This window comes from Burkholderia sp. HI2714, from assembly GCF_002223085.1.
GTDB classification, from domain to species: domain Bacteria; phylum Pseudomonadota; class Gammaproteobacteria; order Burkholderiales; family Burkholderiaceae; genus Burkholderia; species Burkholderia lata_D.
Window position 1 is genome coordinate 173,014 of the sequence record NZ_NKFM01000062.1, and the last position, 230,686, is coordinate 403,699.

At 66.5% G+C, this 230,686-nt stretch carries 162 protein-coding genes and 3 pseudogenes (2 of these 165 running past the window's edge); 85 read left to right on the top strand and 80 right to left on the bottom strand.

Annotation, left to right across the window (positions count from 1 at the left end; genetic code table 11):
* A protein-coding gene (locus CFB82_RS34480) for a TetR/AcrR family transcriptional regulator (protein ID WP_089486878.1) crosses the window boundary here: on the top strand, window positions 1-509 show its 3' portion. Its footprint begins 193 nt before the window's first position; the window shows 509 of its 702 coding nt (coding positions 194-702); its start codon lies beyond the left edge, outside the window; the stop codon is at window positions 507-509.
* Window positions 510-585: 76 nt separating this feature from the next.
* On the opposite strand, the gene CFB82_RS43490 is transcribed toward CFB82_RS34480, so the two are convergent.
* On the bottom strand, window positions 586-726 hold the full coding sequence (locus tag CFB82_RS43490; protein WP_179255491.1) for a hypothetical protein: 141 nt from the start codon (window positions 724-726) through the stop codon (window positions 586-588).
* Between CFB82_RS43490 and CFB82_RS34485 the strand changes: the two genes are divergently transcribed.
* On the top strand, window positions 725-1,168 hold the full coding sequence (locus tag CFB82_RS34485; RefSeq protein WP_089486879.1) for a GNAT family N-acetyltransferase: 444 nt from the start codon (window positions 725-727) through the stop codon (window positions 1,166-1,168). The genes CFB82_RS43490 and CFB82_RS34485 overlap by 2 nt on opposite strands.
* Window positions 1,169-1,316: 148 nt before the next feature.
* On the opposite strand, the gene CFB82_RS34490 is transcribed toward CFB82_RS34485, so the two are convergent.
* Complete coding sequence (locus tag CFB82_RS34490) at window positions 1,317-3,065, bottom strand: cholesterol oxidase substrate-binding domain-containing protein (protein ID WP_089486880.1); 1,749 nt, start codon at window positions 3,063-3,065, stop codon at window positions 1,317-1,319.
* A gap of 1,163 nt (window positions 3,066-4,228) precedes the next feature.
* Between CFB82_RS34490 and CFB82_RS34495 the strand changes: the two genes are divergently transcribed.
* On the top strand, window positions 4,229-4,444 hold the full coding sequence (locus tag CFB82_RS34495) for a hypothetical protein (protein ID WP_089486881.1): 216 nt from the start codon (window positions 4,229-4,231) through the stop codon (window positions 4,442-4,444).
* Between the two features lie 184 nt (window positions 4,445-4,628).
* A complete protein-coding gene (locus tag CFB82_RS34500; protein WP_373558887.1) occupies window positions 4,629-5,450 on the top strand; it encodes a helix-turn-helix domain-containing protein in 822 nt (273 codons plus the stop codon).
* Window positions 5,451-5,757: 307 nt separating this feature from the next.
* Here the strand turns inward: CFB82_RS34500 and CFB82_RS34505 are convergent, their stop codons facing one another.
* From CFB82_RS34505 to CFB82_RS34575, 15 genes are all read right to left on the bottom strand, one after another.
* The gene (locus tag CFB82_RS34505; protein WP_256990600.1) at window positions 5,758-6,855 is read right to left on the bottom strand and encodes a helix-turn-helix transcriptional regulator; all 1,098 of its coding nucleotides are present in this window, start codon (window positions 6,853-6,855) and stop codon (window positions 5,758-5,760) included.
* Complete coding sequence (locus CFB82_RS34510; RefSeq protein ID WP_089486884.1) at window positions 6,852-8,555, bottom strand: cyclic peptide export ABC transporter; 1,704 nt, start codon at window positions 8,553-8,555, stop codon at window positions 6,852-6,854. Before CFB82_RS34510 ends, CFB82_RS34505 begins: the two co-directional genes overlap by 4 nt.
* A gap of 16 nt (window positions 8,556-8,571) precedes the next feature.
* On the bottom strand, window positions 8,572-9,111 hold the full coding sequence (locus CFB82_RS34515; protein ID WP_256990601.1) for a hypothetical protein: 540 nt from the start codon (window positions 9,109-9,111) through the stop codon (window positions 8,572-8,574).
* Window positions 9,108-9,770: a glycosyltransferase family 25 protein gene (locus CFB82_RS34520; protein ID WP_235986551.1), complete on the bottom strand. Its 663-nt coding sequence runs from the start codon at window positions 9,768-9,770 to the stop codon at window positions 9,108-9,110. The genes CFB82_RS34515 and CFB82_RS34520 overlap by 4 nt, the downstream gene beginning before the upstream one ends.
* Window positions 9,767-19,264, bottom strand: a complete 9,498-nt coding sequence (locus CFB82_RS34525) for a non-ribosomal peptide synthetase (RefSeq protein ID WP_089486886.1) — start codon at window positions 19,262-19,264, stop codon at window positions 9,767-9,769. Before CFB82_RS34525 ends, CFB82_RS34520 begins: the two co-directional genes overlap by 4 nt.
* 87 nt (window positions 19,265-19,351) lie before the next feature.
* Entirely contained in the window at window positions 19,352-28,435 is a 9,084-nt protein-coding gene (locus tag CFB82_RS34530; RefSeq protein ID WP_089486887.1) for a non-ribosomal peptide synthetase, read from the bottom strand.
* Entirely contained in the window at window positions 28,432-32,352 is a 3,921-nt protein-coding gene (locus CFB82_RS34535; RefSeq protein ID WP_089486888.1) for a non-ribosomal peptide synthetase, read from the bottom strand. Before CFB82_RS34535 ends, CFB82_RS34530 begins: the two co-directional genes overlap by 4 nt.
* Window positions 32,340-33,956, bottom strand: a complete 1,617-nt coding sequence (locus tag CFB82_RS34540; RefSeq protein WP_089486889.1) for an MBL fold metallo-hydrolase — start codon at window positions 33,954-33,956, stop codon at window positions 32,340-32,342. The genes CFB82_RS34535 and CFB82_RS34540 overlap by 13 nt, the downstream gene beginning before the upstream one ends.
* Window positions 33,957-33,966: 10 nt before the next feature.
* Window positions 33,967-47,391 carry a hybrid non-ribosomal peptide synthetase/type I polyketide synthase gene (locus CFB82_RS34545; protein WP_089486890.1) on the bottom strand — a complete coding sequence of 4,475 codons (13,425 nt, stop codon included), beginning with the start codon at window positions 47,389-47,391 and terminating at the stop codon, window positions 33,967-33,969.
* The gene (locus tag CFB82_RS34550) at window positions 47,388-50,711 is read right to left on the bottom strand and encodes a bifunctional LLM class flavin-dependent oxidoreductase/SDR family oxidoreductase (protein WP_089486891.1); all 3,324 of its coding nucleotides are present in this window, start codon (window positions 50,709-50,711) and stop codon (window positions 47,388-47,390) included. Before CFB82_RS34550 ends, CFB82_RS34545 begins: the two co-directional genes overlap by 4 nt.
* On the bottom strand, window positions 50,708-55,126 hold the full coding sequence (locus tag CFB82_RS34555) for a beta-ketoacyl synthase N-terminal-like domain-containing protein (protein ID WP_089486892.1): 4,419 nt from the start codon (window positions 55,124-55,126) through the stop codon (window positions 50,708-50,710). The genes CFB82_RS34550 and CFB82_RS34555 overlap by 4 nt, the downstream gene beginning before the upstream one ends.
* 192 nt (window positions 55,127-55,318) lie before the next feature.
* On the bottom strand, window positions 55,319-56,305 hold the full coding sequence (locus tag CFB82_RS34560; protein WP_089486893.1) for a TauD/TfdA family dioxygenase: 987 nt from the start codon (window positions 56,303-56,305) through the stop codon (window positions 55,319-55,321).
* 63 nt (window positions 56,306-56,368) lie between these two features.
* The gene (locus CFB82_RS34565; RefSeq protein WP_089486894.1) at window positions 56,369-57,679 is read right to left on the bottom strand and encodes a diaminobutyrate--2-oxoglutarate transaminase family protein; all 1,311 of its coding nucleotides are present in this window, start codon (window positions 57,677-57,679) and stop codon (window positions 56,369-56,371) included.
* Window positions 57,680-57,887: 208 nt separating this feature from the next.
* Entirely contained in the window at window positions 57,888-58,838 is a 951-nt protein-coding gene (locus tag CFB82_RS34570; protein WP_089486895.1) for a UDP-glucuronic acid decarboxylase family protein, read from the bottom strand.
* A 155-nt stretch (window positions 58,839-58,993) separates the two neighbouring features.
* Window positions 58,994-59,713 (bottom strand): thioesterase II family protein, encoded by a 720-nt coding sequence (locus CFB82_RS34575; RefSeq protein ID WP_089486896.1) that lies wholly within the window; start codon window positions 59,711-59,713, stop codon window positions 58,994-58,996.
* Window positions 59,714-60,385: 672 nt separating this feature from the next.
* Between CFB82_RS34575 and CFB82_RS34580 the strand changes: the two genes are divergently transcribed.
* The 5 genes from CFB82_RS34580 (at window position 60,386) to CFB82_RS34600 (ending at window position 65,024) form a co-directional block, all read left to right on the top strand.
* Window positions 60,386-60,931 carry an AAA family ATPase gene (locus CFB82_RS34580; protein ID WP_089486897.1) on the top strand — a complete coding sequence of 182 codons (546 nt, stop codon included), beginning with the start codon at window positions 60,386-60,388 and terminating at the stop codon, window positions 60,929-60,931.
* A gap of 15 nt (window positions 60,932-60,946) precedes the next feature.
* Complete coding sequence (locus CFB82_RS34585; RefSeq protein WP_218829081.1) at window positions 60,947-61,684, top strand: formylglycine-generating enzyme family protein; 738 nt, start codon at window positions 60,947-60,949, stop codon at window positions 61,682-61,684.
* A 93-nt stretch (window positions 61,685-61,777) separates the two neighbouring features.
* Window positions 61,778-62,188, top strand: coding sequence for a VOC family protein (locus tag CFB82_RS34590; RefSeq protein ID WP_089486899.1), 411 nt, complete (start codon window positions 61,778-61,780; stop codon window positions 62,186-62,188).
* Between the two features lie 273 nt (window positions 62,189-62,461).
* Window positions 62,462-64,027, top strand: a complete 1,566-nt coding sequence (locus tag CFB82_RS34595) for a methyl-accepting chemotaxis protein (protein ID WP_089486900.1) — start codon at window positions 62,462-62,464, stop codon at window positions 64,025-64,027.
* Window positions 64,028-64,493: 466 nt separating this feature from the next.
* Entirely contained in the window at window positions 64,494-65,024 is a 531-nt protein-coding gene (locus tag CFB82_RS34600; protein WP_089486901.1) for an OsmC family protein, read from the top strand.
* A 196-nt stretch (window positions 65,025-65,220) separates the two neighbouring features.
* Here the strand turns inward: CFB82_RS34600 and CFB82_RS34605 are convergent, their stop codons facing one another.
* From CFB82_RS34605 to CFB82_RS34615, 3 genes are read right to left on the bottom strand one after another with little or no spacing between them, the layout of a single operon-like run.
* Window positions 65,221-66,042, bottom strand: a complete 822-nt coding sequence (locus tag CFB82_RS34605; RefSeq protein ID WP_089486902.1) for an ABC transporter ATP-binding protein — start codon at window positions 66,040-66,042, stop codon at window positions 65,221-65,223.
* A complete protein-coding gene (locus tag CFB82_RS34610) occupies window positions 66,039-66,893 on the bottom strand; it encodes an ABC transporter permease (RefSeq protein WP_179254270.1) in 855 nt (284 codons plus the stop codon). Before CFB82_RS34610 ends, CFB82_RS34605 begins: the two co-directional genes overlap by 4 nt.
* Window positions 66,894-66,904: 11 nt before the next feature.
* Window positions 66,905-67,897: an aliphatic sulfonate ABC transporter substrate-binding protein gene (locus CFB82_RS34615; RefSeq protein ID WP_089486903.1), complete on the bottom strand. Its 993-nt coding sequence runs from the start codon at window positions 67,895-67,897 to the stop codon at window positions 66,905-66,907.
* A 358-nt stretch (window positions 67,898-68,255) separates the two neighbouring features.
* Here CFB82_RS34615 and CFB82_RS34620 point away from each other — a divergent pair.
* A pseudogene (locus CFB82_RS34620) lies at window positions 68,256-69,688 on the top strand (MFS transporter).
* A 253-nt stretch (window positions 69,689-69,941) separates the two neighbouring features.
* Here CFB82_RS34620 and CFB82_RS34625 read toward each other — a convergent pair.
* Window positions 69,942-71,342 carry an LLM class flavin-dependent oxidoreductase gene (locus CFB82_RS34625; RefSeq protein ID WP_089486904.1) on the bottom strand — a complete coding sequence of 467 codons (1,401 nt, stop codon included), beginning with the start codon at window positions 71,340-71,342 and terminating at the stop codon, window positions 69,942-69,944.
* A complete protein-coding gene (locus tag CFB82_RS34630) occupies window positions 71,339-72,616 on the bottom strand; it encodes an acyl-CoA dehydrogenase family protein (protein ID WP_089486905.1) in 1,278 nt (425 codons plus the stop codon). The genes CFB82_RS34625 and CFB82_RS34630 overlap by 4 nt, the downstream gene beginning before the upstream one ends.
* Before the next feature lie 292 nt (window positions 72,617-72,908).
* Here CFB82_RS34630 and CFB82_RS34640 point away from each other — a divergent pair, with 292 nt between their 5' ends.
* Both CFB82_RS34640 and CFB82_RS42630 read left to right on the top strand, forming a co-directional pair.
* Window positions 72,909-74,147: an SfnB family sulfur acquisition oxidoreductase gene (locus tag CFB82_RS34640; protein ID WP_089486907.1), complete on the top strand. Its 1,239-nt coding sequence runs from the start codon at window positions 72,909-72,911 to the stop codon at window positions 74,145-74,147.
* Window positions 74,138-74,323 (top strand): hypothetical protein, encoded by a 186-nt coding sequence (locus tag CFB82_RS42630; protein ID WP_143751010.1) that lies wholly within the window; start codon window positions 74,138-74,140, stop codon window positions 74,321-74,323. Before CFB82_RS34640 ends, CFB82_RS42630 begins: the two co-directional genes overlap by 10 nt.
* A gap of 25 nt (window positions 74,324-74,348) precedes the next feature.
* Here the strand turns inward: CFB82_RS42630 and CFB82_RS34645 are convergent, their stop codons facing one another.
* Window positions 74,349-74,756 carry a DUF3224 domain-containing protein gene (locus CFB82_RS34645; protein ID WP_089486908.1) on the bottom strand — a complete coding sequence of 136 codons (408 nt, stop codon included), beginning with the start codon at window positions 74,754-74,756 and terminating at the stop codon, window positions 74,349-74,351.
* Between the two features lie 168 nt (window positions 74,757-74,924).
* On the opposite strand from CFB82_RS34645, the gene CFB82_RS34650 reads away from it, so the two are divergent.
* On the top strand, window positions 74,925-75,569 hold the full coding sequence (locus CFB82_RS34650; RefSeq protein ID WP_089486909.1) for an HD domain-containing protein: 645 nt from the start codon (window positions 74,925-74,927) through the stop codon (window positions 75,567-75,569).
* 204 nt (window positions 75,570-75,773) lie between these two features.
* Here CFB82_RS34650 and CFB82_RS34655 read toward each other — a convergent pair whose 3' ends face one another.
* Window positions 75,774-76,754, bottom strand: a complete 981-nt coding sequence (locus tag CFB82_RS34655) for a helix-turn-helix transcriptional regulator (protein WP_089487030.1) — start codon at window positions 76,752-76,754, stop codon at window positions 75,774-75,776.
* 122 nt (window positions 76,755-76,876) lie between these two features.
* Between CFB82_RS34655 and CFB82_RS34660 the strand changes: the two genes are divergently transcribed.
* Window positions 76,877-77,539 (top strand): glutathione S-transferase family protein, encoded by a 663-nt coding sequence (locus CFB82_RS34660; protein ID WP_089486910.1) that lies wholly within the window; start codon window positions 76,877-76,879, stop codon window positions 77,537-77,539.
* A gap of 72 nt (window positions 77,540-77,611) precedes the next feature.
* Here CFB82_RS34660 and CFB82_RS34665 read toward each other — a convergent pair whose 3' ends face one another.
* Window positions 77,612-78,442 carry an alpha/beta fold hydrolase gene (locus CFB82_RS34665; RefSeq protein WP_089486911.1) on the bottom strand — a complete coding sequence of 277 codons (831 nt, stop codon included), beginning with the start codon at window positions 78,440-78,442 and terminating at the stop codon, window positions 77,612-77,614.
* Between the two features lie 168 nt (window positions 78,443-78,610).
* Between CFB82_RS34665 and CFB82_RS34670 the strand changes: the two genes are divergently transcribed.
* The 4 genes from CFB82_RS34670 (at window position 78,611) to CFB82_RS34685 (ending at window position 82,057) form a co-directional block, all read left to right on the top strand.
* Entirely contained in the window at window positions 78,611-79,060 is a 450-nt protein-coding gene (locus CFB82_RS34670) for a MerR family transcriptional regulator (protein ID WP_089448866.1), read from the top strand.
* Window positions 79,061-79,236: 176 nt separating this feature from the next.
* Complete coding sequence (locus tag CFB82_RS34675; RefSeq protein WP_089486912.1) at window positions 79,237-80,154, top strand: acetoacetate decarboxylase; 918 nt, start codon at window positions 79,237-79,239, stop codon at window positions 80,152-80,154.
* 43 nt (window positions 80,155-80,197) lie between these two features.
* Window positions 80,198-81,442: a saccharopine dehydrogenase family protein gene (locus CFB82_RS34680; protein ID WP_089486913.1), complete on the top strand. Its 1,245-nt coding sequence runs from the start codon at window positions 80,198-80,200 to the stop codon at window positions 81,440-81,442.
* A gap of 129 nt (window positions 81,443-81,571) precedes the next feature.
* A complete protein-coding gene (locus CFB82_RS34685; RefSeq protein ID WP_179255501.1) occupies window positions 81,572-82,057 on the top strand; it encodes a MerR family transcriptional regulator in 486 nt (161 codons plus the stop codon).
* Between the two features lie 23 nt (window positions 82,058-82,080).
* On the opposite strand, the gene CFB82_RS34690 is transcribed toward CFB82_RS34685, so the two are convergent.
* Together CFB82_RS34690 and CFB82_RS34695 are read right to left on the bottom strand one after the other, a co-directional pair.
* Window positions 82,081-82,764 (bottom strand): type 1 glutamine amidotransferase domain-containing protein, encoded by a 684-nt coding sequence (locus CFB82_RS34690; protein ID WP_089486915.1) that lies wholly within the window; start codon window positions 82,762-82,764, stop codon window positions 82,081-82,083.
* Between the two features lie 131 nt (window positions 82,765-82,895).
* On the bottom strand, window positions 82,896-83,549 hold the full coding sequence (locus CFB82_RS34695) for a TetR/AcrR family transcriptional regulator (RefSeq protein ID WP_089486916.1): 654 nt from the start codon (window positions 83,547-83,549) through the stop codon (window positions 82,896-82,898).
* Between the two features lie 99 nt (window positions 83,550-83,648).
* Between CFB82_RS34695 and CFB82_RS34700 the strand changes: the two genes are divergently transcribed.
* Entirely contained in the window at window positions 83,649-85,124 is a 1,476-nt protein-coding gene (locus CFB82_RS34700; RefSeq protein WP_089486917.1) for a coniferyl aldehyde dehydrogenase, read from the top strand.
* Window positions 85,125-85,241: 117 nt separating this feature from the next.
* Here CFB82_RS34700 and CFB82_RS34705 read toward each other — a convergent pair whose 3' ends face one another.
* A complete protein-coding gene (locus tag CFB82_RS34705; protein ID WP_089486918.1) occupies window positions 85,242-86,120 on the bottom strand; it encodes a LysR substrate-binding domain-containing protein in 879 nt (292 codons plus the stop codon).
* 132 nt (window positions 86,121-86,252) lie between these two features.
* On the opposite strand from CFB82_RS34705, the gene CFB82_RS34710 reads away from it, so the two are divergent.
* On the top strand, window positions 86,253-86,885 hold the full coding sequence (locus tag CFB82_RS34710) for an FMN-dependent NADH-azoreductase (RefSeq protein ID WP_089486919.1): 633 nt from the start codon (window positions 86,253-86,255) through the stop codon (window positions 86,883-86,885).
* 77 nt (window positions 86,886-86,962) lie between these two features.
* Here the strand turns inward: CFB82_RS34710 and CFB82_RS34715 are convergent, their stop codons facing one another.
* Window positions 86,963-87,580, bottom strand: a complete 618-nt coding sequence (locus CFB82_RS34715; protein WP_089486920.1) for a LysE family translocator — start codon at window positions 87,578-87,580, stop codon at window positions 86,963-86,965.
* Window positions 87,581-87,646: 66 nt separating this feature from the next.
* Between CFB82_RS34715 and CFB82_RS34720 the strand changes: the two genes are divergently transcribed.
* Together CFB82_RS34720 and CFB82_RS34725 are read left to right on the top strand one after the other, a co-directional pair.
* Window positions 87,647-88,570 (top strand): LysR family transcriptional regulator, encoded by a 924-nt coding sequence (locus tag CFB82_RS34720; RefSeq protein WP_089486921.1) that lies wholly within the window; start codon window positions 87,647-87,649, stop codon window positions 88,568-88,570.
* A gap of 143 nt (window positions 88,571-88,713) precedes the next feature.
* Window positions 88,714-89,562, top strand: a complete 849-nt coding sequence (locus CFB82_RS34725) for a putative type VI secretion system effector (protein WP_089486922.1) — start codon at window positions 88,714-88,716, stop codon at window positions 89,560-89,562.
* Window positions 89,563-89,593: 31 nt separating this feature from the next.
* Here the strand turns inward: CFB82_RS34725 and CFB82_RS34730 are convergent, their stop codons facing one another.
* A complete protein-coding gene (locus CFB82_RS34730) occupies window positions 89,594-90,475 on the bottom strand; it encodes a LysR family transcriptional regulator (RefSeq protein WP_089486923.1) in 882 nt (293 codons plus the stop codon).
* A 96-nt stretch (window positions 90,476-90,571) separates the two neighbouring features.
* Between CFB82_RS34730 and CFB82_RS34735 the strand changes: the two genes are divergently transcribed.
* The gene (locus CFB82_RS34735; protein ID WP_089486924.1) at window positions 90,572-91,978 is read left to right on the top strand and encodes an MFS transporter; all 1,407 of its coding nucleotides are present in this window, start codon (window positions 90,572-90,574) and stop codon (window positions 91,976-91,978) included.
* On the opposite strand, the pseudogene CFB82_RS44250 reads toward CFB82_RS34735, so the two are convergent.
* The 3 genes and pseudogenes from CFB82_RS44250 to CFB82_RS34750 form a co-directional block, all read right to left on the bottom strand.
* Window positions 91,972-92,196 (bottom strand): annotated as a pseudogene (locus CFB82_RS44250) (short chain dehydrogenase); the annotation flags it as partial. The gene CFB82_RS34735 and the pseudogene CFB82_RS44250 sit on opposite strands and share 7 nt — an antisense overlap.
* Before the next feature lie 19 nt (window positions 92,197-92,215).
* Entirely contained in the window at window positions 92,216-94,708 is a 2,493-nt protein-coding gene (locus CFB82_RS34745) for a xanthine dehydrogenase family protein molybdopterin-binding subunit (protein WP_089486925.1), read from the bottom strand.
* Window positions 94,709-94,729: 21 nt separating this feature from the next.
* Entirely contained in the window at window positions 94,730-95,188 is a 459-nt protein-coding gene (locus CFB82_RS34750) for a (2Fe-2S)-binding protein (protein WP_069249748.1), read from the bottom strand.
* Window positions 95,189-95,913: 725 nt separating this feature from the next.
* Here CFB82_RS34750 and CFB82_RS34755 point away from each other — a divergent pair.
* Entirely contained in the window at window positions 95,914-108,633 is a 12,720-nt protein-coding gene (locus tag CFB82_RS34755; RefSeq protein WP_089486926.1) for an autotransporter-associated beta strand repeat-containing protein, read from the top strand.
* 286 nt (window positions 108,634-108,919) lie between these two features.
* On the top strand, window positions 108,920-112,522 hold the full coding sequence (locus tag CFB82_RS34760; RefSeq protein ID WP_089487031.1) for a beta strand repeat-containing protein: 3,603 nt from the start codon (window positions 108,920-108,922) through the stop codon (window positions 112,520-112,522).
* A 649-nt stretch (window positions 112,523-113,171) separates the two neighbouring features.
* On the opposite strand, the gene CFB82_RS42635 is transcribed toward CFB82_RS34760, so the two are convergent.
* Window positions 113,172-113,687 (bottom strand): hypothetical protein, encoded by a 516-nt coding sequence (locus CFB82_RS42635; RefSeq protein ID WP_143751011.1) that lies wholly within the window; start codon window positions 113,685-113,687, stop codon window positions 113,172-113,174.
* Window positions 113,688-113,823: 136 nt separating this feature from the next.
* Between CFB82_RS42635 and CFB82_RS34765 the strand changes: the two genes are divergently transcribed.
* The gene (locus tag CFB82_RS34765) at window positions 113,824-114,990 is read left to right on the top strand and encodes a porin (protein WP_069249746.1); all 1,167 of its coding nucleotides are present in this window, start codon (window positions 113,824-113,826) and stop codon (window positions 114,988-114,990) included.
* A gap of 241 nt (window positions 114,991-115,231) precedes the next feature.
* Here the strand turns inward: CFB82_RS34765 and CFB82_RS34770 are convergent, their stop codons facing one another.
* Both CFB82_RS34770 and CFB82_RS34775 read right to left on the bottom strand, forming a co-directional pair.
* The gene (locus CFB82_RS34770; RefSeq protein WP_179255492.1) at window positions 115,232-115,771 is read right to left on the bottom strand and encodes a cytochrome b; all 540 of its coding nucleotides are present in this window, start codon (window positions 115,769-115,771) and stop codon (window positions 115,232-115,234) included.
* Window positions 115,772-116,008: 237 nt separating this feature from the next.
* Window positions 116,009-116,929, bottom strand: coding sequence for a LysR family transcriptional regulator (locus CFB82_RS34775; protein WP_089486928.1), 921 nt, complete (start codon window positions 116,927-116,929; stop codon window positions 116,009-116,011).
* Window positions 116,930-117,033: 104 nt separating this feature from the next.
* On the opposite strand from CFB82_RS34775, the gene CFB82_RS34780 reads away from it, so the two are divergent.
* The 6 genes from CFB82_RS34780 (at window position 117,034) to CFB82_RS34805 (ending at window position 121,448) form a co-directional block, all read left to right on the top strand.
* Window positions 117,034-117,984, top strand: a complete 951-nt coding sequence (locus tag CFB82_RS34780; RefSeq protein WP_089486929.1) for a ketopantoate reductase family protein — start codon at window positions 117,034-117,036, stop codon at window positions 117,982-117,984.
* Entirely contained in the window at window positions 117,981-118,373 is a 393-nt protein-coding gene (locus CFB82_RS34785; RefSeq protein ID WP_089486930.1) for a VOC family protein, read from the top strand. Before CFB82_RS34780 ends, CFB82_RS34785 begins: the two co-directional genes overlap by 4 nt.
* Window position 118,374: 1 nt before the next feature.
* Window positions 118,375-118,836: a MaoC family dehydratase gene (locus CFB82_RS34790; protein ID WP_069249741.1), complete on the top strand. Its 462-nt coding sequence runs from the start codon at window positions 118,375-118,377 to the stop codon at window positions 118,834-118,836.
* Complete coding sequence (locus CFB82_RS34795; protein ID WP_089486931.1) at window positions 118,833-120,047, top strand: CaiB/BaiF CoA transferase family protein; 1,215 nt, start codon at window positions 118,833-118,835, stop codon at window positions 120,045-120,047. The genes CFB82_RS34790 and CFB82_RS34795 overlap by 4 nt, the downstream gene beginning before the upstream one ends.
* A gap of 7 nt (window positions 120,048-120,054) precedes the next feature.
* A complete protein-coding gene (gene aroE / locus CFB82_RS34800) occupies window positions 120,055-120,894 on the top strand; it encodes a shikimate dehydrogenase (RefSeq protein ID WP_089486932.1) in 840 nt (279 codons plus the stop codon).
* Between the two features lie 221 nt (window positions 120,895-121,115).
* A complete protein-coding gene (locus CFB82_RS34805) occupies window positions 121,116-121,448 on the top strand; it encodes a cupin domain-containing protein (protein ID WP_069249738.1) in 333 nt (110 codons plus the stop codon).
* Between the two features lie 163 nt (window positions 121,449-121,611).
* Here the strand turns inward: CFB82_RS34805 and CFB82_RS34810 are convergent, their stop codons facing one another.
* Window positions 121,612-121,911 carry an H-NS histone family protein gene (locus tag CFB82_RS34810; RefSeq protein WP_011350136.1) on the bottom strand — a complete coding sequence of 100 codons (300 nt, stop codon included), beginning with the start codon at window positions 121,909-121,911 and terminating at the stop codon, window positions 121,612-121,614.
* A gap of 281 nt (window positions 121,912-122,192) precedes the next feature.
* Between CFB82_RS34810 and CFB82_RS34815 the strand changes: the two genes are divergently transcribed.
* From CFB82_RS34815 to CFB82_RS34820, 3 genes are all read left to right on the top strand, one after another.
* The gene (locus tag CFB82_RS34815; RefSeq protein ID WP_089486933.1) at window positions 122,193-122,681 is read left to right on the top strand and encodes a RidA family protein; all 489 of its coding nucleotides are present in this window, start codon (window positions 122,193-122,195) and stop codon (window positions 122,679-122,681) included.
* A gap of 115 nt (window positions 122,682-122,796) precedes the next feature.
* Window positions 122,797-122,949: a hypothetical protein gene (locus CFB82_RS43495; RefSeq protein WP_179255493.1), complete on the top strand. Its 153-nt coding sequence runs from the start codon at window positions 122,797-122,799 to the stop codon at window positions 122,947-122,949.
* A gap of 539 nt (window positions 122,950-123,488) precedes the next feature.
* Window positions 123,489-123,740: a hypothetical protein gene (locus tag CFB82_RS34820; protein ID WP_069249736.1), complete on the top strand. Its 252-nt coding sequence runs from the start codon at window positions 123,489-123,491 to the stop codon at window positions 123,738-123,740.
* 63 nt (window positions 123,741-123,803) lie between these two features.
* On the opposite strand, the gene CFB82_RS34825 is transcribed toward CFB82_RS34820, so the two are convergent.
* The gene (locus tag CFB82_RS34825; RefSeq protein ID WP_089486934.1) at window positions 123,804-124,916 is read right to left on the bottom strand and encodes a histidinol-phosphate transaminase; all 1,113 of its coding nucleotides are present in this window, start codon (window positions 124,914-124,916) and stop codon (window positions 123,804-123,806) included.
* A 404-nt stretch (window positions 124,917-125,320) separates the two neighbouring features.
* Here CFB82_RS34825 and CFB82_RS34830 point away from each other — a divergent pair, with 404 nt between their 5' ends.
* Window positions 125,321-126,412 carry a helix-turn-helix transcriptional regulator gene (locus CFB82_RS34830; RefSeq protein WP_089486935.1) on the top strand — a complete coding sequence of 364 codons (1,092 nt, stop codon included), beginning with the start codon at window positions 125,321-125,323 and terminating at the stop codon, window positions 126,410-126,412.
* A gap of 265 nt (window positions 126,413-126,677) precedes the next feature.
* On the opposite strand, the gene CFB82_RS34835 is transcribed toward CFB82_RS34830, so the two are convergent.
* The 6 genes from CFB82_RS34835 to CFB82_RS34865 form a co-directional block, all read right to left on the bottom strand.
* Window positions 126,678-127,118 carry a hypothetical protein gene (locus tag CFB82_RS34835; protein ID WP_143751012.1) on the bottom strand — a complete coding sequence of 147 codons (441 nt, stop codon included), beginning with the start codon at window positions 127,116-127,118 and terminating at the stop codon, window positions 126,678-126,680.
* A 562-nt stretch (window positions 127,119-127,680) separates the two neighbouring features.
* Window positions 127,681-127,935 (bottom strand): hypothetical protein, encoded by a 255-nt coding sequence (locus tag CFB82_RS34840; protein WP_179255494.1) that lies wholly within the window; start codon window positions 127,933-127,935, stop codon window positions 127,681-127,683.
* A gap of 99 nt (window positions 127,936-128,034) precedes the next feature.
* Window positions 128,035-128,613, bottom strand: a complete 579-nt coding sequence (locus CFB82_RS34845; protein WP_089486937.1) for a DUF4337 domain-containing protein — start codon at window positions 128,611-128,613, stop codon at window positions 128,035-128,037.
* Between the two features lie 349 nt (window positions 128,614-128,962).
* Entirely contained in the window at window positions 128,963-129,295 is a 333-nt protein-coding gene (locus CFB82_RS34850) for a barstar family protein (RefSeq protein WP_089486938.1), read from the bottom strand.
* Between the two features lie 985 nt (window positions 129,296-130,280).
* Entirely contained in the window at window positions 130,281-131,441 is a 1,161-nt protein-coding gene (locus tag CFB82_RS34860) for an IS30 family transposase (RefSeq protein WP_089486940.1), read from the bottom strand.
* 266 nt (window positions 131,442-131,707) lie between these two features.
* On the bottom strand, window positions 131,708-132,613 hold the full coding sequence (locus CFB82_RS34865) for an alpha/beta fold hydrolase (protein ID WP_089486941.1): 906 nt from the start codon (window positions 132,611-132,613) through the stop codon (window positions 131,708-131,710).
* Window positions 132,614-132,982: 369 nt separating this feature from the next.
* Between CFB82_RS34865 and CFB82_RS34870 the strand changes: the two genes are divergently transcribed.
* The 7 genes from CFB82_RS34870 (at window position 132,983) to CFB82_RS34900 (ending at window position 138,921) form a co-directional block, all read left to right on the top strand.
* Window positions 132,983-133,369, top strand: coding sequence for a potassium channel family protein (locus tag CFB82_RS34870; RefSeq protein ID WP_089486942.1), 387 nt, complete (start codon window positions 132,983-132,985; stop codon window positions 133,367-133,369).
* A 318-nt stretch (window positions 133,370-133,687) separates the two neighbouring features.
* Window positions 133,688-135,340, top strand: a complete 1,653-nt coding sequence (locus tag CFB82_RS34875; protein ID WP_089487032.1) for a cbb3-type cytochrome c oxidase subunit I — start codon at window positions 133,688-133,690, stop codon at window positions 135,338-135,340.
* A complete protein-coding gene (locus tag CFB82_RS34880; RefSeq protein ID WP_089486943.1) occupies window positions 135,337-135,945 on the top strand; it encodes a cbb3-type cytochrome c oxidase subunit II in 609 nt (202 codons plus the stop codon). Before CFB82_RS34875 ends, CFB82_RS34880 begins: the two co-directional genes overlap by 4 nt.
* Before the next feature lie 35 nt (window positions 135,946-135,980).
* Complete coding sequence (locus tag CFB82_RS34885) at window positions 135,981-136,583, top strand: c-type cytochrome (RefSeq protein ID WP_089486944.1); 603 nt, start codon at window positions 135,981-135,983, stop codon at window positions 136,581-136,583.
* Between the two features lie 8 nt (window positions 136,584-136,591).
* Complete coding sequence (locus CFB82_RS34890; protein ID WP_089486945.1) at window positions 136,592-137,242, top strand: SCO family protein; 651 nt, start codon at window positions 136,592-136,594, stop codon at window positions 137,240-137,242.
* 14 nt (window positions 137,243-137,256) lie between these two features.
* Complete coding sequence (locus CFB82_RS34895; protein ID WP_256990604.1) at window positions 137,257-137,889, top strand: hypothetical protein; 633 nt, start codon at window positions 137,257-137,259, stop codon at window positions 137,887-137,889.
* Window positions 137,890-138,594: 705 nt separating this feature from the next.
* Window positions 138,595-138,921 carry a hypothetical protein gene (locus CFB82_RS34900; protein ID WP_089486947.1) on the top strand — a complete coding sequence of 109 codons (327 nt, stop codon included), beginning with the start codon at window positions 138,595-138,597 and terminating at the stop codon, window positions 138,919-138,921.
* A gap of 576 nt (window positions 138,922-139,497) precedes the next feature.
* On the opposite strand, the gene CFB82_RS34905 is transcribed toward CFB82_RS34900, so the two are convergent.
* On the bottom strand, window positions 139,498-140,511 hold the full coding sequence (locus CFB82_RS34905) for a hypothetical protein (protein WP_143751014.1): 1,014 nt from the start codon (window positions 140,509-140,511) through the stop codon (window positions 139,498-139,500).
* Window positions 140,512-141,163: 652 nt separating this feature from the next.
* Between CFB82_RS34905 and CFB82_RS34910 the strand changes: the two genes are divergently transcribed.
* The 3 genes from CFB82_RS34910 to CFB82_RS34920 are packed head-to-tail and all read left to right on the top strand — an operon-like array spanning window position 141,164 to window position 144,076.
* Window positions 141,164-142,150: a TRAP transporter substrate-binding protein gene (locus CFB82_RS34910; RefSeq protein WP_089429836.1), complete on the top strand. Its 987-nt coding sequence runs from the start codon at window positions 141,164-141,166 to the stop codon at window positions 142,148-142,150.
* Window positions 142,147-142,719, top strand: coding sequence for a TRAP transporter small permease (locus CFB82_RS34915; RefSeq protein ID WP_089486949.1), 573 nt, complete (start codon window positions 142,147-142,149; stop codon window positions 142,717-142,719). Before CFB82_RS34910 ends, CFB82_RS34915 begins: the two co-directional genes overlap by 4 nt.
* A gap of 4 nt (window positions 142,720-142,723) precedes the next feature.
* Entirely contained in the window at window positions 142,724-144,076 is a 1,353-nt protein-coding gene (locus tag CFB82_RS34920) for a TRAP transporter large permease (protein WP_089429834.1), read from the top strand.
* Window positions 144,077-144,184: 108 nt separating this feature from the next.
* Here CFB82_RS34920 and CFB82_RS34925 read toward each other — a convergent pair whose 3' ends face one another.
* The 23 genes from CFB82_RS34925 to CFB82_RS35035 are packed head-to-tail and all read right to left on the bottom strand — an operon-like array spanning window position 144,185 to window position 167,943.
* Complete coding sequence (locus CFB82_RS34925) at window positions 144,185-144,427, bottom strand: hypothetical protein (protein WP_089486950.1); 243 nt, start codon at window positions 144,425-144,427, stop codon at window positions 144,185-144,187.
* A 32-nt stretch (window positions 144,428-144,459) separates the two neighbouring features.
* The gene (locus CFB82_RS34930) at window positions 144,460-145,878 is read right to left on the bottom strand and encodes an FAD-binding oxidoreductase (RefSeq protein WP_089486951.1); all 1,419 of its coding nucleotides are present in this window, start codon (window positions 145,876-145,878) and stop codon (window positions 144,460-144,462) included.
* 2 nt (window positions 145,879-145,880) lie between these two features.
* Window positions 145,881-146,423, bottom strand: a complete 543-nt coding sequence (locus tag CFB82_RS34935) for a permease (RefSeq protein WP_089448834.1) — start codon at window positions 146,421-146,423, stop codon at window positions 145,881-145,883.
* Between the two features lie 53 nt (window positions 146,424-146,476).
* The gene (locus CFB82_RS34940; protein WP_089486952.1) at window positions 146,477-147,556 is read right to left on the bottom strand and encodes an ABC transporter permease; all 1,080 of its coding nucleotides are present in this window, start codon (window positions 147,554-147,556) and stop codon (window positions 146,477-146,479) included.
* Window positions 147,549-148,562 carry an ATP-binding cassette domain-containing protein gene (locus CFB82_RS34945; protein WP_089486953.1) on the bottom strand — a complete coding sequence of 338 codons (1,014 nt, stop codon included), beginning with the start codon at window positions 148,560-148,562 and terminating at the stop codon, window positions 147,549-147,551. Before CFB82_RS34945 ends, CFB82_RS34940 begins: the two co-directional genes overlap by 8 nt.
* 13 nt (window positions 148,563-148,575) lie before the next feature.
* Complete coding sequence (locus CFB82_RS34950) at window positions 148,576-149,649, bottom strand: TauD/TfdA family dioxygenase (protein ID WP_089486954.1); 1,074 nt, start codon at window positions 149,647-149,649, stop codon at window positions 148,576-148,578.
* A 3-nt stretch (window positions 149,650-149,652) separates the two neighbouring features.
* Window positions 149,653-150,315 (bottom strand): class I SAM-dependent methyltransferase, encoded by a 663-nt coding sequence (locus CFB82_RS34955; protein ID WP_069249723.1) that lies wholly within the window; start codon window positions 150,313-150,315, stop codon window positions 149,653-149,655.
* Window positions 150,316-150,350: 35 nt separating this feature from the next.
* Window positions 150,351-151,607, bottom strand: a complete 1,257-nt coding sequence (locus tag CFB82_RS34960; RefSeq protein WP_089486955.1) for a citrate/2-methylcitrate synthase — start codon at window positions 151,605-151,607, stop codon at window positions 150,351-150,353.
* A 1-nt stretch (window position 151,608) separates the two neighbouring features.
* The gene (locus tag CFB82_RS34965) at window positions 151,609-153,459 is read right to left on the bottom strand and encodes an acyl-CoA dehydrogenase (RefSeq protein ID WP_179255495.1); all 1,851 of its coding nucleotides are present in this window, start codon (window positions 153,457-153,459) and stop codon (window positions 151,609-151,611) included.
* Complete coding sequence (locus tag CFB82_RS34970) at window positions 153,459-154,550, bottom strand: hypothetical protein (protein WP_069249720.1); 1,092 nt, start codon at window positions 154,548-154,550, stop codon at window positions 153,459-153,461. The genes CFB82_RS34965 and CFB82_RS34970 overlap by 1 nt, the downstream gene beginning before the upstream one ends.
* A complete protein-coding gene (locus tag CFB82_RS34975; protein WP_089486957.1) occupies window positions 154,547-156,121 on the bottom strand; it encodes an acyl-CoA ligase (AMP-forming), exosortase A system-associated in 1,575 nt (524 codons plus the stop codon). The genes CFB82_RS34970 and CFB82_RS34975 overlap by 4 nt, the downstream gene beginning before the upstream one ends.
* Window positions 156,122-156,145: 24 nt before the next feature.
* On the bottom strand, window positions 156,146-157,321 hold the full coding sequence (locus CFB82_RS34980) for a PLP-dependent decarboxylase (protein ID WP_089486958.1): 1,176 nt from the start codon (window positions 157,319-157,321) through the stop codon (window positions 156,146-156,148).
* The gene (locus tag CFB82_RS34985; protein ID WP_089486959.1) at window positions 157,311-158,294 is read right to left on the bottom strand and encodes a ketoacyl-ACP synthase III family protein; all 984 of its coding nucleotides are present in this window, start codon (window positions 158,292-158,294) and stop codon (window positions 157,311-157,313) included. The genes CFB82_RS34980 and CFB82_RS34985 overlap by 11 nt, the downstream gene beginning before the upstream one ends.
* Before the next feature lie 3 nt (window positions 158,295-158,297).
* Entirely contained in the window at window positions 158,298-159,281 is a 984-nt protein-coding gene (locus CFB82_RS34990) for a ferritin-like domain-containing protein (RefSeq protein WP_179255496.1), read from the bottom strand.
* 1 nt (window position 159,282) lies between these two features.
* Window positions 159,283-159,906, bottom strand: coding sequence for a hypothetical protein (locus CFB82_RS34995; protein ID WP_089486960.1), 624 nt, complete (start codon window positions 159,904-159,906; stop codon window positions 159,283-159,285).
* 1 nt (window position 159,907) lies between these two features.
* A complete protein-coding gene (locus CFB82_RS35000; protein ID WP_089486961.1) occupies window positions 159,908-160,792 on the bottom strand; it encodes a hypothetical protein in 885 nt (294 codons plus the stop codon).
* A gap of 7 nt (window positions 160,793-160,799) precedes the next feature.
* On the bottom strand, window positions 160,800-161,054 hold the full coding sequence (locus CFB82_RS35005; protein WP_011350104.1) for an acyl carrier protein: 255 nt from the start codon (window positions 161,052-161,054) through the stop codon (window positions 160,800-160,802).
* A 58-nt stretch (window positions 161,055-161,112) separates the two neighbouring features.
* Entirely contained in the window at window positions 161,113-162,222 is a 1,110-nt protein-coding gene (locus tag CFB82_RS35010) for a hypothetical protein (protein WP_089486962.1), read from the bottom strand.
* Between the two features lie 15 nt (window positions 162,223-162,237).
* On the bottom strand, window positions 162,238-163,557 hold the full coding sequence (locus CFB82_RS35015; protein ID WP_089486963.1) for a hypothetical protein: 1,320 nt from the start codon (window positions 163,555-163,557) through the stop codon (window positions 162,238-162,240).
* Window positions 163,547-164,287 carry an outer membrane lipoprotein-sorting protein gene (locus CFB82_RS35020; protein ID WP_089486964.1) on the bottom strand — a complete coding sequence of 247 codons (741 nt, stop codon included), beginning with the start codon at window positions 164,285-164,287 and terminating at the stop codon, window positions 163,547-163,549. The genes CFB82_RS35015 and CFB82_RS35020 overlap by 11 nt, the downstream gene beginning before the upstream one ends.
* Window positions 164,284-165,501, bottom strand: coding sequence for an ABC transporter permease (locus CFB82_RS35025; RefSeq protein ID WP_089486965.1), 1,218 nt, complete (start codon window positions 165,499-165,501; stop codon window positions 164,284-164,286). The genes CFB82_RS35020 and CFB82_RS35025 overlap by 4 nt, the downstream gene beginning before the upstream one ends.
* On the bottom strand, window positions 165,473-166,183 hold the full coding sequence (locus tag CFB82_RS35030; RefSeq protein ID WP_089486966.1) for an ABC transporter ATP-binding protein: 711 nt from the start codon (window positions 166,181-166,183) through the stop codon (window positions 165,473-165,475). Before CFB82_RS35030 ends, CFB82_RS35025 begins: the two co-directional genes overlap by 29 nt.
* Window positions 166,180-167,943: a fatty acyl-AMP ligase gene (locus CFB82_RS35035; RefSeq protein WP_256990610.1), complete on the bottom strand. Its 1,764-nt coding sequence runs from the start codon at window positions 167,941-167,943 to the stop codon at window positions 166,180-166,182. The genes CFB82_RS35030 and CFB82_RS35035 overlap by 4 nt, the downstream gene beginning before the upstream one ends.
* Before the next feature lie 418 nt (window positions 167,944-168,361).
* Here CFB82_RS35035 and CFB82_RS35045 point away from each other — a divergent pair, with 418 nt between their 5' ends.
* The 4 genes from CFB82_RS35045 (at window position 168,362) to CFB82_RS35060 (ending at window position 172,846) form a co-directional block, all read left to right on the top strand.
* Window positions 168,362-169,309: a fatty acid desaturase family protein gene (locus CFB82_RS35045; RefSeq protein WP_089486968.1), complete on the top strand. Its 948-nt coding sequence runs from the start codon at window positions 168,362-168,364 to the stop codon at window positions 169,307-169,309.
* Window positions 169,310-169,346: 37 nt separating this feature from the next.
* Window positions 169,347-170,219 carry a ferritin gene (locus CFB82_RS35050; RefSeq protein WP_089486969.1) on the top strand — a complete coding sequence of 291 codons (873 nt, stop codon included), beginning with the start codon at window positions 169,347-169,349 and terminating at the stop codon, window positions 170,217-170,219.
* 614 nt (window positions 170,220-170,833) lie between these two features.
* A complete protein-coding gene (locus CFB82_RS35055) occupies window positions 170,834-171,826 on the top strand; it encodes a LysR substrate-binding domain-containing protein (RefSeq protein ID WP_089486970.1) in 993 nt (330 codons plus the stop codon).
* Window positions 171,827-172,021: 195 nt separating this feature from the next.
* Entirely contained in the window at window positions 172,022-172,846 is an 825-nt protein-coding gene (locus CFB82_RS35060; protein ID WP_089486971.1) for an alpha/beta fold hydrolase, read from the top strand.
* An 82-nt stretch (window positions 172,847-172,928) separates the two neighbouring features.
* On the opposite strand, the gene proP is transcribed toward CFB82_RS35060, so the two are convergent.
* The gene (gene proP, locus CFB82_RS35065) at window positions 172,929-174,398 is read right to left on the bottom strand and encodes a glycine betaine/L-proline transporter ProP (protein ID WP_089486972.1); all 1,470 of its coding nucleotides are present in this window, start codon (window positions 174,396-174,398) and stop codon (window positions 172,929-172,931) included.
* A 643-nt stretch (window positions 174,399-175,041) separates the two neighbouring features.
* Here proP and CFB82_RS35070 point away from each other — a divergent pair.
* Complete coding sequence (locus tag CFB82_RS35070; protein ID WP_089486973.1) at window positions 175,042-175,497, top strand: hypothetical protein; 456 nt, start codon at window positions 175,042-175,044, stop codon at window positions 175,495-175,497.
* A gap of 150 nt (window positions 175,498-175,647) precedes the next feature.
* Here the strand turns inward: CFB82_RS35070 and CFB82_RS35075 are convergent, their stop codons facing one another.
* Entirely contained in the window at window positions 175,648-176,694 is a 1,047-nt protein-coding gene (locus CFB82_RS35075) for a DNA topoisomerase IB (protein ID WP_089486974.1), read from the bottom strand.
* Window positions 176,695-177,324: 630 nt separating this feature from the next.
* Here CFB82_RS35075 and CFB82_RS35080 point away from each other — a divergent pair.
* The 4 genes from CFB82_RS35080 (at window position 177,325) to yjfF (ending at window position 181,988) form a co-directional block, all read left to right on the top strand.
* Complete coding sequence (locus CFB82_RS35080) at window positions 177,325-178,287, top strand: ABC transporter substrate-binding protein (protein WP_089486975.1); 963 nt, start codon at window positions 177,325-177,327, stop codon at window positions 178,285-178,287.
* Window positions 178,288-178,369: 82 nt separating this feature from the next.
* Window positions 178,370-179,884: a sugar ABC transporter ATP-binding protein gene (locus tag CFB82_RS35085; RefSeq protein WP_089486976.1), complete on the top strand. Its 1,515-nt coding sequence runs from the start codon at window positions 178,370-178,372 to the stop codon at window positions 179,882-179,884.
* Window positions 179,881-180,903, top strand: coding sequence for an ABC transporter permease (locus tag CFB82_RS35090; protein WP_089486977.1), 1,023 nt, complete (start codon window positions 179,881-179,883; stop codon window positions 180,901-180,903). The genes CFB82_RS35085 and CFB82_RS35090 overlap by 4 nt, the downstream gene beginning before the upstream one ends.
* A complete protein-coding gene (yjfF, locus tag CFB82_RS35095) occupies window positions 180,900-181,988 on the top strand; it encodes a galactofuranose ABC transporter, permease protein YjfF (RefSeq protein ID WP_089486978.1) in 1,089 nt (362 codons plus the stop codon). Before CFB82_RS35090 ends, yjfF begins: the two co-directional genes overlap by 4 nt.
* Before the next feature lie 133 nt (window positions 181,989-182,121).
* Here yjfF and CFB82_RS35100 read toward each other — a convergent pair whose 3' ends face one another.
* Window positions 182,122-184,470, bottom strand: a complete 2,349-nt coding sequence (locus CFB82_RS35100; RefSeq protein ID WP_089486979.1) for a sensor histidine kinase — start codon at window positions 184,468-184,470, stop codon at window positions 182,122-182,124.
* Window positions 184,463-185,299, bottom strand: a complete 837-nt coding sequence (locus CFB82_RS35105; protein ID WP_089486980.1) for a response regulator transcription factor — start codon at window positions 185,297-185,299, stop codon at window positions 184,463-184,465. The genes CFB82_RS35100 and CFB82_RS35105 overlap by 8 nt, the downstream gene beginning before the upstream one ends.
* 1,443 nt (window positions 185,300-186,742) lie before the next feature.
* Between CFB82_RS35105 and CFB82_RS42640 the strand changes: the two genes are divergently transcribed.
* The gene (locus CFB82_RS42640) at window positions 186,743-191,383 is read left to right on the top strand and encodes a YadA-like family protein (protein WP_143751015.1); all 4,641 of its coding nucleotides are present in this window, start codon (window positions 186,743-186,745) and stop codon (window positions 191,381-191,383) included.
* Between the two features lie 125 nt (window positions 191,384-191,508).
* Window positions 191,509-192,171: an OmpA family protein gene (locus tag CFB82_RS35140; protein ID WP_089486982.1), complete on the top strand. Its 663-nt coding sequence runs from the start codon at window positions 191,509-191,511 to the stop codon at window positions 192,169-192,171.
* 407 nt (window positions 192,172-192,578) lie between these two features.
* On the opposite strand, the gene CFB82_RS35145 is transcribed toward CFB82_RS35140, so the two are convergent.
* Complete coding sequence (locus tag CFB82_RS35145; protein ID WP_069249693.1) at window positions 192,579-193,487, bottom strand: LysR family transcriptional regulator; 909 nt, start codon at window positions 193,485-193,487, stop codon at window positions 192,579-192,581.
* Between the two features lie 304 nt (window positions 193,488-193,791).
* Between CFB82_RS35145 and CFB82_RS35150 the strand changes: the two genes are divergently transcribed.
* The 3 genes from CFB82_RS35150 to CFB82_RS35160 all read left to right on the top strand — a co-directional run bounded on the left by CFB82_RS35150 (window position 193,792) and on the right by CFB82_RS35160 (window position 196,482).
* Complete coding sequence (locus CFB82_RS35150; RefSeq protein ID WP_089487036.1) at window positions 193,792-194,778, top strand: DUF1852 domain-containing protein; 987 nt, start codon at window positions 193,792-193,794, stop codon at window positions 194,776-194,778.
* Window positions 194,779-194,804: 26 nt separating this feature from the next.
* Window positions 194,805-195,833, top strand: a complete 1,029-nt coding sequence (locus CFB82_RS35155; RefSeq protein ID WP_089486983.1) for a methionine synthase — start codon at window positions 194,805-194,807, stop codon at window positions 195,831-195,833.
* Window positions 195,834-195,897: 64 nt separating this feature from the next.
* Window positions 195,898-196,482, top strand: coding sequence for a flavin reductase family protein (locus tag CFB82_RS35160; protein WP_256990614.1), 585 nt, complete (start codon window positions 195,898-195,900; stop codon window positions 196,480-196,482).
* A gap of 371 nt (window positions 196,483-196,853) precedes the next feature.
* Here the strand turns inward: CFB82_RS35160 and CFB82_RS35165 are convergent, their stop codons facing one another.
* The 3 genes from CFB82_RS35165 to CFB82_RS35175 all read right to left on the bottom strand — a co-directional run bounded on the left by CFB82_RS35165 (window position 196,854) and on the right by CFB82_RS35175 (window position 199,514).
* The gene (locus CFB82_RS35165; protein WP_089486985.1) at window positions 196,854-197,657 is read right to left on the bottom strand and encodes a hypothetical protein; all 804 of its coding nucleotides are present in this window, start codon (window positions 197,655-197,657) and stop codon (window positions 196,854-196,856) included.
* A gap of 158 nt (window positions 197,658-197,815) precedes the next feature.
* Window positions 197,816-198,463 carry a flavin reductase family protein gene (locus CFB82_RS35170; protein ID WP_089486986.1) on the bottom strand — a complete coding sequence of 216 codons (648 nt, stop codon included), beginning with the start codon at window positions 198,461-198,463 and terminating at the stop codon, window positions 197,816-197,818.
* Between the two features lie 52 nt (window positions 198,464-198,515).
* Window positions 198,516-199,514: an NAD(P)H-quinone oxidoreductase gene (locus CFB82_RS35175; RefSeq protein WP_089487037.1), complete on the bottom strand. Its 999-nt coding sequence runs from the start codon at window positions 199,512-199,514 to the stop codon at window positions 198,516-198,518.
* Between the two features lie 188 nt (window positions 199,515-199,702).
* Between CFB82_RS35175 and CFB82_RS35180 the strand changes: the two genes are divergently transcribed.
* The gene (locus CFB82_RS35180; protein ID WP_089487038.1) at window positions 199,703-200,569 is read left to right on the top strand and encodes a LysR family transcriptional regulator; all 867 of its coding nucleotides are present in this window, start codon (window positions 199,703-199,705) and stop codon (window positions 200,567-200,569) included.
* A gap of 335 nt (window positions 200,570-200,904) precedes the next feature.
* On the top strand, window positions 200,905-201,246 hold the full coding sequence (locus CFB82_RS35185; protein ID WP_089486987.1) for a hypothetical protein: 342 nt from the start codon (window positions 200,905-200,907) through the stop codon (window positions 201,244-201,246).
* 269 nt (window positions 201,247-201,515) lie between these two features.
* On the opposite strand, the gene CFB82_RS35190 is transcribed toward CFB82_RS35185, so the two are convergent.
* Window positions 201,516-201,704 (bottom strand): hypothetical protein, encoded by a 189-nt coding sequence (locus CFB82_RS35190; RefSeq protein ID WP_069250279.1) that lies wholly within the window; start codon window positions 201,702-201,704, stop codon window positions 201,516-201,518.
* A gap of 124 nt (window positions 201,705-201,828) precedes the next feature.
* Here CFB82_RS35190 and CFB82_RS35195 point away from each other — a divergent pair, with 124 nt between their 5' ends.
* From CFB82_RS35195 to CFB82_RS43500, 12 genes are all read left to right on the top strand, one after another.
* Complete coding sequence (locus tag CFB82_RS35195) at window positions 201,829-202,044, top strand: DUF3820 family protein (RefSeq protein WP_011350052.1); 216 nt, start codon at window positions 201,829-201,831, stop codon at window positions 202,042-202,044.
* Window positions 202,045-202,249: 205 nt separating this feature from the next.
* On the top strand, window positions 202,250-202,759 hold the full coding sequence (locus CFB82_RS35200) for a DUF1269 domain-containing protein (protein ID WP_069249686.1): 510 nt from the start codon (window positions 202,250-202,252) through the stop codon (window positions 202,757-202,759).
* A 216-nt stretch (window positions 202,760-202,975) separates the two neighbouring features.
* On the top strand, window positions 202,976-203,491 hold the full coding sequence (locus CFB82_RS35205) for a hypothetical protein (RefSeq protein WP_069249685.1): 516 nt from the start codon (window positions 202,976-202,978) through the stop codon (window positions 203,489-203,491).
* A gap of 104 nt (window positions 203,492-203,595) precedes the next feature.
* The gene (locus CFB82_RS35210; RefSeq protein WP_089486988.1) at window positions 203,596-204,744 is read left to right on the top strand and encodes a cytochrome c oxidase subunit II; all 1,149 of its coding nucleotides are present in this window, start codon (window positions 203,596-203,598) and stop codon (window positions 204,742-204,744) included.
* 31 nt (window positions 204,745-204,775) lie between these two features.
* Window positions 204,776-206,536, top strand: coding sequence for a cytochrome c oxidase subunit I (gene ctaD / locus CFB82_RS35215; protein WP_089486989.1), 1,761 nt, complete (start codon window positions 204,776-204,778; stop codon window positions 206,534-206,536).
* Complete coding sequence (locus CFB82_RS35220) at window positions 206,533-207,144, top strand: cytochrome c oxidase subunit 3 (protein ID WP_089486990.1); 612 nt, start codon at window positions 206,533-206,535, stop codon at window positions 207,142-207,144. Before ctaD ends, CFB82_RS35220 begins: the two co-directional genes overlap by 4 nt.
* A complete protein-coding gene (locus tag CFB82_RS35225) occupies window positions 207,141-207,860 on the top strand; it encodes a heme-copper oxidase subunit III family protein (RefSeq protein WP_089486991.1) in 720 nt (239 codons plus the stop codon). The genes CFB82_RS35220 and CFB82_RS35225 overlap by 4 nt, the downstream gene beginning before the upstream one ends.
* 7 nt (window positions 207,861-207,867) lie before the next feature.
* The gene (locus CFB82_RS35230; RefSeq protein ID WP_089486992.1) at window positions 207,868-208,209 is read left to right on the top strand and encodes a cytochrome C oxidase subunit IV family protein; all 342 of its coding nucleotides are present in this window, start codon (window positions 207,868-207,870) and stop codon (window positions 208,207-208,209) included.
* A gap of 141 nt (window positions 208,210-208,350) precedes the next feature.
* On the top strand, window positions 208,351-208,671 hold the full coding sequence (locus tag CFB82_RS35235) for a high-potential iron-sulfur protein (protein ID WP_069249679.1): 321 nt from the start codon (window positions 208,351-208,353) through the stop codon (window positions 208,669-208,671).
* A 599-nt stretch (window positions 208,672-209,270) separates the two neighbouring features.
* A complete protein-coding gene (locus CFB82_RS44255) occupies window positions 209,271-209,564 on the top strand; it encodes a NucA/NucB deoxyribonuclease domain-containing protein (RefSeq protein WP_256990616.1) in 294 nt (97 codons plus the stop codon).
* Window positions 209,565-209,642: 78 nt separating this feature from the next.
* Window positions 209,643-211,277, top strand: coding sequence for a hypothetical protein (locus CFB82_RS35245; RefSeq protein ID WP_089486993.1), 1,635 nt, complete (start codon window positions 209,643-209,645; stop codon window positions 211,275-211,277).
* 28 nt (window positions 211,278-211,305) lie between these two features.
* Window positions 211,306-211,686: an SMI1/KNR4 family protein gene (locus tag CFB82_RS43500; RefSeq protein ID WP_179255486.1), complete on the top strand. Its 381-nt coding sequence runs from the start codon at window positions 211,306-211,308 to the stop codon at window positions 211,684-211,686.
* Between the two features lie 252 nt (window positions 211,687-211,938).
* On the opposite strand, the gene CFB82_RS35255 is transcribed toward CFB82_RS43500, so the two are convergent.
* The 3 genes from CFB82_RS35255 to CFB82_RS35265 form a co-directional block, all read right to left on the bottom strand.
* On the bottom strand, window positions 211,939-213,117 hold the full coding sequence (locus CFB82_RS35255; protein ID WP_089486995.1) for a chromate transporter: 1,179 nt from the start codon (window positions 213,115-213,117) through the stop codon (window positions 211,939-211,941).
* A complete protein-coding gene (locus CFB82_RS35260) occupies window positions 213,114-214,091 on the bottom strand; it encodes a chromate resistance protein ChrB domain-containing protein (protein WP_089486996.1) in 978 nt (325 codons plus the stop codon). The genes CFB82_RS35255 and CFB82_RS35260 overlap by 4 nt, the downstream gene beginning before the upstream one ends.
* 360 nt (window positions 214,092-214,451) lie before the next feature.
* Window positions 214,452-214,868, bottom strand: a complete 417-nt coding sequence (locus CFB82_RS35265; protein WP_089448797.1) for a plastocyanin/azurin family copper-binding protein — start codon at window positions 214,866-214,868, stop codon at window positions 214,452-214,454.
* 384 nt (window positions 214,869-215,252) lie between these two features.
* Between CFB82_RS35265 and CFB82_RS35270 the strand changes: the two genes are divergently transcribed.
* The 11 genes and pseudogenes from CFB82_RS35270 to uvrA all read left to right on the top strand — a co-directional run.
* Window positions 215,253-215,525 carry a metal/formaldehyde-sensitive transcriptional repressor gene (locus CFB82_RS35270; RefSeq protein WP_089448796.1) on the top strand — a complete coding sequence of 91 codons (273 nt, stop codon included), beginning with the start codon at window positions 215,253-215,255 and terminating at the stop codon, window positions 215,523-215,525.
* A gap of 12 nt (window positions 215,526-215,537) precedes the next feature.
* Window positions 215,538-216,821, top strand: a complete 1,284-nt coding sequence (gene dmeF / locus CFB82_RS35275) for a CDF family Co(II)/Ni(II) efflux transporter DmeF (RefSeq protein WP_089486997.1) — start codon at window positions 215,538-215,540, stop codon at window positions 216,819-216,821.
* A 2-nt stretch (window positions 216,822-216,823) separates the two neighbouring features.
* Window positions 216,824-217,009, top strand: a complete 186-nt coding sequence (locus tag CFB82_RS35280; protein ID WP_174945789.1) for a DUF1289 domain-containing protein — start codon at window positions 216,824-216,826, stop codon at window positions 217,007-217,009.
* A gap of 145 nt (window positions 217,010-217,154) precedes the next feature.
* Window positions 217,155-217,844: a response regulator transcription factor gene (locus tag CFB82_RS35285; protein ID WP_069249672.1), complete on the top strand. Its 690-nt coding sequence runs from the start codon at window positions 217,155-217,157 to the stop codon at window positions 217,842-217,844.
* Complete coding sequence (locus CFB82_RS35290) at window positions 217,798-219,120, top strand: sensor histidine kinase (RefSeq protein WP_089486998.1); 1,323 nt, start codon at window positions 217,798-217,800, stop codon at window positions 219,118-219,120. The genes CFB82_RS35285 and CFB82_RS35290 overlap by 47 nt, the downstream gene beginning before the upstream one ends.
* Before the next feature lie 88 nt (window positions 219,121-219,208).
* Window positions 219,209-220,600 carry a TolC family protein gene (locus CFB82_RS35295; RefSeq protein WP_089486999.1) on the top strand — a complete coding sequence of 464 codons (1,392 nt, stop codon included), beginning with the start codon at window positions 219,209-219,211 and terminating at the stop codon, window positions 220,598-220,600.
* Window positions 220,597-221,658 carry a metal transporter gene (locus tag CFB82_RS35300; RefSeq protein ID WP_089487000.1) on the top strand — a complete coding sequence of 354 codons (1,062 nt, stop codon included), beginning with the start codon at window positions 220,597-220,599 and terminating at the stop codon, window positions 221,656-221,658. The genes CFB82_RS35295 and CFB82_RS35300 overlap by 4 nt, the downstream gene beginning before the upstream one ends.
* Window positions 221,659-221,700: 42 nt before the next feature.
* Window positions 221,701-224,816 (top strand): annotated as a pseudogene (locus CFB82_RS35305) (efflux RND transporter permease subunit).
* A gap of 3 nt (window positions 224,817-224,819) precedes the next feature.
* Window positions 224,820-226,838 carry a bifunctional DedA family/phosphatase PAP2 family protein gene (locus CFB82_RS35310; RefSeq protein WP_089487001.1) on the top strand — a complete coding sequence of 673 codons (2,019 nt, stop codon included), beginning with the start codon at window positions 224,820-224,822 and terminating at the stop codon, window positions 226,836-226,838.
* Between the two features lie 204 nt (window positions 226,839-227,042).
* The gene (locus CFB82_RS35315; protein ID WP_089487002.1) at window positions 227,043-228,248 is read left to right on the top strand and encodes an MFS transporter; all 1,206 of its coding nucleotides are present in this window, start codon (window positions 227,043-227,045) and stop codon (window positions 228,246-228,248) included.
* 358 nt (window positions 228,249-228,606) lie between these two features.
* Window positions 228,607-230,686, top strand: the 5' portion of a protein-coding gene (gene uvrA, locus CFB82_RS35320; RefSeq protein WP_089487003.1) for an excinuclease ABC subunit UvrA. 3,824 nt of this gene lie beyond the right edge of the window; 2,080 of the gene's 5,904 nt are visible here — the first part of the coding sequence; it begins with the start codon at window positions 228,607-228,609; the stop codon falls past the right edge of the window.

The following is a 230,686-nucleotide window of genomic DNA, read 5'->3' on the forward strand; positions in this document are numbered from 1 at the left end:
GCGTGGCCGCGTTGACGCTCGATGCGGTGGCCGAGCGTGCCGGCGTGACGAAAGGCGCGCTGCAGTATCACTTCGCGAACAAACAGGGGCTGCTGGATGCGCTGTTCGGTCAGGCGACCGAGCGGTTCGCCGCGCAGATGGCCACGCGGGTGGCGGCAGATGCGGGTGGCGCCGGCGCGGTGGCGCGGGCCTACATGCACGCGGTGCTCGACGAGTCGCATTCGGTCGCGAGTACCGATGTGCTGCGCGTGCTGGTCGCGTCGATGATTACCGACCAGGACACGCGCGCGCGCTGGTCGGTGCCGATGCGGGAATGGACGCGGCCCGACCCCGTGCCGCTCGAGCAAGCCGCGACGCTGATGATCTGCCGGCTCGCCGCCGACGGGCTGTGGATTTCGAAACTGCTCGACAGCCTCGAGATATCCGCCGAATTGCGCGCGGAGATCGGCCGGCAGCTCGACGCGATGAGCCACGGCGTGTTTCCGAAGGGGCGCGACGGCGCCGCGTGATGCATGCGTCGTGGCGACCGGCCGCCCGGGCGCCCGGGCGCCCGCGCGAGTGCCGGCATCGCCGCGCGCGTCGATGTCAGCACGGGCTGGCCGAAGCCTCGGCGATGTCGCATCGCACCGCATCGGCCGATGCCTCGCCGATCGCGTGCTGAACGACGGCCGGGTTTTCCAATAGATAGACGTGCCCGCCGTCGAACGCGCGGAGCAAGCGAATCATGAAGATCATCGTACGTGACGCCGTGGCCGCCGATACGCCGGCCCTGTGCGAGCTGTTCCTGCGCTCGCGCCGCGAGACCTTCGTCTGGCAGCCGGCCGGCGCGTTCCGGCTGGCCGACTTCGCGGCCCAGACGGAAGGCGAGCGGCTGAGGGTCGCCGAGGACGAAGGCGGGCGACTCGCCGGCTTCGTGTCGGTCTGGGAGCCCGACCATTTCATCCATCACCTGCACGTGCACCGGTCGCATCACCGGAGCGGCGTCGGCCGGGCGCTGCTGCGCGCGCTGCCGGGCTGGCCGGCCACACCTTACCGGCTCAAGTGCCTGCGCGCCAACACGCCGGCGCTGGCGTTCTATGCCGCGTGCGGCTTCGTCGAGATCGGCGCCGGCCGCGCGGAAGACGGCGAGTACCTGCTGCTCGAGTCCGGCGGCAAGGACGGCCCATGACCGTCCACCTGCGGTACTGCCTGCGGCAGGCGGTGTGGTGGGGCACCTTCGGCCTCGCGCTGCCGGCCGCCACGTCCTGAATGACCTTGAACCTGCACGGTTCGCGCATCGTCATCCGTTCCATGGCAGCCGGCTTGCGCCGGGATCGCTACGGCATCAGCCGGTCGAGCAGCGGCGACCGGAAGATCCGGTGCGGGTCGTAGCGTTCGAGGGTCGCGCGCGCCGTATCCCAGCTGCTCGACGGCGGCTGGCCTTCACGATGCAGGTTCGGAATCGTGGTGGTGAGCATCGTGTCGTCCTGCCAGGCGGCCGTGTCGGTATAGGCCCAGCCCTTCGACCATTCCGGGCGCACCGTCGCATACGAGCCGGTGTAGTTCGCGAGCATCCATTGCTCGATCTCGCGATAGAAGCGATCGGCGGCCGGCGTGCCCGGCAACGTCAGGATGTCGAACCACACGGCGGTATCCCATTCCGGCCGGTCGGGGCGCGGCTTGAGCGCGGACAACGCGGGCACGACCGCGCCCGCGCCCGCATCGGCCGGCTTGTCGAGACCGGTGACGCGGATCTCGACGGGACCGTTCATCGGATACTCGCCGCGCGCCTTGTACGCGTCGACGCGGTTCTGATAGAACTGCACGAATTCGCTGATCACGCGCTGCACGTCGGCGCGCCGCGCCAGTACCGCGTAGCCGTTCGCGGTGACGCGCAGCGTCGTCGGCCGAATGTACTGCAGCACGGTGCGCGACCAGCCCCAGATGTCCCCGCTGAGCGTGAGTGCGAGACCGGCCGTCGTGATGGCCAGCTGCGTCTGGCCGAACAGCGGCGTCAATGCGCCTTCGCCGCCGATCACGATCCGCTTGACGAGATCCGAGATGGTCTGCGAGATCGAATCGGAGAACGGATAGTTGTACGGCTGCGTGACGGCGCGCGACAGGAACGGCTTGCTGGGCGTCGGCGTCCAGACCTTGAGCCACGGCTTGGTCGTGAACGGGAACCAGATGGCTTCCACCCGGCCCGAGCTTTCGAGAAACGACGCGATCGTGCGGCCCGTCGTGCCGGCCGAGGCAAACAGTTCGGATGCCGGAATATCGACGTAGCTCTGGCAGCGTAGCCGCTGGTTCGGGCCTGCCGTCAGCGTGACTTCGACGACGAACGCCCGCCCGATGTGCGCGAGGAACGCGCCGATCTCGGGATCGCTGCGCTCGAAGCGGCGCAGCACGTATTGCTGCCGGGCCGGATCGAACACGACCGCGGTGAGCGCGACCACGAGATTGCTCAGCGAGCCCCAGGTATGGCCCGGCTGCAAGGTTTCACCGGCCGCCGGCACGGCGGTGCCGTGTGCATCGATCGCAAGCGCGCCGCCGAGCGTGATGTCGCCCGGTGCCGGCGCGGCAATCACGCCGAGGCCATACGGCTCGAGCGTCGCGAGCAACGATTCCAGCGAAACGCCCGTTTGGGCGGTGACGCGCGCCGGACGCGCCGACGTGTCGACGGAGACGGCCGTCAGCGACTTCGTCGTATCGAGCAGCACGAGCTTCGCGGCGCCGGCGCCCGGGTCCAGCGTCAGCGGCGACCAGTTGTGCATGTAGCCGCGCGGGCGTACCCGGTAGCCGTTTGCGCGCGCCCAGTTGACGGTGGCGACGACGTCGTCGGCGGAGCGCGGCGCGGCGGTCCATACGTCCTGCACGGCGATCTCGCCGCTCCAGTTCTGGAACGCCTGCTTGTAAAGCGGGATGTCGGCCGGGAAGCCGGGCGGTGTCTCGCCGGCCGTCCGCGCGTGCGCCGCAATCTGGTATAGCGGTGTCCAGCCGGTGACGATGCCGGCCGCCGCGAGCTTCGCCATGTCGGCCAGGAAGGCGCGACGCGGCGCAGGTTCGTCTCTGAAGTCGTGACTCATGGTGTGCTCCAATTTTTCGGAATTGTTTTGCAGATTGGAAAGACGACAAATGACGCGTTGAGACTCGTGTGGCAATTCGAGCAGGTGCGACGCGCGGGAAGCGTTGCGCGTGAATGGGCGAGGATTGAAAAAGACGGCGCGTGCGGCAATGCGCCGCCGCGCATCACCACGGACGTCTAAAAGGAAATCGAAAAACCGCGGGGCGAATGCTGCAATTGGCCGTCGGCCTGTTCTGTCGGCAGGCAGATAGGGAGATTCGACGGAATCGCGTGTGGCGAAGCGCTAGCCGCGACGATCGATAAAAGATGATTTCACGTGAATATTAATCTGCATGTTTCGATTTTTTAAATAAACCCGGCCGCAGTTCAAGGTTGATTGATGATGCGTTGTGTATTTCGGTCGAAAGCGTAGCAATTTATCTATCGGGTGACAAGCGATGGAGTTGACGAATTTCGAGTCATTTAATATGGAAATTTTGTGACGAGAAATGGCTTCGCCCTTTGTGGATATTTTGCAACGCCGGTCTCGGCGGCACGCAGCCGTGGGCCGGGAGCGGAAATTATGCTTTGCCGTCGCGCATATTGAATCGATTGTTGAATGAATCGAAATAACGTCCGGAAAATAATACTTGAATCCAGGCCGGTGAGTGAGGGGATGGTGAAATCCGACAATTCCTCTCTCGAATACGGCTCCCGGGCAGAAATTCGTGGTATGCGCCGCTTGGGGGATTATTACAAAAGTTCGTGGTAAACGGATGTCGATTTATCCGTGTATTCATAATAATGCTAATAAGCGGCTCGCAGATCGATTGATATCCGGTTCGCGAACGATGTGATTTAAAAAAATAGATGTCGCGGAAACTGCAAATGTCTTGAATCGTCGCTATCATACGCGGCTGGGATATACATGGATCAAATTCAATGGAAAGAATCGTTTCTCTTTTCGATCGAGATTTTTCGTTGAATTCGCCGGGGACGCGCCCGCTTCGAGTCGGCGCCGGGTTTTCCGATTCAGGTCTTCAGCACGTCCGGCGGCGGCGCGTTTTCATCCGGCAACGCGCATCGACTGAAATGGACGTTTCGGCCTCGTGCGGCTTCGCCCGTCATGAACGCTCATCAAGGCGGCGCCGATCGCCTCGTGCTGGCCGATACGGAGGAAACACCGTGCCGGTTTCACGCTCGTCATCGGCCGGTTCGATCGTCCGTGACGAGGCGGTGCTCGCCGCGCCTGGAGATCGTTCGCACGCGCATGGCGTGTTCCGGATCGCGGGCGGGCGCGTTCGCGAACGGGTCGCCGATCCGTCGGGCGAATCGCAGCCGGCCGCCGAGTGGAACACGGCCGCCGCGCCCGTGCCCGCGCGCGATCTCGCATCGGGCTGAACCGGGAACGGCGCGCCGTCGTTTCGCGCGAGCCGGACGCATCGGCGCGCACTGGCGGCGGCGCGTTGCCCGCCTGAGAACGCGCGCGCCGCAGCGCGACCCGACGCGCGCCGCGCACACCGTGCCGGCTCGCCCGCGCTGGCGTTGCGCCATGTCCTCAAGCACGCACAACAAGGAGAGTCAGATGTTCGCGAAGCTCGGGAAGGTGATTTCGAGCGCCGGCAGTGAGCGGTTCGCATCCGACATGCATGCATTGCTGGTCGAATCGATTCCGCTCGCGATCACCCGGATGACTGAATGGACGCTCGACGAGCCGGCGGGCGAAGTCGTTCGCGTGCAATCGCTCGGCGCGTTCGGCGCGCCGGGCGACAACGCGCGTGGCGCGCCGGCCGCGCAATGCGAGCGGGAACCGGCAGCGCATCCGCCATTGAACCGGATCCTGGCGGCCTGCGACCGGCAGCTCATTCATATCAATCCGCTGATGCGGCGCGGCAATGGCGGCGAAGTCACGCCGCCGCGCGGGCCGGGCGGCGGATTTCAGTGCCATCTCGTGTCGGGCAAGGCGAATCGCCGCTACGTGATCTCGCTGCATCGCACGGCATCGCATCGCGACTTCTCGTTGCAGGAGATGTCGTTCCTGAAGAATTTCGCCGATACGCTGCTGCCGCTCGTCGAGTGGCATGCGTCGACGCGTCGGCACGGCGAGCTTGAATGCGCGACGGCGCCCGGTGCGACGGCAGGCCTGCCCGGCGTCGAGGCGCTGCGCCACGAGTTCGAATCGCGGCTCGCGCGCGCGAGGGTCGTGCTGTCGGCGCGTGAAAACGAAGTGTGCCTCGGCCTGCTCGCGGGCAAGATGCTGCGCGAAATGGCCGGCGAGCTCGGTGTGAAGGAGAGCACGATCGAGACGTACATCAAGCGCGCCGCGGTGAAGCTCGGCATCAGCGGCCGGCACGGGCTCACGAAATGGATGATCGATGATTCCGTACCGCGCGCGTCGGCGGCGTGACGCCGACACACTACCGGCGCGCGACGCAAGCCGCCGGCCGGCGTGCCGGGATGGCGGCCGCGCGTGCCCGCGCCTGCGCGCGTCGTCGCGAGCGATGACGATGATGTCGCCGGGTGCGGCAGCGCGGGTTGTGCTGCCGGCCGGATTGCCGGCGTGCGACGCGAGGGGGAGGCCGGCGGTAGCCGTCCCATGGTGTTTCGCGCGTCGCCTGCGTCGGCGTCGCGCGCGCTGAAGTGCCTGGCGTGCCGCACCTGAGGCACCTGACGCATGCCGCGCCGCCGGATGTGCGTGTTCGGGTCGCGGGCTCTCAGGTTCCGATGCGCGGCGACGCGTAGTCGCGCCGCATGCTTCTCATGCCGTCCCTGCCTGCTTCCGTCGCGGCCCCGGCCGTCTCGTCGAGCATCCAGCGCGTCAGGCCATGACGCCCGCTGAAGCCCAGCTTGACGGCGGCCCGCTTCAGGTAGGTCTCGACGGTGCTTTCGCGCAGCGCGAAACGCATGGCGATGGCGGGCACCGTGTCGCCGGCCAGCAGCGCCGTGCATGCCTCGATCTCGCGCGTCGACAGCTTGACGCCGGCTTGCTGCAGACGCTCGGCGAACCGCCGCGCCACGCGCTCCCGTCCCGATTGCGTCGCCGGCGGCGCGGCGATGGTCACACGGGTGGCCGGTGGAGCCGAATCGAGCGCCGCGACGTGGCTCTCGACGATCGGAAACAGCACGTGCGAGAGTTCCTTGAGGAAGGTCCGCTCCTGCGACGAGAAATCGTCGAACGTACACGTGCGATACAACGAGATCACATAACAGTGGCCCCGCTTGCGGGTCACGAGGTGGAATTGCGCGTAACGCGGCGACACGACCGCCGCCTGCATGAGGATGAAGCGGTCGAGCTGCGCGTGGATCGGGTCGTGGCCGGCGAGCGTGTCGTCGACGTACAGGGGGCGCGCGCCCGGGCGCGGCGGCATCTGCGGCCCGTAACAGCCAGCGGCCGCGCCGGCCTTCGCGAGCGCCGCGCCGACCGCGCCGAGGCTGCGCACCGCTGGATCGCCGTCAGGCGCGTCGTCGACCGCAAGCTCCGAAATGCGGATCTCGTCGACGGGGACCGCCGCGGCGATCAGGTTGTACATCATGCGGGGAAAGCGTCGGCTCCCGCTGCTCGAGATCGCTTCGCCGACGTGTGCGAACAATCTGCTGAACTCCATGAAGGGATTCCTGATGAGACGTTGAAGCTGCGCGTGTGCGCATGAATGCCGACATGATTTAAACACCCGCCTGCTTACGCGTCTGTAACGGATTGCCGGGACAGCCGAAGCCTCGCCGGTCGTCGAATCCGGTCCGGCGCACGACGACGGTTCCACCCGCCCGCGACAGACGGCGCGCACCTTGTCCGCATCCGGATCGCGGCTCATCCGGCAGCCTCGGCCCGGACGGCACACAGGGCCGTATCGGAGAAGATGCGGCCGCTATCCAGGCGAATGACCCGATCCGCCAGCTTGAAGTACTGATCGTCGTGGGTAATGATGACGACGCATTTCCCGCGGGATTTCAGGTCGGGAACCAGCACTTCATAGAAAAATCGCTTGAAGACCGGATCCTGATCGGCGGCCCATTCGTCCAGGATATAAATCGGACGATCCTCGATGTACGCGCACAGCAACGCCAATCGCTTGCGTTGCCCAGTCGACAAAGCCCGGGTGGTTGAGTAGGTCCGGCCGGAAATCTCGATCTTGTCCGCCAGCTTCAGCGTGTCGAGGTATTTCCGGGCAAGCTCGATGCTTTCATTGCCCCGATCCGGTCCGATGATCCGGTTGAACAAGTGGAAATCGGTGAAGACGGCGGAAAACAGGTTTCGGTACTGCTCCCTGGCATCGTCGTCGATGATTTTTCCGTCGAGGGAAATCGTTCCGCCGGTAGGCGCATAGAGGCCGCTGAGGACCTTGCCCAACGTGCTCTTGCCGCTGCCGTTTCCGCCGATCACATAGACGAGTTCGCCGGCATGAATCGTCATGTCGATGGGGCCGAGCACGAAGTCGACCGACGACGCGTTGTCACGGTAGTTCATCGTCACCGCTTTCAACTCGATGACTTTCCATGACTTCGCCGACGGCGATTCCACGGAGCCCGCACGGAACGGTTCCTCGTGTGAAGCTTGCGTGTCGTCGATCAGAAAGCCGAATTCCGCCAGCCGGGCGAGCGCGGTCTTGCCTTCGGCCACCACCGGCAGGATATTGATCAGCATGGTCAAGGGCCCCAGCATGTAGAGCACGGCCAGGATGCTCGCCGTGAGGACGGAGGGATCCACGACGCCGAGCGAAGGTACGCCGAACAGCAGGAATCCAAGCAGGACCGCAACGGTGATCTGGCCGATGCTGTCGCCGCTCATGAACCAGAAGCGTTCGATGTAATTGAATCCCGCCACGCGCTTCGATGACAATTCGATCGCGGCCCGGGTAAACCAGCGCCGTCTGGCCCGGTTGAGCTTGAGCTCCTTGATTCCGAACACGAGGCCATGGGTGTATTCGTTGAACTGGACGAATTCGTCGCGAACCCGCTCCGTGAAATTGACCGCCTTTCGATAGAAGAACAGGTAAAGCACCAGGCCGACGATCGTCAGGATGATCGTCGACGCGAACACGGTCCACGAGAGATAGGCGAGATAGGCGATGCTGCAGATCAGGATGACTGATTGAACGATGATCGTCGGTATCGTGAGCAGCGTCTGGCTCAGCTGCGGAATGTCCTGGGTCAGCATGGTCAGGACATTGGGGGCGCCGCGTCTGTCGATTTCATCCAGCGGGGTCGCCAGGATCCTTTTGCACAGGTTGACGCGCAATCTCGTCATGACTTTCATGCAGGCATAGGAGGGCATCACGGCCGCGCCGCTCCTGCAGACCACCGCGATGACGTTCACCGCGATGAACATCAGCAACAGCGTCTGTCGATCATCGCGATCGTGCAGCACGGTGCTGATCAACCCGACGCCCACGATCGACGCGATGCCGCTGACGAGGCCCGTCAGGACGGTGCCCAGCGTCAGCCAGGGATGACTGCGCCACATCAGGGTGACGGCGGAATGCCAGGGCGGCGATTTGCTTTGAGCGGAATCCATGAGTGGCCAATAGGTCTCAGTTGATCAGGTGGCTGAGTTCGACGTTTCTTGCCGCTGATCTCAACCTCGACGAGGTTTCGTGCTTGCCGAGGAACGTGATGCTTTCCACGATTTCCAGCGGCGAATCGGAAAACAGGATGCAGCACTTCAGCAGGCGCTGCGCACGCTCCCAGCCGACGCTGTCCGACGAATCGGCCACGCTCCGCAACGCGGCCTCGACCGAGGCGGCCGTCCAGTTTTCGTCCCGTGCCAGCCGCGACTCGATCTGACGAAGAAATTGCAGGAGCGTGCGCGGATTGCTTTCGATGCTGTACATGAGGATGTAATCGATCCGCAATTTCTTCGTGATCAACGGAAAAATCAGGTCGATCACGCCGGCAGTCGATTCGCATTTCCCGTAAGCCAGTGAAATCGCGTCGCCGAGCTTGCAGTCCCGGTGAAGCGCATCCAGCGCGGCCTGTACGAACGCCGCTTCGAGGTCAACGGTGGTGGTTTGCATGATTTTCAATGGCCTGTCGAGTGATGGATCGCGGCGAGCACGGGCTGCAGGTTTCACCAGCCGTCCGGAATGGGCATCGAATAGGTCAGCGGCTTTTCCGGCATCACTTCATCCATGATGTCGGAGTAGCCGGACTCCTGTCCGACCAGATTCGGCTCGAAGCAGTAGCAATTGAATGTCTGCTGCAGGACGAGGTTGTTGCGGTCGTTGATCGCCGGCGGGTTTTCGTTGATCGCGATGAACGCGTCGTAAAGCGAGTCCCTGACGACGTACGCGTGCGCGGTGAGCGTCTCCACGGCCTTGACGATGTTCGGCGCGACGGGAATCGGCGGCGTGAAGTGATAGGCGCCCAGGAACAGCATGTGCCAGTCGTCCGGCACTTGCGCGATGAACTCGGGAAAGCGCGCGGCGAAATCGGCGTCGAAGAACGCGTCGTCCTCGAAGATCAGGACTTCGCTCGCGCCGGCGGCCTTCGCCTGTTTCACCGCGGCGAGATGGCTCATCGTGCAGCCGTAGTCCTGCGGACGCATATGGCTCAACGATTCCGGCACGCTCACCCGTTTTGCATCGACGGCGGACAGCCGTTCCACCGTGAGGATGTTCTGCTCTGCGAATTTTCGTTGCATCGCTTCCCAGCGGTCGGGGCGCCGGTCCAGGTTAATGCAGACCTTGCGGGCGAAGGTATTGTCGATCGTCGGCGTTGATTTCAATTTCATGAGGGTGTTTTTTCCAGAAACGAGTTGACATGGGCGGCGAGGGCACCGGCATGCGGATCGAGCAGCATGGTCAGGTGATCACCGGGGACGTCCGTTACCGCCACGGGGAGCGCCGAGAAGCGGGACCATCCCCAGCTCGGGTCCAGGCGAAGCTGCGCGATCTCGGGCGACGGCGCGTAGTCGCCGGGATCGCGCTCGGTGCTGCGGAACAACGCGATCGGCACGGGCAGCGGGGTGGCTGGCGGCGTGTAGTGCGACTTGAAGTTGGCCTGATAGACGCGCAGGTAGGCGCGCAGGCGGTCGGACCCGGCGTCCGCGAACCAGCTGCCGCGGCTGCCGATCCGCTCGAGGATCAAGCCGGCCTGGTCGTCGGGATCGAGCGGGACGAGGTCGGCTCGCGTCACCTGAAGGTCGGTCCCGAGGAAGGTGCCGATTTCGTGGGCGATCGCGACCAGCCATTCGGTGTCGTCCCAGTCCTGCCAGTACGTGGCGGCCGAGCTGTCGATGGGCGCGGACGCGTCGAAGATCGCCAGCAGTTTCACGTCGGCGCCCTTGGCGACGAGTTGCCGGCTCATTTCGAGCGCCACGTGCGCGCCGAACGAGTGGCCCGCGAGGTAGTACGGACCCGCGCCCACCAGCGGCCAGATGCGTTCGATATGACGGGCCGCGATGTCTTCCACGCGGGTGAGCGGTTCGCACGCGCCGTCGAGGCCGAGCGCTTCCAGCCCGTGAATCGCGTGGGCGCCGCTCAGGTGGTTCGCGAGCGGGTGGAAGTACACCACGTTCCCGCCGGCGCCCGGCAGCAGGAAGAGCGGCGCGGCGGGGCCGCCGTCGCGAATCGGCACGAGTCCGCCGGCGGGCGCGGCCGGCTCTTTCGCGGCCAGCGCCGCCGCCAGTTTCTCGATCGTCGGATTCTCGAAGAGACAGGAAATCGGCAGCCGGCGATCGAACGCCTTCTCGACATGAGCCATCAGCTGGATCGCGATGATCGAGTGGCCGCCGAGGTCGAAGTAGTTGTCGCTGACCGTGATGTCGTCTCTTTTGAAGATCCGCTGCCAGATCTCCAGCAACGTGCGTTCGTCCGCCGTCGGCGCGACGGCGCGTGCCGCCGTGGCCGCATCGGCGGCGGCTTCGATGGCCGGCCCGGCCGCCCCGCGCGGCGCGCTCGGCTGGCCGTCGGCGGCCGGCGGATCGGCGAGCTGGCCGGTCGGTTGGTCCGGGTGCTCGGCGAATCGCTCGAGCAATGTGCGGAGGGTATCGAGCATCTGCCGCACGACATCCGGCGCGACGCGGTGGGCATCGTGCGAAATATGGAAGCCGATGCGCTCGTTCGGGTGCACGGTCAGGGTCAGCGGGTAGTTCGATTCCGCGAACGCGCGGGTGTCGAGGATCTCGATGTCGTCCGGCCCGAGATCGGGGGCGGCGGCAACCGGGAAGTTCTCGAAGACCAGCAGGCTGTCGAACAGGCTGTCGCGGGCGGGCAGTTCGCTCCACGACTGGATATCGACCAGCGAACTGTACGAATGCGGCTCCATCGCCGTCTGGGCTGCGTGGACCTCGGCCAGCCATTCGATGAAGGGGCGCTCGGGCGCGATACGCAGGCGCAACGGCAGCGTGTTGATGAACAGCCCCACGATCGACTCGACGCCGTCGAGCAGCGGCGGGCGCCCGGACACGGTGACGCCGAAGACGACGTCGTCCGTTCCGGCGTGGCGCCGCAGCACCAGCGCCCAGACTGCGCGGATCAGGACGTTGAGGGTGACGCGATGCGCACGCGTAAGCGCTTGCAGCCGCGCGGTCAGCGCCTCGTCCAGCAGGAATTGCTGGGTCCGGCGCTTGTCCTGCCGCGCGGCGTCGCCGGTCGCCTGCCGGGCCGGACTGGCCGCGATCGGCGTGGCGGCATGGAAGCCGGCCAGTTCGGCGCGCCACCAGGTTTCGTCGGCCGAGCGGGGATGACGCGCGAGCCAGTCGATGTACGCGCGGTATCCCGGCGCCGACGCCGCGACCGCAGGTGTGCCGGTGCGGGCGAGCGACAGATAGTCGTCGAACACCTCCTTCATCAGGGTCGCGGTGCTCCAGCCGTCGAGGATGATGTGGTGCGCACTCCAGCAGAAGCGATGGCGCGTGTCCGTTTCCTGGATCAGCGTGCAGCGGAACAGCGGCGCCCGCTGGAGATCGAAGCCGCGCGTCCGGTCGTCGGCGAGGAACGCATCGAAGTCCTGCGCGCGGCGCGACGCATCGCGGTGCCGCCAGTCAAGCACTGTCCACGGCAGCTCGACCGTGTGCAGCACGGTCTGGACGGGTTGGTCGCGATCGGCCCACGCGAACGCGGTGCGCAGCACGGCATGGCGCGCGAGCGCATTGGCCCACGCCTGCCGGAGCGCCGGCACCTGGAGCGGGCCGTTGACGACGAAGCTGAACTGCTGGAAATAGGCGGCAGGATCCAGGTCGTACAGAGAATGGAACAGGATGCCCTGCTGCAGCGACGAGAGCGGGTAGCTGTCCTCGATATCGTCGCCTGCGGTGTCGGGGACCGACGCCGCGAAGTCGAGCAAGCGGTCCCTGAAGTGCGCGGCCAGATTCTCGACCGTCTGCCGCCGGTGGAGCCGCTCGCCGTAGCGCCAGTCGACCTGAAGCTTGCCGTCGACGACGGCGGCGACGATCTCGAACGCGTGCGTGCGCTGCGACCGCCCGGCACGCAGCGAACCGAGGTCTTCGGCCGCCGGGCGCCAGCCATCGGATTGCCGCAACACGGTATCGAGCTGCCCGTGATAGTTGAAGAGGATATCGGCCTTCGGCAACGCGGCGAGACTGTCGCGCACGGCGGCGTCGGGGCTCAGGTAGCGGAGCAGCGAATAACCGAGACCGTCGGCCGGAATCCGGCGCAACTGCTGCCGCGCGGCACGCAGCGCCTGCTCCGGCGTGTGCATCGCGTCGGCGTCGAGCACGACGGGGTAGATGGACGTGAACCAGCCCACCGTCCGGGTAAGGTCGAGCGGCGCATCCGACACGTGGCGGCCGTGACTCTCGAGATCGATCCGCGTGCGGGCGTTGCCCGTGACCATGCTGCAGGCTTGCGCGAGCGCGACGAGCAGGACGTCGTTGATGCGGGTGTCGTAGGCCCGTGGCAGCCGGCGCAGCAACGCGGTGGTGTCGGCTTCGTCCAGCTCGAATGAAACGGACGACGCCTCGCCGACTGCGTTGTTGGCCGCCCCCGCGGCCGGATAGTCGACCGGCATCGGCTCGACGGGCTGCGCGAGGAGGGCTTGCCACAGTCGGGCTTCGTCGCCGATGGCGGGCGAGCGGGCCAGTTGCTGCAGATGCAACGCCCATTCGCGGAACGAAGTCGTCTTCGCGGGCAACGGCTGGCCGTGGTAGGCGGCGTGCAAGTCCTCGAGGAGCACGCGCCACGACACGCCGTCCACCGCCAGGTGATGGATCGACACGAACAGGCGGGCGAGCGGCTCATCGGGCAGGCAGAAGAGCCGGGCCGCCAGCAACGGGCCATGCGTGATGTCGATGCCGCGCTCCGCGTCAGCGGCGGCGGCGCGCATCGCCGCCAGGCGCTCGCCGGCGTCGCCGGCAATCACCTGTTTCGCAAAGAGCACCGGCATCTCGCCGCCGGCGACGACATGCTGGGTCCAGCGGCCCGCATCGTGCGAGAAACGCAGTCGCAGCGCGTCGTGATGTTCGTAGACTTGCCGGAACGCGTCGGCCATCCTCGACGCGTCGAGATCCGCCGGCACCTGGATCAGGACCGTCTGATTGTAGTGCGACGGCGCATCGATCTCCTGTTCGAAGAACCAGTGCTGCACCGGCGTGAGCGGCGCATCGCCCAGCGGGCTCAAGGTCGGCACGTAGGCTGCCCGCTCCTCGGGCGCGGCGGCCAGTTGCGCGATCGTCTGATGCTGGAACAGCTGCTTCGCCGTCACACGCAGTCCCGCCTGATTGGCGCGCGCGATCACCTGGATGCTCAGGATGGAGTCGCCACCGAGTTCGAAGAAATTGTCGTGGATGCCGACGGAAGGCAGTTGCAGCACGTCTTGCCAGATCGACGCCAGCAGGATTTCGCGGGGCGTGACGGCGGGCGCGTGCGGCCGGGCCGCGTCGACCACGTCGGCCGGGGCGGGCAGCGCCTTGCGGTTGATCTTGCCGTTGGGCAGCATCGGCAAGGATTCGAGTGCGACGAACTGCGACGGCACCATGTAGTCGGCGAGCTTGCCGCCCAGATAACCGCGCAGATCGGCGATGTCCGGCGCGGCGGTCGCGACGTAGGCGATCAGGAACGTTCGGGCGCCTGCGGTTTTCGCGATCACGACGCAGTCGTCGACAGACGGATGCGTGCGCAGCGCCGCCTCGATTTCACCGGGTTCGATGCGCAGGCCGCGCAGCTTGATTTGGTGATCGATGCGACCGAGGAACTCGATATTGCCGTCGGGCCGGTAGCGCGCGAGATCGCCGGTGCGGTAGAGGCGCGCGCGCGGGTCGGCGGAGAACGGATCGGCGATGAACTTCTCGGCGCTCAGCTCGGGTGCGCCGTGGTAGCCGCGCCCGACCGGCGTGCCGCCGATCAGCAATTCTCCTGGCACGCCGACCGGCGTGGGCTGCATCTGCGCGTCGACGATGTAGAGGCGGGTGTTGGCGATCGGCCGGCCGATCGGGACGATGCGGTGCGGGTCGTCGCGCCGGCATTCCCACGCGGTCACGTCGACGGCGGCCTCGGTCGGGCCGTAGAGGTTGTACAGGCTGACGTCGAGGCGCTCGAGGCAACGCTGCTGCAGGTCGTGGGCCAGGGCCTCGCCGCTGCACACGACGCGGCGCAGCGACGCGCAGTGCGCGTCGAGGTCCGGATGATCGAGGAAGGCGCGCAGCATCGACGGCACGAAATGGATCGTGGTGATGCGTTCGCGCTCGATGAGCTCGACCAGGTAGTCGGTCTCGCGCTGGCCGCCGGGGCGGGCGAACACGAGGCGCGCGCCGGTGACGAGCGGCCAGAAGAGTTCCCAGACCGAGACGTCGAAGCTGAACGGGGTCTTCTGCAGCACCGCATCGTCGGCGTCGAGCGCGTAGGCGTGCTGCATCCACAGGATGCGGTTGGTGATCGCGCGATGGGTGTTGAGCGCGCCCTTGGGCCGGCCGGTCGAGCCGGACGTGTAGATCATGTAGGCGAGGTTGTCGCCGTTCAGCGCGGGCGCGGGGTTGGACGTCGCCGCGACATCGAGGTCGAGCGAGTCGCTATCGACGACGATCACGTGTGCGTCGGTCTCAGGCAGCGCGTCGCGCAGATGCTGCTGGGTGAGAAGCCAGCGCAACTGCGCGTGGTCGATCATGAAGCGCACGCGCTCGGCGGGGTACTCGGGGTCGACGGGGACGTAGGCGCCGCCGGCCTTGAGGACCGCGAGCAATGCGACGATCATGTCGAGGGCGCGCTCCATCGTGACGCCGACGAGCGCATCGGGGCCGACGCCGAGCGCAATGAGGCGGTGGGCGAGGCGGTTGGCGCGCAGGTTGAGTTCGGCGTAGGTGAGCGCGGCGTCATCGAAGACGGCCGCGACGGCATCGGGCGTACGCTCGACCTGCTGTTCGAACAGGCGATGCAGCGGTTGCGCGGCGGCTTCGCCGAAATCCGTGTCGGTGCGGTTCCACTCGACGGTCAGCCGGTTCCGCTCCGCGTCGCTCGACAACGACAGCGCGCCGAGCGGCCGGTCCGGATCGGCGATCACGGCATCGACGAGCGTGCGGAAGTGTTCCGCCATGCGATCGATCGTGGCGGCGTCGAACAGGTCCAGGTTGTATTCCAGCGAGCCCGCGAGGCCGTCGTCGGCATCCTGCACATGCAGCGTGAGGTCGAACTTCGCGGTGTGGGTCTCCACCGCCACCGGCGTCGCCACGAGACCGGGGAAGCTCACCGGCTGGGACGGCGCTTTCTCGTACGCGAACACGACCTGGAACACCGGCGTGCGGCTCAGGTTGCGTTCGAGCGCGAGCGAGTCCACCACCTGCTCGAACGGAATCTCCTGGCGGCTGTAGCCGTCGAGCGCGACGCGCTTCACACGCGCCAGCAGTTCGCCGAAGGTCGGATTGCCCGACAGGTCCACGCGCAGCGCGAGCATGTTCGCGAAGAAGCCGATCAGCGGCTCGGTCATGCTGGAACGCCGGTTGGCGATCGGGGAGCCGATGACGAGGTCCTGCTGGTTGCTGTATCGCGACAGGAGCAGCGCATACGCGGCGAGCACGACCATGAACGTGCTGGTGCCGGACGCGCGGGCAATCGCGCGCAGGCCGTCGGCGCGTTCGCCGCTCAGCTGGAACGGCAGGACCGCGCCGCGGAACTGCTGGACGGCGGGCCGGGGGCGGTCGGTGGGCAGCTCGATCAGGTCCGGCGCATCCGCCAGCGCGGCGCTCAGGAGCGCCAGTTCCCGATGCGTGTCGGCGGACGCCAGGCGCTCGTGCTGCCACACGGCGTAGTCCGCGTACTGGACGGCCAGTTCCGGCAGCGACTCGCCGGCATAGAGCGCGGCCAGTTCGCCGATGAGGATGCCTGACGACCATGCATCGGAAACGATGTGATGCATCACGATGCCGAAGACGTGCAGGCGCTCATGGACGCGATACAGCACGACGCGATAGAGCGGCCCGGCGGCGAGATCGAACGGGCGGTCGGCTTCCGCCGCGAGCATCGCGAGCGTGTCGGACTCGCTGGCGACATCGACGACGTCGAGCGCGACCGGCGCCGGCGGCGCGATGCGTTGAACTCCGCGGCCGTCGACGGCGGGAAACGTCGTGCGCAGGATCTCGTGACGCCGGCTGATCTCGGACACGGCTGCCTGCAGGCGCGCGATGTCCAGCTCGCCGTCGAAGCGCAGCGCGCTCGAGATGTTGTAGGTGGCCGACGGGCCTTCCAGTTGCGCGAGGAACCACAGCCGCTGCTGCGGAAAGGACAGCGGCAGGTCATTCGCGCGCGAGCGGGGCACGATGGTGCCGGCCGTCGAACCGGCGTGGGGCGACGACGCTTCGATCAGGTCGGATACCGCGCTGATGGTCTGGAGTTCGAAAATCGCGTCGATGCCGATCTCGACGGAGAAGCTGCTCCAGATCCGCGAGACCAGTTGCATGGCTTGCAGCGAATCGCCGCCGTAGTCGAAGAAGCGGCCGGTGAGATCGACGGCCGGATTGTCGAGCACGTCGCGCCAGATGCGCACGAGCTCGAGCTGAATCGGCGTGGCGTCGAGGCTGGCGGTGTCGGGCGCGGCGTTGTTGGGCTCCAGCGCCAGGAGCGCCGGGCGATCCAGCTTGCCGTTGGCGTTGAGCGGGAATTCGGCGATCGGGATGATGTCGGACGGGACCATGTAGTCCGGCAGCTTCCCGGCCAGATAGGCCCGCAGGTCCGGAACGCTCAGGCTCGCGGCGCCCTTGACGTAGGCCGCCAGCTTGCGCACGCCGTGGGCGGATTCGCGCAGCATGACCGCCGCGCCGACGACGTCCTCGTGCGCGGCGATCGCGGCCTCGATCTCGCCGAGTTCGACACGGTGCCCGCGGATCTTGACCTGGTGGTCGACGCGTCCGTAGCACTGGATACGTCCGTCGGGCAGCCACCGGCCGATGTCGCCGGTGCGATAGATGCGCGCTTCGCCGGGGAACGGATGCTCGACGAATTTCGCGGCGGTGACGTCGGGCCGCTGGTGATAGCCGCGTGCAAGGCCCGCGCCGGCGAGGCAGATTTCCCCGGGCACGCCGAGCGGAACCGGCCGCAGCGCGTCGTCGAGCATGTACACGCGGGTGTCGGCGATGGGCCGGCCGATCAGCACCGTCGGCGGCGCGTCCTCGACGCGCTCGACGATGCAGCCGACCGTTGCCTCGGTGGGACCGTACTCGTTGTAGATTTCGATCGCGGGATCGATCTTGCGCAGCGTGGCGATGTGCTGGGGCGTCAGTTCCTCGCCGCCCACGATCACCTTGCGCACGCCGGAGCGTGCCAGGTTCATGTATTCCAGCAAGTGAATGTGGGTGGGCGTGAGCTTGAGGGTATCGACGCCGCTGCCGGGCTGGAACATCCGGGCCAGGATGGTGTCGATGCTTTCCGACTGCGGATAGATGCGCAGCGTCTTGCCGCGCACCAGCGGGCAGAAGATGTTGGTGAGCGTGAAATCGAAGCAGAGCGAGCTGTACAGGCCGAAACTGCCGGTCGTGCTTTCCGGAAAGTAGTACGCGGCGGCCCACGCGATGTAGTGGGCCAGGTTCCGGTGTTCGAGCAGGCAGCCTTTGGGTTTCCCGGTCGAGCCGGACGTGTAGAGCACGTAGGCCAGGTGCGCCGGTTCGGCACGGTGCGGCGGGTTGTCCGGCAGCGGCGTCCAGCCGGGGAGTTCCTGGTCCAGCAGCAGCGTCACGCCGGAAAATTCATACCACTGCGCGAGTTGGCTCGACTGGGTCACCAGCAGCGACAGGCCGGTGTCGCCGAGGATGTGATTGATCCGTTCGGCCGGATACGCCGGGTCCAGCGGCACGAACGCCGCCCCCGCCTTCAGGATGCCGAGAATCGCGACGATCATCCATTCGGAACGGTCGAGCATGATGCCGACCAGCGATTCCGGCCCGACGCGGTGGTGTTCGCGCAATTGATGCGCGAGGCTATTGGCCCGGGCATTCAGGTCGGCGTAGGTCATCAGCGAACTGTCGGTGACCAGGGCCGGCGCCGTCGGCGTGCGGGCGACCTGCGCTTCGAACATGTCGACGACCGTCGGGTGGCTGGGGCCGGTCGTCGCGGTCTCGTTGAAGGCGGCCAGCAGCGGGCCCTCTTCCGGCGGCGCCGATTCGATGTCGCCGACGGGCGTGTCGAGGTGTTCGAATGCCTCCAGCACCGCGCCGAGGCTGCCGGCGAAACCGTCGATGATGAAAGGCTCGATGGCGGCGCTGTAACGAAGCTCGATTTCGCCGCGCGCGAGCCGCAGATGCAACTGCAGGTCGTCGTCGCGACCGGTCGGTGCGTGGTGCACCCGATCGTCCGCCAGCATGACTTTCGTGAGCTGCGCGAGCGCCATGTCCTTCTCGTTGCGGACGAGCGTTTCCAGCGGGAATTGAGGCTCGGCGTAGCTGTCTTCCACGATCCCGGCCACGCGCGACAGGTAGTCCTCGATGCGCTCCTCGGGACGGACCTCGATGATCAGCGGAACGGTGGCCGCCCCGGCCGACGGATGCCCGGCCAGCGCCGGCGTGCCGAGCACCGTGACCGGAATCCGGAAGTATTTCCAGAGCAGGAACGCAATGCCCGCCGCCGTGACGGCGAACTCGGCAAGCTCGCCGTCGCCGATGCGCCGCAACAGGTCGAGCGACGCGGGCGTGAGCCGCACCGTGCGGGACAGCGGGCTGCCCGCCTGCTGGCTCGGGGCGTACGCCGCGATCCGGTAGACGCCGGCGACCTGGGAAAGGCTTTCGCGCCAGAAACGCGCGGTGGAGGCATAGCGATGGTCGGTGACCAGCACGTTATTGTCTTGCACAGGAAACTCCTTGAAACGTTTTGTTCACCTGAAACAACCCGACGCAGCGCGCACGGCGCGCGCCGCTCGAACCCCGACGGGCCCGCATCACGTCTTCTCCTCGAGCGCGTCGTCGGCCGTGACCTCGGGCGCGCGCTTCAGGCGCAGGCCGACCCGGACCCGCGGGGCGGCGGCGGGCGCATCGCCGGAGAGCGGGATGCGATCGACCGGCGTGGCCGGATCGCGGCGGAAGACGTCGTGGATCGCGAGCAGTCGATCGCGCATCGCGGCGATGGTCGATGGGCGGAACAGGTGCGTGTTGTAGATGAACTGGATCAGGTGCCGGCCTTCGCTTTCCACGACCTGGAAGGACAGGTCGAACTTGGCCGTCGTGTCCGCCGGCGACAGGTCCGTAATGCGAAGACCGGGCTGCGGCGCCGGCATCGAAACGTGGTTCACCTGAATGTCGAAGATCGGAAAATGGCTCGCCGGGGTGCGAATCTTCAGGTCTTCCAGCAACACGTCGAACGGATAGGACGCATGCTCCAGCGCTTGCGTGGAGGCTTTCGCCACACCGTCGATCACCTCCGCGACGGTCGCGGATGGCCGCACCGGCACGCGCAGCACGACGGTGTTGAGGTACACGCCGACCTGCGATTCGAGCTGCTCGCTGTCGCGCCCGGCCGACACGCTGCCGATGACGATGTCGTCACGCCCCGTATAGCGGTGCATCAGCACGCAGAACGACGCCAGCAGTACCGCGTAGAGCGACGTATGGTGCGCGCGGGCCAGCGTCGCGAGTTCCGCCGCGTGCGGCTGCGGCAGTTCGACTTCGAGTGTCTGCCCGGCATGACCGGGCCGCTCGGGACGCGGGAAGTCGGATGCCAGTTGCAGGCGGGGCAGCGGCGGCGCCAGTTGCGCGAGCCAGTACACGCGATGCGCGGCGGCACGCGGCCCCGCGAGGCTCGCGTTGTGCCACGCGGCGTAGTCGCGATACTGGATCGACAGCGGCGGCAGGTCGTGTCCCGCATACAGCGCATGCAGGTCGTCGGTCAGCACGCGGATCGACCACGCATCCGAGATCACGTGGTGCATGTTCAGCAGCAGCAGATGCTTCACCGGCGAGAGCCGCACCAGCTTGACGCGAAAGAGCGGGCCCGACGCGAGATCGAACGGCTGCTCGCTTTCCGCGCGAATCAGCGCATCGATCGCTTGCGGCCCGGCATCGTCCGCGAGATCCCGCTGTTCGACCCGGAAACCGGAGGCTTCGCGAGAGAGGATGCGTTGCCGCAAGTCGCCTTCGATCATCGCAAACACGGTGCGCAGGCTCTCGTGGCGATCGACCAGCATGTCGAACGCACGGACGAGGCGCGCCGTGTCGACGGCGCCGTCCAGCTGCAGCGCGCCCGCCATGTTGTACGTGGACGGATCCGCGCCGCGGCTGGCGAGCCAGATCCGCTTCTGTGCGCGGGACACCGCGTAGGACGGTTGCGCGGCCAGCGCCGGGATGATCGCGTCGTCGGTGGCGGCGGCGGGCATGGCAGCCAGCTTCCGCGCGAGCGCGCGCGGCGTCGGCGCATGGAAGATGTCGGCGACCGCGACGTCCAGTTTCAGTTCGCGCCGGATCCGGCTGACCATCTGGATCGCCTTGAGGCTTTGGCCGCCGTGCTCGAAGAAATCGTCGTCGACACCGTTCGGCCGGCGGCCGAGCACCTCGGCGAAGAGGCGCAGCAGCGCCGCTTCGACCGGCGTCCGCGGGTCGGCCGGCACGCCGTCGGGCACGGACGCGGCGTCCGGGAGCGGCAGCGCGGCGCGGTTGATCTTGCCGTTCGGCATGACGGGGAGCGCCGGCAGCAGCATCACGGTGTCGGGCACCATATGCGCCGGCAGCGTGTCGCGCAGCGCGTCGCGCACGCGTTGGGGCGTCCAGCCGGTTCCCGACGCGTAGGCGCACAGGGTCTTGTCCGAATCCGGCGTCTCGCGGGCGACCACGACGGCATTGGACATGCCGGCGAGCCCGGTCAGCGCGGCTTCGATTTCCCCGAGCTCGATGCGATAGCCACGGATCTTGACCTGGAAGTCGCGGCGGCCGAAGAAGTGGAGCGTGCCGTCCGCGTCGAAGCAGCCGATATCGCCGGTGCGATACAGGCGTGCGCCCGGTTCCGGACTGAACGGATCGTCGCGGAACACCGCCCGCGTGCGGGCCTCGTCGAACAGGTAGCCGCGCCCGACGCCGACGCCCCCGATGCAGATCTCGCCCTTGACGCCGGCCGGGCACGGATTCATGTCGGCATCCACGACGTAGAGGCGCAGGTTCTCGATCGGCCGGCCGATCGGAATCGCCGGCAGATCCGGCGCGCGCGTCAGGCTGTAATGCGCGACGGAGTCCGACGCTTCGGTCGGCCCGTAGGCGTTGATGAGCCGGACCGCCGGATTCAGGCGGAACCAGGCTTGCGCGGTGGCGGGCTGCAGCGTTTCGCCGATCGTCAGCAGCGTGTCGAGGTGCGGGAAGGCCGGTGCCGCGTGCCGTTCCAGTTCGCCGAGAAAGGTCGCGAGATAGGACGGCACGAATTGCATCGCCGTGACGCGGTCGCGGTGCAGGCTGTCGATCAGGCGCGCGGGCTCGAGGATCACGGCATCGGGATAGATCACCGTCATGCCGCCCGACGCCAGCGCCGCGAAGCACTGCCAGACCGAAATATCGGAGCAGTGCGAAGCGGTCTGGGCGACCGCGCTCTGCGCGCCGAGCCCGACCCGGCGCGCCATCGCGAGCACGTGATTGAGCATGCCGCGATGTTCGACCATCGCGCCCTTCGGCTGGCCGGTCGAACCCGACGTGAAGATCACGTAGGCGAGGTCCGCGGGCCGGCAGCTTGGCGTCGGTGCTTCGGCATCCTGATGGGCGGGCACGCGGGCGGGATCGACCAGCGGGATCGACGCCAGCGCCGGCGGCGGCACGCAGTCCGTCGTGACGATGACAGCCGGCCGCGCCAGCGTCAGGAGGGTCTCGACCCGCTGGGCCGGATAGGCCGGATCGACCGGAACGTACGCCGCGCCGCACTTCCAGATGGCCAGGATCGTTTCCAGCATCAGCGGCGAGCGCGGCATCCAGACGGCGATCCGGTCGTCCGGCTGCAGCGGCGCCGTTTGCAGAAGATGCGCGGCGATCCGGTTGGCGCCTTCGACGAGGTCCCGATAGGTGCGAACCTCCGCGCCGCAGCGCACCGCGATGCGCTCCGGGTGCGCGGCGGCGACGGCCTCGATCAGTTCGGGCAGCGTCCGCTCGGACGGAACCGGCGCGAACGTGTCGTTCCAGCCGAGCAGGAGGGCGTCTCGCTCGGCGGCGGTGAGAAGCGGCACATCGCGGTTCGGGCGATCTTCCGCGCCGGCCAGGCCGGTGAGCAGGGTCTCGACATGGCGCAGCAGGCGGACGATCGTGTCGCGATCGAACCGGCCGTCGTCGTACAGCACCTGCAGCGACAGGCGCTTGCCCGGCGTCACGACCAGCGTCAGCGGGTAATTGTTCGGATCGGACACCTGGAATGCGCCGATCCGCAGGCCGGGCAGCGCATCGGCCAGCGCTTCTTCCACCGGATAGTTCTGGAAGATGAGCAGGCTTTCGAAGAGCGGCACGCCGGGCGGCAGGCCGGCGAATTTCTGGATGTCGGCCAGCGGATAGTGCGCATAGTCCTCCTGCTGCGCGAGATCCATCTGCAGTTGCGCCAGCCACGCGGACGTCGGGCGCGCGTCGATGCGGACCCGCACCGGCAGCGTGTTGATGAACAGCCCGACCATCTCGTCCGACGCCGGCAGCGACGCGGGGCGACCGGAAACGATCGTGCCGAACACGACGTCCGATTCGCCGCTGTAGCGGCTCAGCAACTGCGCCCACGCGCCCTGCGCGAGCGTATTCAGGGTGACGCGGCTGGTTTGCGCGAACGCGACGAGCCGTTGCGTGTCGCGCTCGGCGAGCAGCAGTGCCTCTTCCACGTAGGCGCCCGGCGCGGCCGTGCCGTCGAGTTCGGGGCCGCCCAGCACGAGCGGCGTCGTCGCCGGGAAATCGGCCAGCTTCGTCTTCCAGAAACGTTCCGCGGCGGCGGCGTCCTGGCGTGCCAGCCAGCGCACGTAATCGGCGAAGGCGGGCGGCGCGTCCCGCTGCGGCGCGCCTTCGGCCGGCGGCGCCTGATAGGCGGCGGCCACTTCGCTCAGGAGCCGGGCGGAACTCCACCCGTCGAGCAGGATGTGGTGATGGCTCCAATGGAAGCGCCATGCGTGCTCGCCCACGCGGAACAGCGCGAGCCGCATCAGCGGCGCGCGGGCAAAGTCGAAGCCGCGCGCCCGGTCTTGCGCCACGTAGGCTTCCCAGCGCTGTTCGGCCTCCGCGGTGGACGCCGCGCGCAGATCCTCGTCGTGCCACGGCAAGTCGATACGGCGATGCACGACCTGCACGGGGCTTTCGATATCTTCCCAGTGAAACGCGGTTCGCAGGATGTCGTGCCGGTGCGCCACGGTCTCCCACGCGCGGCGGAACCGTTCGACGTCGAGCGCCCCGTCGATACCGAAATTCAGGCTGCTGAAGTACGCATCCGACGCAGGTTCGTACAGGCTGTGGAACAGCATGCCCTGCTGGGTCGGCGTCAGCGGGTAGACGTCGGCGATCTCGTCCGGCATCACCGACGCCGGCGCCTGCGGCAAGCCGGTCGCGGGCACGGTCGATGCGGACTGGACGGCATGGCCGGCGACCAGGGATTCGAGCGCCGCGATGTACGCTTGCGCGACGCGCCGGATGGTGTCCGTGTCGTGGCAGGCCCGGCTGAATTCCCACGCAACGTGCAGGCGGTTGCCGGTCACGTACGCGTTGATGTCGAGCAGGTGCTCGCGCAGCTGGTTCGCATGGCGGCCGTCACCGCTCGGCTCCGCGGCCTGTTTCCAGTCGCGTGCGGCGGTGAACAGCTGGTCGGTCTGCCCCAGGTAGTTGAACTGCAGTCGCGGCTGCGGAAGCGGGCCGTCGAGCCGGTCTTGCAGCAGGCCGTAGGTGATGCCCGCGTTCGGCACCGCGCGCAGTCGCGTCCTGACCGATGCGACCAGGCCGGCCGGATCGTGCGAACCGGCATCGACCGTCAGCACGACCGGGAAAACCGACGTGAACCAGCCCACCGTGCGCGAGATGTCGAGGTCGTCGATCAGTTCCTCGCGCCCGTGCGCTTCGAGATCCAGCAGGACGTCGGCGCATCCGCTCCAGTCGCTGACGGCACGCGCGAGCGCGGCCAGCAGCACGTCGTTGATCTGCGCGTCGTAGGCGCGGGGCGCGGCGCCCAGCAACGCCGTCGTCGCGGCTTCGCCCAGCTCGACCACGATCGTTTCGGCGGACGACACGGTATTGGCGTCGGCAGGCGCATCGCGATCGAGCGGCAGGCCGGGCAGTGCGGCACGCGCGAGGGCCTGCCAATGGGCGAGATCGGCGTCGGCGGCGCCGGAGCCGGCCCAGGTCGAGATCGCCCGGGTCCAGGCGGTCCAGGTGGCGCTGCCGCCCGCGAATTCGGGCGCCTTGCCGTTGCGCAGGCGGGTATAGGCGTCGTACACGGTTTCGAGCAGCGCGCCCCATGACACGCCGTCGACCACCAGATGATGGGCGACCAGCAGCAGGCGGAGCGACCGGCCTGCGTCGACGCGGAACAGGTCCGCGCGCACGACGGGGCCGTCCGCGAGATTCAGGCTCGCATGCGCTTGCGCAACGTGCTGTGCGAGCTGATCGCGCGCAATGTCGGACACGACGACGGGGACCTCCGGATCGTCGACGACTTCCTGGCTCCAGCCGGACTCGCCTGCGCGAAAGCGCAGCCGCAGCGCGTCATGCCATTTGGCTGCGTGCCGCAGCGCCTGGCGCAGCAGGACCGGATCGACATCCGCCGGCACGTCGAGCAGGACCGCCTGGTTGTACTGGTCCGGGTCGTTCTTGCGCTGCGCGAAGAAACGCTTCTGGATGGGCGTGAGCGGCAGCGGGCCGGACGACGCGACGAACTCCGCCGCGCCGACCGTGCCGCGCGTGGCCACGGCGGCGAGTTCGACCACCGTCGGATGCTGGAAGATGAGCCGGGTGGTGATCTTCAGGCCCGCCTTCGCGGCCAGCGACACGATGCGCATGCTCAGGATCGAATCGCCGCCCAGCGCGAAGAGGTTGTCGTGGATGCCGGGCGAAGGAATGCCCAGCGCTTCGCCCCAGATGCGGCACAGCAGCGTCTCGGTAGGCGTGCGGGGCGGCGTCGGCGCGTGTGCGGTGGCCGCGAGTCGCGCGCGGTCCAGCGGCGGCAGCGCCTTGCGGTCGATCTTGCCGTTGCCGCTCAGCGGCAGCGCGTCGAGCACCACGTAGATGCCGGGCACCATGTAGTCCGGCAGCGTGGCGGACAACGCGGCGGCGATCCGGGCGTCGCTCAGCGACGCGCCGTCGCGGAACGCGACGTACGCGCACAGCGCGGCGCGGCCGGCCTCGTCGCGATAGTCGAGCGCGGCCGCCTGGCGGATTTCCGGAATGGCGGCCAGCGCGTTGTCGATCTCCCCGAGCTCGATGCGGTAGCCGCGGATCTTCAGCTGGTGGTCCTTGCGGCCGTGGAGCACGATCGTTCCATCGGGCAGGTAGCAGCCGATGTCGCGGGTGCGGTACAGGCGGACGCCGCGCTCCGGATGGAACGGATCCTCGACGAACGCCTCCCGCGTGGCGGCCTCGTTGTTCAGATAGCCGCGGCCGACGGCGACGCCGGACACGCACAGCTCGCCGGGAATCCCGATCGGGCACAGGTTCATCTGCGGGTCGACGACGTAGAGGCGCACGTTGCGGATCGGCTTGCCGACCGGTACGTAAGGCGTGGCCGGCGCGCACGTCATGCGGTGCTGCGCGACGTCGTCGGACGCTTCGGCCGGGCCGTACGCGTTCACCAGCGCGATGTCCGGGAACACGTCGAACCACTGTTTCACCAGGGCCGGGCTGACCATCTCGCCGGTGACGAGCAGGTGCCGCAGGTGCCGCATCAGCGCCGGCCGTTCCGACGCGCGGTCGAGCACGGCGGACAGATAGGACGGCACCAGTTCGAGGATGCTGATCCGGGTGGTGTCCAGGTACGCGACGAAACGCGCGGGATCGCGAATGCATTCATCGTCGACGATCACGGTCTTGCCGCCGACGAGCGGCGCCGTGAAAAATTGCCAGACCGAAATATCGAAGCAATGCGGCGCGGTTTGCGCGATCACCGACGACGCCGAGATCGAGAACTCGTCGATCTCGGCGAGCATGTGATTCAGCATGCCGGCGTGCTCGACCATCGCCCCTTTGGGCTTGCCGGTGGAGCCGGACGTGTAGATCACGTAGGCGAGGCTGTCGGGGGATACGGGGCGGCCGGGATTGGTGTCGTCGACGACGTCGGTGGCGCCGTCGAGCGACACGACCGGCGCGATCCCGGCCAGCTCCGGGGGCAGGAGGCCGTCGCAGGTGATCACGAGGGCGGCGCCGGAATCCTCGAGGATGGTGCGGATGCGGGCCACCGGATAGTCGGGGTCGATCGGAATATAGGCGGCGCCGCACTTCCAGACGGCCAGGATCGCTTCCATCAGGCGCGCCGACCGGTGCATGCAGATCGCGACCAGCGCGTCCGGCCCGAGCTCGGCGGCGGCCAGCAGGCGGTGCGCGATGCGGTTGGCGCGCGCGTTCAGCTCGCCCGCGCTCAGGACGTCGTCCCGGTACTCGACCGCGGGCCGCTCGGGGTGGTCCGCGGCGGCCTGCTCCAGGCGATGCACCACGGTCTGCGCGGCGTCGAACGGCACGGCGGTGTCGTTGAAGGTCTCCAGCAACTGCCGGCGTTCCGCCTCGGGCAAGATCGGCACGCGGCCGAGCAGCCGGTTCGGATCGGCCGCGAACGCGTCGAGCGTCGCGGCCACGTGGCCCAGCATCCGCTGCATCGTGTCTTCATCGAAGCGCCGCGGGTCGAACGACAGTTCCATCTTCCAGTCGTCGCGCGCCGTCACCACGAATTCGAGCGGAATGTCGGCGCGGTTGTAGAGCTGCACCTCGTCGACCGCCAGCCCGTGCGCGCCATGCGTGAGCGACGCGTCGAGCGGGTAATTCATGAACGTGATGTTGCTCTCGAACAGCGGCGCCGTCGGCGGCACTTCGCTGCAGCGCTGAATGTCGGGCAACGGGGTGTGCTCGAACGGCGCGCGGGCGGCCACGCGCGCCTGGATCATCTTCAGCCACGGCACCAGCGGCTGCCTCGGGTCGACCCGCACCCGCACCGGCACCGTATTGATGAACAGGCCGAGCATGGTTTCGATCCCCGGCAGATTGGCGCCCCGCCCGGACACGACGGCGCCGAACACCACGTCGGTCTCCCCGCTGTAACGCGACAGCACGAGCGCCCAGGCCGCTTGCGCGAGGGTATTGAGGGTGACGTGATGGCGGGCCGCGAATTGCCGCAGGCGTGCGCTCAGGTCGGCCGACAGGTCGGCCCGCACTTGCGCGAGGCCCTGGCCGAAGCGCTCGCCCGCGTCCGCGCGCGCGGCCGTGGGCAGCGGGGTCGGCGAGCGGAACCCTTCGAGATAGCGCGTCCAGTATTGCTGCGCGGCTTGCGGCTCGTGCTGCTGCAGCCACTGGATGTAGTCGCGATAGGGACGCACCGGCGGGAGCGCCGGCGGCACGCCGCGCGCGAGCGCGCCGTACACCTGGAAGATCTCCTCGATGACGAGCGACAGGCACCAGCCGTCGGCCAGGATGTGATGGTGGCTCCAGCTGAACAGGTAGGCGTCGGCGGCGACGCGCACCAGGCGACAGCGCACGAGCGGCGCGCGATCGAGCGCGAAGCCCTCGGCCAGGTCGTGTTCGAGATGCGCGCGCCACCGTGTGCGCTGTTCGTGTTCCGGCAGGTCGAGCCAGTCGTCCTGCACCCACGGCAGCGTGGCGTGCGCGTGCACGACCTGCATGGGCTTGTCGAATTCCTCCCAATGGAACGACGTGCGCATCACCGGATGCCGATCGATGAGCTGCTGCCATGCGGCATGAAACAGCGCGGGATCGAGGCTGCCGGTGATCCGGCAACTGAGCTGGTTGAAGCTGCTTCTCGAGCCGGGCTCGTGCACGGCATGAAAGAGCATCCCCTCCTGCATCGGGGAGAGCTCGTAGATATCGGCAATGGTCGGGGATGTCACGATTTGATCCTTGAGACGAGGGCGTCCAGCGCTTCCTGGCTGATGCGCGCGGCCGGAAAGTCCGACGGGCTCAGCGCGCGCGGGCCGTCGCCGCTGGCCGCGACGATCGACAGCAGACGGCTGCGGTAGCACTGCGTCAGCTGTTCGATGACGCCGGGTGCGCAGGCCTCGCGGTTGTAGTGCCACGTCAGGCGCAGACGGCCGTCGAACACCATCCCGTCGATCTCGAACAGATGGCCGCGACGCGCGCGCGGGCTGTGCTCGGGACTCTGGAAGTCGAGCACCGGCTTCCAGCCCGTGTCGTCGGCCAGCACGCGATCGACCTGGCCGAGATAGTTGAAGCGCACCGGCGCCGGCGGCTGCCGTTCCAGCGCGGCCGTGATGCCGGCGTCGCGGCCGAGATAGCGGGCGATGCCGTAGCCGAGCCCGCGCATCGGTACCGCGCGCAGTTGCTCCTTGACGTGGCGCAGCGCGTCGACCGCCACGGTGGCGTCGCCGGCGGTCAGGAACACCGGATAGTGGGCGGTGAACCAGCCGATCGTGCGCGACGTATCGACGCCGTCGAAGAGGTCCTCGCGGCCATGGCCTTCGAGATCGACGACCAGCGACGCGTTGCCGGTCCAGTCGCCGAACGCGAGCAGCAGGGCCGTCAGCAGGACTTCGTTGATCTGGGTGTTGAACGCACGCGGCACGTCCTGCAACAGCGCGAGCGTCTGCTGGGCGTCGAACTCGACGAGCGTCGAGCCGGCCTGGGCGCGGGTGCCGACCGGCATATCGTCGAAGCACGCCGGCTCGCCGGCGTTACCCTGGAGCCAGTAGTCGAGCCCCAGTCCGTCGAGCGCGGTCGCGCCGAGTTCGGACAGACGCGTCGACCAGTCGCGCCAGGCCGTCGTCCTGGCCGGGAGCTGCACCGCGTGGCCCGCTTCGAGCTGGCGGCACGCGGTGTACAGGTCTTCGAACAGGATGCGCCACGAGACGCCGTCGATCACCAGGTGGTGCGCCACCACGAGCAGGCGCTGCGGCGCGTCGGGACCGAACTGGAACAGGTGCGCGCGCAGCAGCGGCGCCGCCGACAGCGTGAAGCTCTCCTGCATGCCGGTGGCGGTCGCGAGCATCGCGGCCTGCCGTGCGGCAGGCGCCGCGTCCGCCAGCGACGTGACGCCGAGCGCAATGGCCAGCGGCGGCGCCGCATGCGATTGCTGCCACGCGCCGGCGACGCGCTCGAAACGCAGCCGCAGCGCGTCGTGATGCGTCGTGACGGCCGCGAGCGCGCGCTCGATCGTGTCCGGCCGCAGCGACGCGGGCACCTCGATCATCGTCGACTGGTTGTAGTGGTGCGGATCGGCCACGTCCTGCGCGAAGAACCAGTGCTGGATCGGCGTCAGCGGAGCGGGGCCGACCACCGGTTCCTGCGCGATGCGAATCGACGGCGCCTCCACCGCCACCCGGGCGAGCTCGGCGATGGTCGGGTGTGCGAAGAACTGGTCGGCGGTGAACTTGAGCCCGACCTGCTGGGCCAGCGACATCACCTGGATGATCAGGATCGAGTCGCCGCCCAGTTCGAAGAAATTGTCGTGCACGCCGATCGGCTCGCGGCCCAGCACGTCGGACCAGATCCGGCCCAGGCGCGCCTCGACGTCATTGGCCGGTGCGACGTACGCGGTTTCGCTCGGCACGGGCGCCAGTTCCAGCGCGGCGAGCGCCTTGCGGTCGGGCTTGCCGTTCGGCGTCAGCGGCAGGCGGTCGAGCGTCACGATCGACGCCGGCACCATGAACTCGGGCAGACGTTCCTTCAGGTGTTCCCGCAGGCCGGCGACGCTGGCCGCCGCCGTCGCGACGCAGGCCACCAGCTGCTTGTGCTGCGGCGCGTCCTCGCGCACGAACACGATCGCGTCGGCGACGTCGGCGTGCTGCCGGAGCGCCGCCTCGATCTCGCCCATTTCGATCCGGTAGCCGCGAATCTTCACTTGCGTGTCGCGCCGCCCGGTGACTTCCAGGTTGCCGTCCGGCAACCAGACGCCGAGGTCGCCGGTGCGATAGAGGCGCTCGCCCGCCTCGAACGGGTGGTCGACGAACGCGGCGGCCGTCAGGTCGTCCCGGCCGACATAGCCGCGCGCCAGTGCGATGCCGGACACGCAGATCTCGCCCGTGCAGCCCTCGGGGGCCGGCGCCCCATGCTCGTCGAGCAGGTACAGGTGCGTATTGCGGATCGGGCGGCCCACCGGCAGACGGGCCCCGTAGGCGACGGCCGGGTCGACCACATAGTCCGCGATGCACACGGTTGCCTCGGTCGGGCCGTACGAGTTGTGGCACGTGCGGGTCCGGGCCAGCTCGCGCAGATCCGCCACGCGGGCGTTGTCGCCCGCGCTGATGACCCGTGTCACGGTGCCGAGCGCGTGCCAGTCGAGCGCGGCGAGATAGGCCGGCGTCGCGTTGATGGTGGTAACGCCCTGCTGCGCGATGTAGTCGACGAAACGCGGCACGTCCCGGATCACGGCGGGCTTCGCCAGCACCAGGCGCGCGCCCGCGAGCAGCGTGACGAAGATCTCCATGATCGAACCGTCGAAGCCCGGGGAGTAGAACTGGACGAACCGGTCGGCGGCATCGAAACCGAATGCGTCCACATGGTACTGCGCCATGTTCAGGAGCCCTGCGTGTTCGAGCACGACGCCCTTGGGCACGCCCGTGGAGCCGGACGTGTAGATGATGTACGCCGCATCGTCCGGCCGGACCTCGACTTGCGCCGATGCCGACGCGGGTGCCAGCGTGTCGAGCTGGAAGTCGAGGGCGAACATCGGGATCGTCCAGAAATCGGCGAGCAACGGCAGGTGTTCCGAGTGCGTCAGCAGCGCCTTGACCTTCGCATCCTCGATCATGAAGCGCAGCCGCTCCCGCGGAAATTCCGGGTCGAGCGGCAGATACACCGCGCCCGCCTTGAGGGCGCCGAGCATGCCGACGATCCAGCGCTCGGAGCGGTCGGCCACCACGCCCACCACGTCGCCGCGTTCGATCGCGTATTCCGCGAGCAGGAAGCTCGCCAGCCGGGACGCCTGGTCGTCGAGTTCGGCATAGGTCAGCGATGCGTCGGCGGTCACCACGGCGATGCTGTCCGGCGCGGCCGCGACCCGTTGCGCGAACTGTTCGAGGAAGGTGCCCGGTACCGCGACGGGCGCCGCATGCGAACGCAGGCGCGCGCGCTCTTCGTCGTCGAGCAGCGAAATGGTGTCGAGCGGCGCATCCAGTGCGCCGAAGCCGGCCACGACGTTGCGCAGGTGCCGTGCGAGATGCTGCAGATAGTGCAGCGTGAACACCGTCGGCCGGCCCGTCAGCACGATCTCGTAGCGCTCGCGATGGCGGATCTCGATCGACAGGTCGTAGTCGGCCGACGCCCAGGCTTCGTGAAGGCCGTCGAAGCGCACGCCGACGTTGGTCGCGCGCCGTTCGCCATGCAGCTTGTGCGCGAGGGCGGCGATCGGGAAATCCTGGTACGAATAGCTGTGCTGCACCCGGTCGCGCAGCTGGTTCAGGTATGCGCGAACCGTCGGGCCGGGCTCGCTGGCGTCGAGCAGCGGGACGGGCTCGGCGGAGCCGCTCGCGGGTTCGACGATCAGGCGCGGCGATGCCACGAACAGGCCGGCCGCGCCGTTGTAGCGCCCCAGCACGCGGAACAGCGCGGCCAGCAGGACGACGAACGCGCCCAGCTCGTTGCCGGCGGCGAGCTTCTCCAGCACCGGCGCCGCGTCGCCGTCGAGCGCGAACGTCAGGGTCGGCTCGGGGCCGAGCGGCAGCGCATACGCCTGCCACGCCTGCTGAAGGCGGAAGTCTTCGTCGAGGCGACCGAGCGCGTCGTTCCAGAACGCCACGTGTTCCTGGTATTGCCCGCTCGTCGAGAGCGCGTTGAGATTCAGTTCTGACAAAGCACGATCTCCCTCGTCGCGTACAGGATTTCGGACGCGATGCCCTTGGCCTTGCAGTGCGCGACGAACTGGGTGGACTGGATGTGGCTGGGCGAGTTTTCGTCGAAGGTGTTGTCGAGGAGGTGGTTCAGCCACGGCTCCTGGCCCATCGCATAGACATACGCCGCGTTGAACGCGAAATCGTCCACCAGCGCGGCGGCTTCTCCGAACTGGCAGCCCCGCGCCCGGCGTGATTGATCGATGTCGCGCGGCAGCGCCTTCGGAAACAGCGGGCCGTAGACCCATGACGGCGGCGCGCCCTCGGTTTCCATCCCGACGAACAGCGTGTCCGGCTTGCCGGCGAGGCGGAAGACATGCTCGTAGAGGCGCGGGTCCAGGTTGCACGAATCGGCGATGCACAGCACCGAGCGCGAGCCGAAGCGGATCATGAAGCTCTGCTTGCTGTGGATCGCCAGGTCGTTGTGTTCGCCCATGAACGGAATGGCGGTGATGGCGCCGCCGGGCAGCTTGATTTCCTGCGCATCCCGAACTTCCAGCACGTCGTCGAAGCCGAGCTTGCGCAACGCCAGTTCCATCGACGGATCTTGCGGAAAGCCGTCGAGATTCCTGCCGACCACCACGGTCTTGACCTTGTGGCGAAGCTGCAGCAGCGTTTCGAGGACGATGTGATCGTGATGGCTGTGCGTGATCAGCACGTAGTCGATCTGGTCCGGCAGGTCGGCGAACGTATAGCGCGGCAGCGCGGTGTCGTAGCCGTAGCTGATCACCGGATCGATCAGGATGCTCACGCCCCGGCTCTGGATCAGCACGCACGCGTGGCCGTAGTAGCGGATGCGGATGTCGTCGCCGTCGAACGAACGATCCGGTTTCGGCGCCGGCGCCTCCTCGGTGAAGAACGAGCGGAACAGCGGCTCGTCCTTCTCCTCCACGCGCATCAGGTCGACGATTTTCGCGTAGCTGCCGGGCGTGTCGCGCATGCGGAACAGCGCGTCGAGCGCGCGGTCGTCGAAGGCCATGTTGCTGAACACGGTGCGCGCGTCGCTGAGCCGGGGCGTGCTGAGGATGAACGGCCGCGGCGTGTTCTCCTCGATCGCCGACAGCGCGATGCTCTGCGCATCGCGCGCATAGAACGGGCTCGCGTACAGCAGGCTTTCGAACACCCGGAAGGACGGGTTGTGGTTCAGGTCGTAGTAGATCTCGACATAGCCCTTCAACACCTCCGGAATCTGGGGGTAGAGCGGGTCCGACGCCATCCCCGTGGCCTGTTCCAGCAGCAGCGTGGAGAACGCCTTGTAGGCCTTCGCCAGTTCCAGTTGCCGGGTCGCGCGTTGGGTGGTCTGCTCGATCAGCGCGCGGATTTCGTCGACGCGCTGGCCGCCCAGGTCGAGGAACGGCCCGCCGCGCATCGCGGGATCCTTGCAGGCCGCCGCATGCATCATCGGCGATGCGGCATAGGACTTCAGCAGCGGCAGGAACCGCTCCGCCACGTTGAGGGCGGCGGTCAACGGCGGCAGCGTGTGATACCACGCGTACCAGCTGTTGATCAGCGGTTCGAACTGGATGTTTGGTCGCAGGTAGACCTGCGTGCTGGACGAAATGGTCAACGAAGGCTCCTTAGAATGCGCTGAGTTCGACGGTGGGCTGGCGGGCTTCCGCGCGTTGTCCCAGGGTCAGGTTCCGGATGCGAACGCCCGGATTCGCAAGCACTTCGCCGATGACGGACGTCAGTTCGTTGGCGAGGCCTTGCACCAGGGCTTCGCTGAACCGCCCCGCGTGATAGACGACGCGGATCGCGAGGCCTTCGGCGTGCGGTTCGGCCAGGAACCAGAAGTCCGTCGCGGCTTCCGTGTCCGCGCCCTGTGGGTCGAGGTCCGGCAGCTCGGCGATGTGCACTTGTCCCGCGTAGCGATCGACGGGGCCGTGTCGCTGGTTCTGCAGCGTCAGGCCGATGTCGAAGAGCGGATTGCGTCCCGCCACGCGTTTGACGTGCAGCTCGTCGAGCAGGCGATCCAGCGGATACAGCGGGTGCGAGAACGCTTCGAGGGTGGTGTCCCGCACGCGGGTCAGCAGCGTGTCGAACCGGTCGTCGCCCGCGACCCGATCGCGCAGCGCCAGCACGTTCAGGTAGGGGCCGACCTGCGACTCGAGTTCGGGCAGCTCGCGGCCCGCGACCGGCGTGCCGACGACGATGTCCTCCTGGCCGGAACGGCGGTAGAACAGCGCCTTGATGGCGGACAGCAGCGCGATGAACAAGGTCGCGCCGTGGCGCTTGCCGAGCGATTCCAGCGCCGTCGTCTCGGCAGCGGGCAGGTCGAATCGCCAGGATTTCCAGCTCGGCGCGGCCGGCTGCGCGACGTCGCCAGGCAGTTCCAGCGCGCGCAGGCCGCCGCCCAGCTTGGTCAGCCAGTAGTCCTTCATGCGCGCGCCGTCCGGCCCGGCGAGCAGGCGGTTCAGCCAGCCGGCGTAATCCTTGTACTGGATCGGGAGGGCGGGCAGCGGATCGTCGCGATGCTGGACGAATGCGTCATAGAGCGCCGACAGGTCGTCGAGCAGGACCTCCGTGGACCAGCCGTCGCTCACGATGTGATGCATCGTGCAGATGCAGACGTGACGGACTTCGGAGAGCCTGAGCAGCTTGACGCGGAACAGCGGCCCGGTCGCGAGATCCATCGGCGCGAGCCGTTCGCTCGCCTGGATCGACATCGCCTGGGCATCGCGGTCCTCGGCATCCTGCAGATCCACGACCTCGACCGGGAACGCGGCTTCGCCGGGCGGCAGCACCTGCTGGACCGGCTGGTTGCCTTCCAGCACGAAACGCGTGCGCAAGATCTCGTGACGCTCGTTCAACGCGCGGAACGCCCGTACGAGCGCGTCCACGTCCAGCACGCCCTCGAACAGCAGCGACGTGGGCAGCGGCCCGCCGGCTTGCGCCGCATGGAGACGATCCTGGACCCACAGCCGCGTCTGGGCCGGGGAGAGCGCGTAGCTTGCCTGCGCCGGCAGCGGCGTCACCGGCGCGTAGTCGATCGGCTGCGTATCGGCGATGCGCTTCGCGAGGCTGGAGATGGTGGGGAGTGCGAACAGGCTGCGGATTTCCAGCTTCGCATGCAGGTCGCGACGGATGCGCGCGACGACCTTCGTCGCCAGGAGCGAATTGCCGCCCAGCTCGAAGAAATTGGCGGTCGTGCTGATCCGCGCCTTGCCGAGCACTTCCTGCCAGATGGCCGTCAACTGCGCTTCGAGCGCGTTGACGGGCGCAACGTGGTCCAGGCCGTCGGCGGGTTCGGGCAGTTTGGCCCGATCGAGCTTGCCGTTGGGCAGATGCTCGAACGCCGTCACGACGACGAACGCGGCGGGCACCATGTACTCCGGCAGCCGCTGCCGCAGGTGGCCGCGCACCGCTTCGACCAGTTCGGCTTCGGGGTGCGACGAGCACAGCCAGGCGACCAGTCTCGCGCCGTCGTCCACGCCGCGCAGCGCCACGACGGCGGCGTCGACCAGCGGGTGCGAAGTCAGCGCCGCCTCGATTTCGCCGGGTTCGATGCGCAGGCCGCGCAGCTTGATCTGGTGATCGATGCGGCCGAGGAACTCGATGTTGCCGTCGGGGCGGTAGCGCGCGAGATCGCCGGTGCGGTAGAGGCGCGCGAGCGGGTCGGCGGAGAACGGATCGGCGATGAACTTCTCGGCGCTCAGCTCGGGTTCGCCGTGGTAGCCGCGCCCGACCGGCGTGCCGCCGATCAGCAATTCTCCTGGCACGCCGACCGGCGTGAGCTGCATCTGCGCGTCGACGATGTAGAGGCGGGTGTTGGCGATCGGCCGGCCGATCGGGACGATGCGGTGCGGGTCGTCGCGCCGGCATTCCCACGCGGTCACGTCGACGGCGGCCTCGGTCGGGCCGTAGAGGTTGTACAGGCTGACGTCGAGGCGCTCGAGGCAACGCTGCTGCAGGTCGTGGGGCAGGGCCTCGCCGCTGCACACGACGCGGCGCAGCGACGCGCAGTGCGCGTCGAGGTCCGGATGATCGAGGAACGCACGCAGCATCGACGGCACGAAATGGATCGTGGTGATGCGTTCGCGCTCGATGAGCTCGACCAGGTAGTCGGTCTCGCGCTGGCCGCCGGGGCGGGCGAACACGAGGCGCGCGCCGGTGACGAGCGGCCAGAAGAGTTCCCAGACCGAGACATCGAAGCTGAAGGGGGTCTTCTGCAGCACCGCATCGTCGGCGTCGAGCGCGTAGGCGTGCTGCATCCACAGGATGCGGTTGGTGATCGCGCGATGGGTGTTGAGCGCGCCCTTGGGGCGGCCGGTCGAGCCGGACGTGTAGATCATGTAGGCGAGGTTGTCGCCGTTCAGCGCGGGCGCGGGGTTGGACGTAGCAGCAGCATCGAGGTCGAACGAGTCGCTATCGACGACGATCACGTGTGCGTCGGTCTCAGGCAGTGCATCGCGCAGATGCTGCTGGGTGAGGAGCCAGCGCAACTGCGCGTGGTCGATCATGAAGCGCACGCGCTCGGCGGGGTAGTCGGGGTCGACGGGGACGTAGGCGCCGCCGGCCTTGAGGATCGCGAGCAATGCGACGCTCATGTCGAGGGAGCGCTCCATCGCGACACCGACGAGCGCATCGGGGCCGACGCCGAGCGCGATGAGGCGGTGGGCGAGGCGGTTGGCGCGCAGGTTGAGTTCGGCGTAGGTGAGCGCGGCATCATCGAAGACGGCGGCGATGGCATCGGGCGTACGCTCGACCTGTTGCTCGAACAGGCGATGCAGCGGTTGCGCGGCGGCTTCACCGAAATCCGTGTCGGTGCGGTTCCACTCGACGGTCAGCCGGTTCCGCTCCGCGTCGCTGGACAACGGCAGCGTGGCAACGGCAGCCGACGCATCGTCCGCGAGACGCGTCAGCAGGGTCCGGTAGATGTCGAGGAAACGCTGCACCGTGCTCGCGTCGAACAGATCGGTGTTGTAGTCGCAATCGATCAGGAGCGCCTGTCCCGCGTCGAGCACGTTGACGTTCAGGTCGAACGCGGTATGGCGGATCAGCGGCGCCACGAGGCCGACCGTCAGGCCGGGCAGTTCGGGCAGCGCCGACACGGGTTCGAGGTTGAAGACCGCCGATACCAGCGGCGCGGCGTTGAGATCGCGCTGTGCGCCGATTTCGCGGACCAGCTCGGCGAACGGATAATCCTGGTGCTCGAGCGCGTCGAGCAGGTTCTGCCGGGTGCCGGCCAGGAAGCTCGCCACGGTGGCCTGCTCCGGCAGCGTGGAGCGCAGCGGCAGCAGATGCGTGCAGTAGCCGGCGAGGCGGTCGCTGCCGGCCACGGAGCGGCCGGTCACCGGGATGCCGGTGACGATCTCTTGCTGGCCGGCGACGCGGTGCAGGAACAGATTGAAGCCGGCGAGCAGCACCATGTAGAGCGTGCAGCCGTTCTGACGGGCCGCGGTGCGCAGCGTCGCGGCCGCCGCCGCGTCCAGATGCAGGGACACGCGTTCGCCGTGAAACGTCTTCACCGCGGGCCGCGGGTAGTCCACCGGAAGATTCAGCGGTGCGGCCTGACGCGCGCATTGCGCCAGCCAGTACTCGCGATTCGCCTTCGTTTCCGGGCTGTGGCGCTGGCCGTCGAGCTGCTTCAGGTACGCGCGAAACTGCAGCGGCGCCTCGGCCGGCGCCGCGCCGGCATACGCGCGGGCCAGATCCTCGAGCAGGACGCCGAACGTCGAGCCGTCACAGATGATGTGATGGGCCGTCATCACCAGCAGGTGACGCTCGCTGCCCAGGCGCACGAGCGCGGCCCGAAAGAGCGGGCCGTTCACCAGGTCGAACGGCTGGCGGCTTTCGTGGTCCCGCCATGCGTCCGGGTCCGTGTCGATCAGCGGAATCTCGAGTTTCAGCGACGGATGCACGATCTGGCCCGACCCGTCCGCCATCACCGTGGTGCGCAGCGCCTCGTGCCGGTCGACCAGGCTCTGGACGGCCGCGCGCATCGCGGCTTCGTCGAGCCGGCCGTTCAGTTCGAGCGTGGTGTTGACGTTGTACGCGAGCGACCCTTCGGGATCGATTTCCGACAACACCCACAGCTGGCGTTGCGCTTCGCTCAGCGCGGCCACCGTGCCGTGTTTCGAGTGCGGCCGGATGAAGCCGCCCCGGCGCAGGTCGGCGACGCTGTCCTTCACCGCCCGGATGAAGCGGTCGATATCCTCGTCCGTATGCGCGGTGGACAGGAAGCAGGTGCGCCATTCCCAGATGTAGATGCCCTTTTCGAGCATGTGATAGAAGAACAGGTCGAGGTTCTCGGTGAATTCGAAACGGAACATCGAGCCGAACCACGTGACCTTGATCGGCGCCTCGGCCTCCACGAAGAACGCATTCAACGTGTCGGCGATCTGCGCGGTGCGTTCGTTGAGCGCGGCCTGCAGCGCCGGGCCTTCCTGTTCGATCTTCTCGAGCACGGCCAGCGCGGCCGCCATCGCGAGCGGATACTGGCAGAAGGTGCCGCCGAACGCGGTGCGATCCGCGGCGGGGAACGAGTGGTCGCCGTAGGTCCACATGCCGCCGTCGATGGCATCCATGAAGCGGCTGGTGCCGGCGATCACGCCCAGCGGCAGGCCGCCGCCGATGATCTTGCCGTACGTCGCGAGATCGGCCTTGATGCCGAACATTGCTTGCGAGCCGCCCGGATGGACGCGGAAGCCGGTGATCATTTCGTCGAAGATCAGCGCGACGCCGGCTTCTTCGGTGATGCGACGCAGTTCCTTGAGGAAGGCGACGGGCTGCAGGGACGGGTTGCGGCTCTGCACTGGCTCCACCATCACGGCGGCGAGGGTCGACGCCATCCCGCGAATGGCGTCGAGCGCCGCGTCGCTGCCGTAGTCGAGCAGGATCATGTTCTCGACCGAGCCGAACGGCACGCCGGGGGCGATGGTTTCCGTCACGCCTTCCGCGTTCGCCGCGGCGAGCGTGCCGTCGGCATGGCCGTGGTACGAATGCGTGAACATCACGATCTTGTCGCGCCCGGTCACGGCGCGCGCGAGCCGCATCGCGGTCATGACGGCCTCGGTGCCGGTGTTCGAGAACGCGACGCGATCGAGGCCGGTCACGCGGGCAAAGCGCGCGGCCACTTCGCCGACGAGGCTGGAGCGCGCGCCCAGTTCGAGCGGGCGCTGCCATTCCCGGGTGACCTGGTGCTGGATGAAATCCGGCGTGTGGCCGAACAGATGCACGCCGAAGCCCATCGTGAAATCGATGTACTCGTTGCCGTCGATGTCCCACAGCCGCGAGCCGGCCGCGCGATCGCCGACGATCGGATACAGCATCTCCTTGGTCGAAAAGCGGAAGCCGACCGTGGCGCGGCTGTCGGCCAACACCGGGCGCGACGCCTGCACCGAGTCCTTCGATTTCCGGGTGCGCGTCGTGTAGCGCACGATCAGCGCCTCGAGATGCTCCTGCTGCACGGCGGACAAGCCGCGCGCGCGCTGCTGGACCGGGCTGCCCCACGGCATCATCGGCTTGGGCGGCTGATTGTCGGCCGCGGGCGCCGCGGCAGCGGCAGGCGCGGGCTTCGCCGCGGGCGCGGCGGCCGGGGCCGCCGGGGCCGCGATTGCGGCCGGGGGGGCGACGCTCGCCGTGCTCGCGACGGCTTGCGCGGCGACCGTCGCCGGCCGCACGCCGGCCTGGCCGGTCAACGACGTGCGCAGCAGTTCCATCTGCTGGCTCATCACGTGGGACAGCAGCTGATTCTGCTCCCGCAACACGCGCTCGACCGTCGAGCCGCCTTCGGCCGCGACCCATTCCACCGGCGCGGCGGCGAGCGGCGCAAGCGCCTGCGCGGACGGCGCGACCGCGACCGCCGCCGTGGACGGTTCTGCGACGGCTACGGCCACGGCCTCGGGCCCGGACGGCGCGGCGGCCGCCGGCAGGTTGTCCGCGACATATTCGGCGAGCGCCTGCACCGTCGCCAGGTCTTCGAAGAAGCGGCGCATGGCCAGCTTCACGCCGTACTCCGCCTCGATGTGCCGGATGGCCTCGATCAGCACGATCGAGTCGGCGCCCATCTCCAGGAAGGGCAGTTCGATGTTGATGGTGTCGGGATCGGCCTGGATCAATTCGCCGATCTTGCCGCGAAGCCATTCGAGAACCTCGCCGCTGCGATTGTGCGTCGGTGCTGCGGCGATGGGTGATGCGCTTGTCTGAGTCATGGACGTGTCCGCTTTCTGGAACCAGGTACGGCTGCGTTGGAAGGGATAGGACGGCAATGCAATGCGTGCGGGCGCGGGTGTTTCGGTCGGGGCCCAGTCGACATCGACGCCGCGGGCATACAGGCTCGACAGCGTTTCGATCAGCGCTTGCTGCTCGACTTGCGGCCGCTGCAGGGCAAGGAACTGGATCCCGGCGTCCGGCGCACAGCACGCGCGGGCCAGGTTGACGAGCACCGGCTTGGGGCCGATTTCGACCAGCACGTTGAAACCGGCTTCGGCGAGGCGCTCGACGCTGCTCGCGAACTGCACCGGCTCACGGCAATGGCGGCGCCAGTACGTGTCGGTGGGCGCGTCGTCCATCACGGCGCCCGTGAGATTCGAATAGAACGGGATCGCCGGGCGGGCGACGGGCACGGCTTTCGCCGCGGCCTGGAAGCTGTCCAGCATCGGCTCGAGCAGCGGCGAGTGAAACGCGTGCGACGTATTGAGCGGCACGGACCGGATGTCCCGCGCGGTGAACGCGTCGACCAGCATCGCGATGCGCTCGCGCTTGCCGGAGATCACGATGCTCGCCGGACCGTTGACGGCCGCCACCGCGACCTCGTGCGGGCACGCTTCGATCGCGCGCTCGACCGTGGCGAGGTCGGTGAAAATGGCCGCCATTTCGCCGTCGCGGGGCAACGCCTGCATCAGCCGGCCGCGTTCGGCGATCAGCCGCAGGCCGTCTTCCGGCGAGAAGACGCCGGCCGCGCAAGCCGCCGCGTACTCGCCGACGCTGTGGCCCATCACGGCGTCGGGCACCACACCGAACGACGCCAGCAACGTGGTGAGCGCGTACTGCAGCGAGAACAGGGCCGGCTGGCTGTAGCCGGTCTGGTGGATGTCCTCGCCCTGGGCCGACAGCACCTCGAGCAACGGCTTGTCGAGCAGCGCATCGGCCACCGCGCGGCAGCGGTCGATGGCGTCGCGGAACACCGGATACGCGTCGTACAGGCGGCGGCCCATGCCGGCGTATTGCGAACCCTGGCCGGTGAACAGGAAGGCCATCTTCACGCGGGGCGCGGGCTGCGTCGTGCCGGCCTGTTCCTTCGCCTGGAAGGCGCGCAGCTTGCCGATGGCGTCGTCGAGCGACGTCACCGGCCACGCCAGCCGATGCGCGAAATGCGAGCGGCCGGTCGCCGCCGAAAAGGCCACGGCCGCGATGTCGAGACCGGGTTCGGCTTCGAGCCGCCGCTGATAGCGCCGGACCAACTCGCGCAACGCCGCCGGGGTCTTGGCCGACAGCACCAGCGGGTGCACCTTGTGCGTCGACGGCGTTGCCTGCCGCGCCGGCGCGGGCGCTTCTTCGAGCACCAGGTGAGCATTGGTGCCGCTCGCGCCGAACGCGCTGACGCCGGCTCGCCGTGGCCGTTCGCCGCGCGGCCACGCGCTCGCCTCGGCGCAGACCTCGAGGGGCAGCGCGTCCCACTGCACCAGCGGGCTCGGCTGGCGGAAATGCAGGTGGGCGGGCAGGCGGTCGTGGTTCAGCGACAGCACGACCTTGATGACCCCCGCGATGCCGGCGGCGGACTCCGTGTGGCCGATGTTGGTTTTCACCGAGCCGACGCGCAGCCGCCGGCCCGCGTCGCGGCCCGCGCCGAACACCGCCGCCAGCGCCTGCAACTCGACCGGATCGCCCAGCGGGGTGCCGGTGCCGTGCGCTTCCACGTAATCGATGGACGCGGCGGGCAGCCCGCCCAGCGCCTGGCGGATCACGGCTTCCTGCGCCCGTCCGTTCGGCGCGGTAAAGCCGCTCGACGCGCCGTCGTGGTTGACGGCCGAACCGCGCAGCACGGCCAGCACGCGATCGCCCGCGGCGAGCGCATCGGACAGGCGCTTGAGCACCAGCGCGCCGCAGCCTTCGCTGCGCACGAAGCCGTCCGCGGACGCGTCGAAGGTCTTGCAGCGGCCATCCGGCGCCAGCGCCCGCGTGCGCGAGACGGCGATGGAGTTGTCCGGCGACAGGATCAGGTTGACGCCGCCCGCGATGGCGAGATCGCACTCGCCGCTGCGCAGGTTCTGGCTGGCGGTATGGATCGCGGTGAGCGACGACGAGCAGGCGGTATCGATCGCCATGCTCGGCCCCTGCACGCCCAGGCCGTAGGAGATGCGGCCGGCCGCCGTGTTCAGCGGATTGCCGGTGAAGAAATAGCCGTCGATGCCGCTGCCGCCGCCGTTGCGAAGCTGCAGGTTCGCGTAATCGTTGGTGGTGATGCCGACGAAGACGCCGGTCCGGCTGCCCTTGAGACTGTCGACCGGAATGCCGGCATGCTCCAGCGCTTCGTGGCTGACTTCGAGCAACAGGCGCTGCTGTGGGTCCATCGCGCTCGCTTCGCGCGGCGTGATGCGGAAAAACGCCGGATCGAACTGGTCGACGTCGTCGAGAAAACCGCCGAAGCGGCTGTACATGCGCCCCGGCTTTTCAGGATCGGGATCGTAGTACGCGTCGATGTCCCAGCGCTCGCGCGGCACTTCGGAGATCGCATCCACCCCGTCGTTCAGCAGCTTCCAGTAGGCGTCGAGATCGTGCGCGGCGCCCGGAAACCGGCAGCTCATGCCGACGATCGCGATCGGCTCCGGCGTGCCGGCGTCGCGGGCCTCGATGGCCGGCGCGACCGGTCGCGGCTGTGGCTGCGGCGGCACGGCCTGTGCCGGCGCCGTGTGCGCGTCCGGCGCCGTGCCGGACGCCTGCTCCGCCAGGAAATCCGCGAGGGCGTTGACCGTCGGATGATCGAACAACAGCGCGACCGACAACGGGATGCCCAGCGCATTTTCGAGGTGCGTGCGCACGTCCAGCGCCATCAGCGAATCCATGCCCATCTCGAAGAAGCCGAGATCGCGATCCAGCGTCCCCGCGTCGTAGCCGAGCACCTGGGCCACCGCGCGATCGATGCTGTCCGCCAGCAGGCGCTTTCGCTCGCGCGGCGATGCGTCACTCAACGCCGGCATCGCCGGCGCGCCGGGCGCGCATTTGGCCACCCGCACGCGGTCGAGGAACGGCTTGGGTCCGCGCGCCTCGTAGGAGCCCTGGAACAGCGCCAGGTCGATATCGACGACCGCGACCTGGGGGACGGCGGGGAGGCGATTCAACACGTCGAGCGCGCGATCCGCCGCGAGCGACCGGATGCCGACACGCCGCAGCAGCGCTTCCGCCTCCGGGAACGTCATGCCGCCTTCCGCCCACGGCCCCCAGTTCACGCTCAGCGCCGGCAGGCCCTGGCCGCGGCGATGATGGGCGAGCGCGTCGAGGAAGCGGTTCGCGGCACTGTAGTGCGCCTGCTCACGCGAACCCCACGCGGACGCGATCGACGAAAACAGGATGAAGAAATCGAGCGGAAAGTGCGCGCTTTGCTGGTGGAGCAGCCAGGCGCCGGCGACCTTGGGTTGCAGCACCGCGTCCAGCTCCTCGCGCTCGACCTGCATGATCGGCTTGTAGCCGACGACGCCGGCCGCGTGCACGATGCCGCGCAGCGGCACGCCGTCGCGCCGGAGCGCGGCGAAGAAATCGGCGACCGCCGCGGGATCGGCGATATCGAGGCGCTCGCAGCGCAGCGATACGTTCCGCTCACGCAGCTCGGCGATCGCCCGCTGGCTCTCGTCGCTCGCGGCCCCTTGCCGGCCAACCAGGATCAGCGTGCGTGCGCCATGCGCCGCCAGCCACCGGGCGGTGTGCAGCCCGAGCGCGCCGAACCCGCCGGTGATCAGGTAGGCCGCGTCCGGGTCGACCGGCAGCGCGGTGGTTTCGGGCTGCGCGAGCGGGCTCAGGCGCGCGACATGGCGCATGCCGTGCCGCAACGCCACCTGGTCCTCGCGGCTCTCGCCGAGCATCTCCTGAAGCAGCGCCTGCGCCTCATCCTCCGGCGCGGCCGGGTCGAGATCGATCGCGGTGCCGAACCATTCCGGATGCTCGATCATCGCCCCGCGTGCCAGGCCCGACAGCGCAGCCTGGGCGAGCCCGGATACGCGCGGCGCGTCGCCGGCTTCCACCGCGTCGCGCGTGACCACCGAGATCCTGGGCCGGGTCGAAGGCGTCCACTCGCGCTCGCCGCCGACCACCGCGTGCACGAGATGCAGCAGGGCGGTGGACATGCGCGTCGCTCCGACGGCTTCGTCCAGCGCCCATAAAAAGACGATGCGCTGGCCTGGGGCGGCGGTCTCGTCCAGCAGGCGGACGAAATCGTCCGGCCGCTCGGGCGCGACCTGCCAGCCCGCTTCCGCGTCGGCGACATAGGCGGGGCCGAGGCGCACCAGCGAGCAGGATGCGCCGCGCGCGCGCAGCAGCGCCGCGAGCCGCTCGCCGACACCGCTCGTGTCCGCGAAGATCAGCCACGGGGACGCGTCGGCGGCGACCTGTGCGGCCGGCAACGCGGCTTGCTGCTCCCACACCACGTGATAGAGCGGGTTTGCGTTCGACGCGGCGGTTCCGGCGGGGGCGAATGCCGTCCTGAGCAGGTCCGGCAGCGCGTTCAGCATGTCCTCGGGGTACTTGCCGGACGACTTGAGGTGCCGCACCGCTGCGTCGATGCTGCCGGCATCCATGCCGACGACGGGCGACGGGATCTTCTCCAGGCTGAAGCGCTGCCGCTCGAACGGATAGTTCGGCAGCGTCGTGGCGGGCTGGGCGGGCGCCGGGAACAGCGCGCGCCAGTCGAACTGCGCGCCCTGCACGTACAGCGCCGCGAGTGCGCGCTCCAGTGCATCGCCCGCGCAGGGCGGCGGCAGCCAGCCGTCGGCGAGCGCCTCCGGCGTGTGCGGCGCGTCGGCCTGATCCGACACCCCGGCCAGTTGCAACCAGTACTGCGGGTGTGTCACCTCATCGGTCACTTCCGTGCCGAGACAGCCGGAAATCAGGCGGACCGACGGCCGTGCAAGCGACATGTCCTGAAGCACGGCGCGCAACGCTTCGGCATCCGAACGGGCGGCCACGAGGCGTAGTGCGTCGGCCACGCTCACGACGCCCGCCACGCAGGCCGCGACATATTCGCCGATGCCATGGCCCGACACGACGGCCGGGCGGATGCCCCATCCCTTCCACAGTTCCGCCCACGCGAACTGGATCGCGAAGCGGCCGGCGTCGGTCTCGACTGCCTCCAGCGGCACTGCGCAACGCGCGAACGCGTCGCGGAACAGCGGTTCCGACGCGTGGAGCGCGCGTGCGACACCGGTGTCCGGCGGCGCACCGAACCCGAAGCCCACGCGCAACGCCTTGCCCGTGCGCGCCGCTGCCGCCGACGCTGCCTTCACGCCCGATACATAGGCCGCGCGAAACGGATAGTGACTCCGTCCGGTGGCGGCGGCGCGGCAGATGGCGGCCAGCTCCCGCGGCGTCGCGCCGGCGATCGTGCGCTCGTAGCGTTGCACGAGCGCCGCCAGCGCCGCTTCGGACCTGGCCGACAGCAGCAGCAGCGCGCGTTGCGCGGCGTGCGCCGGCGCGACGGGCGGTTCCTCGACGATCGCGTGGGCATTGGTGCCGCTGAATCCGAACGCGCTCACCCCGGCGATGCGCCTGCGTTCCCCGCGCTGCCACGCGACCGGATCGGCGGCGACGCGGATCGGGATGTCCTGCCACGGCGTATGCGGATTGGGTTGGGTGAAATGCAGGTGCGCCGGAATCCGGTCGTGCTCGAACGACAGCAGGACCTTGATCAGGCCGGCGATGCCGGAAGCCGACTCCAGATGCCCGATATTGGTCTTGACCGAACCGATCACGAGCGGCTCGTTCGCCGCGCGCCCCGCGCCGTAGACGCCGGCCAGCGCTTCGACCTCGATCGGGTCGCCGAGGGACGTCCCGGTACCGTGGGCCTCGACATAGGAGACGTCGCCGGGCGCGAGGCCGGCCTGGTTCAGTGCGCGGCGGATCACCCGCTCCTGCGAATCGCGGCTCGGCACGGTCAGCCCGCCGCCCGCGCCGCCCTGGTCGACCGCCGTGCCGCGCACGATGCCGAGCACGCGGTCGCCGTCGGCGAGCGCGTCGGCGAGGCGCTTGAGCACCACCATGCCGCAGCCTTCGCCGCGCACGTAGCCGTCCGCCGCCGCGTCGAAGGTCTTGCAGCGGCCGTCCGGCGACAGCATGCGCGCCTGCGAGAAACTGACCATGACCTCGGGCGACAGCATCAGGTTGACGCCGCCCGCGAGCGCCATGCCGGTTTCGCGTGAGCGCAGGCTTTCGCAGGCCAGGTGCAGGCACACCAGCGACGACGAGCAGGCGGTATCGATCGCCATGCTCGGGCCGGTGAGGCCGAGCACGAACGACAGCCGGCCCGCGGCCATGTTCAGCGCACTGCCCGTGCCGGCGTAGCTGCTCGACGGCATCGACGCATTGGACACCTGGATCGCGTGGTCGAAACAGGTGATGCCGACGTACACGCCCGTGGCGGACTGCCGGAAGCGCTCGGGCGCGAGATGGGCGTTCTCGAGCGCCTCCCATGCCACTTCGAGCAGGAGCCGTTGTTGCGGATCGAGGTAGGTCGCTTCGCGCGGCGCGATCCCGAAGAACGCCGCGTCGAATTGATCCACGCGTTCGAGAAAGGCGCCGTGGCGGGTCGCCATCTTGCCGGGCGCGGACGGATCGGGGTCGTAATAGCGATCGATGTCCCAGCGTTCGCCCGGCACTTCGGTGACGGCATCGCGCGCGCCATCGAGCAATTGCCAGAACGCGTCCGGCGTATCGCTGCGGCCGGGGAAGCGGCAAGCCATGCCGATGACGGCGATCGGCTCGTTGCGGTCCGAACGCAGCGCCGCGATTTCCGCGCGCCGCAGGCGCAATTCGTCGAGTGCGGCTTTCAGTGCTTGCGTGGCCTTGGCGTTCATTGGGCGCCGATCTCCTGGGCGATCAGTTCGGAAAGGTCATCCTCGTCGAGGTCGTCGGATGCTTCGTCGACGACCGGCGCGGGGAGCGACGGCGACAGTTCGTTGAGCACGTACTGGGCGAGCGTCTGCAGGTTCGGATAGGAAAAGAACAACGTCGCGCGAAACGGTCTGCCGAACACCTTGGTGAGGCGATCGGTCAGTTCGAGCGCGACCAGCGAATCCAGGCCGAGATCGAGCAGCGATTGCTCGGGCGCAATGGCGTCCGGGCCGGAAAGACGCAAGGTCTCCGCCAGCGTCGCGGCGAGCGTGTCGGTGATGCGCTCGACCCGCTCACGCGGCGCGCACGCTTGCAGCTGGCGCAGCAATGCCGTTTCCTGCTGCGCGGGTTGCGCGGCCGGTTGCGCCAGCTCGGAAAAGAGCGCGGACCCGGCGGCCGGCGCATCGACCAGGAACAGGGTCGGCCAGTCGATCCGCGCGACTCCGGACTGGGCGACGCCGGACGCCATCAGCCGTTCCAGCGTCGCGATGGCCAGCTCGGGCGGCAGCGTGCCGACGCCGAGCGCGCCAAGCTGTTCGTGCGCGCGCCGTCCGTAGTCGGTCGCGGCGTGGCCGATTTCCGCCCACGGCCCCCAATTGACGCTGAGCCCCGGTTTCCCCTGCGCGCGCCGATGCTGGGCGAGCGCGTCGAGGAAGCTGTTCGCCGCCGCGTAGTTGCCCTGGCCCGGCATGGTGATCAGCGCGGCCATCGACGAGAACAGCACGAAATGGTCGAGCGGCAGGTCGGCCGTCAGCTCGTGCAGGTACCAGGCGCCGTCGGCCTTGCCGCTGCCGGCGCGATGGAAGACGTCGTCGTCCTGGCGCGTCAGCAGCGCATCGTCGAGCGCGCCGGCGAGGTGAAAGACCCCTTTGAGCGGCGGCATCGAATGCGCGATTTCACCGAGCGCCTGCTCGACGTCCTCGCGACGCGACAGGTCGGCGCGAATGAACCGCGCGTCGAGCGTGCGCAGGATTTTCTCGTGCGCGGCGGAAGGCTCGCCGCGCCCCAGCAGCACGATTTTCCCGGCGCCGTTGTCGGCAAGCCAGGACGCGAGCCGCAGGCCGAGCCCGCCGAGCCCGCCCGTCACCAGATAGGTCGCGTCATCGTGGAACCGGATCGGCCGGTGGCTGACGAATTCGCGATTGTCGCGGGCGATGCGCGCGACGTAGCGCTGGTCGCGGCGAAACGCGATCATGTCTTCACGGCCGCCAGCCTGTACCGCTTGCACGATGTGAGCCGCCGACGGCTGCGCGGGATCGAGGTCGACGAGCCCGCCCCACAGCGTCGCATGCTCCACCGCGATCGCCCGGCCCAATCCCCACAGCGGGGCCTGTGCCACCGCGATCGATTCGCCCTCCAGAACATTCATCGCGCCCGACGTCACCAGCCACAGACGCGCCTGCGGGGCCGACGGCGCGCGTGACGCAAGCGCCCTGACCAGCTGCAGCACGCTCGCGCTGGCCCGCCGTCTCGCCGCGATGTCGGCGGGCGCGAGATCGAGACTCCACAGGTGGATGACGCCCTTCAGCGGGCGGTCGGGCGCGGGCAGTTCCGGCGTCGCGTCGGCGAAGCGCAGCGTGCACGTATCGCCGTTGGCTTCCAGCAGCGCCGACAGCTGTGCACCCACGCCGCCGCGGTCCGCGAGAATCAGCCACTCGCCCTGCGCCGAACCGCCGGTTGCCGCGTCGACGTTCGACGGTCTCCAGACGCGTTGATAAAGCAGCGCGGCGAAGTCGTGCCGCTCGACGGCGCGCCCCGCGCGCACCTGCTGCAACCGCAGCCCATCGATCTCGATCAGCAGTCGCCCCGCCAGGTCATGGATGCGGATGTCGCCCTCCAGCGTGCCCTGTCCGACCGGCTTGCGCAGCGTGGCGTGACTCCATGCCTCGGTCGACGACGGCGGCTGATGCACCCGGACCGCGCCGATCGCGCTGGGCAGGTACAGGTCGCCCGACGCCAGCGCGTCCGGATCGATCGCGGCGGCGAGCACGCGGCTGCACGCGTCGAGAAAGGCGGGGTGTACCTGGTAGGGCGACGACGCCAGCGCGTCGGCCGGCAGGCTGATTTTTCCCAGCGCCTCGCCGGTCGTGCGCCAGATCTGCCGGATCGCGTCGAACACACCGTCGATCTGCACGCCGTGCTGCCGGATTTCGCCGTTGAAGTCCGCGCCCGACGTCGTTTCCGGGCAGCGAGCTTGCACTTCGGCGGCATCGAATCGCGTCGGCGCGGCGGATGGCCTGGGGGCGCACATCTCCCGCAGTCGACGCAACTGCGGAAGGTTGCCGAGGATCCGCTCGACCGGCGGACCGAAATCGAGCAGGCAGGCCACTTCGTCCACGCCGATCGACTCGAGATCCCGCACCAGTTCGACGCAGGTTTCCGGCGTGCCGATGAGCCCGCGCGACTGCGCGAAGCGTTCATAGAGAAACTCGACGAACTCGTCCAGTTCGCGTGCGCCCATCGCGCGCACGTCGACCGACTGGCCGCGACTCTGCGCCAGCCCGTTCAACAGCCCGATATTGCTGCGGATGTAGTTGCAGAACGGCACACGCGCCTGTTCGCGCGCCTGCGCCGCATCGTCGCCGACGAACGTGTGCAGCATCACGGACACGGTGCCGGCCGCCGGATCGAAGCCCTGCTTCGCGCGCGCCTCGCGGTAGAGGGCGATCTTGTGCGCGAGCTGGTCCCGATCCTGGTCGAGCACGTGGGTCAGCAGGTTGGCGCCGGCTTCGCCGGCACGCACGAACGTCTGCGGATTGCTCGCGGCGGTCACCCAGACGGGCAGTTCCGGCTGCACCGGCGTCGGATAGACGCGCAGCCGCACCGGCTTGCCGACGCCGTTCGTCGCATCCAGCGTGCCGCCGCGCCACAGATGCTGGACGGCACGCATCGTGGTCAGCATGTCGTCCTGCCGGCTCGCATACTTGTCCGGGGCGAACACGAAGTCGTCAGGATTCCATCCGGACGCGAACGACACGCCCACGCGGCCGTTCGACAGGTTGTCCACCATCGACCATTCTTCCGCGATCCGGATCGGGTTGTGCAGCGCCGCGACCACGCTGCCCGCGACCAGCTTCACGCGTTGGGTGGCAGCCGCGAGCGCGGCGTGCAGGACGGCGGGATTCGGGTACAGCGAGCCGAATTCGGTGAAATGGCGCTCCGGCACCCAGACGCTGGAGAACCCGTTCGCATCGGCGAAACGCGCGCTTTCCATCACGAGCTGGTACTTGTTGCCGGACAACGCCTCTTCACTGCTGGCGAAGAACATCAGGCCGAATTTCATGCGTGGCTCCGATCCGATTCGTGAATTTCGGCACTCGCGCACATCTGCCACGTCGCGGCGGCGCGGGTGTCGTCGATCCGGTGATAGACGGCAAACGAAAACGGTCCCCAGGACCGGCGGCTCAGCACGGTCTGCACGGTGCGCGATGCATGCGGATGCAATGGCAACGGCGCATGCAGGGCGAGATCTTTCAACGTCGTATGGCCGGCAGCACCGATTTCCGACGTGGCCGACAGCGCCATTTCCACGAAGGCGGAATAGGGCAGGACGGGCGAACCCTTGACGCGATGACCGTCGAGAAAGGTGGTTGCAGGCGCATCGAGACGCGATTGCCAGATCCACGTGGCCGGCGCATGCGCGTGCTGCTCCATGAGGCGCCCGAGCAACGGATGCCGAGGCGCACGTGGCGTGATCCAGAAGCCGCGACGTTCGAACGGGTAGGTCGGCAGGGCGAGCCGGCGGCGCGGTGCGTCCCGCTCCACGGCATCCCAGTCGATGGACGCGCCGCGTACGTAGAGCGCGGCGAGCGTGTGCAGGATCGCGTCCCACGCGGCCGTGTGCGCGCCGATTTCGATCACGATGCCGGGGTGTCCCGCCGCACCGCCGTCCGGCGCCTGCGGCACGCCCGCCCACGAGGCTGCGGCGCGATGTCCGTCGCCGGTGCTGCTGACGGCATCCGGCGTGATGCCGAAGGACATCCACAGTTGCGCGAGCGCGCGCTGGAATGCCGTGAACGCGGCGTCGGCGGGGGCGAGCCCGGGCGCGTCGGACTGCCGCTGCATCAGCGCATCGAAAGCGGGACAGGCCGCGCGCAATTGCCGAACCGCGTCGGCGCTGCCGCCGACGTCGGCGCAAAAGTGGAACGTCACCGCAGGCGGTGTTTCGGCAGGCTCGCCGGACGAAACGGCGCCAAGTTGCGAACGCAACGAATCGAGACTCGATGCGACGATGGCCGCGCGCCGCGCGAAGTGGGTGCGCCCGGTATTGGCCGTGAACGCGACATCCCGCACACGGGCCTCGGGATGGGCGTCGAGGTAGGCCGCATAGGACGCGGCCAGCGCTTGCAACGCGTCGGGCGTGCGCGCGGAGAGCGTCACGACGCGCGCCGCGGGCGCGGCCGGGTCGGCTTCGATCGCTGCGGGCGCTGGCGCTTCGGACAGGATCAGGTGCGCGTTGGTACCGCCGAAGCCGAACGAACTGACGCCGGCCAGGCGCGGCCCGTGTTCCGAATGCCACGGCGTGACCTGCTGCGGAATGCGGAAGGGCGTGCCGTCGAGTGCGATTTGCGGATTGATCGACCGGAAATGGAGGTTCGGCGGAATGGCGCGATGGTGGAGCGCAAGGGCGGTCTTGATCAGGCTGGCGATGCCCGCCGCCGATTCCAGATGGCCGATGTTGGTCTTGACCGACCCGATCCAGCAGTGATCGTCCGGCCGACGAGATTCGCCCAGGACGGCCGCCAGCGAGTTCAACTCGATCGGGTCGCCGAGCGGCGTGCCAGTACCATGCGCTTCGACGAAGCCGATGTCGTGCGCGCGTACGCCGGCATCGCGCAGCGCACCGTGAATCACGGCCTGCTGGGCCGGGCCATTCGGCGCGGTCAGGCCATTGCTGCGTCCATCCTGGTTCACCGCGGAGCCACGGATCACGGCGACCACGGTGTCGCCGTTCTCGAGCGCATCGTCGAGCCGCTTGAGCAGCACCATGCCCACGCCTTCGCCGCGCACATAACCATTTGCCGACGCATCGAACGCCTTGCATCGGCCATCCGGCGACAGCATGCCCGCTTGCGTGAAGGACGCGCTCAATTGCGGCGCCAGAATCAGGTTGACCCCGCCGGCCAGCGCCGCATCGGACTCGCCGCGCTGCAGCGTGCGGCACGCCTGATGCACCGCGACGAGCGAGGACGAACACGCGGTATCGACCGCCCAGCTCGGGCCGCGCAAATCGAGCGCATAGGAAATGCGGTTGGCGGCGACGCTGAGCGCGTTGCCCGTCGCGACATAAGGGCCGACGTCCGCGACTTCGTCCTGCGCCAGACGGATGTAGTCCGAATTGCTGATGCCGACGATGACCGCGGTGCGTCCGCCGGCGAGACTGCGGGGCGCGATCCCCGCATGCTCGAGCGTCTCCCAGGCCACCTCCAGCAGCAGACGCTGTTGCGGATCCATCGATTCGGCTTCGCGGGCGCTGATGCCGAAGAAAGCCGCATCGAACTGATCGACCTGGTCCAGCAGTCCGGCGGGCGGAAGGTCGGCGGCGCGCTGCGTCGACGCACCGACCGCGTCCCGGCCCTCCAGCAGAAGCTGCCAGAATGCGTCGGGATTGCCGGCGCCGGGGAAACGGCATCCCATGCCGACGATCGCGATATCCGCGCGTGCTTCGACCGAGCCGGGCTTCTGGTCCGGCATGGCATTCCCGGCGCCGCTCAAATGGCGCGCCAGCAGCGAAATACTCGGAAAATCGTAGACGACGGTCGGGGAAACCGGCCGCCCGAGCCAGTCCTGCAACTCGCCCGAGAGCAGGATGGCGTCCTTCGAATCGAGCCCATGGACGCTGAACGGCGCGTCGGGGTCGATCTTGCCGGAAGCGATTCCCGACAGACGCGAGACACGCTCGATGCACCATTGCACCAGCGCTTGCGTGTCGCGTGGCGTGGCCGTCTGCGGGGCGGCCGGCGGCGCGGAGAACGCACGCCGCCACTCGCCCGCGATCGCGAGCCCCTGTTCATCGAGAAATGCCTGCCTGATCCGGCTCCGCTGGATTTTTCCGCTGGACGTGCGCAGGATCGTGGCGGGCTTCAACAGGACCGCCGCATACAGATCGACGTCGTGCGCTTCGGCGAGCGCGCGCCGGATCTCCGCGGCGACGGCTTCCGCATCCAGCGTGTTGAGCGCTTCCCGGCGCACTTCACAGGCGACAACGATCCGCTCCACGTTATCGACGCTGATCGAGAAAGCCGCCGATGCGTTCGGCGCGAGCGCGGGGTGGCTTCCCTCCGCGGTTTGCTCGAGATCCTGCGGGTAGTGATTGCGGCCGGCGACGATGATGAGGTCTTTCAAACGGCCGGTGACGAAGAGGTCCTCGCCCTCGACGAAACCGAGATCGCCCGTGCGCAGGTAACGCGCGTCATCGCCATCCAGCTTCGCGCGGAAAGTGCGCTCCGTTTCCTCGATACGGTTCCAGTAGCCGACGCCGACGCTCGGGCCGGTCAGCCAGATTTCGCCGATCCGGCCGGGCGCGCAGCGCGCGCCGGTATCCGGATTCACGATCTGCAGGCGATGCTCCGCCCAGGTCCGACCGCATGAGACCAGCGCGTGGCGCTTGCCTTGGTCGCTTCTCGTCGCCACGCCTTGTGCCAGGTCGTCGGCATCGTAGTCCGCCACGCGCGGCAGCGAGCGTGCCGGCTGACCGGAGATGAACAAGGTCGCCTCGGCCATGCCGTAGACCGGGCGCATGGTGTGCGCATGGAAGCCGCACGCGGCGAATGCGCGCGAAAAACGCGCCACCGACTCCGCGCGCACCGGTTCCGCGCCGTTGAATGCCACGCGCCAGCTGCTCAGGTCCAGTTGCGCGCGCGCTTCATCGGAGATTTTGCGCGCGCACAGGTCATACGCGAAATCCGGCGCGGCGCAATGCGTGCCGCGATACTTCGTGATGGCCTGCAGCCAGCGGATGGGCTTCTGTACGAACGCCGCGGGCGCCATCAGCACCGACAGCACGCCGAGATAGATCGGCAGCAGCACCTTCCCGAAAAAGCCCATGTCGTGAAACACCGGGAGCCAGCTGACAAACACCGCCGACGCATCGGCATCGCTCGCCTCGGCGATGACCGCCATATTGCTCAGGATGTTCGCGTGGCTGATCATCACGCCTTTGGGCGTACCGGTGGAGCCTGACGTGTATTGCAGCAGCGCCAGCGTCTGCGGCGTGATGTCCGGTGCGCGCCATTGTTCGGCCGGTGCGTCGAAGCGCTGGTCCGTCGCCAGGATCTTCAGTTCCAGCGTGTCGGAATAGCCGTCCGCGTGATGTGCGATGCCGTCGAGCGTGGCGGCGTCGGTCAGCGCGACGACCGGCCCGGCGTCGGCGACGATGGCCTTGAGACGGTCGGCGGGACGATGCCTGCGCGGCGGATAGGCGGGTACGCCGATCAGGCCGGCATACAGGCATCCCACCCATGCGCAGATGAATTCCAGCCCGGGCGGATAGACCAGCAGGACGCGGTCGCCCGGTTGCGCGATGTCTTGCAACCTGGCGGCGATGCTGCGCGCCCGCTTGTCCAGGTCGCCGAACGTGAGTCGAGTCAGTTCCGCTTCGCCGTTTTCGAGAAAAATGAACGCGGTCTTCTCCGGTTCGACCTTGCCGCGAAACAACAAAATTTCTGTAACAGTCCTGAATTTTGTATCGGGAAGCATGCTCAACCTTCGTTGTCTTCTAAACGTTGAATATCTCAGGACCGGTTGTGGCGATCCCGCCAAGCTCGCTTCACTGGACGGTATTGAAATTAGAGCATCGCTCTAATCCGACGTCTGCCCCGTAATCCAAGGACACGACGTTTCGCGCACTTGATCAATACGGCTTGCTATTGAGGTGCACGCTCGCGCTCGCTAACGGTCGTCCATTCCGTCGACGTCGGGCGCGTACGGGTCCAGCAGGGACACGACGACCTTGCGCTCGCCTTCGAACGGGTTGCGGCCATGCGCGAAGCGCATGTTGTCGACCAGCAGGACGTCGCCCCGTTGCCAGGGAAACGTGATCGCGCATTCGCGGAACGCGGTGCGGATCTGCTCGAGGTCGGCGGGATCGAATGGACTCCCGTCGCCATAGCTGGCATTGCGCGGAATTCGATCCTCGCCGAACAGGCTGACGATCGAACGGGCGAGCGATGTTTCCAGGTTCGAGAGATGGAACAGATGTGCCTGGTTGAAGAACACCCGGTCGCGGGTGGCCGGATGGTAGGCCACGCCCTGGTTGACCTGGGCGGTGCGCAACGTGTCGTCGTCGAGCCATTCGAGTTCGATGCCGTTGTCTGCGCAGAAGGCTGCGACCTGGCTGCGGTCGCTGGTCTGGAACACGGTTTCCCACGGAATGTCGACGTGCCGCCGGTAGTGCCTGACATAGCGGACCTGTTTCACCTCGAACTGATCCAGGATGCGCGGTCCGATCCTGCGGCTCACCTCCCGCATGTCGGCAATCGGCGTTTCGCCGCCGGTCGCGGCCGGCGTCAGGCAGCAGAATGCGACGCTCAGCGGCCAGCTGCGTTGGTACGCGTTTTCGCAATGCAGGGCGATCGTCTCGCTCGGCGGATACTCGGTTGCGGTGAAGATGCCGTTGCCGATCGAGGTGCGCGGCGTGGAACGATAGACGTAGTCGGACTGATGGACCGAAATCGCGTGAGCAAACGCTTCGAAGTCGCCCACGGATGAAACGTCGAAGCCACGAAACAGGAGTGCTCCCTGTTCCAGAAGCCGGGATTCGAGTGCCGCCCGGTTGTCCTTCACCGCCTGCGCGAGATCGCGCCTGTTCGACACGGGCTCCAGCAGCCACGGCGAGCTTCCGTCGGCAAGCAGCCTGCGTTCCGTCATGCCCTGCATCGTCAATAGTCCTTTCTTGTACGTGGATCACGGCGAAACCGATCGGGTCGCGCCGCAGTGCGGTTATGCACGGCACGCCGTTTCCACGGCATGCGCGAAGCGATTGAGAATCTCGTCGATATCCGCTTCCGAAACGATCAGCGGCGGCAGGAACCGGAGTACCGCGCCGTTGCGGCCGCCGGTTTCGATGACGAGCCCGTTTCGCAGGCAGTTCCGCTTGATGGCTTTTGCCCGTTCCGCATGGGGCGGGCCGGCTCGGCCATGGGTGCCGGGCACGACGACTTCGGCGCCGATCATCAGGCCGCGACCGCGTATCTGGCCCAGGCAGGGGAAGCGTTCGGCAAGCCCCTCGAGGCCGGCAACCAGGCGCTTGCCGACCTTGTCCGCGTGTGCCGAGAGATTCTCTCGTTCGACGATGCGCATGGTCGACAAGCCGGCGACCATCGCAATCTGGTTGCCTCGAAAGGTACCGGCATGCGCGCCGGGCGGCCAGGTGTCCAGGCGCTCGTCATAGACCACCACCGATAACGGATAGCCGCCGCCGAACGCCTTCGACAGCACCAGTACGTCGGGCCGGATGCCGGAATGTTCGACAGCGAACAGGGCGCCGGTTCGACCGAGTCCGGTCTGCACTTCGTCGACGATCAACGGGATTTCATGCCGCAGCGTCAGCTCGCGCAACTCGATCAACCAGGTGTCGGGGGCGGGGATGCAGCCCCCTTCGCCTTGCACGACTTCGACGATGACGGCCGCCGGTTTGGTGATCCCGCTCTCGGGATCGGACAGCACGGTCCGGATGTAGTTGATGCTGAGTTGATCGGTCGCCGAGCCGTCGGTGCCGAACGGGCAGCGAAAGGCATAGGGATAGGGCAGGAAATGAACGTCGCGTCCATTGCCGCCGGCCGACTTGGGCGTGAGGTTTCCCGACGCGGCGAGTGCACCGGCCGTCATGCCGTGGTAGGCGCCGTGGAACGCCATGATCGTCGGCCGGCCCGTATGGTGCCGGGTCAGCTTGATCGCCGCTTCGACACCATCCGCCCCACTGGGACTGCAAAACTGGATCTTGCCGGATTCGGCGATCTTCCCGGGCAGGAGCGAGAAGAGCTGCTCGACGAACGCGTGCTTGGCCGGCGTCGCCAGGTCGAGTGCCTGTTGCATCTGATCGGACGACAGAAACCGCATCACGGCTTCATTGACTTCCGGGTGATTATGTCCGAGTGCGAGCGTACCCGCATTCGACAGGCAGTCAATGTATTCCTGGCCCTCGGCGTCGCGTACGCGTATGCCCTTGGCATGGGTAAACAGCCGCGGGAAAGAAGTTGCGTAGGTTCGCGCGTTCGATTCGACCTGCTTCAGATACTCGAGTTTTTCCATGCGCGCGGATCCGGCTTGCGAGGCGGATTGATGGACACTGGCGCACGAGAATCGCTTCATCCTGGCCAATGATGTTTAACGGTACGACCGGATTGGAGCATGGTCGCCGTATCACGTCTGTCACGTGAAAATGGGACATCGTCCATGCGACGTCACCCCCTCATGCCATTGCCTCCCGAGCATCGAAGCGGGGTGTCCGGACGCGGCGTCACGCAGGGAGGGTCGAGCAGAAATAATCGATGGTCCGCCGGAGCCCCGCTTCGAGCCCGATCGTCGGCTCCCAGTCGAGGTGGGCGCGTGCGAGGCTGATGTCGGGGCAACGTTGTGTCGGATCGTCCTTCGGCAGCGGACGGAAGACGAGCCGCGACTTCGAGCCGGTCAGGCGCAAGATGATCTGCGCCAGTTCGCTGACCGCGATCTCGTGCGGATTGCCGAGGTTGATCGGGCCGGTGAGGTCCGCGGGCGTGGCCATCATCCGGATCAAGCCGTCGACCATATCGTCGACATAGCAGAATGCCCGGGTCTGATTGCCGTCGCCATACAGCGTGATGTCCTCGCCGCGCAGCGCCTGCACGATGAAGTTGGACACCACGCGGCCGTCGTTGGGATGCATGCGCGGCCCGTACGTGTTGAAGATGCGTACCACCTTGATGCGTACGTTCTGCTGGCGGTGATAGTCGAAGAACAGGGTCTCCGCGCAGCGTTTGCCTTCGTCGTAGCAGGCGCGCGGCCCGAGCGGGTTGACGTTGCCCCGGTAACTCTCCGGTTGCGGATGCACATCGGGGTCGCCGTACACCTCGCTCGTCGAGGTTTGCAGAACGCGCGCATGCGTGCGCTTGGCGAGCCCCAGCATGTTGATCGCGCCCATCACGCTGGTCTTGGTGGTCTGCACGGGATCGAATTGATAGTGGATCGGCGAAGCCGGGCAGGCGAGGTTGTAGATCTCGTCCACCTCCACGTACAACGGAAAGGTGACGTCGTGGCGCAGCGCCTCGAAGTTCGGGTTGCCGAGCAGCGCAGCCACGTTCTGCTTCGTGCCGGTGAAATAGTTGTCGACGCACAATACGTCGTGACCGAGTTCGACGAGGCGCTCGCAAAGATGCGAACCGAGGAAACCCGCGCCACCTGTTACGAGGATTCGCTTTCGATTACGTTGCACAATGGCACTCCAAGTATCGCGCGCCGGGAAGCGACGCGGCCTCCCGGCTTGCTTGACCGGCCCGCGGCTCCGGCATGGGAGCGGATCAGGCGCGCGGGCCTTTTCATTCGACGATCACGGCACCGGCCGGCACGCCGATCGCGAGGATCGGCCCGTCATGCCTGCAGTGCGCTCGGCGCGGCGTGTTCCGCGCGCCGCAGGCGGGCCGCGATGACGCCGGCCATCGTCCGCATTTCGTTTCTCAAAAAGAAATGATCCCCTTCGATGACGTGAAAATCGAAGCGCCCGGTCGTCGCGGCGCCCCAGCCCGCAACGGCATCGACAGGGACCTCGTTGTCCCCCCGGCCCGCGAACGCGGTGATGTCCACCGCCAGCCTGGGCCCGGGCACGGGCCGGTGGTTTTCGATCAGCGTGAAATCCGCACGCAGCGCCGGCATCAGCAGCGCCATCAGTTCGCTGTTGTCCAGCACCGCCTTCGGTGTGCCGCCCATCTCGCGCAGCGCATCGATGAAGGCGCGGTCGTCCAGCGCCTGCATGCGCCGATCGTGGCGCTCCTGGCCCGGTGCGGCACGCGCGCTCACGAACAGATGCCGCAGGTTCGGCCGTGCGTGGGCGGGAAGCCGCAGCGCCAGTTCGGCGGCAATGGCCGCGCCCATGCTGTGTCCGAGCAGGGCGAAGGGACGATCGAAGCAGTTGTCCAGGTCGCACAGCAACGTGTCGACCAGCGTCGACATGTCTCGTACGGCAGGCTCGGACAGGCGAATGCCTCGGCCTGCAAGTTCATGACGGTGCACTTCGATGCCGGGCAACGACGCTTGCAGCGCACGATAGACGGCGGCCGAACCGCCCGCATAGGGAAAACAGATCAGGCGCATGCGAGCGGGTACTCGAGCGGCGCATCGGCTGCCGGCGCACAGGCGATCGCGCTGTGGAAATTCACGTGTTCGGTGTTTTTCACCATTCAGGTTCCAGTCATTGTTGCCATGACGATGCGTCGGCAATCCTCACTTGGAGAGCAACGGGCACGGCAGCGACGCGCGCGTTGGTTCAAACGTCGATAGCCGGTTCGTGATCGCTGTACACAAGCAGTGCGTCAAGCACATCGGAAGCCATCGAAACGTTGATTGGCTTCATGAAAATTCAAGGTGCGCGCCGCCCGGATCCGGCATACGCCCGATCCGGTTGGGCATGAGTTAAACATGCGGCCGCGCGGATGTATGTCGTAGGAAGAGGGGACGCGCGTAGTCGGCCATGTCGAACCCATCCCTATCTGAATGGATGGCGGCGCGCAGACACCACGGAACGCCCGATTCATTTCCGGCTGGTGTACCGGTTTCACGCGCGCAGGTTGAAGTGCGCCGCGTCCAATCCGCTTGCTCGCGATCGCGCAGTTGGTTATTCTGATGCGCATGACCCATTCGCAAACCCGTTCGATTATTTGCGCCGCAATGTTGCCGGCGGGATAGCGATCGACTGAATGGATATCGTCAAAACCCGCCCGGAAGGCGGGTTTTTCGCTTTCTGGGCGTTCGAGGGAGAGCCTGGAAATGCAGACAGCGAAATCATTTCATGCGACCGCATCGGACGATGCCGTGTTGCTCCACATGGTATGCGGCAAGATCGCGTCCGGAAAATCGACGCTCGTCGCGCGGCTCGCGAGCGCCGGGCCGGTCGTTTCGATCAGCGAGGATGCGTGGCTCGCGCAGCTCTATCCGGGCGAGATCCTGTCGATCGACGACTATGTCCGGTGCGCGAAGCGCGTCGGCAACGTGATTGCCGATCAGGCTCGCGCGGTGCTGCAGGCCGGCGTGTCGGTGGTGCTCGATGTGCCGTTCAATACCGTCGCCGCGCGTGCATGGGGGCTCGTCGTTTCTCGGGCCGCCGGCCGCGACCATCGACTGCATTACCTCGACGTCAGCGATGCCGTTTGCAAGGCGCGGTTGCACGCACGCAATGCGCGAGGCGACCATCCGTTCCAGGCATCGGATGCCGAGTTCGAACGGATCACGCGGTACTTCGTCGCGCCGGCTGCGACGGAAGGGCTGAACATCGTGGCTTATGACGAAGCCGGTTCCGTCAGACTGTCTTCGTAAATGAGGTGCGGCAGCGTGGAGAACATCGAATATCCGTCTGAAACACTCGATCTGCCGATGGTGCAGGTTCCCGCCGGGACCATCGCATTGAGGGACGACCGGATCGGCCGCACCTGGTGCGTCGAATTGCAACGCTTTGCGATTGGCCGCTATCCGGTAACCCAGGCGCAATATGCGGCGGTAACGGGGCTATCGCCGTCGTCGCATGTCGGCGCGCAATGCCCGGTGGAAAACGTATCGTGGATCGATGCCGTCCGGTTCTGCAACCGGCTGTCGACGGCCGACGGTCTGCCTTGCGGTTACGAAATCGGCGAAGACGGCACGAGCGCCTTCCCGATTCCGGGCAGCAACGGCTACCGGCTGCCCACCGAAGCGGAGTGGGAGTACGCCTGCCGCGCGGGAACGCAGGGCTCGAGGTATGGCGAACTCGATGCCATCGCGTGGTACCGGGACAATTCCGGCGGCCGCACGCACGACGTCGGCCGGAAACAGCCCAATGGCTGGGGGCTGCACGACATGCTGGGCAACGTGTGGGAGTGGTGCGCGGATCAGTACGACCCGGCGGTCTACGGTTCGTATCGCGTGTTTCGCGGCGGGGGCTGGGCCGATGTCGAGCGGGGCTGCCTTGCGACGAATCGCCGTCGCAGCCATCCGACCTTTGCAATCGACGATCTCGGGTTTCGCGTTGCGCGGTCGCCTGATGCGGGGGATGGGCGACTCGCGCCCGCGGTGCGTGGATCGCCCGGAGATTGACGGCGCTGGCCGCGTTGCGCAGCGTCGCCCCGTTGCCGCCAGAGGGAGCCCGGCGCACAATACCCCCGGAAATTTCTTCGGAGGCTGTCCGACATGGCCAAGTTCCAGCCCGATGGATGGCACACCGTCACGCCCCGGATCGTCGTGCCGGATCCGCACAATCTGATCGAATTCATCCGAACGGTATTTCACGCGCAGGGCGAGTACCGCCCGGGGCTGCCCGCGGAAATCAGGATCGGTGATTCCGTCGTGATGATCAGCGGGGAAGATGGCCTGCGTGAGCCGATGCCGGCATTCCTGTACGTGTATGTCGAGGATACCGACCTGACCTATCGGCGGGCGCTTGCAGCGGATGCGACCCCGCTCGAAGCCCCCGCCGACATGCCGTACGGCGACAGGCGGGCGATGGTGAAGGATCCGTGGGGGAATCGATGGCAGATCGCGACGCATCAGCGCGACCTGTCGGTTGATGAGATTCGTTCGAGGCTGGCGAACGGCGGCTAGATACCCGTCCGGGTGCGTCGAAGTGATCAGGATGCCTTGCTTCCCGCCCAGGTGATCATCGGCATTGCTTCGCGCCCCCGTCACGTACCGCTTCGCCGCTGCGCCTGTCGCAATCGTCAAGATTCACGTCGCGTGCAGATAAAACCTCCCCGTTCCCGCCGCCGTTAACCCGTTCGCAGCCCATGCGCCCCGTGTTGCGACGCGGCGCGCGTCTTTCGTGATCCGGAATCCACATCCGCCGCTGGCCGTGCCCGGCCGGCGCAAGGGAACGTCATGCGAAAACAACTCACTATCCGTGGTGGCCTCGTTGCGACCATCGCCGGCTATACCGTGCTGCTCGTGCTGGTGGTCGGCGCGTGCATCGCGGCCCTCTATATGGGCAACGGTTCGCTCGAGGCGATGTACCGCGACGACACCGCGTCGCTGCTGCACCTGAAGACCAGCTCCGAGCGGATGCTCGTGCTGCGCGAACGCATGAGCGACGTCGCGCAGATCATCAGCGCCGGCCGCTCGGGCAAGGACGAGATCGCGAAACTCCGCACGCTCCTCAAGCAGAGCAACGACGAACTGGATGCCTATGCGGGTCTGCACGCGCGCAACGCCGACGAGCAGGCGCTGTTCGACACGCTGCAGAATCGCCGTCGGGCGTTGCTCGACCGCGTGTTCCTGAAGGCGCTCTCGCAGCTCGACGGCGACGACGGTTTCGGCTTCCTCGACACGCAACGTACCGCACCGCCCGAGCTGTTCGCCGCCTACCAGGAGGCGATCGATGCGCTCGAGGCGTTCCAGGTGGCGCGCGAAAAGGCGCGCTATGAGGCGGCCGGCGTGCAGTTCCACCGGATCGTGTGGGGGATGGCGGCGGTCGCGGCCTTCGCACTCGTCGTCGGCTTTTTTGCGCAGCGTGTGCTCGCGAAGGCGATCATCGAGCCGATCAAGCTCGCGGTCGACCAGTTCGAGAAGATCTCGAAAGGCGACCTGACCGGAACGGTCGTCGTGCCCGGCGAGAACGAGATGGCCTATCTGCTGCATGCGCTGAAGCGGATGCAGGATGGCCTCGTCGACACCGTGAACCAGGTGCGCGCGAGCACGGAGACGATCGTCGGCGACGTCCGCACGATCGCGAGCGGCAACGTCGACCTGTCGGCGCGCACCGAGCAGCAGGCCGTATCGCTGCAGCAGGCGGCGGCGAGCGTCGAGCAACTGACGGCGGCCGTGCGCCAGAACGCTGACAACGCGCGCGATGCGCGCACCTATGTCGAAGGCGCGGCCGGCATCGCGTCGCGCGGTGGGGAGGCGATGCAGCGCGTGGTCGAGACGATGTCGGCGATTTCACTCAGTTCCACGCGGATCTCCGGGATCGTCGGCGTGATCGAAAGCATCGCATTCCAGACCAACATCCTTGCGTTGAACGCTGCCGTCGAAGCCGCGCGCGCCGGCGAGCAGGGGCGCGGCTTCGCGGTCGTCGCGACCGAGGTGCGCGGGCTCGCGCAGCGCTGTGCGTCGGCGGCGAAGGAGATCCGCGAACTGATCGGCCATGCCGCGCAGCGTGTCGAAGACGGCAGCGGGCTCGTCGCACGGGCCGGTTCGGCGATGGCCGAACTCGTCACGGCGGTCGAGCGCGTCAATACGATCATGAACGAAACCAGCCACGCGTTCGAGGAGCAATCGTCGGGTATCGAACAGGTGAACGCCGCGGTCATCCAGATGGAGCAGACGATGCAGCGCAATGCCGCGCTGGTCGAGGAGGCCGCGGCCGCGGCGCTGTCGCTCGACGAACAGGGCGCTCGGCTGAGTGCGGCGGTTGCGCAATTCCGTTTGCGTGACGAGGCGCTCGCCTGATGCACCGATGCGGGCACCGGAGCTGGATCGTCGGGTCGGACTGATGGCCAACGCGGTGCATCGGTGTCGGAGCGGCACATTTCCGGTGCGGACTTCCTGACTGCCGATGTCGACGCGATCCATGCACCGGCGCGGTGAAGCACGACGATCGCCGAACCCGATGCGACGCTGTCTGCGTTCAGGGCTCGCGACGCAGCACGGCGTCGCCGCGATCCTTGTCGGTCAAGGCGGACGAGAAATTTCTCGAACGTTCTCCACAGGGTTATGCACGGAAATTGTGGATAACTCGAGGGGCGAACGGCAGTCGACAAATTCCCGAGCGCGCGTGTCGCCATGTGACATCACATACGGCGAATTGCTTTGCTGGAATGATCGTTTAGTGGCTGTCGCGGATGGGAATAGCATGAAGATCCCCTCGATTGGCCGCCGTATGCGTGGCCAGTCATTGCGACCGTATCGGCCCGACATGACGACACTGAACGACTATCTCGAACAAAAGCGCGACGCGTGGCTCGCGAAAAAGGAAGCCGCCCGCAGCAATCCGGAACTCAAGGCCACCTCGCTGAAAGCGACCGTGCGCGCGCTGGGCCGCAGCGGCGTGCGGGAGATCCGCATTCGCGACTTCCAGGTGATCAGCGACAGCCCGCCCGATTTCGCGGGCTACAACCTCGGGCCGGCGTCGCCGGAGCTGCAGCTCGGCGTGCTGGGCAGTTGCCTGACGCACATCACGCTGATTCAGGCCGCGGAGCGCGGCCTGAAGATCGATTCGATCAAGGTCGAAGTGACCGGCGACCAGCATCCGCTCGCGCAGCAACCGGGCTTCGAGCATGTGCCGGTGTTCCCGCACAACCTCCGCTACACGCTCGACATCGTCTCGCCCGAACCGCCGGAGACGATTCGTGCACTGCATCAGGCGGTCGAGGCCCTGTGCCCGATCTTCAACCTGCTGCGACTGCCGCAGACGATCGACGGCGAGTTGCGGCATACGCACGGTTGAAGTGCGCCGGTGCATCGCAGCAGGTCACGTCGCTGACGGGCGAGCGGGCGCGCGATACCCCGCGCACCTTTTCGGGGCGCCGGTACGACTGCGATCCCTGTCGCGCCGGCCTTCCATGACGGATGCATCGCCCCGGCGCTGAACGCGTGCCGAATCGGGGCCGGGCGACGCCGGTCGTGAATCGGCCGGCGCGAAGTCAGGCTGCGGAGGCGTGAAGGTCGCGCGTTCGGCGCTTCGTCTCGTCGGCACGATCCTGAAGCTGCTGGAATGCGTCCAGCAGCCGCGCGCGCAGCACGGCCAGCGCCGGGTCGCGCCGATCGCGCGGCCGGGCAACCTCGACGTGGATCTCGTCGTCGATGCGGCCGGGGTTGGGCGCGAGCATCAGTACGCGATCGCCGAGATACAGCGCTTCATCCAGATTGTGCGTGACGACGATCGCGGCCGTCCGGTGCCGCTCGACGACATCGAGCAGCAGCGTCTGCAACCGCATCCGGGTGATCGCATCGACCGCGCTGAACGGCTCGTCGAGCAGCAGCAGGTCCGGCTCGCCGAACAGCCCGCGCGCGATCGCCGCGCGCTGGGCCATCCCGCCCGACAACGTGGCCGGCAGTTGCCGTGCGACCCCGGCCAGGCCGACTTCGTCGAGCAGCCGTGTGACGGCCGGCTCGCGCCCGCCGCGCGGGCCGGCCGCAAAGCCGACGTTGTCCGCGATCGACAGCCACGGCAGCAGCCGCGGCTCCTGGAAGATCACGCCGGCGCGCGGGGACGGGCCGTCGAGCGCGATGCCGCCGAGTTTCACGCTGCCGCGGAAATCCGTATCGAGACCGGCGACGATCCGCAGCAGCGTGCTCTTGCCGCAACCGCTCGGGCCGACCACGCAGACAATCTCGCCGCGCGCGACCTGCAGCGGGAGGTCGGCGAGGATCGTGCGATCGCCGTAAAGCTTGCGGGTGATGCGCACGTCGAGCAGCGGTGTCGCGGTGCGCGCCGCCGTGTGTGTAGAAGAACGCGTGCTCATGCCGACCCTTTACGTGGCGTGTGGTCGAATGCGTCGCGCCAGCCGAGCCAGTGCGACTCGATGCGCGCCATCGCGCCGTCGGTCAGCTTGCCGAGCAACGCCAGCAGCAGGATCGCCCCGAACACGAGATCGGGGCGCCCGGTTTCGCGGCCGTCGCTCAACAGGAAGCCGAGCCCGCGCGTGGCCGCGATCAGCTCCGCGGCGACCATGAACATCCACGCGAGACTGAGGCCGGTGCGCAAGCCGGTGACGATCTGCGGCAGCGCGGCCGGCAGCAGGATGCGACGGAACAGCGCGAACGGGCCGAGCCGGTACACCGCGCCGAGTTCGACGAGCTTGCGGTCGACGTCGCGAATGCCGGCGACCACCGCGAGGTGGACCGGGAAGAAGGCGCCAATGGCGATCAGCGTGATCTTCGGTGCTTCGTCGATGCCGAGCCACAGCAGCAACACCGGCACCCACGCGAGCGACGGAATCGCGCGCAGCGCCTGGAACGTCGGTTCGAACAGCGCGTCGATCCGGCGGCTCAGGCCCATCGCCGCGCCGACCACGAGCGCGAGTCCGGCGCCCGCCGCAAACCCCGCCGCGACCCGCAGCGTACTCGCGCCGACATGGCGCGCCACGCGCGTGACGCCGAGGCGGGCGAGCGTGTCGAGAATCTCGCTCGGCGCCGGGACGAGATGATTCGGCAGCCAGCCCTGCCGCACGACGACCTCCAGCAACGCGAGCGCCGCGAACGGCAGCGCGAGGCCCGCGATCCTCCACCGGCGAAGCGGATCGCGCCGGCTGGCGGGTGGCGAAGCGGGGCGACGGGGCGCGAGCGTGTCGTCGCGGGCAGCGGTGTCGGTCATGGGCGGCAGCCTCAGCGCGATGCGTCGACGAGCGGGCGTGCGAACGACGGATCGATCAGCGTATCGACGATCTTCGCGGGATCGACGCCGGGCTTGGTCAGCTGTTCGGCCGTCAACACGGGGGCGGCCGCCTTCAGCGCCGCGCGCTGGGTGTCGCCCGGAACGGGATCGCTGAAATCGTTGCGCTGCAGCTGCAGTTTCGCCACCGGCAGCGATACCTTTGATTCGTCGGCGACGATCTGCGCGGTGTCGGCCGGATGCGCGACGATCCACTGCCGCGCGCGATCGTAGACCTTCAGTACGCGCGTGACCGCCTGCGGGTACTGGCTGGCGAATGCGTCGCGGACGTTCAGGAAACCATAGGTGTTGAACGCGACATTGCGGTAGAGCAGCCGCGCGCCGTCGTCGAGCTGCGCCGCGGCCATGTGCGGATCGAGGCCGGCCCACGCGTCGACCTGGCCGTTCGCGAGGGCGGTGCGCCCGTCCGGATGCTGCAGGTTGACGATCTCGACGTCGTCGCGGGTCAGGCCGATCGTGTGCAGCGCGCGTAGCGTGAACAGGAACGGATCGGTGCCGCGCGTCGCGGCGATTTTCTTGCCCTTCAGGTCCGCGAGCGAGCGGATCGGCGAGTCCTTGCGGACCACCAGCGCGGTCCACTCGGGGCGGGAGAACACGTAGACCGTATGGATCGGGTTGCCGTTCGCGCGCGCGAGCACCGACGCGAGACCTGCGGCGGACCCGAAATCGACCGCACCGCTGTTCAGGTATTCGAGCGCACGATTGCTGCCCAGGCTCAGCACCCAGCGAACCGACGTGCGGTCGGCCTTGAATTCGTCTTCGAGCCAGCCGAAGTGGCGGATCACCAGGCTCTCCGGTGAGTAGTACGCGTAGTCGACGCGGATCTCCGCGGGCGTCGCGGCGCGTGCGTGCACCGAGACGAGGCCGGCGAACGCGGCAACGACGAGGGCCGCGGATTGCCACGCGCGGGACCAGGACAGCTTCATCGGGGATTCTCCGGAAGGGCGGCAAGGTGCCGCGAACAGGCAGGGTGACCGGCCAATGTAACGAAGCACCGGCGATCCGTGAACGAAGAAATCCGCGATTGAACATGCGCGCTGCTGCTAAGCGCGCACGGCGAGAAACTTAATGACGCGGGCCGATTAATTTATCGATTTATATCGCTTGGGATAATCGGAACCGGAGAACAGAATGCCTGCTGCCGGAACGTGATGGCGTCGCGTGTCGAGCGGCGCGTGGCCGCACAGGGTCCCTGTCGATCGCGAATCAATACGCCCGAAATACGCCCCACTTCCGGCTCCATGCGGACATCGCCGGTCATTCGGCGTAAAACTAAGGAATGCGATGAGTTCGATCGACCTGAACGCCGTCACCCCGGTATCCTCACCCATTCGCTCGGCAAGCGACGTCGCGCGCCTGATCAACACGGTGGACAGCTCGGTCAGCCATGCCCGGATGATCGTGCTGCTGGCGCTCGGCGGCGTCTTTCTCGACGCGTACGACCTGACGACGCTGTCCTACGGGATCGACGACGTGGCGCGCGAGTTCGGCCTGACACCGGCGCTGACCGGGCTGGTCGGGTCGGCGATCATGATCGGCACGATCTTCGGCAGCCTGATCGGCGGTTGGCTGACCGACAAGATCGGCCGCTATCAGGTGTTCATGGCCGACATGCTGTTTTTCGTGGTCGCGGCGATCGCGGCCGGGCTGGCGCCGAACGTCTGGGTGCTGATCGGCGCGCGCTTCGTGATGGGGCTCGGTGTCGGCATCGACCTGCCCGTCGCGATGGCGTTTCTCGCGGAATTCTCGAAGTTCAACGGCCGCGGCAACAAGGCGTCGCGGCTCGCGGCGTGGTGCCCGATGTGGTACGTGGCGTCGTCGGTCTGCTTCCTGCTGATCTTCGGGCTGTATTTCCTGTTGCCCGCCGAGCATGCGGGATGGCTGTGGCGGGCGTCGCTGATCTTCGGCGCGGTGCCGGCCCTCGTCATCATTCTGTTCCGGAACCGGTTCATGAACGAATCGCCGCTGTGGGCCGCGAACCAGGGTGACCTGGCCAACGCCGCGCGGATTCTGCGCGAGTCGTACGGGATTCATGCACACGAAGCAGAGGACGCCCGACGCGCGCCGAGCCGGCCGCCCGTGCGCATTCGCGTGCTGTTCCAGCGGCCGTACCTGGGGCGCACGATCGTCGCCAGCGTGATGAACCTGTGCATCCCGTTCGAATACACGGCGATCGCCTTTTTCCTGCCGTCGATCCTGTCGCAGTTTCTCGGCGCGGGCGTGTTCGAAACGATCGCGGCGTCGCTGGCGCTGAACGTGCTGTTTGCGTTCACCGGCGGCTTGCTGGGCATGCGCCTGGCCCATCGCCATGCGTCGCGTCGCGTCGTGTCGCGATCGCGGGGTTCGCGCTCCAGTTCGTCGCGCTCGTGGCGCTCGCGTTGGCAGGGCATCCGCATGGCGCGCTCGCGATCGGCTTCGTGCTGTTGATGCTCGGCACCTGGCTGTTCGCCGAAGGGTTCGGGCCCGGCGCGCAGATGATGATCTACCCGACGCTGTCGTATCCGGCGGCGATCCGCGGCACCGGCGTCGGCTTCGGGCGTTCGCTGTGCGGCATCGGCCAGGCGCTCGCGCTGTTCGTGCTGCCGATCCTGCAGGCGCGGCTCGGCACGGACATGTTCTGGATCGTCGCGATCAGCGCCGCCACGCCGATCGTGTTCCTGCTGATCGTGCGTTATGAGCCGACGGCGCGTGATATCGACGACGACGGCGCTGTTTGAACGCGGTCGAGGTCGCTCGTCGTCGGGGAAACGCGCGCACGGCGGGTGCGCGCGTCGTCGTTGGTGGCCGCAGCCGCACGGTTCGCCCGCTCGATGGACGAGCACGGAAGCAGCGCCCGCATCGGGTGTCGAGTGAGGGAGAGGGGGCGATTAGGTGGCGGGCTGCCGGGCGAGCGGCGGCCCGACGCACCGGCTCCTGCTCATCGTGAAGCCGGCCGGCCCGCATGCGGGCCAACCGGCCGACACAGGGTCGTCACGCGTAGGCAGCCACCTGTTCGGCATCGCGCTTGACCTGCTCGATGTCGCGATACTGCGCGGCCGGATGCTCGTCCGGCAGCCGCGCCGACCCGCCGAACAGTTTCTCGCGCAGCGTGCCCGGCGCATAGCCGGTCGGATACACACCGCGCCGCTGCAGCTCGGGGACGAGATGACGCACGACATCCTCGAAGGTTTCGTGCGCCACCGCATACGCGAGGTTGAAGCCGTCCACGTCGGTGGCGGCGACCCATTCCTGCAGGATGTCCGCGACGGTCGCGGCCGAGCCGACGAACACCGGGCCCAGGCCACCGATGCCGCCCCAGGCCGCCAGTTCCTCGATCGTCCACGCGGTGTCGCCGCCGGCGAGGTGCTCGACCGCCGACACGATCGCATTCGTTTCGACGCGCCGGACGGGATCGTTCGGCGCGTACTGGCCGAAATCGATGCCGGTCCAGCCGGACATGAACACCAGTGACCCGTCGTACGACACGTACTTGCGGTATTCGTCGAACTTGGCCTGCGCCTTCTCGTCGGTTTCGTCGACGATCACGGTGACGAGGTTATAGATCAGGACCTTGCTCGCGTCGCGCCCGGCGGTCGCGGCCTGCGCGCGCACGTCGGCCACGTAGCGCGCGAGCTGCGGGCGGGTCGGCGCGGCGACGAACACGCATTCCGCGTGCTGCGCGGCGAACGCCTTGCCGGGGCCGGACGCGCCGGCCTGGAACAGCACCGGCGTGCGCTGCGGCGACGGCTCGCACAGGTGGTAGCCGGGCACGTCGAAGAAGCGGCCCTTGTGGCCGATCTCGTGCACCTTCTCCGGATGCGTGAACACGCGGCCGTCGCGATCGCGCACGACCGCGCCGTCTTCCCAGCTGCCCTCGAACAGCTTGTACAGCACCTCGACGTATTCGGCCGCGACCGCATAGCGGTCGTCGTGCGTGCGCAGGCCGTGATCGCCGATGTTCTTCGCGCCGCTTTCGAGGTAGGACGTGACAATGTTCCACGCGAGCCGGCCCTTCGTGTGATGGTCGGCGGTCGACAGCCGGCGTGCGAACGTGTACGGGTGCTCGAACGTCGTCGACGCGGTGATGCCGATGCCGAGATGCTCGGTCGCCATCGCGATCGGCGCGGCGAGCTGCAGCGGATCGTTGACCGGGATCTGCGCGGCCTGGTGCAGCGCGTGGTAATTGCTGCCCTTGTAGACGTCGTAGTAGCCGATCACGTCCGCGATGAAGATCGCGTCGAAAATCCCGCGTTCGAGCACGCGGGCGAGGTCGGTCCAGTAGTCGAGATCCTTGTATTGCCACGACCGGTCGCGCGGATGGGCCCACAGCCCGGGCGACTGATGGCCGACGCAGTTCATCTCGAAGGCATTGAAGCGGATGGTCTTGCTCATCGGGCGGCTCCTGTCTCTCCATGCGTGCTCGTGTTTGAACTCGCACCCGGGCCGTTGCCGATCTGCCAGACGAACGGCGGCGTGCGCCCGTTGATGATCCAGTCGCCGACGATCCGCGCCTTGTACACGAGCGGGTTGTGCGACGACACGGTGCGCGCGTTGCGCCAGTGACGATCGAGTGCCGTCGTGCTGCGGGTCGCCGACGCACCGAGCGCGTCGAACAGACGCGTCGCCGCGCGCAATACGAGGTCCGACACGACGAGCTGGCTTTGCGCGGATTCGATCTCGGCCGCGACGTTCGCATCGTGCTCGGTCGCCTCATCGCCGCCGAAGTGCGCTTCGTAGGCCCGTTGCAGCGGCTGCGCGGCGCGCAGCGCGAGCGCGTCGGCCGCATAGGCCCACGACGCGATCTCGCCGATCACCTGCTGCAGCTGCGCGTCGTCGGCCGCGCGCGGGGCGTTGCCGTGGCTGTATACGCGGGTGCGGCGGCGCACCAGGTCGCCCGCGTCGCGCACGATCGCGTGGCCGATGCCGGCCAGCGTCGCGACGTGGAAGAGCTGGTAGAACGCCGTCTGGTACTTGAAGCGTCGCGCGAAGTCGATCACGTCCCGTGCGTCGACCGCCGCGTCTTCGAAGCGCGTGGTGCCGCTGCCGGTCGTCGTCTGGCCGAAGCCGTCCCAGTCGTCTTCGCGGATCACGCCGGGCTGCGCGGTCGAAACGGCGACGATCACGTCGCTGCCGTCGTCCGCGCGTTGCGCGAACACGTCGATCCAGTCGGCGAACAAGCTGCCGGTGCTGTAGAACTTCCGGCCGTTCAGCACGAGCCGGCCGTTCTTTTCCGACACCTTCGTGATGGTCTGGCCGAGCGCCACGTCGCCGGTTTCCGTCCACGCATTGCCGACGAGCTGGCCGCTCGCGAAGCGGTCGAACCACGTCTGGCGATCGGCGCCGGGCGGCGCGTTCAGCCAGTCCTCGACGAACGCGAAGTGCCCGCGCAATGCCTGCGGCAGATTGGAATCGGCGGTAGCGAGTTCGGTCAGCAGCCGGAACAGCTGCGGCAGCGACGCACCGGCGCCGCCGTCGCGCACCGGCAGCCGCACGGCGCCGAAGCCGGCGGCCTTCAGCCAGCCGATCGCCTCGTGCGGCAGCTCGCGGCGGCGTTCGCGTTCCGCGGTGCCGGCCGCGATGCGTTCGAAGATCGGCCTGAAGCGGCTGGCAAGCGCGTCATAGTCGGTGCCGGTGGAAAGTTCGGTTGCTGCGGGAGACGAAGTCATGCGGAGGTCCTTGAAAGGCGGGGCCGTCGATGCCGGCAGGCCAGTATAGGAAGCAGGCTTCCGACGATCCAATAACGGATTCGTACATCGTTATCGTCATCGGGCATTACGCGGGCGAGGCGGCGTGGCGTCGATGCCGGGGCGTCGATTTCGTCGCTGACGCGCGGTTTATCGTGAGCGATGTGCCGTTTCGTTTGTCATGCGAAGGAATATCGTTGTGCGAATCGCTCGGTTTGCCGGCGCGCGGGGCGCTGCTAGATTGAATGTTTTCGTCAATCAGCAGGAGAGCCCGATGTCAGAGACGAGCGCCACGATCCAGGAACGGCCGGCCGATACGCAACCGCAGGCGGCCCGCGTGATCGCCGACGACGCGCAGGCCATCGCGGCCGCGCATGCACTTGCGCAGCGGCTCGCGGAAGGGGCGGCCGAGCGCGACCGGGAGCGCCGGCTGCCGCGTGACGAGATCGAATGGTTCTCGCAGTCGGGGCTGTGGGCCATCACCGTGCCGAAGGCATACGGCGGCGCAGGCGTGTCGCACGTGACGCTGACGGAGGTGGTGAAGATCGTCGCGGCGGCCGATCCGTCGCTCGGGCAGTTACCGCAGAATCATTTCGGGCTGGTCGACGTGATCGCACTGACCGGCACCGATGCGCAGAAGCGCCATCTGTTCTCGGAAGTGCTGAGCGGCAAGCGGTTCGGCAACGGCTTTTCGGAGAAGGGCACGAAGCACGTGCTCGACCTGAAGACGCGCGTGCGGCGGGACGGCGACGATTACGTCGTCGACGGCACCAAGTTCTATTCGACCGGGGCGCTGTTCGCGCATTACGTGCCGGTGCTCGGCCTCGACGACACGGGCCACGCGTGGCTCGCGTACATTCGCCAGCCCGCGCCGGGGCTGACCGTGATCGACGACTGGTCGGGGTTCGGGCAACGGACCACCGCGAGCGGCACCGTCGTGCTCGACAACGTGCGCGTGCCGGCGTCGCATGTACTGCCGGCGCAGCGCGTGTCGGACCTGCCGACGCTGAACGGCCCGCTGTCGCAGATCATCCAGGCCGCGATCGACGCGGGCATCGCGAAGGCCGCGCTCGACGATACGCTGGCGTTCGTGCGCTCGCGCACGCGGCCATGGGTCGACAGCGGCGTCGAGCGGGCAGCCGACGATCCGCTGACGATTCGCGAGATCGGCCATCTTCACATCCAGCTGCATGCGGCGGAGGCGCTGCTCGAGCGCGCGGCGCGTACGCTCGACGAGATCGCGGCGCGCGGCGACGTGACCGAGGACGATGTCGCACGCGCGTCGGTGGCGGTGGGCGAGGCGAAGGTGCTGACGACGGAAATCGCGCTGCTCGCGGGCGAGAAGCTGTTCGAGCTGGCCGGCACGCAGTCGACGCTGGCCGAGCACAACCTCGACCGGCACTGGCGCAATGCACGCACGCATACGCTGCACGATCCGGTGCGGTGGAAATATCACCTCGTCGGCAACTACTACCTGAACGGCGTGCGGCCGGCGCGCCATGCGTGGAATTGAACGCGTGGCGATCGTGGTGTCATGGCTCGGTGAGGGTTGAACGTGTCGCCGCGCTCGGACGCATTCACACGATCATGCGCGAACCCGGCATTGCCTTCGTCGAAGCGCAATTGCCGGGTATCGGGCAGGTGAATGTTGCACGGGGCGCTTACTGCACCGGCGCGGCGATGCGATGAAGCCGTCGCATCCCCGTGAGCCGGTTTACCGAGGCGTGTCAGGCAGCGTGTAGTCGAAGCGGTACGAATGCCGGCCGTTGTCGATGGTGATGATCAACGAGCCGGCGAGCCCCAGCAATTCTCCCGTGCCGGAATCGGGCACGACGGTGATCGACTGCTGCGGCTGCCCGCGCGTCATGGTGGAGCTGTGCTGCAGGACGAAACTGCCGTGGCGGCCGCCCAACGCGCCTTGCACGGTTTCCATCGCCACATAGCCGGCGGAGCCCTGGACGCTGCTTCGAAACGCGAGCATCTCTCCCTGGCTGACGGCTTCCAGGTCGCCGTGATACTGCTTGTCCAGCGACATGCGGCCGAGCCCGGTCTGTTCCGCGACGGGACTCAGGGATTCCGGATTCAGCTTCACTTCAAACGGACCAGTGGCCAGCAGTGTCATTGCAGCGCTCCTCGTAGAATTGGCAACCCGCACTATAAGCCAACGGGGTTCCACCGGAGGTAACGGTTTGCATGACTGGCCGGAATCACGGGCGGAACGGATGGCGGATCGTATGCCGCGCGTCGCTTGCGGCGATAATCGGCATCCCGACCTCGACCGCTTTCCCCGATGACTCTCCCTGCGTTCGCACCGTTTCAGGATCTGGCCAACACCTTGCTGGCGTACTGGCGTGATGCCAATGGCGACGGCTCGCACGACACGTCGCATCTGCAACGCGTGTGGAAGAACGCGGCTGCTATCCACGCGAAGGAGGGTGGCGACGCAGAGGTGCTGTTTGCGGCGACGCTGCTGCACGACTGCGTGGCGGTGGAGAAAGATTCCCCGCTTCGCGCGCAGGCATCGCGGCTGTCGGCCGAAAAGGCACGGCAGGTGCTGAAGTCGCTGGACTGGCCGGATGCGAAGATCGACGCGGTTGCGCACGCGGTCGAGGCGCACAGTTTTTCGGCCTGTGTCGCGCCGAAGACGATTGAAGCCAAGGTGCTGCAGGATGCCGATCGGCTCGATGCGATCGGCATGGTGGGCGTCGCACGGTGTTTTTATGTCGCGGGCCGGATGGGCAGCGCGTTGTATGACCCGGCCGATCCGCATGCATCGGCACGGGAACTCGACGACACGCGATTCGCGATCGATCACTTCCGCACGAAACTGCTGACGCTTTCAACCGGTTTTCAGACCGTCACCGGTACGCGTCTGGCGATCGTTCGCCGCGATCGATTGCAGCGCTTTCTCGACGAGTTTTCCGACGAAATCTGACTGTGCCGATGTGGCGTTCAGATGCCGACGTTGTCCGCCGCGCACGGCTCGATGCGGATGACGGTCGCGTCGACGCGAGAGAATCATCCGGCTCTGCCCGCGAAACCTCCGTTGCATTGAAACGCGCGACTTCAAACTTGATGAAGATTCAACGGTTCCATTGTTTCGAATCGTCGTGACCACGTCGGTGCGCAAGGCGATGCGTCAATCGTCACCTCTCTGATAAAGCGCCTTCACCTGCGCCAGCTCGTCGATGAATTGATCCTTGAGCGCCTGCGGCCCGAGGATCTTCACGTGCGCGCCGAACCCCAGCAGTTTCCGCGCGCCGTGCTCGATCGATTCGATCGGCATCAGGAACGCCTTCCATCCCGGCGGTACCTCCGTGTTGCCTGCTTTCGGCGCGACAGGCGCGGTCTTGATCCGCGCGTTGACCAGCCAGGTTTCGCCGCGCGGCGACACGGCGATATGCGCGGTCAGCCGATCGAGGTCGGCTTCGACCCGGCTCATCGCGTCGCGCCAGTGCGTCGCGAGGTCGAATCGCGAGGGACGCTTGAAGCGGCGGCGCGATGCATCGAGTTCGAGGATATTCGCGAGCCGGAACGTGAGTGCGCCGGGCTTGCCGACCACCTTGGCGACCAGGTACCACGCGCCGCCCTTGAGCACGAGGCCGAGCGGCTCGAGTGCGCGGCGGGACACGCCGCGCCAGCTCTGATACTTCACGTCGATACGGTACGATCCCCACACCGCTTCGGCCACTTCACGCAGGAATGCCGGCGTTTCCTGCGCGCGGTACCAGTCGACGGTGTCGACGTGCAGCCGGCTGGCGACGCGATCGGCGTGTTCGCGCGAGCCGGGCGGCAGGCTGGCGATCATCTTCAGCCGCGCGGAAGTCGCCATGCCGTCGAGGCCCAGTTCTCTCGCCGGCCCGGGCAAGCCCGCCAGAATCAGCGCGTGCGCTTCGTGCTCGGTGAGCCCGGTGAGGTCGGTACGCCAGCCGTCGCTCAACTGAAAGCCGCCGTTGCGGCCGCGATCGCCCCAGATCGGCACGCCGGCCGTGGAGAGCTGGTCGATGTCGCGCAGGATCGTGCGCTCGGATACTTCCAGCGCTGCGGCGAGCGCAGGTGCGGTCATCCGGCCGCGCGCCTGCAGCATCATCATGATCGACAACAGGCGGCTCGCTTTCATGAGCGACACGTTCCCTCAAATACCTGACATGAGGTGTCATGTTATCCGACTTATGCTTTCGCGCATTCCCGATCCGTTTCATCGACCGGGTGACGCAACGTGACATCACGAGGGATCAAACGATGAAGATCATTTCCGGGCCACTGAGCATGTTCGGGGCGAAGGTCGAGATGGCGGCGCACGAGAAGGGCATCGACTTCGAGTTGGTGATGGTGCCGTTCAGCCAGCGTCGCGGCTACGATCCCAAGCATCCGGACGTGCTGCGCATCAACCCGAAGCGGCAGGTGCCGGTGCTGATCGACGGCGATCTGGCGCTTTTCGATTCCACGCAGATCTTCGAGTATTTCGAGGATCTGCGGCCCGATCCCGCACTATGGCCGGCCCATCCGGCGGCGCGCGCGATCGCGCGTCAGCTCGAGCACTGCAGCGACGAAATCTATTTTCCGCACGTCGTCCGGCTGATGGGGCTGGAGGAGACACCGGACGATCCGGCGGCACAGGCTGCGCGCGCCGCGGCGGCTCAATACTATCGGCGCATGGAGCACGTACTGGCGGATCGCGCGTTTCTGGCCGACACGTATTCCTATGCCGACATCGCGTTCTACATGGCGCAGTTGTTCGGCGCGCGCAAGGGCGCACCGATGACGGACGAAACGCCCCGCCTGCTCGCGTGGCGTGAGCGGATGACGGCACGCCCCGCCGTGCGCAAGGTCGCCGGTGCGATGGCCGGCTATCTTGCCTCGATCGGTGAAGCGGTTCCCGACTTTCTTCGCGGGATCGACTAGCTGCGTTCGAGAGCGGCAAAAGACGGCCTTCAGCCGCGATGGCAACTGAAGGCCGCGGTGGCGCGTCGGTGTTCAGCCGCGGATGAACGCGAGCAGATCGGCGTTGATCGTCTCGGCGTTGGACGTTGGCATGCCATGCGGGAAACCCTTGTAGGTCTTCAGCGTGCTGTTCCTCGCCAGCTTCGCCGACAGGAGCCCGGAATCCGTATACGGGACGATCTGGTCGTCGTCGCCATGCATCACGAGAACGGGAATCGTGGTGCTTTTCAGGTCTTCGGTGAAGTCGGTCTGCGAGAACGCGACGATGCCGTCGTAGTGGGCCTTTGCGCTGCCCATCATGCCCTGCCGCCACCAGTTCCAGATGACGCCTTGCGACGGCTTCGCGCCGTCGCGGTTGTAGCCGTAGAACGGGCCGGCCGGCACGTCGTAGTAGAACTGCGCGCGGTTCGCCGCGAGTTGCGCCTGGAGGTTGTCGAACACCGCTTTCGGCAGGCCGCCCGGATTGCTGTCCGTCTTGACCATCAGCGGCGGAACGGCGCTGATCAGCACGGCCTTGGCGACGCGATCTTCGCCGTGGCGGGCGACGTAGTGGATCACCTCGCCGCCGCCGGTCGAATGGCCGACATGAACGGCGCCTTGCACGCCGAGATGATTCACGACCGCGGCGACGTCGTCCGCGTAGTGATCCATGTCATGACCGTCCCACACCTGGCTGGAGCGCCCGTGGCCGCGACGGTCGTGCGCGATCACGCGATAGCCCTGGGCGAGGAAGAAGAGCATCTGCGCATCCCAGTCGTCGGCGCTGAGCGGCCAGCCATGATGAAAGAAGATGACCTGGGCGTCGCGCGGCCCCCAGTCCTTGTAGAAGATGTCGACGCCATCCTTCGTTGTGACGTATCCCATGTCTGCTCCTGTTCGGTGGGCGATATCGATCCGTGACGGTCCTGCCGTTCGCGAGGGTCGCCAGGCCGGCGCGGCGTGTGCGGTGGCATCCGGTGCCCGCCTGCCTTGGCGATGCGCTCACTCTAGGTTTAAAGTTAGGTTTAATGTCAACACGCTGGAGAGGCAGGTATGAGAATCGGGGAGCTCGCGAAGCTCAGTGGCCTGACGGCCTCGCGGATCCGTTTCTACGAGGCTGAAGGGCTGCTCACGGCCGTCGAGCGCGGCGCGAATGGTTATCGCGACTACGGCGACGACGCGGTGTGGATGCTCGAGATCATCGCCGGCGCGCAGAGCGCCGGATTCTCGCTGGAGCAGATCCGCCATCTGCTGCCGCTGAAAGCCGGCAACTGGCAGCATGACGGGCTGGTGGAGGCGCTCGAACGGAAAGTCGCCGAGATCGACGCGATGCAGAAGCGCCTCAAGGAGAACAAGGCGCAACTGCGCGTCGCGATCGACAGCATCAAGAACCGGCCGACCGAACTGAACTGCTCGGAGCGCACGCGCTGGGTGATGGACCGGTTGCGCAGTCCGGGCGAGGTGTTGACACCCGGCAAGGGCCGTCGCACGACCGCCAAATGATCCGGCGCCGGTGCGGCGAGCGCCTGCCGGTTGCCCGGACGCAATCCGACGCGCCCCTCTACTCGGGGCCTTGACCTTAAAGTTGACTTAAATCTTAGAGTGCTTGCTGACGGCAGTGAGTCAGCGGGCATCGGGTGTTGCCTGCCACGGTCGATCATCGACGGGAGGCAACGAACATGGACAGGCGTTTTACACAGGTCGAATTCGGTCCACACCGGGTCGACGTGCCCGAAGGCGGGTACTACGACCGGTTCCGGATGAACCCCGACCTCGACGAGGTGGCGCGCGATCCCGCGGCGGGGAACATCGACTTTTTCCGTCGGATTCCGAAGCGTCAGGTCGCGTCGCGGGTCGGCCCGACCTGGGCGCCGAATTTCTATTACCGTTCCAGCAGCATTCAGCTGCTGTTCCTTGCGCCGCTCGAACGCCTGCGGACCACGCTGCCGGTGCCGCTCGAACCGCTGCGCGCGCTCCCCGGGTACGGGCTGGTCGCGCTGACCTTCTTCTCGTATTCGGTGTGCGACAACGATCCGTATGACGAAGTGTCGGTCGCGGTGGTGATCCGGCGGCCCGGCGCGACCGGGTCGCACGCGCTCGAGCTGATCGACTCGATGCGGCGCCGGAGCTTCTTCGCACACGTGCTGGCGCTGCCGGTCACCACGGAAATCGCGCGGGTGCGCGGCGTGCACGGCTATCAGCTGCCCAAGTGGCTCGCCGATATCGACGTGAACCTCGGCGCCACCGCCAGCGCCCGCATTGCCGGCCCGGGCGGCCGGCCGGACCTGAGCCTGAGCGTGCCGATGCCCGAGCTGACCCACGTCGCGTCGCAGTCGCACATGGGCACGTCGACGATGATCAACCGCATCGACGGCGAGTGGCACCAGACATTCGTGCAGACGAATGCGCTATCGTTCGCCCAGCGCCTGATGCCGCGCAACGTCGAGCTCGTGCGGCAAGGCGGCCCGCTGAGCCAGCTGCTCGACGGGCTGGGCGCGTCCACCATCCTGCGTCTCGACGTGGTGAAGGACGCGCAGCTGGTGCTGAACCTGCCGACCCCCTTGAAGGGCTTCGATGAACCCGGAAAGCCACGCTGACGCCACGCCACTTCGCGGCACGCCCGCGCCGAAGGAATCGCCCATGACCCGTCCGACCCATGATCTCGTCGTATTCGGCGCCACCAGTTTCGTCGGGCAGATCCTTGTCCGCTACCTGTCCGAGTACCTGTCCGGCGCGGGCGAGACGCTGCGCTGGGCCATCGCCGGCCGCTCCGAAGCGAAGCTCAGGCAGGTCAGGGATACGCTGGGCGCGGCCGGGCAGTCGGTGCCGATCATCGTCGCCGACGCGGCCGACGACGCGCAGCTTCGCGCGCTCTGCGCGCAGACGCGGGTGGTCGTGTCCACCGTCGGCCCCTATGCGCTTTACGGGGAGCCGCTGGTCAGGGTCTGCGCGGAGACCGGCACCGACTACTGCGACCTCACCGGCGAGACGCAATGGATCAAGCGGATGATCGACAGGTACGAGCCCGCGGCCCGGCAATCCGGCGCGCGCATCGTCCATTGCTGCGGCTTCGATTCGGTGCCGTCGGACATGGGCGTGTTCTTCCTGCAGCAACAGGCGCGGCAGCAGTGGGGCGTACCGGCCGCGCAGGTGAAGATGCGGGTGAAAACGCTGAAGGGCGGCGCGTCGGGCGGCACGGTGGCGAGCGTGATCAACGTCGTCCGGGAAGCGGCGGCCGATCCCGCGTTGCGCAGGGAACTGCTCGATCCTTATTCGCTGTGCCCGAAGGGGCATGGCTTCACGGCCCGCCAGCATGCGGTGCGGTCCGCCGCATTCGATCGCGACTTCGACGCGTGGATCGCGCCGTTCGTGATGGCGGCGATCAACGAGCGTGTCGTGCATCGCTCCAATGCGCTTTCCGGCAACGCGTACGGCAGCCGCTTCACGTATGACGAAGCGGTGATGACGGGCACGGGCCTCAAGGGCCGCCTGACCGCGGTGACGATGGTGGCCGGTCTCGGCGCGTTCATGGTGGGTGTCGTCATCAAGCCGGTGCGCGGCCTGATGGAGCGTTTCCTGCTGCCGAAACCCGGCGAGGGGCCGAGCGCCGCGGCGCAGCTGGCCGGCCGCTACGATCTGCGCTTCTTCGGCCGCACCGACGACGGGAAGGCCCTGCGCGTGAAAGTCACCGGCGACCGCGATCCCGGCTACGGCTCCACCGGCAAGATGCTCGGCCAGGCCGCGATCAGTCTCGCGCTGGATTGCGTCGGCGACGGCGTCAAGACCGGCCGCGGCGGCGGCTTCTGGACGCCCGCGACGATGTTCGACGCGCGCTACATCGAGCGCCTGGTGCGCCATGCGGGGTTGCGATTCGAGGTGATTTGAGCGCGCGTCGTCCGCTCGCCATTCGACAGGAAGCCGATAAAGATCGGATTGCGAATCAACATCAGGAGACAGCTGACAGTCACAACGGGGCAGATGGCCGGACGCGATCCGGCCGGGGAGTATCGGAACATGAAGATCGGGGAACTGGCGGAACGTACCGGCCTTACTCCTTCGCGCATCCGCTTTTACGAACGCATCGGTCTGTTGACGCTCGTCGAGCGCGAAGCGAACGGTTATCGCACGTATCCGCAGGAAGCGGTGACGGTGCTCGACCTGATCACGGCCGCGCAGAAGGCGGATTTCAGTCTCGACGAGATTCGCGCGCTGATGCCGGCCGACCTCGCACAGTGGCCCTGCGCTTCGTTGCTGGACGCGCTGTGCGGCAAGGTGCGGGACATCGAGGCGCTGGAGGCGCGGTTGGCGCAAAGCAAGGCGCAGATCGTGGCGCTGATCGCCGACATCGCCGCGAAACCGGAGTCGGTCGATTGTGCAACCCATGCGAAGCGATTGCTGTCGCGCATCCCGCCGGCGAATGCGGCGGAGGGCGGCGAGGCTGATACTGCCGCCGCCGATCGTGACGAAGCGGTCGTGCGCCGCCGGTCGCCCCGCGCCTAGCGGCGGCGCTCCGGCGCATCACATCACAGCAACGCAACGACCTGTTCCGCGGTCGCCTTCGCCGACTGCGGATTCTGGCCGGTCACGAGCCGACCGTCGACGACGACGTACGACGTGAACGGCAGCAGCGCCTTCTCGTAGCGCGCGCCACGCTGCTGCATCTGCTCCTCGACGTTGTAGGGCACCTTCTTCGCGACGCCGGCCAGGATTTCCTCGATCCACGAGTAGCCGGTGATCCGGCGTCCGGCCACCAGCAGCGAGCCATCCGACAGCGTCGTGTTCAGCAGTCCGCAGTAGCCGTGGCAGACCGACGACACGACACCGCCGCGCTCGTAGATCTCGCGCGTGAGCCGCTGCAGCCCCGCATCGTCCGGGTAGTCCCACATCACCGCATGGCCGCCGGTGAAGTAGATCGCATCGAAATCGGCCGGATCGATCTCGTCGGGGCGCGCGGTGGTGGCCAGCAGCGCTTCATTGGCCTTTTCGGCGCGCCACGCTTTCGCGGCGGCGTCGGCGTGCGGCCATTTGAGCGAGCGCGGCTCCAGCGGCGACACGCCGCCCTTGGGGCTCACCAGCCGCTGCTCATAGCCTTGCGCCGCGAAGATGTGATGGGCATGGGTCAGCTCGGACAGCCACAGGCCGGTCGGTTGCGACGGATCGGCGTAGTGCGCGACGTTGCTGACCACGTGAAGGATGCGCTTGCTCATGATGCGGTTCCCTTTCATCGGCCACGGGCGGACGTCGTCGACGTGCCGCCGGATTGTCGGATGGCAGTACCGATACCCATGGCCTCGATACGCTGCCGAGGCAAACCATAACCTTTAAGCAAAGTTGAAGGTCAAGGCCTTTTCGTCTTTGCTGACCGCGCGGGGCTGGCGGGAAGCACGAGTCCGTCCAGCAAGGTGGTCAGCGCATCTTCGATCGCGTGATCGCCGATCTTCTCGCGCACCAGCCGCCCGTCGATCGCCAGCATCGTCAGGCCATGCAGATGCGCCCAGCAGGCGGTTGCCTGGCCGAGCGCCGGGCGCGGGCGGATCGTGCCGGCGCGCTGGCCGCGTTCCAGGATGTCGACGACCAGCAGGAACGGCGCCTGCACGCGCGGATCGAGATGGATGTCCGTGGGTTCGCCGGCATCCGCGGCAAACATCAGTCGATAGAGATCCGGGTTGCGCTGCCCGAATGCGAGATGGGCGTAAGCGAGCGCGCGCAGCACGTCCGGTGCGTCCGCTGCGGGATCGACGGACGCGGCGAGGTCTTCGTTCAGCCGATCGAAGCCGATCAGCGCGAGCTCGTGCAGCAACGCGGCCTTGTCCGGGAAATGCCGGTACGGCGCCGAATGGCTGACGTTCGCGCGCCGCGCGATTTCGCGCAGCGTGAACTGCCAGCCCTGTTGCTCCTGCAGCGTGTCGAGCGCCGTTTCGATGATCGCGCGACGCAGATCCCCGTGGTGATAAGCCTTTTGCCCGGCGTCCGCAGCCCCATCCGACGACATCGCGTTGCTCCTATGTTGACAGGGAACACATTGTGAGCCTATGATCCGCCGCATGCAAGTTGACAGTGTCTACATCGACGCAACCTCGTGAGGTGCACCATGGCCGTTTCCGCAGATTCCAGCTCGAGCTTCGACCCGGCGGCGTTGCTGGCCCGCCAGCGCGACGCGTTCGTCAGCGAGGGGCCGCCGAGCGTGCAGCAGCGCAAGGCCCGGCTCGCGCGGCTGCGCGCCGTGGTGCTCGCGTATCGCAGCGAAGTGGAGGAGGCGGTCAGCGCCGATTTCGGGCATCGCTCGCGACACGAGACCGCGATCATGGAACTTGTCGGCGTGATCCAGGCGATCGACTACCTGACGCGCAACCTGCGCCGCTTCATGAAGCCGCAGCGCCGGCACGTCGGGATCTTTTACCGGGCCGGGCACGCGCACGTGGAGTACCAGCCGCTGGGTGTCATCGGCGTGATGGCGCCGTGGAATTACCCGTTCGCGCTCACGTTCATTCCGCTGGCCACCGCGCTGGCCGCGGGCAACCGCGCGATGCTCAAGCCGTCGGAACTGACGCCGCGCACCAGCGAGGTGATGCGCCGGATGCTCGCGGAAACCTTCCCGAGCGAAGAAGTCGCGGTCGTGCTCGGCGGCCCGGAAGTCGGCGCCGCCTTCAGCGGCTTGCCGTTCGACCACCTGCTGTTTACCGGCAGCACGCAGGTGGGCCGCAAGGTCATGAAGGCGGCCAGCGACAATCTGGTGCCGGTGACGCTCGAACTCGGCGGCAAGAGCCCGGCGATCGTCGCGAGAGGGCACGTCGATGGCCGGACGATGTCCAGCATCGTGTTCGGCAAGCTGTCGAACGGCGGGCAGACCTGCGTCGCGCCCGACTATGCGCTGGTGCATGAAGACGACCTGGATGCGTTCGTCGCGCAATACGATGCGGCCGTCGCGCGCTTCTACCCGGACGGTCCGACGAGCCCGGACTACACGTCGATCGTCAGCGACCGTCACTACGATCGCCTGAAAAGTCTCGTCGACGAAGCGCGCAGCAAGGGCGCGCGCGTGATCGAGGCGGGCGTGAACCCGCAGCAGGCGGCCACCCGCAAGCGGACGCTCGCGCCCACGCTGATCGTCGGGGCCGGCGACGATACGACCGTCATGCAGGAAGAGATCTTCGGGCCGATCCTGCCGGTGCGCACGTATCGCACGATCGACGAAGTCGTCGACTACGTGAATGCGCGTCCGCGGCCGCTGGCGCTGTATTACTTCGGCGCGCAGGACAGCGACTGCGAGTCGTTGCTCAAGCGCACCACGTCGGGCAACGTCGGCATCAACAACACGCTCCTGCATGTCGCGCAGGAAGACTTGCCATTCGGCGGCGTCGGTCCGAGCGGGATGGGTGCGTATCACGGCATCGAGGGATTCCGCGCGATGAGCCATGCCAAGGGCGTGTTCGTGCTGGGGCGCTGGAACCTGCCGAGCCTGCTGCGTGCGCCGTTCGGCAAGCTCGCGGATCTGTCGCTGGCGGCGCTGCTCGGGCGCAGCCGGGAACCAGCGGGCGTGCGGGCGGGATTGAGCGCGAAGCGCTGAGACCGGCGACGCACCGCGACCGGCGCGCGGCTGTTTCGCACGCAGCGCGCCGGTATGGTCGAAGGCGCATGCGCGGGGGAGTTGTCCGGATCGAACCTCGGCGGTGACGGATGCCCGCTAGGGCCGGCTGCGCGCGCCTGCCCCGTTGCGAATGGCCGTTTCATCGACAAGCGTCGCGGCGAATTCGACGGCGGCCGGCATTTCCGCGTCATGCATCATCACGAATTCCATGTCCGGCAGCGCCGGCAAGCCTTCGGACACGCCCAGCTCGCGGAGCGTGTCGTCGATCGCGCTGCGCGGCACCGGCGCGATCGCGATGCCGGCGCGAGCGAACGTGCGGATGCCCGTGACGCTCGGGCTTTCGCATGCGATGAAATAGGGCATGCCGGCCAGCGCGAGCGCCTTGATGGCCGCGCCCCGGTACGGGCACGGATCGGGGAAGCACGCGAGCGGCACATCGCCTTCCGGCAGCGGCTCATGGCGCGCAAACGCCCAGACGAGCGGCTCTCGCCACAACGTCGCGCCCTGGCCCGTGTGCGCGCACCGGCTACCGATCACGAGATCGAATTCGCCGTTTGCGTGCCGTTGAAACAAGCTGTCGCCGATGTCGACCGTCAGATTCAGCCGCAAGCCGCGCCGCGCGGCGCCATGGCGGCGCATCACGTCGGGAAGCCAGCCGCCCGCGACATCCTCCGATGCGCCGATCCGCAGCGTGACATCGACTGCCTTGCCGGTGCCCAGCCTCGTCCTCGCTTCCTCGCTCAGATTGAGCATCGCGCGCGCGTAGCCGAGCAGCATCTGGCCATGTTCGGTGAGCGTGACGCTGCGCGTATTGCGGGCGAGCAGCGCCCGGCCGACCTGCTCCTCGAGACGAGCGATCTGCGCACTGACCGCGGATTGGCTGAGATTCAGCTTGCGACCTGCGCCGGTAAAGCTACGCACGTCGGCGATGGCGACGAACGTATGAAGCAGTGACGTGTCGAGGGGCGGGTTCATTGATCACCAATTCGGGTTAATTCGATCAATTCATATCGTTTCCGGATTATAGGTCGATCCGATAGGCTGCGAAGTGCAGTGGGCGACGGCGCATCCCGCGCGTCGCCGTCACTTTCGGCAAGGACCGTTTTCATGTCACGCGTGCTCTATATCGAAGGCTCACCCAACAAGGACTACTCGGCATCCATCGACGTGTGCAATGCCTTTCTCGATGCGTACCGGCACACCCATCCCGATCACGCGATACAGAAGCTCGACATCTGGAATCTGGCGATACCCGAATTCGACGAAGCCGCGCTGGCCGCGAAATATGCGGGACTGAGCGGCAAGGCGTTGACACCGGCGCAGGCGGCGGCATGGCAACGGATCGAGCAGCTCGCGGCACCGTTCCACGAAGCGGACAAGTTCCTGTTCGGCGTGCCGCTGTGGAATTTCAGCATTCCATACAAACTCAAGCACCTGATCGATGCGATCTCGCAGAAGGACGTGCTGTTCACGTTCGACGGCGCCGGTTTCGCCGGCAAGCTGGCCGGGAAAAAGGCGGCCGTGATCTACGCGCGCGGGCTCGGTTATCAGTCGCCGGGCTCGTTTACGCCGGCTGCCGAATTCGATCTTCAGCGCCCGTACATGGAGACCTGGCTCAAGTTCGTGGGTGTGAAGGACGTCACCGGGATCGTCGTCGAGCGCACCCTGTTCGGTCCCGACGGAGAGGTCGATCGTAGTCGCGCGATCGACGAAGCCCGCGCGATCGCGCGCACGTTCTAAAGCGAACCCGTGGCGCTTCCGGCGCGCCAGCGAAGCGCGCCCGTCGGTTGCATCGGCGCGTGGCGCGCCGTGTCGAGTCAGCGCCCGCCGCGCGCGATGGCAAGCGCGACGCCGAAGCCCACGAGCAGGCAGCCGAAGGTGCGGTCGATCCAGTGCCGCAGCGCCAGCAGGCGATCGCGGACGGCCGTCGCGGAGAAGCACAGGGCCACCAGGCTGAACCAGCCGGCATGCGCGACGGCGATGAACGCGCCGTAGCCGATCTGCACGATCAACGGCGTGTCGGGCCGCACGGCCTGCATGAACATGCTGACGATGAACACCGTGGTCTTGGGGTTCAGCGCATTGGTCAGGAAGCCGGTGCGCAGCGCGGCCAGGTCGGACAGCGGTGCGGCCGGTGCATCCGTCTGCCCGTTGCCGGCCTTCGTCATGAGCATCTTCACGCCGAGGTAGATCAGGTAGATCGCGCCGACCAGCTTGACGGCATTGAAGAGCCACAGCGACTGGCGGATCAGCAGGCCGACGCCCAGCAGCGTGTAGCTCACGTGCACCGTCACGCCGAGCCCGATACCCAGCGCGGTGAGCACGCCCGAGCGGCGCGACAGCATCAGGCTGTTGCGCGTGACCATCGCGAAGTCCGGCCCCGGGCTGATCACGGCCAGCAGCGTGATGGTGACTACAACTATCAGTTCGGTCATGTCTTGTCCTTGCGATTGATGGCTTGATGGCGCAATCTTATGGGTCACGCTCCATCGGGAAAAGCGATGATTTCTGACCAGAATGGTGAGATTGACTCACAGTCCATTCGCACGAACCTGCCATCGCTGATGGCGTTGCGCTGCTTCGAGGCGGCGGCGCGTCACGAGAATTTCAGCCGCGCTGCCGACGAGCTGTGCCTGACTCATGGTGCAGTCAGCCGCGCGGTGCGATTGCTCGAGGGCGACCTGGGCGTGGCGCTGTTCCAGCGGCGCAGCCGTCGTGTGTTCCTGACCGATGCGGGCCGCAAGCTGGCGCAGGCCGTCCACGACGGGCTGGGGCTGATGCGTCACGCCGCGCAGGAATTGCGTACCGAGGCCGCCCGGGCGCGGCGCTGGGTCCTGTCGTGCGAACCGACGCTTCTGATGCGCTGGCTGATTCCGCGCTGGCCGGATTTTCAGGCGCGGCATGCGGGCGTCGACATTCACCTGGCTGCCGCGGGCGGTCCGTTTTCATTCGACAGCGGCATCGACATGGCGATTCGACGCAATGACTTTGCGTGGCCGGCGGGTTATCACGCGGAGCGGCTGTTCGCGGAGCAGGTGGGGCCGGTCTGCCGGCCGGATAAGGTCGATGTGTGGTTTTCCGCGCGTCGTGGCAGTCGTTCGTTGAAGGCGGATGTGCCGCGACTGCACACGCGGACACGGCCGGACGCGTGGAAGGAATGGGCGGTGGCGGCGAACCAGCCGGCCGCGGGCGGGCGCGGGCAGACGTTCGACCATTTCTATTTCAGTCTGCAGGCGGCCGTCGCGGGGCTCGGTGTCGCGATCGGCCCGTGGCATCTCGTTCGCGATGATGTTGAAAGCGGTGTGCTCGTCGCGCCGATGGGGTTCGTCGAGGATGGCTCGCATTACTGCTTGTTGACGCCGGAACCGGTGGTGGCGGGGAGTGCGCAGGGGGATGTGCTGGGGTGGTTGAGGGCAGAGGTTTGATGGAACGGGACGGTTGAATGGCCATTCAGGCGTGACGTAAAACGACGTCGCACCGATCACGCAATGGCACAATTTCAACGCGCGTGCGCCGACGAAGTGCCACGACGGACGGGCGGACGGATCCTCACTTCAGGGAGCGACGGATGGAAGACGAGTTGCAGGCGTTGATCGCGGCCCGGCGCGAGGCCGGGGAGCCGGAAAGCCAGCCACCGGGGTGGAAGGACAGTCTGGTTCTGTTGCACGGCACGTTGGCCAGCGTGACGAAAAAGCGCGCGGCAGCCCCGTCTCGTTTTCCCCCGCCGCCGGCGGGCGTCGTGGGTGCGACCGCGATTGCCGCGACGTTGATGGACATGGGAGCCCAGGCGCAGGTCATGGTCGATGCGACCGACGCATCGAGCTGGAAAGACGAAGCGGACTGGGTGGCGTTCGAGATGGACGGAAATCATTTCCACGGCGTGCTGTGGATGATGCCGATGCACCGTGGCGACGTGGTCAAGGTCGTGGCGGAAAAAATCGGCGAGAACCGCTATTTCGCCTACGCGGTCCAGCGCGATTCGGACGCCGTGGTCGCGATCTACCCGAATGCGGTCATGGGGACGAAGGCGCGTGGCCGATTCGAACGGAAAGGCACGCTGGGGTTCTTCGTGTTCGTGGAGTCGATCATGGCCGTCTTCCTGGGGATCAATTTCATTCGTGGGGAAGGCGGTATCGGAGACTTTGCGATCATGCTGGGCGGAGCACTCTTCGCGGGTGCCTTCGTCATGATGCTCGTTCACTTCCTGGGGAAATGGAAGTTCCGCAACAGCATCGAAGATGAACTGGCCGAGCGCATCTTCCACGCATTCGGCTGGCCCGATCCGCCGAATTTCAATTTGCAAAAGGTCTCTCGATGGCCGGACCGGGCGCGGCCGAACGCGGATCTTCCGACCGCCCATCCTTACTGGTATTTCAACCTGTGCTACTTCAGGTACGAACCCGCGCGGCAAGCCTGATATCGTGAATCGCGGGCTGCCGTGACGGCCGTCACGACTGCCCGGACGGCCCGTGCGGTGCGAAGGTCCTGCCCGTCACGTCAGCGATGAAGTCGATCGCCGCGCGAATCGACGGCGAATGCCTGAGATCGGCGTGCACGACCAGCCAGATGTCGCGGGCGTACGGTTCCCCGTCGAACGGCAGGCGCTGCAACCCGGGATCGCAATCGCCCATGAACACGGGCAGGCCCGCTACGCCGATGCCCGTGCGGGCCGCGACCTGCTGCGTCGTGATGTCGCTGACTTCGCATGCGATGCGGCGACCCCGAGCGATCGACTCGAGCCACTTCTGATGCGGCATTTCCGCGAATTGCGCGTCGTAGCAGATGAAGGCCCAATCGTCAGGCGTCGACGCGTGCGCATAGTCGCGACTCGCATAGAGCCCGAAAGCCATCTCGCCCAGCTTGCGCGTCACGTTTTGCGGCTCCTCGGGGCGAAACAGGCGCACGGCGATATCCGCTTCACGACGGGCGAGCGATACGCTTTGCGCCTGGCTGGCCATCGACAGCCGAATGCCCGGATGCAATTGCGCGAACGCATACAGATGATTCGCGAAGAAATTGTTGGCGAGCACGGGCGGCACGCTGATCGTCACGGTGCCGTGCATCGGCAGGTGTTCCGTGAGCGCGAGGCGCTCGATCGCAAATGCGTGCTCCTCCATTTTCCCGGCGAACTCGAGAATCTGCCGGCCGGCGGCGGTCGGCCGGCACGCGCGCGGCAACCTGTCGATCACGCGCATCTTCAATTCCGATTCGAGTGCGGCCAGGCGACGGCTGACTGTCGCATGATCGACATTCAACCGCCTGGCGGCCGCGGAAAGACTCCCCGCTTGAGCGACGGCAACGAAGTAACGCAGGTTTTCCCAGTCGAACATCGGTGCATTTTCTCCAGGTTGCTGTGCTGTTTTGCGGAATATTCGCACAGAAGGTGATCCTCTAAGCTTCAATCCTCCGAATGCGAAGGATTGCCGATGCAGACATCATCCACCCATCACCCGCGGCTGGTTCAAACGGCGGCGTGCCTCGGTTATGCGGTCGTCTTGATCGACGTCAGCGTCGTCAACGTCGCGCTCGATGCATTGCGGACGGCGTTTGGCGCAGTGCTCACCGACCTGCAATGGGTCGTCAACGCGTATGCGCTCGTGTTCGCGGCGACCCTGCTGATGGCGGGTGCGCTCGGCGACCGGCTGGGTGCAAGGCGCGTATTCATTGCCGGTTACGCGATCTTCACGCTGTCGTCGATCGGCTGCGGCATCGCGCACGCCATCGGCGCGTTGATTGCCTGGCGTCTCGTTCAGGGGATTGGCGCCGCGCTGCTGGTGCCGAACTCGCTGGCCGTGCTGCGTCTCGCATTCGACGACGCGGCAGCGCGTAGCCGCGCGATCGGCTGGTGGGGCGCCGGCGGCGGCATTGCGCTGGCAGCCGGGCCGCTGGCCGGCGGGTTGCTCATCGCCGCAGTCGGCTGGCGCAGCATTTTCCTGGTCAACGTGCCGGTCGGCATCGCCGGTATCTGGATGACGTGGCGGTTTGCACCCGACACGAAAGCGCAGCGCGGCAGGCGCCTCGATCTTCCCGCGCAACTGACCGGTGCGTTTGCGCTGGCGGCGCTCACGTTCGCGTCGACCGAGATCAGTGCGCTGGGGTGGCGCAGTCCGGTCATCGTGAGTGCGTTCGCGTTGTGCGTTGCGTTGGGCGTCGCGTTCGTCCGGCTGGAAGCGCGCAATCCGCACGCGATGCTGCCGGCCGGGTTGTGGCAGGACCGAATCGTCCGCAGCGCGATCGTGATCGGCGCGATCGCGAACCTGGTCTTCTACGGCATCGTCTTTACGTTGAGCCTGCTGTTTCAGTCGGTCTGGCATATGACGCCCGTGCGCGCGGGCGTCGCGTTTCTGCCGATGATGGGGGTGCTGATGGTCATGAGCATCGTCGCCGGACGGCTGACCGGCAGGCTGGGCGCGCGCACGCTGGCGACGGCCGGGCTGTCGATTTCAGCGCTCGGTTATCTGGCGATGTGGCCGGCGATTGCTGCGCAATCCAACGGGTTGCTTGCGATACCGATGCTGCTTGCGGGCAGCGGCATTGCGTTGACGATACCGACCATCATGGACGCGGCGCTCGCGTCGGTGAGCGGCGCGCAGTCAGGCGTGGCGTCGGGGTTGTTGAATACGGCGCGACAGGTGGGCGGCGTGATGGGCGTCGCGTTGTTTGGCTTCTTCGTTCGTGAGGCAGGGGGCGTGGCGTTCGTCCATGGGATGGAGCGGGCGTTGATCGTTTCGGTTCTGTTGCTGGTGGTGGGGGCGGTGATGGCCTGGCGGAATCTGGGGCAGGCAGGGGCGCGCGGGATTCGGGTTCGCGGGGCGAACCCTCAACGTCAATGACCTACCCGATCAACGCGGCCGCCATGCACGCCTTCCAGGCTGCGTCGATAGACCATTGCCGCACGTGCCGCCGGCACACTTTCGCAGCCGGGGAAAAACTGACCGAACCGGTCCACGGATTCGGTCAGTACGGTCGGGCTCACGGCGTTGATCCGGATGCCCCGTGGGAAGTCGCACGCGGCAGCACGCACGCATCCTTCAATCCCGGCATTCGGCGCGCCAAACCGGCAACGGGCATCAGGTCGTCGTTGGCTTCTTGAGATCGTCGATGCACGGGATGCCTGCTTTCCGCTTGGGACGGAGAAATTTGGGCACCGGGCTGGCTTGCCCGACGCCGGCCTGGCTTTGACTGACCTTCGGCTTCAGGGTGGGCGTCTTCGCCTTGTGCGGCATCCGGCAACCGCCGGCCGGCAGGTCGGCGTACGGATCGTCTTCGGCCGTTGCCGCCGCGGCAGGCAGTGCGGGCGCGGTCGACGCGACCAGCATCGGCGCGAACGGCAACGCGCGCATCCGCTCGCCGGTCAGGACGAACGCGCCGTTGGCGACCGCCGGTGCGATCGGCGGCACGCCGGCCTCGCTCAAGCCGGTCGGATGCGCGTCCGACGGGACGAAGAACACGTCCACCGGCGCCGCTTCCTGCATCCGCACCGGCGAGTAGTCGGCGAAGCCGGCGTTGCGGGCCGCACCATGCGCGACGTCGATCGCGAAACCCGGCTTGGTCGTCGCGAGGCCGAACAGCGCACCGCCCTGGATCTGCGCTTCCGCGCCGGTTGGGTTTACGATGCGGCCGGCATGCACGCCGGCCGTCACGCGGTGCACGCGCGGCTTCTGGGCCTCGATCGACACCTCGGTCACATAGGCCACGACCGTGCCGGCGGTTTCGTGCATGGCGACGCCCCACGCGTGCCCGGCGGGCAGCGTGCGCGCGCCGTAGCCCGACTTGTCGACGGCCAGTGCGAGCGCCTGGCGATGGCGCGTGTGCTCGGGGCCGGACAGCCGCGCCATCCGGTACGCGACCGGATCCTGGCGGGCCGCGTGCGCGAGTTCGTCGACGAGCGTCTCCATCACGAACGCCGTATGCGTATTGCCGCCCGAGCGCCATGACTGGACCGGCACGTCGACGTCCGGCTGATGGACCGAGACCTTCATCGGGAAACCGTACGGGCTGTTCGCCACGCCTTCGGTGAGGTCGGGATCGGTGCCGCTTTTGCGAATCGTCGTGCGCTCGAGCGGCGAACCCTTCAGCACCGACTGGCCGACGACGACGTGCTGCCAGTCCCGCACCGCGCCGCTGCCGTCGACGCCGATATCGACACGATGCAGCACCATCGGGCGGTAATAGCCGCCGCGCAGATCGTCCTCGCGCGTCCAGATCGTCTTGACCGGACCCAGATGGCCGGCTGCGAGGTACGCGGCGGACACATGGGCGGCTTCGACCACGTAATCCGACGTGGGCGTCGAGCGCCGGCCGTAGTCACCGCCCGACATCATCGTGAAGATCTGGACTTTCTCGGGCGCGACACCGAGTGCCTTCGCGACCGCGGCGCGATCGGTCGTCTGCATCGACGAACCGCCCCAGATCTTGATCCCGCACGCGCAGCTCGGCGGGCCGACGTCGACCGTGCAACTGAGCGGTTCCATCGGCGCATGAGCAAGGTACGGAAATTCGTAGTCCTGCTGGATTCGCGTCGCCGCCGGCGGTGCGTTGCCGGCATCGGCCGTGCGCACCACGGTGCCGGGCGTGCCGGCGAGCTGCTTGTAGGCCTGCATCTGTTCGGCGGACGTGACGGTCGAACCGGCGTCCTTCCACGTGACCTGCAGCGCGTCGCGACCGAGCCTGGCAGGCCAGTAGCCGTTCGCGATCACGGCCACGCCGGTGCCGCCGCGATCGGTCGGGATTTCGACGACCTCGACCACGCCCTTGACGGCGCGGGCCGCCGCCGCGTTGTAGCTCGCAACCTGTCCGCCGAAGCGCGGCGGCCGCGCGACCACGGCCACCATCATGTCCGGCAGGCGCCAGTCCATCCCGTACTTGAGCGTCCCGTCGAGCACGGCGCGCGATTCGACGCGCGGGGTCGGCTTGCCGATGATGCGGAACTGGTCGGGCGACTTCAGCGGCACGTGCCGCGGCACCGGCATCGCCATCGCGTCCTGCGCGAGTTCGCCGTAGGTCGCGGTGTGGCTGCCGGACGTCACGACGCCCTGCGCGGTCCGGCACGTGGCCGGATCGACGTTCCAGCGCCGGGCGGCTGCGGCGACGAGCATCGCGCGCGCGGACGCGCCGAGTTCGCGGTATTGCGTAAACGAATGGTTGATCGACGTCGAGCCGGCCGTCATCTGGATCCCGGTCACCGGATCCTTGTACGGTTCGCCGGCCGGCGCGAGCACGGTGCGCACGTTGCGCCAGTCGGCATCGAGTTCGTCGGCCAGCGCCATCGGCAGCGCGGTGCTGACGCCCTGGCCGGACTCGGTCCGGTTGACGGCCACCGTCACCGTGTTGTCCGGCGCGATGATCAGGAATGCTTGAGGAGCCGAGGTCCGAAGCGTCATGCCGGCTTCGGCGCCGGCGCGCGTCGGCTTGATGCCGAGCGCGAGGCAGCCGCTCGCCGCCATCGTGAGTTTCAGGAAGCCGCGCCGGCCGAGCATCGGAGAACCGGCTCCGGTGACGGTCGAAGCGTCGGGGGCAGGGGCGTCGGTGTTCGCCGGGCGCCCGGCAGTGCGGATACGCATGATCACAGTCTCCCGGCGGTCTCAGGCAAGTGCGCTGGCCGCATCATGAATCGCGGCGCGGATGCGCTGGTAGGTGGCGCAACGGCACAGGTTGCCGGCCATCGCGCGATCGATGTCGGCATCGGTCGGCGCCTTGTTGCCGCGCAGCAGCCCTGCCGCGCTCATCATCTGGCCGCTCTGGCAATAGCCGCATTGCGCGACGTCGTGGCGGACCCAGGCGTCGAGGACGGCCTTGCCGATTGCATCGTCGGCGAGGTGTTCGGACGTCGTGATGCGCGCACTTCCCACCGACGACAGCGCGAGCGTGCAGCTAGGCACGGGCCGGCCGTCGACGTGCACGGTGCAGGCGCCGCAGTCGCCGGTGCCGCAGCCGAACTTGGTGCCGGTCAGGCCGAGGTTGTCGCGCAGCACCCAGAGCACCGGCGTCGACGGATCGGCGTCGATCTCCGCCGACCGGTTGTTGATGTTCAACGTCACCATCGTGAAGTTCTCCCTTGGACACCGCGTTATCGTTCGCGAGACAAAACCGCAATGCGACGGATGTAAACCAATTAAAGCAGATTCGAGAATAATTCAGCATCTCGAAAATCGGATTTTTTGCCTTTCTTAATGATTTTGGCTGGTTGGTTAAAATATAAAATTTACAACCGGTATACAAATGTGCGAATGTCTCAGAAAGAATGTTGAGTTTTGACAAAAACTTGCCGGCCCCATGGAAAACGTTTGCGAGTCGAGCCTATATTTGACTCGCGATCAATGCGGGGGGCGAATCGAACGATGGAGTCAGGTTAATCCATATATGAAACAACAGTTCCTGGATTGAATTCCGGGGGCGGATTCCGGCGTTTGTTTTCATGGCGCAAGGCTTGCCACGCGGGCACTTTGGGTGCGACTGCCGTTTGACCTGTATAGGGGTGCGCGTAATCAGCGTGGGTTCTCCGGCGGCATCTTTGATGTGCCTGAAGCAGCGGTTTCTAATAAGTGGAAGATTTACCGGGCAGGGGGATTAAAAGTAAAAAATGCTGATTAAATAATGCCAGTTGATTAATTCTCGCTAGTTGTCAATCCGGTCATCCGTTTTTGGTTTGATGATGGGGCGGCGTTTATCCAGAAAAATCGAATAACAGATTCCGGTATTTCCTTTCTGTATTCCTGATTGCGGGAAGGATTCGGGACGTCGATTCTCTTTATGGGAAGGTGTGATTATGCGTATGCGCATGGGCTCGAATAAAAAGCGCGCGGATGCACGTCCGAAATTCCTCGTTCCGACCGGCATGCTGGTCGCGCTGGTCGGCGCCGGGGTCATTCCCGCCGAAGCACTGGCCGCCTGCACCGGAACACCTGCCGTCACCTGTACCGGCGCGACCGCCAGCTACGCGAACGGCACGAACGGCCTCAACGTCACGGTCGCCCCGGGCGCGACCGTTTCCGTGCTGCCGTTGTTCGGCGGGACGGCGATGTCGCTGACGGGCAGCGGCGTCACGCTGACCAACAACGGGACGATCGACCCATCCCTGGCCGGCCTGAGCGCCGTTTCGAACGGCACGGTCGTCGGCAATGTCCTGTCCCCGAGCACGGTCAACGTCACGAACACGAGCACCGGCGTGATGATGGGTTCGACCAGCGGGTTGCTGGGCAACGGGCCCGCATTGACCGTTTACAACGGCATTGGCGGGACGACGAACATCACGAATGCCGGCACGATCGGCACGACCGGCATCCTCGGCTTCACCGCGGGCCCGACCGCACAGGTGGTCACCGCGCAGGGCGGCGCCCAGGTCAATTTCACCAACGCGAGCGGCGGCGCGATCAATGGCTCCGTGGTGCTTGCGCCGAGCGGACTGGCCGGCACCGGTAATACGTTCACCAACGCGGGAACCGTCACGGGGAACGTGTCGCTCGGCGCGGGCCTCGGCACGTCGAACACGTTCAATGCGTTGACGGGATCGTCGGTCGGGCTCGGCGTCGATGCGGGCGTGGGCGGCAACAACACGCTCAACCTGCAATTGAACCCGGCCGCCGGCGGCGCGACGAACGGCGCCATCGCGGTCGATACGTTCGGCAATTTCAACCACCTCGCCGTGCAGGGCGGCACGTGGGACATCACCGGCGCATCGACCGCGGCGAACGCGTCGCTGACCGGCGGCACCGCGATCGTCCACGGCGCCGGTGCGCTGGGCACCGGCACGATCGTCGCCGGCGGCGGCACGCTCGAGGCCGGCGCGGCCGGCGTGAACCTGCTCAACAACGTGACGCTGAACGGCAGCCTGACGGTGGACGGCGCGAACGGGCTCGCGTTGTCGGGCACGATCGCCGGCGGCGGCGCGCTGAACGCGCAAGGCACCGGCACGCTGGCATTGAACGGCACCAATTCGTTCACGGGCGGAACGAATCTGACGGGCGGCGGCGGGCTGCTCGTCGGCACGAGCGGGGCGCTCGGCGGCGGCGCGCTGAACGTGACGGGCGCGGGCGGCTCGCTCGGCACGAGCGTCGGCGGCACGGTGCTCGGCAACGCGGTCAATATCGATACCGGCGTGACGCTGGGCCTGAACGGCTCGGCCAACCTCGGCCTGGGCGGCACGATCGCAGGCAATGGCGGGATTGCGCAAACCGGCGCGGGCACGACGACGCTGCTTGGCTTGAACACGTTCTCGGGCGGCACGGCGCTGAGCGGCGGCGGGCTGATCGCCGGCAACGGCGCGGCGCTCGGCACGGGGGCGCTGCACGTGACCGGTGCGGGCGGCTCGCTGGCGACGAACGTGGGCGGCACGCTGCTCGGCAATGCGGTGAACCTCGATGCAGGCGCCACGCTGGGCCTGAACGGCGCGGCGGGCCTGAGCCTCGGCGGCACGATCGCCGGTAACGGCGGCCTCGCGCAAAGCGGTACGGGCACGACGACGCTGCTCGGCGCGAACACGTTCTCGGGCGGTACGGCGCTGAGCGGCGGCGGGTTGATCGCCGGCAACGGCGCGGCGCTGGGCACGGGCGCGCTGAACGTGTCCGGCGCGGGCGGCACGCTCGCGACGAACGTCGGCGGCACCGTGCTGGGCAATGCGGTGAACCTTGGCGCAGGCGCGACGCTCGGCCTGAACGGCGCGGCCGACCTGGGCCTCGGCGGGGTGATCGGCGGGAGCGGCCAACTGGCGCAAACCGGCACTGGCACGACGACGCTGCTCGGCGCGAACACGTTCTCGGGCGGCACGACGCTGGGCGGCGGTGGGCTCATCGCCGGCAACGGCGCGGCACTGGGCACGGGCGCGCTGAATGTGGTCGGCGCGGGCGGTTCGCTTGCGACGAACGCGAGCGGCACCGTGCTCGGCAATGCGGTCAACCTCGGCGCGGGCGCGACGCTCGGGCTGAACGGCTCGGCCGATCTCGGCCTGGGCGGCACGATCGCCGGCGCGGGCGGCCTGGCGCTCGGCGGCACCGGCGCGACGACGCTGTCCGGCGCGAACACGTTCACCGGCGGCGCGAACCTGACGGGCGGCGGCAGCCTGATCGTCGAAGGCAACTCGGCGCTCGGCATCGGGGGCGCGTTGAACGTGAGTGGCCTCGGCGGCTCGCTGAGCGCGGACCTGGCCGCCGGCGCGGCCCTCGCGAACACGATCAACCTGAACGGCGCGTCGCTGACGCTGAACGGCGCGCACGACCTCGGCCTGAACGGCGCGATCAACGGGTCCGGCGGACTCGTGCTGAGCGGCACCGGAACGACCACGCTGTCCGGTGCGAACACCTTCGGCGGCGGCACGACGCTGAGCGCCGGCACGCTGCTCGCCGGCAACAACGCGGCGCTCGGCACCGGTACGCTGAATGTCACGGGCGCGGGCGGCGCGCTCGGCGCGAGCGTGAACGGCACGGCATTGGGTAACGCGGTGAACCTCGGCGCGGGCGCGACGCTGGCGCTGAGTGGTGCGAACGATCTCGGCTTGAGCGGCGTGATCTCCGGCAACGGCGGGATCGCGCAAACCGGCAGCGGAACGACGACGCTGCTCGGTGCCAATACGTTCTCGGGCGGCACGACGCTGAGCGGCGGCGGGCTCCTCGCCGGCAATGCCGGCGCGCTGGGGACGGGCGCGCTGAACGTGACGGGTGCGGGCGGCTCGCTCGGCACGACGGTCGGCGGCACGGTGCTCGGCAATGCAATCCAGCTCGGTGCGGGCGCCGCACTGACGGTGGGCGGCGCGAACGACCTCGGGCTGGGTGGGATCATCTCGGGCACCGGCGGCCTCAATGTCAGCGGCCCGGGCACGACGACGCTGACCGCGGCCGAGACGTTCACCGGCGGCACCACGATCGGCAGCGGCACGCTGGCAATCGGCGCGGGCGGCAGCCTTGACGCGTCGAGCCCGGTCAACCTGACCGGCGCGGGCGCGCACTTCAGCGTGGCCGGTGCGACCACGCCGCAGTCGATCGGCACGCTGTCGGGCGTCGCGGGTTCGGCGATCGATCTCGGGGCGAACCACCTGACGCTGGCCGGCAGCGGCAGCGGCGTCTTCGCCGGCAACATCGGCGGGGCGGGCGGGCTGACGCTGTCGGGAACCGGCTCGCAGGCGCTGACGGGCAACAACACGTTCACGGGCGGCACGGCGCTGACCGGCGGCAGCCTGGTCGTCGGAAGCGCCACGGCGCTCGGCCTCGGCGCCCTCGACGTCAACGGCTCGGCGTCGCTCGGCGCGAGCGTGCCGGGCGTGACGCTCGGCAATGCTGTGAATCTCGGCACCGGCGTCACGCTGGGGCTGAACGGCGCGACCGACCTGGGCCTGGGCGGCACGATCGCGGGGAACGGCAGTCTTGCGCAAACCGGCACGGGCACGACGACGCTCACCGGCACGAACACGTTCTCGGGCGGCACGACGCTGAGCGCCGGCGGGCTCATCGCGGGCAACGGCGCGGCGCTGGGGACGGGTGCGCTGAACGTGACGGGCGCGGGCGGCACGCTGGCGACGAACGTCGCCGGCACCCTGCTCGGCAATGCAGTGGATCTCGGCGCGGGCGCGACGCTCGGCCTGAACGGCTCGGCCGATCTGAGCCTGGGCGGCGTGATCTCCGGCAACGGCGGGATCGCGCAAACCGGCAGCGGAACGACGACGCTGCTCGGTGCGAATACGTTCTCGGGCGGCACGACGCTGAGCGGCGGCGGGCTGATCGCCGGCAACGGCGCGGCACTCGGCACGGGGGCGCTGAACGTCGCGGGCGCGGGCGGCACGCTCGGCACGAGCGTCGGCGGCACCGTGCTCGGCAACGCGGTGAATCTCGGCACGGGCGCGACGCTGACCGTTGGCGGTCCAAACAATCTTGGGCTGGGCGGCGCGATCTCCGGCGGCGGCAACCTGTCGGTGAACGGCCCGGCGACGACGACGCTCACGGGGCTCGGCTCGTACACCGGCAGCACGACGATCGGCAATGGCAGCACGCTCGCGGTGGGCGCGGGCGGCAATCTGTCGGCGGCCAGTCTGTTCGACCTGGCCGGCGCGGGCGCGACGCTCGACCTGAGCGCGGCCACGTCGCCGCAGGCGACGGGTGGCCTGGCAGGGGCAGCGGGCTCGGCGGTGAACCTCGGCGGCAACACGTTGACGCTGGGCGGCGCGGGCAACAACACCTTCGGCGGCACGATCGGCGGCACGGGCGGGCTGGCGCTGTCCGGCACCGGCACCGAGACGCTGACGGGTGTCAATACGTACACGGGCGCGACGACGATCAACAGCGGCACGCTGGCGATCGGCGCGGGCGGCAGCCTGTCGGCAGGTGGCGCGGTGAATCTGGCCGGCGCGGGCGCGACGTTCGATCTCAGCGGCGCGACGTTGCCGCAGGCGGCGGGCGCGCTGTCGGGCGTGGCCGGTTCGACGGTGAACCTGGGCGGCAACGGGCTGACGCTCGGCGGCTCGGGCAATGCGACGTTCGGCGGCACGATCGCCGGCGCAGGCGGCAGCCTGACGCTGGGCGGTACGGGCGCGGAAACGCTGACGGGCAACAACACCTATTCAGGCGGTACGAACCTGACCGGCGGCGGCACGCTGATCGCGGGCAGCAACGCGGCGCTCGGCACCGGTGCGCTGAACCTCGCCGGTGCGGGCGGCTCGCTGGCGGCGAACGTCGCCGGCACCGTGCTCGGCAATGCGGTGAATCTCGGTGCAGGCGCGACGCTGGGCCTGAACGGTGCGGCCGACCTGAGCCTCGGCGGGCTGATCTCGGGCGGCGGCAGTCTCGCGCAGACCGGCGGCGGGACGACGACGCTCACGGGCGCCAACACCTATACGGGCGGCACGACGCTGAGCGGTGGCGATTTGTCCCTGGGCAGCAGCACGGCGCTCGGTACGGGCACGGTCCACGTGACCGGCACCGGCGGCGCGCTCAACGCGAGCACGGCCAACATCCTGCTCGCTAACGGCTTCGACCTGGGCGGAGGTTCGACACTGAACCTCGGCGGCCTCAACGACTTCGGCCTGAACGGCATCATTTCCGGCGCGGGCGGCGTGGTGCAGTCAGGCACGGGCACGACCACGCTCGGCGGCTCGAACACCTACGGCGGCGGCACGACGCTGAACAGCGGCGGGCTGAGCGTGGGCAGCAATACGGCGCTCGGCACCGGCGCGCTGAACGTGAACGGCAACGGCACGCTGAACGCCAGCGTGAGCGGCACGACGCTCGGCAATGCGGTGAATCTCGGCGCGGGCGCGACGCTCGGGCTGAACGGCGCGAACGATCTCGGCCTGAGCGGCACGATTGCCGGCAACGGCAGCCTCGCGCAAACCGGCTCGGGCACGACGACGCTGACCGGCACGAACACGTACGGCGGCGGCACCACGTTGAGTGGCGGCGGGCTCATTGCCGGCAACGGCAGCGCACTGGGTACCGGCGCGCTGAACGTCTCGGGTGCGGGTGGCTCGCTCGGCACGAACGTTGCGGGCACGACGCTGGGCAACACGGTGAATCTCGGCGCGGGTTCGACGCTGACGGTTGGCGGTGCCAACGATCTTGGCCTCGGCGGCGCGATTTCCGGCAGCGGCGGCCTGTCGGTGAGCGGCCCGTCGACGACGACGCTGACGGGTTCGAACACGTACACGGGCAATACGACGATCGGCGGCGGCAGCACGCTGGCAGTGGGTGCGGGCGGCAGCCTGTCCGCGGGCAGCGCGCTCAACCTCTCCGGCTCGGGCGCGACGCTGGACCTGAGCGCGGCGACTTCGCCGCAGACGAGCGGGATGCTGTCGGGCGTCTCCGGCACGAACGTCAATCTCGGCGGCAATACGTTGACGCTCGCCGGTTCCGGCAACGGCAACTATGCCGGCACGATCGGCGGTACCGGCGGGCTGACGATGTCCGGTTCGGGCACCGAAACGCTGACGGGCGGCAACACCTATACGGGTGCGACGACAATCAACAGCGGCACGCTGGTAATCGGTGCGGGCGGCAGCCTGTCGGCGAGCAGCCCGGTCAATCTGGCCGGTGCGGGCGCGACGTTCGACGTGAGCGGTGCCACGACGCCGCAGACGACCGGCACGCTGTCGGGCGTGGCCGGTTCGACGGTGAACCTGGGCGGCAACAACCTGACGCTGGGCGGCACGGGCAACGGCACCTACGGCGGCACGATCGCCGGTGCGGGCGGGAGCCTGACGCTGTCGGGCAGCGGCACCGAAACGCTGACGGGCAACAACACGTATTCGGGCGGCACGAACCTGACCGGCGGCGGCACGTTGCTCGCGGGCAGCAGCGCGGCGCTCGGCACGGGCGCATTGAACACGAGCGGCGCGGGCGGCACGCTCGGCACCAGCGTGGCCGGCACGACGATCACCAACGCGGTCAATCTCGGTTCGGGGTCGACGCTGACGGTCGGCGGTGCGAACAATCTGGGCCTCGGCGGCACGATCTCGGGCAGCGGCAACCTGTCGGTGACCGGCCCGTCGACGACGACGCTCACCGGCGCGAGCTCGTATACGGGCAACACGACGATCGGCAACGGCAGCACGCTCGCGGTGGGCGCGGGCGGCAGCCTGTCGTCGGGCAGTGCGGTCAACCTGTCGGGCACGGGTGCGACGCTCGACGTCAGCGCGGCCACGACGCCGCAGACGACGGGCACGCTGTCGGGCGTATCGGGCTCGACGGTGAACCTCGGCGGCAATACGCTGACGCTCGGCGGGTCGGGTAACGGCACGTTCGGCGGAACGGTCGGCGGCACGGGCGGCCTGACGCTGTCGGGTACCGGCACGGAAACGTTGACGGGCACCAACACATACACCGGCGCGACGACGATCAACAGCGGCACGCTCGCGATCGGCGCGGGCGGCAGCCTGTCGGCGAGCAGCCCGGTCAATCTGGCCGGTGCGGGCGCGACGTTCGACGTGAGCGGCGCCACGACGCCGCAGACGACCGGCACGCTGTCGGGCGTGGCCGGTTCGACGGTGAACCTGGGCGGCAACAACCTGACGCTGGGCGGCACGGGCAACGGCACCTACGGCGGCACGATCGCCGGTGCGGGCGGGAGCCTGACGCTGTCGGGCAGCGGCACCGAAACGCTGACGGGCAACAACACGTATTCGGGCGGCACGAACCTGACCGGCGGCGGCACGTTGCTCGCGGGCAGCAGCGCGGCGCTCGGCACGGGCGCATTGAACACGAGCGGCGCGGGCGGCACGCTGGGCACCAGCGTGGCCGGCACGACGATCACCAACGCGGTCAATCTCGGCACGGGTTCGACACTGACGGTCGGCGGTGCGAACAACCTGGGCCTCGGCGGCGCGATCAGCGGTAGCGGCAACCTCGTGGTGAATGGTCCGTCGACGACGACGCTGTCGGGCGCGAACACCTACACCGGCAGCACGACGATCGGCGGTGGCAGCACGTTGGCGGTCGGCGCGGGCGGCAACCTGTCGTCGGGCAGCGCGATCGACCTGTCGGGTACCGGCGCGACGCTCGACCTGAGCGCGGCCACGTCGCCGCAGACGAGCGGCGCGCTGTCCGGCGGCACGGGCACGAACGTGAATCTCGGCGGCAATACGCTCACGCTGGGCGGATCGGGCAGCGGCACGTACGGCGGCGTGATCGGCGGGTCGGGCGGGTTGACGCTGTCGGGCACCGGCACCGAAACGCTGACGGGCACCAATACGTACACCGGCGCGACGACGATCAACAGCGGCACGCTCGCGATCAGCGGCAACGGTAGCCTGTCGTCGAGCAGCCCGGTCAGCCTGACGGCGTCCGGCGCGACGCTCGACCTGAGCGGCGCGTCGTCGCCGCAATCGACGGGCGCGATCTCGGGCGTGGCCGGCTCGACGGTGAACCTCGGGAACAACAACCTGACGCTCGGCGGCGCGGGCAGCGGCACCTACGCGGGCAACATCGCCGGCACGGGCGGCGTGACGATGAACGGCACCGGCACCGAAACGCTGACCGGCGCGAACTCGTACACGGGGGCGACGACGATCAACAGCGGCACGCTGGCGATCGGCGCGGGCGGCAGCCTGTCGGGGACGACGCCGGTGAGCCTGACGGGTGCGGGCGCAACCTTCGACCTGAGCGGCGCGACCACGCCGCAGACAACGGGCACGCTGTCGGGCGTCGCGGGTTCGACGGTGAACCTGGGCGGCAACAACCTGACGCTGGGCGGCTCGGGAAGCGGCACGTACGACGGCACGATCGCCGGTGCAGGCGGCAGCCTGACGCTGGGCGGGACGGGCACCGAGACGCTCAACGGGACGAACACGTACACGGGCGGCACGAGCCTGACCGGTGGCGGCACGCTGATAGCGGGTAATGGTTCGGCACTCGGCACGGGCGCGCTGAACACGAGCGGCGCGGGCGGCACGCTCGGCACCAGCGTGGCCGGCATGACGCTCGGCAACGCGGTGAACCTCGGTGCGGGGTCGACGCTGACGGTTGGTGGTGCGAACAATCTGGGCCTCGGCGGTGCGATCTCGGGCAGCGGCAACCTGGCCGTGAACGGCCCGTCGACGACGACGCTCACCGGTACGAGTACCTACACGGGCAACACGACGATCGGCAACGGCAGCACGCTGGCGGTCGGCGCGGGCGGCAGCCTGTCGGGCGGCAGCGCGGTCAATCTGGCGGGTGCAGGCGCGACGCTCGATTTGAGCGCGGCCACGACGCCGCAGTCGACGGGCGCGTTGGCGGGCGTAACGGGTTCGACGGTGAACCTCGGCGGCAACGCGCTGACGCTCGGCGGTTCCGGTAGCGGCACGTACGGCGGCACGATCGCCGGTGCGGGCGGCAGCCTGACGCTGGCGGGCACGGGCACCGAAACGCTGACCGGCGCGAATACGTACACCGGTGGCACGAACCTGACCGGCGGCGGCACGCTGCTCGCGGGCAATGGGTCGGCGCTCGGCACGGGGGCGCTGAACACGAGCGGCGCAGGCGGCACGCTCGGCACGAACACGGCCGGCACGACGCTGAGCAACGCGATCAACCTGGGTTCGGGCTCAACGCTGACGGTCGGCGGCGCGAACAACCTGGGCCTCGGCGGCACGATCTCGGGCAGCGGCAATCTGGCGGTGAACGGTCCGTCGACGACGACGCTCTCCGGTTCGAGCACGTACACCGGCAACACGACGATCGGCAACGGCAGCACGCTGGCGGTCGGTGCGGGCGGCAACCTGTCGTCAGGCAGCGCGGTCGATCTGGCCGGCAGCGGTGCGACGCTCGACCTGAGCGCCGCGACGACACCGCAGGCGACGGGCGCGTTGTCCGGCGTATCGGGCTCGACGGTGAGCCTCGGTGGCAACACGCTGACGCTTGGCGGTGCGGGCAGCGGCACGTTCGGCGGGACGGTCGGCGGCGCGGGCGGGTTGACGATGGCCGGCACGGGGACTGAAACGCTGACCGGCGCGAACACGTACACCGGCGCGACGACGATCAACAGCGGCACGCTGGCAATCGGTGCGGGCGGCAGCCTCTCCGGCAGCAGTCCGCTGAACCTGGCCGGTGCGGGCGCAACCTTCGACGTCAGCGGCGCGACGACGCCGCAAACGACGACCGGGCTGTCGGGCGTGGCCGGTTCGACGGTGAACCTCGGCGGCAACAACCTGACGCTCGGCGGTTCGGGCAGCGGCACGTACGGCGGCACGATCGCCGGCACGGGCGGCAGCCTGACGCTGGGCGGCACGGGCACCGAGACGCTGACCGGTTCGAACACGTATTCGGGCGGCACGAACCTGACCGGTGGCGGTACGCTGGTCGCGGGCAGCAACACGGCGCTCGGCACCGGCGCGCTGAACACCGGCGGCGCAGGCGGCACGCTGGCCGCCGGCACGCCGGGCACGACGCTGGCCAATGCGGTGAACCTCGGGACGGGTTCCACGCTGACTGTGAGCGGCCCGAACAGCCTCGGCCTGACCGGCGCGATTTCCGGCAACGGCAATCTGTCGGTCACCGGCCCGGCGACGACGACGCTGTCGGGTGCCAACACCTATACCGGCGGCACCAGCGTCACGGGCGGCGGCACACTGGTCGCCGGCACGCCGACGGCACTCGGCAGCGGCACGCTGAGCGTCGGCGGCAACGGCGGCACGCTTGCCACCAGCGTGGCCGGCACGACGCTCGGCAACGCGGTGAACCTCGGCACGGGTTCGACGCTCACGGTCGGCGGCGCGAACAACCTCGGCCTGAGCGGCCCGATCTCCGGCGCCGGCAACCTGACGGTGAACGGCCCGTCGACCACGACGCTCACCGGCGCGAACACGTACGCCGGCAACACGACGATCGGCAGCGGCAGCACGCTCGCGGTCGGCGGCGCCGGCAGCCTGTCGGCCGGCAGTGCGGTGACGCTCGCCGGTACCGGCGCGACGCTCGATGTCGGCGGGGCGACGGCGCCGCAGACGGCCAGCGCGTTGTCGGGTGCGGCGGGTTCGACGGTGAACCTCGGCGGCAACACGCTGACCGTGGCCGGCCCGACGGGCGGTTCGTTCGGCGGCACGATCGCGGGCACCGGCGGCTTCGCGGTGCAGGGCGGCGGCACGCAGACGCTGACCGGCGCCAACACGTATACGGGCAACACGACGATCGGCAGCGGCAGCACGCTGGCGCTCACCGGCGCAGGCAGCCTCGCGCCGACCAGCCCGATGATCCTCGCGGGCAGCGGCGCGACGCTGAACCTGGCGGGCTCGGCCGCGCCGCAGTCGATCGGCACGCTGTCGGGCACGACGGGCTCGAACGTGAACCTCGGCAATACGCCGCTGACGGTCAACACCGCGGGCACCAGCACCTTCGCCGGCACGCTGTCGGGCACCGGGCCGCTGACGCTGGCCGGCACGGGCGCGCAGCTGCTGAGCGGCACCAACACGCTGTCCGGGCCGACGACCGTGGCCGGCGGCACGCTCGCCGTCACCGGTTCGCTGGCCAACTCGCCGGTGACTGTCGGCAACGGTGCGACCGTCACCGGGACCGGCACGATCGGCGGCCTCGTCGTGTCGGGCGGCGGCACCGCTTCGGTGCTTCAGCTCGGGCAGCCGCTGAAGGTGGCGGGCAATGCGACGTTCCAGCCGGGCTCGACGCTGCAGGTCGGCGCGACGCCGCAACAAAGCGGCGGCCTCGACGTGACCGGCTCGGCCGCGCTCAACGGCGGGACGGTGCAGGTCGTCGCGGCGACCGGGCAATACCAGCCGGGCAAGCTGTACACGATCGTGAACGCCGGCGCGGGCGTGCAGGGGCAATTCAGCGCGGTGAACTCGACGTATGCGTTCCTCACGCCGACGCTCACGTACAACCCGGCGCAGGTGCTGATGTCGCTGACACCGAACGGCACGCCGTTCGCGTCGGTTGCGACGACGCCCGACGGGCAAGCGGTGGCGGGCGCGGTCGGCACGCTCGGCGCCGGCAATCCGTTGTTCGATACCGTGCTGACGTCGGATGCCCCGACCGCGAACCGCGCGTTCGCGCAGCTTGCCGGCGATCTGCATCCGAGCACGAGAAGCGTGCTGCTGTCCGACAGCCGCTACGTGCGCGACGCGGTGCTCGATCGCGCGCGTCTCGGCTCGCAGCCCGGTGGCGCGTTGTGCGGCTGCGAGGCGCCGGTGTCGGCGGACGATCACGCGGCGTCGCTCGACCGGCGCCTGGCGTCGGAGAACGGCTGTACGCCGGCCAAATCGTTCAAGCCGGCGGTGTGGGGCCGGCTGTACGGCTCGCATAGCCGGTTCGACGGCGACGGCGTCGCGTCGGTCGATCGCAACCTGTACGGCTTCGTCGTCGGTACGGATGCGGAGGTCAGCAGCCACTGGCGCGTCGGTATCGCGGGCGGCGCATCGCGCACCCTGCTCAATGCCGACCAGAACCAGTCGGCGAAGGTGAACGGCGAGACGATCGCGTTGTACGCCAGCGGTCGATACGACGCGTGGAACGTGCGTGGCGGCCTGGCGCAGTCGTGGTACCGCGTGCACAGCGAGCGCAATCCGTCGTTCGGTGGCTTCTCCGACCACGACACCGCCAGCTACGACGCGAACGCGACGCAGGTGTTCACCGAGATCGGGTACTCGACGGCCATCCGCAACGTCGCACTCGAACCGTTCGTCGGACTCGCGTATGCGAGCCTGCATACCGACGGCTTCAAGGAGAACGGTGGCGCGGCTGCACTGCAGGGCGATTCCAGCACGACCGGCCTCGGTTTCTCGACGCTCGGCGTGCGGGCCTCGACCGATGTCGCGGTCACGACGAAGGGCAAGGTCACCGCGTTCGGGACCGTCGGCTGGCGGCATGCGTTCGGCAATACGCAGCCGGGTTCGACGCTGGCGTTCGCGAGCGGCGGTTCACCGTTCAGCGTGGTCGGCGTGCCGGTCGCGCGAGATGCCGCGGTGCTCGAGGTCGGTGTCGATGCGGCCGTCACGAAGAACCTGTCGCTGGGGTTGTCGTATAGCGGCCAGATCGGCGGAAGCTTCAGCGACCACGCGTTGTACGGCAATCTGCTGTGGAAGTTTTAAGGGGGGCGGCCGCTCGCGATGTCGTTGTCGTGAGCGGCCGATGGTTGATCGATGGTTCTATGGTTGGCTGTTCGATTCGCATGGCAGAAGTTTCGTAATGCAAATCAATCGGCGTGAAACGTATGGCGCGATGTTTGACATCCCGCCGCACCGGCCTGTCTAAACCCGTTTCAACACGTGTCGTATCGGGCGATCCGCAAACGATTCGCGCCACTTTCGTGGCGGCGGGATCCAGGCGTCGTCGTTCGAGCTGTTCCGCGGTTGTCCAACCGAAATGAGGGTCCTCATGAAAACGAAAATGAACGTGAAATTGACAGGTATCGCCTTGTCGGTCGCGGCTTTGTTCAGCGTGGCCGCCAGCGCGTCCAAGGCGGTGGTCGTGACGTCCGTGCCGGGAAGCCTGGGTAATGCCGATGGCGTGATCATCGGAGGCGGATCGCCGGCGCCCGGGGGGCTCGTCGGCACCGTGGCGGGATGGGGGAACGCGATCGTCTCGGTTGGCAGTCCGACGAATGCCGGCGGTATCGCGATCGGGACGGCAGGGTCGGGGGCGGGGAGTGTGGCCATCGGTCTCGGTAACGGATTGCTCGAGCCGGTCGCGGGCGTGGCCGGCTCCGTGACGGGGGCACTCGGCGGGATTGGTGGAGGCGGTGGCGGTGGCGCCACAGGCGGCATCGGGGGTGTGCTCGGTGGGGTCACTGGTGCGCTGGGTGGCGTGGGTGGCAGTGGTGGATCGGCTGGGGGGCTCGGCGGTGTGGTTGGGACGGTGACGGGAGCCTTGGGAGGCATCGGTGGGACTGGTGGCGCAACGGGTGGCCTGGGCGGTGTCGTTGGCACGGTAGCCAACGCGGCAACTGGTGCGGTTGGCACGGTCACTGGTGCACTGGGTGGCGTGGGTGGCAGTGGTGGTTCGACTGGTGGTCTCGGCGGTGTGGTCGGTACGGTGACGGGAGCCTTGGGCGGCATCGGTGGGACTGGTGGCGCAACGGGTGGCCTGGGCGGTGTCGTTGGCACGGTAGGCAACACGGCAACCGGCGCGATCGGTACCGTAACGGGAGCTTTGGGTGGCGTGGGCGGCAGCGATCCGACTGGTGGCCTCGGTGGCGTGGTTGGTACGGTGACCGGCGCGTTGGGCGGTATTGGCGGGACTGGTGGCGCAACGGGTGGCCTGGGCGGTGTCGTTGGCACGGTAGCCAACGCGGCAACTGGTGCGGTTGGCACGGTCACTGGTGCACTGGGTGGCAGTGGTGGTTCGACTGGTGGTCTCGGCGGTGTGGTCGGTACGGTGACCGGCGCGTTGGGCGGTATTGGCGGGACTGGTGGCGCAACGGGTGGCCTGGGCGGTGTCGTTGGCACGGTAGCCAATACGGCGACCGGTGCAATCGGTACGTTGACGGGTGCACTGGGTGGTGTTGGCGGCAGCGGTGGATCGACTGGTGGTCTTGGCGGTGTTGTCGGTACGGTGACTGGCGCGTTGGGCGGCATTGGCGGAACTGGTGGTGCGACGGGTGGCTTGGGCGGTGTCGTTGGCACGGTAGCCAATACGGCGACCGGTGCAATCGGTACCGTAACGGGAGCCTTGGGTGGCGTGGGCGGCAGTGGCGATCCGATCGGGGGCCTCGGTGGCGTGGTCGGTACGGTGACCGGCGCCTTGGGCGGCATCGGCGGGACCGGTGGTGCGACGGGTGGCCTGGGCGGCGTCGTCGGCACAGTAGCCAACGCGGCAACCGGTGCGGTTGGCACGGTTACTGGCGCGCTGGGTGGCGTGGGTGGCAGTGGTGGTTCGACTGGTGGGCTTGGCGGTGTGGTTGGCACGGTGACCGGCGCGTTGGGTGGCATCGGTGGGACTGGTGGCGCAACGGGTGGCTTGGGCGGCGTCGTTGGCACGGTAGCTAACACGGCAACCGGTGCAGTCGGCACGTTGACGGGCGCCTTGGGCGGCATCGGCGGGAGTGGCGGCGCGACGGGTGGTCTGGGTGGTGTCGTTGGCACAGTAGCCAACACGGCAACCGGCGCGATCGGTACCGTAACGGGAGCCTTGGGTGGCGTGGGTGGAAGCGGTGGTTCGACTGGTGGGCTTGGCGGTGTGGTCGGCACGGTGACCGGCGCGTTGGGTGGCATCGGCGGGACTGGTGGTGCAACCGGTGGCTTGGGCGGCGTCGTTGGCACCGTAGCCAACGCGGCAACCGGTGCGGTTGGTACGGTCACTGGCGCGCTGGGAGGTGTGGGTGGCAGCGGCGGCTCGACCGGTGGCCTCGGCGGTGTGGTCGGTACGGTGACGGGCGCGTTGGGTGGTATTGGCGGGACTGGTGGTGCGACGGGTGGCCTGGGCGGTGTCGTTGGCACGGTAGCCAACGCGGCAACTGGTGCGGTTGGCACGGTCACTGGCGCGCTGGGCGGTGTTGGCGGCAGCGGCGGCTCGACCGGTGGCCTCGGCGGTGTGGTCGGTACGGTGACCGGCGCGTTGAGCGGCATCGGCGGCAGCGGTGGCGCGACGGGTGGCCTGGGCGGCGTCGTTGGCACGGTAGTCAACACGGCAACCGGTGCAGTCGGCACGTTGACGGGTGGCCTGGGCGTCGTCGTCGGCACGGTAGCCAATACGGCAACCGGCGCAGTCGGCACGTTGACGAGTGCGCTGGGTGGCGTCGGCGGGATTGGTGGCGCGACGGGCGGCTTGGGCGGTGTCGTTGACACGGTAGCCAATACGGCGACCGGCGCGATCGGTACCGTAACGGGCACCTTGGGTGGCATTGGCGGCAGCGGTGGTGCGACGGGTGGCCTGGGCGATGTCGTTGGCACGGTAGCTAACACGGCAACCGGTGCAGTCGGCACGTTGACGGGTGCACTCGGTGGCATCGGCGGGGCTGGTGGTGCGACGGGTGGCCTGGGCGGCGTCGTCGGCACGGTAGCGAACACGGCAACCGGTGCAGTCGGCACGTTGACCGGCGCACTGGGTGGCATCGGCGGGGCTGGTGGCGCGACGGGTGGTCTGGGCGGTGTCGTTGACACGGTAGCCAATACGGCGACCGGCGCGATCGGTACCGTCACGGGCACCTTGGGTGGCATCGGTGGGACCGGTGGCGCAACGGGCGGCCTGGGCGGCGTCGTCGGCACGGTAGCCAACACGGCAACCGGTGCAGTCGGCACGTTGACCGGCGCATTGGGTGGTGTTGGCGGCAGCGGTGGTGCGATCGGCGGCCTGGGTGGTGTCGTGGGCACGGTGGCCAACACCGGCACGGGAGTCGTCAACGCCGTCACCGGTATCGCGGGCAATGGCGGCGCGCTGATTACGCCGATCACCAGCATCGTCGGCACCCTCGGCGGATCGCTGCCGATCGGTGCCGCCAACGGTGCAATCGGTGCGGCGTCCGGCGCGGTAACCGGAATCGCCGGCAGCGGCACGGCGGCGATCACGCCGATCGCATCGGCCGTCACGTCGCTGATCGGGCCTGCAACGAGCGGCGTCGGCGGCATCATCGGTTCCGGAACCGGCGTCATCAATGGCGCAAGCGGTGCAGCCGGATCCCTCGCGACGGTGACGACCGGCCTCGCAGGCACGCTGGCGAACACCGTAACCGGTACGACCGGCGCGATCGCGGGCACGTTGCCGGCACTGAGTGTCGCACTCAACGGCGGCACGGCAGCCGGTGCAGTCGGAGGTGCGACCAATGCAGTCGGCACACTTGTCTCCGGCGGCGCGACGATCGTCAACACGGCGGTGCATTCTGTCGGTTCGGCAGTCGGCTCGGTGGCCGGCGTCGTCCCGGCACTGGCTGTCTCGCTGAACGGCAATTCCGCGCAAGGGGGAGGTGCCGTGACAGGGGGCGGTCTGCTGGCACCGGTGACGGCGCTCGTCAGTTCGCTCACCGTGCCGGTGGTCAAGAAGTAGGCGACGTCGCATCCGCGGCCGCCGCATTGATTGGGCGGCCGCTACGTTTCATGTTCGACACGATCGACGGTCGCGGGATGGCGGTCTCATCACTTGCGACGCGCCATCTCCATCCCCCCGTTTTGAGCAACCTGTCGAGGGCGTCATCCGCGATGCAATTGACGGGACGTGGGTTCGTCCGGGAATGGCGCGTGAACCCCGACCCTTGCACGTGGCGATCCGGGCAATGACATTGCGTCGACGTCGAATATCGGACGTTCCGGATTAGACGGGGGGCGCGCCAGCGTCACGTATTCCTCGTTGCATTGGGCAATCCTGTCCCGAATCCGAATCACCGCAATGCATTCAGTGAGACATTCGCTCAAGTCCCCGATACGAACCGTTTCGCCGAGGCCGCTTCGAGCGTTGCGTCCGCACCAGCGTCCGGCGTCGAAGAGGCGCATCCCCGCGATGCCAACCTGAATGGCGATGTCCCGCGGCCATTTCATGAGCGACGCGACATCAGGGTGGAGATCGTCTGCATCTCCCGCCCAGGCACACCCGTTCCGTCCCAAGTTTTTGTCCGACGGCACGACGTTTTCCAACACTTCGTCCTGATGCCAATTCCTATCAGGGAAATCCCGGTAGTCCGCACGGGTATCAAACGCGATTAACTTATATCAAACAAATTTTGACGACGATTTATGTTCCTGATATGGTTTTTCGCACCTGCAAAGCGCGTCCCGGTTGCGTTGGCGCTCGGCGAAAAGTTCGCGTGCTTCGCCAGCGGCTGAACCGGACGCTCGATCAGCCTGCCACGGCGGTCGGTATTTCCATACCGCTTGTTGTCGCGGGTGGAGCGTGGCCCGGTTTCGTCATCGCCGACCTCGCTCGTGGGGATGGCGTGAGTGTGGAACGTGACGATGCAGTGCTTCTTCGAATTGCCATCGAAGAATCGTTCGGTTCCGCGCGGTGATCCGCTCGAGTTTGTCGGCATCGCGGATTCGGCCCATCCGTTCGTCCGGATGGCGAATTCGATAGCAGCTGGAGCGACAACGGAAGCAAGGAAGCGGCTTTCGTCCAGGCGGGGCGTCGCGGTGGTTCCAATCGAGGGAATGCCGGATAGGTCGAGATGCGAGGCGCCTTCCTGCATGAAATTTTTAGGATGACGAAATGATCGAGACAAATATGCCGATCCGGCGAATATGAAGCCGGCTGTTGCAACCTGAGACGACGCGCAGGTCGTGTGCCGTCATCTGCGTTCGAATACAACAAAACCCGTTTCAAACAATCCCGCAACCACTCCTGACAGTGAAATACAGATGAAGAACAAGAAAATCAAGGTCAGCGTTATCGCTGTTGCCGCCTTCGCAGCATCGTCGGCAGCAATGGCACAGTCGTCGATCACCCTGTACGGCATGCTCGATGCAGGTATCGGCTACACGTCGAACATCAATGGCCACAAGCGGTTCGGCCTCGATGGTGGTGCCGCAGGTTCGAACAAGTGGGGCCTCAGGGGGACGGAAGATCTCGGTGGCGGCCTCAAGGCGATCTTCAAGATCGAAAACGGCTTCAACATTGGTACGGGCGGCATAGGCGGCCAGGGACCCATCGGTTCCACGCGTTCGTTGTTCAACCGCCAGGCATACGTATCCCTCGCTTCCGATCAGTACGGTACCGTGCGTCTGGGGCGCCAGCTCGACGCCGTGACGGAAATGGTTCAGGTCCTGACGGGCGACGCCATTTCGGCGTCGACATTCTCGACTCCGGGCGACGTGGACAACAACGACAACACGACGAACCAGAACAGCGCCGTGAAGTACATTTCGCCGCTCATCCATGGCTTCCAGGCTGAAGGCGCGTACTCGTTCGGCGGTGTGGCCGGCTCGATGGGGTCGGGCCAATCGTGGTCGGTGGCGGCGAACTACGCTCAGGGCGGTCTGACGGTCGCCGGTGGCTATTTCCACGCGGCAAACCAGGGTGAGAACGGGTGGACGAACGCAACGGCGCAACCGAGTTTCGGCGGTGCGCTGGGCTATCCGAGTTCGGGTTACAACGGCGGCAATGCCTTCAAGAGCGCAGGCATCGCGCAAGTCGCAACGCAATATCAGATCGGTCCGTACACGGCAGGCTTGCGCTACTCGAACGCGCAGTACCAGGGCAATGCCGGCCAGCCGTCGATCCACTTCAACGTGCTGGGTGCCCTCCTGCAGTACCAGGTCACGCCGGCGCTGTCGCTGGCGACCGGGTACACGTATGTCTACGGCTCCGCGGCCACGCCCGCGCTGGCTGCCGAAGGCCGCACGATGGCGTCGATCAACCAGGTGTCGCTGGGTGCGACGTACTCGCTGTCGAAGAGCACCGCGCTGTACGCGATGGGCGGGTACGTTCATGCCAAGGGCGCTCAGGCTTCCGTTGCCGACTTTGGCAACACCGCATCGGGCGGCAACCAGGTTCAAGTCAACATCGGCATGTACCACGGCTTCTGATCGCCGGCGTGGAAGTCCGGAGTAGTGGCTGCACTACTCCGGCAAAGCAGCATTCTTCTGGTAGCGCACCACCTCGAGCGGGTGTCGTGAGCTGAAAATTCCCCTCATCGATCGTTCGTTCTGCAGACAGTGACGAAGTTGCTGCATGGCGAGGCGATCATCCCGCATCCGCATCCGCCGCTGCCGCGGTATCCGATGTTCGGGCGGCCGCTTCTGGCGAACGTCGACCGCCAGGTCGCGCTCAGATTCCCATCCGCTCCGCGACACCGTCCCGATCGACGAACTTGTGTTTCAGCCCGGCCGCGACGTGCATGACCAGCAGCAAGCCCAGCGTCAGCACCAGCGCGCGATGCAGCGAATCGGTCAGGAGTCGCAGCGGTTCGTCGCGGCCGACCAGCACCGGCAATTCCGTGATCCCGAAGAAACTGACCGGATGGGCGCCAGCAAGGCGATGCACGTAGCCGGTCAGCGGCACGAGACACAGCAGCAGGTACAGCACGCCGTGCAGTGCGCCTGCGATCCGCGCCTGCCACGCCGGAACACTGGCCGGCAGCGGCGGCGGGGTATGCGTCGCACGCCACGCGAGGCGTGGCACGGTCAGCATGAAGATCAGGCTGCCGATCGACGCGTGATAGAACAGGATGCCGTTGAACTGAGTCGAGTTGTGCGGAAAGGTATTCATGTAGATCCCGATCATCAGGTTCGACAGGATCAGGATGGCGATCGACCAGTGCATGGCGATCGCGAAGCGTGTGTAGGCGACGTGGTTGGGGTGTGACATGGCGGTCTCTCCGTTTCGGTTGGGCGTCGTGCACCGGCTCGTTCGGCGTGGTGAGCGGCCTGACGCCCCGATATACCGGAGCGGGCATGGTTTTATTCCCGCGGGACTCGCGAAGTGTGAGGTGCGGCTTGTTCCGGCGCGGCCCGGCGGTGACCGACCTGAGCGGACGATGAGCGACCGGGTGCCGTTGTCCGCTCGCGACAGATCAGCAGACATCGATGCCGAAACGGTAACTCGTCAGCCTGTAACGTTCGCGCCGGAAATGCCGAACAGCCGGGCGACGACCGAACGCAGCCAGCGATTGCCTGCCTCCTGATGGTAGCGCGCATGCCAGTGTTGCCGAACGGCGAAACCCTCGACGGGAATGGGGCAGGGATGTACCGAAAGATCGTTGGCCTGAGCCAGCGTCTCGCCGATATGGCGCGGCAAGGTCGTGATCAGATCGGTGGTCTGTACGATTGCGCCGAGCCCCAGAAAACCGGGCAATTCAAGCACCACCTGCCGTTCAATGCGCTCGCGCACGAGCGCCTGCTCGAGCAGCGCCGTGCCCGTTCCCCCCGTGATCGCCACATGGCCTTCGGTGCGATACGCCTTGACGCCGAGCCGCGTGTGAATACGCGGATGATGGCGATTCGCCAGGCACACCCAATCCTGCTCGTATAGCTGTTGCTGATAGATCCCGCCGCTCAGCCACGGCACGTATCCGATCGCAAGATCGGCCTCGCCTGATTCGAGCGCCCGTTCCGTATTGCCGTCGATCCGCGCGGCGTCCAGGCGCACGCCAGGCGCTTGCGCGCGCACGTAGGCGAGCAGGCGCGGCAGCAGCGTCACGTGACTCGCATCGGTCATGCAGATGCGAAATCGTCTTTGCGCGGTCGCCGGATCGAAGGCGATTTCCCAGGCCGAGAAGCGCCGCAACGATTCGAGAATCTCCCGACACGGGCCGATCAGCGCATCGGCTTGCGGTGTGGGCGCCATGCCGCCGGGCGTCCGGATAAAGAGCGGATCGTGCAAATGCTCGCGCAACCGCGCGAGCCAGATGCTGATGGTCGGCTGGCTCTGGCCGAGTTGTTCGGCCACGCGCGTGACGCTGCGCGTGTCGTAGAGCAGGTCGAACAATTGCAGCAGCTTGAGGTCGGGCAGATCGGTCGGAATCATCGCAGGTCAACGATATTGCGTGAGGCAATGATGCCATTGTATCCATTGTATTGCGACATGATGCGGCGGCTCCTATCGTGACGTCATACGTTAAGGAGACGCTCTTGAAAATTGCCATTCTGGGTGCCGGCGCGCTGGGCTGCGCGATTGGCGCGACGCTCACCGAAGGCGGCCACGAGACCTGGCTGATCGACCGCTCGCCCGATCATGTCAATGCGATGCGCGCCCACGGCCTGCGCGTCGATGACGCAAGCGGCACTCGCCAGGTGCAAGTCCGCGCGACTACCCGGCCGGACGAGGCAGGGGTGGCCGAGGTCGTGATCGTGCTCGTCAAATCGTTCCACACCGATGCGGCGATTCGCGGCGCGCAAGCGCTGGTGGGACCTGAAACACGGGTACTGTCACTGCAAAACGGCCTCGGTCACGAAGACATTCTGGCCGACGTGGTGGGCCGCGAGCGCGTGCTCGCGGGCAAGACCTATGTAGGTGGCGTACTGCGCGGCATGGGGCATATCGAGTCGGGCGTCGTGGGCAAGCACACTATCATCGGCGAGCTGGACGGACGCGTGACTGATCGCGTTCGACGTATTGCCGATGCATTCAGCCACGCGGGCCTCAACACGCAGGTCAGCGACAACATCGTCGGCACCATGTGGGACAAGCTGCTCGTGAATGTCGCGACGGGCGCGCTGACCGGCATCACGTCGCTGACTTACGGCCAGCTTTATGACGAGCCGCTGCTCAAGGCCACTTCGCTGGCGGCCGTCGCGGAAGCGATCGCGGCCGCGAAGGCGGCAGGCGTCACACTGTCGATGAACGATCCGGAACAGGCGTGGTCGCTTGCCGCCGAAGGTTTGCCCGCTGCGTTCAAAACGTCGATGCTGCAAAGTCTCGAACGAGGTTCCATGACCGAAATCGACTTCATCAACGGCTCGGTCGTGCGTTGGGGCGCACGCCATGGTGTGCCGACGCCCGTCAACGCCACGCTCGTTGCATGCATCAAGGGCATCGAGCGTGCGATGGCCGATCGCCAGAAAGCGGAGGCGCAAGCGTGACTAAATCGAAAGCCTATCTCGAACACGTCGCCGTCTTCGTGCGCGACATCCACTGGCACATCCGTTTTTTCGAGGAGGTGTTCGGCATGACGATGCGCGAGGTCGACGGCACGACCGAAGCGCCGCGCCAGTACTGGACGCTCGGCGGCATGCAGTTCATCCACCAGCCGGATTTTTCGGGTCCCGAAGGAAGGCTTGCCCATCTCGGCATCATGTGCGAGGACGTCGAAGCCTCGCTCGCCGCCGCCCGCCGCTACGACGTGCAGCCCATGCCGCAAGGTGCGAACTGGCTGCGTTTGCCCGATGGTCTTGCCATCGAATTCATTCAGGCGAAACCCGCGCGCTGCGTGGGGCAGGCGCTCGCCATCAATCCGCGCGCGGAGGCATGACATGACCATCGTCGAAAAATACTGGGACGACGCACGCGAAGGCGACGAATGCGTGAGCCCGAGCTACACCGTCACGAAGGAGCGCATTCTCGCGTACGCCGATCTCACCGGCGATCACACGCCGGTGCACGTCGATGAAGCGTATGCGAACGCGAGCCACTTTGGCTGCCTCGTTGCGCATGGATTGTTTGGTCTTTCGATTGCCGATGGCCTGAAGACCCGGAGCGATTATCGCTTTCTGCCGGGCATGTCGCTGGGCTGGAGCTGGGACTTCGTTCTGCCGATCAAGGTCGGTGACGTGCTGCATGTGAAGTTTCGCATCGGCGCAATGCGCCCGAGCAAGAGCCGTCCTGACTGGGGCATCGTGACGCTTCCGTCGGAACTCGTCAATCAGCACGGCGAAGTCGTGCAGCGAGGCGAGCATCGTCTGATGGTGCCGCGCCGCCCGGGAGCCGAACGATGAAACAGGCGCGTCCACTCGAAGGGATTCGTGTCGTCGACTACAGCCACTTTCTCGCGGGTCCGTACGTGGGGCGCTGCCTCGCGGCGTTGGGTGCGGAAGTGATCAAGGTCGAGCGACCCGGCAGCGGCGACGCGGGACGCCAGCATGCGACCGTGCTCGACGATCGCTCGAGCGGCTATTTTCTGCAGCTCAATATGGGCAAGCGCGGCGTCAGCGTGAACATGAAGGACCCGCGCGGAAAGGCCTTCATGGAACGGCTCTGCGATTCGGCGGACGTATTCGTGGAGAATTATCGTCCCGGCGCGCTCGACAAACTTGGTCTGGGCTACGAAGCGCTTTCCGCGCGCAATCCGGGCCTGGTCTACTGCTCCATTTCCGCGTATGGCCACACGGGGCCGGACGCCCATCGCGCGGGTTTCGGACTGATCGCCGAGGCCAAGAGCGGCATCATGCAGATGGTCGGCACGCCGGGCGAGCGCCCACCGCTGCTGCGTATTTCGCTCGGGGATATGTACACGGGCATTCACGCGGTCGCCGCCATCAATGCGGCACTGCTCGGCCGCGTGAAAAGCGGACGAGGGCAGCACATCGACATGGCGCTTTACGACACGCTCGTCTCGATGCACGAATATGCGGTCCAGTGCTACACGCTTGCAGATGTGCTGCCCGAACAGACCGGGCACGACATGCCCGGATCGACGCTTTATGGTGTGTTTCGCGCGACCGATGGCGATCTGGTGATCGCCGCGCAGGTGGACGATGCCTGGAAGCGCTTCGCCTCGCTGATCGAGGCGAGCGGCGGCCCCCGCGGCTTCGGCGCCGACGAGCGGTTTCACAATAGCGTGGGTCGCAATGCGCATCGGCTGGAGATTCTCGGCGTGGTCGAGCCGTGGGTCGCGGCGCGCACGGTGACGCAGATTCTCGATCTGCTCGACGGCATCGATGTGCCTTGCGCGAAGGTGCAACGTATCGACGAAGTGATCGCCGATCCGCAAATTCAGGCACGCGGCATGATCGTCGAACAGGAGCATCCGCGTTACGGCACGCTGCGCCTGCCGAATCTACCGTTCCGGTTTTCCGAGTGCGATACAACGATCCGCGAGGTTGCTCCGGATCTGGGGCAGCACAATACCGAAGTCGCGCAATCGCTGGGTTTCACGCCCGCCGAAATCGATGCGATGCAAACCGATGGCGTGCTGTTCGACAAGTGAGGCGACGATGAGCGATACCTATGCGGTGATCGGCAATCCGATCGGCCATACGAAATCCCCGCTGATTCATCGGCTTTTCGCCGAAGCGACGCAGCAGGCGATGCACTACACGGCCATCGAGGGGCCGTGCGAACCGGATGACGCGTTCGCGGTAACGGTGCGGGAATTCATCGCGGCCGGCGGCAAGGGCATGAACATCACGGCACCGTTCAAGCTTGCGGCATTCGACATGGCCGATGAGCGCAGCGAGCGCGCGACGCTCGCAGGCGCGGCGAACGCGTTCAAGTTCGAGGGCGGTCGGATTCTCGCAGACAACTTCGACGGCATCGGTCTGCTGCGTGATATCGAGGTGAATCTTCACACGCCGTTCGCCGGCAAGCGTGTATTGCTGCTCGGTGCCGGCGGCGCGGCCCGCGGCGCGTTGCTTCCCTTCCTGGGCGCGCGCCCCGCGGAACTGGTGATCGCGAATCGTCACGTCGAGAAAGCGCGAGCGCTGGCATTGCAATTGGCTTCGCATGGCCCGATAAAGGCGTGCGCTTACGGGGACCTCGATCGCATGGGGCGCTTCGATCTGGTGGTCAACGCGACGTCCGCGAGTCTGACCGGCGATTTGCCGCCCGTGCCGCCCGGCGTGTTCAGCCCGCATGGCACAGCCTATGAACTGGCCTATGGCAAGCACCTCACACCGTTCTTGCGACTGGCGCGCAATGCGGGGGTCGCCGGTGTAGCCGATGGTGTCGGCATGCTGGTGGAGCAGGCGGCGGAAGCCTTTGCGTGGTGGCGCGGCGTGCGCCCCGAGACGCAAGCGGTGATCGACCTGCTTACCGTTCCGCTGGATCGAGTGTGAACGGGAGCGAGCGATACGGGACGTCGATACATCCGCTGCGCGCTTTCATCCATTCGATGTGTCGACGGGTTGAATCCACGGCCGATTTCAGGCATGCGGAACGCTATGATGCTGTTTCCGACGAAACGAATCAGCGTCAATGGTGATCGCTAGACGACGGTGAATATTCCCCGTCACTCGACGCGCGATTCTTTCCCCCGACGATCAGCGACGAGGCCCCCATGCAACTTCAAACCGGTAACCTGTTCACCACCGAAGGCCAGCGCGGCAACGATGAACAAATCGACCTCCTCGTCACCGGGCAGCGTCTGAATGTCGAGCGGATCGTATCGATGGGCCACACGAGCCCCGAAGGCTTTTGGTATGACGACTCGCGCGCCGAATGGGTCGTGCTGCTATCGGGCGCAGCCGTACTCGAATTCGAGGAAGGCCCGACGCGCCATGAAATGCATCCCGGCGACTACGTGCTGATCGAGCCGCATTGCCGTCATCGCGTCGCGTGGACGCACGAAGAAACGCAATCCGTCTGGCTTGCGATTTATTACGAACGTTGAATCAGGAAAGATTGGGCGGCATGCCATCCGGCGCGTAGCGTGCAACCACGCGCCGGATGACACAAATCTTCACCGCACCGGAGCGGCATTTTAAATGCCGCCGGTATCGATGCCCAATAGCCGGGCGGCGCGCTGAATCGCGCGCCGGTGCGCGTCGAGAATCTTATTCCTGGATCAGGAATCGATTGCGATTCTTCGCGTCCTTGATCCATGCGGGCGCGCGACCGCGGCCCGACCAGGTTGCCCCGGTCTTCGGGTCGCGATACTTCGCCTGCACGGGGGCGGCCGCTTGTTTGGCCGGTCGACCACGACGCGTACCGAAAATGTCTTTCTCGGTAATGCCGAATTCCGCAACTTTGGTGCGGATGTCGTCGACGATCGCCTGGAATTCCGCGGCACGTGCAGCTTCGGCTTTCTCGGCCAAAGCTTCCATTTGGGCTTTCAGTTCCTTGTACGTTGCCATGTATCACTCTTCAGGTTGAGTACCCATATGATAGCGGTTTCAGCGGAAAATTTTTAGGAAATTCTCTTCGACTACGAGATTTGTCATCGATAAAGCAATGCAGGACTGCTTCGAACACCTGAGAAGTGTGTCATGTTTGAGAAACCGTAGAGGATTACCCGGAAACTTTTAACGGTGGCGGCACGTCTCTTTGATCGGTCGCGGCGGGATTTTTTCGTCGAGACAAGCGGGCGAGACTTAATTATTCTTTACTTTTTTCTGAAGTATCGGGGAATTCACTGATGAACAGGGACGATAAGCTGACACGGATCGCGGCCGAATTCGGCTTCAATCCGGACGAGGAAATCAGGATCGGCGGAAAGTACACGCCCATTCTGGTCGACGGGAACACGGCCTATATTGCCGGCCAGATTCCGCGGATCGGCGACGTGGTGCATTTCGTGGGCGTAGTGGGGGAGTCCGTTTCGCTCGACGAAGGTCGCCGGGCCGCTGGCGTATCGGTGCTGCGTGCGCTGTCGCTGATCAGGAAGCACCGCGGCACGCTCGACGCGATAGCGTCAGTGCCGCGCATCACCGTGTATGTGCGAAGCGCACCCGGCTTCACGATGCAAAGCGAAGTCGCCGACGGCGCATCCGACATGCTGTACGCGGTGCTGGGCGACGCAGGCGTTCATACGCGCACGTCGGTCGGCGTGCTGCAATTACCCAAAGGGGCTTCGGTCGAAGTGGATTTCATTTTCGGGCTGAAGCATGGCGATTTCGATATCTGACTTCAGCGGACCCTGTCTCGCGAGTATGTAGTTCGGCGAAACATTCCTGTACCCAGCGCACGACACACCTGCCGGTGAAAGCACGCGCCAGCAATGCGGAAAGCAAAACAGGAAATTGCAGCCAAAGGACTTCGACAGGCTGCTCACTGATGAAGATCTCGCGAAGCTTCGGGCGGCGTTCGATATCCGCGATATGAAGGTGCGCGGCGAATTGGGTGAGTGGGCTGCGTTGTCGATCGACCCGTGTCCGGGCAAGCTTGGATGCTGACTTGTCGGGCAGGGCGCGCAGGTCGCCGCGACCGACGGCCGACGCGTGCGACAGCAGCAGCGCTGCATGTTCGCGTCTGCACGCCTTGCGTGGCCTGCGCACTACCCTCGTGCCCACCGCAAATGTTCGCCTCGTACCTGCCGGTCAATCATGCGCCGGATGCGCGTCGTGGAGGTGGTCAGTTGATCGCAATTTTGCATCGGCCGGCAACCGCGTGCCTTCCGCGCCCTGCCCGACGGCCTGAAAATTCCGGAAACACCGCCCGCCCGCCAATATCGCCCCGCATCCCCACTTTGGGAGATGCCATTGCCCAACAGTAAGCCTACGATTGACCACAGGGCATCGGGAGCCGGAAGTCATCAGAACAATCGGACAGGCTCCCCATTCCGTATCGAATTCAGCAAATGCCCACGCGGTTTACTGACACAGCTTCTACGTACGATGGCGACAAACGTGTGCGATGAATGCCTTGCATCGCAACACGATGGCGCGTTGATGACGGAAAGCCTGCTGTCGTATTTCGGGGAATTTCAATCAATATGCTGGCACGAGACTATGCGGAACGAGAGCTCTCTCACATTCAGAGAATGGTGGCTCTCCTGGACAGCGAGACGAACGCTGACGATGTGTCGATGTCGGGCGCTGGGCGCGTGCGGCATCCGAGCTACTGGCGCGGGCGAATCGAGGAACTGCTGTCGGCGCCCGACGTGCCGCGCCACGTCAGAAAGCTCAGCGAAGCGGTGCTCGCGAAGATCAACGCGATGGAAATGCGGTTCGCGACGATGAAGTAAGTACATCGTCGGATATGGCGCGGGCATGCGCGCCATCGCGTCGTCGACCGGATGGCCGGTCGTTTATTCGAGTGCCATCACGTCAAGCAGGGCCGCTCGGAACGCGGCCATCTCCGCGCCGGTGCCGATCGACACGCGAAGATACGGCGACGGGCCCGACTCCCGAATCAGGACCCCGTGACGCAGGAGGCCGCTCCAGATCCGGTGCCGATCCGCAAACTCGCCGAACATCACGAAGTTGGCATCGGAATCGGCCACCGTGAGCCCCAGGCCACGCAGCCAGTCGACGGTCGAATCGCGCTCGGCCTTGATCGCCTCGACTTGCGACAGCATCTCGTCACGCGAAACCAGCGCCGCGCAGGCCGCCGCCTGGGTGAAGGCGGACAGGTGGTAGGGCAATCGAACCCGCTTCAGCGCTTCGACGACCGCAGGCGCGCACGCGCAATACCCGACGCGGCCTCCCGCGAACTTGAACGCCTTGCTCAGCGTGCGGGTGACGATGAGCCGAGGATGGTCGGGCAGCAGCGTCACCGCGCTGGGGACGCCGTGACGTCGGAACTCCGCATAGGCTTCGTCGACGACGACCATGCCCGGCGCGACGTCGAGTACCGCGCGGATATCGTCGACCGGCAGCGCGGTGCCGGTCGGGTTGTTCGGCGACGTCAGCAGTACGACGCTCGGCTGGTGCTCGCGAATGCTGTCGAGCGCTTGCTCCGGATCCAGCGCGAAATCCCGGGTGCGCGGCAACGTTTGCAGGCGCGTGAAAGTCGTGCGGCAGTATTCGTCATACATGGGATACGCGGGCGTAAAGGCCAGCGCCGTTCGTCCCGGGCCGCCGAATGCCTGCAGGATCTGCTGGATCACTTCGTTCGAGCCGTTGGCCGCCCACACGCTCGATGCGTCGACTGTCACGCCGGAGTCGTGCGTCAGATACGCCGCCAGATGCGCGCGCAGTTCGGCGAACTCGCGGTCGGGATAGCGGTTCGCCGCGCGCGCGGCGTCGGCCACCGCGGTCGCGATGCGCTCGACGAGCGCGGACGACGGCGGATAGGGGTTCTCGTTGACGTTCAGGCAGACCGGCACATCGAGCTGTGGCGCCCCGTACGCGTGCTGCAACTTGAGGTCCTCGCGGAGCGGTAAATCCGACAAGGCGACGTCTTTCCAGGGTTGTTGCATTGAAAACACTCCGTACGGGTTCGATGGATCGGCGCAGTCCGCTTTCAAGGCGGCAAAAAACAAAAAAGGCGCCGGAGGCGCCTTGGTTGTCGTCTGGATCGGGCATTCACCCGATGCAATTGCTAGATGCGAAACGAGCCACGGCGCAGCAGGGGGCGTCCGTGGTGATGGTGCAGCGAGAGCGTGGTGTTTCGAATCGTCATGCGCTGCATCATGGCATACCGTGATCCGGATGAAAAGCCGGCGGCACCGTGCGTGCCGGAATAACGGTCATTACGTCTGACGATAAACGGTAACAAACGTGGTATTTCGATCAAACGCGAACGAGTGATTTAAACGTGGGCGCCGATTGACTAAGATGCGCAGAAGACGTTCGACAATAACGCACGGCGCGGGGTGGCCAGATGCAAAAGAACGGGTTGATTCCATCCGCATGGATCGATGACGTCTACGCTGCGGCGCTGGGCGATCAACGATGGGAAACGGTGCTGGACGGGCTGCGATCGTGGGTCGGCGTGCGCATGGCCACGCTGTTGTCTTTCGACGACGCGGCGCGGGTGCCGGCGATCGAGCAGGCGGCGGGTGACGACGCGTCATGGGTCGCCGCGTGTTATCACACGTACAACACCGAGTTCTATCTGTACGACCCGGTCGTGCCGGTCGCCGCCGACTGGGCGGCGGGCCGCTGGTTCGAGGACGTCAAGCACCTGTCCGCGCACCAGCGCGCACACAGCGTGTTCTATCAGGAATTCCTTCACCCTTTCGGGCTCGGCAGCATCTCGGGCCTGTACATCCATCGCAGCGAGGGCTCGGGCGCATTCCTCAGCGTCCAGGGCGGCCCCGAATCGCAGGGGCTGTCCGACGATCAGCGCCACGCGATCGAAAACATGGGGATGCACATCAGCCGTGCGCTGCAGATCCAGGCGCGGATCGGCGAGCTCGAGGCGCGCGTGGCCGCCGCCGAATCGACGCTCGACGCGATTCCGGTGCCGGTCTTCCTGCTCGGCGCGCAGCGTGAGCTGCGCTACACGAATCGCGCGGCCGATCAACTGATCGCGGCGGAACCGGCACTGCGGGTTGTGAATGGGCGATTCGCGCCGGAAGGCTGTGTCGACGATGCGCAATGGCGGCACGCGTACGCGCGCGGCGGGCTGTTGTTACGGCGCACAACGGGCGAACCGTTGCCGCTGGCGCTGATGCCGGTGCCCGAGCAGTCGCGCCTGGTGCGCGAGCGGCCGGGCGTCGCGACGCTGATGACGGCCGCCGACCTGCGTGCGCCGTCGGCCCGCGCGCAGCGGCTGCGCGTGTTCTACGGGCTGTCGTCGGCCGAGGCCGATCTTGCCGTGCTGCTGTGTTGCGACGGGCTGTCGCCGCAGGAATGCGCTGAGCTGCGCGGCGTGTCGATCGGCACGATCCGCACGCAGATCAAGTCGATCTACGCGAAGACGGCGGTGGGGCGTGCGGCGCAGCTTACGTCGCTGGTTATGCAGACGTGAGGGGGCGGGGTGGGCGTGGGTGTAGGGGCTAGGGTATCGGCAACTGCGTGCGCAGAAAATCGGCGACTTACGTCCAGTCGTGCCACCGGTGCCGGGGCGGTGCGTCGGAGTTCGTGCGATTGGTTTATTGCGGCGCCAACGTAGTGGCATATCGTTGTACGCGGTTGACTGCAGCTGACCCACAAGGGACGTTCGCCGTCGCCGGAAGCGGACATGCAACTGCGAGCAACTTGGCTCGGTGGATTGTCTGCCCAACCGAATTGCTTCACGATGAGGGACGAATACGAACACTAGCCCAATCTAACCGGAGGTAGCCCGTCGAGATAGCAGGGCCATCGGTCGGGAGAATGCAATATTCAGTGCCGCCAGGTGCATAGCCCAGCTCCATCCAGTTCAGCGACACCAGCTTTCCCCAAGAGAAGTGAGTGGTATGCACAGCTCCTCTCATTTTGCTTTCGCTTAGACCGGACGCGCTTGACTTCGATAGAAGATGTTCAACGATTTCACTTTCAACGAAGATGCGCGGCGAGAGTATCTCAATTACATGTGGGCCTTTCTCCGAAAACCGGCCCGTTACTCCGATGACTTTGGCTGATATTTCGCCTTGGACGATCACAATTTCCTGCTGCACATCGATCCATTCCTCATTCATCCAATCGTAGTCTCCATCGCTCGACACCCTGATCAGTGCTGCGTCGAAATCCAACGTAAGCGGTCCGAGAGCGATGGAATACATAGATGATTGCGATTTGAACTGTAAAAGGTTGCCGGGCAATGCTGCCGATTTTCGACGACTTGCTGTCGAGGCTATCGCGAGATCGTTACGACGCGCTGCTATCCGTCACGAGTAACGGGTTTAGTACCTGAATGATCTCGGCATGACCGACGACTCGGGCCCCCTCGGCAACGTCCAGTACACGACCGGTCCAGAGCGTATGTGGATAGGCCTCTGGTGTAACCAGCCAGACCTCAGCGAAGCACTGCTCACGTGTTGCGACGCTACGGCCCTCGGCAAACTCGTGATGGGCTGACGACCAATAGGCCGGCCGGATTTTGTACATCGGACGATAGCCTGTCCGGACATGCTTTACCGTGCCCTCCCCTGTAAGCGCCGTCAGCATGAACATCACTAGCAAATCAGGCGATCGGATTGGGCGACTCATGTAGTGGTCCCTAAAAGCTTGTACAGAAGAGCGACATGCAAATTGTCGCCCATCCAGACGTCGTCGTCGGTTGGCCGCTTCTGGTCGTGCATGGAAATTCGCCGATCAGCCGGATTGAAGATTGGCTACGCAATCGTTGATTGCCTGTGCGAACTGTGGATTGGATAAATCGATACCGACACGCGCTAGCGAAAGCAACAATTGCTCAACGCCTTCAACAACCCCTACGATGCGTCCGTTTTCGACGGGATCACCGAAGCTGGGGAGCGCCTCCGGTAGGTCGGATTCAATACTTGCAATTCCGTCTTCAACCCTGAGATCGATTCCGAACGGTAGCAAGAATTCTCGAGTCTTGTTCATAAATGCGATCTCCACGTCGTCAGCGGCCTCATTGTCGATGATCTTAGGACCACCGTCGACTGACCGAAACTGGCCGACAAGCGCCCGCTCGTCGGGCCGCTACACACCGAAGAGCGCCAGCCCTGTCAGTACGAGGCCGATCGCGGCAGCACCCATCGACAGGTGTTGCATCCATTTCCGCCGCGTGAGAATCGTGATCGCAGCAAGCGCGATCGAGATCTGGATGATGGTAGTGGCCTGCGCCCAACGATGATGCCGGTGTAGCCGCTCCTCGCTTGCAGCATTGCTCTTCACGACTTCTTGCTCGAGCGCTTCGGCGCGCTTGCGGATCGGCTCCTTCTCTTCGCGATACCGCGCCGCGTCTGCTTCGAAACGCTTTCTTTGCGGCGATGCATCCTGGCTCAACGCCGCACCGAGCTCGGCCAGATTCTGCTTTTCGCCCTTTGCTTGGTAATAGCCCCACAGGTTAGCCGCCTCGGTTTTCTGGATCGCGGCCTCGTTCTTGTGCAGCAACGCGAAATTCTCGTCCGCACCGCTCTGGTATGCGGAAATCGCGCCGACGCAGGCGAGGACAGCAGTCATCACGGCGATGCGCGCCGCTCCGTGGTCTTCTTCATGCGCCGCAGGGTGCTCTACTGCATGATCGTGCGGGCCGTGAACTTCGAAATCTTCTGGCATAACAAGAACGTTCGCATGAGTTGAAGGGCTTGTACGCGGTTCCCACGCATGTGAGGAGCGTGCAGCAAAAGGGGTAGCACTATCGCTGGGTCGCAGCTCAGTTGGGGCAGTCCGTTCGTGCGAAAGTGTGAACGAACGGTCAATGGTCTGCGGAACCTCACGCTGTTTGAACGCCGACTCCCGCCAAAAGGGCGATGGTTCGACATTGTGCATGAATTGCCGCTTCCCGAGTATGAGTCGACAGCAGTCGACCCGGAGCGGACGGCATCCTCCAAAGCAGCCATTCGTAGCCGCAGAAGATCACCGTGTCCCGGCAGCACCTGTGTGGCAGAAGTCGATAAATGTCAATTCAGTCGTGGTACGACAGTGTGACCAACGGAGCGCCCTGTTCGCGGGTGCGGCGCCAGTTCACAAAAGCACATGCATCTTGCAGAGCCGCGAACTGCTCTGGGCAACGCACCTTGAAATTGTTCACAGCGCCGAGTTGTATCGCCAATGTACGCCCCGGTAGAACGTGCACATTAGTCATCTCGACATCCGGCTCATCGAGATAACTGAAACAGTCGATCAATGCGTCCATGTTGTTGCCATAGAACGATGGAAAGCCAAAGCTCTTTGACAGGACCCGATGAAAGGATGGCCAATCCGTGATTTCAGTCGTGTCTACAACCACAATTGTCATTGCGTCCCACCTCACGTCTGCGTCCGGTCCATTGATGAACCAATATGAAAGTTGTCAATGCTCTTGAAGCTAACGTCAAATGGTCCTTTTGAGCGGATGTCGGCATTCGTTTGCGACCAAGCCGGAGCGTGGCATCGTCGCTACCGTCCCAAGAGACCGACCCACCGTAGATCTATGGACTATTCGACTACCCGGTTCCTTGCGAAATTTACGTGTAGCGTAAATGCACGGTGCCGAAGGCTCTGCGGATAGCGTCGACTCTGGGAAATATCTCGCAGTATTTCGTCTATCTCGACATCTACCGCTAGACCTTGTTCCAACCACCCGATCGCGAGGTCACACCAATATGGAGTTGGCCATCGTAGTCCAGCGACAGCGACGTCGCGAGCAGAATCGATGTTCGACGAGAATGCAGCCAAGGGATGTTCAAGCGGCTTGACTATTGAGGGCGATTTCATGTTCAACTGGGTACGGGATGTCGCGTGCAAGATGAGTCTGAGCGATTGTCGCCAATATCGGCGTCCACGTAGACTATCCGTTCCTGGCCGTGAACAGTCTTCGGAAGCTTGATATCGGCACGCACGTCAAATTACTTCGAACGAACACCAGTCGGGCACAAACCCATCGAAGACAAAAAAGTCGTCGATGTATGTCAGCCCAAGCCGCTCCAATGACCTCGTACACTCGTCGGCCGCATCACCCCCAAAGAACGGGCCAAGCGATATAAGGCTATCGGATTCGTCAAAATATTTCCGAAAATTGAACTCGACCATAACCGTGGATAGGTCGACGTCCTTGGCCGCTAGGGCAGCCCGTCGGACAACGATCCCGAAATATCTCTAAACTTTCATCGTTATTGACCAAAGGCAAGCGTGTGCTCAAGATTGTCCCCGATTCAGCCCTTATGGTCGAGCGTCCGAAACTGGCGGTGGATTCAACCGGTCGGCAACCTGCGATTCGCGACCGGCGCAGATCGACTGCGGATTCAACCCGTCGATGCAACGAATTGATGAAAGCGCTCAGCCGGTGTATCAAAGTCTAGTGTTTTCCGCGGACGCTCATTGAGCCGCCTGGCAACAGCGTTGAGCTTGGCCTGGGAATAGGCCGAGAGGTCGAGCCCCTTCGGGAAATACTGTCTGAGGAGCCCATTTGTGTTCTCGTTCGAACCCCGTTGCCAAGGGCTCTGCGGATCACAAAAGTAGACCATGATGTCGGTGGCCACGGTGAAGCGCGTGTGATCGGCCATCTCTTTGCCCCGGTCCCAGGTCAGTGATTTGTAGAGTTCCTGAGGAAGCTTGCCGGCATGCCGAATCAACGCATTGATGACCGTTTCCGTATCCTTGCTGCTGACCTTCACTAGCATCACGAAGCGGCTCTGACGCTCGACGAGCGTGGCAATCTGACTGTTCGCGCTGCCGAACAGCAAATCGCCTTCCCAGTGGCCCGGTATCGCACGATCATCAACGGTCGCGGGGCGTTCACTAATCGGGACGGTGTCGCAGATTCTGCCGTGGTCGTCGGTCTTCATCGTGTGATGACGCGAACGACGCATAGCTCGCGAGCGCCGTAAATGCTCGAGCAATTCCTTTTTGAGTGCACCGCGAGCTTGTATATAGAGGCTGCGGTATATGGTTTCGTGCGACACCTGATAGTCCTTGTTGACCGCATACACGTGCTTAAGCCAACCGGCGATCTGCTCAGGTGACCACTGCAGCCCGAGCTTGCTTGCCACGACCTGGGCGAGTTCCCGGTTCCTGACGAGCTTGCAGACTTGGGGGCGACGGGCTCGCTCCCACGCAAGTTCGTCAGCATTGTTCGCCCGATAACCCTGCATACCGCCGTTCCGCTTGAGCTCGCGGCTAATGGTGGACGGAGCACGTGCGAGCCGAATCGCAATCGCGCGAATCGAATCGCCAGCAACCACTGAGCGCGAGATCTCCTCCCGCTCGGCAAGGGTCAGTGCCAAGCTCGAACGGCGCCGTTGCTTTGGCTGTATGCCGCCCGTTTCGGCCAGAATCCCTTGTACCGAGGAATGGTTCCGATCAAACAGCTGGGCGATCTGCTGCAGCGATTCGCCCCTGCGCCAGCGCTCCCACATTAACGCCTTCTGGCTATCTGTATAGTAGATCCGCCGTCTCTGTTTCATTGCAACACTCCTTGCTGCTATGCAGCCTCAAGTGTGTTGCATCGACGGGTTGAATCCGCAACCCATCTCGGCCGTTCGACATGATCGCAGTGAGCGACCGTTATGAGAAGTCTCGCTCGGTTTCCGACCAGGACTTGCCGGGCTCGGAATCGTTGAGGGACTCTCGCGTCACTGTGAACGCCTCTTCAGGAATAATCATGCGGACATGATTTCAGCGCGGCTTCGTTTCTGCCGGCGGAGCGGCGTGGAGCAGCCGTCCAGTGCCTTCAGTGCTTGTTCAGGATGCCCGAGATCCATGCAAGCAAACGCGATTGCACTTCCCCGCGATTAATTTCGTTGAGCATCTCGTGACGGCCCCCAGGGTAGAAATCGCACGTCACGTCGCGGATGCCTGCTTCGCGATAGCGCGCTGCAAGCAGCCGGACGCCTTCGAGTTGCTGACCGACCGGGTCTTCACTGCCGGAGAACAGATAGATGGGCAGATCGCTGCGAATTCCGCGAAGGCTGGCGGCATCGGCCAGTCGAGGCGCTGCCGCCAGGAATGACCGGAATGCCGCCGGTTGAAGCTGCGCAAAGCAGAGTGGATCGCCAAGGAATGTGTCCACGACCGCGCTGTCGCGGCTCAGCCAATCCGCCGAGGTTCGCGCCGGCTCGAAGGCGGCATTGAGCACGTTAGTCCCCGGCGCGGCTGCGCTCACCAAGTGTGCGAGCCCATCCAGCGCGCCGGAACCCGACAGGGCCAGGCCGTCGATTTCCCGGCTGTGAGACTCCACATACTGCTGGGCGGCAAAGGAGCCCATGCTGTGTCCCAACAGGATGAACGGCAGACCCGGGTTTTCCTCCTTTGCGATGCGGGTCAGCCGGACCATGTCTTCAACCAGTAGATCGAAGCCGCCCTCCCCGAAATCGCCAAGACTTGCTGCGGATGGCGCTGTGCGCCCGTGCCCGCGATGGTCGTTTCCATATACGGTCAATCCGGCGGACGTCAGTGCGCTGACCACTCCGACATACCGCCCGATATGTTCTCCCATGCCATGCGCAATCTGGACGACTCCACGAACGGGGCCGCTGCTGCCATTCCATCTGGCACACGATATCTGTAAGCCGTCCGCGCTGGTGAGCCGGAATTCGTTGGAGGGAACCACGGTCGCAAGATTGATAGGGGCTGTCATGACATCTCCCGGTGCAAATCCCTCGCGATCATATCCAGCGGCCTCGCCGTGTCCGGCCGGTAGACGGACGACCGGGCAGGCAGCAGGCCGTCCGATCTCGAGTGGGCTGAAAAATGATGCGAGGTTTGAGTTTTGCCACGGCTTTCGCCTGCTGTTCGGCCACCTGTCGCGCCTTTTGCCCTTCCTTCCAGTGAGCGAGCTTGGTCGTCTGTCTGACGCCCGGATCGAACCGTTTGCAGGAATCGAGTTTCTTGTAGGAGTCCGGCAGGATGGTCGAACCTTCTGGCAGTTGCCAACCGTGCATTCTTCGACATCAGAGTCTAGGCTCTTAATGGGAATTCACAAGTACAAACCGCCACAGTAGCCAACATGGAAAACTCATCCGTTGAAGCACTCGACAAGCGCATCATGCCGCGCCACGCCATCGGCGAGTTCGCGCGCGTTCTTTGGCACCTGCGCGGGGTCTTGCTCATCTTGCTCATCCTCTTCGTGCTGCTGGCGGTGGTCATGCGCTACGCGGGTGGAGCAGTCAATGTGCTCACTCATGCACCCGCTTCGATTGGCCAGGTTGCCTATTTTTGCTCCATTACCGCCTTGACGATCGGCTATGGGGACGTGATTCCGACGACCGACATCGGCCGCGTCGTTGCTGTACTGCTCGGCATGCTCGGCTTGCTGATCACCGGGCTGGTGACCGCGGCGGCCGTATACGGCATCCAGGCAGCAGCGCATCGGGAAGGGATCTTGCCGCGCTGATTCTGAGTCCGGCTTCGCAAGGTGCCGGCGAGAAGCGGGCGAAAGGCATCGCGCGTGCCGTGTGCAATCCTTTTCCACCTTGGCCAAGGCGCGCTCTTCGGAGCCCCTTCACAGGCGAAACGGAAAGCCCCCGCGCATTTGCGATGCCTGTCGCTGCAAAGTGGATTTGGCAAGTCTTGGGGGATGGACTACATTGCAGTGGACAATTTCCCCGCGCCACCCTCGCTGCCGGGCTTTCGCCACGTTGCCAAGCAGGGTGCCGCCATTTGCCAGACGGTTGCACGAGCCGTCGCTGGAGTCCGAGGCCGGGAGGGTTCCGTGAGCACAGTCGCCATACTCCTGTCGGCTTTCATCATTTCCGTTGCCGGTCTGCTGGTATTCATCGTCAGCGTTCGCTACGGACTCCTCGACGGATCCCAGAAGGCTGCCGAGGTGATATTTGCGCGGGGCGAAATCGGGCGGACCGAAGAGCCGGCGGTCACCGAGCAGCAGCGCTCGGCACTGCAGGCTGTCGCAGGCCAGGCCCAGATGCCGGCACCGTCGTCGCCACTGGACGAGGACCTGTCCGTGCGGGCCGAAGCCGACCATTCCTCATCGCTTGTGGTGTTCATCTTCCTGTGCAGTGCCATGACATGGCTGCTGGTGGCTTCGCTGGCCGGGCTGACGGCTTCGCTCAAGCTGCACATGCCAGATGCGCTTGCTTCGCAAGCCTGGCTGACATTCGGGCGGATCCGGACTGTTCACCTGAACGCGGTGGCCTACGGCTGGGCACCGATGGCGGGCCTGGGCATCGCGCTGTTCGTCCTGCCGCGCGTACTGAAGACGCGCCTGGTCGGCGCCAATTACGCGCTGCTTGGGGCAATGATGTGGAACGCCGGGCTTGTCGCCGGCCTCGGCAGTATTGCTGTCGGCCTTTCCGACGGCATGGAGTGGCTCGAGATTCCATGGCAGATCGGCATCGTGTTCGTCGTGGGAGGAGCCTTGATCGGCATGCCGCTGGTGCTGACGCTGCTGTCAACCCGAGTCACTCACCTGTACGTATCCGTCTGGTACATGGGCTGCGCGCTGTTTTGGTTCCCCGTGCTTTACCTGGTCGCGAAGATTCCCTTCATCCATTTCGGCGTCGAGCAGGCAACCACCAACTGGTGGTTTGGGCACAGCGTGCTGGGCCTGTTCTATACGCCGCTCGCGTTGGCTTCCGTCTATTATTTCCTGCCGAAGATCATCGGCAGGCCGATCCAGTCATATGGTCTGTCCCTGCTCGGCTTCTGGACTCTCGCATTCTTCTACGGGCAGGTCGGAGGACACCATCTGATCGGCGGGCCGGTTCCGGGCTGGATGGTCACGCTTTCGATCGTGCAGAGCATGATGATGATCATCCCGGTGATCGCGTTCACTGTGAACCTGCACCAAACGATGAAGGGGCACTTCAGGGCGCTGCTATATTCGCCCACGCTGCGGTTCGTGACGCTCGGCGGCATGATGTACACCCTCAGTTCGCTCCAGGGCTCCTTTGAAGCGCTGCGCAGCGTCAATGCCATCACCCACTTCACCCATTTCACGGTGGCCCATGCCCACCTGGGGCTTTATGCCTTCGTGAGCTTCGTCTTCTTTGGCGCCATCTACTTCATCGTGCCGCGCATCACCAGGCGCGAATGGCCGTATCCGGGCCTGATTGCCGCGCATTTCTGGTGTGCGGCCGTAGGCGTCGGCATCTACTTTGTCGCCCTGACGATCGCCGGCACCCTGCAGGGGCTGGCCATGCTCGATGCCGCCCGGCCTTTCATCGATTCCGTCGCGCTGACGGTGCCGTACCTGAAGGCCCGTTCGCTGGGCGGCGGGCTAATGGTGCTGGGGCATCTGTGTTTCATCGCCAATTTTGTTTGCGTCATTCTCGGGCTCGGCCCCAACCGCGACAAGCCGGCGATGTTCCCGATTGCCGGCTTGGACAAGGCAGGAGCCGGCTCATGAGCAATATCACGCTGCTGCTCGGCGCCGGCATGGTCATGCTGGCGCTGGCGACCAGTGCCCTGGTGGTGGTGCCGTACCTGCAACTGCACGACGTGAAACCGGCACCCGGCCTGAAGCCCTATACATCGGCTCAACTGCGCGGCAGGCAGGTCTATATCAGCAATGGCTGCATCTACTGCCATTCGCAACAGCCACGGGATCCGTCGTTCGCGCCAGACGGCAAGCGGGGCTGGGGGAGACCCTCCGTGGCGGCGGATTACTACTATGACCGGCCACACCTGCTGGGTACCATGCGCACCGGGCCCGACCTGTTCAATATCGGTGCCCGGCAGCCGAGCGCGGACTGGCATCTCGGGCACCTGTACCAGCCGCGTGCCTACGTGAAGCAGAGCATCATGCCGAGCTTCCCGTACCTGTTCGACGTCAAGGAAACCGCGGAGCCCGGCGAACGCGCGCTGACACTGCCTCCCGGTGTCGCGCCACCGGGCATGGTCGTCGTGCCGACGCCCGAGGCGCTGGATCTGGTGGCCTACCTGAAGGCGCTTGATCACACTTACGCCGCACTTGCCTTGCCCGACGGCGCCACCGGCAAGACAAACAAGTAGCGGCGGCTCGCGACGACTTCAGGAACCCGACCGCCATGCCAGACCATCCGCCATCCATTCAGCCCTCGCCGCAGGAACAGCGCGAGCATGCCGATCCCGGCGAATCGCAGACACCCATTCCCAGAGGCGTCGTGCTGCTCGTGGCCGTACTGATCCTTTGGGGCATCTACTACATCGCGCGTGCGCCGATCAACATTCCGTCCGAACTCGGGGACGGCCGCACGATCAGCGCGCTGGCGGGCAGGAAAGGCGGGGGCGGCAAGGCGGACGGGGCCGCCATCTTCTCGGGACAGTGTGCCGCCTGCCATCAGGCGACGGGCCAAGGCTTGCCGGGCGTGTTCCCGCCGCTGGCCGGCTCCGAATGGGTGCGGGGAAAGCCGGAAACCGTTGTTGCGATTGTTTTGCATGGCATCACGGGACAGCTCACGGTGAAGGGCAATGCCTTCAATGGGTCGATGCCACCGTTCGGCGCCCAGCTCAGCGACGCCGAGATCGCCGCCGTGCTGAGCCATGTGCGAAGCCAATGGGGCAACGCCGCGCCGCCTGTGCCGGTGGAACTCGTCGGCCAAGTCCGCGCCGCCACCAAGGACAAGACCAGTCCCTTCGATGGCGACAAGGAACTGGTGCCGCTGAAGTAGGGAAGACCGTGGACAGCAGGGACTTGCGCCGCCCACCCGGCCTGCGCGCGGCAGGCGCGGCCTGCCTGGTACTGTGCGTTGCCTTTGCAGCCGCACTGGCGTGGCTCACGCAAGGGCTGCAGACGTGGACGCTCGACGAGCGCCGCAGTGCGCGGGCCGCGGCGGGCAGCATGTCGGCCGCTCCGGTCGTGCTACGCAACGCGCGGGGCGCGCAGTTCGTGCCGTGGAATGCAGCGTCACGGTCGGCCCAGGTTTACCTCGTGGATTTCATCTATACGCGGTGCGAAACAGTCTGTGCAGCGCTCGGCTCGGAGTTCTACCGGATGCAGCAGGAAATCCGGGCACGCGGGCTCGAAGACCGGGTCAGCCTACTGTCCGTTTCCATTGACCCGGTCCACGACGACACCTCGCGCCTGGCCGACTATGGCAGACATCAACGCGCCGATCCGGCCATCTGGCGCATTAGTGCGCCGGTAACGTCCGCGGGGCGGGGCGCGCTGTTGAGAGCGCTCGATGTGGTAGCCATCCCGGACGGCCTCGGGGGATACGTTCACAACGGAGAGATTCACCTGATCGATGGCCGCGGCGTCGTCCTGGGCCTGTACGACTACAGACAGTTCAAAGAGGCGCTCGAAGCGGCGCGGCGGGCCATGCGATGACGTTGGCTACCCGAATGGAAACAGTACAGACGACTGGCGGGCGTGCCGGGTGGGTGCTCCGTGGCCTCCTGGGCCTGCCAGCCATCCTGCTGGTGGCGCCCGTGCGCGAGGCCCTGGAAGCGAGCATGGCCTGGCAGATGCTGGCGGAATTTCCGCTCCTGCTGGCATTCGGCTTCTCGGCATCCGCCGTGCTGGCGCACCGCCACCGAGAACGTCCTGCCGTGGATGCGCTGATGCACATGGGACTGGCGCCGCTGCTGGGTGCCTCGCTGTGCCTGATGTTCTGGATGGTGCCGCTGGCGCTGGACCTGTCCAGGCTCGACGCTGGCGTCAACGGCGCAAAGTATGTGTCTCTGATACTCGCCGGCGTGGCAATGCAGCATGGCTTGAGGCGAGCCCAGGCGGCGATTTTATTGTTCTTCGGCGGCAATCTCGTCTGGACGCTGGCAACTGTGGGGATGTTGTTCCACGATGCCGAAAGTCGGCTCTGTGCCAATTACCTGCTGTCAGACCAGCAACTGACAGGAGCTGGATTGCTTACTTATGCGTTAGTGGTCACCGTCGCGCTGGCGCTCTACCTGCGCCGACAGCCAGGCTTTGGCTTTTTCGTGCCGCCGGCGGGGAGCGACAGCGACGGCCGGCGATAGGTCAAGGGCTTGCCTCAGGATGCAAGCCACAGAAGCACGGCATCGGAGCATGCATACCCAACTTGCCGACGACGACTGTGCCACTGGTGCGGATGAACGACAGTTCAGCCAATGTGGGCCAATGTCGCAGCCGATGCATGTACACGTGTTAATCAATCCATGCATCATTGGCGGCGGCATGGATGGCGCGATTTAGTTTCCGGCAGCGATCAACTCGATTGCATTGAGATCCGGGAGCAGCCGGCGCGCTGAAACCGACGCGGCCCGGCATGCCCGGGTACCGAGACGGGCGATGGGCATGTTCCACCCCTTTGCGGTCATTGCCGATTGCCTCTGGGAATGACTCTTCCTGGCCGGTTTCTGTCTTTTATCGATCGCTTACCGATGGGACGACGAGTCCGGCATCCCAGGCCATGCGTATTCGGGGTCAGGAGTCCGTGCAGCTCCTTGCAGCTCACAGGGCGTAGTCGGCGGTGCATGGAGTGTCACATCGATGTCGCATCCTGACGGCCGGCCCGGATTACTACTCCCTGCGGTAGTGGCCTACACTAGAACGTACACGTTCCGCGGGCTCGATTGCAGCTTTGATGCAATGCAGTGTTGCCGCCGGCCAATTGAAGCGAGCGACTGGCGATACCACGGGCGACGCCGGAGTTTTCTGCTGCCTGAGCTCATCTGGAACCGACGTTCAAGGAGGAGTTCATCATGTTGCAAGCCAGTGAAATCCAAACGCGCTTTACCCATCTGCAGCAAACCGTGAGCGAGGCATCACGTACCTGTCACGCCGACAGGACGATTCCAAAGGACCTGATCAACTGGGTGGATGAGTTGGACAAGGAATGCAAATCGGCGAAGAAGCTCATGGCGTCCAACGATGAAGATCGTATTCGGCAATGCGTCGACGATCTCGAACGAATCGGTGATCGTGCAGAGCGTGCTTGCCAACAGGCCGGCAGTCTTGATGCCAAGATCATGAATGCAGTAAGTACGATGCATTCGGAACTTTCCGATCTAAAGCGACAACTGCATTGACGTACCCGACAGCCCCGGTTTCATGTGTGTTTCACGCCGGGGCTGTTTGCCCTTCGGCCCGCACTTTGACACGCCGATAGGCAATATCAACGACCGGACCTTACCGGCACCCGCTGTTTGTGAACACGCGGCGCAACAGTTCGAGTACTTGCACGCGGGTCCTGAAGCAAGGGCACTTTATGCGCTGATGCGATTGGTCGAGGGGCTTGATCCGTCCTTTCGGGAGTGATCGCAGCCGTGGTGGTCGCGCCCATGCGAGCGCGATTGGGCAAGCCCACCCCTAATCCGTGCTCGCGCTCGCAGATCATCAGCGGACCGGAGTCGACCCGGAGCGGTCGACGAACTTATTCGCCCTGGCCGACCGCAGCCGGCCGAACAGCGGACGCTCGCGAATCTGCGGTGAGCGGGCCTGCCGTGGCAAGGACGCACGCGCGCCGCCGCGCGTCTTAGTGGACAGTAGCGCTCCACTGCGGCATGCGACCCTAGCTACGCGGGCATTAGTCATGCGATGCAGATGAACAAAATAGTTTCCTTTTGACCACGCGCTTGGGCTGGGTAAGCTGTTCCGTAATTCGATCAAGAGTCGGGGCTACGCTTTATCTTTCCGAACTCTGCTTTGACGAGAAACGCTTTCTCTTCCTCCATTTCGGTGGCCGCATTGGCGGATACAGCTGCGCCATAAAGCTTTGATTTAACCTTAATTGCTAGACCGCGGTCCGAAGAAAACGCGGTGTTTTCGCGCACTTCCAAAGCAGCCCTTGTGCAGCCGCCAATTTCGCGCGCATCAATGAGCGCGTTCCAAGATGGCTCGAAATGTACCCATGCGAAACGCGTTACGTCTAACTTATCGCCTTCTTTCCACTCGCGTCCGTCCAATTCAAATTCTCGGGTTTCGAGGTCGACGATACCGGTTCTGGCAGCGAAGGAAGCACCGATTTCGGCCTCCCCGATATTTTTCGACCCGCCAGTGACAGAGCCATCCATCTTTCGAGATGATGAGGCGTTGTGCTTCTTTGAGATGACGACCTTAGTTGCCCCGAGATGCACCAGCAGCTTCAAGAGTTCAGCTTCTCTTTCCTGGAGTAACAGCTCATCATACTTGTCGGAAGGGATATAGATGTCAGCTTTTCCTGCGGCTGGAACGTCGGCTAGCGGATGCTGCTTGTAGACCTGCCCGACTTGGGGGTGGCCCGGCGGAAATTTGAAGCCAGCGTCCTTTGCCATCTGAATAGAATATGCGTGCCTGCGCATGAATGCTCCGATCGCCTCTTGCTCTTGACTATCTAATTCCTTAGGCAACTGCTCTTTGTCTTTTGTGAAAATACGAGCGACTGCAGGGCTGGATGCCGCTGCAGATATGAGCAGCGACGCTGGAAGCCCAAGCAGAGGACCACCCAACGCACCGGCGACGATTTTGACGGCGCCTGCTGCTGCCCCTGCTGCGGCAGCGGCACCCAATCCTGCGGCAATTGCGCCACGAGAATCGCCGGGGTTTACTTCGACTCCCGGATCGGACTTGAATCCAGGCATCGTAAAGTTGGGGCGATACGGCGGAACATCCTGCGGTTCAACGATGTAAAGAAGGTTCATTGCATTTATTTGTTCAATCTAGACGCACAACGGCGTCCAAGCTGGTTGACGTTCGCTTCACGCTCTGGAGGGATCAACGCAATCTCGACTGGATAACGGCGAATTCGCAGCTACGCTTTAGCGTTGCAGTCGAAATCGGCTCCGCCCGCCCTGCGGTCGGCTCTCGTCAACCCTTCAGATCGTTGGACCTATCGCGACCATACGACCGCTTTCAGGGTGGGGCGCTGCCCTTGTATGGCCTCTGGCATGCGCCGACCGATGTCCGTCGATGGTCGTCGGCGCGCGTCTATTTGCGGCCGCGCATCTAGTGATCAGTCATCCGACAACAATTGAAAACAAAGCGAAAGTTAGATTGCCGGCAATGGTAGAGGCGGTCGGCTGGCTATCCGACATGAATGCGAACTCGTTTCCAGAAAACGTTTCGCCCAAATCCGTCTAAACAGAGAAAACGATTCCCTGAAATATACCCAAAACCCGTCATGACAGGCACTCTACGGGTATGCACCAAGTGAGTTAAACGATTAACCGACGTACATTCGCGTCAACACGTCATACGACGTATGACTCAGCGGTCAGCGAGCACGGCGCCGAAGAATGCGCATGCCGGCGGATCGCCGCGCAACAACGAGCACAACCATCAAGGAGACTGACGATGAAGCACCGATTCAACCGCTCCCGTATCGCCCTGGCCGTCGCGCTGATGGCCGGCTTCGCGATGTCCGCCCAGGCGCGCGTGTTCCGCTCGGCGGACGTGCACGGCGACAACTTCCCGACCAACATGGCCGTGAAGTTCATGGGCGACGAGCTGTCGAAGCAGACGGGCGGCAAGGATTCGATCAAGGTGTTCGGCAACAGCGCGCTCGGCTCGGAGAAGGACACGGTCGACCAGGTGCGGATCGGCGCGATCGACATGGCGCGCGTGAACGGCGCGTCGTTCAACGAGATCGTGCCGGAATCGCTGATCCCGTCGTTCCCGTTCCTGTTCCGCGACGTCGATCATTTCCGCAAGGCGATGTACGGCCCGGCCGGCCAGAAGATCCTCGACGCGTTCACCGCGAAAGGGATGATCGCGCTGACGTTCTACGAGAGCGGCGCGCGCTCGATCTACGCGAAGCGCCCGGTGCGCTCGCCGGCGGACATGAAGGGGCTGAAGGTGCGCGTGCAACCGTCCGACCTGATGGTCGACGAAATCAAGGCGATGGGCGGCACGCCGACGCCGATGCCGTTCGCCGAGGTGTACACGGGCCTGAAGACGGGCCTCGTCGACGCGGCCGAAAACAACCTGCCGTCGTACGAGGAAACCAAGCACTACGAAGTGGCGCCCGACTACTCGGAGACGCAGCACGCGATGACGCCGGAAGTGCTGGTGTTCTCGAAGAAGGTCTGGGACACGCTGTCGCCGCAGGAGCAGGCGGCGATCAGGAAGGCGGCGGCCGATTCGGTGCCGTACTACCAGAAGCTGTGGACCGCACGCGAGGCGTCCGCGCAGCAGCTGGTGACGAAGGGCGGCGCGAAGATCCTGCCGGCCGCGCAGATCGACCGCGCGGCGTTCGTGAAGGCGATGCAGCCGCTGTGGACCAAGTACGAAAAGACCCCGCAGATGAAGCAGATCGTCGACGAGATCGAGGCCACCAAGTGACGCGTCGCACTTCCCTGAACAGCGCGGCGGCCGCGGGCTCGCCGGGCGTCGCCCCGGACGGCGCGGCGCCGGCGCGGCCGCACACGGCACCGCTGTTGCGCTGCGTGAACGACGTGCTGTTCCGCGTGCTGGCCGTGATTGCGTCGGCGTGCCTCGCGGTGCTGACGGTGCTGGTGTTCTACGCGGTCGTGATGCGCTACGTGTTCGAGAACGCGCCCGATTTCGTGGAGCCGATCGCGCTGCTGCTCGTGATCGTGATCGCGATGTTCGGCGCCGCGATGAAGGTGCGCGACGGCGGCCATATCGGCCTCGATTCGCTGGTGCGCCGGCTGTCGCCGAAGGCGCGCATGATCGTCATCGCGATCCAGCACCTGAGCCTGATCGCGTTCGCGATCATGATCATGGTCGGCTGCGGCAGCATGGCCGCCGAGACGATGGGCGACCGCATCCCGATCATCGGGCTGCCCGAAGGCGTGCGCTACCTGATCGCGATGCCCGCGGCGATCGCCATCATCCTCTTCTCGCTCGAGCACCTGCTCGCGCTTCGTCGTTCTACGCCGGGACAATAACGCCATGGAACTCGCGATCCTGTCCGTCAGTTTTCTGATTTTCCTCGTGCTGGGCGTGCCCGTGTCGTTCGCGCTCGGCATCGCCTGCGTGCTGACCTATCTGGTCGAAGGCTTGCCGATCGCGACCGCGATGCAGGCCATGATCTCGGGAATGAATGCGTTCTCGTTCCTCGCGGTGCCGTTCTTCATCTTCTCCGGCGAACTGATGCTGCATGGCGGCATCGCGGACCGGATCCTGCGCTTCGCGCAGGCGACCGTCGGCCACTTCCGCGGCGGCCTCGGGATGGCGAACGTCGTCGCCTGTACGCTGTTCGGCGGCGTGTCGGGCTCGCCGACCGCCGATACGTCGGCGATGGGCGGCGTGGTGATCCCGCTGATGAAGCGCGAAGGCTACAGCGCCGCGTACGCGGTCAACGTGACGACGCATGCGTCGCTCGCCGGCGCGCTGATGCCGACGTCGACCAACATGATCATCTATGCGTTCGCCGCGCAGGGCATCACCGGGATGCTGCACGGCCAGCCGGTGAGCGGCGTGTCGATCGGCGACCTGCTGTTCTCGGGGCTGCTGCCGGTGTTGTGGGTGATGGGCTTCGTGCTGGCCGCCGCGTACTGGCAGGCCGTGCGTCACGGCTATCCGCGCCGTGAAGACGGTTCGTCCGCGCTGCCCGCGTTCCCCGGCTGGTATGCGGTGCTGCGCAGCTTCGTCGGCGCGGTGCCCGGCCTGATGGTGATCGCGATCATCCTCGTGTGCGTCGCGAAGGGGATCGCGACCGCGACCGAAGCCGCCGCGATCGCCGTCGTGTACTCGCTCGTGCTGACCGCGGTGGTCTACCGGACGCTGACGGCCGAGAAGCTGCGCCGCGCGCTGTCGCATGCGGCGCGCACGACGGGCGTCGTGCTGCTGCTGATCGCGGTGTCCAACATGCTGCGCTTCCAGATGTCGTACCTGGAGATTCCGGATGCGATCGAAGGGCTGCTGAAGCAGTCGACCGCCGCGCCGTGGCTGATGCTGCTGTACATCAACATCATCCAGGTGTTCCTCGGCACGTTCGTCGACATGGCCGCGCACATCCTGATCACGACACCGCTGTTCCTGCCGATCGCGATGGCGTGCGGCGTCGGGCCGGTGCAGTTCGGGATCATGCTGCTGCTGAACTGTTCGCTCGGCCTCGTGCATCCGCCGATCGGCTCGGTGCAGTTCGTCGGCTGCGCGATCGGCAACGTGTCGATCGGCGAGACCACGAAGATGGCGTGGCCGTACTACCTCGCGATCTTCAGTGCGATCAACATCGTCACGTACCTGCCGTTCTTCTCGACCTGGCTGCCGAGCCTGATCAGCGGGCACGCGGTGTTCTGATTTTCGAATCGCGTGCTTCGCCCGACGCGGCGCCGGACGACCGAGGTTGTCCGGCGCCGCGGTCGCTTTTACGGTGGCCTTTCAAGGCACCGGAACGCACATGAACGCTCAATCCTGCCGCGCATCCGGCTCGCCGTTGCCGCCCGCCGAGCGATCGTCGCGCCAATCCGCCAGCTCGCGCCACAGCGCCGGGCGCGCATGATCGCGCGGCGGCAGCTTGATCACGTACGCCACCCCTCGCACGTTGACCACGACCCCCGAGTCGGGCAGCGTGGCCGGGATGCCGGCGAACGTCGGTTCGTCATCCGGTTCGGAAACGGTACCCGGGCCGGGCGGGTGTCGAAGGATCATGCGAATTCTCCGTGGCGCCGCGCAACGGCGCATCAGTAGCGGACACGCCCGATCAGACCCAGCGGGTCGACGGCGTGCTGAATGGCGGCGGCGACCTGCCGTTGTGCGGCGGGCACATGCTTGCGGTAGTACGCGACGTTGACCGGCCCGACGCCATGCTCGGCGCTGAAGCAGCCGCCCGCCCGCACGACGCGGTCGTACAGCGCGCCGCGCAGCGCCACCTGTTGCAGCGGCCCGTAGCGCTCCGCACAGGCGTGCGGGATCGACACGACGAGATGGCAGCCACCGTCACCGAAATGCCCGAACGTGTGACAGCGCAGCGACGGATGCGTGGCCGCGATCCATCGTTCGGCGTCGGCGACGAACGCGGCCAGCGCGCCGCGCGGGAACGACACGTCGAACGACAGCGGGATGCCGTCCTGTGCCACCGCGGCCGGCAGTGCGTCGCGGATTCGCCAGAACCGTTCGGCCGGCGCGCAGGCCGCGTCGAGCACGACGTGCTCGCCCGCCAGCGTGTCGAGCGTCGCGATCGTGCGCTCCTCGAGCAGCGCATCGAGCCCCGGCATGCCGGTCGCGATCTCGACGAGCGCATAGCACGCGGCAGCGTCGGCTTCGAACGGAATGCGCGACGCCGGAAACGCGGCCGCGATGCAGCCGACGGCCGCGGCCGACATGAATTCGAATGCCGACAGCATCTCGCCGAATGCACGCTCGAACGCGAGCAGGCCGGCGAGCGCCGCGTCGTACGACGCGAACGCGACGAACGCGGCGCATGACGAGCGTTCGAGTGGCGCAAGCGCGAACGACACGGCCGTCACGAGCCCGTTCGCACCGTTCGCGCCGATGAAGCATTGGGTGACGTCGAAGCCCGCGTTGCGCTTGCGCAGCGGCGCGAGCGCGTCGATCACGGTGCCCGCCGCATCGGCGAGCACGACTTCGACGCCGAGCACGTTGCGTCGCACGTCGCCGTACTTGATCAGGCGGCTGCCGCCAGCGTTCGCGCCGACGAGGCCGCCGGCCGCCGGATCGCTGCCGAGATCGATCGGCAGGCAGAGGCCGGCTTCGGCCGTCACGCGGTTGATGTCCGACAGCCGCACGCCGGCCTCGACCGTGATGCTGCGATTCGCCGCGTCGAACGCGCGCACTGCGCGCATCCGGTCGAACGACACCACGCATTGCGAGCCGCTGCGATCGGGCACGGCGGCGCCGACGAGCCCGGTGCGCGCGCCCTGCGCGACCAGCGCGATGCGGTGCGCGACGGCAACCCGCACGAGTGCGCTCGTGTCGGCGGTCGAGGCGGGCCGAGCGATGCCGAGTGCGATGCCGCCGTGGCCTGTCACATCCGTTACATACGATGAACACGCGTCAGGAGAGGCCCCGTCGAGCCAGCCGTCACCGAGCGTCGCGGCGAGCACGTGCCGCTGCGCGGCGCGGTCGGGCAGCGCGCTCATCGTCAGCCGGCCCGCACGAGCTGCTTGCGCAGCCGGCCGCGGACGACCACCAGCGCGATCAGCGGCACGACACCGCCCCACAGCGGGCTGTGGCGCATCGTGATCGACACCGCGAGCGCGACGACGGTGACGGCGAGCAGCACGATCGACAGCGAACGTGCGCGCGCGTGGTCGACGAATGTGCCGTCGACGAACCCGCCGTCCGACCACGCGGTATGCACGATGCCGACCACCAGCACGCAGACGAGCATCGCGGCCGGCCCGAGTTCCTCGCCCCACAAACGGCTACCTGTCGGCGATACGAGCGCGAGCACCGCGCCGATCACGAGGAACAGGTCGACGCCGATTGCGATGCTGTTGCGGTCCGCGCGGCGGATCAGCCACGCGCCGTGCACGAGCGCGAGCACGCCGCCGATCAGGAACGCGTGCGTCCAACGCACGTCCGGCTGCTCGGGGCCGAGCCGGCCGTAGAACAGGAACACGATCGCCGGCAGGAAGTTGCTCGCGTGCAGCAGGTAGTCGGTGATGGGATTGCTCGATTTCATCGGGGGATTCTCCTTCGTCGAAACATCGAAACAGCGAAACAGCGGGCGACGCGTCACGCGTCGTGCCAGCGGAACAGCCGCGCGGCGGCGAACAGGAACAGCGCCGTGCTCGCGGCCATGCCGAGCAGTTGCGGCGCGAGCTGCGCATACGGGGCGCCGTCGACCAGCGCGCCGCGCAGCGCGACCGCGAACTGGTTGGTCGGCAGGAACGCGAGCACCGCCTTCAGCCAGGCCGGCGCGTCGTGCATCGGGATCGTCAGGTCGCTGAAGAACAGCAGCGGGTAGTAGGTGACGTTGCACGCGAGTTCGGCGGCGGCCAGCGACTTGGCGCGGCTCGCGAGCAGCACGCCGATGCTGAGCACCATCGCCGCGCCGAGCAGCACGATCGGCAACGCGCGCAGCCCGTCCGGCGTGGCGATCGGCAGTGCGATGCCGAACGCGACGCGCGCGACGGTCAGCAGCACGAGCGCCGACAGCGCCATCATGATCATCCGCGCGACGATCAGCGCGGCGAGGAACACGCCGCGCGAGACCGGAAAGCACACGTACAGCTTGAACGTATTGCGTTCGCGCAGCGATGCGATCGCGGTCGTCGTCGAGTTGAGGCCGATCGCCATGAATGCCATCACGAGAATGCCGGTCGCGAAGAACGCGCCATAGTCGAACGGGCGGCGCGCGGGTGCGGCGTTCTCGAAGCGTGCCTGCGCGGCGGGCAGCCCGAGCCGCTGCGCGGCGCAGCGCGCGAGCGCGATCTCGACGACGCGCGACGCGGCCTTGACCGCGAGCGAGCCGTTGAAGTCGTAGCGGATCGTCGCCGGCGTGCGCTCGTCGTTGCCGAGCACGACGGTCACGCGATCGGTTGCCGCGCCGCGGCCGTCGAAGGTCGCCTTCACCGTGTCACTGTGCGTGAGGCTGTCGACGATCTGCGCTTCGCATGCGCGGCTGTACGGGGTCGCGCCGCCGGGTACGGCGAACGCGATGTCCGCGGTGCCGAGCGAACCCGATCCGCCGAACGCGAACAGCATCACGCTCAGCAGGAACACCGGGAACACGAGCGTCCAGAACAGCGACGAGCGGCTGCGCAGATAACCGAGCAGCTCGTTGCGCACGAGGATCAGGAACACCTTAGTCATGGGTGGGGCCCTCGGTACAGAGGCGCAGCAGGTCGCCCGGCGTGCTCGGCGCGAGCGCGAGATGCTGGATGCCCTGTTCGCCGACGATGCGGTGCACGTTCGGATGCAGCGTCGCATCGCCGAACACCTCGACGACATGCGCGGCCGATACGCGCACGCCGGTCACGCCAGGCAGCGCCGCGAGCCGCTTGCGAAGCGCGCGCGCGTCGGCTTCGTCGCGGCAGTGCAGGACCGCGCGCGCCTCGCCGACGAGCTCGGCGCGCAGCGCCTCCTTGTCGCCCTGGTAGCGCACGCCGCCGTCGCGCACCCACACGAGATCGTCGACGACGGCGAGCTCTTCCTCGGCGTGGCAGATCATCGCGACGCTCGTGCCGCGCGCGCGGTGGCGCAGCAGGTCGATCACGACGCCCGCGTAACGACGATCGAGGCCGGTGAACGGTTCGTCGAGCACGGCGAGTTCGGGCCGGTGCGCGAGCGCCACGTAGAGATCGATGCGTTGGCGCTGCCCCTTCGACAGCGCGCGGCACGGCTTGTCGAGCAGTTCGGCGATGCCGAGCGCATCCGTGACCGCGGCATCCGCGTGCACGTACATCGCGCGGTGCAGCGCGACGATCTCCGACACGCGGAGATGGTCGGGATACTCGACCTTCTGCAATTGCGCGCCGATGCGCCGCAGCGACGGCGTATCGCGCATGAAGCGCGCGGCCGGCACGTCGAGCACGCGCACGTCGGTGCCGCCGCGCCGGAAGCCGAGCAGCGTTTCGAGCAGCGTGGTCTTGCCGGAGCCGTTCGGCCCGACGATCGCGGTGACGGCGCCGAGCCGGAATCGCACGTGCCGCGCGGAGAAATGAAAATCGCCGGCCGCGACGTCGATCGCGCGCGCGCCGAGCGCCGCGCCCGGCGCGTGCGCATCGGGCAGCGGCTGCGTGGCCGTGCGCAGCGGCCGGTCGAACGCGGTGTGCGGGCCGAACAGCGCGCGCACGGAGGCGAGGAACGATTCGCTCATCGTCGGTTTCCTGTCAGTCGAACAGCATGACCTGCGTGTCGCGCGCGCCCCGGTACGGGTTGCGGCCGTGCGCGACCAGCATGTTGTCGACGACGAGCACGTCGCCGGCCTGCCACGGGAATGCGCGCTCCTCGTCGTCGAACGCGTCGTAGATCGCGACGAGATCGTCGAACGGCATCGGCGAGCCGTCGCCATAGCGGATCTCGTACGGGAACGCGGCGCGCCCGCCGTACATGCGCTGCAGGTAGCGGTAGCTGAGCTCGCCCATCGAGCGCGGGTTCGGGTGCTGCGCGCTCGCCTGGTTGAACCACACGGTTTCGCCGGTGCGCGGATGCGTGCGCAGCGCGCTGCCGACGTGCGACACCGTCACGCTGCCGTCGTCGAGCCAGCGGCAGCCGACGCCGCGTTCCGCGCACAGCCGCTCGACCTCGTCGCGCTCGGTCGTGCCGAATGCGTCATCCCACGGCCGGTGGTATTCGGCGAACGGCATGCCCGGATTGGCGGCGAGGCCGTCCGCGCGCGCGCCGGGCGCCGCGAAATTGCGCAGGTACATCACGCCGCGTTCGGCGAACCGTTCGCGCAGCGCGGCCGGCACGCGCGCCGTCACGCGGCGCATGTCGCAGATCGGCGTCTCGCCGCCCGCGTCGGCCGGCTGCCGGCAATAGAACGCGACGAGGCGCGGGAACGCGGGCATGTAGGCCATCTCCTGGTGCAGCCCGATCTTGAACGGCGGCGGCATGCGGGTCGACTCGTACACCTGGCCGTCGATCTGCTTGCGCGGCGCGGCGCCGGCCGTGTAGCCGTTCGCGTACGCCGGATACAGCGCACCGAGCTGGCCGAACGCGGCGGTGTCGGGTACCGCGAAGCCGCGCCACAGCAGCGCGCCGCACGCGTCGAGCAGCGTGTCGATCGTGTCGAGCCGCGAGCGGTACCACGCGACGAACATCTCCGGCGAGGTCGCGAGTTCGGCGCTGCGCGGCGTCACGCACAGCGGCAGCGTCGCGTCGGGCGCGACCGCCGCGCAGTGCACGTCGTCGGCGCCGAGCCGCACGGCGGCATGCGCGGCGAGGAAGGCGAGATCGGTCATCGCTCAGGCCAGCGCCGGTTTCTTCAGCAGGATCTCGAAGCCGAGCGCGCCGAGCCCGGCGCTCGGGCTGTAGATCGACGCGACTGCCGCGAGACCGGCTTCGGCGACGAGCGCATGCGCTTCGTCGAGCGTGATCTTTTCCTCGACGTGGGTCGGCGGATAGTCGGCGGCGGCGCGCATCTCGGTGAAGCGGTCGAGCAGGTGCTGCGGCGCGTCGCGGCGCATGTCGTGCACCAGCGCGATGCCGCCCGGTTCCAGCACGCGGTACATCTCGGTGAGACTCAATGCCTTGTTCGGCAGGTGGTGCAGCGTCGCGCGGCCGACCGCCATCGTCAGCGTGCCGTCGTCGAACGGCAGCGCGAGCGCGTCGCCGACGCGCATCTCGATCGTGTCGTCGAGGTCGAGTTCGTGGATGCGCGGGCGGCCTTCGTCGAGCATCGCCGGATCGAGGTCGATGCCGACGTAGCGCCAGCCGCGCATCGCCGGGTCGGTCGCGAGGCGTACCGGCACGACGCCGGTGGCCGTGCCGATGTCGGCGATCACGCCGGGCGTCATCCCGCGTGCGAGCTGGCGGATGCGGCTGATGAACAGCAGGTCCCACGGTTCGAGCGTTTCGGTGGCGAAGCGATCGTAGTCGTTCGCCGGGCGCAGGTTCTTGAGCAGCATGACGGTCCTTTTGCGGAGTGCGGAGGGATGAGGGTTCACAGCCAGCCGACCGGCACGGCGGCCAGCAGCCGTCGCGCGGACGCGCTGTTGACGCCGAAAGCCGGGCGGCGGCGCCGCTCGACCGCATGCGCGGCCATCGCCGCGATGCGTGCACCGAGCCCGACGCCGACGCCCCACGACGGCGCGGCGACACCGAGTTCGAGCAGCGTCGCGGCCGTCAGGAAATCGATGTTCGGGCGCAACGCGCGGCGGGCGTCGGCTTGCGCGCGGCACGCGTCGAACAGCGTCACGTACGCGCCGTCGAAACCTTGCGCCGCGAACCGCGCGCGCATGTGCGGCGGACGCGGGTCGGCGACGAACAGCGGATGGCCGAAGCCGTACAGCGTGCGTTTCGCATCGAGCGTGGCATCGATTGCCGCGCGCCCGGTTGCGTCGAGCGCGGCAGGCGGTGCGCCGGTGCCGCCCGGGACCGACTGCGCGAGCGCGGCGAGCCACTGCATCGCTTCGAGCGCCGCACCGACGTGCGACGGCCCGCTCGCGAGAAAACCGGATGCGATCGCCTGCGTGAGCGTGACGCCGGTGCCGATCGCGACCCGCGGCGCGAGCACGGTCGGCGTGATGTAGCCGAAGCCGGCGTGCCACGCGACGAGCAGCATGTCCATCGCGGCTTGCGCCGGCACATCGGTGCGCGTCGCGCCGGTCAGCACGAGCATGCGTTGCGCCTGGCTCGACGTGCCGGCGAGCGATGCGCCGATCGAGTCGTTGCGCGCGGCGAACGGGCGGCCTTCGATCGCCGCGTGCAGCAGGAACGGTGCGGCGGCCGCGCATAGCAGCATCGTGTCGAGGTCGGCGTCGTCCGGCGCTTCGCCGTGCATGCGGGCCGTCACGTCGTCGAAGCCGCGCAGCAGGCCGGACGCGGCCGCAAACACCGGCGCGACACCCGCCGCGCCGAGATCCGCGGCGACGGACTGCGCGGCGGAGCCGGGTGCCAGCGCATCGGTGAACGCCGCGAGCCGCGCGCCGATGGCCGCTTCGTGTGCGCGATGCGCGGCGCTGCCGGGCGCGACGTCGAACCACAGGTGCGCGAGCGCGCCTTCGAACGTCGTTGCGCCGATCAGCGCGTTCAGGTCGAGATCGCGCACGCGCAGCGCTTCGGGTTCGAGCGTCGCGCCGTCGATGTCGGTGCCGCGATGGCGCGTCGCCGGGCGGCCGAGCAGATTGCGCGGCGCGTCGCCGGCCGAGGTGGTCGTGGCGGTTGCAGCCGTCGTACCGGAATCGAGCGTTGTATCCATGTCATTCCACCTGCGCGAGTTCTTCGCTGCTGACGCTGATCGCCGCATGCGCCATCGCGGCGATCACGGCCGCGTGCTGGTCGACCACGGGCAGCACGTTCGCGAAGTAGTAGCGCGCGCTTTTCAGCTTGCCGCGATAGAACGCGAGTTCGGCCGGCGTATCGGCGGTGTCCGGCGCGTCGAGCCGGCGCGCGGCGATCGTCGCCGATTCGAGCAGCACCCACGCTGACGTGACGACGCCGAACATCTCGAGAAAGCGCGTGTAGAACTGGCTGCTGCGGTGCGTGTGACCGTCCTGCACGTCGCGCGCGATATCGTCGAGCGCGGTGGCGATCCGGTCGGCGCCCGTGCGCAGCGCATCGAACAGCGGGCGCAGCTCCGCATGCGTGCCGGTGTGATGCTGGCGCGCGAGGAACACGTCGAGTTCGTCGCGGTAGTACTGGATCAGCCGCGAATGGCGGCCGAAGCCGAGCTTGTCGCGCACGAGGTCCTGCGCCTGGATGTAGTTCGTGCCTTCCCAGATCGACAGGATCTTCACGTCGCGCGCGTTCTGCTCGACGGGGCTCGCATCGGTATAGCCGAGCCCGCCGTGCACCTGGATCGCGGTTTCGCAGATCCGCCATGCCTGGTCGGAGATGAACGCCTTGCAGATCGGCGTCAGCAGCAATTGCAGCTTGCGGTGGCGCTCGATCTCGGCCGGATCGGCATCGGGCGTCGCTTCGAGCATCGCCGCGCGCGTGGCGGTCGCGGCGAGCTTGCCGAGCAGGCCGCGGCAGCCGTCGACGCGGCTCTTCATATCGACGAGCATGCGCTGCACGTCCGCGTGCTCGACGATCGCCACGCGGGCCGCGTTCGTGTTCGACGCGCGCTCGATCGGCCGGCCCTGCAGCCGGCGGCCCGCATACTCGACCGCATGCAGGTACGCGCTCGACGCGACGCCGACGCCAAACATCCCGGTGCTCATCCGCGCCTGGTTCATCAGCGGCATCAATTGCAGCAAGCCGACGTTGCGCCGGCCGCCGAGCAGCCAGCCCTTGGCCGTGCCGTTCGAACCGAACACGAGGTGCGTGTTCGCGCAGCCCTTGAGCCCCATCTTGCGCGGCAGGCCGATGCAATCGACATGGTTCGACTGCAGCTCGCCGGTTGCCTCGTCCGGCCAGAAGCGCGGCACGACGAGGCACGACAGCGAGAACGAGTCCGGTGACGCGGTATCGATGCGGCCGAGCACGAAATACAGCGTGTTCTCGGTCAGCTCGTGCATGCCGGCCGAGATGTAGACCTTCTCGCCGTCGATCGCGTAGATGTCGCGTTCGAGCGGCGTCGCGCGCAGCGCGACCGCGGTGAGGTCGGTGCCGGCCTGCGGTTCGGTCGCGCAGAAACAGGCATCCCAGCGGTACGCTTCGAGCGGCGTGATCAGCGCCTTCTGGTGCGGCGTGCCGTGCATCTGCAGCAGCTTGATCGCGGGGCGCGTAAAGCCGCCGTACGTCATGAACGACGGATTCGCGCCCATGAACATCTCGTAGATCATCTGCGTGACGATCGGCGGCAGCCCGTGCGCGGTGCCGAACAGCGTGTTCGACCATTCATCGCGAAACCGCGCCCACAGCGCGTGGAAATGCGACGGGATGCGCACCTGGCCGTCGTCGAGCAGCGTGCAGCCCTCGACGTCCGCCTGCTGGTAGCTGCGGCCGAGGTCGAGCGCGAAGTCGCGCGCGCGTTCGAGCAGCGCGTCGATCGACGCGCGGTCGTGCGTGCCGTACAGGCCGTGTTCCGCCAGGAATCGCTGGTCGGCCTCGAACAGTTCCCACAGAAAGAAGCGCAGTTCGCGCAGGCTCACCTTGTAGGCGCTCATCACGCGTCTCCTTCGATATCGAGCGCGGCATCGAGGCCGCCGGCGAGGTCGACGACGGCCGCCGCCGCCGCGCCATGCAGTGCCGCGTCCCACACGAGCACCGTGCGGCGCTCGCCTTCGTCGAGCGCGCCGGCGAGCCGGATCAGCGCGGCCGCCGATTCGGCCGACGACAGGTGGCCGGCCGCTTCATGCTGGATGCGGGCGGCGACCGGGATCGACGCGGCGTCGGCCACGCGCGCCGCGAAGCCGGGATCGAAGCCGGGCGGTACGCACCAGTCGATCTCACCGGCGCGCAGCCCGGCCAGGTCGAGCGCGCGGCGGATCGCACGCGCGGCGACCGGCGCGAGCGTGTCGCGCAATGTGCCGGGCGCGTCGGCCCACGGATCGGCGATCGACGGCCCGAATTCCATCGCAACGGACCGCACGCCGCCCCAGTCGGCCGGCTCGGGCGCCGGGCCCGCGCGCGACACGAGCAGCGCGGCGGCGGCATCGCCGTAGCCGACCAGGTCGCCGAACTGGCGGAAGAACGGGTAGAGCCACTTGTCGCTGAGGATCACGAGCGCCTGGTCGCCTTCGTCGAGCAGCCCGTCGAGCAGCATCAGCGCCGAATACCAGCCGAGCGTGCCGTTCTGGCCGAGCGCGAACGGCGTCACGCGTTGCAGGCCCAGTTCGTACTGCATGCGGCCGACGACCGAGTCGCCGATGCCTTCGTTGAGCGCGCAGCTTGCGACGATCACGTGGGTCGTGCGGGCCAGCTGCCCGGAGCCGAGCTGGTCGCGCAGGTCGAGGGCCGCGTCGGCGGCGAGATCGGCGAGGCTGCGCCCGGGCGGCGCGACCCGCAGCGTGGGCCGGCCGCCCGGCGCGAGGCGCGTGCCTTCGTCGGGCGTCAGCGCACCCATCCCGCGCGGCCGCGCAAAGCGCGCCTGCGGCAGCAGCAGGTGCCGGTAGCCGGGATGGCGTTCCTGCGCCTGGATCGCGCTGAACACGACCGACGGCGGCAGCACCACGACGCCGCCCGACAGGGCCAGCGTGCCGGGCTCGGCGACGCGGCGCGCGCCGAGGCAGGTTTCATCGAGCGTCGACAGGGTCATGCTGCGGTCTCCTCGTTCGTGTGCGTGAACGCGTCGCGATACTGGTTTTTCAGCGCGGGGCGGTCGATCTTGCCGTTCGGGTTGCGCGGCAACGCCGGCAGCGGCTCGACGACGAGCGGGCTCATGTAGGTCGGCAATGCGTCGCGGCAGGCGCGCGCGATGTCGGCGCGGCATGCGTCGGCGTCGAGTGTCGACACGACACACGCGGCGATCGCCTCGCCGAGCGATGCGTGCGGTACACCGAATACCGCCGCCTCGCGGATATGGGGCAGCGCGAACAGCACGTCCTCGACCTCGGTCGGGCTCACGCGATAGCCGGACGTCTTGATCATGTCGTCGCCGCGCGCGACGAAATACAGGTAGCCCTCCGTGTCGCGCCGCACGATGTCGCCGGACCACACGGCGACGTCGGGGCGCGGGATCTCGCCGTGCCGGCGCGGCAGCGCGCGAAAGCGCTGCGCGGTCAGCTCGGGCCGGTTCCAGTAGCCGAGCGTGACGAACGCGCCGCGATGCACGAGTTCGCCGGGTTCGTCGGCCGCACATTCGCTGCCGTCCGCGCGCAGCACGAGGATTTCGGCGTTCGGTACCGCCTTGCCGATCGACGTCGGGCGCAGCGCGGCGTCGGCCGGCGGCAGGTACGTCGAGCGGAATGCCTCGGTGAGCCCGTACATCAGGTACGGCGAAGCGTTCGTGAACAGCGCCTGCAGGCGGTGCAGCAGCGGCGTCGCGAGATGGCCGCCGGTGTTCGCGAAGCGGCGGATCCGCGTGCGCGCCGTGTCGCTCCAGCCGGCGGACGCGAGCTGCATCCACAACGGTGGCACGCCGGTGATCGACGTCACGCCGAACGCATCGCAATGGCGCGGCACTTCGGCGGGCTGCAGGAAGTCGAGCGGCGCGTAGCACGCGCCGGACGCCAGCGCGGTCGTGAGCTGGCTCAGGCCCGCGTCGAAGCTGAGCGGCAGCACGCCGAGCACGACGTCGTCGTCGGCCAGCCCCTGGTACGCGGCGACGCTGAACGCGCCCGACACGAGGTTGCGATGCGACACGACCACGCCTTTCGGCTTGCCGGTCGAGCCGGACGTGTAGAGCAGGGCGGCCGGATCGTCGTCCACCGGCCGGCCGGCGGGGGCCGGTGCCGGTGTGTCGGCGCCGGGCGCGTGGATCGCATCGGCCAGTTCCTCGATCAGCATCGCGCGTTCGCCGACGAGCGCGGCGAGCGCCGGCAGGCGCTTCAAGCGCTGCGCGCCGGTCATGAACAGCGCCGCGCCGCTGTCGGCGACGATGTGTTCGATCTGCGCTTCCTTCAACTGCGGATTGACCGGCACGAAGATCGCGCCGAGCGCGTTGGCCGCCAGCATCGCGACCACGGTTTCGATACGCTTCGGCGCGTAGATGGCGACGCGATCGCCGGGCTGCACACCGTTCGACGCGAGCGCGGCGGCGGCGCGGCGGACCGCGCGCGCGAGCTGTTCGTAAGTCATCGTGCCGCCGCCGTCGGCATACGCGGGATGCTGCGGCCAGCGCGCGGCGCCGTGTTCGAGCAGGTCGGCGACGCTGATCAGGGCGTTCATGATCGGCTTCTCTCTCAGGTGGGTCTAGGCGGGCCGCACGTACACGTGCGCGGCTTCGTGGGACAGGAAATGCGCCATCGAGTACGTGCGGTGATACGCGCCGCAGCGTGCGAACACGGCGATGTCGCCGACTTGCGGCGGCGCGCTCGTGTCGTCGCGGCCGATCACGTCCGCGCGGCTGCAGGTGCTGCCGACATAGATCGTCGGCACGCCGCGTACCGGCGGCGCCGCAGTGCGGCGCACGAGCGACGGCGCGGCCAGCCGGCGCATCACCGATTCGGTCTGCGCGAGCAGGAACGCATGCGACAGCCCGCCGTCGCAGACGGCGATCGTGCGGTCCTGCCACGTCTTGACCGCGACGACGCGCGTCGCGAACACGCCCGCATCGGCGAAGATCGCGCGGCCGGATTCATGCGCGAGCGAGTACTGGCCGGCCAGCGGCGCGAGCGCGGTGGCATAGCGCGCGAACGCGGCATCGCCCGGGTGATCGTCGGCAAAGCCGCCGCCGAGGCTCAGCGATGCGAGCGGAGCGCCGTTGGCGGGCGCGAGATCGCGGGCGAGCGCCGCGAGCCGCTCGGGCAGCACGAGCGTGTCGGGCTGCGTCGCGTCCTGGCGGATGAACGAATGCGGGCCGGAGAACACGTGCAGCCCGGCCACCGGCAGGCCGGCAGCGGCGAGCGTGCGCACCGCGTCGTGCGTCTCGTTCGGCGTCATCCCGAAGTGGTCGTGCCACAGCGCCCGCGCATCGTCGCCGGCCAGCGCGCCGGCGTTCACGCGCAGCAGCACCGAGCCCGGCGTGCTGCCGCCGGCCGCCGCCTCGCGCGCCAGCGGCACGAAGCGCGCGACCGCGTCGGGGTTGTCGAGCACGAAATGGCAGCGCGACGCGAGCCCGGCGCGCATGAACATCTCGTCCATCGACGGGTTGTTCAGGTAGCGCGGCGTCTTGATCCGGCCGATCACCGCATCGAGTTCGCCACGGCTCGCGAGTTCGACGCCGTCCTCGTACGCATGCGCGCAGCGGGCGAGCATGTCCTGGTTCGGGTTCGCCTTCAGCGACACGATCAGCCGCGTGCCGAGCCGCGCCTTCAGCGACCGGTAGCGCGCGATCGCGACCTCCGGCTCGTACACGTAGCACGGCGTGCGCAGCTCGGCGATCCACGCGTGGTCGCCGGCGGGCGGAAGCGGGCGCTCAGGCGTCATGGCGGTCCACCGGATGGAGCGTGGCGGCCGCGTACGCGCCGCAGTTCGACTGCATCACGCCGAGCACGCGCTGGCCGCGCGCGACCGCGTCGAGCCCGACGTCGGCCAGGTTGATCGGAAAGTCCGAACAGCACGCATGGCCGCGCGCATGGATGTTTTCCGCATAGAGCCGCTCGGCCGGCACGCGCATCGCGCGGCACAGCGCGTTCCAGCCCGGCAGGTCGGCGTTGTGCGGCAGCACGAGGTCGTACGCGTCGAGCGCGTGCGTCTCGAGTGCGACCGCCGCGTCGATCGCCTTACGGGTGTACGGCCACTCCATCATGATCAGGTCGGCCTCGTTCGCGGCGACGGTATCCGAGCCGCGATGCCATTTCGCATGCGTCTCGATCGCGATGCCGCCGAGCCGGTTCTTCGTGCTGTTGCGCGCGATCAGCATCGCGGCCGCGCCGTCGCACTGCACGCCCGTCATCTGCCGCATCCGGTAGTCCTCGCCGTACACGCGGTCGGACGACACGACGAGCGCCGCGTCGAGCTGCGGATAGCGGCGCATCAGCGCGCGCACCGTCTCGATGCCGGCCGCGACCGACACGCAGTTCAGCTGTGCAACCGAGCCGAGCCACAGCGGCTCGATGCCGAGCTGCGCGGCCAGCTCGTGCGGCAGGCTGCGCGGCGCGGGCGGCACGCTGAACTGCTGCGTGTGCACGTGCACGATCGCGCCGATGTCGGACGGATGCACGCGCGCGGTGTCGAGCAGGCGGCCGGCCGCCGCGATCGCGAGATCGGTCTCGCTCGTGTCGAGCGCCATGTGGAAATAGCGGCTGCCCGAGTGCGCGATCGCCGCGGCCCGTTGCGCGGGATAGTCGCGCTCGGCGGCCCAGGCCTCGATATCGACGGGCAGGCCCGGCAGCTCGTAGGCCACCGCATCGATGCCGATCCAGAAATCGCGTGACGCTTGGGAGGAGGTCGTCGTCATGGTTCAGTTGAGCGGCATCGCCGCGTAGTCGAGGACGTCGAGTTTTTCGAAGGTCGCCTGCACGGTCGGCGTGAGCAGGCCCATCTCGCGGATCGTCGGCACCAGGCGCCGGAAGATCGAGCGGCGGATCGAGCTGGAGACCGGCGATTCGCGCACCATCGCGCTGCATTCGCGCTTCGACAGCCCCATCGGTTCCCAGATGTCGTCCGCGCACAGGTGCTCGTACAGCACGGCCGCCCCTTCGCAGACGAACTCCTCGCGCTCGCGCAGTTCGACCGCGCTCATCTCCGCATACACGCGGCACAGCGTGATCCGGCCGACCGCGAAATGGCGCGATTCGTCGCGCTGGATCCGCACGAACAGGTCCTTGATGAACGGATCGGTGCTGTACGCGACGACGCTCTCGAAGATCGACAGCGCGATGCCCTCGACGAGCACCTGCATCCCGAGGTTCGTCATGTCGAGCGCGCTGCTCGTGATCGTGTCGTGCAGCAGCCCCTTCAGCGAGCGGCTCATCGGGTAGCTGACGTCGAGCTTCTCGTTCACGAGCTTCGCGTACGCCTCGACGTGGCGCGCTTCGTCCATCATCTGCGCGGCCGCGCACAGCCGCGCGCTCAGGCCGTTCTCGGCCGACGCGAGCTTCGATGCGCAGATCAGCGCGGCCTGCTCGCCGTGCAGGATCTGCGACAGCAGCCAACCCTGCGCGTGATGACGCACCTCGCGCTTGTCGGCGTCCGAAAGCTTGCCCCACAGCTCGGTGCCGTAGATCAGCAGCGTCGGGTCGGGCATGCCGAGCGGGTTCGCCGGATCGAGGTCGTGGCTCCAGTCGACATCGGTCGCGACGTCCCACTGCGCGGCCTTCGCCTTTTCGTACAACCGGTTCAGCGCCTCTTCGCGCAGTGCGTAGTCGTTCGACATCAGGGCGTCGACGGGCATCGACCAGCGGATGTCGGCCGTGTCCTGCATAACGGTGAGCGTGTCGGTCATTTCAAGGTCTCCCCGGCCGCGCGGCGGCGCCGGAATGATGGGCGGAATCGGTAAGCGTCGTGGCGGCGGCGCGCGGGGCGGCCGGGTGCGGGTCGAGGCGGATCGCATACGACGGCCATGCGCCGCGCAGCTGCGCGTCGAAGGCGTCGGCAAGCCGCGCCGGCCAGATCGCGCAGCACACGCGGTTGTCGCCGGCGAACTCCGCATCGCGCAGGATCCGGTCGCCGATCCACACGACCGGCGCGCCGCGCGCGGCATCGCGCAACGCTTCGTCGTACAGGTGCACGCCGAGCAGCACGTGAGGCGCGAGCAGTTCGGCCGGCAGCGTGCCGAAGTACGGCGCGCAGACTTCGATGAACACGCGTGCGTCCGGATGCACGTCGTTGCGGATCCGCGCGGTGATTTCCGCGAGGAATGCGAAGTACTGGACGTGGTCGAGCAACACGCGGCGATCGCCGCCGAGCGCATCGCTGGCGTCGTACACGTCGCCGGCCGTTTCCGCGAGCGCGGCACGCGCATAGTCGGCCGGCGTGTCGAGCGGCATCCGGTACGCGCTCGCGGCGACCGCGACCGGCTGCCGCGCGTCGCGCTCGATCCGGTAGGTGAAGTGAACGGGTCGCACCATGTCACGCCTCGTCGTCGAGAGAGAACGTCGCGTCCGGCGCGAACGCGACGTCGGCGATCGCGTAATAGCCGTTCAGCGCGAGCGAGCAGACGGCCGCGCGGCGCGGCGTGTCGCCGTCGCGGTGCGCGAGCAGCACCGACAGCCACGGGTCGCTGCCGAATGCGTGGCCGAACAGCCCGTGACCGTCCGGCAGCAGCGGCGTCTTGCCGACGGACGCGAGCAGCGCGCGGCGCGACGTCGCCGGAAAGAACGGCAGCGCCGCCTGCAAGCCGGGGCGGGCCGCGCAGAAGGTGCGGATGTCGCGGCCCAGCCGCACGACCGCGCTGGCCGGCGGCGCGGCATCGGCCAGCACCGACGGCGCCGACGGTGACGCTTCGCGGCCGACGTCGACGAGCAGCGAGCACACGCCGAAGCCCGAGCGACCCCACGCGGGGTTGCCGTGCCAGTACGTGAAGCCGTGCACGTCGATGTCGACGATCTGCAGCAGCAGCGTGCGCGGTCCGGTTTCGGCCGCGGTCGCGAGCGAGCGGCGCAGCACGTAGCCCCAGCCCGCGCATTCGTACGAGCAGGTCATCCAGTCGGGCGTGTAGTCGTTCGCGCCGGCGAGTGCCTGTGCGAACACGCGATGCTGCGGCGAATCGTTCATCAGCAGCATCGACAGGATCGTCGAGCTGACCACGTAGTCGTCCGCGCCGACCGCGCCGCACAGCCGCTCGCGTTCGGCGCACGCGAGCGTGCCGATCGCGCGGGCCGTGTCGTCGAGCGGCACGGCCGCGCCGTCGCGCGACGGCGCGACGCGCCGGTACGCGAGCGCCTGCACGGTCAGCGCAGTGGCCGGGGCCGGCTGGGCGGCGGGGGCCGCCACGGTCGCAAGGGGCGCGAGCATCGTCGTGTCAGGCGGCGTGCTGCTGGCGGCGCAGCTGCGCGTCGAGCTGCTGCAGCGTCGTGTACTGCGTGATGTTCAGCGCTTCCGGGTCGATCGAACCGTAAAGCTGTTCGCAGAACACGATCAGCTCGACGATGTTCAGCGAATCGATGCCGAGTTCGCCGATGCCGGCGTCCGTGTCGACGGTCTCGACGTTGAGGATCTTCGCGACTTCGCGGGACAGGATGTCGAGCGCGTCGGCCGGAACGTTCTGGGTCGTCATGAGAGGAGCTCCTGATAATGAAGTGGGTTGATCGGGATCGATCGGCCTGTCGCGTGGGTCAACTGCCGGCTTCGCAGCGCAGGCTCTTGCGAAGCTCGTGATAACAACGGTACGAACTGCCTTCCATCTTCGAAAACGCCAGCAGGTCGCGCTGGTCGTTGAAAGTCGCCACCCTGCCGTCGCGCACGAGCGCGGTCAGGAATTCGTTCGACAGCAGCTTGATCGCGAGCACGCGCTGCACCTTGCCGAAGCTGTAGTGCGGGTCGTCGGTCTGGCTGCGTGCGGCGTCCGCGATGAACTGGTGGACGGCGCGTGCGTCGGCGTCGAGTTCGACGCGGCCCGTTTGCGCGAGCCAGCCGACGTGCGCCATCAGCGCGCGGACGAAGTAGGGGCGCACGACGGTCAGGTACTTGTTGAACACGGTCGGGCCGCCGATCCGCAGGCGATCCTCGGCATGGACGCGCGCCTGGCCGCCGACGTTCGCGAGCTGGAGGTTGCCGGCGAGGAACGGCGCGCCGCAGGTCGTGCGCTTCAGCTTGCGGTACTCGTCGGGCCACACGAGGTAGGCGGCCGGGAACATCACGCCCGGCAATCGCGCGGCGACCACCGCCATGCAGTCGCGATGCGCTTCGATGCCCCATACCTTGTCGACGGTGAGCGCGAGGCCGTTGTCGTCGCTGCGCACGACCGTGCGCCATGCGGCGAGCGTCGGACCGCCGCCGTCGCTCATCAGGAACGCGAAGTTGTGGCCGCTGTCGATGCAGTCGCATGCGCGACGGTTCTGGTCATCGGAGAAGAACAGCCCGAACATGATGCGGATGAACGCGCGCATGAACGGCTTGAACAGGTGATGAAACCCTTCGCGGCCGATCTGTTCGAGCAGTGCTTCGGTGAGCGGCGCCTCGTCGTGCCGCAGCGGCGTCGACGCGGACGAATCGGGCAGCACGTCCGGCGTGGCGGCATGCAGCGCGATCACCATCTCGCTGTCGAGCAGCCGCACGGCAGCGGCTTCGACGAGCCGGGCCGCCGCGCGCGGCGCCGTGCCGAGCGACGCGATCGTGTCGAAGTGGCGCAGCACCGGATACGCGGCCTGGTCGGCCACGCGCAGCAGCAGCGGCGCGGTCGCGAGCGGGTCGGCGGACGAAGCGGGAGCGGAAAGCGTGGACATGGGGCAGGGTTCCTGTCAGAAGCGCACGCGCACGGCGGCGTCGATACGGGTGCCGAGACCGACCATCCGGTACTCGGCGTTGCTGTCGGAGAACGCGCGGGTGACCGCGACATCGACGCTCACGCGCTTGTTCACGTCGGCGACGACCTGCGCGATCGCGAGCAGGCCCTTGTCCTGCGGCGAATAGACGCCGCGCAGCGAATACTCGACGCGGCCGATCTTCTTGCCGAGCCGTGCGAACAGGTAGTCGCGCAGGTTGCCGTCGACGCTCACGAAATTGGCCGTGCCGCCGAGGCCGCCCAGTGCGGCGCCCGGCGCGACGGGCAGCAGCGCGTTGTTCGCGCGGACCGCGCCGACCATCTGGCGCCACTGGTTCGCGTCGTAGCGGGCCTCGTCGTGCGACCACTCGACGATCAGCGAGAGGTTGCCGGGCAGTGCGCTCTGCATGCCGACGGCGCTGCGCCACATGATCTGGCGATCGTTGCGACGATCGACGGCGTCGTACGCGGCCGGCGAATCGAGCGGCGTGCCGTTCGCGATGAACGCCGGCAGCGGCCGCGTCGTGCCGCGTTCGAGCCACGCGCTCGCATAGACGGTGTTCGAGCGCGCGACGTCGAACGACAGCGTCGCGCCGGCGCCGCCGTGGCCCGCATGCCGGCCGGCGAGCAACGCGGCGGAACCGCCTGACCAGTTGTACGCGCCGCGCACGAGCTGCGTCGCACCCTGCACGTCGCGGTTGTCGACGTCGCTGCGCAGCGTGCGGTTCTCGCCGGCGATGAACTGCAGTGTGGTCTGTTCGCCGGCCCATTTCGCTTCGACGAGCGGCGTGCCTTCGACATCGCCGTAGCGGTCGTAGATGTCGGCCGTAGCTGCCCGCTTCTGGAAGAAGCCGAGCGGAAAGAACGCCTGCGACGTGTCGAGCGGATCGATCCGCTTGCCGGCCGTGAGCGTGATGCCGTTGTCGAACGCGTAGCGCACGCCGGCCTCGTTGAAGCGGGTGGCCTGCGCGCCGAGCGAGTGATTGCTGGCCACGGCCCGCGCGTTCATGAACAGGTTCTCGCCGTCGATGCGCGCGAGCAGGCCCGCTTCCTGCAGGTTGCGCGGCTGGTCGCCGATCAGGTTTCCTAACAGCGCGTGTCCGTCCATGCTGTCGACGGTGCGTGCGTAAGCGATGCCGTTCAGCGTGCTCAGCTGTTCCATCAGCGATTCTCCGTGCGCGAGCGTGCAGCCGAGCGCAAGCGGGACGGCGAGCGCGGCGGCGGGCCAGAGTCGGCCGGATGATGGAAGGCTGCGGTCACGATGGGCGTCGACATGGGTGTCGTGGTCACTGACCATCGGCGAGCGTGTCGGGATTGAACCAGCCCGACGGAATCCTGCGCGGCTGGCCGTCGAGGATGTCGACGACGCTCGCGCGCTGCTTTTCGATCTCGTTGCGATACGTGATCTTGCGGATCACCTTGCGCCCGTTCGCATCGACCGGCGCGGAGAAATCGGCGCTGCGGAACAGCAGGCCGCTCGCGAGGAAGAACTGCGCGCGCACCGGCACGTCGGTGTCGGGCGTGACCCACAGCTTGATCGTCGGATAGACGTTGTCGGGATCGGTCGCGGTCAGGTCGAGCTCGGTGGCCGGCTTGCCGGCGATCGTCGTCGCGCCCGGCGCGGCCGATGCGTGATAGCTGTCCGCCCAGTGCGTGCGCGTGATGTCGCTGATCACGACCTCGCCCTGCAGCCGCTGCATCCCGTTGATGCGGACCGCGCTGCGCGTGTTCGGCACGTAGAACCAGTGGCCGCGCGTCGTCGCGAGGTATTTCTGGCCGTCGTTCTCGCCGCTGCGCGTCAGCGCGAGCGTGTCGCCGTTGCCGCGCGTGTAGACGAGATAGCGCGTCGCGTCGCCGGACTGCCCGCCGACTTCGTTCGTGATCTGGATGTTCGTCTGCGTATCGGCGGCCGTGCTGCGGTATGCGTCGGCACGGGCGAGCATGGTCTGGGCCGTCGGGGCGTCGGCGGCATGAACGAGCGGCGCGCACGCGACGAGCGCGGCGGCCAGGTGGCGAATGCGAATCATGGGGCGAGTCCTTCGAGGATGTTGCGTTTGGCGAGCCCGAGCGTCGCGAGGAGCGCGGCGGCCACTCCGAGCACGACGAACGCGCCTTCGACGGCGGCCACGGCGGCCGGCGAGACCGTGAATTCGAGCAGGATCGACTTCACGCGCCCCGGCGGCGGGGGCAGGTGGATCTGTGCGTGATTGAGCGCGACCATCGTCAGCAGTGCCACCGCGATGCCGGCGGCGGCGCCCAGCAGGCCGAGGAAGGCGGTCTCCTGGATCAGCACCCCGCGCACCGTCGCGGCCGGCACGCCGAGCGCGCGCAGCGTGGAGATCTCGCGGCGGCGCTCGACGATGCTCATCAGGATCCAGTTGCTCATCGACAGCAGGATGGTCAGGCAGAGAATCGCGCCGAACACCGAGAACTGGTTCTTGTACAGCGCGACGACCTGGTGATAGAGCGACACCAGCTGGTCCCAGGTCTTCACGTCGAGCGTCGGCAGCGCGGCGCGCAGCGTCGCGGCGGCGGCCGGCGTGTGTGCGGTGTCCGACAGGAACACCGCGATGCGCGACGCGCGGTCGGTGCGCAGCAGGGCCTGCGCGGCCGTGAACGTCACGTTGACGATCCGTTCGTCGACGTCCTTGTTGCCGGTGCTCATCACGCCGACGATCTGCGCGTCGGTCGCGTTGATGCCGCCGTGCGCGGTCGACGCCATCAGCTGCACGACCGAGCCGACGTGCACGCCGAGCTTGCGCGCGAGTTCGGCGCCGACGACGACTTCGGTGCCGGCATTCGTCGGCGACAGGTAGCGGCCCGACAGCACCGTGTGATAGTCGAAGAAGCCGGGCGGCTCGCGGTTCGGCTCGATGCCTTCGCCGACGAAGCCGTAGCTGAGATCGCCGTTCGAGATCAGCCCGTCGAAGTCGATGCCGCGCGCCGTGGTCGCGACGCCGGGCAGCGCCGCGATCGCGTGCGTGGCGGTGGCCTGTTCGTCGGCGGTCAGCCCGTACTGCAGCGGCCGCTCGCCGATCAGGTCGAGATAGCCGTGGTGCAGCACCTGCACGTGGCCGACGCCGCTGTCGATCGATCCTTCGCGCACCGCGTCGAAGGTCGCGATCACGTAGCCGAGCGCGAGGCTCGACGCGAACGCGGCGACGCCGATCATCGCCATCGTCAGCACGGTGCGGCGCTTGTTGCGCCAGAGGTTACGCCACGCAAACGTCGACCAGTTCACGATTCACTCCCGGTACGCCGTCGCGCATCTCGATGCGACGCGGCAGGTGCGCGCACAGACGATCGTCGTGCGACGCAATCAGAAAGGCGGTGCCCAGCGTGCGGTTGGTGTCGAGGATCAGGTCGGCCACCGCCCGTGCGTTGGTGCTGTCGAGGCTGGCGGTCGGCTCGTCCGCGATCACGATCGCCGGCTCCTTCGCGAGCGCGCGGGCCAGCGCGACCCGCTGCTGCTCGCCGCCGGACAACTCACCGGGGCGATGACGTTCGCGCGCGGCGAGCCCCACCGCGTCGAGCATCGCGCGGGCGCGCTCGCGCCGCGTGCGCGGCGTGCCCCACGCGAAGCAGCCGAGCTCGACGTTTTCGAGCGCCGACATCACCGGAATCAGGTTGAACTGCTGGAACACGAAGCCGATGCGCTCGCGGCGAATCCGTTCGAGCGTGTCGGGCGCATCGTCGATCCGGCGGCCTTCGAGCCAGCGTTCGCCGGTGCTCGGCACGTCGAGAAAGCCGGCCAGGTTCAGCAGCGTGCTCTTGCCGCTGCCCGACGGGCCGACGAGCGCGACGACGTCGCGCCGGCCGATCGAGATCGTCGCGCCGCGCACCGCGACGACGCGGCCCGCGCCCTCGTACACGCGCGAGACGTCGCGCAGTTCGAGCACCGGCGTGAGCGTGGCGGTCGTCATGCGTACGCTCCCTGGCCGGCTTCGGCGGCCGCCGTCGCGTGGATCAAGGGCAGTGCGCCGGTCGCATAGAGGTCGCGGCACTTCAGGCGCTGCAGCTTGCCGCTCGTCGTGCGCGGCAGCGAGCCGGGTTCGACGAAGCACAGATCCTGCGCGGCGAAGCCGATCCGGGAGGCGAGCAGCTGCTGGCACTCGGCGCGTGTCTGCGGCGTCGCATCGACGGGCCGCGCCTCGATCGCGACGACCAGCCGCTCGGTGCCCGTCTCGGGATCGGGCAGCCCGAACGCGATGCAGGTGCTCTTGCGCAGCGTGCGATGGGAGGCCAGCGCTTCCTCAATTTCGTGCGGGAAGTAGTTGCTGCCGCGAATGATGATGACTTCCTTCTTGCGCCCGAGGATATGGAGCTGGCCGTCCGCGACGTAGCCGATGTCACCGGTGCGGAACCAGCCGTCGGCCGTCAGCGGCGCGGCGATCGAGCCGTCGTCGGGATTCAGGTAGCCGAGCATCAACGACGTGCCGCGGATCGCGACTTCGCCGACCGCGCGATTCGCCAGCGCGTGGTCGCCGTCGTCGAGGATCCGGAACGCCATGCCCTCGATCGGCGTGCCCATCGCCAGCACGGTTTCGGTGTCGGTGTCGGCGCCGTCGTTCGCGGCGGCCGGTTGCGCGTCGCGGCGCTCGATCAGCGCGCGCCGGTCGAGCGTGTCGGCGATCACGTACGGCGCGCCGTCGACGGTGCCTTCGTGCCACGCACGATGCATCGACACCGCGAGCGTCGATTCGGCCATCCCGTAGCACGGCTGCAGCGCCGATGCGGCGAGACCGTACGGCGCGAACGTCGCGGCGAAGTCGCGCAGCGTCGCGTCGTCCACACGTTCGCCGCCGATGAAGATGTTGCGGCACGCGGAAAGATCGACGCCTTCCATCGCGGCGGCATTGAAACGGCGCACGCAGTAGCGCAATGCGAAGGTCGGCACCGACGTCGTCGTGGCACGCACCGACGCGATGCGCTTCAACCAGCCGAGCGGATTCCGGATGAAGCTGTTCGGCTGCATCATCAGCAGCGGCGCACGGTAATGCATGTTCGACAGCAGCGTGAGCAGCCCCATGTCGTGATAGAGCGGCAGCCACGACGCGGTGCCGTCGCCGGCCGCGAGGTCGAAGCGCACCGACCCGCCGATGCCGAGCACGTTCGCGATCACGTTCTCGTGGCTGAGCACCGCGGCCTTCGGATGCGACGTCGAGCCGGACGTGAGCTGGACGTGATGCGGATCGCGGCCATGCTTCGCGCTGATCAGCGCGCGCGCACCGGCATCCGCGGCGAGCGACAGCGTGTCGAGATCGACGACGCGCGTGGACGAAGCGGGAAACGCGTCGTCGCGCCAGGCGGCCGACTGCGCATCCGCGGCGATGACGAGGCGCGGCCGATATAGCTCGCATGCGACGTCGATCACCTGCCGCCCGGTGGTGGCGCGGCGCGCGGGAACGGGCACGGTGCAGGGCAGTGCGCCCGTCATCACGCAGGCCATCATCGCGGCCGCATGCTCGACCGACGCGGGCAAGGCCAGCATCACCATGTCGTTCTCGCGCACATCGAGTTCGCGCAGTGCGCCGGCCTGGCGAAACACTTCTTCAGCGAAGCGCCGGTACGTGATGCTCGCCTCGTTGCCGGCGTCGTCGACGAACGTCATGCGATGCAGGGCGCCCGCGACGTCCTCGAGCGATTCGATGAGGCGATGAATGGTGGATGCGCACTTCGTCACGAGGATTCTCCCCTTGAGGAACACGGCCGCTCGCGCCACGGTGCCGGCGGCGCCGTTCGTCGAGTGAGGGGGATTCTTGCCGGATCGACATGACGCGACAAACGGAATATTTGCAGGCTATGCATGAGCAGCACGCATCCACTCGGCGCTGCCATGTGTGTATACGTGCGAGCGCGTGCGAGGTGAATGGTCGGTACGCATTCGACCGGTCGTCTAGTTCACGATGTGGTGCGCTCATGCGCGGGCGTCATGCAATGCGTTCGGAAAATTCGCTTGTCCGAAGCATCGACTCACAGAAGAATTGCAACCCGGCAGCGCGCCAGTGTCGCCGCGTCATCGTGCCGGGCAGGGTCCGGCCAAGGAGAGCATTTTGTCCGTCACCTCATCGCTTCTCGCCCGTCAGAAACCGGTTGCAGACATGAAGAGCCGCCCGAGCGGCGTCGTCTTCTCGCTGAAGCTCGCGGTCTACGTCGCGCTCATCGCGCACGGCATGCTGTTCGCGCTGTCGACGGTTGTGGTCCTGAAGATCGTCGGCATCCTGCTGATCGGCGCGATGTACGCGCACGGGGTCGAGCTGCAGCACCAGGCGCTGCATTACCAGGGATTAAGGAGCAAGCGGCTCAACATGGTGTTCGGCGTGCTGCTCGGCATGCCGATGCTCGTGTCGTTCCATGCATACCAGGACAGCCACCTGCGCCATCACCGGCTGCTCGGCACGCCCGAGAACAAGGAGTTCTTCGACTACGGCGACCAGTACGGCGCGAGACCCGTCGTGAATCTCGGCTTGTGGGCGTGGCGGCTGTCGATGGCCGCGCACTATATCCAATTCGTGAAGAACGTCGCGAAGCTCGTCGTGCCGGGTGCAAGCTTCGGCGACAACCCGCTCGTGTCGCGTGCGATCCGCCGCGATCACCTGCTGATGGTCGCGGCGATCGCGCTGCTGGCCGGCGTGTCGTTCGCGCTGCACACGTGGTTCGTCGTGTGGGTGTGGGTCGTGCCGCTCGTGTTCGTGGCCGCGCCCGTGCATGCGCTGGTCGAGATGCCCGAGCATTACCGCTGCGACCTGACGAGCACCGACCCGTTCCGCAACACGCGGACGATCGAGAGCAATGCGTTCATGACGTGGTTCACGAACGGCAACAACTATCACGTCGAGCACCACATGATGCCGAACCTGCCGATCGAGCGGCTGCATGATCTGCACGGCGCGATCGGGCCGCGCATCCGCTATTACCACCGCACCTACCGCCAGTTCTATTACGCACTGCTGCGCGGCAGGCTGTCGCCGCGCACGGTGGACGACGACGCGGACGATCGTGCGCCCGACGCGGAAGCGGCGGCGCCGGCGTCCACGCAGTCGGCATGACCGGGCCGGTGCCGTGCCCGAATGCCTTTCAACGACGGTGACGACGATGCTCTATCCTGAACTTTTCAGGTCGCTGGAAGCGGTGCGCTGGGACATGGAGACGGACATTCCGTGGGACAAGTTCGACGCGTCGCTGCTCACCGACGAGCAGGCCGAGACGATCAGGATGAACGCGATCACCGAATGGTCGGCGCTGCCCGCGACGGAAATGTTCCTGCGCGACAACCGGCACGACAGCGACTTTTCCGCGTTCATGAGCGTGTGGTTCTTCGAAGAGCAGAAGCATTCGCTCGTGCTGATGGAATACCTGCGCCGCTTCCGGCCGGAACTGGTGCCGACCGAAGCGGAACTGCACGCGGTGCGCTTCGAATTCGACCCGGCGCCGCCGCTCGAGACGCTGATGCTGCACTTCTGCGGCGAGATCCGCCTGAACCACTGGTACCGTTGCGCGGCCGACTGGCACACCGAGCCGGTCATCAAGCAGATCTACGAAACGATCTCGCGCGATGAAGCACGCCACGGCGGCGCATACCTGCGCTATATGAAGAAGGCGCTGAACGACTGCGGCGACGTCGCGCGTGCCGCGTTCGCGAAGATCGGCGTGCTGATGGCGTCGGCGCGCCGCACCGAGAAGCCGCTGCACCCGACCAACCTGCACGTGAACCAGGCGCTGTTCCCGCGCGACACCGTGCAGTCGCGCCTGCCCGATCCGGAATGGCTCGAGCGCTGGCTCGACGAGCAGATCCGTTTCGACGGCGAGTGGGAAAAGAAGGTGGTCGAGCGGATCCTGCACAACCTGTCGATCCTGTTCGAGCGCCCGTTCGCGACCGCGCAGGAGCTGAACCGCTATCGCCGCGAAGTGACTGCGCGAACGCCTCGTGTCACAGACGACGTGGTGGACAGCGTATAGCGACGCGCATCCTGTCCGGTAAAGGGCGGAACCGATTCCGCACGACAGGGTGGCGTCATGCACGCGGGTAGCCGTTTCCGGGCGGCGGAATATTCATTTCCGGACATAATTGGTTCATCAATTTACGGGAATTGCGTGGTGCAATTCAATTTCATGCGTTTAGTATGTTTTCATAAACACGAAATCATGGATTTAAATGGTATTCCGCATGTGTGTTGAAGTGCGTTTTCTTTTCGCAATCCGGTAAATGAATAAAATTGTCTGGCAATTGAAATTGTATTGTAGGTATGCGGATGTGCGTCTGCTGTAACGTCCATAGGGTTGCGATAGCGTCGATTTTTGCCTGTAATGTCCTGTTTTTATGCGACTTTGTCGGTCATCCTTCGCGCCATTCCGGCCGCATATCGATTTACAAAATCACTACTTGATAATGGTAATGTAAGAATATCCGGCTGATGAAAATCGATAGATAAATACAGGTGTCACGATTGAAAATAAGAATGATCCGCATCCATGCTTCAATATAAAATCGTTTCCGAATCCAAATAGGAGAAACGAATCAGGGAGACGAACGGCGACTTGCCTGTCGGTGGGTGCAACTTTGAGGCGGCAGTATGGCTAATGTGAGATTGGCAAAGCGATTGAGAAGTATGCCTTCGCTGGATTTCCTGAGAGGCTTTGAATGCGCGGCGCGTCATTTGAGCTTTACGCGTGCCGGGCAGGAATTGAACGTCACGCAATCCGCCGTGAGTCGCCAGGTCAAGGCGCTCGAGGAGCAGCTCCGGATCGAGCTCTTTCACCGGCACATTCGTTCCCTGACGCTGACCGACAAGGGGCGCGAGCTGTACGACGCGATCTCGTTCGCGTTGTCCGACCTGGAATCGGTGATCGGCAAGCTGTCGTCGAGTGTGGGCCAGCGCGCGATCTCGTTGTCGACCACCGTTTCGTTCGCGGCACTGTGGCTGATTCCGCGCCTCGGTTCGTTCCGCGCCAGCTACCCCGACATCGACGTACGCGTATCGGCCACGAGCGAAATTGAAGATCTTAAACGCAAACGTTTGCACCTGGCCGTGCGATATGCAGGCCCGTATACGTCGACGGACGAGACGGACGTGCTGTTTCGCGAGCGTGTCGTGGCGGTCTGCAGCCCGAGCCTGATGCCGTCGGCGGGCGACGCCGCGTCGATGAAGCCGGAGGATCTCGACAAGCACGTGCTGCTGCATCTCGACGATCCGCGCGGCGAGTGGCCGTGGCACGGATGGAGCCATTTGTTGAAGGAGCTGGGCGTGCCGCGCCTGCGGCCCGCCGGCGCGCTGCATTTCAGCCAGTACGACCAGCTGGTGCAGGCCGCGGTCGACGGGCACGGCATCGCGATCGGGCGGCGGCCGCTGGTCGACGGGCTGCTGAAGCAGGGCCGGCTCGTCGAGCTGTTCCCGCACTGCACGGTCGCATCGGGCAGCTACGTACTGGTGCAGAACCCGGATGCATGCAACGAGTTCGATATCGCAGTGCTGACCAACTGGCTGCTCGAACAGGCGAGTCATCCGCTCGCGTCGGACCAGGAAACGGGCGGCAGCAACGTGGTGCCGATGTATCGCGTCGGATAGCACGGTCACGCCACGCCGTCGCGCGTGCGCGTCGAAGGGGCACGCGGCAGGTTCGACGCGCACGCATGTGCGAACCGTCATGCGCCGCGCCCGCAACCTGTGCGATGATGCGCCGCTTCGCATTGGTTGCAGCACGCCGCCGACCGCGGCACCCGGTTCCGGGCCGCTGCCGATCGCGCCGACACCGGAGACGACATGCCCGCAGTGAACATTCATGGCAGCACCCTGCATTACCAGGATCACGGTACCGGGTTCCCGGTGCTGCTCGGGCACAGCTATCTGTGGGATTCGGCGATGTGGGCGCCGCAGATCGATGCGCTGTCGCGCCAGTATCGCGTCATCGTGCCGGACCTGTGGGGACATGGCGCATCGGGCGCACTGCCCGAAGGCACGCAGACGCTCGACGATCTCGCCGCGCAGGCGAGTGCGCTGCTCGACGCGCTGGCGATCGAACAGTGCGCGCTGGTCGGGCTCAGCGTCGGCGGCATGTGGGGCGCGCGGCTCGCGTTGCGCGAACCGCAGCGCGTGCGCGCGCTCGTGCTGATGGATGCGTCGCTCGAGGCCGAGCCCGAAGCGACGCGGCTGCGTTACTTCGGAATGCTCGACGCCATCGCCGCCGCGGGCCGTATCGCGCCGCCGCTGCTCGATGCGATCGTGCCGCTGTTCTTCCGGCCGGATGTCAATCTGGCGGGCCCGGTGCCGTCCGCGTTTCGCGACGCGCTGGCGAACCTGCCGGCCGACCGGTTGCGGCAATCGATCGTCCCGCTCGGCCGGCTGATCTTCGGCCGGCCCGACACGCTGCCGGCACTCGCCGAACTGGATGCCGAACGCACGCTGCTGATGTGCGGCGCGGGCGACATGGCGCGCCCGCCGTCGGAAACCGTGAAGATGGCGAGCGTGATCGGGTGCACCCATGCGCTGGTGCCGGACGCCGGCCACATCTCGAATCTGGAAAATCCCGCGTTCGTCACGCGCATGCTGCTCGACTGGTTCGACGCGCAGCAGTTGTCGGCAGGCTGACGCTCACGCGCGCGACGCCGGCGCATGTCGCGCGGCGTCGCGTCACGTCACGTCATGAGCGCCAGCGCTACGCGCGCCCGCATCACGCGCGTTCGCTGACCGGCGTGAGCTTCCTGTCCCGTCCGCGCGCTTCGTCGGCCCGGCCGCGAACGAGGCTCAGTGCCTCCACGCGGCTCGCGACGCACGGCGCGGAGCCGGGCAGCGGCTGGCGCGCCGTTTCGCGTAGCGCGAGCACCGACACGATGCCGATGAACGATGCGCCCATCAGGTAGTACGCGGGCATCATCAGGTCGCCGGTGCGATCGACGAGCCACGCGGTGACGAGCGGCGTCGTGCCGCCGAACAGCGACACCGACACGTTGAAGCCGATCGCGAGCGCGCCGTAGCGGATGCGCGTGGGGAACAGCGCGGGCAGCGCCGACGGCATCACGCCGGTGAACGTCGACAGCAGCACGCCGTAGATCAGCATCCCGCCGAACACGGGCAGCATGCCGCCGGTGCGGATCAGCATCAGCGCCGGCGCGGCCAGCACGAGCAGGCCCACGCAGCCGGCCATCATCACCGGCTTGCGGCCGACCTTGTCCGACAGGTGCCCGGCATAGAGCGTCATTGGCATCATCAGCACCATCACGAGCAGCACCAGGAACAGGCCGTGCGATTCGCGGAAGTGCAGCGTCGCCGACAGGTAGCTCGGCAGGTACGACAGCGCCATGTAGTCGGTCACGTTGAAGATCAGCACCAGGCCGACGCATTGCAGCAGCGGCTTCCACTGTTCGACGAGCAGCGTCGCGAAGCGTTGCTTCGGCCGCGTGCGTTCGTCCGCTTCGCGTGCTTCGGCCTCCTTCTTGAACGCGGGCGTTTCCTCGAGTTTCAGCCGGACGTAGAGCCCCACGAGACCGAGCGGGCCGGCGATGAAGAACGGCACGCGCCAGCCCCACGACAGCAGCGCTTCCTGCGACAGCGACGCGGTGAGCAACGCGACCGTCGCCGCGCCGAGCGTATAGCCGATCAGCGTGCCGAATTCGAGGAAGCTGCCCATGAAGCCGCGGCGCCTGTCGGTCGAGAATTCGGCGATGAAGGTGGCTGCGCCGCCGTATTCGCCGCCGGTCGAGAAGCCCTGCACGAGGCGGGCGACGAGCAGCAGCACGGGCGCCATGATGCCGATCGACGCGTAGCTGGGGATCAGGCCGATCGCGAAGGTGCCGACGGCCATCATGATCATCGTGGCGGCGAGCACGCGCTGGCGGCCGATGCGGTCGCCGAGCGGGCCGAACACCATGCCGCCGAGCGGGCGCACGAGGAACGCGGCCGCGAACGTGCCGAAGGTCGCGAGCAGCTGCGCGGACGGGCTGCTGGACGGGAAGAACACCTTGCCGAGCGTGACGGCGATGTAGCTGTACACGCCGAAGTCGAACCATTCCATCGCGTTGCCGAACGCCATCGCGCCGACCGCGCGCTTGAGGACGGCGGGGTCGACGATCGTGATGTCATCCAGCTTGACGGACTTGCGCGAAGATCGGGTTTTCGCGGCGTGCGTTTGCGACGGGCTCAATGAACTCTCCTGGAATGGCCTTGGCGGCGCGGCCGGCAGGAATGCAGCGGGGGCGTGCGGGCCGACGGACAGCGAAGGCGGATGTCTCGGGGATGCTTCGATGCCGGTGGCGTGACGCGCGCAGCGGACGACACCGGGCAGGTGTGTTGTGCGAACCAGTTTAGGGAAACGGGCGCGAGCGGCTATCGGTCATGCGCCCGGAACCCGGTGGTAAACGACATCGGGTTCAGGCAGTGCTGGTTGCACAGAAGCGCGTCCGGCAGACCGGGAGGCCGGACGGCGTGTCGGTCGGCATCTGCTCGCATCCGTCACGCGTGAAAGGGTGGTGGCAACGACTCGAGCGTCGCGCGAGGTCGGCGGTCAGCGACGCGATATGCCGACGAGCGTCCTCTGACGTCGAGGTATGGGCGTTCGTCGAAACGGAAGATCGCGCGTCGAAACCCGCCCGACAGGCGAGATGCGCCGGATGAACGATGCGCGCGTCGCCCGACGGTGTACGATGCGGTTCGATCGGCAGACGGAACACACCGCGAGTGTCCGGGGCGATGACATGGACGAGCCTGTCGCCGATATCCTGAACGGCCGCGCCACCGCTCAATGACGGATCGCCCCTGAACGATTGGTTGATTCTCGAACATTGTTGATGATGAAGGTTTGCAAGCTTGCTGCATGCGCACTGATTCTCGGCGCGACCCTCGCCAACGTGGCGTCTGCCCGCGATCTGGACAAGAGCGACCCTGACCGCGCCCAAATACTGGCGGCCGTACATCGATTGAACGACCGTGAGCCGGAGATGAAGGACTATCGCTATTTTGTGGTCGACCTGCTCAAGGACCACGATGCCGCATTTTTATGCGTTGCGTTGGCGGAGAAGGATGGCGGATTGATATTGACGGACGACCAGGCCGGGATCATGACGTTCGCGCTGGAAAAGCATCATCCGCAATGGGTCGCGACCGAGCTGAGCGGTGTGGGATTTGCCGCCGGCGCAAAGCCGGTGCAATCGGATTGCAACGTGGACGGCCGTGCCGTCAATACACGCGACGACATCAATGCCGCGTTGAAAGCGACGGGACACAAGCCATTGTCCTCCCGTTGATCATGGAGATCGACGCCGGGAACGTCACCGCCCCATGGCTGTGCCCGTGCCCGATTCGTCTTCTGGTGCTCGGGTGTTGAACGTCCGCCGATTCCGGAATCTTCACGCCGCGCCGATTGCGTCGACCGAGCCTCGGTGCGACGGGCGGGATCATCTCCCCGCTCGCCGGCTGGCGGCGCCGAGCAACGCCACGAACGCCGCTTCATCCGCGCGCAAGCCGCGCGGCGTCCGCCGGACCGCGAGCGCGGCGAGCGCGCCGGCCTCGAACGCATCGAGCACCGCCGGATGGATGTAGCACCGCCGGCACACGGCCGGCGTGTTGCGCAATAGCTCGGCCACCGCACGCACGGTCTCGACGATCTGCTTGCGCGCGTGCTTGACGCCGCGATGCTCGGTGCGCCGCAGCAACCCGAGCGCATGCACGCTGCCGGCCCAGGTCCGGTAGTCCTTCGCGGTGAAATCCGCGCCGCCGGCTTCGCGCAGGTAGTCGTTCACGTCGGACGAACCGACCGGATGGCGGGCGCCGTCGTTGTCCACATACTGGAACAACTCGTGCCCGGGCAGCTCCGCGCAGCGCCGTACGATCCGCGCGACCCGCGCGTCGTCAACCGTCACGTCGTGTTCGATCCCGCTCTTGCCGGCGAAGCGCAGCCGCACCTGGCCGGGCTGGATCTTCAAATGTCGCTTGCGCAGCGTCGTCAGACCGTACGAGCCGTTTTCGCGCGCGTATTCGGCGTTGCCGATCCGCGCGAGCGTCGTGTCGAGCAAGCGGACGATCGTCGCCACGACCTTGTCGCGCGGCATGCCCGGCAACGCGAGATCGCGCGTGACGCGCGTGCGGATGCGCGGCAGCGCACGCGCGAACGCGGCCATCCGCGTGTACTTGTTCGCGTCTCGCGTCTCGCGCCACAGCGGGTGATAGCGATACTGCTTGCGGCCGCGTGCGTCGCGGCCCGTTGCCTGCAGATGGCCGCGCGGATCCATGCAGATCCACACGTCGGTGTAGGCGGGAGGAATCGCCAGCGCGTTGATACGGGCAATTTCGTCGGCATCGCGCACTCGCACACCGTCTGGCCCGTAATACGCGAAGCCGTTGCGGAGCGGCCGGCGCGTATAGCCGGGGCGGCGGTCGTCGACATGACGCAGCGGCCCGGCGGGCATGCGTGCATTCGGCTGCGACGTGGCGCGTTTCTTCATGCTGCGGCGCGTCGATCGACGTCAGTGCCGATCCGCGTATCGTCGGGCTGCGTTCCGGGCGGACATCCTGCGCGCACGTTTTTCTCCTGTTTGTGCGTACGTTCCGGCGTCGTGCAGCAAGAACCGTGCGCCATTCCTGGCACACGCGAGGATGCCCGGCGCAAGCGCGCGCCGGACGGGTGATCGGGCGTTTGTTACCGCTGCATGGACGAAATCACGCAACGGCCTCGCCCGGGCAAGCTGACTGCAGCCCGATGTCGGCATCGGGCGGATCGTGTCGATGCCGTGTCGCGTTCAGCGAACATCGAACGGCTGGAACGAGCGATTTACGATGCCGCGAGGCCACGCGCCGGTGGTGCGCGTGGCTCGTGCAAAGGTCGCGCAAACGCGGCCAGGGCCGGCTAGAACGGGTTGAACCGCCCGTTTAGGTGTTTATACGTATGCCGAATCCGATATCGTCCCAATCCAATATTTCATTAGAAGGTTATCGGACTTGTTTCTAGACTGATGCGGGGCATGCAGACCGGGTCGGCTTGACGCCCCCGCCCGGCGCACAGCCCCGACCCGCGCCTGCGCCAAGCAGAAACACAACAGCGCAGCAGCAGACAACGACATCATCGGAGACGAACCATGACATTCATCAGGAAGCTGGCGGCCGGCGCGATCGTCGCCGCGGCAGCGGTGCTGGCCGGCGGCGCGCACGCGCAGCAGAAACCGATCACGCTCGGCTTCTCGCAGGTCGGCGCGGAAAGCGCGTGGCGCACCGCGAACACCGTGTCGGTGAAGGGCGCGGCGAAGGACGCCGGCATCAACCTGAAATTCTCCGACGCGCAGCAGAAGCAGGAGAACCAGATTCGTGCGATCCGCTCGTTCATCGCGCAGAAGGTCGACGTGATCGCGTTCTCGCCGGTCGTCGAATCGGGTTGGGAGCCCGTGCTGACCGAAGCGAAGGCGGCCCATATCCCGGTGATCCTGACCGACCGCGGCGTCGACGTGAAGGATCCGTCGCTGTACGTGACGATGATCGGCTCCGACTTCCTCGAGGAAGGGCGGCGCGCCGGCCACTGGATGGAAGAGCACTACAAGAACGATCCGGGCCCGATCAACATCGTCGAGCTGCAGGGCACGGTCGGTTCCGCGCCGGCCAACGACCGCCGCGCGGGCCTGCTCGAAGTGATCAAGAACAATCCGAAATTCAAGGTGATCGCGTCGCAGAGCGGCGACTTCACGCTGGCAGGCGGCAAGCAGGTGATGGAAGCGTTCGCGAAGACCTACGGCAAGCAGATCAACGTCGTCTACGCGCACAACGACGACATGGCGCTCGGCGCGATCCAGGCGATGGAAGAGGCCGGCATCAAGCCCGGCAAGGACGTGAGCGTCGTGTCGTTCGACGCGACGAAGGGCGGCTTCCAGGCGATGGTGGCCGGCAAGATCAACGTCGACGTCGAATGCAGCCCGCTGCTCGGCCCGCAACTGATGAGTGCGGTGAAGGACGTGGTCGCCGGCAAGCAGTTGCCCAAGCGGATCGTGACGAACGAGACCGTGTTCCCGATGAGCGTCGCGGCGCAGGTGCTGCCGACCCGCAAGTACTGAGCCACGTACCGACGATCCGGCGCGAGCGGCGGCGTTGCGGCCGCCCGGCCGCCCGGGCGCCAACCGTTTCGAGGGAGGATGCATGGAGAGTCCGCCGGTGGTCGAGATGATCGGCATCGACAAGTCGTTTCCGGGCGTGAACGCGCTGCAGCGCGTGAACTTCCGGCTGTTTCCGGGTGAAATCCACGCGCTGATGGGCCAGAACGGCGCGGGCAAGTCGACGCTGATCAACGTGCTCACTGGCGTGCATGCGCACGATGCGGGCGAGATTCGCGTCGGCGGGCGGCCCGTGCATTTTGCCGCGCCGCGCGAAGCCGAGGCGGCCGGCATCCAGACGCTCTACCAGGAAGTGAACCTGTGCGCGAACCTGTCGGTCGCGGAGAACATCTTCGCGGGCCGGCAGCCGATGCGGCGCGGCGCGATCGACTGGAACACGATTCATGCGCGCTCGCGCGCGGCGCTGGCCGAACTCGACCTGTCGCTCGACGTCACGCGCTCGCTCGATGCGTATCCGATCGCCGTGCAGCAGATGGTCGCGATCGCACGGGCCGTGTCGGTCGACGCGCGCGTGCTGATTCTCGACGAGCCGACTTCGAGCCTCGACGACGGCGAGGTCGCGCGGCTGTTCGACGTGCTGCGCCGGCTGAAGGCATCGGGCATCGCGATCCTGTTCGTCACGCACTTTCTCGAGCAGACCTATGCGGTGTCCGACCGGATCACCGTGATGCGCAACGGCGAGCGCGAAGGCGAGTATCTCGCGCGCGACTTGCCGGTCGACGTGCTGGTCGCGAAGATGACCGGCCGCGAACGGATGTCGGACACGCTGCAGGCGGGTGCGGCAGCGGTCGAACGCACCGCCGGCGAGGCGGAACCGTTCCTGTCGATGCAGCAGGTCGGCCGTCGCGGGATGATGAGCCCGCTCGACCTCGACGTGCGGCCCGGCGAGATCGTCGGGCTGGCCGGGCTGCTCGGCTCGGGGCGCACCGAAACCGCGCAACTGGCATTCGCCGCGGAGCGCGCCGACACCGGCGCGATCGAGATCGACGGCGCGCGCACACGGCTCGCGTCGCCGCACGACGCGGTCCGGCACGGCATCGCCTACTGCCCGGAGGATCGCAAGAAGGAGGGCATCGTCGCCGCGCTGTCGATCCGCGAGAACATCATTCTCGCGCTGCAGGCGCGGCGCGGCTGGTGGCGGCTGATCGGGCGGGCGCGGCAGCGCGAGCTCGCCGATACGTACATCGCGCGGCTCGGCATCAAGGCGCGCGACGCGGAGCAGCCGATCGGGCTGCTGTCGGGCGGCAACCAGCAGAAGGTGCTACTCGCGCGCTGGCTCGCGACGGAGCCGAAGCTGCTGATCCTCGACGAGCCGACGCGCGGCATCGACGTCGCCGCGAAATTCGACATCATGGAACGCGTGCTCGCGCTGTGCGCGCAGGGGCTCGCGATCCTGTTCATTTCGTCGGAGATCAGTGAAGTCGTACGCGTGAGCCACCGGATCACGGTGTTGCGCGACCGTCGCAAGGTCGCCGAACTCACCGGCGCGGATGCGTCCGAGGAGCAGGTGTACCGGCTGATCGCGGGAGGCCAGTCATGACGCTGCTGCGCACGCTGTTTCGTCATCCGCTCGCATGGCCGGCGTTGACGCTCGTCCTGCTGTTCGCGCTCGACGTCGCGCATCGCCCGGGCTTCCTGTCGATCGCGCTGCTCGACGGCCACCTGTTCGGCGCGCCGGTCGACATCCTGAACCGCGCGGCGCCGCTCGTGATCGTGTCGCTCGGGATGACGCTCGTGATCGCGACCCGCGGGATCGACATCTCGGTCGGCGCGATCGTCGCGATCGCCGGCGCGGCGGCCGCGATCGTCCTCGATGGGGACCCGTCGAGGGTCGGCGCGGCGCTTGCCGCCGCGCTCGGCGTCGGGCTGCTGGCCGGCGCATGGAACGGGCTGCTGGTCGCCTTCGTCGGGATGCAGCCGATCATCGCGACGCTGATCCTGATGGTGGCCGGCCGCGGCGTCGCGCAACTGCTGACGGGCGGCCAGATCATCCCGATCGGCGCGCCCGGCTACCTCGCGCTCGGCGGCGGCTATCTCGCGGCCGTGCCGTGCGCGGTATGGATCGCGTTGGCGACGATCGCCGCGACCGCGCTGCTGGTGAACCGCACGGCGCTCGGGCTGTTCATCCGCGCGATCGGCGTGAACCCGGTCGCGACACGGCTCGTCGGGCTGCGCTCGGGCGCGATCGTGTTCGGCGTGTACCTGTGCTCGGGCGTGATGTCGGCGCTCGCGGGCATCCTGGCCAGCTCGAACGTGCGCAGCGCCGACGGCAACAACGCGGGGCTGCTGCTCGAACTCGACGCGATCCTCGCGGTGACGCTCGGCGGCCGTTTCAGCCTCGCCGGCTCGGTGCTTGGCGCGCTGATCATCCAGACGCTCACCTACACGACCTATTCGATCGGCGTGCCGCCGGAGGCGACGCTCGTCGTCAAGGCGGTCGTCGTGATCGTCGTGACGCTGATCCAGTCGGACGCGGCGCGCGCGCTGGTCGTCCGGCACGCGTCGCGGCTGCTGTCTTCCGCGCGTTCGCGCGCCACTACCGGAGCGACGCCGCGATGAACCGATTCCTTGGCCGGCTCGCCGACCCGCGCACGCTGCCGATCGTCGTGACGATCGTGCTGTTCGCCGCGCTGTTCGGCTTCGGGTCCGTGACCTACACGGGCTTCTTCTCGATGCAGGTGCTGACCGGGCTGCTCGTCGACAACGCCTTCCTGTTGATCGTCGCGATCGGGATGACGTTCGTGATCGTGTCGGGCGGCATCGACCTGTCGGTCGGCTCGGTCGTCGCGCTGACGACGATCTTCTGCGCGGTCGGCGCCGAGCGGCTGCACTGGCCCGTGTGGATGATCGTGCCGCTGGTGCTCGCGTTCGGCGCGCTGTACGGCGCGGCGATGGGGGCGTTGATCCATTATTTCCGGCTGCAGCCGTTCATCGTCACGCTGGCCGGGATGTTTCTCGCGCGCGGCGCGTGCTTCCTGATCACGACGCAGTCGATCACGATCAACGAGCCGGTGTTTCATGCGATCGCGGGCGTCAGCGTGCCGGTGGGCGGTGGCACGCTGAGCGCGGGTGCGTTGATCGCGCTCGCGACGCTGGCCGGCGCGATCTACGTCGCGCATTTCACGCGCTTCGGGCGCAACGTCTACGCGATCGGCGGCAACGAGCGTTCGGCGCTGCTGATGGGGCTGCCGGTCGCGCGCACGAAGGTCGGCGTGTACGCGCTGAGCGGCTTCTGTTCGGCGCTCGGCGGCGTCGTGTTCACGCTGTACGTGTTGTCGGGTTACGGGTTGCAGGCACAGGGGATGGAGCTCGACGCGATCGCCGCGACCGTGATCGGCGGCACGCTGCTCACCGGCGGCGTGGGCTATGTGGTCGGCTCGGTGTTCGGCGTCGGCATCCTCGGCACGATCCAGGTGCTGATCACGTTCGACGGCACGTTGAGTTCGTGGTGGACGCGGATCGTGATCGGCGCGCTGCTGTGCGTGTTCTGCGTGCTGCAACGCGTGATCGAGCGGCACGCCACGCGGCGGCGCACGGGCGGCACGGGGCTCGGCGCGCCGAGACCGGAACGCGACCCGGTGCGGGCGCGGCCGGCATCGCCCGACGAGGGCACCGCGCTGGTTTCGACGATGCGGCGGCTGTAGCGCGCATCGTCCGGCGGGGGGGCGCGGCACGAAGCGTGCTGACGCGACGGTGGGCGGGCCGATGCGCGGGCTGTCGCATCCGGCGGCCGGCCGGTGCCCGATCGGCGCGTACGCGACGCGGTGGCCGGTGCTGTCAGGCCGGCCCGGCCGCGTCGGCTTCGGCGTCGAACGCCGTCGCGGCGCGGCGCGCCTGTTTCAGCGAGCCGGCCAGTTTGCCGATCGCGTCCAGGTCCAGTGCATCGAGGTGTTCGCGCACGTCCCGCACGAAGGCCGCGTAGTCCGGTTCGTCCGCATACGGGCCGAGCCATTCCTCGATATCGGTCAGCTGCCCGTTGTCGGCCAGCAGGATCAGTTGGTCGAGCACATCGTCGGGCGGGCACGGCATCGTGGGCGCGGGGACGTCCGGCTCGGCCTCGCCGTCCGGTTGAAACCGCCGGACGAGCTCCGACACCGGCACGAGCGCGTGCCCGACAGCCGGCGCGACGATCGCGAACGAGAATGCCGTGCCGACGCCCGGCTGGCTGGCGACGGCCAGCTCGCCCTCCATCGCGCCGACGATGCGCTGCGCGATGAACAGGCCGAGCCCGGTGCCGCCGTTCACGGCCTGCACCTGCTGGTACGCGCGGAAGATGTCGCGGTTGCCGCTGATGTCGATCCCGATGCCCGTGTCGGCTACTTCGAACAGCAGGCGCCAGGTGTCGCCTTCGCGCGCGGCATGAATCGACAGCGTGACCGTGCCGTCGCGCGTGAACTTCGATGCGTTGGACAGCAGGTTGAGCAGCACCTGCTGCAGCCGCATGCCGTCGATCGACACCATGTGCGGCAGCGGCGTGGCCGGCCGGTAGACGAACCGGTTGTCCTGCTGCGCGCACAGCGCGACCGCATAGTGGCCGATGTCGTCGAGCAGGCCGGGCAGGTCGGTCGTGTCCGGCGTCACGCCGAGCGGCTGCAGCTCGACCTTCGTGAACGCGAGCAGTTCATCGATCAGCGTGAGCTGGTAGCGGATGCTGCGGTCGATCGACCGGATCAGCCGCGCCTGGCCGCGCGTCGCGCCTTGCAGCAGCAGCTTCGCGTAGCCGTTGATCGTGGACAGCGGCGCGCGCAGGTCGTGGCTGACGTAGCCGAGCGTCTCGATCTTCTGCTGCATGTGGGTTGTCACCTGTTGCAGCGCGTCGTTGAGCGCGAGCGTGCGTCGTGCGACTTCGTCGCGCAGCCGATCCTGTTCGGTGAGCTGCCAGTGTTCGAGCCGCTTCCTCGCCTCGGTACGCTGGCGGCCGACATGGTGGATCCATGCGGCCAGCACCAGCAGGTGCGTGGCGAGCCCGACGATCGCGATGACGGGGTTCGGGAAGATGTCGGATTTCAGCCAGGCGAGCGCCGGCGGCAGCGTGTTCATGCCGTCGAGCACGCGGATCAGCATGTTGAAGGTGGCGATCGCGATGGCGATCAGCATCACGCGGCCGGTCGGCGTCCGGCGGATCGCGAGCAGCAGCGCGAGGCTGATGTTGACGATCCCGAGCACGGCGTTCAGCCGCAGGCAGAACCACGTGAACGTCAGCAGGTCGCCCCACGCGGCGCCGATCATGCCGACCCCTTCGAGCGCGAGGAAGGCCATGTAGATCGCGCGCATCGGCAGTTTCGCCTGCTCGCGCCGGGCGACCATCAGGATGAAGACGATGAAGCAGGACACCGCCAGGTACGCGAAGATCACTTCGCCGCGCGCCGACCATTCACGCAGCGCGGGCGGCAACGCCATCGCCATATAGCCGCGGTAAGCCGCTTCGAACAGCGTCGTGCCGAGCGCCACCGCGGCCAGCACATGGAACACGCCGCTGCGCGAAAAGAACCCGATCAGCAGCGCGCACCACACGAGCGCGAGCAGCCCGCCGAAGAAGCCGAAGTCCCACATCGTCGCGCGCCGTTCCAGCGCATCCCACGCCGCACGCGTGAACGCGGCCGGCGCGAGCCGCATTTCCTTGCGCGACGTGACGCGGATCAGCACCGGGAGGCTTTCGCCGGCGCGCAACGTGACGTCGATCGCCGGGTAGCGCGATGACGGCGCGGCGGCATCACCGCCGGGGCCGGCGGCCGGGAAGCGGCCGTCGAGCGTCCACCGGCCGTTCCGGCCGAGATAGAAGTCCGCCCGGTCGACGCGGGCGTCGCGAATCACCAGCACCAGCGGGCGTGCGGCGCTGTCGCGGTTGGTCAGCGTGGCGCGGATCCACCACGCCGATCGCGAGAACTCGACGTTGAACGACGACGTGCCGGCCACCGGCGTGCCATGCGCCGGATCGGCGAGCCGTGCGGCGACCTGCTCGGCGGACATCGTCGTGCTCGCGTCCTCGAATACCGACACGGCGTCCAGTTGCGCGGGGTTCGGCGTCGACGCGGCGCGCGCCGTCGCGCAGGTGACGGCCATCGCGAGCAGAAGCAGCAGCACCGCGCGACATCCGGCTGCCCATGCCGCGTGGCGCCTATGCATCGTGATGGTGCGCCCCGGGTGTGGCGGGCGGGGCATTGACCGCATGGCGCTGGCGCCGCCAGTCGGACGGCGTGATGCCGAAGCGTTCGCGGAAGGCGGTGGCGAAGTTGCCGGGCGTGGAAAAGCCGATTTCCTCGGCGATGTCGCCGATCCCCATCGACGTCTCCGCGAGGAAGTGCATCGCGGCGCGCAGGCGCGTGTCGCGCAGATATTCGAACACGGTCTGGCCGAGATGATCGCGGAACACGCGAGACAGGCGCTTCTCATGCGTGCCGACCTGTCTGGCGAGCTCCTCGAGCGCCGGCGGATGGCGCAGGTCGCGTAGCAGGACCTCGGACGCCGCGCGCACGAGGGCCGCATCCGGGTTGTCGGGCAGCTCGGGCAGATGCGCGAACGGCTGGCTGCGCCGCGCGCGTTTCAGGTGATTGCGGATCCGGGCCAGCACTTCGGTCGGCTCGAACGGCTTGATGATGTAGTCGATCGCACCGGTTTCGAGCCCCGCGATGCGATCCTCGAGATCGCCCGCGGCCGTCAGGATGATGACCGGGATCGATTGCGTCGAAGGCGTCGACGCCAGCAGCCGGCACGCGGCAAAGCCGTCCATGCGCGGCATCCGGACATCCATCAGGATCAGGTCGGGCGCGATCGCCTGGGCACGGTGATACGCCTGCAGCCCGTCGAACGCGACGCTGATCCGGCACCGTGCGGCACGCAGGATTTCGGTCAGGAGCCGCAGGTCGTTCGGGCGATCGTCGACGACAAGAATATGTGCGTCAGCAAGATCCGGCGTGGGACGAGGCGACGCCGAACTGGACGAGCGGGATGACATGGTTGCGGATGCGGTGGAAGGGTGGCCGGTCAATGTGAAAGCATCGCGCTCTGCACGATTGTTGCGAAAAATTATATGCCGACAACAGGTCACCTTGTGAGGATTCCGTGCGGCATGTGGGGGCTTGTGCGGCGGGGTGTTGCGTGTTCGCCGCCACGGCGTCCGGCCGGAAGAAACGGGAGTGGAAAAACATGCCGAACCGGATTTTAATAATCGGTCTTTATTGCCGGTTCAATTCGGAATAATTGGAATTGGAAGGGGGCGGGAATAAGTTTGACGTTCGTCTCGAAGTCGACGTCTTCTATGTGAAGAGAATGAAGAAATTGTGGATTGCCAGATTAATTTTTTTATGACGACCGGTCGAAATCATGTTAGTCATAAAAGCATATTTTGCGTCTGAACGTATGAATGTAAATGCTGTCTGCTCGGGAAAAGATTTTTTCCGCTCGGGAAAAGGTTCATTCTGGCGGATGCCAGCAAACTAGCCCTGGCGCGGCTGGAATCGGTTCTTTCAAACGGTCAGGATCGCGCGGATCACATGCCGAAGTTCTATTCCGATGCATGCGATACCAATGAGACATTGATCGATGTTCGATCCCATGATATGGGATGGCATCGGCGAACAAATAACTGGCACGAGGGTAATGCAAATTTCATCATTCACCGAATACGTTGCTATATAAGAGAAATCGGTGAGTTCTGGAATGCGGTTTGGCATGAGGCACCTGTCGAGACGAAATCATCAAGGAAATTCGATCGATTAATTCGGTGCAGGGGTCGTCCGGCAAGTCGTCGATGCTGTTCCGGGATTCCGGAAATGCGTTTGAATGCCGGACGGAAAGGGTGAGTGGCTGCGCGTGGGCCGTCCGAGGGTTCGATCCATCGGGGGACGGTCGCGCGCGGCGCGCTTTCGAATCAGGCGGGTACGAAAACGATGAACACAACAGGCATGACAGGCCAACGCACCGGTTCGCACGAACCGGTGGCGCATGCTTCAGTCCCGGGGATCGCACGGCGTCATCCTCCTCCTGAATGAAACAGGGCGGGCCGCCCCCCGAGTGCGGGCCGGCTTCCGCCCATCCGGCGTCCGAATGACGCTTTCCCATGAAATTCGAGGTCGTCGCGGGTTCGGCGCGATGGCGCGCGCGTGCGCGGATGAACCGCACGCCCAGCGTCGAGCCGCCGGGCTTGCCGTGTCGGCTTCCATGATTCGATAACCGGCGATCGTTGCCTCGCCTCGTGTCTACCGACACGGGCGGCGCGCGGTTGCGTGATCGCGATATCCATCGCGCGTGTCGTGCAGCATTACCCGGCTGTTTAATTAGTGATCCAAAGTGAGTGGCGGAGCGTCGTCAGGCGGACGGGAATGTGCAGATGACGTTCTCGCCGGCTGCCGTGTTTGCCGTTGCGTCATCCAGCACATGAGAAGCGAGGGAAGACAAGATGAACAAGACGTTCAAGTCGATCTGGAACGAAGCATTGGGAGCCTGGGTTGCGGCTTCGGAGCTTGATCGGGCGCGCGGCAAGCGCGTTGCGTCGTCGAGCGGTACGCCGACGGGCGCGGCGGTCGGTGATGTCGCGACACGCGCGAGCATGCGTTCTGCCCCGTCGCCGCGACGGCTCGCGATGCTGATGGCGTCGGTGTATCTCGGCTTGTTCCATGTGGGCGCGCATGCCCAGTACGCGCAGGATGGCGGCGCGGCAAACGGCGGCGTCACGTCGATCGCGATCGGCGTCGGCTCGAGTGCCGCGCAGCAGAACTCCACCGCACTGGGCAATCTGGCGACGGCGCAGGGGCTGTCGGCCACGGCGCTCGGCCCGGGCGCGCATGCGATGGGCGACGGTTCGACGGCCGTCGGCATCAATGCGCAGGCGACCGGCGTCAACAGCACGTCGATGGGCGTGCAGGCGATCGGTTCGGGCAACTACTCGGTTGCCGTCGGCAACTTGTCGAGTGCGACGCAAAGCGGATCGGTTGCGATGGGTAGCGGAGCGGCCGCGACGGGTGTGTCGGCCATCGGCCTCGGCAACAATGCGCTGGCGTCCGGTCAGTACGCGGCGGCGCTCGGCCTCGGGGCGAGCGCCGCCGGCGCGCAAAGCGTCGCGCTGGGCTATGCATCGCATGCGGACCTGACGGGCTCGGTGTCCCTCGGCAACCAATCGACCAGCTCGGGCGCGGCCGCCGTTGCCGTGGGCAGCGGCGCGCTGGCTTCCGGCAATTCGGGCGTGGCGATGGGGGTGAACAGCGGGGCGAAGGGCACGTCGTCGATCGCGATCGGCTGGGGCGGGACGGCCGGCGTACCGGGCTCGGGCACGCAGTCGCTCGGCACCAGTTCGATCGCGCTGGGCTCGAATACGACGGCCGGCGCCAATTCGGCGTTGGCGCTCGGCCTGAGCGCGAATGCGTCGGGGGTCAGCTCGATCGCGATGGGTGTGCAGTCGACCGCGACGCAGCAGTTCGCGACCGCGCTCGGTAATCTCGCGCTTGCGACCGGCGTGTCGGCGAGCGCACTGGGGCCCGGTGCGACGGCGTCTGCCACCAATGCGACCGCAGTCGGCATCAACAGCGTGGCGGCGGCGACGTCGACCGTGGCCATCGGCGACAGCAACTCGGTCGCGGCAACCGCCGGCGCGGGTTCGATCGCCGGCGGCAACCTGTCGAAGGTGCTGGGCGGCACGGGCGCCGTCGCGCTCGGCTTCGGCCAGACCGTCAGCGGCAACGGCGCGGTCGCGATCGGCGATCCGAGCAGCGCGATCGGCACCGGCGCGGTCACGCTCGGTTCGAACAACACCGCGAACGGCAACGGCGCGGTGGCGATCGGCAATTCGAACAATGCGCAGGGCACCGGCTCGCTCGCGTTCGGCAACACGTCGACTGCGGCGGCGGCCGGTGCGGTCGCATTCGGCGCGTCGGCCGTCGCGACGAATGCGAACGATGTCGCGCTCGGCTCCGGTTCGGTGACGGACGTGCCGCATCCGACCGCGACCGGAACGCTCGGTGGCATTACGTATAACTACAAGGGCACGAATCCGACCAGCGTCGTCAGCGTCGGCGCGCCGAACGCGGAACGCCAGATCACCAACGTCGCGGCCGGACGCGTCGATTCGTCGAGCACGGATGCGATCAACGGGTCGCAGCTCGCCGCGACGAACACGGCGCTCGATTCGCTGTCGACGTCGACCGCATCGAGCATCACGTCGTTGTCCACCGGCGTGTCGTCGCTGTCGACCGGGCTGAGCTCGACCAACAGCGCGGTGACGTCGCTGTCCACGTCGACGTCGACGGGCATCGGTTCGCTGTCCACCGGCTTGAGTTCGACGAACAGCACCGTGACATCGTTGTCGACGTCGACGTCGACCGGCATCAGTTCGCTGTCCACCGGCCTGAGTTCGACCAACAGCTCGGTGACGTCGCTGTCCACGTCGACGTCCACGGGCATCAGCTCGTTGTCGACCGGGCTGAGTTCGACCAACAGCGCGGTGACGTCGCTGTCGACTTCCACGTCGACGGGGCTGTCGACGGTCGGCAGCACGATCACGTCGTTGTCGACCTCGACATCGACCGGCATCAGTTCGCTGTCGACGGGCCTGAGCTCGACGGATAGCGCGGTCACGTCGCTGTCGACCTCGACGTCTACCGGCCTGTCGTCGGCCAACAGTGCGATCACGTCGCTGTCCACGTCGACGTCGACCGGCATCAGTTCGCTGTCCACCGGCCTGAGTTCGACCAACAGTTCGGTCACGTCGCTGTCGACGTCGACCTCGACCGTCGTCGGCTCGCTGTCCACCGGCTTGAGTTCGACGAACAGCACGGTGACGTCGTTGTCGACGTCCACGTCGACGGGCATCGGCTCGCTGTCCACCGGGCTGAGTTCGACGAACAGCACGGTGACATCGTTGTCGACGTCGACGTCCACGGGCATCAGCTCGTTGTCCACCGGCTTGAGTTCGACGAACAGCACGGTGACATCGTTGTCGACGTCCACGTCGACCGGCATCAGCTCGCTGTCCACTGGCCTGAGTTCGACGAACAGCACGGTGACGTCGCTGTCGACCTCCACCTCGACGGTGGTCGGTTCACTGTCCACCGGCCTGAGCACGACGAACAGCAACGTCACGTCGCTGTCTACCGCGACCTCGACGAGCATCGGTTCGCTGTCGACCGGGCTCAGTTCGACGACGAGCTCGATCGCGTCGCTGTCGACGTCGACGTCGACGACCGTCGGTTCGCTGTCCACCGGGCTGTCGAGCACGAACAGCAACCTGACGTCGCTGTCCACCGCGACGTCGACGGGCATCGGCTCGCTGTCCACCAGCCTCAGCTCGATCGCCAGCAACAACACGAACCTCGGCAACAGCACGGCCGGCGCGATCGGCGGCGGGGCCACCTACGATCCGACGACCGGCACGATTTCGGCTCCGTCGTACGTGACGTACAACAGCGACGGTTCGACGACGATCAACAACAACGCCGGCTCGGCGATCGACAACATCAACGCGCACGGCATCAAGTATTTCCACGCGAACTCGACCGCGCCGGACAGCCAGGCGGTCGGCGTCGACAGCGTCGCGATCGGCCCGAACGCAATCTCGAAGGTGGACGGCAGCATCGCGCTGGGTGCGGGGTCGGTATCCGACCGCGCGACGACGCCGTCGTCGGGCATCCTCCGCAACGGCACCGCATCGATCCCGTTCAACACGACGGACCAGACGCTGCTCGGCGCGGTATCGGTCGGCGACGCGACCAGCAAGACGTATCGTCAGATCACCAACGTCGCGGACGGCACCGGGCAGCAGGATGCGGTAACCGTGCGGCAGCTGGCCGGCGCGTTGCAGTCGTTCGCGGTCACGGGCCAGAAGTATTTCCACGCGAATTCGACGGCGGCCGACTCGCTCGCCGTCGGCGCGGAATCGGTCGCGGTGGGGCCGACGACGGTCGTCAACGGCGACAACGGCGTGGGCATCGGCAACGGCGCGATCGTCGACCAGACCGCCCCGGGCGGCGTCGCGATCGGGCAGGCGGCGAGTTCCGCGCAGGCCGACGCGATCGCGCTCGGCAGCGGCGCGACGGCACTGGGCGCGCAGTCGGTCGCGCAAGGCGCAAATGCGAAGGCGGTCAGCGTGGGCAGCGTCGCGCTGGGTTCCGGCGCGCTCGGCAACGCAACCGATGCGCTCGCGCTGGGCGCCGGTGCGTCCGCGACGTTCGCGAACAGCGTGGCATTGGGCGCAGGTTCGCTGACGACGGTCGGCGCGCTGACGAACTACGTTGCGTACGGGCTGAGCAGCCCGCAATCGTCGGCCGGCGAAGTGAACATCGGCAACCGGCAGATCACGGGCCTCGCGGCCGGCAAGAACGGCACGGACGCGGTGAACGTGTCGCAGCTCGATTCGGTCGCGAACCAGCTGACGACGCTGATCGACCAGCGCACGACGAACCTCGGCGGCCAGTACACGACGAACCCGACCGGCACGAACGTGCCGCCGGGTTCGACCGGCCCGAATTCGTCGGCGGGTGGTTCGGGGGCGGTGGCATCGGGCTCGAACAGCACGGCGGTCGGCAACAACGCGCTCGCGTCAGGCAATGGCTCCAGCGCGATCGGCGTGGGCGCGACGGCAGCCGGCAACAACTCGACCGCGATCGGCACGGGCAGCAACGATGGCGGACGCTCGAACGTCGTCGCGGTCGGTTCGGCGGAATCGGCGCGCCAGGTGGTCAACGTCGCGGCCGGTACGCAGGGCACGGATGCGGTGAACGTGAACCAGCTGAACGCGGTGTCGAACCAGTTCACGCAGTCGCTGAACACGGTCAATAACCAGCTCACGCAGATGCAGCAGCAGATCCAGCAGACCGATTCGATGGCACGCGAGGGGATCGCGGCCACCGCCGCGATGGCGTCGATCCCGCACATGGACCGCGACTCGAACTTCGCGATGGGGGTCGGTACGGCGACGTTCCAGGGGCAGAAGGCCATGGCGGTCGGCGTGCAGGCGCGTGTCACGGAAAACCTGAAGGCGACGCTCAACGGCGGCTTCGCCGGCAGCCAGCGCGTGGTCGGCGCGGGCATGCTGTATCAGTGGAAGTAATCGCGCGCCGCGGTTCGCGCCGGCACGCACTGCCGGGGCGGACCGCGTCGAACGCACACGCACGCGGAGGCGGCTGCGCCATTGCGCCGCCCGCGCTGCGCCCCTCGCATTTTCGGAGTAATCAAGTGAAAAACATTCATCTTGCACTGCTGGCGTCCGTCGTTTCCCTCGCGGCCTGTTCGAGCGCATCGGGGCCGACGTACAACGCATACGAACTTCAGCCCCGCGACGGCATCCGGACGTTCCGCGTCGACTGCCACGGCATCCTGTCGAGCGCCAATACCTGCATGAAGGTCGCCACGCGCATGTGCGGCAACGAGGCCGTGCGCACGGTTGATTCCACGACGCCGTACCGCGACGGCGCCGATCCGCACTCGATGGTGTTCCAGTGCGGTGCGGCACCCGCGCCGGTCGCCGCGGCGGCCGCGCCGGCGCCCGCCGCGGTCGAGAAGGTGAGCCTGACCGGCGATGCGTACTTCGCGACCGACTCCGCCGTGCTGACATCCGCTGCCACCGCCGCGCTCGACACGCTGCTGAACCAGCAGGGCGACAAGCATTTCGCGCGCGTGGCAGTGGACGGTTATACCGACTCGACCGGCTCGGATGCACACAACCAGGCACTGTCGAAGCGCCGCGCCGATGCCGTCGCGGGGTATCTGCGCGAACACGGGCTGAAGGCGGATTCGTTCGCGGCGTCGGGGCATGGAGAAACCAACCCGGCCGCGTCGAACGAGACCGCCGAAGGGCGGGCGCGTAATCGCCGCGTGGAAATCTCGCTGCAGAAGTAAGACGTAGCCACCGGCTTGCCGCAGGCGTGGCCGTCGCAACCGGACGGCTCGCTTGCGACAGCGGTGCCGTCCGGGGACGCTGGCGGTCGGGTCCGGCAACGCGTCACGACGCGCGTGTGCGATGCCGCCGTCGTGTGGACGACGGATCCGGCGCGACGGCATGCTGGCCGGTTGGCGGCGCCGATTTCGTGGGTTCATCGGCGCCCGCCAACGTGTTGCTGCATAGGGCGCAAGCGATGCCCGGTGCCGCTGCGTGAAAAGGGAAGTGAGAGACGGCGGCCGCGGTGCGGGGCGGCAATGGTCACGTGGCTGAAACGGGTTGACTGCAGCGCGGGCCGACAAGCACGAAGGCGCGGAAAGCGACCCGTTGCGGTAGCGATTGGTTTTGTTCATGTCCCGATGCAAAACTAGTCTCGCATCTTCGCTTCCGCCCATTTCCACTCCCGCGCAGCCTTTACAAACGCCGCAAGATAATCGACGTCGTCATCGGTCTTGCGCGTGCCGAGAAAAATCTGCTTCGCAATCCCCTTCTTTCCAAGTTGCACGGGCGTAAGCGGCATCCAGCCGGCGTATTCTTCCGCGAGCCAGCGAGGCAACGCCGCCACGCCACGGCCGCTCGCCACCATCTGCAGCATGATGTCGGTCGTCTCGATCACCTTGTGGCGCTTCGGCACCCTGTTCGCGGGCGTGAGGAACTGCGTGTAGATATCGAGCCGGTCCGTTTCGACGGGATACGTGATCAGTACCTCGTGCGTCAGCTGTTCGGGCGTGACATACGCTTCTCCGGCCAGCGGGTGATCATCGGCAACCACCAGCACCTGCTCGTAATCGAACACCGGCTCGAAATGCAGTTCGGGCTTCTTGAGCGGGTCGGGCGTGACGAGCACGTCGATTTCATAGCCGATCAACGCACCGATGCCGCCGAACTGGAAGCGCTGCTTCACGTCCACATCGACATCCGGCCAGTGCGCGAGATACGGCGACACCACCTTCAGCAGCCATTGATAGCACGGCGCGCATTCCATGCCGATCCGCAACGTGCCGCGCTCGCCCTGCGCGTACTGCCTCATGCGCTCCTCGGCGAGTTCGAATTGCGGCAGCAACCGGTTCGCGAGGCTCAGCAGGTACTGTCCGGCCTGCGTGAGCCGCATGCTACGCCCTTCGCGCGTCCACACGGGCGTGCCGAGCTGCTGCTCCAGCTTCTTCACCGCATGGCTGAGCGCCGACTGCGTGAGATTGAGCGTATCGGCGGCGGCCGTGAGCGAGCCCTGCCGCTCCACTTCCCGCACAACCATCAGATGATTGCGATCCAGCATCGATCACTCCATGAGCGAATTTAATGTTTGCATGAAATAAATCCATTTTTATTCATGCAAACGAAACTATATCATCGCTGCCAGTTACTTTTCTTCCGATGTGAACCAGACGCACCGCACCGTGAGCATCGCTCATGGTTGGTTGAAATCGATTCATATCCAGTCGGCCATGGCCCAACGTCACATTCGTCCGAATGTCGATGCCAATGAGACTACTGAGCAAAGCGTCGGAACAGAAAAGCGAGCCGCATCGAAAGGCATGGAGCAGATGCGGTTTTCATTCCGGGAATCGGAGCGCAAGATCATGACGATTAAAGATTTTACATTTGCAATTAAAAGTGTCCGTTTCGATGAAGACTATCAGCCTTCTGAAAATACGCGCATCACGACCAATTTTGCCAACCTCGCCAGAGGAAAGAGTCGTCAGGAGAATTTGCGCAATACCTTCAGGATGATCGACAATCGCTTCAATGCGTTGGTGCATTGGGACAACCCTGAAGGCGATCGTTATGCCGTCCAGCTTGAAATCATTTCAGTCGAAATGAATATCGGTGGTGAAAGGAGTAGCGCGGCGCTGCCCTTGATCGAAATATTGAAAACGAATATTATCGATCGAAAAAACGACAAACGCATTGAAGGCATCGCGGGAAATAATTTTTCCTCTTATGTGCGAGATTACGATTTCAGTGTGGTATTGCTGGAGCACAACAAGGACCGGCACGGCTTCAGCACGCCGGAGAATTTTGGGGACCTGCACGGGAATCTGTTCAAGTGCTTCGTGAAGTCGAGCGCCTACACGGATAATTTCACGAAACCGCCCGTTATATGCCTGAGCGTTTCGAGCAGCAGGACCTATCATCAGACCGCAAATCGGCACCCTGTGTTGGGTATCGAATACCGGCAGGACGCGTATTCCTTGACTGACGAGTATTTCGAAAAAATGGGGATGAAGGTGCGCTATTTCATGCCGCCGAATAGCGTCGCGCCGCTGGCTTTTTATTTTACCGGTGATTTGCTGAATGATTACACCAGTCTGGAGCTCATCAGCACCATCAGCACGATGGATACTTTTCAGAAAATTTACCGCCCCGAAATTTACAGTGCGAATTCTCCGGCAGGAAAGTCCTACCGACCGAGTTTGAAGCATCAGGATTTTTCGTCGACTCGCATTGTTTACGATCGGGAAGAGCGTAGCCGGCTGGCTATCGAACAGGGCAGGTTTGTTGAAGAGCAATTTATCAAGCCATACCAGGCCATTCTTGAGCAGTGGTCTGCGGACTACGCTCTTTGACCAACAAAAACGCAAGGTCGTCTACCGTGAAAAAATTTCTACCCACTTCAACCGCCGGCAGTTTGCCTAAACCTTCGTGGCTCGCACAACCCGAGACACTTTGGTCACCGTGGAAATTGCAAGACGAGGGGCTGGTCGAGGGCAAACAGGATGCGTTGCGCCTGTCGTTGCAAGAGCAACAACATGCGGGCATCGATATCGTCAGTGACGGCGAGCAAACGCGCCAGCATTTCGTGACCACGTTCATCGAGCACCTCAGCGGCGTCGATTTCGAGAACCGCAAGACCGTTCGAATTCGCGATCGCTATGATGCCAGCGTGCCGACGGTCGTTGATGCGGTGGCCAGGCAGAAACCGGTTTTCGTTGAAGATGCCAAGTTCCTGCGCCAGCAAACCAGGCAGCCCATCAAATGGGCGTTGCCGGGGCCGATGACGATGATCGATACGCTGTACGACGATCATTACAAGCGTCGCGAAAAACTGGCCTGGGAGTTCGCAAAGATCCTGAACGAGGAAGCCAGGGAACTGGAGGCAGCCGGCGTCGATATCATTCAATTCGATGAGCCCGCATTCAATGTTTTCTTCGACGAGGTGAATGATTGGGGCGTCGCGACCCTGGAACGAGCGATCGAAGGTCTCAAGTGTGAAACCGCCGTGCATATTTGCTATGGCTATGGCATCAAGGCCAATACGGACTGGAAGAAGACGCTGGGGTCGGAGTGGCGGCAATACGAGGAAGCCTTTCCCAAGCTGCAAAAATCCAGTATCGACATGGTCTCGCTGGAATGTCACAACTCGCGCGTTCCGATGGATCTGATCGAACTCATTCGGGGCAAGAAGGTGATGGTGGGGGCCATCGATGTGGCGACCGATACCATTGAAACCCCCGAGGAAGTCGCCGGTACGTTGCGAAAAGCACTTCAGTTCGTGGATGCCGACAAGCTCTATCCCTGCACCAACTGCGGCATGGCTCCGTTGTCGCGTGCAGTCGCGAGAGGCAAGCTGAGTGCCTTGAGCGCGGGTGCGGAAATCGTCCGCAAGGAACTCTCGAACTAGGTCCGAACTGACGTCGGACGTATTGATCGGGAAATTGAAGGCCGTGTGGATTTCAGGGAGTGCATTGAACGGCTCCCTGAATCTGTCGGAATACACCGCCTTGACCTTTCCGAACCGCACCCAGTATTCGGTATCTACCATGTCACTTTCCAGCACGGCCATCGAGCCTTCGAGCTTTCGCGAAGCGCTCGGCCATTACGCATCCGGTATCACGGTGATTGCATCACACGTCGATGGCGAGCCGGTCGGCTTCACGTGCCAGTCTTTCTACAGCGTGTCGATGAGCCCGCCGCTGGTGTCGTTCAGCGTCATGTCCAGTTCGGCTAGCTATCCAAAAATTCGCCGGGCAGGTCGGTTCGTCGTCAATATCCTGTCGGACGAACAAGTCGGGATTTCAAACCAATTCGCCCGGCGAGGCACGGACAAATGGCACGACGTCGAATGGCAGGAATCGCCGCTGGGGAATCCGATCATTGCCGGCAGCCTTCACTGGCTCGATTGCGAAATTTACGCCGAACACGCCGCGGGCGATCACCTGATCGTGATCGGTGAAGTGAAAGCGCTGGATCTGCAGGAAGCTGCTGCTACGCGGCCGTTGCTGTATTTCAAAGGGCAATATCGCAACATCGCCGCGCATGGCGCGGGTTGAATGCTTTGCTGCGCTCAGCGCCCGCGCACGTGTTCTTCCATGCCGCCAGCGTGCTCCTGGCCTGAATGGTTCGAACCGGACGATACGACGCAGGGCGTTGAATCACACCCCCGGAGAATGACAGGTGGCCTGCCGGCCTTCACGATGCCGAAAGTGATCGGTGGCCGAAAGCACGCCCTGAACGGTCATTCAATGTGTTTCTTGACCGACTGTTGGTAGCCGCACGGCGACGTTACCGCGTTGCAACGTACGGCAAAAACAGGGAAGCCCGGTGATCCGACGATATTTGCAGGCAGTAACCGCCCGACGAGGCAATGGACTACCGCTCATCACTCGGCCACCGCCGGCGATCTGCTCAAGGTGAACTTCGGTCAGGGTTTCGCATTCCCTTGCCTGGCGCCTGCGGCCGCAGCAAGGCGACTTTGCGCAGCGACGAGTTGGTCATCCGTGGTCGCCACCAGCCACAGACGTGCCTGCTCCTCGATCTGGCGGTTGTGATCCTTCAACGGGCCCATCGCGGCAGCGGCCTTCCAGACGACCGGGGCGATGCGGCTTTTCCTGCCTGACGGCGCGCCTACCAGCAGGCAGTAAGGTCCCAGCGGGAGCGATACAAACGGAAGTGCCGGACTGGCACGCACGCGCCAGTCGATGAAGGGCGTGTCGCCGATAAGCAGCGGCATGGGCAAGCCGTGGAGCACACTGAAATCGTACAACGCCAGTTGCTCCCGCATGCCGGCGTAAATACGCCGGATGTCGTCGACAACCGCCGCGCGGATCTCGTCATCGAACATGGGTTCCTGCGCGTATCGGGCAAACGCCTTTCGAGCCTCCCATTGATATGCGCTGAACAGGCCAATCTCCACGCAGTCCTGCACTGCGCGCTGGACATCCGCTGCAGAACCGGCTTCCTCCGGCGTACCCAACTGCGCGGCCCGCAAAAACCGGGAAAGTCCAGCCTCGTGGAGCGCAGGCCCCTCCGCGGATGCATCGTCTTCAGCGCCCTTGCCAAGGGGCACATAGATATATTTCTCGGCCGCGAAATGCGACTTCTTGCCCTCGTCAAACCTGATTTCGCCATCAACGCAGTCCAGATAGCGAGTCCCGATTCGACCATGCTCCCAAACCCAGTTTTTCAGGAGCGGACGGAGTGGATGCAGTCTGTCGTGATCGGTCATGGAAGCCTCCTCTGGTTGCCCAGTATAGTTCCGAACGTCTGCTGTCAGGTTCGGCGAACAGGCACTTTCGACCCTCAACAGCCGCTTGGCCCGGGATCAAGTCAACGGCAGCTTCCGAGGTCCAACGGCCCGTCACGAGCCGACTGCGCCACCCTCCATCATCGTGCGACGGGGGGATTCGCCCCGGGCGGGCGCCCGATATCGAATCGACTCTCGGGTGCGACCAGCGCATAGGCCGATGGGCCGCCTGCCCGAAGAATGATGCCTGCGCCGAAGGTGTCGAAGGTGCCGTCTTTAAGCAAGTCCTGGCGAATGTGAACAGCCACGACCTCTCCCAGCACGAGCCATGTTGTGACAGGCGTGCCTTTGTGATCGCGAAGCTGGATCACATCGGTGAGCTTGCATTCGAAGTTGACACCGCTCTCCGCCACGCGTGGAACGGCGACTTGCCGGGACGGAGCGGGGGTCAGCCCGGCCACTTCAAACTCGTCGACTTCGTAAGGCACCATTGCGCACGTTGCATTCATCTTTTCGGCGAGATCGCGTGTGGTGAGGTTCCACACAAACTCCCCCGTTTCTTGCACGTTGCGTAGGCTGTCCTTCGCGTCGATGCTCGAGAAGCCGATGATCGGCGGATGGTAGTTGAAGGCGTTGAAAAAGCTGTATGGCGCGAGATTCAGCATGCCGTTGCCGCCGCGCGTGGAAATCCATCCGACGGGCCTTGGACCGACAATCGAATTAAATGGATCGTGCGGCAATCCATGGCCTTGTGACGGTTCGTAGTAGTGGTAGCGTGCATCAGTCATGGTTTTGATCGGAGAGATGAGTAGTGGCAAGTCAGGTGGCCGGAGCTGCGCGTCAGTCTACGCCTGCCGCCCGGGTCGTCAGCACGATCTTGCCGATATGCGTGCCCGAGTCCATCAGCGCATGCGCGCCGCGCGCATCGTCGAGATCGAAGGTCCGATAGATCAGGGGCTTCACCGCGCCGCGCCGGATGTGCGGCCACACCGATCGCTTGAGATCCTCGATCAGCGCCGCCTTTTCCTCGTGCGTGCGCGAGCGCAGCGTCGAGCCGATGTGCATGAGGCGCTTCGCCAGCATCGGGAACAGGTCGAGTGCTGGCGCGGGCCCCTTGATCACGCCGATCTGCACGATGCGGCCGTTCATCGCGGCCGCCGCGTAATTCCGCGCGACGTAATCACCGGCGACGATATCGACGACCACGTCGACGCCGCGCCCATCCGTCGCGCGCATGACTTCCTCGACGAAATCCTCGTTGCGGTAGTCAACCGCGACATCGGCACCGAGCGCGATGCTTGCGGTGCGGTGCGCGTCGGAGCCGACCGTCGTGATGATCTTCGAGGCGCCGAATGCCTTCGCGAGCATCGTCGCCGTGGTGCCGATCCCCGAGGCGCCGCCATGGATCAGCACGCTTTCGCCGGCCTTGAACTTGCCGCGCTGGAACAGGTTCAGCCATACCGTCAGAAAGGTTTCGGGGATCGCGGCCGCCTCGACCATCGTGAGACCATCGGGAACCGCGAGCGTGTTGCTCTCGTGCGCGACGGCGTACTCCGCATAGCCGCCCCCCGGGACCAGCGCGCAGACGAGATCGCCGACCGCGAACCGGGTCACATCGCGCCCGACGGACACGATTTCGCCCGCGACTTCGAGCCCGGGAATGTCCGACGCGCCCGGTGGCGGATCGTACAACCCTTTGCGCTGCAGCACGTCAGGACCGTTCACGCCGGCCGCATGAATGCGGATCAGCACTTCGTCGTCGGCCGGCGCGGGAACAGGACGCTGCACGGGTGCCAGCACATCCGGGCCGCCCGGCCGCGTAATGTCGATCGCGGTCATCGCCGCGGGAATGCCTTTCGTTTCGTGTGACACAACTTCATCCTTTTTAAAATGCCGGATGCGCCGCGGATTCGAGCGACCCGCCGAATCGCCGCATCGGTTGAAAAAAGTGTAGTCGCGCAGCCTGCGCTTGACGTGCAGCGAATTGCTGGACGTATGATGCAAATTTGCATCACGCCGGGGGCGACATGAACTGGGACGACGCGCGCATCTTCGTCGCGCTCCATCGGGAAAGGATCTTGCGGGGCGCCGCCCGCGCGCTCGACATCGATCAGGCCACCGTGGGCCGCAGGCTTGCGGCGCTCGAGCACGCGCTCGGCGCGACGCTGTTCCTGCGTACGTCGAACGGCTATGAGCTCACGCCGGTCGGCAGGATCGCGATCCGTGCAGCCGAGGCGATGGAGCAGTCCGCACACGATCTCGTGCGCCACACGCAAGGCGTGGACAAGCGTCTCGCCGGCGAGGTGAAGCTATCGACGACGGATGCACTGGCCCACGAGTTCGTGATGCCGGCCCTCGAGCGCCTGCATGCGAAGCATCCGGACGTATCGGTGATGCTCGACACGACGAGCCTGCTCCTCAATCTCGCGAAGCGCGAAGCCGACATCGCGATCCGGACCGTCAAGCCCCGAAATCCAGACCTGCTCGCCCGCCGCCTGGCGCGCTGGGAAGTGGGGCTGTTCGCGTCGCCCGACTATGTGCGCCGCCATGGCGAACCGGTGCCGGGCGAGCGGTTCGCCGGGCATGATCTCGTTGTCTACCAGCCGTATTTCGCCAAGGCGCGGGTGCCGGCGTTCGTCGGGGAACCGCTGACGGACGGCCGCATCGTCGCACGGCTGAACACGAACCTGACGTTGCGCGCGGCACTCAAGGCAGGGCTCGGCATCAGCGAGATACCCGTGCCGATGGGCGAACGAGACGGCCTTGTGCGGATCTGGCCGGACCGTACCAACGACGCGTCGTATGAGGTTTGGCTCGTCACGCATCAGGATCTGCGGCATACGGCGCGCATCCGCGTGACGATCGAAGAGATCGTCGTTGCGTTCGGCGGATAGCAGCGAATACCGTGCTCGTGGCAGTGGAGGTTGTCACTTCTTCCCCCTGAACGACCGGATAAGCGGCGATCAAGGCCTACGCCCCAATTGAGATTATCGGCACAAGACAGTCCGGTATGCGGGCGGAGCGGACGCACACATGTCCGTCCCAGTGCAAGGCGGGATGTCCGTAGTGGGCCGAAAGCCGCCCGATGCGAGGGGCGGCGCCCCATGCTTGGCCGCACGCGCAGCCCGTCGAGCCCACACGTTTGATCCGCCGCAAGCGCATCGTAATCGCTGCTCACGTGCTCGCAATGGCGAGTACACTGAAAATGCCCTAGAAACAGGAGAAAGCGATGATCGACGCTGGCCCCCAAAGCACCTTCCGAGGGCTGCCGCTGACCGTGGAGCAGGACGCGGAAGTGAGGCACTACATCAAGGATCGGATCCGGCGTGGGCTGCCATGGGACACGTCGGAGCTGGCCGCGATGCTCAAGGACATGCTGCATCCCCCGGGCGACGGTGACAGTGATGGCGATCGCGATGGCGACGATGATTTTGCCTCCCCGGCAGACGAAGCCAGAGCGGCCGCCGAGCGCGCGACGGCCTCGGTCGACGAAGCGATGGACCCGATCGAGGCGAATGAGGAGTGGCATGCGGCCATGGAGTCGGAGGGCATGAAAGGGCCCAGACGATAAAAGCGGAGCAACGACGCTCCGAGTCCTCGCCGCACCATATACGGGGAATGAGCGCCGGATGCCACGCGTTTCAGGAAAGGCGCGTTGCGTCGGACCGTACACGGCGGGGCTACCGACGCGCGCGGCGATTTCCTCGTGAGAATTCCGGCACGCAATCCATCCGTTCCCGGGAAATTCCGGGCAAAGCCCATCGCGCCACCCATGTCGCATGGCGCCGGCGGAACTGCGAGCCGCATCCCGTCGCCGGGCGCCCGACAGGGGGCGCCCTGTCAGTGCCTGATCACGCAGACGGCCACGATTTCGTATCCGGGGTCGGCATGCACGTGCGCCGCCTTTTCCGCTTCCTCATACGAACCAAACGACGTGGCATCCTCGACTGCCGGTGCCATGCCGATATCGCCATCCTCGGCGGTGCAGAGGAACTGCTCGCCGGTCTTCACGACGTAGACGGACAACATGATTCCCTCCATCGTGTGCAGGGGGGAATTCCAGTCTAGCAGGCGAGAAAAGGGGCGCAGGCAGTTCGCTGAGTCCTTTTCGCGAGGTCTGCGACAGGACCGAAAAGCCGTGCACAATACCCGCATGCAAAATCCAGACCTCGAACACCTCGTCACCGTCACCATGCCCTTCGGGAAATACAAAGGCCGGCTGATTGCCGACCTGCCCGGGCCTTACCTCAATTGGCTGGCGCGCGAAGGGTTTCCGCGCGGCGAAATCGGCCGGCAGCTCGCGCTGATGCACGAGATCGACCACAACGGCCTGCGGGACTTGCTGGCGCCGTTGCGCAAACGCGGATAGCGCCCATCGGGGGCGAATGTCCCGGGCCCCCGCATCGATCGATCGTGATCGACAATCACTACCGTGCTTCAACCCCACCTGCCACGCGCGCCGAATGCCCGCATGCGGCCCCGTCCGTGGCGCGCATGCACCTAGCGCGTCGCCGATGCTGACATAGAATAGAAAACATTGTGGACGCGTTGATGGCAAGAAAAGGGGTGCCAACATGAGACGCCTTTATTTCCTCGTACCTGATACCCAGATGGCGAAGGCCATCGTCGATGATCTATTGCGCGCACGCATCGTCTGGCGCCATATCCACGTGCTCGCCGACCACAGCGTCACACTCGATCAGTTGCCCGAAGCATCGTTGCTGCAAAGCAGCGATGTCGTGCATGCACTCGAGCGCGGCGTCGCGCTCGGCGGCGCGGCCGGTGCGCTGATCGGCCTCGTCGCGCTCGTATTTCCTCCGGCGGAGCTCGTGATCGCCGGCGGTGCCGTCGTCGGATTGACGTTGGCTGGTGCGGGTTTCGGGGCGTGGACCGCCGCGATGATCGGCATCTCGGAGCCGAACGCGCGACTCCAGCGATTTCGCGAGGCGATCCAGGCAGGCCAGATCCTGATCATGGCCGACGTGCCGGCATTGCGAGAGCAGGAAATCGAAGAGATGGTCGCTCAGCATTTTCCGAAGGCGGACCTGGAAGGCGCCGAACCTACGTCACCGATCTTCCCCTGACGCGCGACAGCAAGCCGGCCGGCCCGACACCCGGTTGCATCGTCGCGTTTCGTCGAGCGTGCGGCCGCGACCGCGGGCCACGCGTGGAGCGGGTCGTGCACACGTTGCGCAGGCAACCCTGTCCGCCATGCCGAATCGCGCAGGCGACGCAGGCCCGACGCGCGTGACGCCTTTGGAACCGAAGCGCCGACGTCGAAGCGTCAACAAGGAGGTCTTATGGAACTGCACATTCAATCGCACCATTGGGAGCGTCGTACGCCCGACTGGGTCGCCGCTGCCGTGGCCGGTCTCGCGGGCGGCGCGCTGGTGATCGCGCTGGAATTCATCTGGTCGACCCTGGTGCTCGGCTCGAGCCCGTGGCAACCGACCCACAAGATCGCGGCGATGGTGATGGGCCGCAGCGCGCTCGGCCAGATGACGCAATTCAACCTCGAAATCGTGGCGATGGCGCTGCTGTTGCACTACGTGCTCGGCGCGATCATGGGGATGATGCTCGCCGCGATCATGGCGCCTTTCCGCCTCGATTCGAGCGTGGGCATGGAAGCCGCGATCGGGCTGGCGTTCGGGATCGTCGCGTATGGGTGGAACTTCTACGTGATGACGGCCGTGTTCCCGTGGTTCGTCTCCGAGCGGGGTTCCGGGCCCTTGCTGGCCAACCTGTTGTTCGGCGTGGTTGCGGCCATCACCTACGGCAGGCTGGAGCGATTGCGCAAGCAGAACGCGGACGACTGACACATCGCGTTTCCCGCCGCGCCGAGCTTGAACACGCGGCGCCCGCGGGCGATATGGAACCGGGCGTCGGCGGCGCCGGTGAGTGACATGCAGCGAGGCGGCCTATGGTCCTTGCGATTGCCCTGGTCCTGATCATCGTGCTGGCGGTGGGGTTTCACTTTGCCAGCCCGTGGTGGATCACGCCGATCGCGTCGAACTGGGTGCGCATGGACGACATGCTGACGATCACGCTCGTCATCACCGGCGCATTCTTCATCGCCATCAATCTGTTCATCGTGGTCGCCCTGGTGCGCTATCGCCACCGCAGCGGGCACCGTGCGGCCTATGAACCGCACAACCGGAAACTGGAATGGTGGCTGATCGGCCTGACCATCGTCGGCGTGGCGGCGTTGCTCGCGCCGGGCCTGTTCGTCTACGCGGACTACATCCGGCCGCCGCGCAACGTGCTGCAGATGGAGGTGCTCGGTCAGCAATGGCAATGGCGCTTCCGCTTCGCCGGGCCCGGCGGCAAGCTGGGCACGACCGATGTGCGCTACATCAGCAACGACAACCCGTTCGGCCTGAACCCCGCCGACCCGAACGGCCGTGACAACTACCTGATCGAAAGTCCCGAGGTGCACCTGCCGCTCAACCGGCCGGTCCAGGTCCTGACACGGTCGCGCGACGTGCTGCACGACTTCTACGTTCCGCCGTTCCGGGCGCGGATGAACATCGTGCCGGGCATGGTGACCACCTTCTGGTTCACGCCGACCAGGGCAGGGCGCTACGACATCCTGTGCGCGCAGCTCTGCGGGATCGGGCACGCCGGCATGCGCGGCGTGGTGGTGGTGGAAGACGAAGCCGCGTTCTCGCGCTGGCTGGCGCAGCAGACCACGTTCGCGCAGCAGCAGATGGCCCACGTGCAGGCCGCGCCGGCCGCTGCGGGCGGCAGCGCGCAGGCGCTGGCCAACCTGGGCAAGACGCTCGCGGCGGCCAAGGGCTGCGTCGCCTGCCATACCGTGGACGGCAGCCCGCTCGTGGGCCCGACCTGGAAGGGCCTGTACGGCAAGACCGAAACGATGGCCGACGGCAGCACCGCGAAGGTGGACGAAGCCTATCTGCGCGCGTTCATCCGCAATCCGACGGCCCGTGTCGTGAAGGGCTTCTCGCCGATCATGCCGCACTTCGACCTGAGCGAGCAGGAGCTGACCGCGCTGGTGGCCTATATCAAGGCGCAAGGCGGGACGCCCGCCGGCACCGCGGCCCAGCCCTAGCGGAACGGACGAATCAGACGGAGCACACGCCATGACCTACGCGCACACCGACCACGTCCCGCACAGCTTCTGGACCCGCTACGTGTGGAGCCAGGACCACAAGGTCATCGCCGTGCAGTACGCGCTGACGGCCATCGCGATCGGCCTGGTCGGCCTCGTATTGTCGGACCTGATGCGGCTGCAGCTCGGCTTTCCGGGCAAGTTTTCGTTCATCGACGCGAACCACTACTACCAGTTCGTCACCATGCACGGGATGATCATGGTGATCTACCTGCTGACGGCGCTGTTCCTGGGCGGCTTCGGCAACTACCTGATCCCGCTGATGCTCGGCGCGCGCGACATGGTGTTCCCGTTTCTCAACATGCTGAGCTACTGGGTCTACCTGCTGGCCGTGCTGGTGCTGGTGGCGAGCTTCTTCGTGCCGGGCGGGCCGACCGGCGCGGGCTGGACGCTGTATCCGCCGCAGGCGATCCTGCCGGGCACGCCGGGCGTGGAATGGGGCATCGTGCTGATGCTCGTGTCGCTGGCGATCTTCATCGTCGCGGCCACGATGGGCGGCCTGAACTACGTGACCACCACGCTGCAGGCACGCACGCGCGGCATGACGCTGATGCGCATGCCGCTCACGGTGTGGGGCATCTTCATCGCGACCATCATGGCGCTGCTGGCGTTTCCGGCGCTGTTCGTGTCGGCGGTGATGATGCTGTTCGACCGGACGCTCGGCACCAGTTTCTTCATCCCGGCCGTGGTGTCGATGGGGCAGACGCTCAAGCATGCCGGCGGCAGCCCGCTGCTGTTCCAGCACCTGTTCTGGTTCTTCGGGCATCCGGAGGTCTACATCGTCGCGCTGCCGGCCTTCGGCATCGCGTCGGACCTGATCAGCACGCACGCGCGCAAGAGCATCTTCGGCTACCGGATGATGGTGTGGGCCATCGTGATCATCGGCGCGCTGAGCTTCGTGGTGTGGGCGCACCACATGTTCATCGCCGGCATGAATCCGTACTTCGGTTTCTTCTTCGCCACCACGACGCTCATCATCGCCGTCCCGACCGCCCTCAAGGTCTACAACTGGGTGCTGACACTGTGGCGCGGCGATATCCACCTGACCGTGCCGATGCTGTTCGCGATCGGCTTCGTCAGCACCTTCGTGCTGGGCGGGCTGACCGGGCTCTACCTCGGCAACGTGAGCGTGGATATCCCGCTGTCGAACACGTACTTCGTCGTCGCGCACTTTCATATGGTGATGGCCGTGTCGCCGATCCTGGTGGTGTTCGGCGGCCTCTATCACTGGTATCCGAAGGTGACGGGCCGCATGCTCGACGACACGCTCGGGCGCGCGCACTTCTGGATCACCTTCGTCGGCACCTACGCGATCTACTTCCCGATGCACTATCTCGGCGTCCTGGGCATGCCGCGGCGGTATTACGCGTATCAGGGCTACAGCTTCATTCCGCATTCGGCGCAGACGCTCAACACGTTCATCACGATCGTCGCGCTGATCGTCGCGGCGGCACAGCTGCTGTTCCTGTTCAACCTCGCGTGGAGCCTCCGCCACGGCCGGCTTGCGGGCGGCAACCCGTGGCGGGCCACCACGCTCGAATGGCAGACGCCGCAAACGCCGCCCGTGCACGGCAACTGGGGGCCGACGCTTCCCGTCGTTTACCGCTGGGCATACGAATACAGTCCGCCGGGGCAGGAGGAAGACTTCGTGCCGCAAAACCAGCCGCCCGCGACGGTGCCCGAACCCGCGGCGGCACACCCGACGCTCCACCCCGGCGAGACACACAAATGACCACGCTGCCGCGCCCCTTCGTTCCCGATGCGCCACCCGGTTTGCCGAATGCGGGCCGCACCGGCCTGGTCGTGTTCATGGCGGTCGCGACGACGTTGTTTTCGCTGCTGCTGCTCGCCTATGCGATGCGCATGCGCGAACCCGACTGGCAACCGATCCCGCATCCGGCGTTGCTATGGTGGAACACCGGCGCGCTGGCGCTGGCCAGCGTCGCGATGCAGCGAGCCCGGCGGATAGGCCCGTACCGCACGGTGTGGCTGGTATCCGGCGGCGTACTGGCGGCCGTGTTCGTGATCGGGCAACTGGTTGCGTGGCACATGCTGTCGGCGGCCGGGCAGACCGTCACCGTCAATCCGTCCAACAGCTTCCTCTACCTGCTGACCGGCCTGCACGGATTGCATGTGCTGGGTGGGTTGGTGGCGTGGGGCGTGACGATCGCGCCGCTCCGGCACGCGGACCCGTTCCGGACCCAACGGTCCATCGCGCTGTGCGCGCTGTACTGGCATTTCCTGCTCGCAGTCTGGCTCGTGCTGCTGGCGGCGATGTGGTGGTTGACCCCCGGAATCGTCGCGGCCGTCTGCGGGCCGCTATACGGAGCCGCGCCATGACAGCGCCCACCGTCCACACCGAATCCGCTGCCGAATCGTCCGCGGTGCCGACCGCCGAAACGCGGCCCGACGGCTGGCGCGGCATCGTCACGGACTGGTCGTCCGACCGCGAAGCCTTCAGGGTGCCGTGGGGCAAGGCGATGATGTGGATCTTCCTGCTGTCGGACACCTTCGTCTTCAGCAGCTTCCTGATCGGCTACATGTCGGTGCGCATGTCGACCACGGCGCCGTGGCCCGACACGTCGAAGGTGTTCGGGCTCACGGTGGGCGGCCTGGATGTGCCGTTGCTGCTGATTGCCATCATGACGTTCATCCTGATCACCAGCAGCGGCACCATGGCGATGGCGGTTAACTTCGGCTACCGGCGCAACGCCAGGCGCGCCGGCGCGCTGCTGCTCGCGACGGCGCTGCTGGGCGCGAGCTTCGTGTCGATGCAGGCTCTTGAATGGACCAAGCTGATCGTCCACGAAGGTATCCGGCCCTGGGGCAACCCGCTCGGTGCGGCGCAGTTCGGCGCGTGCTTCTTCACGATCACCGGGTTCCACGGCTTTCACGTGACCTGCGGCGTGATCTACCTGCTGCTGATCGCGCGCAAGATCCTGCAGCCGGGATTCACCGAACACGGCAACTTCCAGATCGTCGAGATCGCCGGGCTGTACTGGCACTTCGTCGACCTGGTGTGGGTGTTCATCTTCGCGCTGTTCTATTTGTGGTGAGGCAGCCATGGAGCACACCGATCCCGCCGATCGACCCGACGCCGCGCACGGCCAGCAGCATCCGATCGGCCTCTACCTGAAGATCTGGGGCCTGCTGTTCGTGCTGAGCACGTTGTCGTACCTGGTCGACTACTTCAACGTGCAGGGCCTGATGCGCTGGGTGCTGATCGTCGTGCTGATGATCGCTAAGGCCGGGCTCATCGTGTCGATCTTCATGCACATGATGTGGGAGCGGCTGGCGCTCGTGTACGCGATCCTGATCCCGCCGCTGTGCCTGCTCGTGCTCATGGTGCTGATGGCGGCGGAAGCGCATCACACGTTCGGGATGCGGGCGTTGTTCTTTCGCTGATTGCGTCGTCGATCATGCGTCGGCGTGATGGGCGCGATGCCCGCGCGATCGACCGACGCCGATTCGGAGCAGACAGTGTTCCGTCGTCGGGGAACGGCGCGTCCCGGAGATCCGTTCATGCAAACCTGAAGGGAGGATTCCATGAAATTTTCACGTCGACGTTTCATTGCAGTCACCACCGTGCTCGCCTCCTCGCTCGCCGTTGGACGCCGCGCGACGGCGGCGGATGCCGGGGCCGGGGTCGTGCAGGAAACCGATGCCAATGCCCAGGCGCTCGGCTACAAGGCGGATGCCGGCCGGGTCGATCACGCGAAATACCCGAAGTTCCACGCGGGCGACACCTGTGCGAATTGCCAGTTCTTCCAGGGCAAGGCCGGCGCCGCGACGGGGGCGTGCGCCGTTTTCGGCGGCAAGCAGGTCAGTGCGAAAGGCTGGTGCAACAGTTATACGAAGAAGGCGTAGCGAAGGAGGAATGGTCGGGCGAGCCGCGGTCTTGCTCATTCAGCGCCTCGCCACTTCCCGCTTGAATTTCTCGTCGTACTTCACCCATGAAAAACACCCCAAAGGTTGGATTCGCATCCAACTTTTGGGGTGCAGTTCAACGTGTCGCCCATTCGCACGTCGGTCGTCCAGGACACCAGTGAAAATTCACTTCTCAGTCGTGGTTCGCATTGCCAGAAGTCGGAGCCTTTCGAGCGGGTGCTGATTGGAGACGACAACAGCGAGACCGGCAGGGGCCGCATCGAGGCCTACACCTATTCTGATAATCCGCTTAACCAGTTGTCGTGGCAGATCCGGTTCCGCATGACGACCGTGTCCGGTAATGGCGGTGGGTTGCAGATCAAGCCAGTTATCGAGTGCGGGTCGCAGTGCACCGTGTCACCGAGCGCTGGCGTAGGCCTCTTGCCGGGCGGCCTCTCCAGCGAAACGATCGTCACCATCACGCCGAACATGAAAGAAGGCAATCCGCTGGATGTGCGCCCGTATGTGGAGTACCGGATCGTGAAGACCGGCCGCTCACGCGCACCCGCAACGCAACGCTGCGCGCCGACAATCGCGCTGTGTCCAAGGAGCGGTGCATTGCGCAGTACGGCCGGGTCACCGGACAATGCACGTTCACCGGCGATTCCAACGAAACGCCGAGTGATTGCGATTGCGACGAGTATCCGTTTGCGGCAACCAATCAGGGCGCGAAGACCGGCGCGTTTTCGGTCAAGCGCATCGACGCCAGCGACAATCGTCGCGCTGGCGCGTTTCTTGGCGATTTTTTCCGCGCGCAGCGCGTGCTGGACGCCGACGAATTCTACGTCGACGTTGAACCGGCCGGTGCTTCGCCGGCGTCGAAGCGACGCTGATTCGCCACGCCGCATCTGATCGACCGCACACATCGTTGAGCTGATTGCCGACGATGTGCGCACCCAAACCGTATTGACATGACGATGACGAACGACCCTTCACCGATGCCGGCGTGGCTGGCAGACGCTTATCGCCGTTGCGCCGACGCGGTGCCGGGCGGCATGCGCGTCGAGACCGTGCCGGTCGAGCAGTCTGACGGACGCGTGCTTGCGCAGGCCGTGACCGCGCCCGAGGCGCTGCCGCGGCTTGCGCTCGCGGCGATCGAAGGCTATGCGCTGCGCGCAACCGACGCGGCACACGCATCGCCCGTGCGGCCGGCGATGCTGAATGTGCGGCTGCAGTATCCGATTCTGATCCATCGCGGCGGCGATCCGGTGGCGCGGGCTTTGTCGGCGGGCGCTGCCGAATGGCTGCCGGCGCTCGCGCCGTTACCCGCGCACGCGGACACCGTGGTGCCTCGCACGCGCAATCGCGCCCCCGACGGGCAACAGCATGCGCGGCTCAAACTTGACGCGCCGCCGATCGAAGGAGAAGGTGTGATCGCGCGTGGTTCGGATTACGCATGTGGTGCCCTGTTGCTCGAAAAGGGGCAGCGCATTGACGCGGAACAGCAGGCGCTGCTGATTGCCGCCGGCGTGCGTACGGTCGAGGTAAGCCGGCGGCCGCGCGTGTGCGTGGTCGTCGCGAGCTACGATCTCGTGCCGTCCGTCAGCGAGCGGCTGCCGTGGCAGCGTCCCGATGCGAACGGCCCCTATATGCACGCGCTCCTGAAGCAGTGGGGCTGCGACGCATCGCTCGAATATGTCGCTCCGCCAGACATGACCTTGCCTCCGCTGCAGTCCCACGATGCCGAACTGGCATTTCGCCGCCAGCTTGCCGCGCTCGCGCAGCGCTACGACCTGCTGGTCGGCACGGGGGTGTTGGGGAATGATCCGCACCAGGACGCCGCGTTGAACCGGTTGCCGGTGTTTCCGTACAGCGAGGCGCGCGTGACGCTGCAGCAGGTGCGCGCCGCTCGCTTCAATTTTGGCCGCAGCGAGAATCGTTCGCCGGCGCAGCGCCGCACGTTCGAGTTGACCGATGCGGTGGGCCGGCCGCGCGGATCGCGCGTCGTCACCTATTACGACCAGGCGACGCTCGTCAACCTGCCAGGCTACCCCGGCGAGGTCGCGATCCTCGCGCACACGATTCTGCGTCGGCTGATCGATTTGCTGGAATTTTCGGACATGCCGGGACCGTACTGGGAGACGGGCGTACTTGGCACGCAGATATCGCGCGATCCGGTGCTGAATGACCTCCGCTGGGCGACGCTCGCGGCGGGCGCGGCGGGTGAACCGGTCGTGACGCCGCTGGCGGGCGAACGGGCTGATGCGCTCGGCGCGCTCGCCGGAGCCGATGCGCTCGTCGCGGTTGCGGCGGGGGCGACGCCGCTGGCAGCGGGCTCGCCGGTCCTGTTCATGCGGCTCGACCAGCCGCGCCGGCCTCCGCGGGCTGTGCGCGGCGGTGGACGACACGCAAGCGGTTCGATCTCCAGCGGTGGACGAATCGCCCACGGCAGCTTCCGAAGCAACGCGAGCGGATGCGACAGGCGCTGCAGCCGCACCATCGCCGGACACCACGATCGCGGCGTCCTGGTCGCGTCTCGACACATGGCGGCGCACGCTGCCGGCCGATGCACCGGCGCCTTTCCGCGGTCCGTCGAGCGACGATGATCTGCGCGCGCTCGAGGCGGGGCTCGGCGTGACGTTGCCGGAGGCGTGGCGCGAGAGCCTGATGTTGCACGACGGACAGGAAGCCGGGCGTACCGAACCGTTTGGCGGCGAGACGCTGCTGTCTGCTCGGCAGATTCTCGCGCAGTGGTCCATCTGGCGCGACCTGGTCGCGAGCGGCGATTTGGCGGGCTACGAGGGCGAGCCGGAGCCGGGCATTCGCGGCGACTGGTACAACCTGAAATGGATACCGCTCACACACAACGGCGGCGGCGACCATCTGTGCGTCGATCTCGACCCGGACAAGGGCGGCCGGATCGGCCAGGTGATCCGGGTGTGGCACGACAGTCCCGAGCGTGAGCACGTGGCGGACGGCGTGGGCGAATGGTTGGCGCGGGTGGTGCCCGGCTGACGCGTAGCTTTGTGACGGCCGAAAGAGGTGCGGGAGGCGCCGGCGAGATGTGGTGAGTGGATTACCTGTATCAGCCGGAATTCGATCCGACAGGTCGTCGGGCCGTCAGAGAAGAAGCGGTCAAGGAGAAACGGGCTTCGCTTTGGCGAGTGCCGGTGAATTGAGGAAGGCACGCAGCGACTCCTGCCGGAGACACGGCCTTCGACAGGCAACGAAACTCAAACGCGGCTTTTCGTCTCCCGGCGACGCAGGTCAATGACGGAGCAGCGGGAACGCCACGAGTCCAATGACGGCGGCTGCAGTCACGATCACCGGTTCCTGAAGCTTCTTGAAGCGCCACAGCAGCAACACGGTCGCGACGGCGAGCAGTGCGGTCGGGATGTCGACGATCGATCGCTTCGCGATGACGAGAACGGAGCCCGTGATCGCGCCGACGGCCGCAGCCGTGATGCCGTTCACGAACGCCTTGACGCCGGGCCGGTGCCCGTATTTCTTCACGTAAGGCGCGGGGATGACCGTGAACAGATAGCACGGCAGGAACGTGCCGAGCGAAGCGACGAGTGCGCCCGGGAAGCCCGCTACCAGATACCCGATGAAGCCGACGGTGATCACGACCGGGCCGGGCGTGATCATCGCGACCGCGACGGCATCCACGAACTGCTTGTCGTTCAGCCAGTGATGCTCGGTGACGACGCCGCCATAGAGGAACGGCACGATCGCGAGTCCGGAGCCGAACACGAACGCACCCGCCTTCATGAAGAAAGCACCGATCTGAACGAGTTGCGGCAAATCGATGCCGCTCAGCAATCCGCTGGCTGCGGGAAGATTGGCAGCGGCAACGGCATTCAGGCCGCCCTTGTGCAGCCACTTGGGCGGAGCGCGCCACAGCCAGCCGATCAGCCCGGCAGCGACGAACAGCCACGCGATTTCCGATTCCGTGATGAAGGTCACCGCAGCCAAGGTCAGGAAGATCGCCCAAAGCAGCTTGTCGTTGCCGACGGTCTTGGTTGTGAGCTTGTACGCGCTCATCGCGATGATGCCGACCACCGCGGCCCCGACGCCGTAGAAGACGGCCTGCATCCACGACAGCCCGCCGAAATGCGCGTACGCGAACCCGAGCGCGACCACCATCAGGAACGACGGCATCACGAACGCGAAGCCGACCAGCGTCGCGCCGAGGAGGCGGTAGTGGACGAAGCCGAGATAGATCGCCAACTGGGCCGCCATCGGCCCCGGTGCGAGCTGGGCCAGCGTGAGGCCTTCCTTGTAGTCGGCCTCCGTGATCCAGCCGCGACGCTCGACCAGGTCGCGACGCATGTAGCCCGCGAGCGCGACCGGCCCGCCGAAACCTAATGTACCGAGACGCAGCATGTAGGCGACCAGCTCGCCCAGCGAGTAGGTCGGTTCGGTGGTGGCGATGGCAGTGGTCATGATTTGGCGGTGGTTTGGTCCTTGCCGTTCGACGTGAAGTGCGCGTACAGGGCGTCGAGCACGGCGCCCATCTGCTCGAGCAACTGGTCGTCGTTTTCCGTGCGCTGACGCGTGCCGGCCATCACGGCCTCGAAGCCCACCGCTTCAGGCGCGGCGGGACCGCCTACGTCGAGTGCATGCACGATCTCGCCGAGCCGCATCAGCGCAGGGTCCTTGTCGAGTCCGAAACTGGCCAGCAGCACCTCGAAGGTCACGCGTTCGCCGACGTGCGTGAACGTCGCACCGTCGAAATCGAAACCGAGCGCATCGACCGGGCAATCGGCCGGCGCCGCAAGCCAGATGAAGCGGGGATGCGCGTCGATGAAGCGGCGAATCAGCCATGCACTGGCGACGCGATCGACCCACATCCGTTGCCGTGTCGCCCACATTCGACCTTGATACTCGTTGATCGCCAGCGGACGGATCGGGCGGTCCGCGGCATGTGGCTCGCCCGGAGACAGCACGGTGTCGACCAGCGCGACGAAATCCTGCAGCGCGACTTCGGCGCGGGTGGCCGAATCGCCCGGGAAATAGTCGATCACCCGGATGGCGTCGAAATCCTTGCGCAGGCGACGCAGCAGGCGGGTGAGTTCCGTGGGGGACTGCCCGGCAAGTGTCTTGCGCGCGTCGATGAGTGTTCGCGTGAAGGTCGCGTAGTCGTCGTCGCGGTTGAACAGCGCGCGGAATTCCTGTTCCTGCGACGCGTCGAGACTGGGCGCGCGCAGCAGATAGGCCGTGCCGCCGCTTTCGGCGATCGCATCCGCGAGTTCGCGCAGGGCCGCTTCATGCTCCCCCGTGTACGGCAGCAGGTAGATGCCGTCGCGCAGCACCGCGCAGCCCTTCGCCTTCAGTGCGCGCCAGAACCGCATGCGGGCCGTCGCGTTTTCTGTTGGAAGGGTCAGAACGAGGAGTGACCAGATCGATAAGGTGTTCATGTAGCAAATGCTACTAACACGTCACGAATTCTACAAGTTAGCTTTTCGAGCGGTGCAAGCAGGCGGCTGCGCCAGTCATCAGCCGGCATCGGGGTGATTCGAATGATTGGCGGGACGCGCCCATTACCGCAGCGAACCAGCATGCAACGGGTCGCCTGTTCGGCAGTCTCTGTCGCGCAAGCGAGACGTGGGGAAGGGGAATCAGGACAGGGGGATCGATCGGCGTGACGCAGAGGACGCGCCGATGGATGAAGTGAAGCGGTGTCCCGATCGACCACGCGCTCGCCGCGCGACGTGGCGAAGTCTGCTATTCCGAACGCACGGCGTCGGTATCCGGCGCTTTCGGTTGGGCCACGCGATTCACGGCGTGACGACAAGCACGGTATGCATGCCGGCCGCATAGTGTCCCGGCTTGTTGCAGATCAGCGCGTAGCGTCCGGGCACGAGCGTGAATGACGCGCGTTTACGCTTGCCCGGTGCGATGTCTTCGACTTCGCCGATCTTTTTCAACTTGTGCTCCAGCACCTGGCCTTTGCGGACAGGGAGTGCGTCGTCCGCGAGATCGGTCCTCAGCAGGACGAGTTCGTGTTCCATGTTGTTGTCCGCGGCATTCCTGACATCAAGCGTGACGCGACCCGCTTTCACGTTGTGTGTCTCGAGCTGGATCGCGTTCGACAGCAACGTCGCGTTGACGGTTTGCTCTGCCCGGCTGGCAGGCGAGGTCATGCCGAGCGCAGTCACGCCGGCGAGGATGGCGATTCGGTAAGTGGCGTTCATGACGACTCCCAGTGCAACGAAACACCGCACCCCCCAAGCGTCCGGCGAATGCCGCATGCGATATGCCGCGCACGCAGATACCCCTGCCAGTGCGACGGCATGAACGCTTTCCTGGGGCGGTACGTGCTGTAAACGTGCGCTGCGAGGCGTTTATTCCCGGGGGTGGCCAAGCGTCCTTTGCGTGGGGCGTTCTTGCAACACAGGAACGTCGCCGGCCGATCGTGCACGCCGGCTTGCGCCACGCGGTCTCTGCTGCAATGTGCCGCGTCATCGGCCGATCCGGTCTCTCGGCGCCAACCTTGCGTTATCCCGAAAGATACCCCTCCTCCCTATATGGAATCGAGTATTGAAATATACTCCCCCCCGCTATATGAAGGAGCCATCATGAGCCACACCGTCAAGGAAAAGCAGAAGCTGCTGAATCGCGTGCGCCGCATCAAGGGGCAAGTCGAAGCCATCGAACGTGCACTGGAAGAGGAGCGCGGCTGCAATGAAATCCTGCAACGCATCACGAGCAGCCGCGGCGCGATGAACGGGCTGCTCGCGGTCGTGCTCGAGGATCACATCCGCAGCCATCTCGTCGATGCCGAGGGGCACGAGGACGAGGGCAGCGCAACCGAACAGCTCATCGAAGTCGTTCACAGCTATTTCAAGTAATCAGGTGCCGCGATGAGCGAATTCAAGGATGCCGCCTTCGGCGCGGGTCACGACCACATTTTTCTGGGCGCTGCCCACGAGAAGAACGAGCGCAGGACCTGGATGGTGATCGGGCTGTGCGCGGCAATGATGGTGGCCGAGATTGTCGGCGGCTCGATCTTCGGCTCGTTGGCGCTCATCGCCGACGGGCTGCACATGTCGACGCACGCCGGCGCGATGCTGATTGCCGCGCTTGCGTACACCTATGCGCGCAAGCATGCGAGCGACCCGCGCTTCGTATTCGGGACCGGGAAGCTTGGCGACCTGGCAGGCTTCACGAGCGCGATCGTGCTCGCGATGATTGCACTGCTGATCGGGTATGAGGCGATCGCACGCTTGCTCGCCCCGGTGCCGATCCATTTCGGCGAGGCGATTCCGATTGCGGTGGCCGGCCTGCTCGTCAACATCGCGAGCGTGTGGCTGCTGAGCGGCGATCACCATGGCCACGGTCATGGTCACGACCATCATCACGGGCACGCTCATGGCGGTCACGACGATCACGCGCACGAAGAGGACGTGCACACGATCTTCGATCGGCAGGGCGCATTCCTCGTGTCGGTATTCGAGGAGGGGGTTCCTCCCGTGTTCCGCGTGGCCCCTGCCACACGCGATACGACGCTCGTCGATGCGAAGGCCGTGTCGGTGACGACGATCCGTCCGGACGGTACCCGGCAAACATTCGCGATGGAAAACCGGGGTGGTTATCTGGAGTCGGTCGACGCGATCCCCGAACCTCACGCATTCAAGGCCATCGTCCGGTTGAACGACCACGAGCATGAACTCGCGTTCGAAGAACATGATCACGGTACGTCCGCTGCGGCGACGCGAGATCACAACCTCCGCTCCGCCTACATTCACGTGATTGCCGATGCGGCAGTCTCCGTTCTGACGATCATCGGCCTGCTGCTCGCGCGGGCGTTCGGCTGGGTCTGGATGGATCCGCTTGCCGGCATCATCGGTGCGCTGGTGATTGCGAACTGGTCATACGGCCTGATGCGCGACACGGGCGGCATTCTGCTCGACATGAATCCGGACCGCCGGCTCGCGGACAACGTGCGCACGGCCATCGAAGGCAACGGCGACAGGATCAACGATCTGCACGTCTGGCGCCTCGGGCCGGGGCACATGAGCGCGGTCGTGTCCGTCTCGACCGACGACGTGGCACGGGATTCGCGCTTCTATCACGGCCTGCTTCAGCGCTTCAAGGATCTGTCGCACGTGACCGTCGAGGTCGTGCCCGCCGCGAGGGGGCACTGAGGATGGCAGTCAAATCGCCTTGCGTCGAAGTGTGCTCGTTTGACGGCAGGACCGGCTACTGCGTGGCGTGCCTGCGCACGCGGGACGAAGCCCGCGGGTGGAAGAAAATGACGGACCATCGGCGTCACCAGATCGTGAACGACCGGGCCCGGCGGGAGGCAAAGCTGCCCCGGACGACAACCGACTGAACGCAGATGAGCTTGATCTGATCATTTCAGCGAGAGCCGTCATTACGCGGCCGTTGGCCGGTCGACGCGGGTGGCTCCGCGTCGATTCCCCCCGCCAGAAGTGCGTGGCAGAATCGATCCGGCTTGCGGACCTTTGGAGAACACCGTGCGCGTACTCGTCATCGAAGACGACGCCAGCATCGCGACCAACCTCTACGACTATCTGGAGGGTGCCGGCTACGAGGTCGATCTGGCCATGAGCGGCCCTGCCGGCCTGAAGCTGGCCGTGTCGCAAACCTGGGACGCGATTCTGCTCGACCTGTCGCTACCGGGCATGGACGGGCTGACGTTGTGCCGCAAGCTGCGCGAAGAGAACCATCGCGATACGCCGGTGCTGATGCTGACGGCAAGGGACACGCTGGACGACAAGCTCGACGGGTTTGACCACGGCGCTGACGATTATCTCGTCAAGCCGTTCTCGCTCAAGGAAGTCGGCGCGCGTCTCGGCGCACTGGTCAAACGCTACCGCGGGCAGGTTGCCGAGACTGCGCTGTGTTGCGCCGACGTCTGCCTCGACCTGAAGACGCTGACCGTCGAGCGGGCCGGCCGGCCAGTCAAGATGCCGCCCAAATGCCTGCATCTGCTGCGCCTGCTGATGCAGACGCCGGGCCGGGTGATCGGTCATGCGGAACTCGAAGCCGAAGTATGGGGTGAAGCGCTGCCTGACAGCGACACGCTGCGCGCGCACGTCTATACGTTGCGCCGCGCACTCACCGCGCAGGGCGAGCGCGATCCGATCGAGACTGTTCATGGTCTCGGCTACCGGTTCGTGGCGGGCGACGATCGTGCGCTTTAGTCTTCGCGCCAAAGTTGCGCTTTTCTTCTCCGCGCTGACGATCGTGCTGCTCATCGCGCAGGCGCTGGGTGTCAAGACACTCGCCGAAGCGCAGGAGGAGCGACTGATCACCGCGCTGATTCGCGACGACCTGGCCAGCGTGCTGCGTTCGTATCGCAGCGACCCGGCGCTGATGCCGCCGTTCGACGTCCGCTTGAACGGCTATGTATCGGAGGCGGATCGCCCGCAACTGGCGCTGCCGGACTCGGTCACGCAGCTCGCCGACGGCACGCACGAGATCATTCTCGACGACCGCGAGATCCACGTCGCAATCGTGCCGCTCGGCGCGGGCCGCCTCTATCGTGTGTATGACTTCAGCACGTACGAGCAGCGATTCCGGCAGGTGATCAACGCGCTGATGGCCGGCACCGGCGTGTTCGCGCTGTTCACGATCTGGTGCGCGTTCTGGCTGTCGGGGCTGCTGGTGCGGCAGGTCGCGAGCCTGGCGCAGCAGGTGAAGTCGCTGCGGCTCGGCGGATCGGCATCGCTCAATACCGGGAAGTACGACGAGGCCGAAGTGGGCGAGCTGGCCGAAGCGTTCAACGACTACCACCGACGCATGGCCGAGATGGTCGACCGTGAAAAGGAATTCGCCGGGAACGTCAGTCACGAGCTGCGCACGCCGCTGACCGTGATCAAGACCAGTTGCGAACTGCTCGAGCACGACGCATCGATCGGTGCGAAGTCGCGCGCCCGCCTGCAGCAGATCGAACGCGCCGCGGACGGGATGAAGGATCTGGTCGACGCGCTGCTGCTGCTCGCGCGTGAGAAACCGCCCGCCGACGTCGGGGCCGTGTGCCTCGTCGGCGCGATCGAGGAAGCCGTCGATCCGGCTGCCGCGACGCTGAACGCCAAAGGTATCCAGATTCGGATCGACATCGATCGCAGCGTGCAGGTGGAGGCCAGCCGCTCCGTGCTCGGGCTGGTCCTGTCGAATCTGATCGACAACGCCGTTCGATATACGGATCGCGGCGAGATCGCGTTCTCCTTTGCGGACGGCTGGCTGCACATCGAGGACACCGGGCACGGCATCCCCGCCGATGCGTTGCCGCATGTGTTCGATCGCGGCTACCAGGCGCGCACCGCGGCACCGGGTTTCGGCATCGGCCTGTCGATCGTGAAGAAAATCTGCGATCGCCATGGGTGGGCGATCCGGATCGACAGCGAGCCGGACAAAGGCACACGCGTGTCGCTGCGCCTGCCGGCCACGAAACCGGCGCGAATCGCGTCGACCTGACCCTTTGTTGACGAAAACTTCACAACCGGTTGCGTAGTATCCGGGCCGAAAGCCGACACATCGGTCGGCCAGGACCCCGGATACCCGTATGCGCGGAGCGCTCTTTGTCGTCTGTGCGTTGCTGGGCGGCTGTGCGACCTACCATCCTCAGCCGATCGCGCCGCTACAGATTGCCCGTCAATTCGAAGACCGGTCGCTCGCGAGCGACGAACTGCATGCGTACCTCGTGCGCGAGCTTGGGCACGACGTCGCACCGTGGCCGCTGCCGCGCTGGAATCGCGAGATGCTCACGCTGGCGGCCTGGTACTACAGCCCGGCGCTGGATATCGCCCGCGCGCAGTGGGGAACGGCGAAGGCCGGCATCGACGTAGCCGGCGCGATCCCGAATCCGGTCCTTCAGTTGCCGTTCCAGTGGGCGACGCCGAACCCGGGGCCGGGCGCACCGTTCACGACCGGCCCGGCACTCGACATCCCGATCGAAACCGCCGGCAAGCGCGGGTATCGGATCGATCAGGCATCGCACCTGTCGGAATCGGCTCGCCTGGCAATCGGCAACGAGGCGTGGAAGGTCGGCGCCCAGGTGCGTGACGCGCTGCTGGTGCTCCACGCGGGCCGCGAGCGCAGCGCGCTACTGTCGCGCAAGGTCGACGCGGGGCGGCAGATCGTCGCAATGGTCACGAAGCGGCGCGCGGTCGGAGAAAGCGCCGGGCCCGACGTCGACGCGGCTGTCGCCACGCAGACTCAGGCGCAAATCGATCTGGCGGCGAGCCGGGCCGCCGAACAGGATGCCCGCGCGCAACTGGCCGCGGCGATCGGCATCCCGGCCGCTGCGCTGGAGCAGGTCGCGTTCGACTTCGACGGATTCGACCATGCGCCGCCGCCGCCCCCGGAGACAGATGCCCGGCGCGACGCGATCCTGCATCGTGCGGACCTGCTGGGTTCGCTTGCCGACTATGCCGCTGCCGAATCGGCGTTGCAGCTGGAGGTCGCGAAGCAATACCCGGACATTCACCTGGGCCCCGGCTACACCTACGACACCGGCACGCACAAGATTGCGTTCGGCCTGGCCGGCATTGCCCTGCCGATCTTCGATCAGAACCAGGGTGGCATCGCGCAGGCGGAAGCGAAGCGCAAGGAAGCCGCGGCCCGCACCGCCGCGCTGCAGGACACGATCCTCGGCGACCTCGATCACGCGCTCGCTCGCTATCGATCGAGCATCGATGCGTTGAAGCTGTCCGATATACACCGCACCGCCGCGCGCAGGCAACTCGACAGTCAGGCAGCCGGATTCGCAGCCGGCGATGTAGACCGCCTGACGCTCACGCAGGCGAACGCCGACTACCAGGCCGCCGAGATCGCTCGTCTGGACGCGGCCGTCGCGGTTCGCCAGGCGGCCGGCGCACTCGAGGACGCGATGCAGCGCCCGCTGACACCGGACGCCGTCCGAACGTTCTCCCCGTCACAACAGAGTGCGCGATGAAACGCCGACTGCTCTTTCTCTCCGTTATCTCCATTGCGCTGGTCGCCGGTGCCGGGTGGTACATCTACCGGACGCTCGGTCCGGGAACATCAGCACCGGTTGCCGCAACACGTGCGGCGCAGCCCGCCGTGCAAACCGTGAACGGCGAGACGGTCGTCGTCGTGCCGACCGACGAGCAGCGCGCCAGTCGAATCGAAGTGACGCCGCTGGCCGCGGCGTCCGTAGGATCAGGCCGCACGGCCTATGCAACGGTCGTCGACTTGCAGCCGCTGTTCGATCTGCGCAACCGGCTGGCGTCGGCCATCGCGGACCGCGATACCGCACGTGAACTGGCCGCAACCTCGCAAGCACAATACGAACGAAGCCGAACGCTGTTCGCAGACGATCGGAACGTCTCGCAAAAGGCATTGCAGGACGCGCAGGCCGCCGCGCAAACGGCTCGCGCGAAGCTGCAGTCCGCCGATGCGGCACAAGGCTCACTGGCCGCGACGATGCGTCAGCAGTTTGGCGACGTCCTGACGAATGCCGCGATGGCGCCTCAATCCCCGTTATTTCAGCGGCTGCTCGCCGGACAGGCGATTGTCGTGCGCGTGACGCTGCCGCCCGACGATGCGGCCGCGGCCCCGGAGCGCATTGCAATCGACGGGCCGGACGGCCAGCCCGTGATGGCGCAGAAGCTGTCGGCCTCGCCGCAGGGCGATCCGGCGGTGCAAGGCAATCCGTGGCTCTATGCCGTCGCACGCGCGTTGCCGGTCGGCACCCGCACGAGCGCACACGTGCCGGGCGCGAACCCGGCCGGGCCGGCGCTGGTGATTCCCGATCGCGCCGTGGTGTGGTACGGCGGGCAGCCTTGGGTTTATGTGCGCACGGCGCCTGATCGCTTCACGCGCCGCGCCGTGCCGGCCGATTCCGCCGGCGATCAGGGTATCGACGTGACGACCGGGTTCCATGCAGGGGACGCCGTCGTGACGCAGGGCGCGCAGCTGCTGCTGTCGGAGGAGCAGAAACCGCAGGGCATCGCGACGGCCTGCAAGGATCCGCCCGAATGCGACGACTGAATCTGAAGTCCGGTTCGCCCGCCATCCATCCGGCCACTGCCCATGCTTGACGCGATCATCCGGTTCTCGCTGCGCTTTCGCGGCATCGTGTACGCGCTCGCCGTGCTGGCGGCCGGCTACGGCCTCTTTTCGCTGTCGCACGCGAAGCTCGATGTCTTTCCGGAATTCGCGCCACCGATGAGCATCGTCCAGGTCGAGGCACCGGGCCTGACCAGCGAGCAAGTCGAAACCCTCGTGACGCAGCCGGTGGAGAATGGCCTCGGTGGCATGGTCGGCCTGCAGTCGATGCGTTCGCGCTCGATGCAGGGTCTTGCGTCGATCACGCTGGTGTTCGATGCGCACGCGAACGTGATGCAGATCCGCCAGCTCGTGTCCGAACGCGTGAACGCGCTGGCCGCGACGTTGCCGGCGGGCGTGCTGCCGCCACGCCTGTTGCCGTTGACGACGACCACCAGCGTCGTGCGCACGATCGGGCTGACATCGAAGACGCGTTCGCTGATGGACCTGTACGACATCGCGCAATGGGTAGTCCGGCCGCAACTGATGAGCGCGCCGGGCGTCGCCGACGCCATCGTGTTCGGCGGCCAGACGCGCCAGCTGCAGGTTCAGGTCGACCCGGCGAAACTGATGCGCTACGGCTTGTCGATCCAGGACGTGATTGCCGCGGCACGCCCGTCGACCGGCGTGCGCGGTGCCGGCTTCATCGAGAACGACAATCAGCGCATCGCGGTCAACGCGGATGGTCAGATCGCGACGCCAGAGAAGCTGGCAGGCGTCGTGCTCCGCTGGAGCAACGGTGTCGCCGTGCGTCTGTCCGATGTCGCGGCCGTGACGTGGGGAAGCGCGCCGGCAGTGGGCGCGGCATCCATCATGGGGCAGCCGGGCGTGATGCTCGTGTTGGAAAGCCAGTACGGAACGAACACGCGGGCCGTGACGAACGACATCGACAAGACGCTCGCGGCGCTTCGTCCGGTGCTGGCGAAGCAGGGCGTCGACGTTCAGCCGGACGTGTTCCGGCCGGCCAAGTTCATCGACGCATCGGTCGGGCACCTGCGTACCGCGCTGCTGGTCGGCGCCGTCCTCGTGATCGCGGTGCTGTTCCTGTTCCTGCTCAATGTCCGTACCGCGATCATCTCGGCGGTCGCGATCCCGCTGTCGCTGCTGGTCGCGGTCGTGCTCGTGTCGTTCGGCGTCAGCCTGAACACGATGACGCTGGGCGGCCTCGCGATCGCGCTCGGCGAAGTGGTCGACGACGCGATCATCGATGTCGAGAACATCTATCGGCGGCTCCGCGAGAACCGCGCGCTGCCGACACCGTTACCCGTGTTTCGCGTCGTGCTTCGCGCATCGCTCGAAGTGCGGAGCGCGGTCGTGTTCGCGACGTTCATCGTGATGCTGATCTTCCTGCCGGTGCTGACGTTGTCGGGGTGGCCGGCAAGCTGTTCGCGCCGCTCGGCATCGCGTACATCCTCGCGGTGCTGGCGTCGCTCGGTGTCGCGCTGACGCTCACGCCGGCAATGGCGCTTGCATTACTCTCGCGCGGCCCGCTGCCGGCACACGAGCCACGCCTGATCGCGGGCCTGAAGCAGCGCTACACGGCGCTGCTGATGAAGGTGGAGCAGCGCGTGAAGACCGTGATGGTGGTCGTTGCGCTGATGTGCGTCGCGGCGCTGGCGTCGCTGCCGTTCATGGGCGGCAACTTCATTCCGGAGCTGCGCGAAGGCCATTACATCGTCCATATGGGGATCGCACCCGGCACATCGCTTGCCGAATCGATGCGGATCGGGACACAGGTCACGCATGCGCTGATGCAGGTGCCCGGCGTCCGCCTCGTCGCCCAGCGCGCAGGACGTGCCAACGAGGTGGTCGACCCGATGGGCGTGCAGTTGAGCGAGTTCGAGGTCGATCTCGAGCCGATGAGCGCATCCGGCCAGAGCGAGGCGTTGCACCGCATCCGGCAGGCGCTTGGGCGCTTCCCGGGACTCACGACGTCGGTCAATACGTTTCTCGTCGAGCGGATCGACGAAACGATCTCGGGCGTCACTGCACCGGTCGTCGTCAACGTGTTCGGCGACAACCTCGATGTGATCGACCGCAAGGCTCAGGAAATTGCGCGGCTGCTCGGCACGATTCACCGTGTCGCCAGCGTGGGTGTCGAATCGCCACTCGGCATTCCCGAACTCGACGTGCGGCTCAAGCCCGATCAACTGAGCCGTTGGGGTTTTCGGCCGGTGGATGTGCTCGAGGCAATCCAGAGCGCGTACCAGGGCGCGGCCGCGCCGCAGGTCTATCAGGGCAGTCGTACGTACGATGTCGTCGTGATCCTGTCGCCCGACGTGCGCCGCAGCTTCGCGGACGTCGGGGCGCTGATGCTGCGCAACCCGGACGGGCTCGCGGTTCCGCTGCGCGCGCTCGCGACAATCGGTCAGGCGTCGGGGCGCTACCAGATCACGCACGACGGCGGTCGGCGCATGCAGACGGTTTCCGTGACCCTCGGCAGCCGCGCCGTGAGCGATTTCGTGAAGGAAGCGCAAGCGCGTGTGAGTCACGAGATCGCCATGCCGACGGGGACGTATGCGGTTTTCTCCGGCGAAAGCGAAGCGCGTTCGCAGTCGCAGCGCGATCTGCTCGTCTATGGCGCGATGTCAGCCGTCGGTATCGCGTTGCTGCTGTTCCTCGCGATGAAGAGCCGTCGCGGCGTCGTGCTCGTGATGATCAATCTGCCGTTCGCGCTGGTGGGGGGCGTCCTGAGCGTCGCACTGGCCGGTGGCGACCTGTCGCTGGGCAGCATGGTCGGCTTCGTCACACTGTTCGGCATCTCGTTGCGCAACTCGATCATGCTGATCAGCCACTACGAACACCTCGTTCACGTCGAAAGCATGCCGTGGGGAATCGAGACCGCGGTGCGCGGCGCATCCGAGCGTCTGATTCCGATCCTGATGACCGCACTCGTGACCGCGCTTGCGCTGATGCCGCTCGCATTGACCAGCGGCGCCGCCGGCAATGAGATCGAGGGACCGATGGCAATCGTCATCCTCGGTGGCCTGATCACGTCGACTGCGCTGAACCTGATCGTGCTGCCGACGCTGGCATTGCGGTACGGGCGGTTCGACCTGGACACGCTGGCGGAGTCGCCGGCCGCTTCGTCGAACGGGTGACCCATGCACGCCTGGCTTGTCGGTATCGCGACCCATCCGGTGCTCGTCCTGATCATCGTCTTCGGTGTGGCCTGCGCGGAATCGCTTGCCGTCATGGGAACCCTCGTCCCGGCCGGCATCGTGATGTTTGCCGCAGGTGCGCTGATCGGCGCTGGTGTGCTGGATGTGTGGACGACCCTCGGTGTCGCCGCACTCGGTGCGATGACGGGTGACGGGATCAGCTTCGAGCTTGGTCGCCGCTATGCGGGCGAGGTACGCACCTGGTGGGCTGATCATGGACATACGGAGGCGTGGGAACGCGGTGAGCAGTTTGTCGCGCGGCACGGCGGGAAGAGCATCGTCATGGCGCGCTTCCTTGCACCGGTACGCGCAATCGTTCCGCTGGTCGCTGGGGCGGCACAGATGCCGCGCCGCAAGTTCTATCCGATCAATATCGCTTCGGCATTGGCATGGTCTCCCGCTCACATCGTCCCGGGAATCGTGTTTGGTGCGTCTGCTCAACTCGCTGCTGCCGTGAGTGAGCGCCTCGCCGTGATGCTGCTACTGCTCGCCGCGCTGATCTGGTTGATCGTCCGGTTCGTGCGTATTGCGATGCGATATGGCGTGCCTGCCGTGCGGGCCGCCGCGTGGCGGGCGATGGAGCGCCTGGCGCGCCGGCATCCACGTCTCGCAACGGCGCTGTCGGGCATCATCGGTCCCGACCATCCCGAATCGCCGACGCTGATGGTGCTTGCCCTGCTGTTCATCGGGGGGGTGTGGCTGTTCCTTGGCGTTCTTCAGGACGTGATCGCACACGATCCGCTCATGGATGCCGACATCGCGATCGATAACTTCCTGCGCACGCTTCACACAGCGCCCATCGACTCTTTGATGACGGGCGTGGTCGAACTGAGCGGGTGGGACGTCGGCCTGATCGTGGCTGCAGTGGTACTCCTCTGGCTGGTGGTACGCCAATGCTGGCGCACTGCGATCTACTGGTTGCTCGTGGTGTGCATTGCCGCGGCTGTCAGCCCCGTACTCGAGCCGTCAGACTACGTGAAGCCGCTGGTGTGGCAGGCGGGTGTGCCGCACGCGCCGATGCCAAGCGGTAATGCCACGCTCAATCTCCTGTTGTACGGATCGCTTGGCTGGCTGCTGATTCGCCGATGGGAGTCGTCATGGCGCGGCGCGGTCATCGCGGGGATAGTCGGATGGATTGCACTGGTCGGCTTCGCCCATCTCTATCTGGGCGAAAACTGGCTTGCCGACATTTTGGCCGGATGGGGCCTGGGACTCGCGTGGTTCGCCGCGCTGGCTGGCATCCATACACACTGGACCGTGCGCGACGACGTGCGGCCGGGCCTGTTGGTCTGCATCGTGACGGGTACGCTCGTGATCTACGGCACCTGGGTGGATAGTGACGCCGATCGTGCCGATCTCGACCGGAGCCGCCCGGTCGCGCACGAAACAACTTTAACGCTTCGTCAGTGGATGGATGGCGGGTGGCGCTCGCTTCCGGTTCGACGTATCGACTTGAGTGGTGATCGGGAAGAAGCGCTTTCATTGCAGTGGGCGGACGATGCAATCTCGATTTCGAAGCAGCTCGAAGCCTCCGGCTGGCGGTCTGCCCCCGCGTGGTCGACGCAATCCGCACTGCTGTGGTTGACGCCACACGTGTCCGTCGGCGCATTGCCCGTGCTGCCGAAGTTGTCGAACGGCTACGGCGCGGCACTGACCTTCGTCAAGTTCGATCCAGCCCAGCCTTTGAGTCGTACGGTATTGCGGCTCTGGCGTTCCGAGTACGAGGTCGCGACTGATCGGGCGGGTCGTGTGCCGGTCTGGTATGGCGCGCAATACCCGGAGTTGTTCCGGCAGCCGTGGCAATTGCTCACTGTCGGTGTCATAACGCGGTCGAATACCGCTGTCATTCCTGGTTTTGTGAAGATGGATGCGGTCGAGGCGAGCGTCGAGGCAGGCGTCAGCGATGCGACCGGGCCCGTCACGCTGGTATTGCCCCGCGGCGCCACGGTCACCGGCCACTAATGCACGTTGGCCGGCGTTCACCGCGCCGGGTGTGCATCGCGAATCCTGGTCGAGATCCCAGGGAGGGGTGAATATTCCGGTATCTGATTCGTCTTCCGTTGTGGAGCGCTGTACTTCTGGTCGATCTCCGTCCGGCGGAATGTCATACCCGCTGTAACGGATGCACGCTACTTTCCAACGAACCGCTTTTGACCTCGACGCATCATGACCACCCGTTCAGCTACTGCCAAAAGGCCCGCCATACCACGTACCGTCTGGGCGTTGGGTTTCGTGAGCCTGTTCATGGATCTGTCATCCGAGCTCATCCATGCGCTGTTGCCGATTTACCTGGTCTCGACAATGGGCATGAGTGTGGCGGCGCTCGGGGTTCTCGAGGGGGCGGCAGAGGCGACCGCGATGATCGTCAAGGTTTTTTCCGGCGCGATCAGCGATTGGCTGGGGCGTCGCAAAGGGTTGCTGCTGCTCGGCTACGGGCTCGCCGCATTGACCAAGCCGTTGTTTCCGCTGGCGACCACGCCAACCGTCGTCGTGACGGCGCGTCTGCTCGATCGTGTCGGCAAGGGCATTCGTGGCGCGCCGCGGGACGCGTTGGTGGCCGATGTCGCCCCGCCAGACATTCGAGGCGCCTGCTTCGGATTGCGCCAATCGATGGATACGATCGGCGCATTTCTGGGGCCGATGCTCGCGATCGTATTGATGTGGGGGTTTGCGGATCAGATCAGGTGGGTTTTGTGGTTCGCCGCCGTGCCTGCTTTTGTTGCGGTCGGCCTGATCGTCTTCGGCATACGCGAATCCGATCGCGAGCAATCCCGTCGGCCATTCCGCTCGCCACTGCATTGGCGGGCGCTACGAGAATTTTCCTCGCACTACTGGTTCGTCGTCATCGTCGGGGCGACATTTACGCTTGCGCGTTTCAGCGAGGCGTTTCTGGTGCTGCGCGCGCAGCAAGCCGGTCTCGAGGTCGCGTGGATTCCCACGGTGATGGTCGTCATGGCCTTCGCATACTCGCTGTCGGCCTGGCCGGTCGGCGTGCTTTCCGATCGTGTGGACCGGCGGGTTCTGCTCGCCATGGGCATGGTTCTGTTGATTGCGGCCGATTTGCTCCTCGGTATGGGGAGGTCGAAACTGTCGATGTTTGTCGGGGTTGCCGCATGGGGACTGCATATGGGGTTCACGCAAGGCATTTTGGCGGCGATGGTTTCGGAAACGTCGCCGCCGACCCTGCGCGGAACAGCGTTCGGCGTATTTAACCTGATCAGCGGTGTGGCCATGCTGCTCGCGAGCAGCATCGCGGGCGTGGTATGGGCCCGCTTCGGTGCCTCGACGACCTTCGTCGTGGGCGCCGCACTGGTGGTGGTGCCGCTGTGTCTGTGCGCGTATGCACCCCGCCCAACGGCGTCACGGAATTGAAAGGGATACGGCTTCCTCGAGCAGTACGCGGCTGAACGAACGATCGCGCAGCAACCCCTAGTCCGATTGGTTGTTTTTATTGGGAAAAGTGCGCCACGACTCGCCAGCTACCGGGCGCTCGCCGTTCCGGTTTGAGCGAAGAAAGCTCCGGGCGGGATGCATCTCGCGCCCTCGCCAGCTGCCTGCCCATGACGGCGCCAGGGTCGTCATGGAAAACTGTATGAATATACAGTATAGTGTCCGTCGAAATCGAGTCGCACGGGTACAACCTTGCGGCCCGTGCGCCGCGCCTGCGGGCATCCGCCGCAGCGTTCCGGCACCGTGAACTCTGGCTAACTCATTCAGACGGGCAGGCAAATTGTCATCCAGCAATCTGATCCGCATTCGCGGAGCACGTCAGCACAACCTCAAGAATCTCGATCTCGACCTGCGCACCGGCGAGATGACGGTCGTTACCGGCCCGTCGGGCTCCGGCAAGTCCAGCCTCGTGTTCGACACGCTGTACGCGGAAGGCCAGCGGCGCTACGTCGAGACGTTCAGCGCGTACGCGCGGCAGTTCCTCGACCGGATGGACCGTCCGCAGGTCGAACGTGTCGACGGCGTGCCGCCGGCCATCGCGATCGACCAGACCAACCCGGTCCGCAGCTCGCGCTCGACCGTCGGCACGATGACCGAGCTGAACGATCACCTGAAGCTGCTGTACGCGCGCGCGGCCGAGCTGTTCGACCGCAAGACCGCGCGGCAGGTGCGGCACGACACGCCGGAGACGATCTACGCGGAGCTCGTCGCGCGCACGCTGGCGGACGATCCGCGCGTGGTCGTCACGTTCCCGGTCGAGCTGCCGGAAGCGGTGTCCGATGAAGAAATCGCGCAGTGGCTGTCGGCGAGCGGCTATACGCGCGTGCAGGCGCAGCGCGAGGTTGCGTCGCCCACCGGGCCGCGCAAGGTGCTCGACGTGGTGGCCGACCGCTTCCGCGTGCAGGGCGCCGACAAGGTGCGCGTGGTCGAGGCGATCGAGGCGTCGCTGAAGCGCGGCGGCGGGCGCGTGAACGTGTACGTGCTCGCGGCGGAGCCGGAGCAGGCAGGTGGCCCGGCTGCCGAGCCGCAGGTATGGCGCTTCTCCACCGGGCTCCACGATCCCGACAGCGACCTGCGCTACGCGGAGCCGCAGGCGGCGCTGTTCTCGTTCAATTCGGCGTACGGCGCGTGCGAAACCTGCCGCGGCTTCGGCCGCGTGATCGGCGTCGATCTCGGCCTCGTGATCCCCGACGCGCGCAAGACGCTGCGCGGCGGCGCGATCAAGCCGATGCAGACCCCCGCCTGGAAGGAGTGCCAGGACGACCTGATGCGCTACGCGGCGAAAGCCGGCATCCCGCGCGACACGCCGTGGTCCGAGCTGTCGGACGCCGAGCGCGACTGGGTCGTCAACGGGTCGCCGGACTGGAACGGCAAGTGGCAGAGCCAGTGGTACGGCGTGAAGCGCTTCTTCGGCTATCTCGAGTCGAAAGCGTACAAGATGCATATCCGCGTGCTGCTGTCGAAATACCGCAGCTACACGCCGTGCGACGTGTGTGGCGGCGCGCGCCTGAAGACCGAATCGCTGCAATGGCGGCTCGGGTCGAAAGAGAATGCGGACGGCGTGCTCGCGCCGGCCGGACGCTTCATGCCGCGCGGCGTCGACTGGAGCCGCGCGCAGCTCGAAGCGCTGCCGGGCCTGACCGTGCACGACCTGATGCTGCTGCCGATCGAGCGCATTCGCCGCTTCTTCGACGACATCACGCTGCCCAGCGCGCTGCTCGACGATGCGCTGAAGCTGCTGCTCGCCGAGGTGCGCACGCGCCTGAAATACCTGTGCGACGTGGGGCTCGGCTACCTGACGCTCGACCGGCAGAGCCGCACGCTGTCGGGCGGCGAGGTGCAGCGGATCAACCTGACGACGGCGCTCGGCACGTCGCTCACGAAAACCCTGTTCGTGCTCGACGAACCGAGCATCGGGCTGCATCCGCGCGACCTCACGCGGATCGTCGAGGCGATGCAGCGGCTGCGCGACGCGGGCAATACGCTGGTCGTCGTCGAACACGATCCGTCGGTGATGCTCGCGGCCGACCGGCTGATCGACATGGGGCCCGGCCCGGGCGAGCGCGGCGGCACGATCGTCTACGACGGCACGCCGGGCGACATCCGCTCCGCGCGCACGCTGACGGGCGAGTATCTCGGCGGCCGCAAGCATGTCGCCCATGCGTCGAACTGGGCGCGTCGGGTGGTCGACGCGAACACGCCGCGCATCGTGCTCGAAGGCGCGAGCGAACACAACCTGCGCGACGTGACGGTCGAGATTCCGCTGCAGCGGCTCGTCTGCGTGACGGGCGTGTCGGGGTCCGGCAAGTCCACGCTGCTGCAGGACGTGCTCTATCCGGCGATGGCGCGGCACCACGGCA

Coding starts and splice junctions, on each gene's coding strand:
- CFB82_RS34485 (WP_089486879.1), top strand. CDS start 725: ATGAAGATCATCGTACGTGACGCCGTGGCCGCCGATACGCCGGCCCTG.
- CFB82_RS43490 (WP_179255491.1), bottom strand. CDS start 726: ATGATTCGCTTGCTCCGCGCGTTCGACGGCGGGCACGTCTATCTATTG.
- CFB82_RS34490 (WP_089486880.1), bottom strand. CDS start 3,065: ATGAGTCACGACTTCAGAGACGAACCTGCGCCGCGTCGCGCCTTCCTG.
- CFB82_RS34500 (WP_373558887.1), top strand. CDS start 4,629: ATGTTCGCGAAGCTCGGGAAGGTGATTTCGAGCGCCGGCAGTGAGCGG.
- CFB82_RS34505 (WP_256990600.1), bottom strand. CDS start 6,855: ATGAGCCGCGATCCGGATGCGGACAAGGTGCGCGCCGTCTGTCGCGGG.
- CFB82_RS34510 (WP_089486884.1), bottom strand. CDS start 8,555: ATGGATTCCGCTCAAAGCAAATCGCCGCCCTGGCATTCCGCCGTCACC.
- CFB82_RS34520 (WP_235986551.1), bottom strand. CDS start 9,770: ATGAAATTGAAATCAACGCCGACGATCGACAATACCTTCGCCCGCAAG.
- CFB82_RS34545 (WP_089486890.1), bottom strand. CDS start 47,391: ATGAACGCCAAGGCCACGCAAGCACTGAAAGCCGCACTCGACGAATTG.
- CFB82_RS34550 (WP_089486891.1), bottom strand. CDS start 50,711: ATGAAATTCGGCCTGATGTTCTTCGCCAGCAGTGAAGAGGCGTTGTCC.
- CFB82_RS34555 (WP_089486892.1), bottom strand. CDS start 55,126: ATGCTTCCCGATACAAAATTCAGGACTGTTACAGAAATTTTGTTGTTT.
- CFB82_RS34560 (WP_089486893.1), bottom strand. CDS start 56,305: ATGCAGGGCATGACGGAACGCAGGCTGCTTGCCGACGGAAGCTCGCCG.
- CFB82_RS34565 (WP_089486894.1), bottom strand. CDS start 57,679: ATGGAAAAACTCGAGTATCTGAAGCAGGTCGAATCGAACGCGCGAACC.
- CFB82_RS34575 (WP_089486896.1), bottom strand. CDS start 59,713: ATGCGCCTGATCTGTTTTCCCTATGCGGGCGGTTCGGCCGCCGTCTAT.
- CFB82_RS34580 (WP_089486897.1), top strand. CDS start 60,386: ATGCAGACAGCGAAATCATTTCATGCGACCGCATCGGACGATGCCGTG.
- CFB82_RS34590 (WP_089486899.1), top strand. CDS start 61,778: ATGGCCAAGTTCCAGCCCGATGGATGGCACACCGTCACGCCCCGGATC.
- CFB82_RS34595 (WP_089486900.1), top strand. CDS start 62,462: ATGCGAAAACAACTCACTATCCGTGGTGGCCTCGTTGCGACCATCGCC.
- CFB82_RS34600 (WP_089486901.1), top strand. CDS start 64,494: ATGACGACACTGAACGACTATCTCGAACAAAAGCGCGACGCGTGGCTC.
- CFB82_RS34605 (WP_089486902.1), bottom strand. CDS start 66,042: ATGAGCACGCGTTCTTCTACACACACGGCGGCGCGCACCGCGACACCG.
- CFB82_RS34610 (WP_179254270.1), bottom strand. CDS start 66,893: ATGACCGACACCGCTGCCCGCGACGACACGCTCGCGCCCCGTCGCCCC.
- CFB82_RS34615 (WP_089486903.1), bottom strand. CDS start 67,897: ATGAAGCTGTCCTGGTCCCGCGCGTGGCAATCCGCGGCCCTCGTCGTT.
- CFB82_RS34625 (WP_089486904.1), bottom strand. CDS start 71,342: ATGAGCAAGACCATCCGCTTCAATGCCTTCGAGATGAACTGCGTCGGC.
- CFB82_RS34630 (WP_089486905.1), bottom strand. CDS start 72,616: ATGACTTCGTCTCCCGCAGCAACCGAACTTTCCACCGGCACCGACTAT.
- CFB82_RS34640 (WP_089486907.1), top strand. CDS start 72,909: ATGTCAGAGACGAGCGCCACGATCCAGGAACGGCCGGCCGATACGCAA.
- CFB82_RS34645 (WP_089486908.1), bottom strand. CDS start 74,756: ATGACACTGCTGGCCACTGGTCCGTTTGAAGTGAAGCTGAATCCGGAA.
- CFB82_RS34650 (WP_089486909.1), top strand. CDS start 74,925: ATGACTCTCCCTGCGTTCGCACCGTTTCAGGATCTGGCCAACACCTTG.
- CFB82_RS34655 (WP_089487030.1), bottom strand. CDS start 76,754: ATGAAAGCGAGCCGCCTGTTGTCGATCATGATGATGCTGCAGGCGCGC.
- CFB82_RS34660 (WP_089486910.1), top strand. CDS start 76,877: ATGAAGATCATTTCCGGGCCACTGAGCATGTTCGGGGCGAAGGTCGAG.
- CFB82_RS34665 (WP_089486911.1), bottom strand. CDS start 78,442: ATGGGATACGTCACAACGAAGGATGGCGTCGACATCTTCTACAAGGAC.
- CFB82_RS34670 (WP_089448866.1), top strand. CDS start 78,611: ATGAGAATCGGGGAGCTCGCGAAGCTCAGTGGCCTGACGGCCTCGCGG.
- CFB82_RS34675 (WP_089486912.1), top strand. CDS start 79,237: ATGGACAGGCGTTTTACACAGGTCGAATTCGGTCCACACCGGGTCGAC.
- CFB82_RS34680 (WP_089486913.1), top strand. CDS start 80,198: ATGACCCGTCCGACCCATGATCTCGTCGTATTCGGCGCCACCAGTTTC.
- CFB82_RS34685 (WP_179255501.1), top strand. CDS start 81,572: ATGAAGATCGGGGAACTGGCGGAACGTACCGGCCTTACTCCTTCGCGC.
- CFB82_RS34690 (WP_089486915.1), bottom strand. CDS start 82,764: ATGAGCAAGCGCATCCTTCACGTGGTCAGCAACGTCGCGCACTACGCC.
- CFB82_RS34695 (WP_089486916.1), bottom strand. CDS start 83,549: ATGTCGTCGGATGGGGCTGCGGACGCCGGGCAAAAGGCTTATCACCAC.
- CFB82_RS34700 (WP_089486917.1), top strand. CDS start 83,649: ATGGCCGTTTCCGCAGATTCCAGCTCGAGCTTCGACCCGGCGGCGTTG.
- CFB82_RS34705 (WP_089486918.1), bottom strand. CDS start 86,120: ATGAACCCGCCCCTCGACACGTCACTGCTTCATACGTTCGTCGCCATC.
- CFB82_RS34710 (WP_089486919.1), top strand. CDS start 86,253: ATGTCACGCGTGCTCTATATCGAAGGCTCACCCAACAAGGACTACTCG.
- CFB82_RS34715 (WP_089486920.1), bottom strand. CDS start 87,580: ATGACCGAACTGATAGTTGTAGTCACCATCACGCTGCTGGCCGTGATC.
- CFB82_RS34720 (WP_089486921.1), top strand. CDS start 87,647: ATGATTTCTGACCAGAATGGTGAGATTGACTCACAGTCCATTCGCACG.
- CFB82_RS34725 (WP_089486922.1), top strand. CDS start 88,714: ATGGAAGACGAGTTGCAGGCGTTGATCGCGGCCCGGCGCGAGGCCGGG.
- CFB82_RS34730 (WP_089486923.1), bottom strand. CDS start 90,475: ATGTTCGACTGGGAAAACCTGCGTTACTTCGTTGCCGTCGCTCAAGCG.
- CFB82_RS34735 (WP_089486924.1), top strand. CDS start 90,572: ATGCAGACATCATCCACCCATCACCCGCGGCTGGTTCAAACGGCGGCG.
- CFB82_RS34745 (WP_089486925.1), bottom strand. CDS start 94,708: ATGCGTATCCGCACTGCCGGGCGCCCGGCGAACACCGACGCCCCTGCC.
- CFB82_RS34750 (WP_069249748.1), bottom strand. CDS start 95,188: ATGGTGACGTTGAACATCAACAACCGGTCGGCGGAGATCGACGCCGAT.
- CFB82_RS34755 (WP_089486926.1), top strand. CDS start 95,914: ATGCGTATGCGCATGGGCTCGAATAAAAAGCGCGCGGATGCACGTCCG.
- CFB82_RS34760 (WP_089487031.1), top strand. CDS start 108,920: ATGAAAACGAAAATGAACGTGAAATTGACAGGTATCGCCTTGTCGGTC.
- CFB82_RS34765 (WP_069249746.1), top strand. CDS start 113,824: ATGAAGAACAAGAAAATCAAGGTCAGCGTTATCGCTGTTGCCGCCTTC.
- CFB82_RS34770 (WP_179255492.1), bottom strand. CDS start 115,771: ATGTCACACCCCAACCACGTCGCCTACACACGCTTCGCGATCGCCATG.
- CFB82_RS34775 (WP_089486928.1), bottom strand. CDS start 116,929: ATGATTCCGACCGATCTGCCCGACCTCAAGCTGCTGCAATTGTTCGAC.
- CFB82_RS34790 (WP_069249741.1), top strand. CDS start 118,375: ATGACCATCGTCGAAAAATACTGGGACGACGCACGCGAAGGCGACGAA.
- CFB82_RS34795 (WP_089486931.1), top strand. CDS start 118,833: ATGAAACAGGCGCGTCCACTCGAAGGGATTCGTGTCGTCGACTACAGC.
- aroE (WP_089486932.1), top strand. CDS start 120,055: ATGAGCGATACCTATGCGGTGATCGGCAATCCGATCGGCCATACGAAA.
- CFB82_RS34805 (WP_069249738.1), top strand. CDS start 121,116: ATGCAACTTCAAACCGGTAACCTGTTCACCACCGAAGGCCAGCGCGGC.
- CFB82_RS34810 (WP_011350136.1), bottom strand. CDS start 121,911: ATGGCAACGTACAAGGAACTGAAAGCCCAAATGGAAGCTTTGGCCGAG.
- CFB82_RS34815 (WP_089486933.1), top strand. CDS start 122,193: ATGAACAGGGACGATAAGCTGACACGGATCGCGGCCGAATTCGGCTTC.
- CFB82_RS34820 (WP_069249736.1), top strand. CDS start 123,489: ATGCTGGCACGAGACTATGCGGAACGAGAGCTCTCTCACATTCAGAGA.
- CFB82_RS34825 (WP_089486934.1), bottom strand. CDS start 124,916: ATGCAACAACCCTGGAAAGACGTCGCCTTGTCGGATTTACCGCTCCGC.
- CFB82_RS34830 (WP_089486935.1), top strand. CDS start 125,321: ATGCAAAAGAACGGGTTGATTCCATCCGCATGGATCGATGACGTCTAC.
- CFB82_RS34840 (WP_179255494.1), bottom strand. CDS start 127,935: ATGAACAAGACTCGAGAATTCTTGCTACCGTTCGGAATCGATCTCAGG.
- CFB82_RS34845 (WP_089486937.1), bottom strand. CDS start 128,613: ATGCCAGAAGATTTCGAAGTTCACGGCCCGCACGATCATGCAGTAGAG.
- CFB82_RS34850 (WP_089486938.1), bottom strand. CDS start 129,295: ATGACAATTGTGGTTGTAGACACGACTGAAATCACGGATTGGCCATCC.
- CFB82_RS34860 (WP_089486940.1), bottom strand. CDS start 131,441: ATGAAACAGAGACGGCGGATCTACTATACAGATAGCCAGAAGGCGTTA.
- CFB82_RS34865 (WP_089486941.1), bottom strand. CDS start 132,613: ATGACAGCCCCTATCAATCTTGCGACCGTGGTTCCCTCCAACGAATTC.
- CFB82_RS34870 (WP_089486942.1), top strand. CDS start 132,983: ATGGAAAACTCATCCGTTGAAGCACTCGACAAGCGCATCATGCCGCGC.
- CFB82_RS34880 (WP_089486943.1), top strand. CDS start 135,337: ATGAGCAATATCACGCTGCTGCTCGGCGCCGGCATGGTCATGCTGGCG.
- CFB82_RS34885 (WP_089486944.1), top strand. CDS start 135,981: ATGCCAGACCATCCGCCATCCATTCAGCCCTCGCCGCAGGAACAGCGC.
- CFB82_RS34895 (WP_256990604.1), top strand. CDS start 137,257: ATGGAAACAGTACAGACGACTGGCGGGCGTGCCGGGTGGGTGCTCCGT.
- CFB82_RS34900 (WP_089486947.1), top strand. CDS start 138,595: ATGTTGCAAGCCAGTGAAATCCAAACGCGCTTTACCCATCTGCAGCAA.
- CFB82_RS34905 (WP_143751014.1), bottom strand. CDS start 140,511: ATGAACCTTCTTTACATCGTTGAACCGCAGGATGTTCCGCCGTATCGC.
- CFB82_RS34910 (WP_089429836.1), top strand. CDS start 141,164: ATGAAGCACCGATTCAACCGCTCCCGTATCGCCCTGGCCGTCGCGCTG.
- CFB82_RS34920 (WP_089429834.1), top strand. CDS start 142,724: ATGGAACTCGCGATCCTGTCCGTCAGTTTTCTGATTTTCCTCGTGCTG.
- CFB82_RS34925 (WP_089486950.1), bottom strand. CDS start 144,427: ATGATCCTTCGACACCCGCCCGGCCCGGGTACCGTTTCCGAACCGGAT.
- CFB82_RS34930 (WP_089486951.1), bottom strand. CDS start 145,878: ATGAGCGCGCTGCCCGACCGCGCCGCGCAGCGGCACGTGCTCGCCGCG.
- CFB82_RS34935 (WP_089448834.1), bottom strand. CDS start 146,423: ATGAAATCGAGCAATCCCATCACCGACTACCTGCTGCACGCGAGCAAC.
- CFB82_RS34940 (WP_089486952.1), bottom strand. CDS start 147,556: ATGACTAAGGTGTTCCTGATCCTCGTGCGCAACGAGCTGCTCGGTTAT.
- CFB82_RS34945 (WP_089486953.1), bottom strand. CDS start 148,562: ATGAGCGAATCGTTCCTCGCCTCCGTGCGCGCGCTGTTCGGCCCGCAC.
- CFB82_RS34950 (WP_089486954.1), bottom strand. CDS start 149,649: ATGACCGATCTCGCCTTCCTCGCCGCGCATGCCGCCGTGCGGCTCGGC.
- CFB82_RS34955 (WP_069249723.1), bottom strand. CDS start 150,315: ATGCTGCTCAAGAACCTGCGCCCGGCGAACGACTACGATCGCTTCGCC.
- CFB82_RS34960 (WP_089486955.1), bottom strand. CDS start 151,607: ATGGATACAACGCTCGATTCCGGTACGACGGCTGCAACCGCCACGACC.
- CFB82_RS34965 (WP_179255495.1), bottom strand. CDS start 153,459: ATGAGCGCCTACAAGGTGAGCCTGCGCGAACTGCGCTTCTTTCTGTGG.
- CFB82_RS34970 (WP_069249720.1), bottom strand. CDS start 154,550: ATGACCCTGTCGACGCTCGATGAAACCTGCCTCGGCGCGCGCCGCGTC.
- CFB82_RS34975 (WP_089486957.1), bottom strand. CDS start 156,121: ATGAACGCCCTGATCAGCGTCGCCGACCTGCTCGAACACGGCGCCGCG.
- CFB82_RS34980 (WP_089486958.1), bottom strand. CDS start 157,321: ATGACGCCTGAGCGCCCGCTTCCGCCCGCCGGCGACCACGCGTGGATC.
- CFB82_RS34985 (WP_089486959.1), bottom strand. CDS start 158,294: ATGACGACGACCTCCTCCCAAGCGTCACGCGATTTCTGGATCGGCATC.
- CFB82_RS34990 (WP_179255496.1), bottom strand. CDS start 159,281: ATGACCGACACGCTCACCGTTATGCAGGACACGGCCGACATCCGCTGG.
- CFB82_RS34995 (WP_089486960.1), bottom strand. CDS start 159,906: ATGGTGCGACCCGTTCACTTCACCTACCGGATCGAGCGCGACGCGCGG.
- CFB82_RS35000 (WP_089486961.1), bottom strand. CDS start 160,792: ATGCTCGCGCCCCTTGCGACCGTGGCGGCCCCCGCCGCCCAGCCGGCC.
- CFB82_RS35005 (WP_011350104.1), bottom strand. CDS start 161,054: ATGACGACCCAGAACGTTCCGGCCGACGCGCTCGACATCCTGTCCCGC.
- CFB82_RS35010 (WP_089486962.1), bottom strand. CDS start 162,222: ATGTCCACGCTTTCCGCTCCCGCTTCGTCCGCCGACCCGCTCGCGACC.
- CFB82_RS35015 (WP_089486963.1), bottom strand. CDS start 163,557: ATGGTCAGTGACCACGACACCCATGTCGACGCCCATCGTGACCGCAGC.
- CFB82_RS35020 (WP_089486964.1), bottom strand. CDS start 164,287: ATGATTCGCATTCGCCACCTGGCCGCCGCGCTCGTCGCGTGCGCGCCG.
- CFB82_RS35030 (WP_089486966.1), bottom strand. CDS start 166,183: ATGACGACCGCCACGCTCACGCCGGTGCTCGAACTGCGCGACGTCTCG.
- CFB82_RS35045 (WP_089486968.1), top strand. CDS start 168,362: ATGAAGAGCCGCCCGAGCGGCGTCGTCTTCTCGCTGAAGCTCGCGGTC.
- CFB82_RS35055 (WP_089486970.1), top strand. CDS start 170,834: ATGGCTAATGTGAGATTGGCAAAGCGATTGAGAAGTATGCCTTCGCTG.
- CFB82_RS35060 (WP_089486971.1), top strand. CDS start 172,022: ATGCCCGCAGTGAACATTCATGGCAGCACCCTGCATTACCAGGATCAC.
- CFB82_RS35070 (WP_089486973.1), top strand. CDS start 175,042: ATGATGAAGGTTTGCAAGCTTGCTGCATGCGCACTGATTCTCGGCGCG.
- CFB82_RS35075 (WP_089486974.1), bottom strand. CDS start 176,694: ATGAAGAAACGCGCCACGTCGCAGCCGAATGCACGCATGCCCGCCGGG.
- CFB82_RS35080 (WP_089486975.1), top strand. CDS start 177,325: ATGACATTCATCAGGAAGCTGGCGGCCGGCGCGATCGTCGCCGCGGCA.
- CFB82_RS35085 (WP_089486976.1), top strand. CDS start 178,370: ATGGAGAGTCCGCCGGTGGTCGAGATGATCGGCATCGACAAGTCGTTT.
- CFB82_RS35090 (WP_089486977.1), top strand. CDS start 179,881: ATGACGCTGCTGCGCACGCTGTTTCGTCATCCGCTCGCATGGCCGGCG.
- yjfF (WP_089486978.1), top strand. CDS start 180,900: ATGAACCGATTCCTTGGCCGGCTCGCCGACCCGCGCACGCTGCCGATC.
- CFB82_RS35100 (WP_089486979.1), bottom strand. CDS start 184,470: ATGCATAGGCGCCACGCGGCATGGGCAGCCGGATGTCGCGCGGTGCTG.
- CFB82_RS35105 (WP_089486980.1), bottom strand. CDS start 185,299: ATGTCATCCCGCTCGTCCAGTTCGGCGTCGCCTCGTCCCACGCCGGAT.
- CFB82_RS42640 (WP_143751015.1), top strand. CDS start 186,743: ATGAACAAGACGTTCAAGTCGATCTGGAACGAAGCATTGGGAGCCTGG.
- CFB82_RS35145 (WP_069249693.1), bottom strand. CDS start 193,487: ATGCTGGATCGCAATCATCTGATGGTTGTGCGGGAAGTGGAGCGGCAG.
- CFB82_RS35150 (WP_089487036.1), top strand. CDS start 193,792: ATGACGATTAAAGATTTTACATTTGCAATTAAAAGTGTCCGTTTCGAT.
- CFB82_RS35165 (WP_089486985.1), bottom strand. CDS start 197,657: ATGACCGATCACGACAGACTGCATCCACTCCGTCCGCTCCTGAAAAAC.
- CFB82_RS35170 (WP_089486986.1), bottom strand. CDS start 198,463: ATGACTGATGCACGCTACCACTACTACGAACCGTCACAAGGCCATGGA.
- CFB82_RS35175 (WP_089487037.1), bottom strand. CDS start 199,514: ATGACCGCGATCGACATTACGCGGCCGGGCGGCCCGGATGTGCTGGCA.
- CFB82_RS35180 (WP_089487038.1), top strand. CDS start 199,703: ATGAACTGGGACGACGCGCGCATCTTCGTCGCGCTCCATCGGGAAAGG.
- CFB82_RS35185 (WP_089486987.1), top strand. CDS start 200,905: ATGATCGACGCTGGCCCCCAAAGCACCTTCCGAGGGCTGCCGCTGACC.
- CFB82_RS35190 (WP_069250279.1), bottom strand. CDS start 201,704: ATGTTGTCCGTCTACGTCGTGAAGACCGGCGAGCAGTTCCTCTGCACC.
- CFB82_RS35195 (WP_011350052.1), top strand. CDS start 201,829: ATGCAAAATCCAGACCTCGAACACCTCGTCACCGTCACCATGCCCTTC.
- CFB82_RS35200 (WP_069249686.1), top strand. CDS start 202,250: ATGAGACGCCTTTATTTCCTCGTACCTGATACCCAGATGGCGAAGGCC.
- CFB82_RS35205 (WP_069249685.1), top strand. CDS start 202,976: ATGGAACTGCACATTCAATCGCACCATTGGGAGCGTCGTACGCCCGAC.
- CFB82_RS35210 (WP_089486988.1), top strand. CDS start 203,596: ATGGTCCTTGCGATTGCCCTGGTCCTGATCATCGTGCTGGCGGTGGGG.
- ctaD (WP_089486989.1), top strand. CDS start 204,776: ATGACCTACGCGCACACCGACCACGTCCCGCACAGCTTCTGGACCCGC.
- CFB82_RS35220 (WP_089486990.1), top strand. CDS start 206,533: ATGACCACGCTGCCGCGCCCCTTCGTTCCCGATGCGCCACCCGGTTTG.
- CFB82_RS35225 (WP_089486991.1), top strand. CDS start 207,141: ATGACAGCGCCCACCGTCCACACCGAATCCGCTGCCGAATCGTCCGCG.
- CFB82_RS35230 (WP_089486992.1), top strand. CDS start 207,868: ATGGAGCACACCGATCCCGCCGATCGACCCGACGCCGCGCACGGCCAG.
- CFB82_RS35235 (WP_069249679.1), top strand. CDS start 208,351: ATGAAATTTTCACGTCGACGTTTCATTGCAGTCACCACCGTGCTCGCC.
- CFB82_RS35245 (WP_089486993.1), top strand. CDS start 209,643: ATGACGATGACGAACGACCCTTCACCGATGCCGGCGTGGCTGGCAGAC.
- CFB82_RS35255 (WP_089486995.1), bottom strand. CDS start 213,117: ATGACCACTGCCATCGCCACCACCGAACCGACCTACTCGCTGGGCGAG.
- CFB82_RS35260 (WP_089486996.1), bottom strand. CDS start 214,091: ATGAACACCTTATCGATCTGGTCACTCCTCGTTCTGACCCTTCCAACA.
- CFB82_RS35265 (WP_089448797.1), bottom strand. CDS start 214,868: ATGAACGCCACTTACCGAATCGCCATCCTCGCCGGCGTGACTGCGCTC.
- CFB82_RS35270 (WP_089448796.1), top strand. CDS start 215,253: ATGAGCCACACCGTCAAGGAAAAGCAGAAGCTGCTGAATCGCGTGCGC.
- dmeF (WP_089486997.1), top strand. CDS start 215,538: ATGAGCGAATTCAAGGATGCCGCCTTCGGCGCGGGTCACGACCACATT.
- CFB82_RS35280 (WP_174945789.1), top strand. CDS start 216,824: ATGGCAGTCAAATCGCCTTGCGTCGAAGTGTGCTCGTTTGACGGCAGG.
- CFB82_RS35290 (WP_089486998.1), top strand. CDS start 217,798: ATGGTCTCGGCTACCGGTTCGTGGCGGGCGACGATCGTGCGCTTTAGT.
- CFB82_RS35295 (WP_089486999.1), top strand. CDS start 219,209: ATGCGCGGAGCGCTCTTTGTCGTCTGTGCGTTGCTGGGCGGCTGTGCG.
- CFB82_RS35300 (WP_089487000.1), top strand. CDS start 220,597: ATGAAACGCCGACTGCTCTTTCTCTCCGTTATCTCCATTGCGCTGGTC.
- CFB82_RS35310 (WP_089487001.1), top strand. CDS start 224,820: ATGCACGCCTGGCTTGTCGGTATCGCGACCCATCCGGTGCTCGTCCTG.
- CFB82_RS35315 (WP_089487002.1), top strand. CDS start 227,043: ATGACCACCCGTTCAGCTACTGCCAAAAGGCCCGCCATACCACGTACC.